This window comes from Roseateles sp., assembly GCF_965262435.1.
Lineage (GTDB): Bacteria > Pseudomonadota > Gammaproteobacteria > Burkholderiales > Burkholderiaceae_C > Paucibacter_A.
Genome location: NZ_OZ253537.1, coordinates 3,305,562 through 3,536,247 on the forward strand (window position 1 = coordinate 3,305,562; position 230,686 = coordinate 3,536,247).

The following is a 230,686-nucleotide window of genomic DNA, read 5'->3' on the forward strand; positions in this document are numbered from 1 at the left end:
GCGTGGCGACCGTCCGAGCTTCGGCGACAAGCCTTCCTTCGGCGGCAAGCCGAGCTTTGGTGCTGACCGTCGCCCGGGTGGCTTCGACTCCCGCGGCCCTGGCGGCCCGGCTGCCAAGCGTGGCGGCCCGGCCGGCCCGCGCCGAAGTGGCTTTGGCCGCTGAGCCAAATAACGGTGGCTTCGGCCGCTGAGCCCAGAGCAGCCACAGCGCTGCTCTAAGATGGAAAGGCCCGCTCAGCGGGCCTTTTTTGTTTTCAGCCTTCCTATTTTCAAGTTCGCCATGGCCGCGCCGCGTGAAACCGCCACCTTGATCCAATGGGATGACGCCAAGGGCTGCGGTTTTCTGCGCGGCGATTCGGAGCCGAACCGGCTCTTTGTGAGGCTGCGTGATTTCGAACTCTTGACCGAGCGCCCGCGGCAGGGCGAACGCTTCAGCTTCGAGCCCGGTGTCGATGGCCAGGGTCGGCGCCGCGCCCTGCGCGTGCGCCGTCCGCGTGCGCCCGTGGTTGTTCGTCCTCGCGCTTCGGCGGGCACGGCCGGGCTGTTGTTGATTCCGGGCTTCGCGGCGGCTTACCTCGCCTGCCACTTGCTCTGGGGCCTGCCGCCGGCGCTCTGGGGCGGCTATATGGCCCTGAGCCTGGCCAGCTTCATCGTCTACGCCGGCGACAAGCGCGCCGCCCGCCTGGGGCAGTGGCGGGTCAAGGAAAGCACCTTGCATGGCCTGGCTTTGGCCGGCGGCTGGCCCGGTGCCTTGCTGGCGCAATCCGTCCTGCGGCACAAGAGCAGCAAGGCCCCGTTCCGGCGCCGTTTCTGGCTCACGGTCTGGGGCAACTGCTTTGCCTTCGCCCTGATCTTCACCCCGCTGCGCTCGCTGCTCTGGGTTGCATTGGGCTTCAGTCCGAACTGACGCAGCAAAATGGACAGGCATTGCGGCCCATTTTGGCGCTGCCATTGCCGTGCACTCCAGCTAGGCTACGGCCTCATGGGGAAGTACACATTCGTTTGCCGCAGAGGGCCGCCATGGAGGCCTTGAGTGCTGGCTGGAGTGCCTGGTTGGCACAGGCGCTGCCCACGAGCTGGGCTTTGGTCCGGGGCTCGGTGGCGCTGTTTCTTTTTGCCCTCGTTCCAAGCTTGTTGCTTCTGAATAGCGCGTCTGCCTTGCTGGCTGGCGCGCAGGCGCGCTTGCAGAGTTCACTGCATGTCCAGCCACGTGGAATACCTCGCAGTCGTTGGCTCGGCGCTCTTTTGTTGGCTGCGGCCTTGTGGTGGAGCTGGCTCGGCGAGCTCACCAGCACCGGGGTCGTTCTGGCCAGCTTTGCACTGGCTTTTTGCGGGGGCCATGCCATGCTGGCTGGGCTGCAGCCGCGCCGCGCCCTGACAGCCAGCTTTCGCGGCCTGGTATTGCTGGCCTCCGTGATCCTGATCGCAATGCAGGCTTGGCTCATTCAGGGCGGCTTCGCTGGCTTGCTGTTCGGTGCTGCGACAGCGTTTGCCGCAGCCGGGCTTTTGTGGGTCAACGGTGGATCGCATCTGGCGCGCGCGCTGCGATTCCTGCTGATGTTTGCGGTCGCTGGGCTGCCCCTGGCTTGGCGGCTGCTTCAGAGCGCCAGCGAGTCGGGCTTGCGGGCGGCGCTGGAGGCCTGGCCGGCCTTGGGTCTGGGGGCCCGAGAAGCAGGGCTGCTGCTGTTCCTGCTGCTGGCGACCCAGGGTTTGCCGGCTTTGCTGCGCCATGTCAGTGAGCTGCAACTCGCGGCCGACAAGGAAGGCGAGGCGCATTTCATCGACCCATTGACTGGCCTGGCCACGCGTCTGGGCCTGGAGCGACAGCTGGCTCTGGCCGTGGTGAACAGCGATGCCCATGAGCGGCCGCTGGCCTTGCTGCTGTTTGATTTGGACGGCTTCAACCCGGTTAACAGCAGCTTCGGCCATGACAAGGGAGATGCTTTGCTGCGCCTGGCCGGCGAGCGCCTGCGCGCCTGTCTGGGCGTGGGCGACGTGGCGGCGCGCATCGGCGGTGATGAGTTCGCCGTTCTGCTGGCCGATGCCAGCAGCAAGGAAGCGGTGGCCAGCTTCACCGCGCGCGTGCTGGCGGAGCTGGCGCGGCCCTATGTGCTCGATCGGCGCGAGCTGGCCATTTCCTGCTCCGCCGGCATTGCCCGCTACCCGCTGGACGGCGGCAAGGCGCGCATGCTGGCCTGTGCCGACGCGGCCAAGAGCGCGGCCAAGCGTCTCGGCGGCGCTTGCTACTGCTTCTATGCCGCCGGCATGGACGGCGACAGCCGCGAGCAGCTGGACCTGCTGCGCGATCTGCGCCATGCCGTCGAACGCGATCAGCTGGAGCTGTACTTCCAACCCAAGATCGATGCGCGCAGCGGCGAGGTGACGGCTGCTGAGGCCTTGCTGCGCTGGCACCACCCGAGCCGCGGCATGGTGTCGCCGGTGATCTTCATCCCGATCGCCGAGCGCTTCGGCTTCATGCGCGAGCTGGGCAATTGGGTCATCGATGCGGCCTGCCGCCAGGCCCAAATTTGGCGCGAGAGCGGTCTGCGCATGCGCGTGGCCATCAACCTCTCGGCCCAGCAGATGCGCCAGGCCGACATCGTCGAACGGATTCAAAGTGCCTTGCAGGCCTCGGGCATGCACCCGACCTTGCTGACCTGCGAGATCACCGAGTCGGTGGTGATGGAAAACACCCAGGCCATCCAGGACACCTTCCGCCGCCTCGGCGAGCTGGGCGTGCATCTGTCCATCGATGATTTCGGCACCGGCTATTCCTCGCTCAGCTATCTGCGCCAGCTGCCGGCCCAAGAGCTCAAGGTCGACCGCGCTTTCGTCACCGATCTCGTGACCAGCGCCGATGCGCGCGCCGTGGTCGATGCCGTCATCAAGCTCGCCCATGCTCTGGGCCTGCGGGTGGTGGCCGAAGGGGTGGAAACGCAGGGCCAGCAGCAGGTGCTGGTGAGCATGGGCTGCGATGAGCTGCAGGGCTATCTGTTTGCCCGGCCCATGTCGGCCCAGGCCATCTTGCTCTGGGCCACCGACGACAAGAATTCGGCGCCGGCCTTCCGCGCTTCTCTGTTCGGCGACACGGTGGATCTGGATCAGCTCTGAACTTCCGGCCCGGGTCTGACCAGAAAAGGGCGATCCAGCGGGGATAATCGCCCCCATGCGGGAGACCCCAAACCCAGCGAGCGAAGACGAAGCTCGCTTTGAAGATTTTTTTCGCGACGCGGCTGCCCCCGGTGAGGCGCAGCTCTTGTGGCAGATGGAGCGCCAGGACGGCCTGATGGCCGGCCTGCGCGCGCTCTTCCATGGCCCGGCCAGCCTGGTCAAGCTGCGCGTCTGGGTGTTCCTGGAAGTGATGGCCATGCCGGCCTCGCGCATCAGCCGCGAAGCACTCAACCAGCACTTCCACATGCTGCGCGACGAGCCGCTGGAGCTGGTGCTCAAGCGCCTGCGCGAGGCGGACCTGCTGGCCTGGGACGGCTCGAATCAGCATTACGGCGTCACGCCCCTGGCCCAGCAGCTGCTGGGCCTCTTACAGCCCCTGCTCAACAGCAGCGTGCAGCAGGACGCCGACCTCAGCGCCTTGCTGGCCAATGTGGCCGGTGCCCACCAATTGGGCACCTTGGACCCGGCCCAGCTGCAGCATTTGCAGGCCCAGCTCTCGCGCCTCTACGACGAGTTTGCCGACGCGATTGCCAGCGGCTCGGAGTTTCATCTGCGCCGCGCCCGCCAGCGTTTCGGCCGGGCGCTGAGCCTGGTCGAGAAGGCCAGCGAGGCACTCTCGGCCATCATGGTGCAGGCCCAGGAGCAGGGCAATGCCCGGCTGGAGCGTCTGGCGCGCGAGCTGGGCCTGGCACAAGCGCGCCTGCTGTCCATGGCCAGCCAGTTCAACCGCGCCCTGCAGCAGGCCGACCGCCAACGCGTGACGCTCGGTTCCACCGGCATCACCACCACCGATGTCCGGCGCTGGCTGCAGAACGTGCATTTCCTGGAGAACCTGTCGCTGGGCGCGCTGTCGCGCCCGGTGCATCCGGTGCTGGTGGCCCAGCATGAGCTGCTGGACACGGCCGAGGCGGAGTTCGAGCGTGACCGCCCGGCCGCGCCCGCGCCCGAGGCCCTGCCCAGCGCCCAGGCGGCCCCCGAAGGCCAACTGGCGGTGATGAGTCTGCCGCCCGAGATGGGCATCATGCAGGCCTTGCTGACGCGCTGGAGCGAGGCGGGCGAGGTCGAGCAAGACCTGGCCCCGGCCGTGCTGGGCGGCAGTTATGCCCTGGCCAGCTACCGCGCTCAGCTGCTGCCCTTGCTGGGCGACCGCGAGGCTCAGCATCTGAACGGCGCCACCGGCGATATGGCGCGCCAGCCCTGGCGCGTGCACTGGTCGGCCGAGCAGGCGGCCAGCGACGATGAGCACATCCGCTGGATGAGCCGTGGCGTGCTGCGCCGCCCGGCGGCCGAAGGCAGTGAAGAAGAACAACAAGTACAACAAGATCCGAAGGAAGACCAAGCATGAGCGCTGCTCTTGACGACGCGGCCGCCCTGGCTGCGCAGCTGCTGGCCCGCCGCTGGCTGCCACGCAGCCATCCGCTGGTGCGCCGCGCCCTGATCGACACCGAGGTCTGGACGGCCCTGGGCCAGCGCCTGGCCGCCGTCGGCCTGCGCGTCATCGACAACCTGTACGCCGACCACATCAGCCTGGCCATGCTGCGCCCGGCCGAAGCGGCGGTGTTTGGCGAGACCGGCCTGGCCGCCAACAACAACCTCGATCTGCCGCGCGACGGTGTTGCCTTGCTGGTGGTGCTGTGGTCCTTGATCGTGCTGCCCAAGCGCCAGCGCCAGGTCGCCCGTGCCGATGCCAAGGAGCTGGGCCAGAACGAGATGTTCGCCACCGACAAGCCCCTGCCCACGGCGGCCAGCGTCAGCCCGACCCTGAGCTACCGCAGCCTCTTGGCCGACTTCGGCAACCAGCTGGGCAAGAAGATGCGCCTGGACAGCAACCTCAAGCTGCTCGAGCGCAATGGCTTCATCACCCGGCGCGGCGAGGACATCGCCGAAGGCCCGCTGCTGGACCTGCTGTTGGACTACGACACCCTGGCGCCTCGCATCCTCGACGGCGCCCTGGGTGATGTGCTGGCCCGCAGCACCGACCCCGAGATTGCTGCGGCCATTGCCAAGGCGCGCCAGCCCGAAGTGCCGGAGGCCGATCCAGAACTGGAAGCGGAAGCCCTTCCCGAACAAGAACAGAAGAAGAGCGAGACCTGATGTTTCACCTGCAATCGCTGGAACTGCTGCACTGGGACTACTGCCGGCGGGTGAGCATGCCGCTGGACGGCGCCATCATCACCATCGCCGGCCCCAATGGCTCGGGCAAGACCACCTTGCTCGATGCCATGCGCACCTTGCTGGGCCTGGAATGCTCGGGTGGCCGCACGTACAAGACCTATGCCCGCCACGCCAATGCCGAGAGCGCCTGGCTGCGCGCCTTGGTGGACAACCGCCCGCGTGGCCGTCAGAACAGCTCGCGGCCTTTCGCCAGCTCGCTGCTCTATGCCGACCAGGTGACCCTGGTCTGCCGCATCGAGCGCCACGGTGGCGACTGGCAGCGCCGCTACATGATGATGGACGGCGTCCATGAGATCGAGGCCCTGGCCGAGCGCGGTGACAAGGACTGGATGGGCATCGAAGCCTGGCGCCGCCGCCTGGAAGCCGCCGGCCTGACCCGCGCCATCGGCCGCGTGCTGGCCCTGGAGCAAGGCCAGACCGACCGGCTGTGCGAGCTCAGCCCCAAGGAGTTGCTGCGCCTAGTGTTCGAAGTCTTCGGTGACCAGGAGGTGCTCGACCGCTACGACCAGGCCCGTAGCCATCAGCAGCATTTGCTGAAAGAAGTCGAGCAGGCCACGCACGAGCTTTCACACACACAGGCCCAGCTCTCCGACCTAGCCAACCGCGTCAACAGTTTCCAGCAGTACCAGCTGCGCCAGAAAGAGCGCGAGCGCCTGGCCACCGAGGTGCTGCCCGTGCTGCAGTGGAGCGAGGCCCGCGCGCGCACGGCCCAGGGCCTGCGTGAGCTGCACCGTCAGCGCCTGTTTGCTGGCGCCGATGCGCGCCAGCAGGCGGCCCGGCGGGCCGAGCTGCATGGCCTGTTTGAAGCGCAGGAGCGCGCCAAGCAGCGCCTGGTGGAGCTGGAGACCGAGCGCCGCCAGACCCGCGCCGCGTTTGACGCCGCGCGCGAGGCCGAGCGGCCGCTGGAGCTCTTGGCCAAGCGCGAGGAAGAGCTGCGCACCCTGGCCGCTGTTGAGACCGATGCGCAGGAGCTGGCCCAGCGCGTGGAGCAGCTCAGCGGTGAGCAGCACCGCCTGCGCGAGGGCTTCACCCGCGCCAATGACCAGAGCCGCAAGGCCCAGGCTGCGCTGGAGGCCTTGAGCGGCCAGCGCCTGCCGCCGCCGCCGGCCGAGGTGACGCGCTTCCGCCGCGCGCTGGACGACGCCGGCATTGCCCACCATGTGCTGGCCGATTGCATCGACATTGCCGATGAGGCCTGGCGCGCCGCCGCCGAAGGCATGTTGCGGCCCTCGCGCTGGGTGGTGGTGCTACAGCGCAGCGGCGACGAGGCCCATGCTTTTGCCCTGGCTTCGCGTGAGCGCTACCGCCATTACGTGGTGGCCGAGGCCGAGAACGTGCCGGCCAGCGTGCCGCCCGATTCGCTGCTCGCGGCCCTGCGTTTCAATGCCAAGGCCCCGGGCTGGCTGATCCGCCAGCTCGGCGGCATCCGCCGCGTCAAGGACACCGAGGCCGGCGCCAAAGTGGGCGGTGAGTGGATCACGCCCGATGCCTATTACAAGGACGGTCGTGGTGGCCGCAGCCTCTGGGTTGAACCGCGTGACTTCCAGTTCGGTGTGTCGGCCCTGGAGTCGCGCCGCAAGGCCTTGGAGAGCGAGCTCAACCGCTACGACGCGGAGCTGAGCCGCATCGCCAAGGAACAGGCCGAGGTTGAACGCCAGTTCAAGGATGCGCAGCGCGCGGCCCAGGGCCACAAGGCCGCGCAAGAACTGGCCGAGAAGGCCGAGGACTTTGCGGCCGTGCGCGAGCGCCTGCCGGCCCTGCGCCAGGCTCGCGTCGAGGCCTCAGGCCGCATGACCGCGCTCGACGCCGAGCATGACCGCGCCCTGACCCAGCACAGCCGCAGCGAGCGCGATTACGAGTCGGCCCAGGCCAGCCTCAAGGCCAGCGAAGAGAACGTCGGTCGCGCGCAGCGTGAGCATGAGGGCCGCAAGCGTGAGCTGCTGGCCCAGGCGCGCGAGTCACGGGCGGTCAAGGCACGCTTCCCGGCTGCCTGGGTCACGCCCGCGACCGTGCAGGCCTTGCGCGACGAGTTCGAGAACGCCAAGCAGGCCGAGATTGCCGGCCGCCATGTGCAGGCAGAGCTGGAGAACGGCGTCTGGGAGACCGACCCGCAGGTGCAGGACCGCCATGCGCGCATGAGTGTGTCGGTGCTGGAGCAGACCGCCCAGCTCGACGACCGCCGTGCCAGCAATGAGATGGCCCGCATCGCCGCCTTCAACGCGCGCGAACGCTACATCGACGTGCTGCGCGCCACCGTGCGTCGCTACAAGAAGAATGTGCAGGAGCTCGGTGAGCTGGCCGGCGTGATGGCGCAGGCCGAACTGCCGCATCTGGACAACGACGATATGGTGCTCGCCCAGGCCGGGCTGCAGGTCAAGTTCAACTTCGACGGCAAGGGCGAGGTGGGCCTGAACGACGGCGAAGCCTCGGGTGGCCAACAGGTGCTCAAGAGCCTGATCCTGCTGGTGGGCCTGATGAAGGACGACGATTCGCCGGGCGGTTTTGTCTTCATCGACGAGCCCTTTGCTCACCTGGACGTGCGCAACATCCAGCTGGTCGGCCACTTCCTGCGCTCGACCCGCGCCCAGTATTTGCTGACCACGCCGATCACGCACAACGTCGAGGTCTTCGAGCCCAGCGAGATTACCCTGGTCACCAGCAAGAAGCCGCGTGGCGAACGCTGGGCGCCGCCGATTGCGGTGTTGGCGCGGCGGCCCGAGAAGTCGATCTACGATTGATTTGGGCCACAGGCCGGCCGCCTACGTGCGGCCGGGGCCTGAATGCCTAGGAGGGCGCTGCAAGCCTGGCTTGCGGCGTTTCCTCAGATCTCGATGCTGCGCAGGTAGTCGCGGAAGCCTGCGCCCAGCTGCGGGTGCGCCAGGGCCAGTTCCACATTGGCCTGCAGAAAGCCTTCCTTGCTGCCGCAGTCGTAGCGCTTGCCTTCGTAGCGGTAGGCAAACACCTTTTCGCGGCGCAGCAGACCGGCAATGCCATCGGTCAGCTGGATTTCGCCGCCGACACCGCGCGGTTGGTTGGCGATCTCGTGAAAGACACCGGGCGTCAGAATGTAGCGGCCGGCCACGGCCAGGCGCGAGGGTGCATCTTCCGGCGCCGGCTTCTCGACGATGCGGGTGACGTCGACCAGATGGTCGTTGACCGCGGTGCCTGCGACGATGCCGTAACGGCGAGTGTGCTCGGCAGGCACTTCCTGCACCGCCAGAATGCTGGCCCGCCATTCGGAGAACTGCTCCACCATCTGTTTGAGCACCGGGGAGCCGCCGCTGGGGCCGACCATCAAGTCATCGGCCAGCAGCACCGCAAAGGGCTCGTTGCCGACCAGGCGCTGGCCACAGAGCACCGCATGGCCCAACCCCAAGGCCTGGGCCTGGCGCACGTAGACGCATTCCATATCGTCGGGCTTGACGCTGCGCACCACCTCCAGCAGCTCTTGCTTACCCGCTTGTTCGAGGGCTATCTCGAGCTCGAAAGTCATGTCAAAGTGGTCTTCGATCGGGCGCTTGTGGCGGCCGGTCACAAAGATCATCTCCCGCACGCCGGCGGCATAGGCTTCTTCGACGGCGTACTGGATCAGCGGCTTGTCCACCACCGGCAGCATTTCCTTGGGCTGCGCCTTGGTGGCCGGCAGAAAACGGGTGCCCAGACCGGCGACAGGAAAGATGGCCTTGGTGATGACAGAGTTCGGCTTGCTGGCCATAAAAGTACACTCCTCGATTTGCTTGAGCGCATTGTTGCATGGGCAAATGACGACTCTTCGTTGTGCACACGACCGACTTGAAACATGACTTTGCTGATCGTTGAACCGCTGGAAATGGAAGTCATGCAGTGGCTCAGCGAGCGCCATTCGGTGCAGTTCGCGCCCGAGCTGGCAGGCGAGCCCGCGCGTTTGCTGGAGGCCTTGCACCAGATTCAAGGCCTGATCCTGCCGCCCAATGTGTCCGTCGATGCGGCCCTGCTGCGTGCCGCGCCGCGCTTGCGTGTGGTCGGGCGCATGAGTTCTGGCGGGGAGAACATCGACCTGGCTGCCTGTCGCAACGCCCATGTGGAGGTGATCCGCAGCCTGACCGCCACGGCCAGTGCCGAGGCTGAGTTCATGGTGGGCGCCTTGCTGGCCTTGCTGCGCCGCGTGCCGGTGCAGGGTTCGGACGGCATGTGGGTGGGCCGCGAGCTGGGCTGTGTGACGGTGGGCCTGATCGGCCTGACGCCGGCGGCGCGCATGCTGGCGCAGCTGCTGCCCGCTTTTGGCACCCGTGTGGTCGGCTATGACCCCAGCTTGCATCAGAGTGACCCCATCTGGGCGCAGTGGGGCATCGAGCCGGTTCCCTTGCGCGAGCTGATGGAGCACAGCGAAGGGGTTTGCGTACAGCTGAACTATTTCCCGCGCTACCGCGGCTTGGTTGGCGAGCGCGTGCTGGGCTTTTCCAAGCCGGGGCAGGTGCTGGTCAGCATTGCCCATTCCGCCATCTTTGATGACGTGGCTCTGGCTGAGGCCTTGCGCAGCGGCCGCCTGCTGGCCGCCTGGTTCGACAGCCTGGAGCCCGGCTTGCAGGAGCCGGGCCAGCCCTTGCACGGCGTGGACAGCCTGCAGGTGACGCCGCGTCTGGCCAGCACCACGCGCGAATCGCGCACGCGCGCCGCCTGGGGCGTGGCGCGGCGCATGGATGAGCTGCTTGCCACGCCACCCGAGGTGGCGGAGTTCCGCTCTACTTCACCAGCCGAGCTGCCTGATCCCGCAAGCGAGAGACGGTGGCGCTGAAGTCGTTCAGGCGCTGACGCTCCTGTTCGACCACGGCCGCCGGCGCGCGAGCCACAAAGCCTTCGTTGCCGAGCTTGGCTTCAATCTTGGCGATTTCGCCGTCCAGGCGGGCGATTTCCTTGGCCAGGCGAGCCGTCTCGGCGGCCACATCGATCTCCACATGCAGGGCCAGGCGGGCCTCACCGTGGACCAGCACCGGTGAGGTGGCACTGGCGGCCTGGAAGGCGGCTTCATCGCTGAAGATCTGCACGCCGCTGAGCTTGGCCAGCGCTTGAAGCAGGGCGGCGGCTTCGGCGATGAAACCGGTGTCGCCACCGACCAACAGGGGCACGCGGGTGCTGGGCGAGAGGCTCATCTCGCTGCGCAGGCTGCGGCAGGTACCGACCACGGCCTTGAGGTTGTTGACCCAGGCGCAGGCGGCTTCATCGATGCGCTCCGGCTGGGCAATCGGGTACGCCGCGCTGACGAGGTAGTCGCTGTTCTTCCTTCCTGCAATCGGCGCCACGGTTTGCCACAGCTCTTCGGTGATGAAGGGGGCGATCGGGTGCAGCAGGCGCAGCGTGGTCTCCAGCACGCGAATCAGGGTGCGGCGGGTCGCGCGTTGCTGGGCCTCGTCGCCGTTCTGGATCTGCACCTTGGCGATTTCCAGGTACCAGTCGCAGTACTCATCCCAGACGAAGGAGTAGACGGCGTTGGCGACGTTGTCCAGGCGGTATTCGGCAAAGCCCTGAGCGACGGCCAGCTCAACCTTTTGCAGCTCGCTGGTGATCCAGCGGTCGGCGCGGCTGAAGTCCAAGTAGCCGTGCGCGGAACCGCCCGGGGCGCATTGCTCCTTGCTGTGCTCCAGCAGACCGCAGTCCTGGCCTTCCGTGTTCATCAGCACGAAGCGGGTGGCGTTCCAGAGCTTGTTGCAGAAATTGCGGTAACCCTCGCAGCGCTTGGTGTCGAAGTTGATGTTGCGACCCAGGCTGGCGTAGGAGGCCATGGTGAAGCGCAGGGCATCGGCGCCGTAGGTCGGCATGCCCTCAGGGAACTCCTTCTTCACTCGAGCCGCCACCTTGGGAGCGGTCTCGGGGCGGCGCAGGCCGACGGTGGACTTGGCCACCAAGGTGTCCAGATCCACGCCCTGGATCAGGTCCACCGGGTCCAGCACATTGCCTTCGCTCTTGCTCATCTTCTGGCCTTGCGAATCACGCACCAGGCCGTGGATGTAGACATGCTTGAAGGGCACCTTGCCGGTGAAATGCTGGGTCATCATGATCATCCGGGCGACCCAGAAGAAGATGATGTCGTAACCCGTCACCAGCACGGTGGAGGGCAGGAAGAGGTCTTGCTCCAGCGTCTTCTCGGGCCAGCCTAGGGTGGAGAAGGGCACCAGGGCGGAGGAGTACCAGGTGTCCAGCACGTCCTCGTCACGCGTCAGCGTGCCGCTGTAGCCGGCGGCCGTGGCCTTGGCCCAGGCTTCGTCCTCGTCGCGGGCGACGAAGAGCTCACCGTTCTCGCCGTACCAGGCCGGGATTTGGTGGCCCCACCAGAGTTGGCGCGAAATGCACCAGTCCTGGATATTGCCCATCCAGTGGTTGTAGGTGTTGATCCACTGCTCGGGGAAGAACTTGACCGCGCCGCTCTCGACCGCATCGACCGCACCCTGGGCAATGCTGCGGCCGGTGCTGGCACTGACCTTGTTGACGGCCACAAACCATTGGTCCGTCAGCATGGGCTCGATCACCTGGCCGGTGCGCTCGCAGCGCGGCACCATCAGCTTGTGCTTCTTGACTTCAACCAGGAAGCCCTGAGCCTCCAGATCGGTAACGACCTTCTTGCGGGCGACGAAACGGTCCAGTCCGCGGTAGGCCTCGGGCGCTTCGTCATTGATCTTGGCGTCCAGGGTCAGCACGCAGATCATGGCCAGACCGTGGCGCTGGCCGACGGCATAGTCATTGGTGTCGTGCGCGGGCGTGACCTTGACCACGCCGGTGCCAAACTCGCGGTCCACGTAGTCGTCGGCAATCACGGGGATGGTGCGGCCGCACAGCGGCAGGGTCACCTGCTTGCCGATCAGGGCGGCATAACGCTCATCTTCCGGGTGCACCATCACGGCCACGTCACCGAGCATGGTTTCGGGGCGGGTGGTGGCCACGGTCAGATCGCCGGAACCATCGGCCAAGGGGTAGCGAATATGCCAGAGGAAGCCGTCTTCCTCTTCGCTGCTGACTTCCAGGTCCGACACAGCGGACTTGAGCACCGGGTCCCAGTTGACCAGGCGCTTGCCGCGGTAGATCAGGCCTTCGTCGAAGAGCTTGACGAAGGTGTCGCGCACCACGTGCGAGAGCTTCTCGTCCATGGTGAAGTACTCATGGTCCCAGGACACCGAGTCGCCCATGCGGCGCATCTGGCCGGTGATGGTGTTGCCGGACTCCTGCTTCCATTCCCAGACGCGGGCGACGAAGTTCTTGCGGCCCAGGTCGTGGCGGGTCTTGGCGCCCTCCGCGCCCTTGTCAGCCAGCTGGCGCTCCACCACGATCTGGGTGGCGATGCCGGCATGGTCGGTGCCCGGCACCCACAAGGTGTTGTGGCCCAGCATGCGGTGGTAGCGCGTCAACGAGTCCATGATGGTCTGGTTGAAGGCGTGGCCCATGTGCAGGGTGCCGGTCACATTGGGCGGCGGCAGCTGGATGCTGAAGGACTCGCGGCTCGCATCCAGGGTGGGCTTGTACAAGCCTTGTTGCTCCCACAAAGGGCCCCAATGGGCTTCGAGGGCGGCGGGCTCAAACGATTTGGCAAGTTCGGTCATGGCACAAGGGTCGCTGCTGAAACGGCAAAGGGGCCAGTGCGCCAGCGTTCGGCCAGCACCCGAGCCCCTGTTCGGCCGAAATTTGAAAGGAAAAGCACAAAAAGGGATGGTGCGATTGTCCACCATGCGCGCGGCCGCGCCGCCTCCGGCAAGCCGCCCTTCAAACAGACGCTTGCCGACGTTTCAACGGCACTCCGCCGAAACGCCAGGCAGCCGCCAGCCCTTCACATGAACAGATGTTCCCCCGCGTTTTGGCTACGCCGAAACGCCGGAGCAACGCGGCTCTGCTACATGAAGAGGTGTTCGCCGGCGTTTTCACCCCCCAGCACCACATAGTTGACCTTGCGCAGGTCCGTCAGGTTGCGGCCGCCAGCGTAGGAGATGGAGCTTTGCAGGTCCTCGCGCATCTCGCGCAAGGTGTCGGCCAGCTTGCCCTTCACAGGCTCCAGGATGCGCTTGCCTTCTACGTGCTTGTACTCGCCCTTGTTGAAGTCGCTGGCCGAGCCGTAGTACTCCTTGTAGAGCTTGCCGTCGACTTCCACCGTGTTGCCGGGGGACTCCTCATGGCCAGCGAACAGCGAGCCGATCATGACCATGGAGGCGCCGAAGCGCATGCTCTTGGCGATGTCGCCATGGTGGCGGATGCCGCCGTCGGCGACGATGGGCTTGGTCGCCACGCGGGCACACCATTTCAGGGCCGAGAGCTGCCAGCCGCCGGTTCCGAAGCCGGTCTTGAGCCGGGTGATGCAGACCTTGCCCGGGCCGATGCCGACCTTGGTCGCGTCGGCACCCCAGTTTTCCAGGTCGATCACGCCTTCGGGTGTGCCCACATTGCCGGCAATGACGAAGGTCTCGGGCAGGCGCTGCTTGATGTGGGCAATCATGCGCTGCACGCTTTCGGCATGGCCGTGGGCGATGTCGATGGTGATGTAGTCGGCGCCCACGCCTTCGGCCGCCAGGCGGTCAATGACGGCATAGTCGGCGGCCTGCACGCCTGAGCTGACGGAGACCAGCAGGCCCTTGTTGCGCATGGACTTGGCGTAGGCCACCGTGTCGAGGTCGAAGCGGTGCATGACGTAGAAGTAGCCATTGGCGGCCAGATGCTCGGTGATGTTCTCGTCCACCACCGTCTTCATATTGGCCGGGACGGCCGGCAGCTTGAAGCGATGGGGTCCGAACTGGACCGAGGTGTCACATTCGCTGCGGCTTTCCACACGGCATTTGCGGGGCAGGAGCAGGATGTTGTCGTAGTCAAAGATTTCCATGAGTCGAATCGTTCGCAAGTTTCGGGCTGCGTTCATGCAGTGCAGACCCTGGGCTGCGAGCACTTGACTTGGAGATCCGGCCGGCGTGGCGTCTCGGGAAAGAGTCACGCCTGCTTTGCATCCGCGAGGCCACCAGCGAGGGTGGTACGGACGAAAAAAACCGGACGCCAAAATTTGGGCCCGGTGCGCGATTCTACGCTGATCTTGACCGACTCCGCTCCACAAACTCGGCGAAAAGCTGGAGCTGGCCCTCAGTTCTCACACCATGTAGTCTGGCTACACTGCCTGCCACACCCGGGCCATCCAGGCTCCGCGACACCAAAGGTTCCATCCCATGCATTCCGTCGTCATCAGCGGCACCGGTCTCTACCAGCCGCCCCACATCATCAGCAACGCCGAACTGGTCGCTGCATTCAACGCCTACGCGGACCTGCAGAACGCCCAGCATGCCGACGAAATCGCGGCCGGCACGCGCGCAGCGCTGACGCATTCCAGCGTCGAGTTCATCGAAAAAGCATCCGGCATCAAACAGCGTTATGTGATCGAGAAGGACGGCGTGCTCGACCCCACGCGCATGTACCCGCGCTTCCAGGAGCGCAGCGACGAGCAGCTCTCGCTGATGGCCGAGATCGCTGTGGACGCAGCCCGCAAAGCCATTGCTGCTGCGGGCAAGCAGCCGGCCGATGTGGACGCCATTTTCTGCGCCAGCGCCAATATGCAGCGGCCCTATCCGGCCATGGCGGTCGAAATCCAGCAGGCCCTGGGCGCCAGTGGCTATGGCTTTGACATGAACGTCGCTTGCTCCTCGGCCACCTTCGCCATCGAGCAGGCCTACAACGCCGTGCGCTCGGGCGCCTCGAAATGCGTGCTGGTGGTCAACCCCGAAATCACGTCCGCCCACTTGGAGTGGAAAGACCGCGACTGCCATTTCATCTTCGGCGATGTCTGCACCGCCCTGATCATCGAGCGCGCCGACACGGCCACTTCGGCCGACCAATGGGAGATCCTGGGCACCAAGCTGGTGACCCAGTTCTCCAATGCCATCCGCAACAATTTCGGTTTCATGAACCGCGCCGAAGACAGCGACCCGAATGCGCGCGACAAGACCTTCAAGCAAGAAGGCCGCAAGGTTTTCAAGGAAGTCGTGCCCATGGCTGCCGCCCACATCGAGGCCCATCTGGGCACGCTGGACACCGTGCCGGCCACGGTGCGCCGCTTCTGGCTGCATCAAGCCAATCTGGGCATGAACCAGCTCATCATCAAGAAGCTGATCGGCGAGAGCATGGGCGCCTCCGGTTCGGACGTGGCGCCGTTGATTCTCGACACCTACGCCAACACCGCCTCGGCCGGCTCCATCATTGCTTTCCACGAGCACCGCGTCGACCTGAAGGCCGGCGATCTGGGCGTGATCTGCTCCTTTGGCGCTGGCTATTCCATCGGCAGCGTGATCGTCAAGAAGCGCTGAGCCCGCGGCGAGCTCCTGCGCCGCTTGCCGTTCAGGGCAAGGGCGCGGAGGCGGCCTCGCTGGCCGCTGACGGCGGGCTCAGGCTCGCCGTGCCATCGAGGCCGATGGCTCGAATGCCCGCCTCGCCGGCGAATTCTTCAAAGCTCCAGTCGCCGTTGGCGGCACGCAGCAGGCCTTCGGCCGGCGGCGTGATTTCCTGCACCGGCTTGTTGCGCAGGGCCACGCTCATGAAGTCGATCCAGACGGGCAGGGCCAAGCCGCCGCCCGACTCGCGGTCGCCCAGCGAGCGCGGCTGGTCGTAACCGATCCAAACCACGGCAGCCAGCCCAGGCTGGAAGCCGGCGAACCAGGCATCGACCGCATCGTTGGTGGTGCCGGTCTTGCCGTAAATGTCAGGGCGGCGCAGTGTGCCCTGGGCGCGCGCGGCCGTGCCGCTGCGTGTCACTTCCTGCAGCAGACTGCTGGTCAGGAAGGCATTCCGCTCGGAGATGGCACGCTGCTCCTCGCCCAGCTTGGCCTGAGGGGCTTCGAACAAGACCTGACCCTTGCTGTCGGTGATGCGCTGGATGATGACGGGCGGCAGGCGGTAGCCGCCGTTGGCAAAGACCGCGTAGGCGCTGGCCATCTGCAAGGGCGTGACTTCGCTGGTGCCCAGGGCCAGGGTGAGGTTTTCGCGGCCGGCGTCGATCTCGATGCCAAAGCGTGAGGCCCATTCCCGGACCCGCGCCGGCCCGATCAGCTGGGTGATGCGGATGGTCACCATGTTCTTGGAGCGGGCCAGGGCCTGGCGCACGCTCATCAGGCCGTCGAATTTGCCGTCCGAGTTCTTGGGCTCCCAGTCGCCGAAGACCAAGGGCTCGTCAGGCACGACGGTGCTGGGGCTGACGCCTTGTTCCAGCGCGGCCGAGTAGACGATGGGCTTGAAGCTGGAGCCCGGCTGGCGCTTGGCCTGGGTGACGTGGTTGTACTGCTTGCGATTGAAGTCAAAGCCGCCGACCAGGGCATGGACGCGGCCGGTGCCCGGCTCCAGCGCCACCAGCGCGCCCTCGGCCTCGGGCGGTTGGACGATGGACCAGGCGCCTTGCGGCTCGGCCTTGTTGGGCGCGCCGCGCATCACGCGCACGATGGCGCCGGGGCGCAAGCGGCTGGCTTCGCGCGCCTTGTCGGACAGGGCCGATTGCACGCCCGCGCAAGGCCTCGCCGCTGAGCGTCAGCTCCTCGCCGCTCTGCATCACCGCACGCACTTTTTGCGTCGAGGTTTGCAGCAGCACGGCCGCGCGCAGATCGTCCTGGTCTGGGTGTTCGGCCAAGGCTTGGGCGATGGCGCTGTCGCGTTCGGCCTCGTCGTCCGGCAGGGCGACAAAGCCTTCCGGGCCGCGGTAGGGCTTGCGCTTTTCCAGCTCCAGCAAGCTGCGACGCAGGGCGCGGTAGGCGGCGGCCTGCTCTTGCGAAACCAGGGTGGTGTAGACGCGCAAGCCCTTGGTGTAGGCCTCCTCGCCGTACTGCTCGAAGACCACGTCGCGCGCCATTTCGGCGGCAAACTCGGCATGGACGCGCGCGTCCTGGGGCGAGCGGATGTGCAGCTTTTCGGCCTTGGCGCTCTCGGCTTGCTCGGCCGTGATGACGCCGGTGTCCACCATGCGGTTGATCACCAGATGTTGGCGGCGGCGTGCGCGCTCCGGGTTCACCGCCGGGTTGGCATAGGCCGGGTTTTGCGGCAGGCCGGCCAGCATGGCGGTTTCGGCGATGGAGAGGTCCTTCAGCGTCTTGCCGTAGTAGGCGCCGGCCGCGGCCTCGAAGCCATACGCCCGCTGACCCAGATAGATCTGGTTCATATAGACCTCGAGGATCTTTTGCTTGCTCAGCTCGCTTTCCAGCTTCATGGCCAGCAAGGCCTCGACGAATTTGCGCGAGTAGACCTTTTTCTTGGTCAGGTAGAGCGTGCGCGCCAGCTGCTGCGTGATGGTGGAGGCGCCCTGGCTGCGGCCTTGCGTGGTGTTGGCCACGATGGCGCGCAGAATGCCCGGCAGATAAATGCCGCTGTGCTCGTAGAAATTGCTGTCCTCGATGGCCAGCAAGGCGTCTTGCATCTGTTTGGGGATCTGATCGAGCGGCAGGTACTTGCGCCGCTCGGTGCCGAATTCGCCGATGAGCACTTCGTCGCTGGTGAAGACCCGCAGCGATTGCTTGGGCTGGTAGTCGTTGAGCTCGGCCAGATCCGGCAGGGTCGGATAGATCAGCGCCGCCGCAACGCCGAGCAGCAGGGTGATCAGAGCCAGCAGGGCGGCGCCGAAGATCAGCAGTTTTTTGGTCAAGGTGCAGGACGTGAGCGCAGCGGTGTGCAATGGCCGCGATTATCACCAGCTAGGCATGTCGGCTCGCTCGTCACATCAGCCGGCGACAAAGTGCCACCATTCAAGCCCGGCGGGCGCTTGATGTATCGTGCCGCCCATGAGTGAATTCAGCTTCTTGTGGCACGACTACGAAACCTTTGGCCGCGTGCCGCGCCGGGATCGACCGGCTCAGTTTGCAGGCATACGCACCGACGCCGATCTGAACGAAGTCGGCGAGCCGTTGATGCTGTACTGCCAGCCCAGCCCGGACAGCCTGCCGGACCCTGAGTCTTGCTTGCTGACCGGCATCCTGCCGCAGACCTGCTTGGAACGTGGTGTGCCCGAGCATGAGTTTGCGGCGGCCATTGAGGCGGCGCTGTCCGAGCCCGGCACGGTGGGCGTGGGCTACAACACCATCCGTTTCGACGACGAGGTGACGCGCCATCTGTTTTGGCGCAATCTGATCGACCCGTACGCACGCGAGTGGCAGAACGAGTGCGGGCGCTGGGACATCCTCGACGTCGTGCGCTGCGCTTATGCCCTGCGGCCCGAGGGTATCGAGTGGCCGCGCCATGAGGATGGCCGGCCGTCCTTCAAGCTCGAACATCTGACCGTGGCCAATGGCCTGGTGCATGAGGCGGCGCACGACGCGCTCAGCGATGTGCGCGCCACCATCGCCCTGGCGCGCCTGCTGAAAACCACACAGCCCAAGCTCTTCGACTTCTGCCTGCGTCTGCGCAAGAAGGACGCCGTCTGGGCCGAGATCGGCGTGGGCCGGCCCTTCCTGCACATCTCGGGCATGTACGGCCCGGAGCGCGGTTGCATCGCCCTGGTCTGGCCGCTAGCGCCGCACCCGACCAACAAGAACGAGCTGATCGTCTGGGACCTGGCCACTGACCCCGCCGAGCTCTTGACCCTCAGTGCTGCTGAGATTCGCGGCCGCATGTTCGTCAAGCAGGAGGATCTGCCCGAGGGCCAGACCCGGCTGCCGATCAAGACCATTCACATCAACAAGTCGCCCGTCGTCATCGGCAATCTCAAGACCCTGAGCCCGGCCATGGCCGAACGCTGGGGTCTGGACATTGCGCAAGGCCAGGCCCACGCCCAAATCTTGATGGAGAAGGGACGCTTGCTGGACGGGCTTTGGGGTGATGTCTTCAAGCGCGAAGCGGCGCCGGGTCCGGTTGATGTGGACGAAGACCTCTACGGCGGCTTCATCGGCCCCGATGACCGCCGCACCTTGCAGCGACTGCGCAGCCAGACGCCGGAGCAGATCGCCCAGCGGGCCGCCGAGGGCAAGCTGGTGTTCGCCGACGAGCGCCTGGCCGAGTTGGTGTTCCGCTACCGCGCGCGCAACTTCCCGGCCAGCCTCAGCGGGGCCGAGGCGCTGCGCTGGCAGGCCCATTGCGCCGCCCGCCTGCACCAAGGTGCCGGCGGCGCGCAGACCCTGGCGGCGTTTTTCGAGCGTGTGGATGAGCTCAGCGAAGCGGCCGACGAGCGCGGCCAGGACATCCTCGGCGCACTCTACGAATACGCGGAGCAGATCGCGCCAGAGGCTTGAGCCAGGCCGTGCCCGCGGGGCAGGGGGGTGCTTACATCAACTCGGCATTGCGCATCAGCAAGCGGGCCAGCTGCCCGCTGTTCTGCATGTCCGCCATGCCTTTGTTGAAGGCTGCCACGCGCTGCCCGTGGGCGACTTGAGCGCGGTTGAAGGCCATGTAGAGCGGCATGTCCGCCACCGAGGGCTCCAGCCAGGTCAGAGACGCCGCCGCCTCGGACAGCTGGCGGCGCAGCAGATAGGCTGCCACGCCCTTGTCCACCAGGGCCAGGTCGATGCGGCCGGCATGCAGCTTGCGTAGATTGCCCAGGTCATCGAGCGCTTCGTCGCATTGCAAGTTGGCTTGCTCGAACGCAGGTGGGTTGGCGTAGCCCCGCACGATACCGATGCGCAGGCCTTTCAGGCGGCTCAGGTCACGCACATCGATGCGGCGATCGCCGCGCGCCATGAATCCGATCCGGTTGGCAATGCCCAGGGCTTGCGGAAAGCTGAGGTAGCTTTCGCGCTCCGGATTGCGCCAAACGCCGATGACGCCGTCCCAGAGCCCGCGTTGCAGCTCGGCGATCAGGCGCGACCAGGGGCGAAAGTCCATCTCCATCGTCTGCCCGGTTCGCGCCAAGGCGGCGCGGGCGATGGCGATGGCGGGCCCGCCGTCGCTGCTTTCCTGTGTGGTGTAGGGCGGGAATTCGGTGGCCACGACGCGCAGCACGCCTTCGGTGTCCGTATTGGCCGGTGCCATGGTGGGGATGGCCTGCGCGACCGCTGGCGCGGCCAGGAGTGCCAGGGCATGGCGGCGATTGGGCATGAGGGGCAACTCCTCGATCCTCGATTCGAAGGATGAAACTCGGCGCAAGCTGGCGATCCAAGCGTTGCCATGAGCATACGCGGCTTGAGGGCGGCGGTGGGCGGGCGTAGTCTCACACAAGCTCGCTTGGGCAGCCAGCGCTGTGAAATCGGTCCCAGGCGAATTGGTTCAAGGAGATGCTCATGGACGCACTCGCTAGGGGGCACGATCAGTCAGCCGATATGAGCGACACGGGTGGCTCAGGGCATGGCCAGACCTGCCTGCAACGACGCCAACTCTTGCAGCTCAGCTCGGCCCTGCTGTCGGTAGGGGCACTCGGTGCCGCCGCAACGGCAGTTGCAGCGGTGGCCAAGCCCCCTTTGCTGCTGGCGCAAACGCCGCGCGGGGGTCTGGAAGGCCTGGACCTGAGCCGCTATCTGGTCAGCGAGAAATTCGATGGCGTGCGGGCCTACTGGACGGGGGACCGGTTGCTCAGCCGCCAGGGCTTGGTCTTGCCTGCCCCCGAGCGCGTGCTCGAGCGGCTGCCGTCGCAGCAGCCCCTGGACGGCGAGCTGTGGATGGGGCGCGGGCGTTTCGAGGCCTGCTCGGCCGCCTTGCGGCGCAGCCAGCCGCGCGAAGAGGAGTGGCTGCAGATCCAGTACCTGCTGTTTGAGCTGCCAGGTGGGTCGGGCCCATTTTCAGCGCGCGTAGCGCAGCTGCGGGAGATCGCCACCGCGGTCGACACGCCGATGCTGCGCGTCGTGCCGCAAGAACAGGTCGGCAGCCTGGCCGAGCTGCGTCAGCGATTGGAGGCCGTGCTGCGCGCTGGTGGAGAAGGCCTGATGCTGCATGAAGCCGATGCGCCCTACATCAGCGGTCGGCACGAGGCCCTGCTCAAACTCAAAGCGCATGACGATGAAGACGCGGTGGTCATCGCCCATCTGCCGGGCCAGGGGCGCTTGAGTGGCTTGCTGGGCGCGCTGCGGGTGCGCAATGCCGCCGGCCAGGAATTCAATCTCGGGAGCGGTTTCAGCGAGGCCCAGCGCCGCGCGCCGCCGCCCCTGGGCAGCTCGGTCAGCTACCGCTACCGCGGGCTGACCGGCTCGGGCCTGCCGCGCTTCGCCACGTTTGTGCGCGTGCAGGAGCTGTAGCGCTCAGGCAGGCTCAGGGTGCCGGGCGCACTGGGGGCAGGGCGCTGCACAGCTCCACGCGGTCGGGGCTGTGAACGAACCAGCCGCTGCGGTAGCGGCGCGAATCGAGCCAGCGCTTCCAGGTGGTGGTGTCGGTGCGCAGCACCTGCAGCTTGGGGCGCTCGGCCTCGGGCACATCGGCCAGCACGCGCACGCGCTGGATGGGCGTGCGCTCTTCGGCCTTCTCGTAAAAGCCCAGGGCGCCGGTGCCGCGGGGCAGGGCGCTCAGGCGCTCCATGCCTTGCAGCACGCGGCCGACGCTGGTGATGTTGAGGTCCAGCGCGCGCGGGGCATGGCCGATCACGGTGTAGAGGCCGCTGCCGTCGCTGGAGTCGGGGTCATTGCCGCGCGCGGCGCCGACCATGCTGTTGCAATGGGTCAACCAGGCGCGGCCCTTCTTGGGGTCGGCCGCCACCGGCCAGCCATTGACGAAGCCGACCTGGGGTGCCCATCCATCGCGTTCCGGTAGGGCGCGGAAATCCAGGCCTTTCAGCGCGCGGGAAAACTCGACCGGCGCCTTGGCCAAGTCAGCCGGCTTGGCGCGGGCCATCGGCGCTTCGTCATCGGCGTCGCCCCATTGGGTGACGTAGTTGTCCTGCACGCGGATGATGGCCAGGCCGTCGAAATAGCCGCCGCGGGCCAGGCGCACGATATTGCTGGCATGCACGGGCGCGAACTCGCGCGCTAGCTCAATCACCACCGGGCCGCTGGCCAGCTCCATCAGCAGCGCATCCTCGGGCTTGACCTCGCGCCAGTCGCCGGGCTGGGCGGCGGCCAGCACATCGGCGCTGCTCGGGCGTTTGCCCGGGTCGGGCTGGCCGGCGGCCTGGGCGCCAGCGCTCATCAGCAGGGTGACCACAAGGTTGGTGACAAGGCTGGTGGCCAGGGCGGGCAAGGTCTTGCGCATGGGGGGCTCCTCCGTGGGGGTGCGATTGCAATCTGGCCGGCAGCATAGCCGCCGGCAGCGCGCCGGCGGCTGGGGAGAACCATGCCCCTGCCTACAATGCCGCCATGGCTTTTGTTCATCTGCGCACCCACACCGAATTTTCCGTCGTCGACGGCACCCTCAGAACCGATGACGCGGCCGCTGCGGCCGCCAAAGATGGGCAGATTGCCCTGGCCATCACCGACCTGGCCAATATGTTTGGCGGCATCAAGTTCTATAACGCATGCCGCAAGAAAGGCGTCAAGCCGGTGCTGGGCGCCGATTGCTGGCTGGAGCCGGAGGGCTCGGACAAGAACCCCACCCGTCTGCTGCTGCTGGTGCAAAACACCCAGGGCTATCTGAACATCTGCGAGCTGCTGTCGCGCGCCTGGATTCAGAACGTGCAGCGCAACCAGGCCTGCCTCAAATGGGAGTGGTTGCAGGAACTGAACGAAGGCTTGATCTGCCTCTCTGGCGCGCAGTTTGGTGGATTGGGCCAGGCCCTGCTCAGCGGCGACAAGGTGCGCGCGCGAGATTGGGCGCAGCGCTTCGCCGCGATCTTTCCGAATCGCTTTTATATCGAGCTGCAGCGCGCCGGTCTGGCCGGCCAGGAAGCCCTGGTCCAGGCCAGCGTGCCTTTTGCGGCCGAGCTGGGCCTGCCGGTGGTGGCCACGCATCCGATCCAGTTCCTGGGCGAAGACGATTTCGATGCCCACGAGGCGCGGGTCTGCGTGGCCGAGGGCGAGACCCTGACCAACCCCAAGCGCATCAAGCGCTTCCTGCCGGGCCAGTATTTCCGCCCGCAAGCCGATATGGAGGCGCTGTTCGCCGACATCCCGTCCGCGATCGCCAACACGGTGGAAATTGCCCGCCGCTGCTCCATCAGCCTGGTGCTGGGCAAGCCGCAGCTGCCCAACTTCCCGACGCCGCTGCTGGAAGATGGCACGCCCATGCCGATGGAACAGTACTTCCGCCAGCTGTCCTTCGAGGGCCTGGAGGACCGGCTCAAGCTGCTTTACCCAGACGCGGCCAAACGTGACGCCGAGCGGCCGCGTTATGTGGAGCGCCTGGAGTTCGAGCTGAACACCATCATCAAGATGGGCTTCCCGGGCTACTTCCTGATCGTGGGTGACTTCATCAAGTGGGCCAAAACCCATGGCTGCCCGGTGGGCCCGGGCCGGGGCTCGGGTGCCGGCTCCCTGGTGGCCTATGTGCTCTTGATCACCGACCTGGACCCGCTGCAGTACAACCTGCTGTTCGAGCGCTTCCTGAACCCGGAGCGGGTGTCCATGCCCGACTTCGACATCGACTTTTGCCAGGGCAACCGCGACCGGGTCATCGACTACGTCAAGGACAAATACGGCCGCCCGGCCGTGAGCCAGATCGCCACCTTCGGCACCATGGCCGCCAAGGCGGCTTTGCGCGACATCGGCCGGGTGCTGGGCATGGGCTATGGCCAGGTGGACTCCATCGCCAAGCTGATCCCGGCGCCGCCGGGCAAGACTGTGACCCTGGCCAAGCTGCCGGAGAACTTCGATCCTGAAAAGGAGAAGATGATCTACGCCCGGCACGAGGCGCCGGAGCTGAACGAGCGCGAGGCCCAGGAAGAGGAAGTGGCCGAGCTGCTCAAGCTGGCCGCGCGCGTGGAAGGCATGGTGCGCAATATCGGCATGCATGCCGGGGGTGTGCTGATCGCGCCAGGCAAGATCACTGACTTTTGCCCGCAGTACCAGCAGCCGGGCTCCAACTCGGCCGTCAGCCAGTACGACAAGGATGACGTCGAAGCCATCGGCCTGGTGAAGTTCGACTTTTTGGGCCTGGCCACGTTGACGATTCTGGAACTGGCCAAGGACTTCATCCTGGCGCGCTATCCGGACCATCAGAACTTTGCCTTCGAGACCATCCCGCTCGACGACCGGCGCACCTACAAACTCTTCTCCGACGGCTTGACGGAGAGCGTGTTCCAGTTTGAATCGACCGGCATGCAACGCATGTTGAAGGACGCGAAACCCTCGCGCCTGGAAGACCTGATCGCCCTGAACGCGCTCTACCGACCCGGTCCCATGGACCTGATCCCGACCTTTGTGGCGCGCAAGCACGGCAAGGAAGTGGTCGAGTATCCGCACCCGCTGACCGAGCCGGTGCTGGCCGAGACCTACGGCATCATGGTCTACCAGGAGCAGGTGATGCAGACCGCCCAGGTGCTGGGCGGCTACAGCCTTGGCGGCGCCGACATGCTGCGCCGGGCCATGGGCAAGAAGAAGGCCGAGGAGATGGCCGAGCACCGCGCCATCTTCCGCAAGGGCGCGGCCGTCAACGGCCTGGACGAAAAACAGGCCGACGAAGTGTTCGACCTGATGGAGAAGTTCGCGGGCTACGGCTTCAACAAGTCGCACGCCGCCGCCTACTCCCTGCTGGCTTATCACACGGGCTGGCTCAAGGTGCATTTCACGGCCGAGTTCTTCGCCGCGAACATGACGATTGAAATGGACGACACCGACAAGCTCAAGGTCTTGTTGAATGACGCCAAGCTCTTCGGCATTGATTTCGAGCCGCCTAACGTCAACCTCGGTGTGCACCGCTTCGAACCCATCATGCCGGGTGACGGCGTGTTCCCCAAGTGGGCGGCACCGGGCACGCCGGGCGGCCGGCCCAAGCGCATCAACTACGGCCTGGGCGCCATCAAGGGCACGGGCAAGGGCGCGATCGACTCCATCGTCGCGGTGCGTCAGAAGGACGGCCCCTTCAAGAGCTTCTACGACTTCTGCTGCCGCATCGACCGCAAGGCCTGCAACAAGCGGGTGGTGGAAGCGCTGATCAAAGCCGGCGCCTTCGACAGCCTGGAGCCTGACCGCGCCCGCCTGCTGGCCAGCGTGGCCCGCGGCTACACCCATGCCGAAACCCAGGAGGCCAATGCCGACCAGGGCGGCCTGTTCGACTTTGGCGACACCCATGGTTCGTCCACCGCCGAACCCGATCTGGTCGACGTGCCGGCCTGGAGCATCAAGGAGCGGCTGACGCTGGAGAAGACGGCCATCGGCTACTACCTCAGCGGCCATCTCTTCGACCAGAGCGGCGACGAGGTGCGGCGCATGGTCAAGCGCCGCATCGCCAATGTCGAGGACGCGGCGATGAACCGCGAGGTGGTCATGCTGGCCGGCATCGTCAGCGATCTGCGCGTGATCAATGGCAACCGCGGCCGTGTCGCCATCTTCAAGCTTGATGACAAGAGCGATGTCATCGAGGCCGTGGCCAACGAGGAGCTGCTCAATCTGCACAAGGAGCTGCTGGTCGATGACGAGCTGCTGATCCTGCAGGGCAAGGTCCAGCTGGACCGCTTTGCCGGTGGCTACCGTTTCAATGTGCAGGCGGTCTGGGACTTGGCCGGTGCTCGCTCGCGCTTCGGCCGATATTTCTACCTGCCTGTGGGCGGCGCCTTGCCGGCGCTGCAGGAGGTGGTCAAACTCTGGCCGGCGCGGCAGCTGCAGACCGATCAGGGCATGGTGCCCCAGGGCTTGCGCATGCAGACCCACCATTTCCTGCAGGGCGAGCACGAAGGTGCCGAGTTCCGCCTGGAACTGGGCGAGGACAGCCGTTTCTGGCCCTGCGACGAAGCGCTGGCGCGGCTGAGCCAGATCGGTAGCGGCAAGGTCGGCGCCAAGCCCTTGCCACAGGCCCAGATCATCTACGACGCGGGCTGAGCTTTGTCTATGGCAGCCGCGCCTCAAGCGGCTGTTTTTGCCGCGCTCTTCCTGCTTTGCATGGCCGGGAATTCGGCGATGATGTGACGCAAATCACACCATGAGCGAGCCCATCCTGCCCTCCTCACGCATCGGCCTGATCCTCACTGGCGGTGGCGCCCGCGCCGCTTATCAGGTCGGGGTGCTGGCTGCCATCGCGCAGCTGCGGCGCGATGCCGGCCTGGGCGGCCACCAGGTGCCCACGCCGTTTCCCATCGTCGCTGGCACCTCGGCCGGTGCCATCAATGCGGCCACGCTGGCCTGCAATGCCGACGATTTCGATGCGGCGGTCGATGGCCTGGTGCACCTGTGGCAAAACCTCCATGTCGACCAGGTCTATGCGGCCGACGCCTTTGGCGTGATCCGCACCGGCGCCCGCTGGATGACCATGATGAGCCTGGGCTGGGCGGTGGCGCGCTGGCGCCGCACCCGGCCCAACAGCTTGCTCGACAACTCGCCGCTGGGCCGCTTGCTGCAGCGCTGGGTGCGCATGGAGCGGCTGGACTCCATGCTGGCCGCGGGTCATATGCAGGCCCTGGCCATCAGCGGCTCCAGCTACACCTCGGGCCAGCACGTCACCTTCTACCAGACCCATCTGCCTTTCGAGCCCTGGTTGCGCTCACAGCGCATTGCCGTCAAGGCGCAGCTGAGCATCGAACATTTGATGGCGTCCTCGGCCATTCCCTTCATCTTCCCCGCCCAACAGCTGGACCTGGACGGCCAACTGGAATGGTTCGGTGATGGTTCCATGCGCCAAAGTGCCCCCATTTCACCGGCCGTGCACCTGGGCGCCGAGCGGGTGCTGGTGATTGGCGCTGGCCGCATGCATGAGCCGCCCGGACGCCGTCAGACTCTGGTCAGCGGCCATCCGAGCATGGCGCAGATCGCCGGCCATGCGCTTTCGAACATCTTTTTGGATGCGCTGGCGGTCGATGTCGAGCGCCTGCAGCGCATCAACAACACCTTGTCCTTGCTGCCGCCCGACGCGCGGCAGGCCACGCCGCTGCGACCGATCGACGTGCTGGTGATCGCGCCCAGCCGGCGCCTGGACGAGCTCGCTGCCGAGCACCAGGGCAGCCTGCCGCCAGCCATCAAGGGCTTGCTGCGCAGCGTCGGTGTGGCCGGCGAAGGCAAGGGCGCCAGCGGCTCGGCGCTGACGAGCTATCTGCTGTTCGAGCCGTCCTTCACCGGCGAGCTGATCAATCTGGGCATGAGTGACACGCTGGCGCGGCGCCTCGAGGTGCAGAATTTCTTCGGCTGGCCGACACAGGCGCCCACTTTTGATCCGGCCGCCATGCGCCGGCGCCAAGCGGGCTTTGCGCAGCAGGCCGATCAGCAGGCTGAGCTGACGAGCGTGGTCTGAGCGCGGCCAGGGCAGAAGCCCGGGCTGGCTACTGCGGTGTTTTTAGCTCATGACGGCGCATGCGCTAACTCCGCGGCCGCTGGAGAGTTCCAGGCTTGACCGGCCACGCGCAGCCCTTGTGTCGAGAGCTTGAGCGCCAGAGCCGGGCCTACGCCGCGGACGCGCTGCCGCAGGTCCTGCCAGCCCTCAAAGGGCTTCTCTCTGCGCGCTTGCAGCATGCGCTCGACCAGTCCCGGGCCTAGACCCGCCAAAGATTCGAGCTGAGCGCGGCTGGCTGTATTCAGCTCCAGCAAGGTGGCTTGTGCGCGCGCACCCGCGGCCAGCAGCAGCACCCAGATCAGCGCTTTCCGCCGGGACAGGGCCACCACGGTTCAGTCCCCGTTCTGCGCCCGCACCATGGCGGCGTAGCTGCCGTCGCGCTCCAGCAGTTTGGCATGGCTGCCCGATTCGCTGACCCGGCCGCCGCTCATGACGTGGATCTGGTCGGCGCTTCGGATGGTGGACAGGCGGTGGGCAATGACGATCAGGGTCTTGCGACCCTGCCACATCTCCAGCGCCTGCTGCACGGCACGTTCGCTCTCGGTGTCCAAAGCCGAGGTGGCCTCGTCAAAAACCCAGATCGGCGCGTCGCGGTAGAGCGCGCGGGCAATCGCCAGGCGCTGCCGCTGGCCGCCCGAGAGCTTGCTGCCATTGGCACCGACCGGCGTCTCCAGCCCTTGCGGCAGTTGCTGGACAAAGTCCCAGAGGTGGGCGGCGCGCAAGGCCTGTTCCAGACGGGCCTCGTCCCGGGGCTGGGCGTAGGCGATGTTCTCGGCCACCGAGGCATCAAAGAGCACGATGTCCTGAGAGACCACCGCAAACTGGCGGCGCAGATTGGCGCGCTTGAGTTCGCTGATGTCCACACCGTCCAGCAAGACCTGACCCTGGTCGGGCGTGCCGAAACCCAGCAGCAAGTGGATGATGGAGCTTTTGCCCGCGCCGGACGAGCCAACCAAGGCCGTGGTCTGGCCAGGTGCGAAATCGAGGTTCAAGCCATCCAGCGCCGGGCGCTCGCTGCCGGGGTACTGCAGACGCACATCGCGCAGCTGCAGCTCGCCGCGGCATTGCTGCAGCTCGCGCTGGCCGCGGTCGGGTTCGGCTGGCATGTCCAGCAGCTCCAGGCAGCCGCGCGCGATCACCAGGGCATTGGTGATGGGCTGGGCCAGATCGCTGAGGTGGCGCAGGCGCGAGGTCAGCAGCAGCAAGGCGGTGACGAAGGCGGCGAACTCACCCACGCCGGTGTTGGCCTGGCGCGCCTGCAACAGGGCCACGCAGATGATCAGGGACAGGCCGACGCTGGCGATCAGCTGCGACAGCGGCTGGCTCAAAGCGCCGGCGGCCACCGCCTTGAGGCTGCTGCGCTGCAGTTCGCGCGCGCGATCGGCAAAGCTCTTGCGCTCATGCTCGACCGCATCGAAGCTGCGCACCACGCGCCAGGCGCGGGTGATGTCGTCGACCTTGTTGACCAGCTGCAGCTGGGCCTCGTAGCTGCGGCTGGACATGGCGCGCACACGCTGGTTGACCTTTTTCACCACCACGGCCATCAGCGGCGTCACCACCATGGCCAGCAGGGTCAGCTGCCAGTTCATATAGAGCAGGGTGCCCAGCATGGCCAGGGCCGGCAGGCCGTCGCGCAGCACGGTGATCAAGGTGTTGCCCAGCAGCGAGAGGATCTGCTGCGGATCGTTGACCACCTTGGTCACCGCCGTGCCCGGCTGCAGGCTGGTGAAGACGCGCGCATCGGCCTTGAGCAAGGCCTCCAGCAGGGCGGCGCGGAAATCCATGACGCTGCGGCTCAGCGTCCAGTGAAACAGGTACTGGCCGAGGAAGCCAAACAGGCCGCGCACCGCGAACAGGCCGATCAGCGTCACCGGCACCCACCAGACGCTGAAGGCATCCCGGGCAAAACCATCGCCGAACACGTACTTGATCAGCTGCGGGATCAGCGGCTCGGTGGCCGCGGCGCCGATATAGGCCAGGATGGTCAGCGCCAAGCCGCCGCGGTAGGGCCGCACGAACTGGCGCAGTCGCTGTGCGATCTCGCGGTCAGCTTGTGGGGCGCGGTCGGTGGCTTCAGCGGGCGGCGTGCTGGGGGAGGGCTCGGGAACAGGCGCGGTCATAGCGTCGGATTGTCGCCGCTGTTCCTATACTGCCGGGCATGACGCAAGCCTCCCGTTCCGCATCCGCCACAAGCCCGAGCTCCCCTTTGGATGCGGGACCCTCGGAGGCGGCAGGCCCTACAACTGCGGGCCTGCGCGTGATGCATTTCGTCACCGGCGGTTTTTCTGGGGCCACCCAGGTTGCGGTGGACTTGGCCCTGGCCGGTCTGGAGCGCTCGGGCATGCCGACATTGCTGGTGCTGCGTCGCAAGCGCAACACCGATGAGGCGCGGGTGCAGGCCCTGCGTGCACGCGGCTTGCAGGTGGAGGTGGTCGCGGGCTGGTCACATCTGGCCACCTTGTGGGCGCTGTGGCGCTTGTGCCGGCAGTGGCAGCCCGATGTGATGCTGGCCCATGGTTTCCCGGAGCATCTGCTGGGGCGCTGGGCCGGATGCTGGGCCGGCGTGCCGAGGCTGGTGCAGGTGGAGCACAACACGCGCGAGCGCTACAGCACCTGGAAGCTCTGGCAGTCACGGTGGCTGGGCGCGCGCACGGCGCGCATCATTGGCGTCTCCGAGGGGGTGAGGCAGCGGCTGCTGGCCCTGGGCGCGCCGGCTGATCGCACGGTGGCGATTCCCAATGGGATCGAGCTCCAGCGTTTTGCCCGGGCCGAAGCGCAGCCCTTCGAGTCGCGCGAGCCCAGCGTGCTGATGTCGGCGCGCTTCTCGCGGCAGAAGGATCACCTGAGCCTGGTGCGGGCTCTGGCCCTGCTGGCCCAGCGTGGTTTGAAGCCGCGCCTGCGCCTGGCCGGTGCGGGCAAAAGCAGCTACCGCGATGCGGTCGAGCGTGAGGTGCGTGCCCTGGGACTTTCAGACCAAGTGGAGTTGCTGGGGCACCATGCCGACATGCCTGGCCTGCTGATGAGTCAACAAATCTTTGTGCTCTCCACGCATTGGGAGGGCATGCCCCTGGCCCTGCTCGAGGGCATGGCGGCCGGCTGCGCCTGTGTGGCGGCCGAGGTGCCGGGGGTGGAAGGCGTGTTGCAGCATGAGCAGACCGGTCTGCTCGTGCCGCATGAATCGCCGCAGGCGCTGGCCGATGCGCTGGAGCGCCTGCTGCGCGATCCGGCGCTGGCGGCGCGGCTGGGCCGCCAGGCCCGGGCCCAGGCGCTGCAAGCCCATGGCTCGGGCCTCATGTTGCAGCGCTATCTGGACTTGATCCGGTCGCTCTGACTGCTTGCGCTTCAGCCGACGGTCTTGCGCGCTTGGCGGCGTTGACGCCGCCGGCTGTTGACCAGGCCTAGCCACATCTTCAGGCGCAAGCGCCAGTGAGCCTGGGTCTTGGCGATCACGCTGTTCAGCTGGTATTTGCTGGTGAAGCGCTGGTCGCCGAGCTGGTAGCGCTCGAGCAAGGCCTGGCCGTCGCGGCGCGGGTCGAGCTCGGGGTTGTTGCGGTACAGGTCGCCGCCCAGCGGTCGCGTGTGCTTGACCGGCGTGGCGTCGAGGATGGCGATGGCGTCATCGCGCCCCTTGCCGGCCAGCGTGGGCCAAACCCAGTCCAGGCCCCAGCCGCTGCGGCTTTCGCCAAAAGTGCTCACGCAGGCGCGCAAGGCCTGGCGCTCAAACAGGGGGGCCATCACCTCCACAAAGCCGACATGGCGCATCACGTGCTCGGGCTTTTGCAGCAGGGTGCTCCAGCTGTAGTACGAGTCGGCCGTCAGGGCCGGTTGGGCCAGGGCCAGGTTGAAGCCGTGGAAGAGGGCGAACATGCGGTTCAGCGTTTCGGTGCTGGCCGAGAGGTCGTCATCAGGGAACCAGAAGGCTTCGTACTGCTGGATCAGCTCGGGGTTCTCGCGCAGCAGGTCGGCAATGCAGGACCATTTCGGGCCACGGCGCATTTCGTAGTGATCGGCGTCTTCCTTGTGGAGATCGGGCTGCTGGCCGTAGTAGCTGATCAAGAGGTCGAAGTCGCGTGCGCCGTCGGCGATCCAGCCGCGGTGCAGGGACGCATCGCCGGCGCGCAGGATGATCAGGTTCTTGCGGCGCAGCGGGGCCGGCTGCAAGGCAGTTTGCAGCGTGCTCATGCGCGGGCCTCCAGCAGGTCTTCGGCCGCCTTCAATGCCGTGGCGACGATCTGGTCCATGTTGTAGTAGCGGTACTGGGCCAGGCGGCCGACAAAGGTGACGCCGGTCTGGGCCTGCGCCAGGGCCTCGTAGCGTTTGAACAAGGCTTCGTTCTCGGGCCGCGGGATGGGGTAGTAGGGGTCGCCCTCGTCGGTCGGGTACTCGCGCACGATGGAGGTGCCGGCATGCTGCTCGCCGCTCAGGTGCTTGAACTCGGTGATGCGGGTGAAATCGTGGTCGTTGGGGTAGTTGACCGTGCCCACCGGCTGGAACTGCGCGGTCTCCGGCAGGTGCTGGTGCTCGAAGCGCAGGCTGCGGTAGGGCAGCGGGCCGTAGCAGTGCTCGAAATAGGCATCGATGGGGCCGGTGTAGACCACATGGGCTTGCGGGTGCAAGAGGCGCTCGTCCTTGAAGTCGCAGCCCAGCTGTACGCGGATGCCAGGGTGGTCCAGCATGCGCTCGAACATGCGGGTGTAGCCCTCGTTGGGCATGAACTGGAAGCTGTCGCTGAAGTAGCGGTCGTCGTCATTGCTGCGCGTGGGGATGCGCGCGGCCACGCCGGCCGAGAGTTCGCTCAGGTCCAGGCCCCATTGCTTGCGCGTGTAGCCGCGGAAGAATTTGTCGCACAGATCGGGGCCCACCGAGTTCAGCACCACATCCTCGCTGGTCTTGATCGGATCGCGCGGTTGGCGCACCTGTTCAAGGTAACCCGCCACTTCGTCCTCGCTCAGCGAGAGGCCGTAGAGCTGGTTGATGGTGCTGCGGTTGATCGGGATGGGCAGCAGCTGTGCGCCCACCTGGGCCAGCACGCGGTGCTCGTAGAAGCGCCAGTCGGTGAAGCGCGAGAGGTACTCGAACACCCGCTTGCTGTTGGTGTGGAAGATGTGGGGGCCGTAGGGGTGGATCAGCACGCCTTGGGCGTCGCGCTGGTCGTAGGCGTTGCCACCGATGTGGGGGCGGCGGTCGATCAGCAGCACGTGGTGGCCGGCTTCGGCCAGCTGGCGGGCGCAGACGGAGCCGGCAAAGCCGGCGCCAACGATCAGGTAGTCGATTTCAGTGCTCATGGTTCTGTGCTTCCGGGTAAGGCCGTGGGGGCAGGGCCGGGGCGTCAATTCAGGGGCGGGTGGGGCAGCGGGGCGAGTGCAAGTGCCGCAGCGGCGCTCAGTGCTGGCGCCAGCTGTGCCAGCTGTAGGCGGCCTTGAGGCAGAACTTGTGCCACTTGATGGCCAGGCTGCCTTCGCCGGCTTTCTGGCCGATGCTGCTTTGCTCGCTGCTCTCGTCCAGGCGGATGGCCGCCGGCATGATGCCGCGCACCTGCAGGCGGTTTTCCCACCAGTAGCGCAGATCCACATCGACCGGTCGGCCGAAGGGCAGGCGCTGCGCCAGCAGCTTGGCCGCGCCGCTGCGGCTGACCACATAGCCGGCCGTCAGGCTGGGAATGCGGCGGTAGTCGACCAGGCTGAAGCCCGGGCACAGCGGAGCTTGAGCGCGCAGCTTCTCGCGCTTGCCGAGGTCGGACCTGCCGATCAGCTTGATCATGTCCCAGCCGGCCGGCAGGGCTTCGATCGCGGTGATGACCTGGGCAAACTCGTCTTTCAAGCGGATATCGTCTTCCAGCACCACCAGGGCTGGCGCGTCGGAGTCCAGCAGCATTTGCCAGCAACGCAGGTGGCTGGCGTAGCAGCCTTTCTCGCCGTTCACCAGAGGCTTGTGAAATTGGCGGGCGTTGAGCTCGGGCGAGTAGAAACGGGCCTGCTCGTCCGCGGGCAGGGCGGTCCAGCGCGTGGCCTCGAAGCGCCGGCCGTCCAGGCCCAGGCGGGCGAACTCGCCCTCCATGCGCTGGCGGCGCTCCTGGTCGCTGTCGAGGTTGATGAAAATGATGGGCAGCATGGTCGAAGGCAGACGAGTCACTCGCGCCAATGCTGGGCGATCCAGGGCGCTGGCCGGGCATGCCGCCAGTTGCCATTGGTGCGGCCTTCCAGTGCATCGGGCGGGTTCATCACGCCATGGAAGATCAGGATGCGGGCATGCTTGGGAATGAAGGGCTCGCGCCAGTAGCTGCTCGGCCAAGCCGGAATGCAGTGGTACTTGTAGCTGGCGCACCAACTGGCGTCCCAGTAGCTGACCTTGCCCTGCTTGTGCAGCACCGCGGTCAGATACGCCTGCTCATTGCGGAAATCGGCCTTGGCTTGCGCCTGGTTCTCGCGGAACTGTTGCAGCACATCGGCGTGCGCGCCCAGCTCGAAACGGTAGACCGAGGAATTGCCGGTGATGCGCCAGGGGCGCTTCCAGTCGTGAATGATCAGGAACTCGCCAGGCACTTCGAAGAAAGGCGTGATGTCGTCGACGATCACCACATCGAGGTCCAGGAACAGGGCCGTGCCCTTGAGCCCGTGCAGATCGGCTTCAAAGGTGGTCAGCTTCTTCCAGCCGCGCTCGGGCTCGCCGTTAGGCAGGGTCAGCTCGGGGATGGGCAGGCACTGCACTTCGGCGCGAATGCCTTCGCTGCGGTCCGTCAGGCAGACGAAGTTGAACTCGCCCTTGAGGTGGCGACGCACCATGGCATAGAGCCGGTTGACGTATTCGGGGCCGTACTTGGTGCCCCATTTCATGCACAGGATGTGGCGCATTCGGGTCTGGTTTCCTTGTGCGTGAGGAAAAATTTGGTTCGCGGCCGTCAGAGTTCTTCGACGTGGCGCGGCGGGTAGGTGTCCCAGTTGAGACAGCCCGGGCATTGCCAGAAGTAGTGCTGGGCTTCAAAGCCGCAGGCGGCGCAGCGGTAGCGCTGCAGGGGCCGACCGGCGCGTTCCAGCGCGGTGTTGACGAGCTGGGCTTCGTCCTCGCTGAGCTGGCTGTGTGCCTGCTGCAGCAGGCCGCGCGCGGCTGAGAGATTGCCTTGTTCGCGCAGGTGTTCCTGCAGGCGCTGGCGCTGGGCCGGGCCGTCGGGGTCCAGCTTGGCGATGGCCGCCAGCAGGTGCATGCCGGGCGCCCGCTGGTACTGGGCGCTCAGCGCCGCCAGCGCGCGTGTGCGCGTGTCCGCCTGGCCCTGGGCCAGGGCCGCGTCGGCGTAGTCCCGCGCCACCAGATTGAAGGCCTCGGGGTTGAGCGTCAGCAGCTCGGCGTAGGCGGCCATGGCGGCTTCGTGCTGGCCGGCGCGGGCCAGCATCTGTCCGCGCAAGACATGGGCACGCGCCGATTGTGGCGACTGCTGGCGTGCCTCGGCGAGCAGACCTGTGGCCTCGTCAAGCTCCTGTCGGGCTTGTGCGGCCAGGGCCAACTCGCAAAGGTAGTGAGCGATGCGGGCCGAGAAGGACGCGGTGCCGCTGCGTTCCAATTCGCGGGCCACCTCGACGGCGCGGCGCCAGTCGCGCGAACGCTCGAACAGCGACAGCAAGGCCAGCTGTGCCTCGTTCTCGTAAGGCGTGCCGCGCAGCTCAAGGTAGGCGGCCTCGGCGCGGTCGAACAGGCCGGCTTTGAAGAAATCCTGTGCCAGGGCCGATTGGGCGCGCTCGCGTTCGGAGCGGGGCAGGTCGCCGCGCTGCAGCAGATGCTGGTGCACGCGCACCGCGCGCTCGTATTCGCCGCGGCGGCGAAACAGATTGCCCAGCGCGAAATGCAGCTCGGTGGTGTCGGGGTCGTTCTGGACCGCCTCGATGAAGGCGTCGATGGCCTTGTCCTGCTGCTCGTTCAGCAAGAGGTTCAGGCCTTTGAAGTAGGCCTTGGGGGCATCGCGCTGCTCGCGCTTCCACTGGCGGGTGTCCAGCTTGGAAGCCAGCCACCCCAAGGCGAAGGCGATCGGCAGGACCAGAAGCAGCCAGCGAAATTCAAATTCCATCGTGCAGGGCAGGGCCGTTCAAGGGGTCGTTGGGGGCGGTGCCGGGTGCTGGGTTGCCGTCGGCCGTGGGGGCGATGCGTTTGGCCACGCGGCGGTGCTTCCACCAGGCCGGCACCATGGCCAGAACGCCCACCGCGCAGCCGAGTCCGAAGGCCAGCAGCACGATGATGACCAGGGGGGCACGCCATTCGTGGCCGAAGAACCAGCGCACCACACCTTCCTGGCTGTTGTTCAGCGCGAAGGCGAAAAGCGTGAAGAAGAGGAAGGCCCGCAGGAGCCAGACAAGGATTCGCATGGAGCCGCGATTCTACGGTGTGGCCGAGGGGCAAACGCCGCAGAAACGCAGGCTGTGTGGCGCCGCGCTCAGTTCAGCGGCCAGCCGCCGCGTAGTCGGCTTCAGCCGTGCTGTTGGCATCGACGGCCTCGCGCAAGGCCTTGCCTGGCTTGAAGTGCGGCACCAGCTTCTCAGGGATCAGCACCTGTTCACCGCTGCGTGGGTTGCGACCCATGCGCGGCGGGCGGCGGTTGACCTGGAAACTGCCGAAGCCGCGGATCTCGATGCGGTGGCCGCGCGCCAGGGCATCGGACATGGCGTCCAGGATGGTCTTGACGGCGAACTCGGTGTCGCGCTGTGTCAGCTGGCCGAAGCGGTCGGCCAGCAGTGCAACGAGGTCGGATCGGGTCATGGGATGCTTGGTCCAGTGGGCTCAGGGGTTCTCATAAAAAAGGCCCGCGCTCCTTGCGGAGGCGGGCCTTTTGGGCATTGAGGCTTTGCGGTCTCAGCCAAGTCGCAGGTATCGCGACTTGGCCTTCGCTAGCCACAAACTCCTTCCGGAGCTTGTGTGCGAGCTCAGCCTTGGTTGTCCAGCTTGGCGCGCAGCAGGGCGCCCAGGCTGGTCGTGCCGGCGTTTTCACGCTCGGACGTGGCCGACAGGCGCTGCATGGCTTCCTGGTTGTCGGCGTTGTCCTTGGCCTTGACCGACAGCTGGATGTTGCGGGTCTTGCGATCCACATTGACGATCAGAGCGGAAACTTCGTCGCCTTCCTTCAGCACATTGCGTGCGTCTTCGACGCGGTCGCGGCTGATTTCGGAAGCGCGCAGATAGCCCAGCACTTCGTCGGCCAGTTCGATCTCGGCGCCACGGGCGTCCACAGTCTTGACCTTGCCGGTCACGATCATGCCGCGGTCATTGACCGTGGTGTAGGTCGTGAACGGGTCGCTGTCCAGCTGCTTGATGCCCAGGGAGATGCGCTCGCGCTCGACGTCCACGGCCAGCACCAGGGCTTCGACTTCCTGGCCCTTCTTGAAGTTGCGCACAGCAGCTTCGCCGGTTTCGTTCCACGACAGGTCGGACAGGTGCACCAGACCGTCGATGCCTTGGGCCAGGCCCACGAACACGCCGAAGTCGGTGATGGACTTGACCGGACCCTTGACGCGGTCGCCGCGCTTGACGGTTTCAGCGAAATCTTCCCAAGGATTGGCCTTGCACTGCTTCATGCCCAGGGAGATGCGACGCTTGTCTTCGTCGATTTCCAGGACCATGACTTCGACTTCGTCACCCAGGGTGACCAGCTTCGAAGGAGCAATGTTCTTGTTGGTCCAGTCCATTTCGGACACGTGCACCAGACCTTCGATGCCCGGCTCGATTTCAACGAACGCGCCGTAGTCAGCGATGTTGGTGATCTTGCCGAACAGGCGGGTGCTGGTCGGGTAGCGGCGAGCAACGCCGAACCACGGATCGTCGCCCAGCTGCTTCAGACCCAGCGAAACGCGGTTCTTCTCAGCATCGAACTTCAGGATCTTGGCGGTCAGTTCCTGACCGACGGTGACCACTTCGCTCGGGTGACGGACACGGCGCCATGCCATGTCGGTGATGTGCAGCAGGCCGTCGATACCGCCCAGGTCCACGAAGGCACCGTATTCGGTGATGTTCTTGACCACGCCTTGAACGATGGCGCCTTCGGCCAAAGTTTCCAGCAGCTTGGCGCGCTCTTCGCCCATCGAAGCTTCGACCACAGCGCGGCGCGACAACACAACGTTGTTGCGCTTGCGGTCCAGCTTGATGACCTTGAACTCCATGGTCTTGCCTTCGTACGGGCTCATGTCCTTGACCGGACGTGTGTCCAGCAGGGAACCCGGCAGGAAGGCGCGGATGCCGTTGACCAGAACGGTCAGGCCGCCCTTGACCTTGCCCGACACGGTACCGGTCACGAAGTCGCCCGACTCCAGTGCGGTTTCCAGCGACAGCCACGAGGCCAGACGCTTGGCCTTGTCGCGCGACAGGATGGTGTCGCCGTAGCCGTTTTCGATGGCGTCGATCGCCACGGAAACGAAGTCGCCGATTTGAACTTCCAGCTCGCCCTGGTCGTTCTTGAATTCTTCGATTGGCACGTAGGCTTCGGACTTCAGGCCTGCGTTCACAACCACAAAGCTGTGCTCAACGCGCACGACTTCGGCCGAGATGACTTCACCGGCGCGCAGGTCGGAGCGCTGCAGCGACTCCTCGAACATGGCGGCAAAAGAGTCGGGAGCGAAGGCTGCGGTTTGGGTTTGGGACATGGTGTTTCCTGTGCCGGCGGGTCAAGGCGTTTGACCGGCGGACGATGGGTGCTGGGCCTTGCGGCTTCGCGGGTTAGGTTGTGGACAAGACCGGTCTCGATGAACTGACGTTCGGAAGGGAAGACCGGCCCGGCTTGGAATTGAGTCGCTTGCAGATCAACGCTGGTCTGAAAACGGCCCCGCTTGGGCCCACCAAGCCAGCACCAGATCCTTTGATTCCTCAATGGACAGGGCTGAGTTGTCGAGCTCGCGCGCATCTGCGGCAGCACTCAGAGGCGATGCCTTGCGGGATTTGTCCTGCAAGTCACGCGCCTCCAAATCTTGACGCAAGCCCGCGATACTAGCCGAAATTCCCTTGGAAATCAATTGCTTGTAGCGCCGCTCGGCCCGAGTCGCGGCGCTGGCGGTCAGGAAAACCTTGAGCGGTGCGTCGGGGAAGATGGCCGTACCCATATCGCGGCCATCGGCCACCAGGCCGGGCAGGCGGCGGTAGTCCAGCTGCAGCTGATGCAGGGCGTGGCGCACCTCGGAATGCGCCGCCACCTTGGAGGCGAGCAGACCGGTGGTTTCCAGGCGCAGGGCTTCGGTGATGTCGTCGTCGCCCAGCAGCACGCGGCCGCGGCTGAAGTGCAGGTCCAGGCGCGCGGCGATGGCGGCCACGGCCTGGCCATCGTCCAGATCGGCGCCGGCGCGCTGGGCGGCCAGGCCGCTGGCGCGGTAGAGCATGCCCGAGTCCAGCACCACATAGCCCAGGGCATGCGCCACCTCATCGGCCAGCGTGCCCTTGCCCGAGGCGGTGGGGCCGTCGATGCAGATGACCGGGATGTCCTTGCTGCGCGCCTTGGCGACGCTGAACAGGGTTTCGAAATAGTCCGGAAACGTCTTGGCCACGCAGTGCGGCTCAAGAATGCGAACCGGCACCGAGGGCGTGGTTTTGCCCGCCACCAGGCCGTTGAAGGCCGCCAGCGAGAAGCACATGGCGACGCGGTGGTCGTCGTAGGTGTGGATGGCGGCGGCCTGCCAGCTCTGCAGTGGGTGCACGCGCAGCCAATCCGGGCCTTCCTCGACTGTGGCGCCTAGCTTGCGCAGCTCGGTCGCCATGGCGGCGATGCGGTCGGTTTCCTTGACCCGCCAGCTGGCGATATTGCGCAGCGTGGTCGGCGAGTCGGCGTAGAGCGCCATCACGGCCAGGGTCATGGCCGCGTCGGGGATGTGGTTGCAATCGAGCTCGATGCCGCGCAGCGGCCAGCTGCCTCGGCGCACCTCCAGCCAGTTGGGGCCAGCTTCCACGCGTGCACCCATGGCTTGTGCTGCTTCGACAAAGCGCACATCGCCTTGCAGCGAGGCACTGCCCACGCCTTCGATGCGCAGCGGCGCTTCGGTGGCCGCCAGCGCTCCCAGGGCCACGAAGTAGGAGGCCGAGGACGCATCGCCCTCGACATGAACTGCGCCGGGCGAGCGGTAGCGGCTGCCAGCGGGAATCGTGAAGCGCTGCCAGCCTTCGCGCTCGACCGCGATGCCAAAGCGCTTGAGCAACTCCAGGGTGATGTGGATGTAGGGCTTGGAGATCAGTTCGCCCAGCACCTCGATGACGATGGGCTGCTGCTGCGCCACCAGGGGCAGGGCCAGCAGCAGGGCGGTCAGGAACTGGCTGGACACATCACCGCGCACCTGCACCGGGGCGCTGAAGTCGAGCAGCGACGGGCCGCTCAGGCGCAGCGGCGGGTAGCCTTCCTGGCCCAGGCATTCAATCTGGCAGCCGCGCGCGCGCAGGGCGTCGACCAGGTCGCCAATCGGGCGCTCGTGCATGCGCGCCACGCCGCTCAATTCGAAGCTGCCGCCTTGCGTGGCGGCCAGCAGTGCCAGGGCGGCTGTCAGCGGCCGCATGGCCGTGCCAGCATTGCCGAGGAAGAGCTGGGCGGCGTCGACCTTCAACTGGCCGCCGATGCCGGTGACTTGCAGCACGCCGTGGTCCGAGGTCTCCAGGCGGCAGCCCAGGGCCTTGAGCGAATCGAGCATGACGGCGGTGTCGTCGCTGTCCAGCAGGTCGTGGACTTCGGTTGTGCCCTCGGACAGACCGGCCAGCAGCAGCACGCGGTTGGAAATGCTTTTGGAGCCCGGCAGGCGCACGGTGCCGGCGGCGCTGCGCAGCGGCGGCAGGTCGAGGAAAGGGATCTTGTACATGGCGGACGGACGAGAAAAGCGGTGGGGCCGCCCGCGACGCGGGCCAGCCGATTACTTGGGCGCTACTTGGGTGAACGCGGCGCAGCCAATTGCCACTGGCTGCGGGCATCCGAGATCAGGCGGATGCGGGCCTCCAGCGCGGCGGCGTCGTCATTCTTGAGCAGTGCCTCCAGCGCGTCGAGCGCCTGACGGAAGCGCTGCGACTGCACCAGCACCTCGGCCTTGTTGGCCATGAGGATGTCGCGCCAGACCGTGGGTTCGCTGGCGGCGATGCGGGTGAAATCGCGGAAGCCTGGGCCAGCCAGGCTGAGGTAGTCGCGGCCGGCCGGTTGGGCCGCCACCGACTGGAAAAAGGCGAATGCCAGCAGATGCGGCAGATGGCTGACGGCGGCAAAGGCTGCGTCGTGGTTCTGCGGCGTCATCTTGAGCACCTGCGCGCCCAGGGCCGACCAGACATCGGTGGCTTTTTGCACCAGGGCCGGTCGGGTTTGCGGCAGCGGCGTCAGGATGACCTGGCAGTCCTGGTACAGGTTGGCGTCGGCGTTCTGCACCCCGCCCGATTCCTTGCCGGTGATCGGGTGGGCCGGCACAAAGGAGTCAATGTGCTTGCCCAAGGCCTGCTGCGCGGCGCTGACCACATCGCATTTGGTCGAGCCCACGTCCATCAACAGGACTTTGGGGTTGATCAGGTGGCGGATGGCCTTGAGCGAGGTCTCGGTGGCCGAGACCGGCACCGCCAGCAACACGATATCAGCGCCAGAGACGGCCAGCAGGGCCGACTCGGCCACCTGGTCGATCACACCCAGGCGCTTGGCCATTTCGGTGGTGGAGGGCGATTTGCTATAGCCCACCACATGCTTGACCAGGCCGGCCTTCTTCATTGCCAGGGCAAACGAGCCGCCCATCAGGCCGCAACCGATCACGCCGAGTTGGTTGAACATGGGTGCTGGCTCCCTCAGGCTTTCAAGGGGTAGGCGCCGATGACCTTGAAGAAGGCGCAGGATTCACGAAGCTCGGCCAGTGCGGCCTCCACATGGGGTTCGGACGGGTGGCCGTCCAGGTCGATGTAGAAGTAGTAATCCCACTGACCGGTGCGGGCCGGGCGTGATTCCAGGCGCGTCATTGACACGCCGTGGGTCTTCAGCGGCACCAGCAGGTCGTGCATGGCGCCCGGGCGGTTGGGCACAGACACGATCAGGCTGGTGCAGTCGCGGCCGGTGGCCGGTGGCATGGCCATGGTCTGCGGCAGGGTGATGACGGCAAAACGAGTGCGGTTGTAAGCCTCGTCCTGCACCGCGTGCGCCACGATGTGCAGGCCAAACAGGGTGGAGGCGCGCTCGCTGGCGATGGCGGCATAGGCCGGGTTAGCAGCCGCGAGGCGAGCACCCTCGGCGTTACTCGAGACGGCGCGGCGCTCGGCGTTCGGCAGGTGCTTGTTCAGCCAGTTCTGGCATTGGGCCAGGGCTTGCGGGTGGGCCAGCACAGCTTCGATGTCCTGCAGGCTGTTGTCCTTACGCAGCAGGTTGTGGCGGATCAGCAAGCTGACTTCGCCGACCACATGGGTAGGGGTGTGCAGGAATAAGTCCAGCGAGCGGGTGACCACGCCCTCGGTCATGTTCTCCACGCCGACCACGCCATATTGGGCGCTGCCCGAGGCGGTGGCATGGAAGACTTCGTCGAAGCTGTTGCAGTAGATCAGATCGGCCGCTCCGCCGAAATACTCGATGGCCGCTTGCTCACAGAAGGTGCCAAACGGGCCCAGTACGGCCACGCGTTGCGGCGACTCCAAGGCCAGGCAGGCCGACATGATTTCACGCCAGATGGCACTGACATGCTCGTCTTTCAGCGGGCCACGGTTGGCTTGGCGGATCTTCTCGATCACCTGCGCCACGCGGTCGGGGCGGAAGAAGGGCGAACCCTCGCGTCGTTTGACCTCGCCGACCTGCTCGGCCACATGGGCGCGGCGGTTCAGCAGGTCCAGCAGTTGCTGGTCCAGTGCGTCGATCTGTTGACGCAGTGTTCCCAGTTCGGGCAGCGGGCTGCTGCCGTCCGTATCAGCCATATTGAGCCTCGAAATCCTTCAGGTAGGCCACCAGGGCTTGCACGCCCTCCAGGGGCATGGCGTTGTAGATCGATGCCCGCATGCCGCCCACAGACTTGTGGCCCTTGAGTTGCAGCAGGTTTCGCGCCTTCGCACCGTTCAGGAAGGATTCGTTCAGCTGCGGCGTGTCGTACGCGCCGCGCAGGTAAAACGGGACATTCATGCGCGAGCGGCAGTCGGCCGCCACGCGGTTTTCAAACATCGAGGAGCCATCCAGCGCTGCGTAGAGCAGGGCCGCCTTCTCGATATTGCGCTGCTCGATGGCGGCCACGCCGTTGAGATCGCCGTGCCGGAAATCCTTGAGCCACTGGAACACCAGGCCGGCCACATAAATGCCAAAAGTGGGCGGCGTGTTGTACATGGATTTGGCCTCGGCCACGGTCTTGTAGTCGAAGGCCGAGGGACAGATCGCCATGGCGTGACCCAGCAGATCCTCGCGCACGAACACCAGGGTCAGGCCGGCCGGGCCGATATTCTTCTGCGCACCGGCAAAGGCCAAGCCGACGCGTGACCAGTCGATGGCGCGGGACAGCACATGGGAGGAGCAATCCACCACCAGGGGCGCTTCGCTGCCGAGCGCGCGCAGATCGGGTAGCTTGTGAAACTCAAGGCCGTCAATCGTTTCGTTGGAGCAGATGTGTACATAGGCCGCATCGCGGCGCAGCTGCCAACTGCCGGGTGAAGGCAGGCTGCGGTAGCCGCCCGGGCCGCTGTCGCTGGCAATTTGCACATCGGCATAGCGCCCTGCTTCCTGGGCGCTTTTCTTGGACCAGGAGCCGCTGACCACCACGTCCACCTTGCCTATGCCCTGGCGGCCCGCCAGATTCATGGGCACGATGGCGTTCTCGGCCAGGCCGCCGCCCTGCATGAAAAGAATCCGGAAATGGCTGGGTACTTGCAGCAGATCGCGCAGATCCCGCTCAGCGGTCTCGGCGATCTCGGTGAACTCGCGGCCGCGATGGCTCATCTCCATCACGCTCATGCCGGAGCCGTGCCAGTCCAGCATCTCGCTGGCCACTTGCTGCAGCACGGCTTCGGGCAATGCGGCTGGGCCGGCGGAAAAATTGAACGGGCGGGAGCTCATTGGATCGGGCCTGGTCGGGTCAACAGCGAATTCATGGTGCCGATGTGCTCGAAAGAGTCGCCACATCGACCGTCAATCAAGGCTGGGCGCAGGGCACGGTGAGCCGTGCTGCGCGCCCGCCGTTCTTTGATTGAATGCTTACTTCTTAGGCGCCGGGGTGGGCGTCGCCGAGGCGGGCTTGGCCGGAATGCCCAGCTGCTTGGCCACGCTTTGCTGCAGAACCTTGAAGCGGGTGTCCAGCGTGTTGCCGGTATCGGCCATCAACTTTTCGGTCAGCGCTTTTTGCATTTCGCCGCCCATCTGGCTGAACTTCTTGTTCACTGGCGATTCCAGCCAGGCGAGCAATTGCTTGAGCTCTTCTTCATTGAAACGCTCGTCCAGCATGGCGCCCACAGTGCTGGGGGCCAGCTTGATGGCGCGATCGCGCAGCATCGGGGCATTCTCTTCGGCGAACTTCTTGACTTCGGCCTCGATGGACTTGGCCGCTGCTTCGCGCTTTTCGGGCGGTAGTTGCTGCAGGGCGGCACTGGCGCCTTGCATCAGATTGCCCAGCGGGCCTTGGAGCACGGCGCGCGACAGGTTCTCGATGCCGGGCTGCTGCACCTGCAGCAGCTTGGCGATCAGTTCTTTCTTGGCGGGCGACGAAGCAGCCGCGGGTGTGGCTTGCGCATGGCTCACGCTGGCGGCGACGAGCAGAGTGGCTGCAGCAGCCACGGCCTGGATGGCCTTCAGGGCCTTGATGGACTTGGAGTTCAAGCTTATTCCTTGGTGGTGTCGTCGCTGGCGGCGGCGTCGTCGGCGCCGGTGGATTCGCCGTCTTCGGGGTTGGAGCTGGCGTCGGCGTTGCTGTTGTCAACTGCATCGTTTTCCACGATGCGCTGCAAACCGGAGAGCTTGCTGCCGTCGTCCAGGGCAATCAGGGTCACGCCTTGGGTGGCGCGGCCCAGTTCACGGATCTCCGAGACGCGGGTGCGTACGAGCACTCCGCGGTCGGTGATCAGCATGATTTCGTCGTCCGGGCGGACCAGGGTGGCGGCAACGACACGACCGTTGCGCTCGCTCTGTTGGATCGCGATCATGCCCTTGGTGCCGCGGCCGTGGCGGGTGTATTCAAGGATGTTGGTGCGCTTGCCGTAGCCGTTCTCGGTGGCGGTGAGCACGCTTTGCGATTCGTCCTCGGCCACCAGCATGGCGATCAGGCGCTGCTCGGGTTCCAGCATCATGCCGCGCACACCGCGTGCGGTGCGGCCCAGCGAGCGCACATCGTCTTCGTCGAAACGCACGGCCTTGCCGCCGTCGCTGAACAGCATCACGTCGTGCTTGCCGTCGGTCAGCGCGGCGCCGATCAGGTGGTCGCCCTCGTCGAGTGCGATGGCGATGATGCCGGCCTTGCGCGGATTGGAGAAGTCTTCCAGCGAGGTCTTTTTGACCGTGCCCAGGGCGGTGGCCATGAAGATGAAGTGGCCTTCCGGGAAGGTTCGGAAATCACCGGTCAGCGGCAGCACGACGGTGACTTTCTCGTCTTGCTGCAAGGGGAACATATTGACGATGGGCTTGCCACGCGAATTGCGCGAGCCCTGCGGCACTTCCCAGACCTTCAGCCAGTAGACACGGCCTCGGTTACTGAAGCACAGGATCCAGTCATGGGTGTTGGCGATGAAAAGCTGATCGACCCAATCGTCTTCCTTGGTCTGAGTCGCCTGCTTGCCGCGACCGCCGCGCTTTTGCGCCCGGTACTCGCTCAAGGCCTGGCTCTTGATATAGCCCGTGTGGGACAAGGTCACGACCATATCGGTGGGCGTGATCAGGTCTTCCGTGCCCAGTTCCTGTGCGTTGTGCTCGATGGCGCTGCGACGGGCGCCGAGCTTGGTCTGGCCGAACTCCTGACGAACCTGCACCAGCTCTTCGCTGATGATGGCGGTGACGCGAGCCGGCTTGGCCAGGATGTCCAGCAGATCAGCGATCTGGGCCATCACTTCCTTGTACTCGCCGACGATCTTGTCTTGCTCCAGCCCGGTCAGGCGCTGCAGACGCATTTGCAAAATTTCGCCGGCCTGGTCTTCCGACAGCCGGTAGAGACCGTCCTCTTGCATGCCGAACATGGCGGGCAGACCGTCCGGACGGAAGGCATTGCGGCCACCGGGCGTATCACCTTCAGCGCGCGACAACATCTCGCGCACCAGGGACGAGTCCCAGCTCTTGGCCATCAGCGCGGCCTTGGCCACGGGCGGGGTGGGTGAGGTCTTGATGGTCTCGATGAATTCATCGATATTGGCCAAGGCTACGGCCAGACCTTCGAGCACATGACCGCGTTCGCGTGCCTTGCGCAGTCCATAGACGGTGCGGCGTGTCACCACCTCGCGGCGGTGCTCCAGGAAGACGACGATCAGGTCTTTCAGGTTGCACAGCTTGGGCTGACCATCGATCAGCGCCACCATATTCATGCCGAAGGTGTCTTGCAGCTGGGTCTGCTTGTACAGATTGTTCAGCACCACCTCGGGCACTTCGCCGCGCTTGAGCTCGATCACCACCCGCATGCCGGACTTGTCGCTCTCGTCCTGGATGTGGCTGATGCCTTCGATCTTCTTCTCGTGCACCAGCTCGGCAATGCGCTCCAGCAGCGTCTTCTTGTTAACTTGATACGGAATCTCGTCAACGATGATGGACTGGCGGTTGCCGCGGTCGATGTCCTCGAAATGGACCTTGGCGCGCATCACCACCTTGCCGCGGCCGGTGCGGTAGCCATCGCGTGCGCCGGACAGGCCGTAGATGATGCCGGCGGTCGGAAAATCCGGTGCCGGGATGATTTCCATCAGCTCATCGATGCTGGTGTCCGGGTTCTTCAGCGTGTGCAGGCAGGCATCCACCACCTCGTTGAGGTTGTGCGGCGGAATATTGGTAGCCATGCCCACGGCAATGCCGGTGGAGCCGTTGACCAGCAGATTCGGAATGCGGTTGGGCAGAACCAGAGGTTCTTTTTCCGAGCCGTCGTAGTTGGGCCCGAAATCGACAGTTTCCTTGTCAATATCGGCCAGCATTTCGTGGGCGATTTTGTCCAGGCGAATTTCGGTGTATCGCATGGCCGCGGCGTTGTCGCCGTCCACCGAGCCGAAATTGCCCTGGCCATCAACCAGCATATGGCGCATGGAAAAATCTTGCGCCAAGCGAACGATGGTGTCGTACACCGCGGTATCGCCGTGCGGGTGGTATTTACCAATCACGTCGCCAACGATACGGGCCGATTTCTTGTACGGCCGGTTCCAGTCGTTGTTGAGTTCGTGCATCGCGAACAAGACGCGTCGATGCACGGGCTTCAAACCGTCACGAGCGTCGGGCAGAGCGCGGCCGACGATCACGCTCATGGCGTAGTCGAGGTATGAGCGCCGCATCTCCTCTTCGAGGCTGATCGGCAGTGTTTCCTTGGCGAACTGGGTCATGCGCTTGTGCTTGGCTCACCCATCAGATGGGCCTGCATCGTTGAGGACAGAAGCGATGGATTCTAAAGGCATGGGCGATGTCGCAGCTTTGCAACATTCGTCACTGACACAGCATAGGAGCCCGCCACAATACGAAGCTATCGGTGCCCTATGGCACAATCGATGAGTCCCTAGGAGAAACCCGTATCAGGGTATCTTTGAGGTTTTTGTTCAAGTACTGGGCACTCGCAGTGCAACTGCGGCATTCCTTGAGAGGAGAATTCATGAAGAAATTGAACCGCGTGGCATCGCTCTTCGCCGTCGCCGCTTTGGCTGCGTCTGGCGCAATGGCGCAGACCGTCGACAACTGGCGCGCCACCGATGGCACCGTTTGGAAGAACGGTAGCAATGAACACTGCTGGCGCGATGCCAACTGGACCCCGGCAACTGCCGCCAAGGATTGCGATGGTGCATTGAAGCCTGCTCCAAAGGCTGAACCGGCTCCCACACCTGCGCCGGCTGCTCCGGTGGTTGCTCCCCCGGCACCGAAGCCTGTCGTCGTGCCGCCGAAGCCGGTCAGCGAAAAGGTCACTTACGCAGCTGACGCATTCTTCGACTTCGACAAGGCTGTCCTGAAGCCCGAAGCCAAGGCCAAGTTGGATGATCTGTACGGCAAGACCAGCGGAGTGAACCTGGAAGTCATCATCGCTGTCGGTCACACCGACTCGGTGGGTTCGGATGCTTACAACCAGAAGCTGTCGGTGGCTCGTGCAGAAGCCGTCAAGGCTTATCTGGTGGGCAAGGGCGCTGAAAAGAACCGCGTCTACACCGAAGGCAAGGGCGAGAAGTCGCCTGTGGCTGACAACAAGACTGCTGAAGGCCGTTCCAAGAACCGCCGTGTGGAAATCGAAGTCGTCGGTACCCGCAACAAGTAAGTTCTGAGATGGGCGCTCTTTGCGCCCCTCAAATCAACCCCGCAGCGCTACGGCTCATGCGGGGTTTTTTTATGCCGGCTTGGTTTGTGCCCGTCAAGCTGCCGGTGGTTCTTTGTTGCTACCATCTGCGTCATGATCAATGCCGACCCTCAAGAGCTTGCCAAGTTTGGTGACCTAGCCCATCACTGGTGGGATACCGAAAGTGAATTCAAGCCGCTTCACCAGATCAACCCGCTGCGATTGGATTGGATTTCGTCCTATAGCCCCTTGGCTGGCAAACAGGTGCTGGATGTCGGTTGCGGCGGCGGTATCTTGACCGATTCCATGGCTCGCCGGGGTGCCAAGGCGCTCGGTATCGATCTGGCCACCAAAGCCCTCAAAGTGGCACAGTTGCACGCGATGGAGGCTGGAACCGAAGGCGTTGACTATCGCGAGATTGCGGTCGAGGCGCTGGCCCTGGAGCGACCGGCCAGTTTCGATGTGGTGACGTGCATGGAAATGCTGGAGCATGTGCCCGATCCAGCCTCCGTGGTTCAGGCTTGTGCGGATCTGGTCAAGCCAGGCGGCTGGGTGTTCTTGTCCACACTGAATCGCAATGCCAAGTCTTTTGTCCAGGCCATTGTTGGGGCGGAGTACGTCCTCAAGATGCTTCCTGCCGGCACGCACGAGTACGCACGCTTTTTGCGGCCCTCGGAGTTGGCGCAGTTTTGTCGTGATGCGGGATTGGACCTTCAGGCAAGCCGTGGCCTGGGTTACAACCCGCTCAATCAGCGATACAGCCTGAGCGCGGACACCAGCGTCAATTACATGTTGGCTTGCCGCAAGTCTTCATGAGTGCCTGCATGGTCAATCGTCGTTCGGACCTTCCTTGGCTGGGGGCGAAGGCGGTCTTGTTTGATCTCGATGGCACTTTGGTCGACAGTGCGCCAGATCTTGCTGGGGCGCTCAATGAAATGCGTCTGGCTCGGCACATGGCACCCCTGCCATTGACGGCTTTGCGGCCCATGGTGGGGGCTGGCGCTCGAGGCATGTTGGCGGTGGGCTTGAGTGTTTCGCCGCAAGATGCTGATTTTGAAGCGCTGAAGGTTGAGTTTCTGGATCGATATCAGGCACGGCTGACGCAGGAAACTGCCTTGTTTGATCAGGTGAATGAGCTGCTGCAAAGCCTGTCGGCGGCCGGTTTCGCCTGGGGTGTGGTGACCAACAAGGCCGAGCGATTCGCGCTGCCTTTGACCGAAGCTCTGGGCTTGAAGCATCGCGCACTGGCGGTGGTGGGTGGAGACAGTACGCCTCATGCCAAGCCTCACCCTGCGCCCTTGCTCGAAGCGGCGCGGCGCGGTGGCATTGCCGCCCATGCTTGTATCTATGTGGGCGACGACGAGCGAGACATCGTGGCGGGTCGCGCTGCAGGCATGCGTACGGTGGCTGCAGCCTGGGGCTATCTCGGTCAGGGCGAGCCGGTCGAGGCCTGGAATGCAGATATTGTTCTAAATTCGCCGATCGAGCTCTTGCAAGTGCTTGGCCTGGCCTAAAATACAAGGCTCTGGGGCCGACCAGGTTTCGACGTGGGTGCGGATCCGGAGTAGGGCATGCCGAGCACCAGTCCGCTCGTAAAACCACTGGAAACAAAGTAACTGCAAACGACTCTACGTTCGCACTCGCCGCTTAATTGCGCGTGAGCTTCTCAACGGTTGGCCAATGGGCCGGGCTCAAGCCGCAAGGTTGAAAGCTGAGAAGTCATTCACATTGGCTGGTTGTCCGCCGGGTCACTCGGCAGGCAACAAGATTTAGTGACTGGCGGGAAAGTTAGCGTGCCGCTGCGCGAACTGACCGTGAGATTCAAATCAGACGGCTACGCATGTAGAACTGCCCGGTGATGGCTTGCGGACGGGGGTTCAATTCCCCCCGGCTCCACCATTTAATGATTTCAGGACGTCCAAGACGGGCCCGAAAAATCCAAAAGGCCTAAGTGAATCAAGCACTTAGGCCTTTTTCTTTTGCCCAAGGCATCTCGTGATGTCCCTCAACTTCCGATTGGTAATACAGTAACTTTTACAGTAACCTGAAAAAAGCACGCGATGTGCGTCAGGAGTTACTGTATGGCTCGCAACCTGATCCCCTCTGATCTGTCGATCCGGACCATCAAGCCGGGTGATCCCCGCAAGCGTCTGGGCGATGGTGACAGCCTGTATCTGCTTCTTTTTGTTCGCGGCGGCTCGCATGGCTGGCGCCTGGACTACAGCTTCCAGGGACGTCGCAAGACGCTGAGCCTGGGCACGTATCCGGATACCGGCTTGGCGCTGGCTCGGCAGAAGGCTGACGAAGCGCGGCGCCTGGTGGCGCAGGGCGTGGACCCCAGTGAGGCGCGGACGGAGGCCAAGGTCGAGGCCTCGCGTCAGCGCGATGCGGAGTTGCGTGGCGAAGCCGGTTTGCCTGCAATCGGATCGTTCGAGGCCGTCGCCCGCGAATGGCTGGATACGGTTCACCAGGCTAAGGTCAGTGAGGGGCATGCCAAGCGCACTCAGATTCGGCTTGAGCAGGATGCCTTTCCGTGGATCGGCAGGCGCCCAATAGGGGAGATTGAGCCACCGGAACTCCTTCAGTGCCTGCGGCGGGTTGAGGCGCGCGGTGCGATCGAGACAGCGCACCGGATCAAGCATGCTTGCGGCCAAGTCTTTCGGTATGGAATCGCGACGGGGGTGTGCCGACGAAACCCGGCGGCCGACCTTCAGGATGCGCTGAAACCGGTTCAGGTCAGCCACCATGCAGCGATCACGGAGCCGAAGTTGGTCGGAAAGCTGATGCGCGACATCGACGCTTACACCGGGCAGCCCGTCACCCGAGCTGCCTTGCTTTTATCGCCTTTGCTCTTGTTGCGCCCTGGTGAGATGCGACACATGGAGTGGGCGTGGATCGACTTTGAAGGTGCAACTTTGACGGTGCCAGCGGTGACGATGAAGCGCAGCAAGGCAGACAAGGCGGCCGGGCCGCCTCACATCGTTCCCTTGGCGTCGCAGTCGCTGCGAATCCTACGGGAACTGCATCAGATCACGGGTACAGGCCGGTTTGTGTTTCCGGCGCTGACGACGCGGCAGCGATGCATGAGTGACAACACGGTGCGCAGTGCTCTGCGCAGGCTGGGCTACGGCAACGATGAGATGACGGCGCATGGCTTCAGGGCCACGGCGCGGACGATGATCGCCGAGCGACTCAATGTCGCCGCTGAGATCATCGAGGCTCAACTCGCGCACGCGGTATCTGATTCTCTAGGGCGGGCATACAACCGCACTCAATTCCTTGATCAACGTAGGAAGATGATGCAGTCATGGGCGAACTATCTCGACAAGATCCGCAAAGGTGCGGATGTGTTGCCGCTGCGGAGTAATGGCGCGGCCTGAGCGCGGGTGGCTCAACTCGATCTGTTGATGGGGTGCAAGGGGTCGTGAGTTCGAATCCCACCGTTCCGACCATTTTATTGAAGTAAATCAACGGGTTAGCAGCGAAAGCGGCTAACCCGTTTTTCTTTTCCGGCAGCGGTTCCGCTCAATGGGTAAACCAATGGGTAAACCGGCGGTTGGCTGTTGGGGGCTTTTGCTGGAAGTTTTTAGCCTCGCGGCATCAGCATTTTTTCTGGCGATGGCATTTGGCTGCGTTCTGCGCGGAGCCGTGTAACTGGGCATCAGCTACCGCTACGCAGTGGTTGCGGTCGGTCGGTGCCGAGTGGCTTGCGTCCGGAGATGAGCCCACTGCAGACATCGGACGCAGGCTGGCCGGAGTCTTGAAGGACCGGTTTTGGCTGGGACGAGCCGTCCGTGCATTTAAGTCACAACCGGCCTTGCGAACTTTAGCAATCGCCGAAGAGTCTCGTGAGGTTGCCCTGCGTCCAGGCCAAGACCCGGCCGCCACCCTTCACTCGGGTGTAGCCACTCGCTCGGCTTCCGATGAGCTGCACGATGGGCTTGCCTTCCGCCCGAGCCATCGCCACCTCGGCCAGCACGCCAGGCGCCCTATGCGTATAACGCCCAAGCAAGACGACGACCACGTCGCATTGATGGATCTCCTTCAGCGCCGCTTCCTTCCAACGCGGCTCTGGAGCAGCCTCTTTCAAGGAACCGTCGACCACCGAGAACGGCAGGTTCTTTCGCTTGGTCTGGCCGATCAGCAGATGCTTGAGCTGCTGATCGTTGTCGAAGTCGAAACTGACAAAAACGCGGGGTGGTCGCGTTCCATCTGATTCGGCGAGCCAAGAGAAGAACTTGCTGGCAGCGGCGCCGGCAATGGCGCCACCGACGCCGGGCGCCACCATGTGGCCCAGGGCAGCGCCTATGCCGTAGGTCCAGGCGTCCTTGCTTACGCCTTGAGAAGCATGTGATGCGCAGTAGCTGCTATTGGCCGAAGCTGGCCGCAAGCAGCGCTGATCTCTCTGGTTCTTGCCCTTGCAGCGCCCCATCACCGATCAGATCAACGCCCCGCGGCCTTCGCAGCGGCTTCAATCCATGCCCCGATGTTGTTCCGGCCATCGTCATTGACCCAGTCGTAGGTCTCATAGCCAGCGGGAAGCGGATTGGAGCCCTTTGTGTCGGTCTTGCTTTCCGCGTCTTTCATGTTGTGGATATAGACCCCCAGCAAGCCGTTGCCCCGCGCGACGCTCTGCTCGATCTCGTACTTCACATACGGCCGAGTGGAGGTCTCGTTGCCGATGAGGACCACGGTGACCGAAGATCCGACGAGCTGTTCGTCGATCCACTTCCGGATTTTGTCCGGAGTCTGCAGCTTCACCTTTTCCCATTCCGCGGCGTCCCAGAAGCCCGCGGCCTCGCGATCCTTGCCAACGACCCAGCTGTTGCGCACCTGGCCAACCCGCCAGTTGTCGCGGCCGTGGTGAAAACTGAAAAACGTACGTCGTGCCATCTGACTCTCCTCTGGACGAAAAATTCTTCTAGGAATGGGTGCAGCTTTTCCAACTGAGGGTCCCCTCTCGAACCGACTTGAGGGTCGCCCAGCGACCAAGGCCCTCGATAAAGATCCGTCACCTAGCGCAAGAAGAACGACAGCAGGATCATCAGGAGGGCCAAAGTAACGTAGTACGGGAACAAGGTTCGGGAAAACAATGCCGAGATCCATTGATTTCGTGGGTCGTTCTTGTACGGCTCGGTATTCATCGAGAAGTCGATCTCATCCTCCTTGAGTTGCCGCACGTGCTCGTACAGCGACCGGAAGCGCCTCTCCATCGAGAGGAAGTAGCCGTCCAAGAACCAGAAGATGAACAGCGGGAAATAGGCCACCACGATGTAGGCCTTGTTGGTGTCCTTGGCGGCCAGCGCGAACAGCGCAGCGATCAGGGTGATGCTCCAGCCTTTGAGCAAAAACAGGTTGCCCGACATCCGGCCGATTGACGCCTGGATGAACTCGAGATGCTTGTGCTTGTTGGAGATGTCGGACATAGCGTGCCGGGCTTGATGGGCCTACCTGCGGCGAGCTACGGCGTCATCGACCCAGGCCGCCAAGTGGTCCTTGATATGGTTGTAGGTGCCGTAGGCGGGCGGGTCGTAGACCGGCGGCCGCACGATGTTGTTATTGCCGTCACGAAAAGTGAACTGGTCGAACGGGTTCGTGCCCTTGGAGCAGGTGCCCTGCCGAGGACAGTTCAGGTTGTGGATGTGGATTCCCAGCAGGCCGCGGTTGTCCGTCCAGGCCTTGCGGATCTCATGCTGAATCCAAGGCCGCGTGTGAGTCTCGGTGCCTATCAGCACGACCACGCAGCGCTTGTATTTCATGTTGTCATCGATCCAGCGCTCGACCGCCGCAGAGCCGCGACGCTTGACCGTCTCCCAGTCGTTCGGAGATACGGGCTCGTCGCCGTCGATCATGCCCATTTGCCGGATCTGTTGGACCCGCATGACGTCGTTGTCGAAGTGAAAGCTATAGAACACCGGAACTCGTGCCATCGTCTCCTCCTTGGTTTACGTGCGCTTCTCGCTTTTGGCTAGGACGAATGCCCAGCCCGCCGTACAGCAGCGCGACGAAGTCCAGTGGCGCCAGATCATCAGGGACCTGATAGTTGAGATCTGCGGCCAGCTGCACGGTCGCGCCACCGGTCTGAGCGATAGGGATGCAGGTGGCGTTGGGCCAGTACTGCCTGAACAGCTTGTGCTCATCCAGGATGCCGTGCATGCCGCCGATGAAAACCGCCGCCTCAAAGTCGGTGGACATGAACATGGCCTTGCGCATCTCCAGCAAGCTCGCTTCCACGTCCTCGCCGACAGCGTCAACCAGCGTCACATTGGCAAAGTGCCTGTTCTCGGCGGGCAGCACCTTCTGGAACAGCCGCGACTGAAAGAGTTCGACCGCCACTGTGTACTCGACGCCAACGGCCTGGGCAGCACACCACAACAACGGCGTGATCGCCGGGTGGCCGCCCCAAACCAACTTCTTGCGACCCAGCACTACCTGCGCCAGCGCGTTGACGGCTGCCTGGATCTCCTGTGGCCGACAGTCCGAGCTGTACGGCTCGCGCGTCGGCACGCTAGCTGATAAAAAGATCGCGCCCACGGCTACTGCTCGATGTCGGCCAACTGCCAATCCACCTCTCGGCTTCGCAGCCATTTGACCGCACCAACACGGGAAGCGAGCCAGTCCAGGTGGCGCCGCCATTCCTCGCTGATACCGAGATGGTCGTAGACCACAGCCGCAGCGCGCGAGTCGCTCAGGTCAATGCAGTCGTGGACATCGACCGACGTCGGCACGCCAACGACCGGGTAGGCCACAAGTGAGTTGCCAGAGGGCAGCTTCAGGATGACGGAGCGCTTCTGGCCTACGCCTTCGACGCTGCCGCCCAAGTCCTGGATGGCGGTTCGCAGCGTACCGACCATGTTGGAGTGCCGCAGCGCCACGCTGACGCTTCGCACACGCTCGAGCTCGAGTGCGACATCCGCTACCACCCCTGACGCGAGACGTGCGCCATTGAAGTCGGCTTCGGTCAACTTTTTGCACGTGGCCAGGTGTGACTCGCGCACAGGCGTATGGCCAGGCCAAACCAACTGAAGCATGGAGATGTGCTTGGCGATAGCCCGCCCCCACTCGGCTGTGGTCCACCGGCTGGTGAAGTAGCCCGGGGTGTCGAGCATGACCAGCACATCAGAATCGCACAACCGATGCCAGAGTGCAGCTTGGAAGTCGGCGGCCACGGAGACTGAGTGCGTGTCCAGGAATACATCGAAATGACGCGCAGATAGCGCCTCGTAGAGCTGCAGGGCGACGTCGGCCGACTCCTCACGGCGATAGCTGACGAAGACACGCCGCTGGGCTGGCAGCAATCCTAGACACTGCAATGCAGCCGTGACGACCCGACTTAGGCCTGCATCAGCGGGGTCATGGAACATCGCATTGATTTTGCACAACTCCGCTGGCAACTCGGCGCTGACGCGGGCGGCCGCGCTGACGATGGGCACCACGGGCACACCCAACTTGGTCAGCCGGGCCGCTTCAGGGTACTCAGCGCCGTCGGCACCGAAGAAGACGGCCACTGTGGCTGTCGTATCGCTGAAGTCGGCGTTGATGCCGCGGTCGATCGTGTAGTCGCGGCCGCGCAGCAAGCCAAACAAGCCGAGGCATTCGTCAAACGTCGCCGAGAAGGCAGATGTCTGTGGGTCGGTCGGTGAACCCAGTAGCAGGCATTGATAGAGCGCCATGGACCGCACCCTCACAGGAACGGCACGGTGCGCACGAACTGCCCGTGGTGGCTGCCCGCCGGCACCCAGAGCAGTTCACCGGCGCTGGACGTGTCGACACGGCGGTATAGCTGCATGTACTCGTTGCCATGTGTTGTCGTTGAATCGGATGTCTGGACGATGGCGATACGGTCCTGCTGCTTTTGGCCATCGGCATAGCCCAACTCCCAGGGGCACCAGCGCGAGGCCATGGAGTTGGCGGTGGCCAGAAACAGGAACCAGTCGCATGTCTTGATGCGGTGCTGGATGCGTGACGCCGTTTCTCGATTGGGCTCGGACGGCATCGACGCGTCCTTCCAGTCGATGTAGAGCTCGACACCCTGTTCTGCGAGCAATGCTTGCAACCCCTCAGCGAGCTTGTCGTCACGGTGGCTGTGGCACAGAAAGGCCGTCTTTTGCAAGGCGGCACGAACTTGCGATTTGAGAAGCGGCCGCCGTTGACCGGCCCGCATCAGTTCTGATTGAGCGATTGCCATTGTTTTTTATCCTATCCCTGTAGACACAGTAACGAAATGTTTGCGTGCAGTCAATGCGGAGACACGCTGGCCAGAGATACAAGCTTGGGCCGGGCAGAATCGCTGTCAACAACACAAACCGGGAGGCTGGAATGGGTGAGTGGGTTCTAGTCTTGGCGATAAACATCACCAGCGGTACGCCTGGTGAAGTCCGCGACGTGTCGCTGTCTACTCTGGGTGGTTTCAGCTCCAAGGCAATTTGCGAAGCTGCCGCTCAAACCATCGCGAGCCGCGCGATCTCGGTAGTCGGTCAAGCTCGTATGCAGGCCGGCATCCAGGGTAACGGCGGGAAGTCGACCCCGGTGGTGAACTACGAGTGCGTGTTCATCAAGAAGTGACCTCGCCGCCATGACCGTCATCGCGACCTTTGGCTTCCCTGATCATCCGATGGCCTTCGGCGACATGCTGGTGTCCGGCCCGGAGCGGACGGATCGAAAGATTGGTATCCCGTCGATTGGAGACGTAACCAATTTCTTCCCCGAAGGCTCCGGTTGGTCAATCACCGGCCTCGCGCAGAAGCTGGTCATCGTGTCCGACGAGTGCGTCGTCGGCTGGGCGGGCAGCCAGCTCGGCGCCCGGATGGCGATCCACGACCTGCGCAGTCTGGCGTCGTCGGAGCGGCTGACGCCAGCTAGCATCCGGCACTTCCTCGACAACATGAATGTCGACACGCGCAACCTGGGCACCAGCCTACTCGGCCTGCTTCGCACGGACGCGGGCTTCGAGCGCTTTGCGTTTGACCCCAGCTGCGAGGCCACCATGCTCGACGGAACACCCGTGACGCTAGCCGGCTCCGGCGCGAATACCATCGCGAAATTCCTCAGTACCAGCCGCAGAACGAGACTGCGCCAGGACGATTCTGCAGTGCACCCGGCCGAGAAGGCCTATGAGCTGGGCCTGCAAATCGCTGGGGTTCACCTCCGCATGGAAGAGGCGCATGACGCTCAGCTGCTCCAGTACTTCGGCGGTCTGTATGAGGTTGCAGTGTTCAACGGCGAGCGGTTCACCAAGGACCTCGGCGTCACCTACGTGCTGTGGGAGGGCAAGGACCCTGACGCGAACGGCTTTTCCAGGCCGAGTCACATCATTACGACGAACTACTTCGATGACGTCCTGGTCTTTAGAAGCCAGAAGCTTGTCTGGAAAGAGGGAACGACGTTTGTCGCGGGAGACCTACAAGTCCACTCAATCAGTCCGATATACGGACGCACCGACCCATCGTTCCGGCCGACGCCGGCAATGGTGGTGCAGCAGACGCCCTGGACCTGCCATTGCTTTCTTACCAGGAGAAGCAACGGGAGCATCCGACAGCTGGCCATCGTGCAGCGGCCAAACTATGACGGTTCGGACAACTTCTCGATCGAGGCCCGGGAAGGCATTGTCGTCAAGGTCAATTGGAAGAAGCAGTTCTGGGAGGACCTACAGTTTGCGATTGAGGTGGACTAGGCAGACGAGTCGGTCGCATCCCTGGTGCCGCAGCAACAGGCGGTCGCCAGTGGCGCCATGCATGGGGTCGCGCACGCCGTTGCTGGGCACCTCACTTCGCAGCCGCTCCCCAAGCGCCAGCTTTGCGGAGACAGAACTAGGTTCGCGCCGGCAGAACCCTTGCGCTGAAGGGCGATTGACCGATTCCGAGGGCGAGCCGCCGGGTGGGGCCAGAAGCGCGCAGTGACCGGTTTTTGTGGATGCTGCCGCTCCGACATCGCCATGCCAATGTCTCAGATCAGCCTATTGCTGAAGTTCAGTGGGCCTCCGCATTGGGCGAATTGCAGCCACCGAAGATTGACGACCGATCGTCGCATATGGGGTGGTGGTTGCAAGCGGGCGGGACTATGGCGAAGGGTTGGATGCAGTCCTGTGTCGAGCATCGACGAGAGACCACTGACGCCATGGGCCGAGCGACTTCTTTTAGTCGAGAGTCGTTTGCTGCGCGGCTGAAAGCGAACGACAGCATTGAGGAGAAGACAACAACCCTCACGTGAAACGTGCAGGATGGGCGGCGGAGCAAAGCAGACAACGTTGGTTCAAGCCGCTTTTTCTTTAGGCGCTTCAAACCGATGGAGAACTTCCTTGCTGGAGTTCAAACCGCAGATGCCGACATGCCCGTAGCTGATCGTCATGGCAATCAAGCGGACCGTCTCTTAGGCATTCGGGGTAGTAGGCGAATCGGCTTTCGATTTCGCCGCCTCTGCCTCGACCAGCACAACGATCTGGGAGGCCCTGCGGCGCAGGGGCTTGGCTAGCTTCATCAAAGTCGTCAAGGTCGGCTGCCTCTCGCCTCTCTCGAGCATGCTTATGTAGTTCCGTTCTAGTTCCGCTTCAAAGCCGAGTTGCTCCTGGGTCAGTCCGGCTTGTTTGCGGAGGTCTCGCAAGACTCGCCCAAAAATGATCGCCAATTCCAAGGAAATCTCCAACTATCGTTGGAGAGATTGGGCTGATTTGCTATTATTTTGTCCTCCAACTATGGTTGGAATATCAGGCGGGTCATGAGTACTTGTGGGGCCAAATGCTGCGTAGCTAGCGGTGGCCTGTGATGTTCAAACCGCACGGACTGTGGCGATTGATCGCGAGCAGGCGCCTACCGAGAGACGTAGTCACTCAACCGCAAGGTGGTGACGCGCATGTTGCGTTCGGGTGCATGAATCGCTCAGTGGTTTTCAGGTCCAGCTCTATGGACTCCATAGCAATACAGAAGAGACGGGGCACACCGCTGTGAATTCAAGTTTTCATACTGCCTTCAAACGCGTCCGCGCTGCACTGATTCGCCGTGGGCGATCGGGCGACGACGCGGATGACCTCGTGCAAGAGGCCTGGGTGCGCCTGGCTTGCTACGAGCGCGAGCGGGTGGTGGATGCACCGGAAGCCTTCTTGATGCGGACTGCGTTGAACCTGTCCATTGATGCCCACCGAGCCAGCGTTAGTCATGGCGAACAACTGATGGTGGATGAGGTGGTCCTGCTTGACACCGCTCCTGGCACTGAGGCGATCGTGCTGGCTCGGGAGCGCATGGCGCGTTTAAGCCTTGGGTTAGGGCGCTTGACTGATAAGACCCGGGACATTTTTCTGTCACACCGGATCGATGGTTTGACTTACCAAAAGATTGCCCAGAATCAAGGCCTGAGCATCAGCACCGTGGAGAAGCATGTCGCCAAGGCTACCCTGCAGCTGGCAAGCTGGATGGAAGGTTGGTAGTGGTCACTGAGTTTGAGGCGGAGCCGGGCGGGGCGGCGCGTTTGTACAGTGGGCGAGATGAGCGGGCTGCAGAAGCCGAGCATCAGGCTCCGCCGTTGGTGTCGCCTGACATCGCTGCCGAAGCTGCTGTGTGGATCGCCCGTTTGCATGGCCCCTGCCGCACGCCAGCTATGGTGCGCGAGTGCTTGGCTTGGCAGGCCCGGTCACCCTCGCATCGGCTTGCATTCGAGCGGTGCACAGAGACATGGCAGGAGGTTGCGAATCTCAGTCTCAGTGCGTATGCCAACACCTTGAGCAGTGCAAAAGGGGTTCCACCACAAAGTGTGAGGGTCACCAGGCCTATGCAGCGGGCCTTGGTAGGGGTTTTCCTGGTGCTGGCCTCCCTGCTGGTTTTGGCGCTGCAGTCATGGCGCACTGGAGAGGTGTACGCCACGGGAGTGGGGGAGCACCGGGTGGTGATGCTGCAGGACGGCAGTCGCATGTCTCTGAACACCGCCACCAAAGTTCGGGCACGTCTGAGTTCCTCTCAGCGGCTCGTTGAAGTCGAGGCTGGGGAGGCGCTGTTCGAAGTGGTCAAGGACACCAGCCGACCCTTTCTGGTGACGGCGGGTGGGACTGAGGTCAAAGCGACGGGAACTGCGTTTCTCGTGCGCTTGCAGCCGAGCAGTCAGGAGGTCAGCACCTCGCTCGAAGTGACCTTGATCGAGGGGCAGGTTGTCTTGCGGCCGCAGTCAGGCCAGGTGGCCGCAGCGGCGGGGGCTGGTCCGGTCGTGATGACTGCTGGGGAGCGTGTGCGCGTTGATGGCGCAATGGCCGCTTCAGGGGTCTCCAAGGTGCGAGTTGAAGGGGCAGGCCTGGACCGAGCTGTGGCCTGGACACGTGGAGAGGCCTCGTTTGACGATGTCACTCTCAATGAGGCCGTGGCCGAGATGAACCGCTATAGCTCGAAGCCCATCGTGATGGTCGATGCCGACAGGCTCAAGGCGCTGCGAGTCAGTGGCCTGTTCAGGACCGGCGACAGTGCGAGCTTTGCGCGTGCGGTGGGGGCGCTGTATGGCTTGGACGTCAGAGAGCAATCTGATCGTTTGGAGTTGGCTCCCCGCTGAAACGATGCTGCTGGTGCAGCAGCAGGGCAGGGGAGAGGCGGCCCGTTCCCGTGCCAGCGGGCGGGGGCTTCACTGCCTTCATGCGGTGCATGAACGCGCCCCCGTGCCGGACAGGCCTTTGGCCAGACCGGCACCGCTGACACCCGCCACGCCCGATGCCGGGCCGCCGGAGCCCGTTCCTGCCGACTTGATGTCGCGCCCGGGGCGTCACTCGTGCACTGGGCTCAAAAGGGTTCGGATGCGGTCCGGATATGGTCCGCTTTTGGTCCGGATACGGTCCGGATACGGTTCGCTTACGGTCCGGTTTTGGTCCGGATACGGTCCGGATATGGCCCGGTTTCGGTCCACATCCGCCAGGTTGCTGTCGGTTGGCTAGCGATCAGGCTCACCGCGTGCTCGGAAAGTTAGGAATCGTCGGTGATTTGGGCCTGAATTTCAGCGCCTAGCCACACCTTTGAAGACCAAGAACAGTAGAAAAACTGAGTGCAGGATAGGCGGGGCGCCAGCATTTGGATGCCACTCTTGCCTTCACGCATGCCGTGATGGGATGAGGTTTTGGCAGACGAGTATCGAATGGCGCCAGTTGGGGCATGCGTTCACAGTGCTCTTCCGCCGTGTAGCCATCACGCCAACCTGCTGGGCAGGAGTACTGAGTTTGTTCCGTTCAGCTACTTTGTTGCGGTTTGATGTCAGACGCCATTTCAGCACCTTGACTCACTGCTTCCGCCTCCGGCATTTGGCTCGACGTGCGCCGTCGCCTCGGTACTTGCATGCTCACCCCACCTATTTACGGGGTTAGTGCAGTTTTTTGGGGTCGACTTGCTTAGAATCCGCAGCGCTGTAAAAGCCGGTGTCTTGATTTGACACACGAAGAGTAGAACGAGCTGAGGGAGTGACATGCAGGAGCGAGGTGGACCTGCGGCAGTGCCGCAGGCGGATTTGCTGTGGGTGATTGGTTCGCTGTGCGCTTTGCACGGGCGGCCTTTTTCCGCCGAGCTGCTCGCGCGTGAGTTCCCGGTCCCGTGTGACGAATCTGCGCTTGTCTTGGCAGCCCAGGCCTTGGGCTTGAGGCTGAAAGCCATCAAGCTGCAACCCGCCAAGCTTCATCGACTGGTGTTTCCGCTGGTCGTGGGCTTGCGGCGAGCGGAGCTGGCCGCCGAGCCGGTCGACGGTGTGTCTGGCGCGGAGGCGTCGGCCGAAGGGCCGCAGTTCGGCATCGTGACCGAAGCCGCAGACGGCCATGTCCTGCTTTACCCGGCCGGCAGCCGCGAAGCCCAGCGTCTGTCGTTCGCTGAGTTTTGCGAGCGAAGCGATGGGCGCGCCTGGCTGTGCGCGCCCGTGGCAGAAGCCGCGACGGACCCCGATGCCGTAGGGTCGGTGAACAAGCGCTTCGGTTTCAAGTGGTTCGTGCCTGAACTGCTCAAACACCGGCGCGTGTGGCGAGATGTGCTCTTCGCCTCTGCCGCACTGCAGATCATTGCGCTCGCGACACCGCTGTTCACACAGGCCATCATCGACAAGGTCGTTGTGCACCACACCCAGAGCACGCTGATCGCCATTGGCATTGCGATGGCCTTGTTCACCGTGTTCGGCAGCATCCTGACCTGGGTGCGCCAGTACCTGGTGCTGCACACCGGCAACCGCGTGGACGCCGTGCTGGGCGCCGCCGTGTGGGAGCACCTGCTGTGTCTGCCGCTGCGCTATTTTGAGCACCGCCCCACGGGCGTGGTTGCTGCACGCATGCACGGGGTCGAAAACATCCGGCAGTTTGTCGCCGGCGCAGCCGTGTCCTTGGTGCTGGACCTGCCATTTCTTTTGATTTGCCTGGGTGTGATGTTCTGGTACAGCGTGACGCTGACCGCCATCGTGCTGGGCATTCTTGCGGTCATTGCGCTGGCCAGCGTCCTGGTGGCGCCGGTGTTCCAGGCCCGGCTGAACGAGCAGTTCTTGCTCAGCGCCCGCAACCAGGCCTTCATCACCGAGCACATCGCCGGCTTTGAGACCGTCAAGAGCTTGCAAATGGAGCCGCAATTGCGCAAGCGCTATGCGGGCTTCCTGGCAACTTACTTGCAGAGCGGCTTCCAGACCCAGCAGATCGGCAACACCTACAACGTGATCGCCAATACGCTGGAGCAGGCCATGACCCTGCTGGTGCTGATGGTGGGCGCCTACACGGTCATGAAGGACGATGCCTTCACCATCGGCATGCTGGTCGCGTTCCAGATGTTCTCAGGCAAGCTCAGCCAGCCGGTGCTGCGCATCGTGGGGCTGTGGTCGCAGTTCCAGCAGGCCAAGCTCAGTGTGGACCGTTTGGGCGACCTGATGAATGCGCCGATTGAGCCCTATTCGACAGTGCCCAAACGCCAGGTCGATGGTGCCGGGCGCATCGAAGCCAAGGGCCTGGCTTTCCGCTACGCGGACGATCGCCCCATGCTGTTCGAGAACCTCAATCTGGTCGTGGAGCCCGGTCGGGCCATGGCCATCATGGGGCCCTCGGGCACGGGCAAGAGCACGCTGGCCAAGCTGATGCTTGGCTTCTACCAGCCCACGGCGGGCAGCCTGTGCGTGGACGGCGTTGATGCCCGGCATTTGAGTGCCAACGAGTTGCGCAACTACTTTGGCGTGGTGCCGCAGGAGACCACGCTGTTCAGTGGCCCCATCTTCGCCAACCTGACCGCAGGCAACCCCGGCGCCAGCTTCGAGCAGGTGGTCAGCGCCTGCCGCATGGCCGGCATCCACGAGGTCATCGAGGCCTTGCCCCAGGGCTACCACACCGAGGTGGGCGAGCGTGGCGTCGGTTTGTCGGGCGGGCAGAAACAGCGCCTGGCAATCGCCCGCGCCTTGCTCAAAGGCCCCAAGGTGCTGATTTTTGATGAGGCCACCTCGGCCCTGGATGCCGAGACGGCCGAGAGCTTCGCCCGCACCATCAATGGACTGAAGGGTCAGGTCACCATGCTCTTCATCACCCATGCCCTGCCCCGCAACCTCAAGATCGACGAGGTCTTGCACCTCAGCAAGGACGGCGCCCACCAGTTGCGCGCCGTGGCCGCCGCTGCCGCCCCGGGAGGCGCGCACCCTTCAGGACCCGGGGCGCCAGCCAGCGCTGCGGTTTCCGGCCGCCCCGCACTGATGCCAGCCACCCCAGGCGCGCCGAGTTCGGGCACCCAGGGCTGAGGCGGTCGCCAAGCAGCCCGGCCGCCTATTCATCACCATGCCAAGCCACAAGCCCCCATTTGCCCGGCAGAGCCCGCCCCAGCGCATGCCAAAAGGCTGGCGGCAGGGTGGGCTCTTGATCGTGGCCAGTCTGTTGAGCGCATGTGCCACCGGCCCCAGGTTCTCGGCTGTGGAGCCACCTCCGGACAGCCATGCGCTCGTCTACATCTACCGCGAGCACGGCGTCTTTGGGCTTGCCATGCGACCCGACATCTGGGTCGATGGCCAGCAGGTCGGCGATTTGCCGGCGGGCGGCTATCTACGGGTGGAAGTGCCGCTGGCAAGCGGCCCGCGCCGGGTCTTTGTAGGCGGCCGCCGCTGCAGCCCGCTGCGCTCAAGGGCCGAGGCTCCGGGCGCGATCCACCTGACGCCAGGCAGCACCTTTTATGTGCAGCTCGACATCGAGACCGGCAGCCAGGCCCAGGGTGAGCGCTATGTCTGGAACAACAGCTGCCGCTTGCAAGTGGCCGAGCCCGGCAAAGCCCTTGCCGCCTTGGCCAAGCTCAAGCTGGCCTCCTGAAAAAGAAAACAAGGTTCGAACTCTTTCTTTCCTTCTCATCATGCCCATCCGCATGGCCACCTTGGCCGACATTCCCCAGCTCGTTGAAGGCGGCCGGCGCATGCATGCGCTGACTCGCTTCAAGCACTTTGACTACAACGCCGAGCGTGTGGCCAAAGCCTTTGAGTCCCTGATCACCCAAGGCCAGCACAAATACGTGTTCATGGTCGCCGAAGGCGCCGAGCAGCGCGTTGTTGGGGCGCTGATTGGAGTGCTGGAGCAACACATCTTCAGCGAGCAACTCACGGCCAGCATCATGCATTTCGATGTATTGCCGGAGGCGAGGATGGGGGGGTATGGGGTGAGGTTGCTCAAGGCCTTTGAGCGCTGGGCGGAAAACCGGCATGTGGTTGAAATCTGCTTTGGAGTGAACAGCGAAACTGCCAGTATTGATGTTGGTTGTTTTGCTGGGCGCCTTGGTTACTCGAGGGTTGGCGTGAATTACATAAGACGTTCAAAGCAAAACAGCGAAAAGATGGGGGTATAGATGAGCAATCATCCTGTTGGTAAATTATTTTGCCTCTTGGTTTTTTGTTTTGCCTTGCTTGCGGGTTGCTCAACAGCGCCCAGGATGGTCGACCATTCATTTAAATTCGATACAGTGGATGATAGCCCCGGATTTCATGTACTGGACTATCGATATGGAACGTCTGGAACAACTGGAACTTCGATGCCAGACTGGGTCAAGCGGACAAAGGGTTACTCCCAATCCACAAGCACACACGGCGGGATGCCTTTGGGTGAAACACTCTATGTAAAGTGGATTTCACTAGAAACGGGGCGCGTATGGGAAGAAACGGTTAGTTTGAAAGGGCGTCTGCCTCAAGAGATGACGGGTCGGATACTCTATTTTGTGGTTGGTGAAGCCACCTTGCATGTATATGTGGTCGAAAGACAATTGAGGTCGGCTGATGAGCCATCAATTGGGCCGCAGAAATATAATAGTTATAAAGTCACTGCGATTTACTCGGTAAAAAAATAGGAGGGATTTATGGCCGAAATTGGAAAACTGACCGCGGCAGATGTTAATCGAAATCAGTCTGAGGTCTTGCGGCTTGCAGCTGTTAATCCGACCATCAGGCCCGGGTAATTTGTGTATTTTGCCGCGTTTGATGGAACAAATAATAACAAGAGTGATGTTGGCCTGTCGGGCAATAAATTGTCTACAAATGTTGCCCAGCTGTTCGAGCAAGCGAATGAAGCAAGTGGTCGTGACTTCAAGTCTGGGTATTTCAAGGGGCCAGGTACTGGCGGAGATGATGGAGACTTTGCTGCTAGGTCATTTAACCCTACGCCATATGTTGTTAAATCTGCTGAGCGTGCGTTCAGAGAATTTTCCGATGAAGCGAGCAAATGGCATAAGGAAAATCCTGGAGGAGAGATATCTGTTGCAATCACTGGTTTTAGCCGAGGCGCTGGAACCAGCATCGTTTTCGCCCAATTGCTGAACGAGCGCGGCTTGGTGGCGGCCGATGGGACCGTGCTGATAAAGCCCGGCCAAGTGCCTGTTTCAGCCATGTTGCTGATGGACCCAGTCTTCAGTGGCATTGAGCGGGATTTGTCGATTCCGGGCAACGTGGTCGGAAATATCGCTGTGGCAGGAGCTTTGGATGAGTTCCGCTATGCGTTTAAAGCAGCTGATTTTGGCGCCGATTCACGAGCGCAAATTTATAAATTCATTGGAAATCACTGCGATATTGGTGGTGGGTATGATTTAGGGATTGGTGCCCAGCTACTTGAAGGCTACACCAAGTTTTTTGAGAATTCTGGTGTCCCAATTTCTGCCGTGCCTGCCGAAAGAAAGTTTGATACCTCGGTTTTGCCTTCCCTCCATAGTGAAGGCGTCGACGAAAAGGGTCGGGTGCTGTGGAGTGAATATGGCCAGCGTGGGGGGCGTCTAACGACGGAAATCCCGGCTCCCGCTTTAGGTGAAGCAGGAAGAGTGGTTAAATCCGAGCGCACTGACAATAGTATTTCGAATCCGAATGATCCTACCATTCTGGTTACGACTACTTTTGGGGATGGTCATACCGAACAGCAATTGCTGAATGCGCGTGGCGAGGTGGTGTTGACCACTGGAGCGCTGAGAACACTGACTCGCGATGAGGCGACGGGCGTGTATACGGTGACCAATAGCGCCGATCAGGGAAGTCTGAGCTATAACCCTGGCACTGGCGAGTGGACTCGCAAAGCGCCGGGTAAAGCGTCAGTTGTTTTCGACTCTAATGGCACACTGAAAAGCATCGATGAAGCAGGTAGTGCCGGCGATGCAATTCTCGTTGATGGCAAGGCTTACTGGGAGGATGCTTCCGGCTCTTTGTATCGCAAGGTCAACGCATCATGGATTGAGTCCAGAGATGCGAATGGCAATTCTGCTGGCTTGTTTAATACGGGGCTAGATGGAAGTCTAGATTTGAAGGCGACGTATCAGGCTGGCGAATACCTAAACGGGCGGATGGTCACACAGCTCAGGGATCAGGAGGGGCGGCCTGCTGGCACCTATACCCGACAAGTCTTTGATGATGGGTCTTCGATTGATGAAGCCTTAATGAATGCCGGTCAGGCGCTGCGAATTACACAGGACTCCAGTGGCCGACTTTTTGAAGTGGCTCGCACCAACGTCAATGCTAATGGTACGCAGACAACAACTGTTACCGATTCGCATAACCGTGTGAAGTCAGTTTCTGACAGAACCAAGTTCGATGACGGGAGTTCTCTAACAACGACCGTTCGATCTGATGGTGTGCGGACGACTATCACAAGAGATACTGACGATAAAGTATTTCGGACAACCGTTACTCAGCCGGAGCAGAATGGTATAACGGTTAGTGAAACCTTTGATGGCGGAAGCCAACTCCTCGAAAGAAAGTACGTTGAGAAGTCCTCATACAAGATAGTTACAAAAGTCGTGAAGGCTGACGGCACGGAGTCAATACTCACAACGGATCTGGATGGCAAACCCATTGGGCCTGTTGTAGAAACGCTCAGCTACTTAGACACTTTCGCTGGCGCCATCAACGACACCACCGCCTTGATCAATGCCATCAAGTCCGGCAAACCTCTGCCGACGCTGGTGTCAGGCCTGAAGCTTGCCAATGACATCACACGTCTGAATGGCCAAAACATACCGAACCTGAGTAATGCTGCAACCATTGGTTCTGCAGCGCTCAGTATCTACAGCCTCAGCCAGGCGCTGAAGAGCGGTGACGGCCTGGCCGTGATCAGCAGCGCGGCTCAGACACTCGCGGCGGTGGGCGAAGCCGCGAAAGCACTCAATGGCTCCAGCGCCCTTGCGGATTTCTTCGCCAAAGGCGGCAGCGGCGCCAATGTTTTGCCAGCGTTGAGCCTTATCGTGTCCATCAAGAATGGTGACCCCGTGGGCGTCGTGGGCAGCATTGCATCCATGGCCGGCGTGCCCGGCGTGGGCTGGGCCATTGCGGTCTACCAGCTGGCCAAATCCCTCAAATCCCCGCCCGAGGCTTGGGGCCATGCAGAGTTCAAGTTCGACAGCCAAGGCAGGCTAGCCTTGACGGTTGAAGGTGAAAGCCTGGGGACCAGTCGTGTGCAGGGCTTGATGGAGGGCAATGGCAAACCGCCGACCGACCCGGACTACAACGGTGGCCTCAAAGGCTATCTGGAAGGTTTGATCGCGCAAGCGCAGGCGGCCCACCCGCAAGAGCCGCTGGGCATCATTGCCCAGCGCATGCCGGGCTTGTACTGGCGCGAGGCGCGCCAAGGCGACCCTGGCTATGCAGTGGTGGATGTCGACCCCTTGACGGGCCAGCCCAAGCTGCCCAATTTGCGTTACGACGACGACCTCAAGCCCTTCAATGCCACGGGCAGCTCGCAAGAGGAGCGCTACACCTTGCTGGAGCGCTTGGTGACCTCGGCGATTGCACGCGACGCCATTGCGCCCATGTGGGAGGTGCGCACCGCCCAGATGCAGCAGCAGGCCGGTGACCCGCTTGCGGGCCTGACCGAGGTGATGCGCGCGGGCCGCCGCAACTACCTGGCGCCACTGGACGCTGCGGGCAAGCCGATCAGCGGCGGCAAGTTCCGCCCGGTCGCGCTGGATCTGAATGGCGACGGGCAGGTGACCGTGACCGCGCGTGCGGGCAGCAGCCGGCTGTTCAACTGGGATGACAGCGGTTTTGACAAATCGGTGGGCTGGGTGGGTTCCACCGAGGGCTTGCTGTTCCTGGACCGTAACCCGAACGGGCAGGTGGACGGCGGCGCCGAACTGTTCAGCAATTCGCGCGTGATCGACGCGGCCAAGGGCTTGCGTGCGCTCGATGCCGTGGATGCCAATGGCGACAACCTGATCAACTCCAGCGACCCGGTGTTCGAAGAGTTGCGCATCTGGCAGGACTTGAACGGTGACGGCCGCAGCAGCTCCAACGAGTTGAAGAAGCTGGCCGAACTGGGCATCACCGAGCTGGACTACAAGAGCAGCCGCTTCACTCGCAATGGCCAGATCTACTCCATGGAGAGCCCGGATCTTGAAGCCAGCGATGAGGGCTACCGAAGCAGCGTGACGCCGGAAGGCATCAAGGTGCAGCTGTCCGACGGCACGGTCAAGATCTATGCCTCGCGTGTGGATGACAAGAGCCTGTATGCGGGCGTGGCCAGCATTGACGCGGCCGAGGCGGTGGAGGGCAGTCCTCTGGACTTTGCCGTGCGGCTGAGCACGCCGAGCGCTGGCATCACCACGGTGCAAGTCGGCCTGAGTGCCGGCAGCGCGACGGCGGGCGAGGATTTCGCAACGCAGATGCAGGTGTCTTTCGATGGCGGGCGGAGCTTTGAGCCGGTGGTGAACGGCATCGTGCGCGTGCCTGCCCATGTGCCGCTGTTCACGCTGCGTGTGCCGACGGTTCAGGACACCTACTCAGAGGGGCAAGAAACCCTGACTTTGCAGGCCACCACCACGGCCAATCTGGTGCCGGCGGTGGCTGTGGGCACGATTCGCAATGTGGATGTCGCTCGACCTGCGGTCTCTGTGAACGCACCGGTGAGTGTGAGTGAGACAGATGGATTTGCCACGATCGAGTTCACGCTCAGCAGCGCGGCGCCGAACTCGGTGACCATGAACTGGCAGACTGCCGACGCTGGCGCGACGGCTGGCTCGGATTACGCGGGTGTGAGCGGGGGGCAGATCATCTTCGCCGCCGGTGAGACCCGCAAGACGGTTCGCATTCCCATCTTCAACGACAACGAGGTGGAGTCTCCCGAGGCGTTCAAGGTTTTGATCACCTCAGCGATTGGCGCGGACCTGGGCGTGAGCCAGAGGTCGATTTCCATCATCAGCGAAGACACGCCGCCGGTGGTGCTCAAGGTTGGCAGTATTTATGCCAGCGCCGATGCCAACGAAGGCGACCCGGTGACCTTCAATGTGGGGCTGAACATCCCCGTCGGCGCAGCCGCGGGTGCGGCCGTGCCATTGCGCTTGCGCACCGGCGCAGAAGGGGGCAACCAGGGCTTGTGGGCTTCTGCACCGGTCAAGGTGTCTTTCAATGGTGGCAGCACTTGGACGGCGATGAGCACCGATGGCTATGGTGACCTGAACCTGGTCGTGCCTCAAGGCGTACAGAATTTTCAAGTGGTGGTGCAAACGGAGTACGACACCGTTCGCAACCAGAATCGCACAGCCAGCTTGTCTGCTGCGGACCAGTCCATCTCGGGGACCGCAGTGATTCGAGATCGCGGTACCTCTGATGTGTACTTCGCCAGCGATGTGGCATCCGCAGCCGAGGCAGCCGGTGGCCGAGTCTTCTACACACTGAAGCTTGATTACGCGCGCAGCACGCCGGTGACTGTGGGCGTTGCTGCCGATCCGAGCAGCACGGCTCTGGCGGGCCAGGACTTCATCATCCGCACCCCGTCGGTGACGTTTGCGCCTGGGCAGACGACGCAGCAGGTCGAGGTGGAAATCCTGAAGGATGCACTCGTCGAAGGTGACGAGAGCTTCAAGCTGCTGCTGCAAAGCCCAACAGGCGCAACGCTTCCCGCCGGGGGAAGCAGCACGGCAGGCACCCTGATCAGTGATTCCCCGGTGCCGGACGCAGCGCTCAGCATCGCAAGCGTCAGCGCGCGATCGGCCCCGGAGGGCAGCTATGTCGGGTTCACGGTCAACCTGAGCACTGCGGTTGCTGCTGACGCTGGGGCGACTGTTGATTTGGAGTTGTTGAACGGCAGCGCCGTCGCGGGCCAGGATTTCGTGAATGACATCTTGGTCTCCATCAACGGTGGAGCCTTCACTTCTGTCGGGTCCAGCGTATGGGTGCCAAAGGGCGCCAGCAGCTTTGAGGTTCGCGTGGTGGCCCAGTCGGACTTGGCCAATGAGCCTGATGAGAACTTCAGTCTCCGGGCCAAGGTGGGATCGTCGTCATGGCGCAGCGGCCTTGCCACGATTTACAACGTGGCTCCGCCTCAGCTGAACATTCAGGCGGATGCGGCCTCTGTCAGCGAGGGCCAGCGCACGATTGGCTACACAGTGACCCTGTCTGCTGCGTCGGCGGGGCCGGTGTCAGTGAGCTACTCGGCCCAGGGGCTGACTGCTACGGCGGGTAGTGATTTCTCTCTGCTGCCGCAAACCGATGGAAGCTTCAACCTCGCATTTGCGCCGGGCGAAACCAGCAAGCGCTTTGAGGTGCAAGTGCTGGATGACAGCACCTATGAAGGCAACGAGACCTTCAATGTGCAGCTGGGTGCGGTGGCGGGTCTGGCTGTGCTGGGGAATGCGGCCAGCGTCACGACGCGTATTGATGAGAACGATGCAGCACCACCGCCCGCATTCAGCGTGGTCAACGACGCCCTGAGCTCGGCGCGAGAGGATGATCCGATCTCCTTCAGTCTTGCCGACCTGCTGCGCAACGACAGCTTTGGCGGTGTCGCCGGCAATGATGCGGCGTCAGGCCTGAACATTACTGCCTTCTCAGCGGGCACTGGGGTGCAGTCCATTCAGCGCAACGGCGACAACTTCGAGCTGCGCTTTGTGCCCAACTTCAATGGCACCGCGGAATTCAGCTACACGGTGCAAGCTCGTGATGGCCGCACGGCGGCTGGGCGGGCGACCTTGGAGGTCTCTCCGGTGGCCGATGCGCCGGTGGTGAGGTTTGTTGCGGATCAAAAGCCGATCTATGGTTACGGCCCAAGCGTTGTTCGCACGAGTTACAGGGGTGATGAAACCGTAACCATCACAATGGGTGCGGGTTTGGCGCAATACGAACCATATCAGACCGTTGCGAGTCCCTTGAGGCTGTCATATCGGGACAGTGAATATTGGGGCACAGAATTTGTCGAGTACGACATTCCGTATAGCTACTTCCTACAAGAGCTCGCGTCTCAGCGCTACTCTGATGGTGAGTACCCTGAGTACATCGTGGTAAATACCAGCGACGGACGAACTGTCAAGTTGGCGTCGTTTTCTCAGCCAGTAAGCAAGAACGCAATTATTGGTTGGGAAACCAGTAATGACGGGCATATTGAAGTTGCTGACATCGACGATCCAAGCGGGCAGTCGACCTACGTGATCACGAGTATGTCGTCCGACGAGACTTACGGTGGGCGGGTAGACTCATTTTCAGGCAATGGTTTCCAGTTTACGGGGCGTCGTTATGTAGATCGTGGCCCTGATGGACGCTATAAAGGTAACAACTATTTCACAGACGAGCACGGTCGCTATGAATCCTCGCGGACGACCTTGGTGCATGGTACGCTGAGGAACTCGTCGGGCAAGGAAATCCCTTTCAGCTTTGATGTGCCAGTTTTTGGCCCTGCGCCTGAGCCCAATATTCACAACGGCTCGAAAAAGCCGATTGCGATTGATTTGAACGGCGATGGTTTTCACTTCACCGATATCGATGACAGCAATGTCTTCTTTGATGTGAATGGCGACGGCTGGCGCCGCAAGATCGCTTGGAACAACCCGCAAGACGGCTTCATCGTGCTCGACAAGAACAGTGATGGAAAGATCACTGACTTTGACGAGCTTTCCTTTGTTCCGCACAAACCCGACGGCCAGTCTGACCTTGAAGGCCTGAAGGCCTTCGATACCAACAAAGACGGTGTGTTCTCGGCGGCTGACAAAGACTGGGGCAAGTTCGGCGTTTGGCGTGATGCCAACAGCAACGGGGTGACCGATGCGGGTGAACTGCTGACCTTGGACAGCCTGGGCATCCAACGCATCGAGTTGAGCACGGATGGCAAGCTGCAAGTGATCAATGGCCAGTCGGTCACGGGCCAAGGGCGAGCTGTCAAGGGCGATGGCGGGGCCTATGCCCTGGCCGACGTAACGCTGAAGTACCGTGACGTGACCGTGGTGACGCCGCCAAATGGTGGGCCCAGCTATGTGACGGCGATTCCGAAGTACCAGCCCGGCCAGAAATTCGAAGGCACCAGCGGCAAAGACTTGATTCTGGGCGCAGCAGGCTCGGATGAGTTCATCGCCGGAGACGGCAATGATGTGATCCACGACGACGGCGGCAACGATCATGTTCGGGCTGGGGCTGGCGACGATGTCATTTTTACGGGCATGGACAACGACGTGATCGAGGCGGGCCTTGGCAACGACCAGGTGTTTGCGGGCGTCGGCGATGACTTGGTGTTCGGCGAGGAGGGCGATGACCTTTTGATGCTCGAAGGGGGCAACGACATTGCTTTCGGCGGCGCGGGTCAGGACTCCATGTCCGGCGGCAATGGCAACGACGCTTTGTCTGGCGATGACGGTGACGACAAGCTGTTCGGCGAGGCTGGTTGGGACGCCTTGCTGGGCCAAGATGGCGATGACGAGCTCCGCGGCATGGAGGGCAACGACTACCTGGATGGTGGGGCCGGCAACGACCTGCTGCTGGGCGGCGCAGGCGACGACAAGATGGATGGCGGCGCCGGAGATGACACTTATGAAGTCGACAGCGCTGGGGATCAGGTGGTCGAGGCTGCCAATGCCGGTATTGACACGGTTCTGGCCTCAATCAGTTACGACCTCGCGCGGGCCGAGAACGTCGAGAACATCACGCTGACTGGGACCGCAGACCTCGGCGCAACCGGCAACGCTGGCAGCAACAAGCTTGTCGGCAACACCGGCAAGAACCTGCTCCAAGGCGGAGCTGGAAATGATGTGCTCGATGGCGGCGCTGGAGCCGACACCATGGTGGGCGGCCAGGGCGATGACACCTACTACGTGGACAACGCACAGGATGTGGCGACCGAGTTGGCGGGTGAGGGCCTGGACCTCGTCATCAGCCGGATTGACTATGTTGCGGCCGACCACCTTGAAAACGTGACCTTGGCAGGCATTGCTGCCACCGCAGCCACTGGCAATGCGCTGGCAAATGTCTTGACCGGGAACGATCAGGACAATGTGCTTGACGGCAAGGCGGGTGCCGACTCGATGATCGGTAGCAGGGGCAATGACCGTTATGTGGTTGACAATGCTGGCGATCAGGTGATTGAAGCCGCTGGCGAGGGCTATGACACGATCGTTTCCAGCTTGCAGGCGACCGTCCTGTCGGCAAACGTTGAAGCGCTGGAGCTGACAGGCTCAGCCACCCAAGGTGTTGGTAACGCGCTCGACAACTACATCGTAGGCACGGCGGGTGACAACCTGTTGCAAGGCCTGGAAGGCAACGACACGCTGTCTGGCGGGCAAGGGAGCGACCGCTTGGAGGGTGGCACGGGTGACGACCGACTCGACGGCGGCGAAGGCAATGATCACCTTGATGGAGGTGATGGCAACGACCTGCTGGTCGGGGGCGCCGGTGGCGACATCATGCGTGGCGGCTCCGGGGACGACCAGTACTTTGTAGAGTCAAGCGGTGACCAGGTCCAGGAAACGGCCGGCGGTGGGGTGGACTCCGTCAACGTGACGGGATTGGACAGCTACACCCTCACTGACGAGGTGGAAAACTTGACCCTGGGTGCTGGAGCCCGCAAGGGCCGGGGCAATGCCTTGGCCAATGTGATCCGCGCCTCGACCGGGACGAATGTGATCGAGGGCCTGGCTGGCGACGACACCATCACGGATGCCGGTGGCAGTGATGTGATCGATGGCGGAGACGGCGACGATGTCATCACGGATATCGGAGCGGGCACCAATGAGCTGCGCGGCGGTGCAGGAAAGGACTCCATCACGGTAGATGCCACGGCGACCAACTCCATCTTTGGCGATGCAGGAGACGACTCGATTCTGGTGAGTGTTGCAGCGGGTTCGAATGCAAGTCTGGGCATCAATGTCATCGATGGTGGAGCTGGCAATGACTCCATTCGCACAGCGGCTGGCGCAGATACCGTGCGCTTCGGATTTGGCGATGGCAGTGACGTCTGGACCGATGACGCAACTGCCGGCGCCGTCAATGGCATTGCTGGTGCCGATACGCTTGCCTTCAAAAATGGCGTGACATTGGAGAACCTCCTGGTCGAAAGGGTCGGCTCCGATTTGAAGATTCGTCTTGTGACGGGTGCAGCCAACGGGACTGACCACTTGCTCATCAAAGACTGGTTCACGTCGAACGCTCATCGTATGGAGCGCGTGATGTTCTCGGACGGATCCTCGATCACGCCAGAGTTCCTGGAACGCCTCCGCCATGCATTGCGCGGCACAGACGGTAACGATGTGCTCACCGGTACCTCGCAGGACGATGTCATCTTCGGGCTTGGCGGCAACGACACGATTTCCGGCTTGGAAGGAAACGATTTGCTGTTCGGCGGCGGCGGCGACGATACCTTTTTGCTTCAGTACGGCACCACAAACAGCGACCTGGATCAGTTCGACGGCGGCAGTGGTGTCAACACGGTCCAAGGCGTTGACGGTGCGGTGGTGCTGAACGTGCTGAGTGGCCTGAGCAACTTGAAGAACATTCAAGTGCTGGACGGCGGCACGGGCAATGTGCTGGGCAAGGTGATCCAGGGCACGACCGGGAACGATGTGCTCGACTTCTCGACGCTGACGGTGAAGAACTTCACCGTCAATGCGGGAGCGGGCAACGACGTGGTGACGGGCACGAGCAGCAACGACATCCTTGCCGGCGGCGAAGGCAGTGACTCCCTGATCGGCGGCGACGGTGACGACACCTTCTTGCTGCAGTACGGACCTGTGAACAGCGATCTGGATCAGTTCGACGGCGGCAGTGGTGTCAATACGGTCCAGGGCGTTGATGGCGCGGTGGTGCTGAACGTGCTGAGTGGCCTGAGCAACTTGAAGAACATTCAAGTGCTGGACGGCGGCACGGGCAATGTGCTGGGCAAGGTGATCCAGGGCACGACCGGGAACGATGTGCTCGACTTCTCGACGCTGACGGTGAAGAACTTCACCGTCAATGCGGGAGCGGGCAACGACGTGGTGACGGGCACGAGCAGCAACGACATCCTTGCCGGAGGCGAAGGCAGCGACACCCTGATCGGGGGCGACGGTGACGACACCTTCTTGCTGCAGTACGGACCTGTGAACAGCGATCTGGATCAGTTCGACGGCGGCAGTGGTGTCAACACGGTTCAGGGCGTTGATGGAGCGGTGGTGCTGAACGTGCTGAGTGGCCTGAGCAACTTGAAGAACATTCAAGTGCTGGACGGCGGCACGGGCAATGTGCTGGGCAAGGTGATCCAAGGCACGGCCGGCAACGACGTGCTCGACTTCTCGAAGTTGACGGTGAAGAACTTCACCGTCAATGCCGGAGCGGGCAACGACGTGGTGACGGGCACGAGCAGCAACGACATCCTTGCTGGAGGCGAAGGCAGCGACACCCTGATCGGGGGCGACGGTGACGACACCTTCTTGCTGCAGTACGGACCCGTGAACAGCGATCTGGATCAGTTCGACGGCGGCAGTGGTGTCAACACGGTTCAGGGCGTTGATGGAGCGGTGGTGCTGAACGTGCTGAGTGGCCTGAGCAACTTGAAGAACATTCAAGTGCTGGACGGCGGCACGGGCAATGTGCTGGGCAAGGTGATCCAAGGCACGGCCGGCAACGACGTGCTCGACTTCTCGAAGTTGACGGTGAGGAACTTCACCATCAACGCCGGAACTGGCAATGACTCGGTCTGGGGTACCAGCGGCAACGACATCATCATGGGTGGTGAAGGCAACGACACCATCGTTGGAGGTGAGGGCGACGACGTGCTCAACGGAGGGGCAGGGGATGACACCTTTGTCTTGCCCTACGGTCAGTTGAACAGTGGCTTGGACCAGTACGACGGTGGAAGCGGTGTCAACACAATTCAGGGGGGCGATGGCTACACGACCTTGAATGTGGTGAGCGGCTTGAGCAACCTGAAGAACATTCAAGTGCTGGACGGAGGTACAGGCAGCATCCACGGCAAGCAGATCCTGGCCACAGCGGGCAACGATGTGCTGGACTTCTCAGGCTTGACGGTGAAGAACTTCACCATCAATGCGGGAGCCGGGAACGATACGGTCACGGGTACAAGTGGCAACGACACCATCGTTGGCGGTGAAGGCGACGACGTGCTCAACGGTGGGGCAGGGGATGACACCTTTGTCTTGCCATACGGTCAGTTGAACAGCGGCCTGGACCAGTACGACGGTGGAAGCGGCGTCAACACGATTCAGGGGGTCGATGGCTACACGACCTTGAATGTGGTGAGCGGCTTGAGCAACCTGAAGAACATTCAAGTGCTGGACGGAGGTACAGGCAGCATCCACGGCAAGCAGATCCTGGCCACAGCGGGCAACGATGTGCTGGACTTCTCGGGCTTGACGGTGAAGAACTTCACCATCAATGCCGGCACCGGGAATGACACGGTCGTGGGTACAAGTGGCAACGACACCATCGTTGGCGGTGAAGGCGACGACGTGCTCAACGGTGGGGCAGGGGATGACACCTTTGTCTTGCCATACGGTGAGTTGAACAGCGGCCTGGACCAGTACGACGGTGGAAGCGGTGTCAACACGATCCAGGGGGGAGGTGGCTACACGACCTTGAATGTGGTGAGCGGCTTGAGCAACCTGAAGAACATTCAAGTGCTGGACGGAGGTACAGGCAGCATCCACGGCAAGCAGATCCTGGCCACAGCGGGCAACGATGTGCTGGACTTCTCGGGCTTGACGGTGAAGAACTTCACCATCAATGCGGGAGCCGGGAATGACACGGTCGCGGGTACAAGTGGCAACGACACCATCGTTGGCGGTGAAGGCGACGACGTGCTCAACGGTGGGGCAGGGGATGACACCTTTGTCTTGCCATACGGTGAGTTGAACAGCGGCCTGGACCAGTACGACGGTGGAAGCGGTGTCAACACGATCCAGGGGGGAGGTGGCTACACGACCTTGAACGTGGTGAGCGGCTTGAACAACCTGAAGAACATTCAAGTGCTGGACGGCGGCACGGGCAATGTGCTGGGCAAGGTGATCCAGGGCACGACCGGGAACGATGTGCTCGACTTCTCGACGCTGACGGTGAAGAACTTCACCGTCAATGCGGGAGCGGGCAACGACGTGGTGACGGGCACGAGCAGCAACGACATCCTTGCCGGAGGCGAAGGCAGCGACACCCTGAGCGGAGGCGACGGTGACGACACCTTTTTGCTGCAGTACGGTCCTGTGAACAGCGACCTGGATCAGTTCGACGGCGGCAGTGGTGTCAACACGGTCCAGGGTGTTGACGGTGCGGTGGTGCTGAACGTTCTGAGTGGCCTGAGCAACTTAAAGAACATTCAAGTGCTGGACGGCGGCACGGGCAATGTGATGGGCAAGGTGATCCAGGGCACGGCCGGCAATGACGTCCTCGACTTCTCGAAGCTGACGGTGAAGAACTTCACCGTCAATGCGGGAGCGGGTAACGACGTGGTGACGGGCACGAGTGGCAACGACATCATTTTTGGCGGCCAAGGCAACGACCAACTGATGGGGGGCGTTGGAAACGACACCTACCTGTATGAGCGTGGAGATGGGGTCGACACCATCACCGATTTCACTGGTGTGAACCAGATCGAGTTCGGATACGGCATACGTCTCGATGATGTGAAACTCGCGTTGACCTCCACAAGTTTGTCGATCAGCCTCCTTAGCAACGGCGTGACCAACGAAGTCATCAAAGTCATGCGAGCGCAAGATGGGCAGTTAGGGGTGACTTCAGTGCGTGTAGACGGAAACGTCTATGACGTTTCTCTGTCGAATGGCGCAACCTTGACATTGCGGCAGTCATCGTCACCTCAGTCTGCCCAAAATTTCCTGGCACCGCCGAGTCAGGTTAAAGCGGCTTTTGTTCGAGGCGCCGAAGCCGACGGTGGCTCGGCCGTTCTTGACCGTTGGTCCGTAATGCAAGCGAGTCTTGTTGCAATGCCTAGCGGCTATGGAAGCTCTGTTCCAGAGCTGATTCGGACCGATTCAAACGAAGCAGTGAATGTAGTACTGGCTACCGCCTCGACGGGTATGCGTCGTGAGAATGGCCGCATTGGAATTGCATGATGCAGGAGGGAAACAAGATGGAAGAACATGAACTGCTTCAGGCCAAGGAAGAACTGGCCAAGTTGCCACTACTCGGCCCCGTGATGTGGCTGCTGAGTCGCGATGCTTCAACTCGCGACGCTCGGGTCGCTGAACTGGACTGGCGTTTTATGCCTCCGCTGATTCTGGATCAGCTGCAGATCGTGACTCGCTTCGATGTGCCTTGGGGCTTTTCGACCTGGGCCTATGTGTCTGAAGAGGTTCATCAGCGCCTTTGCGGGCCTGACGGACAGCTTTCGCCGCACGAATGGCACAGCGGCAGCATCCCTTGGTTGATTGAAGCTTGTGCGCCATTTGGCGGCTGGGAAGAGGTGGCGCAGTCAGCCGTCAACGCCATGAATGTGCTAGGGCCTGCGCACGTCTGGGTGAAGACTCCGGAGGGCTTGGAACTCAGAACTATCAGTCCCAATGTTCAACGGTAAGTTAAGCCAAGAACGGCAAACGCGTTTCTCTGCAGAAGCGATCGATTTCGCACCGGATCTTCTAGCCATTCAAGAACGCCCACCTGAGAGGCTCCCCAGAGCCATCTTGCTATCAGTACTGCTACTTTTGGCTTGCCTGATTCTGTGGGCGATCCTTGCGCAACGCGACTTGGTTGTCGCGGCTGAAGGCAGGCTGATTCCTCAAACTTTCTCTAAAGCTGTTCAGACGCCGGAAGGTGGGGTCGTGGCAGAGATTTTGGTGAAAGAAGGTGAACATGTCGCTGCGGGTCAGGTGGTCGCACGCATAGATGCGCGGTTGGCGGAGGCTGACCAGCGCTCATTGCGGAATGAGGTCGATACATGGCGACTGACTCTGCAATTCATCGAAGCTGAACTTGTAGGCAAGCAACCGATATTGGCCGCAAACGAGCGGTCAGAGATTGTGGCCGCTGTGCGCTCGCGTATGGAAGCCCGCCGCCGCGCCATGTTGGATGCGGTCGCTCAAGAGAATGCCTCAGTGCAAAGGGCAAATGCGGACGAAGCAACAGCAAAACAAGCGCTTCAGAAGACCCAGCAATTGCTGCCTTCCTTTCAGCAATCGGCCGAAGCTTATGAAAAGCTGCGCAAGGAGGGCTTCGTGGGAGATCTCGCTGCAGCTGAGAAGCGACGAGAAGCGTCCGAGCGTGAGCAGGAGCTGAAAGTTCAGGCTGCTGCAGTGGAGAGCCAAAAGGTTGCCGTGCAGCAGGCGCGAGCAAAGCTTGCGTCTATTCAGTCCGACTATCGGAGTCAAATCGAGAATGAAAGGGCCGAAGTCCTTCAGCAGCTTCGTCGCGGGCAAGAGGAATTGGCAAAGCTGGGCGTAAAGACCACGCTCATGGAACTAAAAGCCCCTCAAGCAGGTGTCATCAAGGATGTAGAGGTCATTGCCAAGGGCGCTGTTTTGGCCGCGGGCGCCACGGTGTTGACCGTCGTTCCTATCCATGAGTCGTTGCGCGGGGAAGTTTTGCTCAAGAACGAAGACGTTGGCTTTGTCGTTCCTGGTCAGAAGGTTCAAGTGAAGGTTGCGGCCTATCCGTTTCAGCGCTACGGTCTTTTGACCGGCTCCGTGGAGTTGGTCGGCGCCGATTCAACGGATCCACGCCAGACACCGCCTGGCCAGCCTCCAAATTTGAGCTACCGAGCAACGGTCTTGCTAGATGCCCCTATGAATCGCCCCGGGTTTTCTAGACACCTCTGAGCCTCAGACCTGAGGCCCAATTGGAGGTGCCATGAGTAAACAGAGATACCCCGAACAATTCAAGACCGAAGCGGTCAAGCAGATCACGGAGCGTGGGCACAAGGTGGCCGACGTATCAGCCAGGCTTGGCGTGAGCCAGCACAGCCTGTACGAGTGGATCAAGGCGCGCCGAACGCCCCCTGGGGAGCGCCAGGCCCAGCTGTCGCAGACCGACGAACTGCGTCGCTTGAAGTCCGAGCTCAAGCGCGTGACCGAGGAGCGCGACATCCTAAAAAAGGCCGCAGCGTACTTTGCCAAGCAGTCCGGGTGAAGTACGCGTTCATCGAGCGCCACGAGCATGAGCACAGCGTGCGGCGCATGTGCAAGGTCATGAAGGTACATCCCAGCGGCTACTACGCCTGGAAGGCCGAGCCCGCGAGCCCTCGCGCCAAGGACGATCAGCGGTTGCTGGGCCTGCTCAAGCACGCCTGGCTGGAGAGCGGCGGCGTGTACGGCTACCGCAAGCTCACGCTGGACATGCGCGACCTGGGCGAGAGCTGCGGCAAGCATCGTGTGGCCCGATTGCTCAAGCGCGAAGGGCTGCGCTCGCAGACTGGCTACCGTCGCCGCCCCGGCATGCGCGGCGGCACGCCTGCTGTCGTGGCGCCCAACCACCTGCAACGCCAGTTCACCGTGGCCGAGCCCAACCAATCCTGGGTGACCGACATCACGTACATCCGCACCCATGAGGGTTGGCTGTACTTGGCTGTGGTGGTCGATCTGTTCTCGCGTCAGGTGGTCGGATGGTCAATGGGCAGCCGCATCGATACCAGCCTGGTGCTTGACGCGCTGATGATGGCCTTGTGGCGCCGTCAGCCTAAGAAGCCGGTCACGGTGCATTCGGACCAGGGCAGCCAATTCACCGGTCACGAATGGCAAGACTTCCTGCGCGACCACAACCTGGTCAGCAGCATGAGCCGTCGAGGCAACTGCCATGACAATGCCGTGGCCGAGAGCTTCTTCCAACTGCTCAAGCGCGAGCGCATCCGCCGCCAGACCTACCCTACCCGCGATGACGCGAGAGCCGATGTCTTTAATTACATCGAGATGTTTTACAACCCAAAGCGCCGTCACGGCACTGCCGGTGATACTTCGCCGGCGGAGTTCGAGAGACGCCATTCCCAACGGCTCAAAAGTGTCTAGGGAATCCGGGGCGATTCACTAAGCTCAAGAATCAGGAGGGGAAGGACCTGCTGCTTACCCCGGGTATGGGTATCGTTGCCGAGATCAACCTGGGTAAGCAGTCAGTGCTGTCATATTTGATCTCTCCCGTTCGCAAGGTCGCGGCTGAGGCGGCCAGAGAGCGATAGCAGCAAAGGCAGTTTGGCGTACTGCCAATTGACTCGAGCAGCAGGCCACATTTCAATCCCTGGGGCTATTTAGATTTGTTGCCGCAAAGCGATACAGTGATTTTTGAAGTAACTCACTTCCCTTCGAGAGCGTAAGCTAGCCATTGGTGCGTGCTGCAGCGAAATGTTCAATTCCCCCCGGCCCACCATTTAACGATTTCAGGACGTCCAAGACGGGCCCGAAAAATCCAAAAGGCCTAAGTGAATCAAGCACTTAGGCCTTTTTATTTGTCCATCGTAGTGCATGAACTTCCGGGGCTGACTGGGCAGAATTTGCAGTAGCTGGTGCAGTAGCCCCGCAATCCGGCCCATTGAGGCCTGAAAGCTACTGCGTGGCAAGCCACCTGGTGCCCTGCGACACCACCACCACCAAAGCCATCAGCGGCGGTGATGCGTGAGCGCCTCAACGATGGTGGCGGCTGGTATTTGTTGCTGGTCGTCAAAGGTGGGGTGTCCTTGTCCACCAGTCAAAGCAAGAGGATGGCAACACCGATGTACACGCCGCCGTAGGCAGCTTAGACGCGGCCGGCCGACGTCGGATGCAGAGAGAGCAACCACGCAAACAGCGCCAGGCTGAGGGCGGCTGGCACAGGCGGCTAGGCGGACTTGCCCTGCTTGGTCCAGAGGCACGGCAAGTAGCAGCCGACGATTTCCGCCATTGCCGTCGCTGCGATCAATCCAAATGTCTTGATGAACTCCATGGGAGCACTGTCTCCTGCCGCCCCCGACGTAAACGTCCGGCATTGCATCTTGACCGAAAGCCACTGGCAAAGGCCTCATGCCTAAACGCTGACCACTGGCAGTCGACTGCGAGGCATTCGCACAGGGAGCCCGAGCGGGGCAGCAGCCTGATTCATCACTCCGACAGAGGCTCTCAATACGTCAGCATTCGATGCACCGAACGCTTGGCGGAAGCTGGCGTCGAACCGGCCGTTGGCAGCAAGGGTGACGGCTACGAAAACGCTCTGGCTGAAACGATCAACGGGCTCTACAGGGCCGAGTTGATCCCCCGTTGCGCCCCTGGAAGACGAAGGAAGCTGTGGAGCTGGCCGCGCTGGAATGGGTAGCCTGGTTCAACAACCATCGGCTGCTCGAACCCATCGGCTGCATACCGCCTGCAGAGGCTGAGGCAAATTGCTACCGGCAACTCTCACCAGTCAAACCGTCGCGGTGGCGGCCCGTCTTAAACCAAATGGCCTCCACGAATCTGAACTGACCCCCAGGGCGATTCAACCTGGGTTTCATGAGCGTTGGCGGGAAGAGTTCAAGCGACCCCGTCCCAATGTTTGGCTCGCTGGTTTTCGCGAGCATCCAAAAAAGCCCAAGTTACGTGACGCCTTGGGCTTTCTATTTTTCGCATTGATGGCAGCAACCTTCTTCTGCTGACTTGCTCGTGCTCGCTAAAGCAGCATCTCTTGTTCTGGCAGGTGGCGTCGCTCTGTTATGGCACTTTTCACTCTTTGGTCTTCAAGGGCGCTGGAGTCGGCTTTTGGTGGGGTGCAAGGGAATCGTTCGATCAGATGCTGCCGGTGGCTGAACTCGTCTCAGCCTTTCCGTCTCAAGCCTGTGGTAGCGTGTTGCGCTTTGATGGGCCTGTAGCCCAGGGGTTCGGCTGTGGAACTGAGGTTGCTGAGCCTTCGCGATTGCTGCTTGTAGTGCTTCCTGGATAGAAAAAGAGATTGCTTGTGAAAAACAACTTTGCAAAGTCTGTGATTGGGTCCGTGGTGCTGGCTGCTTTGATGGCGGGATGTACCAGTGAAACACCTGAAAAGCTGGTGGGGTCAGCCAAAAGCTATCTTGAAAAGAATGATCGCAAGGCGGCTTTGATTCAATTGAAGACGGCAATTCAAAAAAATGGCAATTTGTCAGAGGCCCGTTTTTTGCTGGCCAAGACTTTGTCTGAAATGGGTGACCAAGACGGCGCTTTGATTGAATTGGGCAAGGCCGGAGAACTGGGCTACCCAGACGAAGAGGTTCAGCCGCTGGAAGCAAGGGTTTTGATTCTGCAAGGTGACATGGAACGTGTGTTGAGTCGCTTTGCAGCGGTGACTTTTAAGTCGCCGGACGCTCAAGCCGACTTGCAGACATCTGTGGCGGTGGCTTACTCCGCGCAGGGGAAGCTGCCCGAGGCGAGAAAGACCGTGGAGCAAGCGCTGGGCGCAGCTCCCAAGTACGTCAGGGCTCGTTTGGTGGAGTCTCGGCTGAAAGCAGCCGAAGGCCTTTTCGACAAAGCTTTCGCACAGGTCGAAGCATTGGCCAACGAGGAGCCCAAGCGCAGTGATGTTGCTTTGCTCTTGGGGGAGTTTCTCGAGTTCAAAGGCGAGTCGGCAGCTGCGGTCAGCGCCTACAAAAAGGCAGTGGAACTGGACTCGATGAACTATGTGGCCCAGAGTCGCGCCATCGCAGCTCTGATTCACCAGCAAGACTACAAGTCCGCACAAACGATCTGGGACTCCATGCAGTCCAAGATTCCTAACAACCTGAATACTGCCTATTTTGGGGTTCTGCTTGCCTTTGAACGTGGTGATATGAAGTTGGCGGAAGATCGGCTGCAGCCTTTGCTTAAGCGAGCTGCGGACAGTGGGAAGGTTCTCTATTTGGCGGGTGCCATCAGCTTTCAAAAGGGAGCAATGACCCAGGCGGAGACCTATCTGGGCAAGGCCATGGCGACAGACTTGGGCGAATCTTCGCCTGGCGTGCGAGCACTGCTTGCGCGTGTGTTGATTCGAATCGGCAATCCAAACAAGGCCTGGACCCTGGTGAAACCCTTTCTGGAGCGGCCGCCTGTCGACCCGGAGATCGTGACTGTCGGTGCTGAAGCCAGCCTCAAGTTGGGCGAGTTTGGCCGGGCTGAAGCGCTGTTCAAGCAGGTCATGCAATTGAATCCTAAAGATTCCCGCGCTCGCACCTATCTTGCCGTCGACAAGCTCAACAAAGGCGAGGTGGAGTTGGGTATTCAAGAACTGCGGGCTATTTCGGAAAAAGAGAATTCCGTCACCTCCGATTTGGCGCTGATCAGCTCTTTGATGGGCAAGAAGGACTACCAGCGGGCGCTTGAAGCGGTTGCAGTGCTGGAAAAGAAGGAGCCGCAACGTCCCGATGCTGCGAACTTGCGCGGTCAAATCGAGGTCCAAAAGGGCAGCGCGGACAAGGCTCGTATGGCGTTTGAGTCCGCGCTCAAGATTGACTCACAGTCTTTCCCTGCGGCGCGTGGCTTGGCTGATCTCGACCTGAAAGAACGAAAATTTGATGCGGCCACTGCTCGCTTTGATCGTATGGCTGTGGAGAACCCCAAGAACCTTCAGGCTCGCATGGCGGCCATTGGCTTGCGGGCGCAACGTGGGGCGCCGCTCGCCGAGTTGGCTGGCCTCCTAGAAGAAACGGTGAAGGCTCTTCCAGGAGAGATTTCGCCACGTGAGCATTTGTCAGGCGTCTATCTGGATCAAAACAATGTCAAGAAGGCACTGACATTGGCTCAGGACACCGTCACGCAGTTTCCGGGTCGCCCAGAGGCCTTGCGAATTCTGGGTACGGTTCAGATGGCGGGGCGTGATTTCAACCAAGCAGAAGCCAGTTTCGGCAAATGGTCGGCTTTGCAGGCGAATTCGCCTGTACCCCTGATGGCGTTGGGGCGCTTGTATGTGGCAAAGGGCGAGCCTGCTCAGGCGATCTCAGTTCTGAAGAAGGCTTTGCTGGTGCAGCCTCAAATGCAGGACGCTCAGGCGGCCATGGCCTCAGTCTTGGTGGGTTCGGGGCGTGCGGAAGAGGCTGAGAAATTCTGTTTGCAAGTCCAACGCGAACAGCCCAAAGACTATTTTGGTTACGCTTTGGCCGGGGATGTCGCATCTTTCCAAAAGGCATGGCCTTCGGCGGCGCGCTGGTACAGGCAGGCCTTGAATGTCGACTTCCGACGCAGCGAAGTCGCGATGAAGCTCCACAAAGCCTTGCTCAACGGCAAGGATTTGGATGCGGCTGACAAATTCGCTCAGGAGCGTAGCAAGGCTTATGGCACAGATGCCTTGTTCTTGTTTTATCTTGGGGACGTAGAACTTGCTCGTTCCCGGCCCGAGCAGGCAGAGCGTTGGTATACCCAAGTGCTCAAAGTACAGCCCGAAAATGTGGCCGCCTTGAATAACCTTGCCACGCTAGCGCTCAAGCGCAAGGATGCCAAAGCACGAGAGTATGCGGAAAAGGCGCTGGCATTGCAGCCTTACAGTCCTGGCGTCATGGACACCGTTGCTGAGGTCTATGCAGCCGCTGGAGAGTATTCCAAAGCTGTAGAACTTCAGCAGAAGGCTGTAGCAATGGTGCCCGGTAGTTCGGAGTTTCGCTTGAACTTAGCGCGGCACCTGCTTGCCGCAGGGCAGAAGGACCAGTCACAAACGCAACTGAAGAAGTTGGCCGCAGATGACCCGGCGTTTGCGAGTGGTGCTGAGTTCAAAGCTGTCCAGTCAAAACTGTGAATATGCCTTGTCGAAATTCTTTACAGGCTCGAGCGTGGTGGCGACCATTTGATTGGCTTTGGTGTCTAAGCTGTTGTTTTTGAATGAATTTTTCCTTCTGGCACGATGTGTGCATTTCGTTAGCCAGGGAGCGATTCCCACCAATCTCAGGAGAAATACCATGAAAGCAACGAAGAAGTTTCTGTCCGGTTTGAGCCTGCTGGCTTTGCTGGGTTCGGCCAACGCTGCAACATTCAACACCCCCGACGGTGTTCTCAACAACTTTGGCGGCTTCGACTGGACTTCGTCCGCGTCGGTTCTGGTCAAGAGCTATGACACCCGTGCAGGTGTTCCCGGCAACTTTGTTGGCAAGCAAGACGTCATCGACGTGTACTACAACTCGTTTGCATCGACCATCATTGACGCCAACGGCGGCATTTTCACGACGCCCAATTTGGTCAAGGGCACAGGCGGTGCGGGCTATGAAGTCACGGTCACTGCTCACTTCCAGGAACTGGTCACTTGCGTGGTTGCCGATTGCAGCTTCGTGACCATCACCCCGCTGACCGGCAGCTGGAATATCTTCCTGGATACATCCGCTGATGCTGATCTGTTGAGCCAGAGCGGTTTTGGTGATGGTGTGAGCATTCTGAGCGGTGTGTTCACCGGCGGTCAGACCGTGTTCACCCAGCAGGCTGCTGTCAATCCCGGTACCGGTACGACCTTGGCCAGCGTCCAGGGCAACACGACCACCACCAACAATGCCTACATCAACCCGAATCTGAATGGCACCACGGTGTCGTCCACTCTGTCCTTCGGCCCCAAGGGTGCAGCCAATGGCCCGAATGGCACTTGGGTTCAGCCGACCAGCTGGCAAGGTAGCGGCATCGGCGGCGGCGGCAATGGTGTGCCTGCCACTGGTGGTAACCAGCCCAACTTCGTGGGTCAGGCTGACGCCAGCCAGTCCTTCTTCTTCAGCGTGCCTGAGCCGACTTCCTTGGCTCTGACTGGCTTCGCTCTGCTGGGCTTGGGCCTGTCGGCTCGTCGCCGTAAGCAAGCCTAATGAATGGCGGGTGTTCAATCGGGGCCTTGGTGCTGCGATTGAACTGAGGGTTGAAAAGGGTGCTTCGGCACCCTTTTTCTTTGGTGATTCAGTTCGCGGATCTGCAAGTCCATCCCTCGATTGCGGGTGTCGGGTGGGTTTCCAAAGCTATCCCTAGTTCTTGGGGGTTCTGGATTTTTTGTCTGTAAGGTTTTGATACTCAAGGAATTTTTCTTTTTGGCATGAGTCATGCTTATTGATGTGCAAGGGTGAGGCGTCTCTCTCTTTGTATTTTCGGAGCATCTGATGAAAGCAAGCAAAAAACTCCTGGCGGCAGCCGCCCTCCTGGCTGCCGTGGTGTCGGCTCAAGCGGCGACCTTTGTGACGCCGTACGGCGTTTTGAACAACTTTGGCGGCTTTGACTGGACCTCGTCCTCGTCGGTGCTGGTCAAGGGGTATGACATTCAGGCCGTTGCTTCCGGCAACATTGCCGGCAAACAGGATGTCATCGATGTGTACTACAACTCGTTCGCAACGGCGATTCTTGATGCCAACGGCAGTACGTTCTCGACGCCCAATCTGGTCAAAGGTACAGGCGCTGCCGGTTATGAACTCACGGTCAAGGCTCACTTCCAAGAGGTGGTGACTTGCGTTGATCCCCTTTGCAATTTCGTGACCATCACCCCGCTGAATGGTACTTGGAACATCTACCTGGATACTGCTCCCAACGCCAACCTGGTGAATCAGGCGGGTTTTGGGGATGGGGTGAGTATCTTGAGCGGCGTGTTTACCGGCGGCCAAACCGTGCTGACCCAGCAGGCTGCGGTCAATCCAGGTACGGGCACCACCTTGGCGAGCATTCAGGGCAGCACGACTGTGACGAACAATGCTTTCATTACCCCGAATCTTGCGGGTACCTCGGTGTCGTCGACACTGTCCTTCGGCCCCAAGGGTGTGGCCAACGGCCCGAACGGTACATGGGTTCAGCCGACCAGCTGGCAAGGTAGCGGCTTCGGCGGCGGTAACGGCGTCCCTGCCACGGGCGGCAACCAGAGGAACTTCATTGGCCAAGCGGATGCCAGCCAGTCCTTTTTCTTCAGTGTTCCTGAGCCGACTTCCCTGGCTCTGACCGGCTTCGCTCTGCTGGGTCTGGGTCTGACGGCTCGCCGTCGTAAGCAGGGTTGATTTGCCGATGCTGTGAACTTCGCCTATCGGCTGAATGTTCGCGGTGTCAGAATGCAAAAGAGGGCGTTTCGGCGCCTTCTTTTGCATGGCCGACCTGGTTCTTGAGGCCGTGTCTGCTTCAGCGGGGGTGGGGGTGTGTCAGCAATTCGACCAGTGGTCTGCGCAGTGAGCGGGACCTGGCTTGCCTGCTTGAGCCAAGGCGCCCCATGAATACCGATCGTTGTGCAGCTTCCTCACCCAGAAGTTGCTCCAAATCGAGCCTGACTTTCTCAGCCAGTGCATCCAGTCCGGGAGTGCGCGAGAACGGTCGCGCTTCTCTGGCGTAGCGGGAAAAAATCAGGGGCGTGATTTCAGGTTGCATCTGTAGGCCCACTTGAGTGGCTGTGAGCCAAAAGCGTTGCATGGCACGGCCTCCGGCTACATAGTCGCTCAGGGTCTTGGGTGGGCTTGGTGCGAGCAGGGCGAAATGCGCGCCGCAGAACAGGCTGGGCAGGAAATCCAGTTGAATGCGTGGCGTCCATGTGCCGGCCATATAGCGATTGAAAAACTCAACCCGCTCCCAGCGGGCCATTACAAACTGCATGAGTCGGGTGGTCAGCGGGTCGGTGCCAAGTGCCTGATCTGGAACCTTGGTGGCGCTGAATTGTTGCTTCCACTCGATGATGTCGCGGTGGACTTCGTAAGCTTCGGGAGAGGTCAGGCGAATTTTGGCCGACTGGAACATCAGCAACGCAGTTTGAAGTCTCGTCGGAAAGCTCTCCAGCCACTGGATCTGGTGCCCGCCCTGGGCGCTCTGCGCCAAGCTGGTCTTCTGTGCTGCAGTGAGGGGCCGCGTTCGCATAGGGCGCCTTTGAACACTTCGCAGTTCGATGACATCAATCAGGGTGTCCCGGGTCAGGTCTGGTGCCGATTCAAACTTCAGGTCAAAGACGGGTCTCGTCTCCGGGGACTCTGCACGATGAGTTGCTAGCGCGCGCCATCCGTGTTCGCTGGCGGCGATGGAAGCGGTTTCGATCAATGCGCCCATCGCGATCTGGCTGGGGTGGCCGTCCAGGTCGTAGACACAGTGATCACGGGTATCAAAGCCGTGAATGATGACGTGCCTTGGGTTGACGACTTCGAAGCGCCAAGGTTGGGTGTTGTCGCCACTCGGCGCCCAGCGAGCCAGGTCAAGAATGCGTCGAATTTGTGATTCGGGGGTCATGATGTTTCCTCGGAACTCGTGTGTTTGGGTTGGTTTTCTTGTCGCGGCTGGATTGTCTTGTTGTCCTCGGGCATCATGCCGCGATATGAAGAATGGAAGCGACTCAAACACAAGGTGCCGCCATGGATGTTCGACCTGAATTTAACTATGCGCGCGCGTTTTCTCGAAATATTGGCTGGGTAACGCAAGAGGAGCAGGTGCGACTGCGCGCGTCGAAAGTGGCGGTGGCCGGCTTGGGTGGTGTTGGTGGCGCGCACTTGTTGACACTAGCCCGTTTAGGCGTGGGTGCTTTCCATATTTCGGACTTTGACCGCTTTGAGGTCCACAACATGAATCGCCAGGTTGGGGCGCAAATGTCGACCCTGGGCCGGACCAAGGTCGAGGTCTTGGCCGAAATGGCGCTGGACATCAATCCCGAGGCGCAGATCGAGACCTTTGGCGAAGGCGTGACGGCGGAAAACCTGGATGCTTTTCTATCTGGAGTTGACGTGTATGTCGACGGAATAGATTTCTTTGCCATCGAGGCCCGGCGGATGTTGTTCCGGGCTTGTTATGAGCGTGGAATCCCTGCTTTGACTGCTGCGCCTTTGGGGATGGGGGTTGCGTTTCTCTACTTCAAACCCGGCGGCATGAGTTTTGAGGACTATTTCAAGGTTGAAGGTCGCAGCCAGCAGGAGCAGTACGCACGTTTTATCGCTGGCTTGTCGCCGGCTATGTTGCAGCGTGGCTATTTGGTGGCGCCCGAGGCTGTGAATTTTCACGAGAAACGTGGTCCCTCCACCATGATGTCTTGTGATCTTTGCGCTGGCGTGATGGGTGTCTCGGTGCTCAAAGTCTTGCTTAATCGCGGTGCTTTGAAGGCGGCGCCATGGGTGATGCACTTTGATGCGTACAAGCAGAAGCTGAGCTTCAGTTGGCGCCCTTTTGGTAATGCCAACCCCTTGCAGCGCTTGCTTTTGTTGTTGATTCGTCCCTTGCTGAAGGGGTCGGGTCGTCCTGGCTCTTGATGTTTCTTGACTCCGGGTATGTCCGGGGTGTGTCGAATATCCGTTCAAATTCGTGCACCACTGCCGTTTTCGGGCATGGGAGACGCCTGTTTGCAGGGGCTGAGCGATGGTCGCCCTGTGGCATGATGCCGGAGGTTTTTCAGGTTGCTTTTTTGCGTGGCGTCCGTCGCAGCACTGGCAGTGTTTGCCGCAGCCGATGAATTTGAGAGGACAAACCTTGAACAAGTTTCTTGCTTCGACCCTGCGCCGTGTTGGCCTTGTTTTCGGTGTTGCAGCGTCAATGCTGTTTTCCGGCTGTGCCAGCGTGGACGGCAAGTTCCCTCCGGCGCCCGCGAGCGCCACGTCGGGTGACTACAGTTACATCATTGGTGCCGGTGATTCGTTGAACATCATGGTCTGGCGAAATCCAGAGCTGTCCATGGTCGTGCCTGTCCGTCCGGACGGCAAGGTGGCTGCGCCCTTGATTGACGAGATGGTGGTTCAGGGTAAGAACTCGGTCGCGGTAGCGCGTGAGATTGAGGCTCAGCTCGGCAAGTATGTGCGTGATCCCGTGGTTACCGTGATCGTGACCAGTTTTGTGGGACCTTACAGTGAGCAGATTCGCGTGATTGGGGAAGCCGCGCGGCCGCAGGCGCTTCCCTTCAAGCAGAAGATGACGGTGCTGGACGTGATGATCGCTGTGGGCGGCCTGACGGACTTCGCTGCCGGTAACGAGGCCACCATCCTTCGCTCTTCGGAGGGAGCGGGTAAGCAGTACTCGGTTCGATTGAAGGATCTGATCAAGCGTGGCGATGTCTCCGCCAATGTGGAAATGCGGCCAGGTGATGTGCTGATCATCCCGCAAAGCTTGTTCTGATCTCGATATTGCGAGTCCTCGTGCGAAAGGCCAGAGCCGACTCGGCGAGGCTTCCGGCATGGGTTTGGCCCGGGTTGGGCTCGCCGCTTGTGTCCTAATTCTGGAACCCTATCTCGATGGACTTACTCATTGCGCAGCTGCAGGCGATTGCCCGGCGGGTGTGGAAATATCGTTGGACCGGTGTCGCAACAGCCTGGATCGTTGGCTTGATTTGCGCCGTGATTGTTTGGATTCTTCCGGATCGATACGAGGCGAATGCCCGAATCTTTGTGGACACGCAGTCCATATTGAAGCCATTGATGTCCGGTCTGGCGGTCCAGCCGAATATCGAGCAGCAAGTGACCATGTTGAGTCGGACTCTGATCAGCCGGCCCAATGTGGAAAAGCTGGTTCGGATGGCCGACTTGGACTTGAAGAATCAGTCCAAAGCGCAGCAAGAAGCCACGATTGAAACCGTGACCAAGAATTTGTCGATCCAGAGTACGGCTCGAGATAACTTGTACACGTTGGCCTACCGTGACCACGATCCTGAGACGGCCAAGCGTGTGGTGCAGTCTCTGGTGTCTATCTTTGTAGAGTCTAGTCTGGGGGCGAGTCGCAAGGATGCGGCCACGGCCACTTCCTTCATCAACGAGCAGATCAAGTCCTACGAGGCGAAGCTGGAAGAGGCGGAGAGTCGCCTGAAAGAGTTTCGGCTGCGCAACATCCAAAATATGTCGGGTGATGGCAAAGATGCCGCCAGCCGCTTGGGTGAGTTGAGCGCACAGCTGGAACGTGCCCGCCTGGAGTACCGTGAGGCCGTCAATGCTCGTGACGCAGCCAAAACCCAGCTGACACAGGAGCGAGCTGGAACCACGAACTCCCCGGTCAAAGCCTTGCTGCAAGAGGGTGATGCGGTGGTGGCTACTCCCGAGATCGATTCGCGCATCGATGCCCAACGCCGAAACCTTGACTCTTTGTTGCAGCGATACACCGATCAACATCCCGATGTGATCGGCGCTCGCAAGTTGATCAAAGATTTGGAGTCGCAAAAGGCCAAGGAAGTGTCCGAGCTGCGCAAGGTCGCAGCAGCGGCGGCGGCTGCGCCGTCGCCGTTGGGGGGTAACAGCGGCAGTTTGGCCTACCAGGAAATGAATCGCCTGTTGGCAACCAGCGAAGTCCAGGTGGCTGCGCTCAAGGCCCGGGTGGACGAGTACTCCTCGCGTTATGCGCAGGCGCTATCGGCAGTGAAGACTGCGCCGCAGTTGGAGTCTGAGGCTGCGCAGCTCAACCGTGACTACGCGATCCATAAGAAAAATTATGAAGACTTGGTCTCACGCCGCGAATCGGCTTCCATCACCGGTGAGCTGGATGTGGCCTCAGGCGTGGCGGACTTCCGCCTGATTGATCCGCCGCGGGCCAATCCGAAACCGGTGGCGCCAAATCGCCTGCTCTTGCTGCTAGGCGCGCTCTTGGTGTCTTTGGCTGCTGGCGTGCTGGCCAGTTTTGCAGTCAGCCAGTTGCGTCCGGTGTTCCATGACACGCTGGAGATGCGTGCTCGACTGGATGTGCCGATTCTTGGCGTGGTGACGCGCTTGGTCTCCGAGGCTGACAAGCGCAACCAGCGGTCGGACTTGATCCGTTTTGGTGCTGCGACCGGCGGCTTGGTGGGACTCTATGTACTGGGCTTAACGGCGCTGGCAATCATGTTGAGCAGGCAGGTGGTCTGAGATGAGCAGTCTGATTGAACAAGCAGCCCAGCGGCTGGAGCAACTGCGACAGGCTGGTGTGGTCCTGCCCAATGATGTGCAGTCCATGCCGCAGTCAAACCCCGTTGGTTTTCCTGGTGAAAACTCGGAGGCATTTGGCAGCTTCGCGGCCCCCGGGGTCGGCCAGTCGGAGGAGCTGCATCCCGCATCCAAGCGTGTGGACCTGGACCTCGAAGCACTGGCAGCCCAAGGCTTCTTGACGCCCAACGCAGCGCGCTCCCACATGGCGGATCAATATCGGGTCATCAAGCGCCCCTTGATCAAGAACGCCATGGGTAAGGGCGTAGCCAGCCTCAACCACTCCAACCTGATCATGGTGACCAGTGCTTTGGCGGGCGAGGGCAAAAGTTTCACCTCCCTGAACCTGGCCCTGAGCATCGCCGCTGAGTTGGACAACACGGTGATGTTGGTCGATGCCGATGTGGCGCGGCCTTCAGTGCTGCGCATGTTGGGTTTGCCTCAAGGGCCGGGTTTGTTGGATGTGCTGGAGGAGTCTGTGGACATGTCCAGCGTCTTGTTGCGTACCAATGTTGACAAGCTCACCTTGTTGCCGAGCGGTACCCCACATGCTCGCGCCACCGAGTTGCTGGCCAGTGATGCCATGAGTCACTTGCTGGACGATATGGCACGTCGCTACCCCGATCGGATCATTATTTTTGATTCACCGCCTTTGCTCTTGACCACCGAGTCGCGAGTTCTTGCGTCGCACATGGGGCAAATCGTGGTGGTGGTCCATGCGGAGAAAACGGCGCAAAGCGCGGTTCAGCAAGCTTTGGCGACCATCGAAACTTGCCCCTTGAAAATGCTGTTGTTGAACCAGGCCAACGCGAACACCTCGGGCGGCTATGGCAGTGGCGGTTATGGCTATGGCTACGGTTATGGCACTGAAGACACGGCCAGCTGAACTCATGCCCAGCCGATATTTTCATGAGCGAAACTTGTCGCCGCGGCCTCGCGCACTGGCCTTGGCGGCGGCCTGCTTGTTGTGTGCGGGTTCAGCCTGGGCTCAGGACGGGTCGTCTCAAGTCGGCGCTGCCGGGCCTACGGCCACGGGTCGGCCGTCTGTGCTGGTGGAGCCGCGATTCGGTGTCATGCAGACCTGGACCGACAACAACCGCTTGACTCGCACGGGCAAAGATGCCGCCCTCCTGACGACCCTGACGCCTGGCGTGTCCATCAGCACGACGCGTGGTGCAGTCCGGGGCTCCCTCGACTACTCACTGAACGGCATCGTTTATACAAAGAGCGACGAAAAGGCTCGTATCCAGCACAGCCTGTCGGCCAAAGGCGTGGCCGAGCTCATTGACAGGCTGTTTTTTGTGGACGCCAACGCTTCGATTTCTCAGCAGGCGGCGTCAGCGTTTGGCGTGCAGTCGGTGGACCCATCCCTGGCCAATTCCAATCGCCGTGAGACGGCCACTGTCAGCTTGGCGCCGCGTCTGCAGGGACACATCGGCAGCGTGGCTAATTTTGAGTTGCGCGCCAACACCTCAGCGACCAATGTGTCGGATGCAGTGATTGGCGACAGCCATGCCAATGGAGCGAGCCTTCGGGTCAGCCGAGCGGGGCGGGCGGCGCTGACTTGGTCGGTCGATGCTTCGACCCAGAAGTCCAGTTTCAAGACCGGTGCGCAGAACCGCGTCAGCAGCCTGACCGGCAGCCTCAGCTACAAGCCCGATATCGATTGGCAGTTGGGCGTGTTGGCGGGGCGAGAGCGCAGCGATTTGAAGGACTTTGTGCTGCGCAACAGTTCGACCTATGGTGCCAATCTCAGCTGGACGCCGTCGCTGCGCACCAAGCTCTCCGCCGACTTCCAATCCCATGAGTACGGGGACTCTTTCAGCTACAACTTGGAGCACCGGTGGTCGCGTTCGGCGCTGCGCTTCTCCGACTCCCAGTCGGTCAATGCGGCCAACTTTCAAAACGCTGGCGCACCGCGTAGCAATTACGACCTGTATTTCTTTCAGTTCGCCTCCCTGGTGCCGGATCCAGCGCAGCGCGACGTGTTCGTTCGCAATTTCCTTCGCACCCAGGGCCTGAGTGCAGACGCCTTGGCGAGCAGTGCGGTGGTGGACACAGGTCCGACGGTGCTTCGTACCCAGTTGTTGTCCTACTCTCTGCAGGGGGTGCGGACCACGGTGACGACGACCGCCAGTCGCAGCAACAACCGGCGCTTGGCCTCGGCCAGTTCGAGTTCAGGTGATTTCGCAGCCAATGGTCGCGTGTTGCAACGCAGCCTCAGTTTGAACGTCTCACACAACCTGACGCCGACCTCAAGCGCCGTCCTGAGCGTGATACAGCAGGACAGCGAGGGTGATTCGGCCGCTCAGTCCACGACGCTGCGTTCTATTTCAGCGAGCTGGAACTGTCGCCTCGGCGCACGGGTCAATTTCACTTTAGGCGCGCGTGCCGCGCACTCGGGTGGGTTGATTTCTTACCGCGAAAACGCCATGTTCGCCAACCTCGTCCAGCAGTTCTGAGCCATGTATGAATCCTTCTACGGGTTGAGCAGCAAGCCGTTCCAGCTCAGTCCTGATCCTAATTTCTACTTCGGCAGCAAACAGCACAGGCGCGCCAAGGCCTATTTGGACTATGGAGTCCTGCGCAACGATGGTTTCATCGTCATCACCGGTGAAATCGGTGCAGGCAAGACGACGCTGCTGCGGGGCTTGCTGGACAGCCTGAATCGCAGCAATGTGGTGATCGGCAATCTGGTTACCACGCAGCTTGATGCGGAGGACACGCTGCGAATGGTCGGCTCGGCCTTTGGCGTGCGCTTGAAGGACTTGCCAAAGTCTGAGGTCTTGATGACTCTGGAGGCCTTCTTCGTCAGCCAGACCACGCAGGGCAAGCGCTGCCTGCTGATCGTGGACGAAGCGCAGAATTTGTCAGCGCGTGCGGTGGAAGAGCTGCGCATGCTGTCGAATTTCCAGTTCGGCAACCAGTCTTTGCTCCAGACCTTTTTGGTCGGCCAGCCGGAATTCCGAGGCATCCTGCAGCGGCCTGAGATGGAGCAATTCCGTCAGCGTGTGGCGGCCACCTGCCATATCGGACCCTTGGATGAAGACGAAACCAAGGCGTATATCGAGCACCGCCTGAAATGCGCAGGCAGCACTGGCAAGCCGACCTTTGATGCGGATGTATTTCCGCTGATTTACAAAACCAGCCAGGGCATTCCTCGCCGTATCAATTCCTTGTGCGATCGTCTGCTGCTGCTGGGTTTCATGGGTAACAAGGTCAATTTGACCCTCCATGAACTCCATGACGTGCTCAAAGATATTGCGCAAGAAGCACAAACACCCACTCAGGTGGTGGGTGGCGGATCGGACACAGGTGTGGGTAAATTCCTGGACACCGATCAGCCCATTGATTTCTCGCGAGTGAAGCTGAATTCCGAGCAAGTCAATGGCTTGAGTGAGGAGCTCTCGAACCTCAGCCAGGGGCATCTCGCAGAACGGTTGCAGCGACTCGAGAATGGCTTGCAGCGTCTGGAACGCATCAATCTGCAGACTCTGAGCTTGCTGCAGAAGCTGGTGGAAGCGGTCCGGACCAACTGAAGCCCGCGGTCCAGCGCTCGCAGGCTCCACCTGGAGGTCGGGCCGAGAAGGGCAGTGGGGTGTCGGCCACGATCAGTCGATCGTGCTTGAGAAAATTTTTGGAAACCAACAAGAGTGGGTGCGCAGAGTCTCATGTCTGAACAAAAAGCCATACGGAATGCGATGACCGTGGATGTGGAAGATTACTTCCAGGTCTCGGCCTTCGCGCCCTATATTGCGCGTGGCGATTGGGAAGGCTGCGAATGCCGGGTGGAGCGCAATATCGAGCGCATCCTGGCCCTGTTCGCCCAACATCAAACCAAGGCCACGTTCTTCACCCTGGGTTGGATCGCGGAGCGTTACCCGCAGGTGGTGCGGGACATCGTGGCGGCGGGCCACGAACTCGCCAGCCATGGCTACGGCCATGAGCGCGCCAGCGATTTGAGCCCGCAGGCTTTCATGCAGGACATCGTCCGCGCCAAGAAGCTGCTGGAAGATCTCGGCGGCCACGAGGTGATTGGCTACCGCGCGCCAAGTTTCTCGATCGGCAAGAGCAATCTCTGGGCCTTCGACACTTTGCGTGAGGCCGGCTACCAATACAGCTCCAGCGTCTACCCGATCCAGCACGACCATTACGGCATGCCCGATTCGCCGCGCTTCGCCTACCCGGTGCGTGAGGGCCTGCTGGAAGTGCCGGTCACGACCTTGCGGGTGATGAACAAGAACCTGCCGTCCAGCGGCGGTGGCTATTTCCGCCTGCTGCCCTATCCGGTGTCGCGCTGGTTGATTCGCCAGGTCAATGCCCAGGATCAACAGTCGGCCGTGTTCTATTTCCACCCCTGGGAAATCGACGTCGACCAGCCGCGTGTCGCAGGTATCGACAGCAAGTCGCGCTTCCGTCATTACGTCAATATTGCGCGTACTCACGACCGCATCGGCCGCCTGCTGCAGGATTTCGCCTGGGGTCGCATGGACGAGATCTTCCTGGGTCGGCGCACTGTGGCGCTGGCCTCCAGCGCGGTTGCAGCCTGAGCCATGGCTGCACTCCAGATCAAGCGCCTGACGGCGCAAGACGCCGCGCTTGCCCGCCGCTGGGACGAGTTCGTCCTGGCCTGCCCGCAAGCCACCTTTTTCCATCGCGCCGGCTGGCTGCGCATGGTCGAGCAGGTGTTCAAGCACCAGGGCTTTTTCCTCTACGCTGAGCGCGATGGCCAGATCGAGGGCGTGCTGCCGCTGGCCCAGGTCAAGAGCATGCTGTTCGGCCATTCGCTGGTGGCCTTGCCCTTTGCGGTGTACGGCGGTGTTGCAGCCCTGAACGACGAGGCAGCCGCCGCTCTGGAGCAAGAAGCGCAGGCCATCGCGCAGCGCCTCGGTGCTGAGCATCTCGAGTTCCGCAATATCGCGCCCCGTCACGCCGACTGGCCCAAGCAGGATCTGTACGTCACCTTCCGCAAGGAAATCTTGCCCGAGGAAGAGGCCAATATGTTGGCCATCCCGCGCAAGGCCCGGGCCAGCGTGCGCAAAGGCATCAAGAACAATCTGGTCTCGCACATCGATCCAACGGTGGATCGCTTTTTCGCGCTCTACGCCGACAACACCCACCGCCATGGCACGCCGGCCATGCCCAAGCGCTACTTCGCGGCCTTGCTGGACGAGTTTGGTGCCGATGCCGAAGTGCTGACGGTGACCGATGCTCAGGGCAAGCCGGTCAGCTCGGTGCTGAGTTTCTATTTTCGCGACGAGGTCTTGCCCTATTACGCCGGCGACGACGAAGCCGCGCGCGATCTGGCGGGCAACGACTTCAAGTACTGGGAACTGATGCGTCGCGCCTGTGCACGCGGGCTCAAGGTCTTTGACTACGGCCGCAGCAAGCAGGGCACCGGCTCCTACGCATTCAAGAAAAACTGGGGCTTCGAGCCGACGCCCTTGAACTACGAGTACTGCCTCTACAAACGTGATGCCGTGCCGCAGAACAATCCGAGCAATGCGAAGTACCAGCTTCTGATCAAGACTTGGCGGCGTTTGCCCCTGGGCTTTGTCAACTGGCTAGGCCCCTTCATCGTGCGCAACCTGGGTTAAGCCATGCCCGTCTCGATCCCGCGCTTGGTCTTGTCACGAAGCCGCCTAACCAATCTGTTTTTTCGCGCACGTCTGCGCGTCCAGCCGCTATGAGCTTGCGCGTTCTCCACATCCTCGACCATTCCCTGCCCCTGCACAGCGGCTACAGCTTTCGCACCGCCTCCATCCTGCGCGAGCAGCGCGCGCGCGGTTGGATCACGTCCCACCTGACCAGCCCCAAGCAGGGCCCGGGTGAGGGCCTGATTGAGGAGGCGTCGGGCTGGGCTTTCCATCGCACGCCCAGCACCGCGGCCGATGGTCTGATCCGCCAGATGCAGCTGACGGCCGCGCGCATCCGCGAAGTCGTCGCCATCGAGCGCCCTGACATCATCCACGCCCATTCGCCGGTGCTCAATGCCTTGCCCAGCCTCTGGGTCGGGCGTCAGCTGCGTCTGCCGGTGGTGTACGAGATGCGTGCCTCTTGGGAGGACGCTGCCGTGGACCATGGCACCACCAGTGAAGGCAGCCTGCGATATCGTGTGTCGCGTGCGCTGGAGAGCTTTGCGCTCAAACGCGCCGATCAGATCACCACCATTTGCGAGGGCCTGCGTGGCGACATCATGTCGCGCGGTGTGCCGGCTGATCGCATCACCGTGATCCCGAACGCGGTCGATGCCCAGGCCTTCCAGTTCGGCGTCAGCCCGGACCCGGTGCTGCGCACCAAGCTGGGCCTGGACGGCGCCGTCGTGCTGGGCTTTGCCGGCTCCTTTTACGGCTATGAAGGCCTGCATCTGCTGCTGGATGCCGCGGCCCGCCTCTGGCCCACGTTGCCGCAGCTGCGCGTGCTGCTGGTCGGCGGCGGCCCGCAGGAAGCGGCGCTCAAAAGCCAGGTGGAACGGCTGGGCTTGCAGCAACATGTGGTGTTCACCGGCCGCGTGCCGCATGCTGAAGTTCAGCGTTACTACGAGCTGATTGATGTATTGGCTTATCCGCGCTTGCCGATTCGCCTGACCGAGCTGGTGACGCCGCTCAAGCCTTTGGAAGCCATGGCCCAAGGGCGCATGTTTGTGGCCTCCGATGTCGGCGGCCACCACGAACTGGTGCGCCACGGCGAGACCGGCCATCTGTTCAAAGCCGGTGACGTCGGCGCTCTGGCCGCAGCCATCGAGCAGCTGCTGGCCCAGCGCGAGCAATGGCCGCGCATCGCCGCGCAGGCCCGCCATTTCGTGGAAACCGAGCGCACCTGGGCCCGCAGCGTGGCCCGCTACGAAGAGGTCTACCGGCGCGCCCTGAGCCGCTACGGCCGTACTTTCCCTGTTGTTTCTTCCTGAGGCCCGACCCAGCTATGTGCGGCATCCACGGCATCCTGCGTCTTGACGGCGCCCCGGTCGAATCGGCCCATCTGAGCCTGATGGGCAACATCACCCAGCATCGCGGTCCCGACGATGAAGGCCAGCACATCGACGGTGCCTGCGGCATCGCCATGCGCCGCCTGTCCATCATCGACCTGGCTGGCGGCCACCAGCCCCTGTCCAACCAGGACGGCAGCCTCTGGCTGGTCTGCAATGGCGAGATCTACAACTACCGCGAGCTGCGTGCTGAGCTGCAAGCCAAGGGTTTTCAGTTCAAGACCGGCTCCGACAGCGAAGTGCTGCTGCATCTGTACGATGCCGAGGGCGACGACTTCGTCCACCGCCTCAACGGCATGTTCGATTTCGCGCTTTGGGACGCGCGCCGCCGCCGCCTGCTGATCGGCCGCGACCGCATCGGCGTCAAGCCGCTCTATGTGATGCAGGACGGCCAGCGCCTGGCTTTTGCCACCGAAGCCAAGGCCTTGCTGGCCCTGCCTGGCGCCCGGGCCGAGCTGGACACCCGCGTGCTGTCCAGCTATTTGCAGCTGGGTTATGTGGCAGCGCCGGGCAGCATGTTCAAGGGCATTCGCAAGCTGCCACCGGCGACGCTGCTGGCGGTGGAGGGCGGTCAGGTCAAAGAATGGCGCTACTGGCGTATCTCGCCGCAGATCCGCCGCGATTGGAGCGAGGCCGAGTGGATCGAGCGCTCGCGCGAAAGCCTGCAGCGCGCCGTGCGCATGCAGATGGTCAGCGATGTGCCGATCGGTGCTTTCCTCTCGGGCGGCGTCGACTCCAGCGCGGTCGTGGCCTATATGGCCCGTGAGTCGAACGAGCCGATCCGAACCTATGCCATCGGTTTCGAAGGTGGCGAGGCGGAAGCCCTCTACAACGAGCTGCCGTATGCGCGGCAAGTCTCCGAGCTGTTCAAGACTCAGCACAAGGAAATCGTCGTCAAGCCCGATGTGGTGGGCCTCTTGCCGCAGCTGCTCTGGCATATGGACGAGCCGCTGGCCGACACGGCCTTTATCACCACTTATCTGGTGTCGCAGTTCGCCCGCCAGGATGTGAAGGTGATTCTCTCGGGCGTGGGCGGTGACGAGCTGTTTGGCGGTTATCGCCGTTATCTGGGCGGCCATTACGCACGCCGTTTCCAGGCGCTGCCCGCTTGGCTGCAATCGGCCATCGGCTTTGCGGCGGGCCGCCTGCCGGCCGATAGGCACTCGGGTCTGCTCAATACTTTGCGCTTGGCCAAGGGCTTTGTGGCCAGCGCCGGCATGGGCGCCGATGCGCGCTACCAGAGCTATTTGCAGGTGCTGGGGCAGGATCTGGTCGGTCGATTGTTGGTGGACGGCGTGGGCGGGCAAGACCCGCTGGCAGCGGCCTTTGCCGGCGCCGGCCATGAGGACGAGCTCAACCGCATGCTGGCCGTGGACGCCGAAACCCAGCTGCCTGACGACCTGCTGATGTTGACCGACAAGATGAGCATGGCCGTGTCGCTGGAGTGCCGCGTGCCCCTGCTCGACCATGAGCTCTTGGAGCTGGCGGCGTCAATGCCTTCCGACATCAAGATCCGCGGTGGCCGCCTCAAGCATGTGCTGAAGTCGGCGCTGGCCGATGTGCTGCCCGACGACATCTTGAACCGCAAGAAGCGCGGCTTCGGCACGCCCATGGGCGCCTGGCTCAAGAAGGAACTGGCGCCGCTGTTGCGCCGCCTGCTGGCGCCTGAGGTGGTGAAGGCCCGGGGCCTGTTCGTGCCGGCCGTGGTGTCGGGCCTGATCGCCGACCATGAAGCCAACCGCATGGACGGCACCGATGCGCTGCTGTCCTTGATGAACCTCGAAATCTGGAGCCGGGTCTATCTGGACGGCCGCAGCCCCGCCGATGTGGCGCTGGAGCTGAAGTCCTACCTGCCCCGCGCTTGACGCCCCAGCTCCTCCATCTGCCCGCATGAACATCCTCTACGTCTGCCATCGCTTTCCCTTCCCGCCCAAGCGTGGAGGCAAGATTCGGCCCTTCAATATGATCCGCCACCTGACGGCGGCGGGGCATGAGGTCACCGTCTGCTCGCTGGTACGGGCCGAGGACGAAGGCGTGGAAGGGCAGGGCATTGCACCGCACTGCAAGGCCTTCCATATGGCGCGCGTGCACAACCCGGTGCAGGCCTTGCGCATGGTGGCGCGTCTGCCTCTGACCACGCCCTCGTCCATGGGCTTTTTCTACTCGGCCGAGCTGGCAGCCAAGATCAAGCATCTGCTGGCCACGCAGAAGTTCGATTTGATCTTTGTCCACTGCTCCTCGGTCGCGCAGTACGTGGAGCATGTGCAGGACATTCCCAAGATCCTGGACTTCGGCGATATGGACTCGCAGAAGTGGCTGGAGTACGCGGACGCCAAGCCTTTTCCTTTGTCGCTGGGTTATCGGCTTGAGGGCTACAAGATGCTGGCGGCCGAAAAGCGCCTGGCCCGTCGCTTTGACATCTGCACCGCCACCACACGCGCTGAGTGGCAAACGCTCAACGACTACGGCACGGGTGCAGCGACCGACTGGTTCCCCAACGGTGTTGATGCCGATTACTTCAGCCCCGATGGCACGGACTACGACCCCGACACCATCAGCTTCATCGGGCGCATGGATTACTACCCCAACCAGGAATGCATGTCGCGTTTCTGCGCGGAAACCTGGCCCTTGATCAAGGCGCGTCGCCCGCAGATGAAGCTGACCATCGTCGGCGCCGATCCCTCTCCCGCCATGCGCAAGCTCGGTGAGATCGACGGCGTTACCGTGACTGGCTCGGTGCCGCATGTGCAGCCCTATGTGCGCAAATCGGCCCTGATGGTGGCCCCGCTGGCGATTGCCCGCGGCACGCAGAACAAGATTCTCGAAGCCATGGCCATGGGCGTGCCGGTGGTGACCAGCAGCATCGCTGCGGGTGGTGTCGACGCGGAGGCCGAGACCCATTTGTTGGTCGCCGACACGCCGCAGCAATGCGCCGATGCGGTGCTTCGCATCGTCGAGAACCCCGCCGAGCGGGAGCGCCTGTCAATTGCCGGTCGCGCGCGCATGCTCAGCCACCATGCCTGGCCGCGCTCCATGGAGCGCCTGGACAAGATCATTGCCCAGGTTCTGGCCTCGGCATCCACATCATCAAAAAAGCAGGCGGTGAAGTCATGAAGATCAGCATATTCGGATTGGGCTATGTGGGCGCGGTGTCGCTGGCCTGCTTGTCGCGAGACGGCCATGATGTGGTGGGCGTGGACATCGAGCCGGCCAAGCTGGACCTGATCAAGAACGGCAAGACGCCGGTGGTCGAGGAGGGCATGGTGGAGCTGATGGCGCAAGTCGCGGCTAGCGGCCATGTCAGCGTGACGACGGACGCGGTGCAGGCGGTGCTGAGCACCGAGATCTCGCTGGTCTGCGTGGGCACGCCCTCGGCGGCCAACGGCAGCCAGGACCAGGGCGCGGTGCTGCGCCTGGCCGAGCAGATCGGTGAAGCGCTCAAGCAAAAGAGCGAGCCGCATGTGGTGGTGTTCCGCTCGACCCTGGTGCCGGGCACGGTGGAAGACGTGCTGCGCCCCATCATCGAGCGCGCCTCGGGCAAGCGCGACGGCGTGGACTTCCACCTGTGCTTCCAGCCCGAGTTCTTGCGCGAAGGCAGCTCCATCCGCGACTACGACAAGCCGCCCTTCACCATCGTCGGTGCCAACCATGACTACGCGGCCGAGCGGCTGCAAGCCTTGTTCGGCCATCTGCCCTGCAAGTTTCTGAAGACCTCGGTGCGCGCGGCCGAGATGATGAAGTACTGCTGCAACAACTTCCACGCGCTCAAGATCACCTTCGCCAACGAGACCGCGCGCCTGTGCGGCGCGCTGGGTGTGGATGCCTTTGAAGTGATGGACCTGGTCTGCCAGGACACGCAGCTCAACATCTCCAAGGCCTATCTGAAGCCGGGCTTTGCCTTCGGCGGCTCCTGCCTGCCCAAGGATTTGCGCGCGACGACCTATCTGGCGAAGACGCACGATTTGGAGCTGCCCATGCTCTCGGGCATCCTGGCCTCCAACCGCCAGCACTTGGACCAAGCGCTGGACAAGCTGCTGGCCCTGGGCAAGCGCAAGATCGGCTTCATCGGTCTGTCCTTCAAGACCGGCACGGACGACCTGCGCGAAAGCCCGCTGGTGACCCTGGCCGAGCAGCTGATCGGCAAGGGCATGCAGCTGTCGATTTATGACCCTGAGGTGCATCTGGCCAGCCTGCTGGGCGCGAACCGCAGCTTTGTGCAGAAGCATCTGCCGCACATCGGCGAGATGCTCAAGGGCGAGTTGGCCGAGGTGGTGCAGGACAGCGAGGTGCTGGTGATGGGTCTGTCGGGCGCAGAGATCGCCGCGCAGGTGGCGGGCCTGGCGCGTGCGGACCAGGACCTGCTGGACCTGGTGAACCTGCCCAACAAGGCGGACTTCAAGGCTCGGGTGCAGGGGCTGTGCTGGTGATGAATCCGGCCAACCACCCTCCCGCGCAAGGGGGCGCTTCATTCGGTCTCGCTTGGCCGCGTGCTCTGCTCGGGCTCGCGGTGGTCTCGCTCTTGGTGCTGGGCCTGTACCATCAGACAGCCTGGGCCATGGTGCAGATTTGGGACCGCTCGGAAACCTTTGCCCATGCCTTCACGGTGCCGCCGATCGCGCTGTGGCTGATCTGGCGTCAGCGCGCGGCCTTGGCTCTGGTCGAGCCGCGCCCTTCGCCGTGGTTTCTGCTGCCGTTTGCGGCCTTTGGCTGCTTGTGGTTGCTGGGTGATCTGGCGGCCGTCAATGCCGCCACACAACTGGCCTTGGTGGGCATGCTGGTCTTTGCCGTGCCTTTGTGCCTCGGCTCGGCTGCGGCCCGTGTCATCACCTTCCCGCTCGCCTTCTTTTTCTTTGCCGTGCCCATCGGCGAATTCCTGATGCCGCTGTTCATGGACTGGACGGCCGACTTCACGGTCAGCGCCCTGCGTTTGAGCGGCATCCCGGTCTACCGCGAAGGCTTGCAGTTCGTGATCCCGAGCGGCAATTGGTCGGTGGTCGAGGCATGCAGCGGCATTCGCTATTTGATGGCCTCGGTGATGGTGGGCGCCTTGTTCGCCTATCTCAACTACCGTTCACTCAAGCGGCGTGTGATCTTTGTGATCTTCGCCATCCTGCTGCCCGTGGTGGCCAACTGGGTGCGAGCCTATCTGACCGTGTTGCTCGGCCATGTGTCCGGCAACAAGCTGGCCACAGGTGCCGACCATCTGCTGTACGGTTGGGTGTTCTTCGGCATCATCATGGTCGCCATGTTCATGGTCGGAGCGCGCTGGGCAGAGCCCGATGCACCCGCGCCCGAGGGCAATCCGGGGCCGGGCATGCTCGGTTTGCCTCGCCGCCTGAGTGCTTCTGCCGTGGTCACGCTGGTGTCGGCTCTGGTACTGGTGTTGCTGCCGTTTGTCTGGTCGCAGCGCCTGTCCCTGCAGTCCCCGAAGCCGGATCTGGTGCTGAGTCTGCCAGCCGGCAAGGTCGGCAGCTGGCAAGTGGCACCAGGCAGTCCAGTCATGTTGAAACCTGTGTTCCAGGCGCCAGCTGGGCAGACCGATGCGGTCTACCGCAAGGGCGACCGGCAATTGGGTTTGCATCTCGCCTATTACCGCCAGCAAAGCTACAGCAGCAAGCTGATCAGCTCGGTCAACACCTTGGTCACCAGCGAAGATCGCCGGTGGTCTTCGGTGTCGCAGGGGAGCGTGGACTTGCAAGAACCCGCCATGCGCATGCGCCGTGTCGAACTGCGCAATGTGCAGGGCACGGGCAGCCCCTGGCCGCAGCGCCTGGACGTCTGGCAGGTCTACTGGGTCAATGGCCAGACCACCAGCAGTGACTCACGGGCCAAGCTGTTCGGCCTCTGGCATCGCTTGATGGGGCAGGGCGACGATGCGGCTGCATTGACTCTCTACACAGACCGCGGTGACGACGGTGCGGGTGAGGCCGCACTGCGTGAGTTCGTGCAAGAAAACTGGGCTGCATTGGACGCCGCCCTGCGCAAGACCCGGGACGGCCAGGGCAGCGTGCCTGCCGCGTCTCCGTGATCAGCTGTTTTGAAATTTGAACTGACAAGGGAAACAAGATGACGACCTTAGCGGTGATCGGCCTGGGCTATGTGGGCCTGCCATTGGTGGTGGAGTTCGGCAAGCAGATCCGGACCATCGGTTTTGATATTTCGACCGCCAAGGTCGAATCCTGCCAGCGCGGCGTCGACCCCTCGCGCGAGTTGAGCGACGAGCAAGTGCAAGCCGCCACCCATGCGGTCTACACCGACAAGCCCGAGATGCTGGCGGAGGCCGACATCATCATCGTCGCTGTGCCCACGCCGGTGGACGAGGCCCACATCCCCGACTTCAAGCCCCTGATCGGCTCCAGCACCAGCGTCGGCCGCCACATGAAGAAGGGCGCCATCGTCGTGTACGAGAGCACCGTCTACCCCGGCGCCACCGAAGAGGTGTGCATCCCGGTGTTGGAGCGTGAGTCGGGCCTGAAGTGGAAGCAGGACTTCTTCATCGGCTACAGCCCCGAGCGCATCAACCCGGGCGACAAGGAACACACGCTGACCAAGATCCTGAAGATCGTCTCCGGCGACACGCCCGAGACGCTCAACAAGGTGGCTGAGCTCTACGAAAAGATCATCGTTCCTGGCGTGCACCGCGCCTCCAGCATCAAGGCCGCCGAAGCCGCCAAGGTGATCGAGAACACCCAGCGCGACCTGAACATCGCGCTGATGAACGAGCTGGCCATCATCTTCGACAAGATCGGCATCGACACCTCCGAAGTGCTGGCCGCGGCCGGAACCAAGTGGAACTTCCTGAAGTTCAAGCCGGGTCTGGTCGGCGGCCACTGCATCGGCGTGGACCCCTACTACCTGACCCACAAGGCCGACATGCTGGGCTACCACCCGCAAGTTATCCTGGCCGGCCGTCGCATCAATGACAGTATGGGCAAGTTCATTGCCGAGCAGACCATCAAGCAGATGATCGCCTCGGGTTCCCACATCAAGGGCGCCCGCGTCAATGTGCTGGGCTTGACCTTCAAGGAAGACTGCGGCGATCTGCGCAACTCCAAGGTCATCGACATCATCAACGAACTGCGCACCTACGGCGTGGAGGTGTTCGTGACCGATGCTCAGGCCGAGGCCGAGGAAGCCATGCACGAGTACGGCGTGAGCCTGCTGCCCTTCGATGATTTGCCGCGTGCCGACGCGGTGGTTGCTGCTGTGGCCCACAAGGAATACGCGAAGCTGAGCGTGGAAGACCTGGGCAAGAAGCTGGTCAAGGGCGGGGCCTTCATCGATGTGAAGGCAGCGTTTGATCAAGGCGGGCTGGAGGCTGCAGGCTTCCGCGTCTGGCGTCTCTGATCGAGCGCATCGCTTGTCCCCAGATCGCATGAACGAACGCCGACCTCTGGTCGTCCATCTGCTGTTCCGCTTCGACACCGGAGGGCTGGAGAACGGCGTGGTCAATTTGATCAACCACATGGATGCCAGCCGCTGGCGCCATGCGGTGGTGGCCATGACCGAGGTGACCGAGTTCCGACGTCGCATTCAGCGTGACGATGTGCAGTTCCTGGCGTTGAACAAGCCGCCGGGGCCGGGCGTTTTGCAGTGGGGCGCGCTCTACCGCATGTGCCGCCAATTGCGCCCGGACATCGTGCACAGCCGCAATCTGGCCGCGCTCGAAGGCCAGCTACCGGCCTGGCTGGCCCGTGTGCCGGCGCGCATCCACGGCGAGCATGGTCGGGACATGGACGATGTGGACGGCCTCAATCGCGGCAACCGCCTAACCCGGCGCTTCTACAGCCCTTATGTGCAGCGCTATGTGGCGCTGTCGCGCGATCTGGGTGGCTATCTGGAGCATGCCGTCGGCATCGCGCCGCGCCGCATCAGCCAGATCTACAACGGGGTGGACACGGACAAGTTCCGTCCGCGCGGCGATGCTAAGGCGTCGATTGAAGGCTGCCCCTTCCAATCTGGACCTCATGTGCTGGTCGGCACAGTGGGGCGCATGCAGTCGGTCAAGGACCAACTGACTCTGGCCCGCGCCTTCGTCTTGGCCCTGCAGCAGCAACCGATCTTGCGTGAGCGCCTGCGCTTAGTCATGGCGGGGGATGGCCCGCTGCGCGCCCAGGTGGCCCAGGTCCTGGCGGAGGCGGGCATGAGTGAGTTGGCTTTCTTGCCCGGTGAGCGCCGCGATGTGGCGGAGTTCATGCGCGGGCTCGATGTGTTCGCCCTGCCTTCGCTGGCGGAAGGCGTGTCGAACACCATTCTGGAGGCCATGGCCAGCGGCCTGCCGGTGCTGGCGACCCGGGTCGGTGGCAATGCGGAGTTGGTGGAGGCGGAGCGCACCGGGCTGCTGGTGCCTTCTGCCGATGTGTCGGCTATGGCTGGGGCCTTGCTCCGTCTGGCACAGGACCCGGAATTGCGCGCCGCCTTCGGCCAAGCCGGTCGCCAGCGGGTGGAGCAATGCTTCAGCTTGCGCGCCATGGTGGCAGCATATGATGCCCTGTATAGCCAAGCCCTGGGGCGGCCCACGCTCGATCTCGAACACGGTCTGCGGACCACAAAGTAGAACAAGATATGTGCGGAATCACTGGAATCTTCGACACGCGCGCGGACCGCGAAGTCGATGCGGCGCGCCTGCATCGGATGAACGAATCGCAGTACCACCGGGGCCCCGATGAAGGCAGCCTGCACACCGAGCCTGGTCTGGGCATGGGGCACCGCCGCCTGTCCATCATCGACATCTCCACCGGCCAGCAGCCGCTGTTCAACGAGGATGGTTCGGTGGTCGTGGTCTTCAATGGCGAGATCTACAACTACCAGTCGCTGATCCCCGAGCTGCAGGCGCTGGGTCATGTGTTCCACACCAAGAGCGACACCGAGTGCATCGTCCATGCCTGGGAAGCTTGGGGTGAAGACTGCGTGCAACGCTTCCGCGGCATGTTTGCCTTTGCGCTCTGGGACCGCAACAAGCAGACCTTTTTCATGGCCCGCGACCGCATGGGCGTGAAGCCGCTGTTTTACAGCGTCCTGGACGATGGCCAGCTGCTGTTCGGTTCGGAGCTGAAGTCCTTGCTGGCCCATGGCCAGATGCGCCGCGACATCGACCCGCTGGCGGTCGAAGAGTATTTCGCGCTCGGCTATGTGGCCGAGCCGCGCTGCATTTTCAAGCAGGCGCGCAAGCTAGAGCCTGGCTACAGCCTGTGCATCCGTCGCGGTCAGCCGATTCCTGAGCCCAAGCAGTTTTGGGATGTGCGCTTCACGCTCGACCGCCAGATTGGCGTCGAGGAAGCCTGCCTCGAACTGCAGGAACGTCTCAAGGAATCCGTGCGCCTGCGCATGATTGCCGAAGTGCCGTTGGGCGCCTTCCTGTCTGGCGGCGTGGACTCCAGCGCCGTGGTGGCGACCATGGCTGGCATCAGCTCGGACGCGGTCAACACCTGCTCGATCGCTTTCGACGACCCGGCCTTCAACGAGTCCGAGTTCGCCAAGCTGGTGGCCGACCGCTACCGCACCGAGCACAAGGTCGAGACCGTCAAGTCCGACGATTTCGACCTGCTCGACACCCTGGCCCGGCTCTACGACGAGCCCTATGCTGACAGCTCGGCCATCCCGACCTACCGCGTCTGCCAACTGGCGCGCAAGCATGTGACCGTGGCCCTGTCGGGCGATGGCGGCGACGAGACCTTCGGCGGCTACCGCCGCTACCGCATGCATCTGATGGAAGAGCGCATGCGCTCCATGATGCCGGCCGGCTTGCGCAAGCCGCTGTTTGGCACGCTGGGGCGCCTCTACCCCAAGGCCGACTGGGCGCCTCGCGTGTTCCGCGCCAAGACCACGTTTGAAGGCCTGTCGCGCAATGCCGTCGAGGCCTACTTCCACTCGGTGTCCATCCTGCGCGGCCCCATGCGCGAGCAACTCTTCAGCCCGCAATTCAAGGCCCAGCTCAGCGGTTACGAGGCCCAGGAGGTGTTCGACCGCCATGCCGCCAAGGCCCAGACCGACGATCCGCTGGCCCTGATCCAGTACCTGGACACCAAGACCTATCTGGTCGGCGACATCAACACCAAGGTGGACCGCGCCAGCATGGCGCATTCGCTGGAAGTGCGTGAGCCGCTGATGGACCATGAGCTGGTCGAATGGGTGGCCAGCTTGCCGTCGGATCTCAAGATCCGCGGCCAGGAAGGCAAGTACCTGCTGAAGAAGTCCATGGAGCCACTGCTGCCCGACGAGGTGTTGTACCGGCCCAAGATGGGTTTCGCCGTGCCGCTGGCGCGCTGGTTCCGCGGCCCTCTCAAGCAACGGGTGCAGGACGCCGTGCTCGGCCCGCGCCTGGCCGCCACCGGCTGGTTCAACCGCGAGTACCTGCAGCACCTGGTCGAGGCCCATCTCAGCGGCGCGCGTGACTACAGCGCGCCTCTGTGGACGCTGCTGATGTTCGAGGCCTTCCTGCGCCAGGTGGTGGATGAAGAATTGCCCTTGGCCGTGCACAGCCGGGACGGCGTTCCCGCCTGAGTGTGACCAGCCTGCCCGGCTTTGGCTGATGGCGGGCCTACGTGGATTCCGGGGCGCTCGCGCCCCGGAGCTGCATCAAGATTTCGGAGACTTAGAGCAATGAAGATCAGCATATTCGGATTGGGCTATGTGGGCGCGGTGTCGCTGGCCTGTTTGTCGCGAGACGGCCATGATGTGGTGGGTGTGGACATCGAGCCGGCCAAGCTGGACCTGATCAAGAACGGCAAGACGCCGGTGGTCGAGGAGGGCATGGTGGAGCTGATGGCGCAAGTCGCGGCCAGCGGCCATGTCAGCGTGACGACCGATGCGGTGCAGGCGGTGCTGAGCACCGAGATCTCACTGGTCTGCGTGGGCACGCCCTCGGCGGCCAACGGCAGCCAGGACCAGGGCGCGGTGCTGCGCCTGGCCGAGCAGATCGGTGAAGCGCTCAAGCAAAAGAGCGAGCCGCATGTGGTGGTGTTCCGCTCGACCCTGGTGCCGGGCACGGTGGAAGACGTGCTGCGCCCCATCATCGAGCGCGCCTCGGGCAAGCGCGACGGCGTGGACTTCCACCTGTGCTTCCAGCCCGAGTTCCTGCGCGAAGGCAGCTCCATCCGCGACTACGACAAGCCGCCCTTCACCATCGTCGGTGCCAACCATGACTACGCGGCCGAGCGGCTGCAAGCCTTGTTCGGCCATCTGCCCTGCAAGTTTCTGAAGACCTCGGTGCGCGCGGCCGAGATGATGAAGTACTGCTGCAACAACTTCCACGCGCTCAAGATCACCTTCGCCAACGAGACCGCGCGCCTGTGCGGCGCGCTGGGTGTGGATGCCTTTGAAGTGATGGACCTGGTCTGCCAGGACACGCAGCTCAACATCTCCAAGGCCTATCTGAAGCCGGGCTTTGCCTTCGGCGGCTCCTGCCTGCCCAAGGATTTGCGCGCGACGACCTATCTGGCGAAGACGCACGATTTGGAGCTGCCCATGCTCTCGGGCATCCTGGCCTCCAACCGCCAGCACTTGGACCAAGCGCTGGACAAGCTGCTGGCCCTGGGCAAGCGCAAGATCGGCTTCATCGGTCTGTCCTTCAAGACCGGCACGGACGACCTGCGCGAAAGCCCGCTGGTGACCCTGGCCGAGCAGCTGATCGGCAAGGGCATGCAGCTGTCGATTTATGACCCTGAGGTGCATCTGGCCAGCCTGCTGGGCGCGAACCGCAGCTTTGTGCAGAAGCATCTGCCGCACATCGGCGAGATGCTCAAGGGCGAGTTGGCCGAGGTGGTGCAGGACAGCGAGGTGCTGGTGATGGGTCTGTCGGGCGCAGAGATCGCCGCGCAGGTGGCGGGCCTGGCGCGTGCGGACCAGGACCTGCTGGACCTGGTGAACCTGCCCAACAAGGCGGACTTCAAGGCTCGGGTGCAGGGGCTTTGCTGGTGAAATCGGGCGCTTCGCCCTGGCTGAGCGAAGGCCGGTGGCGCTGGGGCCAGCGCCTTGGCTGCTTGCTGGTTGTGCTGCCGCTGCTGATCCTGCTGCCGCAGGTGCTGGGCAGCACCGACCGGGTACGTCTGCGCAATGCTCTGGTGCTGGACGAGTCCGTCAATCCGGCCGTCGATTGGCCGGCCGGGGCTCCGCCGCGCAGCTTCAAGCGTGAACAGACGCCCGCCTCTCCTGTGTTTGTCGAACAGGTGCGCAAGCTCGGCCTGGCCGAGCTTCCCGGGCCTTGGGAACGCTCGCTGGCGATTGCCTCCCATTTACTGAGTTCGGCGCCGGTGCTCACCGGTGGGCCGATTCAGAGCGATCTGCAGCGCACCTACCAACGCATCGTCCAGGACGGCGAAGGCTATTGCGGCGATTTCGTGCGCAGCTTCATGGCCTTGGCGCATGCAGCCCAGATTCCTACGCGCAGCTGGGGCTTTGCGTTCGATGGCTTCGGCGGTCATGGCCACATCTGGGTCGAAATTTGGAACGAGCCGCTGGCCCGCTGGCAGCTGCTGGATGTGTTCAATAACGTCTATTTCAGCCGGGGTCACGGGCCGCTGTCGGCGCACGAGGTGCGTGCCGCCTTGCTCGCCCGTGATGCCGAGCTGCGCATGGTGCCGATCGAGCCCAAGGCTCGCCCGGGCTATGTCGAGGAGGCCAAGGCTTGGGAGTACTACCACCGCGGCGAGACCCAGTGGTTCCAGTGGCTGGGCGATAACCTCGAGAGCTACGACCACGAGCCGGCAGTGCGCTTGACAGGGGCGATCTCGCGCAGCATGGAGCAGTTTGCCGCCATCGCCACGGGCGTCTACCCTGGCATGGCCATCTGGCCGATGGCCGAGAGCCGCGCGGCCCATGAGCGCCTGCGTCGGCTGAAGACCTTGCTGCCAATGTTGGGCCTGAGCTTGGTTTTGGGTCTGGGCGTTTTGATCATCAGCAGTTGGCGCCTGCGTGCTCTGCGCCCGGCTCTGCAGCAGTGGGCGCAGGAGCGTGGCCATGTCCTCGTGGTCGGGCCGCTGCCGCCGCCCGCCGGCGGCATGGCCAACCAATGCGAGCAGCTCTTGCGCCTGCTCAAGGCCGAAGGTGTGTCGGTGCGCTTGCTGCGCAACAACTCGCCCTACCGCCCCGCCTGGACGGGCCGTATTCCGGTCTTGCGTGCGGTCGTTCGTCTGCTGTCTTATGTGCTGGCGGCCCGACGCGAGATCCGCGGTGCGCGTGTGGTGCACATCATGGCCAACTCGGGTTGGGCATGGCATCTGTTTGTCCTGCCGGTGGCGCGCCTGGCCCTGGCACGTCGTGTACCACTGATCATCAACTACCGAGGTGGCTTGGCCGACGAGTTCCTGAGCCAGGGGCCGAATCATGTGAGGCGTTTGCTGGCTCGGGCCGATTTGCGTGTCACGCCCTCGGCTTTTTTGCAGCGGGTGTTTGCCAAGCATGGCCTGAGCGCCGAGATCATTCCCAACATCATCGATCTCTCCCGCTTCAAGGCCAAATCGCCAGCCTCCGCAACGAGCGCCCCGGTGCTGCTGGTGGCGCGCAATCTCGAGCCCATTTATGACAATGCCACCGCGATCCGTGCCTTTGCGCGCGTTCGCGAGCGTTTCCCGGCAGCCCGCCTGATCGTGGCCGGGGAGGGCCCCGAGCGGGAGGCCTTGCTCCAGCTGTGCGAGCAGCTCCAGATCATGGCGGCAGTTGAGTTCGCCGGGCGTGTCAACAATGCCGACATGCCCGCGCTCTACCAGCGCGCCGACCTGGCCCTCAATGCCAGCACTGTGGACAATATGCCCATTTCCATTTTGGAAGCTTTTGCCAGTGGCGTGCCGGTGGTGAGCACCGATGCTGGTGGCATTCCCGATCTGCTCGAGCATGGCCGCACCGGCCTGCTGGTACCGATTGGCGATTCCGAGGCCATGGCCGCGGCGGCGCTGTCGCTGTTGTCCGATCTGCCACTGGCCCAGAGCTTCAGCGCGGCAGCGCATCTCGAGGCTCAGCGTTATGCCTGGTCCGCGGTCAAGCCCCTGTGGCTGGCTGCCTATGCCAAGGCTGGCCGGCCATCCGCGGCGCCCATTGTGCTTGCCTCCGTCCGGGGTGATTGAACTGTGAACGTCTATACCGATCTTTGCGCGCAGTTGCTGTTTCCGCTGCATGAGGCCTTGAAGGGCCATGACAGCGTGGCCCGCCTGCGCGAGTTGGAACGCAGCCAATGGCTTTCACCGGCTGAACTGCGGGCCGTGCAGCTCACCAAGCTGAGGGCTTTTCTGGAGGATGTCGGACGCCATGTACCTTACTACCGTCAGCTCTTTGCCGAACAGGACTTCAAGCCGGCTGAGCTGCATAGTTTGGCCGATCTGGGGCGTCTGCCGCGCCTGGACAAGCCGCTGATTCGTGCTCATCAGGAAGGCCTCAAGGCCGAGAATCATGGTGTGCTGAGCCGCTACAACACGGGCGGCTCCTCGGGCGAGCCTTTGATTTTCTTCATGGGCAAGGCCCGCAAGAGCCATGATGTGGCGGCCAAGTGGCGCGCAACGCGCTGGTGGAATGTCGACATTGGCGACCCCGAAATCGTGGTCTGGGGCAGCCCCATTGAACTCGGTGCCCAGGACCGTGTGCGCCGCCTGCGTGACGGGCTGATGCGCAGCCACCTGCTGCCCGCCTTCGAGATGAGCGAGGCCAAGCTGGACGCTTTTGTGGCCGACATCCGCCGCATCCGTCCGGCCATGTTGTTTGGCTACCCGTCCAGCCTGTCCCTGATCGCGGCCCATGCCATGAAGCGCGGCGTGAGCATGCGCGACCTCGGCATCCGTGTGGCCTTCGTGACCTCGGAGCGGCTGTACGAAGAGCAACGCCGCCTGATCTCGGAGGCCTTCGCCTGCCCAGTGGCGAATGGTTATGGCGCACGCGACGCAGGCTTCATCGCCCACCAATGCCCAGCCGGCAGCCTGCACATCAGCGCCGAGGACATGATCGTCGAAACTCTGGATCCTCAGGGTCAGCCGGTGGCCGAGGGCGAGATTGGCGAGATCGTCGTCACCCACATGGCCACGCGCGATTTCCCCTTCATCCGCTACCGCACCGGCGATATGGGCGTGCTGGGCAGCCAGGCTTGCAACTGCGGCCGCAGCCTGCCGGTGTTGAAAGAGGTGCATGGCCGCAGCACCGATTTCGTGGTGGCGCAGAACGGCACCATCATGCACGGCCTGGCCTTGATCTACACGGTGCGCGATCTGCCCGGCGTCGAGAAATTCCGCATCGAACAGCTGAGCCTGGATCACACCCAGGTGCAGGTGGTGCGTAACGCTGAATTTGATCCGGCTGGCGTGCAGCGCATCGAGGACGACTTCCGGCGCCGGCTGGGTGCGTCGGTGCGCGTCGAGGTGCTGCTGGTGGACGACATCCCGGCCGAAGCTTCCGGAAAATTCCGCTACGTGATCAGCCGCGTCAAGGCTTATGCATCTTGAGTTTGGGCTGTGAAGGCCTGAGGCACTTGGAACACTGACATGCTCACGAAACTGGCCTATGGCCTGCTCTCACCGGCGGGCGCCCGCGGGCGACTGACCATTCTGACCCTGCACCGCGTGCTGCCGCAGGCCGATGACATTTTCCCTGGCGAAGTGGACGCACAGCGCTTCCGCGAAATCCTGGGCTGGCTCAAGGACTGGGCCCATGTCATGCCGCTGGATGAGGCGGCCGAACGCCTGGCCCGTGGCAGCCTGCCGGCGCGAGCCTGCGTGCTGACCTTTGACGATGGCTACGAGGACAATGTCTCGGTGGCCCTGCCCATCTTGCAAGAGTTCCGCATGCCGGCCACCTTCTTCATCGCCACCGGCTTTCTGGGCCAGGGCCGGATGTGGAACGACCGCATCATCGAGGCGATCCGGCATGCGCCGGTGGGCGCCTTGGACCTGAGTACGGTTACCGGCGACGAGCGCTCACGCTTTCAGATCGGCGAAGCCGGCAGCCGCCGGCAGGCCATCGACGCGCTGCTTGGCGCCATCAAGTACCGGGCGCCGGATGAGCGCCTGCACTGCGTGGCCGCCATCGAGACCTTGTGTGGCGGCGCCCACGATCAGCCTTTGATGATGGGTGATGCGGGCATCCGCCAGCTGCGTGCCGCAGGCATGCAAATCGGCGCACACACCGTCAACCATCCCATCCTGGCCACCCTGGACGCGGCTGGCATGCGGCGCGAGATTGGCGACAGCAAGGACTACCTTGAGGGCGTACTCGGCGAGCCGGTGCGTCTGTTCGCCTACCCCAATGGCAAGCCGGGCCAGGACTACAACGCCGACAGCGTGGCTCAGGTCAAGGATCTGGGCTTCCTGGCCGCGGTCAGCACGGTTTGGGGCGCGGCGCGCCAGGGCGACTCGATGTTCGAGCTGCCCCGTTTCACGCCCTGGGACACGAACCGATTCCGCTACCGTAGCCGCATCGTCGAAAACCTGATCCGCCACTGAGGTGAGGCCCACATGACTGCCTTGCGCCGCAGCCAGCTTTCCAACGCGGCGCTTTGCGCTCTTTCGCCTTTTGAAGGCGCATCGTTTTGGCGCCTCTGGGCGCGCCCGGGCTTGTGTGCTGCCGTGCTGCTGCAGACATTGGTTTGGCCGAATCAGGCCGTGGCGCAGGTGCCCGCCAACGCCGGGCCTGGCTTGGTGATCGGTGATGGCGAGGCGGGCCCGAGTTGCGCTTTTCTCACCGGCATGGGCGAGATCCGCTGGCAACATCCGGGCGGAGACTGGCTCGATGCTCAGGGCAAACCGCAAGGCGATCGCCCCTTCTCCCTGCTCAAGCTGCAGCGCGGCATGGGCCGGCCCTTTGTAGAGATGGACCTGAGCAGCTTGGTGCAGCGTTGGCAGGCTACGCCAAGTCTTCCTCGTGTGGTCTTGCTGCGTGCTGTGGGTGCGGCCGGCGCGGGCGACATCTTGGACTTCCACAGCAAGGAATCGCCTGATCGAGCCGCGCGACCGATGCTCAAGCTGGAACTGGAAGACGGCAGCCGCCTGCGCCTGATCCCTGCGGCTGACACCTTCACTGACTGCAGCAGCCTCAGCAGCTTGGGCCAGAGGCCGGAGCTCAAGCTGGGCGGTGGCCGCCATGTGCTGCTGCGCTTCGAGATTCCGGAATCGACCAAGGTCAAGAAGGCGGTGCTGATGCTGACGTCGGACCAGCAGTACGGCAGCGCCTTCATTGATGTCGGCAGCTTTGCCCTTTACCCCTCATTCAGCCGGCCGCCGCAGGCGCAGGACGGCCTGGCGGTCAAGTACCCGGGGGATCGCGGTATTTCGGCCCATGCAGATGTTTTGTTCAACGCGGACTTTGAAGCCTCGAACTGGCTGCGCCAGTTCGGTGAATGGGTGCTGCGCGGCGACGGTGGCGTGATCGCTGCGAACGATGCGGCGCCCGGCTTCCAGCCTTGGTCTGGGCGCGCGCTCAAAGTGCGCATTCCGAAAGGCCAGAACCTGGGGCTGGATCTGCGCTACAAGTTTGCGGCTCACGGTCAGCCCGAACCCGAGGAGCTCTACTTCCGCTACTACCTGCGCCTGGGCACGGACTGGCAGCCCGTGCTGGACGGCGGCAAGCTGCCCGGCATTGCCGGTACCTATGGCAAGGCCGGGTGGGGCCGGCGCAAGGCCGATGGCAGCAATGGCTGGTCGGTGCGTGGCGGCTTCGCGCGCCGTCCAGCGGGGGACCGCTCCGTCGCCGAGCTCAGTGCTTTGAACTTCTATGCATACCACGCGGACATGAAGGACGAGACTGGCGATCCCTGGGATTGGTCGCAAGGCCCCACCGGCCTGGTGCGCAATGAGCGCTGGTACTGCATCGAGCAGCACGTCAAACTGAACCAGCCGGGCAAGGCTGACGGTGTGGTTGAGGCCTGGATCGATGGCCAGCAGGTCATGAAGCGCAGCGGTGTGCGCCTGCGCGACACCAAGCGGCTGGCCATTGAGGAAGTCTGGTTCGATGTCTACCACGGCGGCGTGTCGCCAGCGCCGCAAGACATGCACCTCTACATCGACAACGTGGTGATCGCCCGCAGTTACATCGGCCCGATGCGGGCCGCCGCTCCTGCTCGCCCTTGAGGGCGGGAACTCAGTGCGCCGGTAAGGCCCCGGCAGCCGTTGTTCCGGGCTGAGGCGGTGTTTGCGTTTGAGCCTTTTTTACGATGTGATCGGCGATCATCACGATGGCACACAGGTAGTAGGGCAAGTCGAAGTGCACCAGAGTCAGGAAGGCGCCGCCGACGGCGAAACCGAGCAAGCTGGTCTGGGACATGCGCATCAAGAGCGGCAGCCAGGACTGTAGTTCCGGAATTTTGGATGCGGCGTTGGACACGGCGCTGGCTCGCACCCAGGTCACGATGCCGAGAAGCAAGAAGAGGATGAGCCCTGGGAAGCCATGTTCGCCCAAGGCCTGGAAGTAGATGCTGTGCGCCACCAGCACCTGACCCCCTGCGAAGTCATAGCCGCCCACTTCCACGGCCGGGCCGTAGAGCCGGAACACGATGGGGTTGTCAGTGCGGAATCCGGCGCCGACAAAAGGGCGGTCCACGGCGCAATTCCACAAGGTGGTCCAGGTGTAAAGACGCGACATGGCTGAACCATCGGCCTTGAAATCCTGGATGGTGTTCATGCGACTGCTCCAGCTGTCGGGCATGAACACAATCGCAATGCTCAGCACCACGGCAATGCCAAGCAGTGTCAGGAATGGCCGCCGGCTCTTCAAACCGAGCATGCATGCCATGGTCACGATGGCCAAGAGGGCTCCGCGTGACTGGGTGCCCAGCACGCACAATATGCTGATCAGACCCGAGAACAGCAGACCACGGCGAAGCCAGCGGCGTTCCGTGATCTGGTAGAGGTAGTAGAGCAGGGGCAAGATGATGACCAGGGCCACGCCGATCTCGTTATTGCCTTCGATGATGCCGCCTGAGGGGCCCCAGACCCGGCCGCTGCCGCCGCTGGTGATGGTGAAGATGCCACCCTTGACCCCGTAAAAAGCCAAGGAACCCACCAAGGTCCAGACCAGCGCTTCAAGCTGCTTGCGCTCGTGGATGAGCGCGATCGCCAGCATCACCATGAAATGGATCTTGAGCACCGTGACCAACTGCTCGGTCACCAAGGCTGAGCTGTTCAGGGCAAAGATCGAGGTGACGAACATCCAGCCGATGAACATCAGGTAGACGGTTTTCACGCTGCTCTTTGGCCAGGCCATCTTGGGCCGCATGGCAATGATGCCGATCACGGTGCAGATCGCCACGATCATGGCGAAGGGCAGACCCCGTGCGAAGCCATAGGCCAAGCGGTAGGGAATCATCATGGCCAGCCAGACCCAAACCACGGTGCCTGTCCAAGGGCGTTTGATCACCATGGGCAGCAGGCCCAGGATGATCATGGTGATGAGGATGTCTCTCATGGCGTTGGCCAGGCGCGTGGCGCGTATGCAGGGTTCAAGATGGGAAGTAGGCCAGCGAGATCAGTGCGCCTGAATACGGTAGTCTGGCTTGTGTCGCTCCAGCCATTGTTCGAGCATCATCAGGATCCAGACCATTTCACCGAAATAGCCTGGATAGGCCGGCAACTGTTCGTTGAGCAGGGTGTGGACGTAGTCGGCGCGCACCAGTCCGCGCTCGACCAGGGAGTCCAGTGAGCGTCGCGCCAGCTTTTGCAGGCCAGGATTCTTGACCGTCCAGACACCGAAGGGCAGACCAAAGCCCTGCTTGCGCTTGGTGATGATCTCGTCCGGCAGGAAACCCCGCAGCGACTCCTTGAAGAACCAGCGCAGCTTCTGGCCACGCAACTTGAAGTTGCTGGGCAATTGCAAGGAGAAATCCAGCAGCCCTTGGTCCAGCATCGGGAAGCCCACCGAGACGCCAGCCAGACTGGTGGCGGCCCGCACTTTGGGCAGATCGCTCTCGCCCAGGGTGTAGCGCCAGTCATAGGCCAGTTCCCGGTTGAGTTCGCTGCAAGGCTGTGGGGTCGAGCGCCAGACTTGGCGCTGATGCTCCAGAGGACCATTCAGCTTGACCTGCTGCAGCAGCGCGGGGCTCAGCACCTGCTCCGGACCGACGCGCGTGATCAGGTTGTAGTTCTGCAGCCGGTCCGGCATGGGCTGCTTGGCTTGGCGCACATAGCTGCCGGCCTTGCGGACCAGCGGAATGCGACTCAGGGCGGCATTGCCGACGATGGGCTCGATCAAACCGGTGCGCAGAATGCCCGGCACCTGGTCGTAGAAGCCGAACAAGCGCTGGGTCGCATAACGCGAATTGCCGCCGTACAGTTCGTCGCCACCGTCACCTGCCAGCAGCCGGCTGACGCCGTCTTCCTTGGCCATCTTGGCGCAGTAGAAAGCTGGCAGCACCGACGAGTTGCCAAAGGGCTGATCCAGATGCGCCGCCATGGTGGGGATGCTGCGCACCAGATCATCCGGGGTCACGTAATACTCATGATGCTCGGTGCCGAAATGGCGTGCCGCCAGGCGGGCGTACTCCATCTCGTCGTAGCCCTCGGCATCGAAGCCGATGGAGTAGCTGGCAGCGCCTGAGGGGCTGGCACGCATCAACATGCCGGCCACGGTGGAACTGTCAGTGCCGCCGCTCAAGAAACACGCGGCCTTGCTGCCGTCAAACTGACGCTGCACCGACTGCTGCATCAATCGCAAAAACTCCTGCTTGCCCGCTTCGAAACTCAGCGATTTGTTCTCGCGGAACTCGGGGTGCCAGAAAGGTTTGACTTCCAATTTGCCTTGGTCGAACCAGGCGTAATGCCCAGGCGGCAAGCGGAAAATGCCTTTGTAAATGGTTCGGGGTGAGGGAATGCAGTGGAAATACAGATAGTCGAACAGGGCCTGTGGGTCGAGTTCGGTGGCATCGTCTGCCAGGGCGTCGGCTCGCTCGGCAAATTGGAGTTGTCCCCCGACCAAGCGGTAGCACAAGCTGTAGGTCGCAAAGCGGTCCTGCGCCATGAACACCTGCCCCTGTTCGGTGCTCACAGCGACGGCGAAGTCACCTTCTGCGCCTTGTGCCGCCGCCGCTGGTCCGTGCTTCAGGGCTTCCAGCCATGCTTGAACCATGCCCGCCGATGCCTGGATCGATTGAGTTCCTGGATTCTTGAAACGAGGCTGGCCGAGCACAATGGCTTGAAGCAAAGGGGCAGTTGTTTCCATTGGTGACAAAAAAGAGGGTGGGCGCGGCCGAATTCCAGCCGAAAGGCGTGACTATAGTGGTCGATATTGGATCCTCAACCCTTCAATCAGGGCGTCCCGGGAAAAATGTGTGTGTGCACGGTCAATCGAAAGCAATGTTTTGAAGCGAGACAGTGATTTGATCAAGGAAGAAGGCCCAGCCAGTTTTGGCGCGGAGCGTGAGGGCGCTTGGGATGCGCGCCGCGTGTTTCTGCGCTCATCGTTGGCTGCGCTGGGAGGCGTGTCCCTGTCCGCTTGCGGCGGCGGTGGCGGTGGCGGTGAAAGCGATGTTGCACCCAAACCTGCACCTGCTCCGACGCCGATCCCCGCCCCGAACCCGAGTCCGTCGCCAAACCCGCCGCCAAGCCCTGCGCCCTCACCAGCCGTGACGCCAGCCCCGGCACCTGCGCCTGCACCCGTGACCGGCGAATTGCCTCAGTTCCTAACCTACGACGGCGGCAGTGGTCCCAACAACACGTATTGGAGTGAGCGACTCAAGCTGGGCTGGCAGAACGTCCTCGTCGGCGACTGGTTGGACGCCAAGCAAGTGGCGCAAGGAACCGTGCCCTATGCCACCGCCAGCGTGGCCTTGGGCTGGGTCAATCTAGAGGTCGGGGATCTGGTCAAGCGCTGGCTTGCGCAGGGCGTGAACCGTGGCTTTTACCTGCGCACGAACCAAGATTGGTCCTTCCATTTTGCGGGTCGCCACCATTCAGACGTCAGCTTGAAGCCGGTGTTGGAAGTCGTCACCGATAAGGGTACCTTCCTCTTACCGTGCATCTGCAATGCGGCCTGGAGCCCAACATCGTCAGCGAGCAAGAACACCCGCAGCAAATTCGAGGTTTCCAAGGGCAACTGGTTGGCTGCGATCCAGTTCGATTTGAGCAAGGTGAGCGGGCAGATCAGCAAAGCCACGCTCAAGTTGCATTGCCTCGAGCTGAAGTACCCCGGCAGCATTTATGCCTTCGAATTGAACCCTCCGACCTTCAGGATTGGCGCCGGCAGTCGCACGGCTCAGTCTGGATTTGCCAGCAAATACCTGGGCGACCAAGGTATCAGTAAACACGCTTCAGTACTTTTCGCCACTGATTTCTCCGTCATTGATCGCGCGCGCTGGCAGGCTGGCGATATGTCTCCTGGTTTCAGCCAGGTTCAGGAGTCGCCGACGACGGGCACCTATGTTCGCGGTGTGATCGCCAAAGGCATGTTGAAAGGTGGAGATCTCCAGCGCAATGTAGTGACCGGTGGTGTCAAGGGTGTCCCAAGTGCGGTGGAGACGCGCCTGTTCGCTCGCTATATGGTGTACCTGGAGAAAGATTGGGGCTCCACGCTGCAGGCCAACAAGATGCCCGGTTGGGATGGGCGCTTCGGCTGGTGGAATACGACCGGTTCAGGATACTGGCAGTCCACCACCGGCAATGGTGGCTCCCCCGGTACGGGCCGCAAGGTGGCGAACGCGAGCACCGGGGGCTGGACTTATGAGGGCTGCTCGATGCGCGGCTTGGGGGGCATGGCCAGCAAGGATGGCAACCCTTATGACGGCCTGTTCACCATGGCCAACTACATGTACCACCTCGATCAGGCCTCCGCGTTTGGCGAGGATTGCTACTGGACAGGCGTGGTGCTGAGCAAGGAGCGCTGGTTCTCGATCGAGCACGAGATCGTCATGAACACCATCAGTGGCCCGTACGACGAGTTTGGCAACGGCGTGGCCAATCGAGATGGCCAATACCGTGTCTGGGTCGATGGGGTCCTGGCTTGGGAGCGCAAGGATCTGCGTTGGCGCCGCCACCCCGAGATGGGCATCCAGGGTTTTTGGTTGGACTGGTACCACGGTGGCACAGAGGCCGCGGCCGCAGATATGCATTTCCGCATGAACTCGGTGGTGATCGCGCGCGAGTACATCGGTCCGCGCAGCGCCGGCTGAGCTAGGGCGCCTGACTAAGCCCTGCGCCGGATCAACTCAGGCGCAGGACCTGAGGCGGCTCAGTGGAACTGCTCACTCGCAAGGCTACATTGACGCCTCCCATGCGCGCGACCCGGAATCGGCCCCAAGTGCCGTGTCCAGCGTCGCTCAAAGCCGCGGGACCTGCCTGCCGGCTGACGCGCCAGTTCGTGCTGTCCAGACCGTCGATCCGGTAGAGCGCACCATCCTTGGCATTGCTTTGTACCCACAGGCAGGCGAGCGTGTGGTCGTAGTGCATGCCGGCGTTTGCCAAAGCGCCATCGTCGGCCAGGTTTGCGCTGTTGAAGTCACGGTGGGAGCCGTCTGAAGAACTCAGATTCAAGCGCTCGTGATAGTTCGTCCAGTTGCTGGCCTTGGCATCCAGTGCTCGGCCGTGGTGCACTCTCACGCCTGAAGCATCGCCAAACAGAGATACCTGTTCGCGACGTTCGCGCATCAGGGTCCAGGCCCGGTTGGCATAGGGCAGCGCCGTGCTGGAACTGAAAGCGTTGAACTTCAGCTGCCCCAGGCTTTGCGGGCTCCAGTCTGTGGCTTCGCTGCCGTTCAGGTCAAACTTGAAATAGGCAAAGCTGTCGTGCGGCCCGTAGAGTGCGCTGCCGTCCAGAAAAGCCGCGCAGTAGGACCAATTGCCGCTGGCATTCAAGGGGTTGAACCAGTGAGCGTTCGAATATTGAGCCAGGTCCAAGTTCACGATGGCGCGGGCATTGCCCGGGTAGAAGAGCCCGCCCGCTGAAGGCCCGGCGCCAGGCAGGCCTGGAGGTATCCAGACCAGGCCGTCGTAGGTGTGAATGGAGGCCGGCACACCGTGTCGCAGGGGCATGTTGGTCGCGTTGCCTGAAGATTGAGGCATGACCTTGCCCTGGCTGAAGTCCCAGCTTTGTACCGTGTCCAGAGGCGAGCGATTGACCACTCGCTTGAACTGCAGTTGGGCGGCGTTCAATGCGTAGATGCCGGTCTCGCACTCATGCGCATCGCCATGTCCGCCACCGCTGATGTACATCACCTGATTCAGATAGTCCCAGGCCGCGCCGCCCCAAGCCGCAATGATGTTGGGGCTACCGTCACCGCTGTTGGCCTTGGGTTTGGGATAGCGCGGCGTTTCGATCACGGTATCCAGGATCGCATCGCCGACGAAAAACCAGCGCATCGTCGGCAGCTGGATCCAGTCGCTGGCCAAGACTTGTCCGGCAGCATCGCGATTGGGTGTCCAACTGCTGCCTTCAAGCTTCAGGGGCGGCGCTGGGGCTGGCGGTGGTGGAGCCGGTGGTGGGGACGGCGAAGGTGTGGCGCCAGCAGCTCCGCCACCACCGCAGGCCACCAAGCTGGCGGCCCCTCCGAGGCCGATCACCGACTGGAGAAAGTCCCGTCGTTGCACCCGAGGTTTCATCTTTGGGTCTTTCATGCCGGGGCGGGGAGGGAGGTTGCGGCTCGGTTCACTGGGCTTGCTTTGGATGGAGTTTGGCGACGATCGCCTCGCTCCAGAGCTGTGCGGCTGCGTCCAATCCCTTGGTCGAAAAATGGCAGCCGTCACGGCGCAGTGTGAGGTCGGCCAAGGCGTCGGTGTCCGGCCCGAGCTGCAACTGGTCATGCTGCTGTGCCAAGGTTTGCAGTGCGCCACGAATTGTGGCCGCGTTCACCGCCAATGCCTGAGACTTGCTTTCGGTACCTATCGCCTGCGCGAGTTGGCAGTGGGTCGATCGCGCCAGTAGAACGGGGGCGTGTACGCCTGCCTCCTTCAGCTGACGCAACAAATGTTCCCAGCTTCGGATGTAGGCGGCGCTCGATGTGCCAGACAGGACGTCTGCCTCGCCTTGCTGCCAAAGCACCATATCCGGCACCCAGGCCGCGGCGCTCAGCGCCTTAAGCTCTTGCCGCAAGGCCTGATTCAAGGGGCTACTTGGGCGGGCCCAGTCTTCGATGGTGGTGGACTGTATTGCCAGCAACGCAATCCGTGGCGTGCGCTTCAGCCCGTCTTGGCGAAGCTTCTCCGGCAACTGGCTCCAGATGCTGGCGCCATTGCCGCTGGCGCCCGGCAAGGGGTCTTGAACGGCCACACAGGCCCCACCGAGCTGCATCTGCACTTGCGATTGTTCGGACCTGCCGCCAACGCTGGGGCCATGATTGCCTGCGTTGGATTGCCCCAGAACGAGAAGCTTCAGTGGTGCCGAATCGTCGCTCGTACAGCCGGCGCTGGCCAGTGGTGGCTGGGCTCGCTGAGCGAGTTCGTCGTTGAGCCAGGCATCTCGCCTGGCTTGCTGCCTCAGTTGCAAGGCCTGCCATGCTGCAAGAGCAGCGAGCACTGAGGCGAGCAGCAGCCACATGGCCCACTGCCTACCGCGGCGCCCGCGCGCGGTTGTTGGGGTGGAGCCGGGCGCCGAGTTCACGCGGGTTTTCAAGCGGAGTGGACGGGACCGCGCTTCGCGCCTTGCCGCTGCACCCAGCGGCGGCGGATGGCCGCCATGGCCGGGCGCTCGACCGCTTGCGTCACCAAGTGAGCCAGGGCGAGGCTGAAGACCAGCGTTAAGGCGATGGTCACGTCAGTGGGCAAACCACGAGCCAGCAACTGGTTCATCAATACCCAACCGATGTTCTCATGCAGCAGATAGAGCGGGTAGGAGATCGCTCCCAGCCAGCCCAGTAGTTTCATGCGCAGCATCGGCAAGCGCCCCAGTGCCGCTGCATAGACGAGGGCGGTCAAGCCCGCTGCCAGCAAAGCCATCGGCCAGCCTTCACCCCATGCAATGGTCAGCAAGGCCAGCAGTACAGAGCCAGCCAGGCTGCGCTTCAGGCCCGGTGCCGGTGCTTGGGTGACACCAGCAAGTTGTGTCATCTGACGCACACAGATGCCCAGGGCAAACCAAGGTGCGGTGCTCAGGAACAGCGCGCGATGCAGGATCCAGGGGAGATCGACGGCCAGGAACTGCCCGCAGGCCAGGTAGACCAGCTTGATCGAGAGCAGGACCGCGATGGCACGATGAATGGATGACAAACGCCCTGTGCGGTACAGCGTGAACATGGCGATGTAGAACAACATCTCCACTTCCAGGGTCCAGTACACCCCGTCGACATGCGGCACGTGGGCAAAGCCATGCAGCATGAACACATTGGCCAGCGCCTGCCACAGGCTCACCTCCTTGCCCGGCAAGCCGAAAGTGCTGACCACCGCAAAGGTCAGGCCGATGGCCAGCCAGTAGGACGGGAACAGGCGGCTGAAGCGTGACACCACGAAGTCCATGGGCTGCCGGCAACGGTCCAGGGTCATGAAAATGACGAAGCCGCTGATGATGAAAAACAGGTTCACGCCGAGGTGGCCCCAGGGCACCGAGAAGCTCGCGCTGGTCACCGGAGCGAACAGCTTCTGGTGCTGGGTGGTGTAGTGAAACAGGACAACGGCAAGGGCCGCCAAGCCCCGCAAGGCATCAACCTGATCCAGCCTTACTGAAGCGGCTGAGGAAGGGGGCATTGAGCTCATGCCGTACGCTTTCGCAACTTGATTTTCTGGGCTACTGCAGTGCCCAGGGTGCTGAACTCCAGCCACAGAGGATGCTTGAGGGCCTTGATGGCCAGCAACCAGACCGGGATGGAAAGTCCGGCCGCTGCAAGCAGCATGCGGACGAAATTGTCAGCGTTGAGCGGTACTGCTTGGATCAGCAGCCATGCCGGGATGAAGCTCAGCACGGCCACCAGCGCACTGCTGCGGCAGGCCGCAAATAGGTGCTGCAGCCGGAAATCCACGACCTTGTGCAGCAGGGCGTGAGACACGGCGGCGGTGCAGAGCGCCGCGAACAGCAGGCCCCAGCAGGCGCCGACCAGGCCGAAAGGAAGCACCAAGGCCAGGGCCAGCAGGCGGAAGCACTGCGTGGCGAACTGGAGTTTGGTCGCCAGGTCGATGCGGCCCTGTGCAATCAGCATTTCACCGGCCAGGTAGTAGGGCAGTTCCGCCGCAGCCACCAGGCAAAGGATCTGTGCCAGCGGCACGCTGTCCAGCCACTGCGAGCCGTAAAGAATGCGGATGGCGGAATAGGCCAGCAGACCGATGAAGAGGAAGAAGGGCCAGCCGATGCCGGTCAACAAGGCCAGGGCCTTGATATAGCCAGTCTTGGCGTCTTCGCCGGCACGCGCAGCGCGTGCGAAGTAGGGTAGGCAGATGGGCATGACGGCGCGCAAGACCGTCCGGTTGAAAATCTCCATCAGGCCGTTGGCACGGCTGTAGAAGGCCACGGCCGCCATATCGAGCACCCGGCCGATGACGGCCTCAGGGGCGCTTCGACCTGCTTGGGAGAACAGGTAGATGCCCGTCGCCTGCTTGCCGAAACGGATGACCTCGCCAATGCCCTTGAGTCCGGGCCAACGCGGCATGCTGGCCGGCCGCATGAAGTTGGCCAGGGCCACGGTCCAGACGATCGAGGCCAGCGAAGACCAGGCCATGCTCATATAGCCCAGACCAGCCAGGGCGCATGCCATCACGACGACGAAACCGACGAGATTGGCGCTGATATTGACCAGGAAAATGGGCCGGTAGTTCATGTCCCGCCGGAAGCAGGCCATGGTGACGGCGCCAAATGGCACAAGCAGAAAGTTCAGCGACAGCACGCGCAGCACATCGGTCACGCCATCCTGACGGTAGAACTCACCGACCCAGCTGCTGCCAAAAAAGAGCAGGGCTGCCATCAGCCAGGACACACCGATATTGGCCGCCAGCGAGGCACGGATCTTGTCGTCGCTCAGTTCCTTCTCCTGGATCAGGTATTCGGCGACGCCAAAATCCCGGAAGGTCGAAGCCAGACTGGAGAGCACCGCCGCCACGGCGAAGATGCCGATCTCGGTGGGGTTCAGCAGGCGGGAAATGACCAGGGTGCTCAGCAATTGCAGCACCACGCCCAGATAGTTGTCGGCCAGGGAATAGGCCAGGGAGCGGCGGACAGTGGTCATGAGGCAGCGGCGATCTCGAGGGCAAACAAAGCCATGGGCAGGCGGGGCTGGAGTCAGCGGCTGCCGGCGGCGGCGCTGGCGGGGGCACTAGGGGCCACGGCGGACGCCGCCACAGCTGGCGCGTGCGGTACAACCTTGGACGGGTCACCCCCGTAGCGCCGGAACGTGCTGCGCAGTTCCGGGGATTCAGGCGCGTGGCGCAAGCCTTCTTCGATCAATTCACGGGCCGCATCTTTTTGTCCGGCCTTGAACAGCACATCAGCCCAGCCGGTGTAAGCAGGGGGATAACCTGGCTTGAGTTGGCGGGCGTTGTCGTAGGCGTCGAAGGCCTTGCTGAAGTTTTCCAGCTGTAAGGCCGCGTCGCCGATGCGCGCATAGACCTCTGGCTTCAAGCGGAAGTCGGCCGTGGCATTGCTGATCACGTACTCCAGGTCGTTGATGGCCGTAGTAACCAGATGAGCCCGCTTTTCCTTGTTGGGGGTCATGCTGGCACGTCGCAGGCTGACCAAGGCCCAGCAATAGTGGTGCACGTGCTTGAAGGTCTCGCCCATCCGACTGCCCCAGTACGCCCATTTGGGATGGGAAAAGGAATAGACGGGATAGTTCAGGCGGTCTTGGCAGAAGTCCGGCAGCAGCGAAATTTCACCTGCCGTGAAATTGCCCTGTTCGGCACTTCGGGCTGGCGCATGGAGTGTCAAGCACAGGACCGCAACCACCAGCATGGTGCCGTGGAGCAGACGAGGGCGGCGGATGGCGATACGGGTTGAGGACATGGCTTGCATTCAAGCATTGTCAGGGAGGTTCGGCGCTTGCGATGCTGCACCGTCTGGTGATTTGCGCAGTCTTTGCACGAGCTGCTGCAGCCGTGCGGCCCAGGGTCTGAGCAGTTCGGCCAACCGGTCTCGGATGTGGAAACGCAGACCCGGCCAAGTTCGCGGGTTGTACGCCACCCAGCCCCAGCGTTCGCGGCGTTGGCTGAGCCAGCGCTTCTTGTAGGCGTCGTCACCGATCAGATAGTCCACTTCCTTCACCTGATCGATGTCGATCACATGCTTCATCACTTCGGCCGTCAGCACGCTGCCGGGAGCGAAACGCTTGTACTCTTCGTCGTATGCCACCTTGTAGATGTCGGCCCGCCCATGGGCTGAAAGCCACAGCTGGGCGGCGATGGGCGTGTCGCCATGCCAAGCCAGGCCCAGGCGCAGCCAGCCACGTTGCGCGCATTTGCGCATCAGGTTGGGGATGAAGTCGGGGTAGGGCTCGGGCTTTTTCCAGCTGCGCGCGTAGACCGAGGCAAAGGCCTCCAGGCCACGCTCTAGATCGGCCGGGTCGCAGATCACCTCCAGCCGACCTTGTTCTTGCAGCAACTTCTTGCGCATGCGGCGGACCGTGCCGCGCAAGCTGCTGCTCAGCTGGTCGACAAAGGCCTCGCCACCAATGGTGATGGTCTGGAACCAGTTGCCGAAGCAGAAGTAGGGGTGGGTTTTCAAGCCAGCCTGGCGCATGCCTTCGCCCAGCATGCGGTAGGCGTCGGAATCATGGTCCAGGGGCGCAAAGTAGAGGGCATAGGTCTCGGGTCGCTGGGCCAGGATCAGCCGGAACATCTGCGCGATATCGGCAACTTGAGTCTCTGGGGCCAGCACCGGTGCGTACAGTGCGGTGTAGTAGTTGCCCAGCGCCACCAGGCGACCGTGGTGGGGCGCACGGTCCATCTCCATGCGAACGGGCAGCACGATCAAGGGCTTGCCATGGCGCCGCAGCACGTAAAAGCCCGGGTGGTCATCGGCCGTCATGACCGTGTCGAGCAGCACTTGGTACCAGTCCGAGCTGAACTGTGCCGATCGCCGCTCGGCTTGGGCCATCAAGGCTTTGACGTCTTCGGGAAACTCGCCCGGCTGTTTGTAGAGCTCCAAGGCGTCATCTGCTTGAGGCATGGTCGGGTCGAGCAAGGCTGGCGTGAAGAAACGCCGGGCTCGGCGTGCGGCGCTGAAGGTTCGTGCCATCAAGGCGTGGCGATACAGGCTGAAATGCAGGATCAGGCGAGTCTCGCTGCCCCAAGACAACAAGTCCTGGTCGGCATTGGTGTAGAACTCAATGCGTCGGCCCGGGTAGCGTTGGTGCAGGTTCCTAATGACAAACATCAGCAGTATCCTTCCCGGAGCCAGTTTGGCATAAGCCTCTGCATAGGTGGTCTTGAGAAAAACCACCGATTCGTTGCGCAGAATCACCAGGCGGGAGGCGACCATCTCGGCCCCCAGCCACATTTCAAACACCAGCGCTTTGCCCAGCTGGGCGAACTCGCGCATGATGTCCCGGTAGAAGTGTCCCTGCTCGTTGTCGGCAGTCAAGGCCGTTCCGGTGCTGCCTTTCCAGCCGCGCGATTCCAATGCGGCATAGCGAAGCACGGCGGCATCAATCTCGAGTGCCTGATCCACGATCCGGAACTCGGGCTGCAGCGCCTCTTCCTGCATGCGGCGTTCATAACGCCGCATATTGCTGGTCAGCTTTTTGTGTCGGCTGGCCCAGTAGCTCTCAAAGCTGCCAGTCATGGGGATGGCAATGGTGCGAGCATGCTCCAGCGTGCGGCTGGCCGCTCGCGGTGTTGCTTCGAGCCCGCCCGTTTGCGTGAAGCCCGTGTCGATGCACATCAGATCCAGCGCCCAGGCCGGCGAGGGCAGATGGCGCAACAGGTCTTGAGCGGCGGCCAGATCCGGCAGCAGGGCCGGGGCGATTTGAGCTTGGCTCGGCAAGAAGGTGGCCCAGGTGCCGAAGTCACGTCGCCGCAGCACCAGCATGGCGTCGGCCTTGCCTTCAAGGCGGCGCACGCAGAACAGCTCGCTGCCGTTGCCGAAATGGCGCAGCAGCTGATTGACGAATCCGCTCCAGAGCATGGGATGCGCGCGGAAGCTGCGGCTGTTCAGCTCATCCCATTCCGCACTGAACTCGCCGAGGCCACGTTGCAGTGCATGGCAGCTCCAAACGCCGCTCACGCGACGGCTCCCGCGTGGCTCAGTCCTGCGCCGTTCAAGCAGGCGTGCAGTGTCCGCTCCATCCATTGCCATTGACCCTCGCTCAAGCCTTGATGGCAGGGCAGGTGCAGCAGCCCTAGACGGTAGCGGCTGGCGGTGTCGCATGGCGAGGCCAGCTCATCGTCCCAGCGCCAGATCGGCAGACCGGCATGCTTCAGTACCGCAAAGTGTATTCCGGGGGCGTCCAGCAGCACAGGGAACATATAGGGCACACATACATCTGGCAGCGTTGCGTGCAGGGGCTGCAGTTGAGGCAGACCCTTGCACAGTGACAGCCAGCGCTGGAAGTTCTCGCGTCGGCGCTCGGTGACGAGCTTCAGCGGCGTGCGTTCGAGGATGAAACTGGAGATGGGCAGATGATGGCGACCCTCTTCGCTGGGCAAGTAGTGCGAGGAAATTCCCACGCAGTCCTCCTCCCACTCGCGCGCGGGGGCGGCGCTGGCTGCGGACTTGGGGTTTGGCGCCTTCCAGGCTGGCGCTCGGCCCGGTTGAGTCGCCCATCCGCGCAGCAGGGTTGCAGCCTGGCGCCAGCCTTGGCGCCCTGTGGCGGGCGGGGTGTCGGAAGCGTCCAGCGTCCCACCTTGCTTGGACCAGAGCAAACCCATCTCAGGCACGGGAATGAATTTGTAAGGGCTGGACACGGCAAAGTCGCCATGCGAGCCGATGCTTTCGGGCAAGCTGCTTGGCCCGAGCGCCAGGCAGTGCGAGCAGTCTTCGATCAGACGGAGCTGGTGCGTTGCGCACAGGGCCTGGAGGTCCTTGATGATCGCCACAGGCTGCGCAATGCCGAAGAAGTGGGTCAGCAGCAGGCAATCGCCGCTCTGCGGCTCGGCCTGGAGCAGCCGCTGCAGTGCCTGCACATCGACGGTCAAATCGGCCTTCAGCGGATAGAGAACGATGTCGGCACCGAGCCGCAAGCCGGGGTCTGCCATGGTGGGGCAGTGATAGCTCGGGACCAACAGCCGTTTGCCGGGTCCGAGCCCTGCGCGGCGAAGCGCTTCATGCAGCCCGTAGCGGCCGCGCAGAAAGACCTGTGTGCGCGTGGTATCCAGCGTCACACCATCTCGGCGCAGGAGGCTGAGTTGGCGGCGATCAACCGGCGCCAGCATCGGCACGGCCGCACGCGGGAAATTGCAAGGGCTGGCGTCGAAGCGCAAACGACGCAAGCCAGGCTCGGGGGCGCGACTCATGACCGAGCCGGATCTCGCGCCGCTGGCGAGCTGAGGTGCTGACGCAGCCAAGCGGCGGTCGCTTGGGCCACCTGATCGCGCGCCTGCGCATTCGAAAACGTGTGGTCGGCCTCGGGGAAATCGGCTCGCGTCACATGGGGAGCCTGCAGCAAGCCCTGCCAAGCCGCGTCGGCCTGCGCATGCTCCAGAAATTCCTTGGCGGTCAGGTCCCGTCCGCTCAGGATCAGCAGCAGTGGGGACTTCAGCTCCGTCCAGGCGAGCGCCATTTCTTGCTGGAAGTTCATGGAGGCTGCGGCGCGCGTGCCGGCTCCAGCCCCGCGCGCACGGCGCAAATTGCCGACCAAATCGCGGATGGCGGCGCCGGCAACCCGGCCACTGAGCAGCTTCTTCCAGAAGTCAGGTTGCTTGAGACGGTCCAGGTAGTAATGCTTGACGGTGGCCTTGGCGAGGCTGGCTTCGGAACGAACCCAGGGGTTGAGCAGGCACAGGCCCGCGATGCGTGGGTCGCGACTGCGCTGCCAGTACATCAGCGCCGCTGAAGCCGCATCGCACAAGCCCCAGATGACCACCCGGCGCAGGTCGGGGTGAGCACGTTGGAAGGCCTCAATGGCGGCGCCGATGTCGGGTGTGATCTGCTTGAAATCATGCAAGAGGCCGCTGCTGTCGCCCAAGCCCCGGTGGTCAAAACGCAGCACTGGGAAGCCCTGGCGCGCCAACTCACGAGCCAGCAATGTGAACTGGCGGTGGCTGCCGGCGCGGTACTGCGGGCCGCCCACCACCACCAGCACACCCAGATCATCCATGGTCGTGGCGGCAGGCGGCAGCGTCAGCACGGCCTGCAGGGTCTGTCCCTCGCAGTCGAAGCTCAGGCACTGCTGGCGGTAAGCGCTTGGCGTCACCGCACTCATGCCATCAGCTCCAGGGTGGTGGGCAGCAGATCCGGCGCGTCTTCGATTTCTGTCGTCTGCCAGAACGCGGGGCCAGCCACCACAGCGCTTTGCTGGCGGTAGCCGGCGTTCGCCCATTGCTGGCTCATGGTTTGTGAGGCGGGGCTCAGCTCTGGCGCCGTGCGTGAGATTTCGATCCAGGCCAGACGCGCTTCGCCATCGCCTTTGCGCTGCGGCGGTTTGAGGCTGGCGGCCTCCAGGCCCTGGGCCAGGGCGGGGGGCAGGCGATAACCGGCGATTTCCACGCATTCGCCCTGGGCCAAGGCTTGGCGCACTTGCTCGGCCATGCCTTTTTGCTGGCCGTCCATCATGGCGGCGGCGGTTTTCAAGCGAATGAATTGCTGGAGCACCAGCTTGCCTTGGGTGCTGGGTTGCCAGAACAGGAAATGGCAAGGTTCACTCAGCGCTTCGGCCAGCGCGGGGGCGAGCAGGCAGCCGGCACGCAGGCCCCAGAGAGTCAGGGGCGTTTCAGCGCCGACCTGGGCATTTAGATACTCGAGGCCCAGCAGGCAATCCTGAATCCAGCCCTGCCAGGAGGCATCGGCAAAGTCGCCATCGCTGTCGCCGCAGCCTTGCAGATCCAGCTGCAACACGGCGTAGCCGGCTTCGGCCAGCGCCCGCGCTTGCAGGGCGGCCATGCGCCGGCTTTTGTTCATCTCCTCCGCGAAAGGAGGGAGGTAGAGCACGCGCCCGCGAAGCGGACCCACAGGCCGGTGAAGCAGGGCATAGCGCTGGTCAGCGCTATGAGGGGCATCCAGGAATACGGCGTGCGGCGCGCTCATGCAGGCGTGGTTCAGCCGGCCAGCTTGGCGTCGACGAAGTCCACCAGCGAGCCAACGGTGGCGAAGGTCGCGCCGTCAATTTCATCGTCGTCGGTGACGATGCCCAGCTGTTCTTCCAGTCCGGTGATGAGGCTGACCACGGCCATCGAATCCAGCTCCGGCACGGCGCCCAGCAGAGGCGTTTCGCGGGTGAAGGTGGCGCTGCGGCCATCCAGACTCAGGACCTCGTCCAGAATCCTCAGGACATGCTTTTCTGTGCTCATTCGGCTGCTTCGGTTGTAGGGCGCGGGGATTGCGCCAGCGGGCATCGCCAGTGGCGTTGCGGCGCGCGATCTTATCAGGCCGAAATGGCGCGATTTCCCGGTGTCAGCCCCCCTGCTCCTGGGGGGAAGAGGTAGTTTTCACGCGCTGGGCGAAAGCGCAGCGGCCAATCGCGTGCACACTCCCGCCTGCTCGCGTGTGGTGCTGGGCATGATGGGCTCAGCCTGGAGGCCATGCGCTACATTTTGAGCTCTTGTTTTCTGGCCTGCCTATTTGCTTGGTGAAGCATGACTGAATCTAGTTCCGCGTCTGTTCGGGAAGCCCATTTGCTGCATGAGTTGATTCTGGTGAGCGCCGCGCGCACGCCCGATGCCCTGGCCTTGACGGCGGGCTCGACCCATTTGAGTTACGCGGAACTGGCTGAAAGTGTGCGTGTCTTCAGCGCCGGCCTGATGGCCACGGGCTTGGCTCGCGCCAGCCGCGTGGGTATCTATTTGGACAAGCGGGTCGAGACCGTGGTGGCCAGCTTTGCTGCGCCTGCCGCGGGCATGGTGTTCGTGCCCATGAATCCTTTGCTCAAGCCCGAGCAGGTCGGTTTCATCATGGCCGACTGTGCTGTTAGCGTGTTGCTCACCTCGCCCGAGCGTTACGCTTTGCTGCAACCCACACTCGCGCAAGGCAGCAGCCTGAAGCACATCGTGCTCACGGAAGGCGCTGCGGCCTCGCTGCCACCGCCGCCCGAGGGCGTTCGCCTGCACACCTGGGCCGAGTTCATGGCCGCCCCGTCCTGCGCCGGCCATCGCGTCATCGACACCGATGTGGTCGCCATCCTGTACACCTCGGGCTCCACCGGCCGCCCCAAGGGTGTGGTGCTCTCGCACCGCAATATGGTGGCCGGCGCCAAGAGCGTGGCCAGCTATCTGGAAAATCATGCGCAGGACACCTTGCTGGCCGCCTTGCCCCTGTCTTTCGATGCCGGCTTCAGCCAGCTGACCACGGCTTTCCATTCGGGTGCGCGCGTGGTGCTGCTCAATTATTTGATGCCCCGCGATGTGCTCAAGGCCATGGAGCGCGAGAAGGTCACCGGCCTCACTGCCGTGCCGCCGCTCTACATCCAGCTCTCGCAGCTGGAGTGGCCGGCCGCCATCAATGAGAACTTGCGCTACTTCGCCAACACCGGCGGTCGCATGCCGCGTGAAACCCTGGACCTGCTGCGCCAGCGCGTGCCGGGCGCCAAGCCTTTCCTGATGTACGGCCTGACTGAGGCCTTCCGCTCCACCTATCTGCCGCCGGAAGAGGTCGACCGCCGGCCCGATTCGATCGGCAAAGCCATTCCGAATGCCGAAATCTTGGTGCTGCGCGAGGACGGCAGTGAATGCGCGCCTGAGGAGCCGGGCGAGTTGGTGCATCGTGGTGCTCTGGTGGGCTTGGGCTATTGGAACGACGCCGAGAAGACGGCCGAGCGTTACAAGCTTCTGCCTGTAGGAGTGGCTGGGCGTGAAGGCGGCCTGCAACTGCCCGAGTACGCCGTGTTCTCGGGCGACAACGTGCGCCGTGATGCCGAAGGTTTCCTCTACTTCATTGGCCGCCGCGACGAGATGATGAAGACCTCGGGCTACCGCGTCAGCCCGACCGAGGTCGAGGAAATCCTTTACGCCACCAAGCTGGTCGGTGAATGCGTAGCCTTCGGCGTGGACCATCCGACCTTGGGGCAGGCCATCCAGGTCATCGCCACGCCGCCGGCCGGAGCGGAAACGCTGGACTTGGCCGCGCTGCAAGCGCAGTGCCGCCTGCACATGCCAGCCTATATGGTGCCGGCTGGCATCGAAGCCCAGCCCGGCCCGCTGCCGCGCAACCCCAATGGCAAGATCGACCGCAAGCTGCTGTCCACCGCCTGGGTTGAGCGTCAGCAGACGTCGGCCTGATCGACCGCAGAGCCGTCACCCATTCAAAGAAGACGTTCCCGAACCCATCATGTCTGACGCCACGCCCACCCCCAAGCGCGCCCCGGTGCACGCCCCCATGACCCAGTTCCCGCAAGCGGCCGATGGTTCGCTGCAGATCGGCGGTCAGAGCCTCAGCCTGCTGGCCGAGCGCGTGGGCCAGACACCGTTCTATGCCTATGACCGCGGCCTGTTGCGCGAGCGCGTGGCCCAGCTGCGCGCCGCCTTGCCCAAGCAGGTCAAGTTGCACTACGCCATGAAGGCGAATCCTCTGCCTGCCGTGGTGGGCTGGATGGCCGGTCTGGTCGATGGCATCGATGTGGCTTCGGCCGGGGAGCTGCAGGTGGCACTCAATGCCGGCGCCGATCCGGTCGAGATCAGCTTTGCCGGTCCCGGCAAGCGAGACATCGAGCTCCATCAGGCCGTGGCGGCTGGTGTGCTGGTCAATGTGGAGTCAGCACGAGAGCTGCCAGTGCTGGCCGCTGCGTCCAAGCGGTATGGCCTGCCGGCCCGCGTGGCCGTGCGCGTCAACCCCGACTTCGAGCTCAAGGGCTCGGGCATGAAGATGGGCGGCGGCCCCAAGCAGTTCGGCATCGACACCGAGCAGATGCCGGAGCTGCTGGCCGAAATCGGCCGTCTGGGGCTGGCGTTTGAAGGCTTCCACCTGTTCGCCGGTTCGCAGAATCTGAAGCCCGAGTCCATTTGCGAAGCACAGCAAAAATCCTATGAACTGGCCCTGCGCCTGGCAGCTTTGGCGCCTTCGCCGGTCAAATTCCTGAATCTGGGTGGTGGCTTCGGCATCACCTACTTCCCGGGTGAACAAGTGCTGGACCTGGCCCCGATTGGCGCCAATCTGCAGCAGCTGGTCGAGCGTGCGGCCGTCGAGATGCCGCAAGCGCATCTGGTCATCGAGCTGGGCCGTTATCTGGTCGGCGAGGCTGGTGTCTATGTGACCCGCATCGTCGACCGCAAGGTCTCGCGCGGCCAGACCTATCTGGTCACCGATGGCGGTTTGAACCACCATTTGTCGGCCTCGGGCAATTTCGGCCAGGTTATCCGCAAGAACTACCCGGTCACCATCGTGCGCCAACTTGGCGGCGCGCCGTTCAGCGAGCGCGAGACCGCCTCGGTGGTCGGGCCGCTGTGCACGCCGCTGGACTTGCTGGCCGACCGCATGGACCTGCCGGTGGCCGAGATCGGCGATCTGGCTGTGGTGTTCCAGTCGGGGGCTTACGGCGCGAGCGCCAGTCCGGAGCACTTCCTGGGCCACCCGCGCTGCGTGGAAGTGCTGGTCTGATCTCGGTGTTCAGGCATTGATGCGCAGCCAGGTGGTCTTCAACTCTGTGTACTTGTCGAAGGCATGGAGTGACTTGTCCCGCCCATTGCCGCTTTGCTTGTAGCCGCCGAAGGGCACGGTCAGGTCGTCCTCGTCGTACTGGTTGACGTGCACCGTGCCGGCGCGCAGGGCGCGGGCGACGCGGTGGGCGCGGTCGATATGGCTGCTCCAGACGCTTGCCTGCAGGCCGTAAGGGCTGTCATTGGCCAGGCGAACGGCCTCGGCTTCGTCCTTGAAACGCAACACGCTCATCACCGGGCCGAAGATCTCCTCGCGGGCAATCTTCATGGCCGGCGTCACGCCGTCAAAGATGGTGGGTGCGACGAAGTAACCGCCAGTTTCAACGCGCTGCTGCTCGCCGCCGACGACAGCGCGCGCGCCCTCGCTGCGGCCCGATTCGATATAGCCCATCACCGTGCCGAGCTGCCCGGCGTCCACCAGGGCGCCCATCACGGTCTTCGGGTCCAGCGGGTCGCCGGCTTGGTACTTGGGTGCTTCGGCGGCCAACAATGCCAGGAACTCGTCGGCGATGCTGTCATGCACCAGCACGCGTGAGGGCGCATTGCAGCTCTCACCCTGGTTGAAGAACATGCTGCCGGCCACGGTCTTGGCCGCGCGTGGCAGGTCGTCGAAATCGGGAAAGACCAGGAAGGCTGATTTGCCACCCAACTCGTTGTAAACCCGCTTGAGGTTGCTGCGGCCCGCGTACTCCAACATCTTGCGGCCGACCCGGGTCGAGCCAGTGAAACCGATGGCGTCCACGTCCATGTGCAGAGCCAGGGCCTCGCCGGCCTCGTGGCCGTAGCCGGGCACGACATTGAAGACGCCCGGGGGCAGGCCGGCTTCCAGTGCCAGTTCGGCCAGGCGCAGCGCCGTCAGCGGGGACTTTTCGCTGGGTTTGAGCACCACCGAGTTGCCCGCGGCCAGGGCCGGCCCTAGCTTCCAGGCGGCCATGATCATGGGGTAGTTCCAGGGCACGATGGCGCCGATCACACCCATGGGCTCGCGCTGGATCAGGGCCAGCGCATTGGGGCCGGTGGGCGCGATCTCGTCGTAGATCTTGTCCACGGCCTCGGCATACCAGGCGATGCAGCGTGCCGTCGAGGGCACGTCCACCGCCAGCGCGTACTGGATGGGCTTGCCCATGTCCAGGGTTTCCAGCAGGGCCAGTTCTTCCTTGGCCGCCAGAATTTTCTCGGCAAAGGCCAGCAGCACGCGCTTGCGCGCGGCCGGGGCGCGGCGGGACCAGCGGCCGTCGTCAAAGGCCGCCCTGGCCGAAGCCACGGCGGCGTCGATGTCGGCCGCCTGTCCGCGCGAAACCAGCCCCAAGCTTTTGCCGTCGAGCGGAGAGATGCAGTCGAACTGCAAGCCGGCCAGCGTGTCCCGGCGTTGCCCTTCGATCACCGGGCGGCCGTCGATCTTGAGGGCGGCGGCGCGTTCATGCCAGTTGATGGCGGCAGGGCTGGGGCGGTTCATGGTCGAGAGGCTTTCGGTGCGGGGTTCAGAGGATTCAGGGAATTCAGAATTTGACCACCATGGCCGCGCCCAGCAAGCTGTTGCTCTTGCGGAAGCTGCCGTCCTTGACCTGTTCGAACACGCTGACATTGGCGCGGTCCAGGCGGTATTCGAGCTTGAAGCTGGTGTTCAGGTCGTAGAGGTAATTCAGGCCCAGAGAAAGCGCCGTGCGGGTGGCACCTTTTTCGGCGTCGCCGAAGATCAGCTCGCCACTGTCCACGTCACGGCCGACAATGGCCGGGCCGATGCCATTGCGCGGGTCGGCGCCATAACCGAGCAGGCCGCCGCCATGCTTGTCGTTCTTCAGCCAGTCCAGCCGGGCAATGCCCTCGACGCGCGGCGAGAACTTGTAAGCCGCCAGGCCCGAGAGGCCCAGCCATTGGGCGGTGCGCAAGGCGCCGGTTTCTGGGTCGGGCGTGATGGCGGCGCGCTTTTGCTGGCCCAGGCTGAGCTGGCCTTGCACGGTCCAATCGCCGCGGATGAAATAGCCGTCCAACTCGAACAGGTGCAGCTCGGTGTTGCCGGTGCCGCCGACACCATTGGCCGCCTTGCCGTGCACGCCGGCGAAGCCGAAGCCTTGGAATTCGCCGCGGGCGTAGTCGACCCGGTAAGCCAGCACCGGTGCTTTTTCGCCGGACGGCAGCTTGGAGGCATTCATATTGGCGAGCACGGCCTTGCTGATCCACTTGCCGCGAGTCAGCTCGATGCCGGCGCCGGTGTAGGCGGTGGGCAGGGTGAAGTCGAACAGCAGGTTGTGGGTGATCAGCTTGTTCTGAGTCGGCGGCAGGTACTCGTAGCCAGACCAATCCGGGATGTGGCCAGCGATCATGCGGGTCTGCAGGTCACCGAGCGGCACCGAGACCGAGGCCTCCTGGACGATGCCGCCATTGCCGATGACGGCATCGGTGCCGCGGTTGGGTGAGAGGGTCAGGCGCCAGCGCGTGCCGTTCTCGGTCTCCTTCTGCAGGTCCAGGGCCAAGGTGCCCATGTACGAGTTGTCGTAGTTGAATCCGTCATCGGCGACATTGTTCAGAAACTGGAAGCTGGCCCGGTTCTGTGCGCGGTTGTAGATGTAGGTCGGCTCCATATAGCCGCTGAACTTCAGGCCCTTGGTGCCCATGGCCTCGGCGTTGTCTTCCAGGGCCTCGGTCTTGACGGCGATGCGGTTGAACTCCTGGACCTGCTGCGGTGTCATGCCCCACTGTGCTGTCGTGGGCGCCGGCGCTGCGGTTTTCTGCTCCGCGGCCTTCAGCTTGTCTTCCAACTGGCCCACACGCTCCTTGAGCGCGCGCAGCTCTTTCAGCAGTTCTTCATTGCTCTGGGCCCGCGCGGCGCCAGGGTAGGCTGCCAGGAGAGCCAGGCTCAGTGCGGCCAGCAGGGGGGCGACGGTCTTTGCATGCGAGTGGGGTTTCATGGCATCGGCTCCTTGGTTTTGTGGGTCGGTTTCAGCCGCCGCGCTGGGCGGCTGCCATATCGAGGCTGCGCCGGCGTTCGGCGCGTGCAATCAGGTAACTGGCCAGCACCACGCCCAGGGCCACCAGCACGATGATGACGGTGGCCACGGCATTGATGCTGGGGCTGACACCCAGGCGGGCGCGCGAGAAGATCACCAGGGGCAGGGTGGTGGAACCCGGCCCGCTCAGGAAGGCCGACAGCACCACATCGTCCAACGACAGGGTGAAGGTCAGCAGCCAGGCCGAGAGCATGGACTGCGTGATCATGGGCAGGGTCACCAGCGCAAACACCTGCAGTGGCCGAGCGCCCAAGTCCATGGCGGCTTCTTCCAGCTGAGGGTTCAGCTCGGACAGGCGAGCCTGGATCACCACCGTGGCATAGGCCATGCCAAGCAGCAGATGACCCAGCCAGATGGTCAGGGCGCCCCGCTCCGGGAAGCCCAGTGCGCGCTGCAGCGACACCAGCATCAGCAGCAAGGACAGGCCAACGATGACTTCGGGCATCACCAAGGGCGCATTGACCATGCCGGCGAACAAGGTGCGCCCCTTGAAGCGCTTGTATTTGACCAGGGCAAAGGCCGCAAAGGTGCCCAGCAGCACCGAGGCGCAGGCGGTGGCAAAGGCGATCTCCAGCGAGAGCTTGAGGCCGCTGAGCAACTCGCTGTCCTGCGCCAGCTCGACATACCACTTGAAGGTGAAGCCGCCCCAGACCGAGGGCAGCTTGGAGTCGTTGAAGGAGTAAAGGATCAGGGTGAAGATGGGCAGGTAGAGAAAGGCGAACACCAGGCCCAGCCAGCTGCGCGCGAACCACCGAGTGGCCTTGGGGCCGAGCAGGGCGCGGTTCATGGCTGGCCTCCTTTGCCGCGGCCAGCGGCCGGCCCGGCCTGGCTTTCCGCCTGGTAGCGGTTGAACAAAGCCAAGGGCACGATGATCAGCAGAATCATCACCACAGCCACGCTGGAGGCCATGGGCCAGTCGTTGTTAGAGAAAAACTCGTCCCAGAGCACGCGACCTATCATCAGGGTCTGCGGCCCGCCCAGCAGCTCGGGAATGACGAACTCACCCACACAAGGGATGAAGACCAACATGGCGCCGGCAATGATGCCCGCCTTGGACAAGGGCACGGTGATGCGCCAGAAGGCCTGCCAGGGCGTGGCGCCGAGGTCGCTGGCCGCCTCCAGCAGGCGCAGGTCCATCTTGGCCAGGTTGGCGTAGAGCGGCAACACCATGAAGGGCAGGTAGGTGTAGACCATGCCCACCACCAGGGAGAAGGGCGTGTTCAGCAGCTTGCCCAGCGCTGGAATCATGCCGGCCGAGTACAGCAGCTGATCCAGCCCCAGGCCGGTGATCGCTTCGGCCACCCAGCCATGTTCGCCCAGCAGGCCTTTCCAGGCATACACGCGCAGCAGGAAGCTGGTCCAGAAGGGCAGCATCACCAGCATCAGCAGGGCCGGCTGCAGACTGGCCCGGGCGCGCGCCATGAAGTAGGCAAAGGGGTAGCCGATCAGCAAGCAGCCCGCCGTGGTGATGGCCGCGTACTTGAGGCTGGCCAGATAAGCCTTGAAGTAGAGCTCGTCCTGGGTGATGAAAATGTAGTTGCTGGTCTTGATGGCGATGCGCAGCATGCCGTCGGCATAACTGAGCAGGTCTTTGAAGTGCACTGTCTCCATCTCGGAGACACTGATCTTCAGGACGATCAGGAAGGGCAGCGCAAAGAAAGCCAGCAGCCAGGCGTAGGGCAGGGCGATGACGGCGCTGCGGCCAGAGAGCAGCTTGGCCCTCATTGGGTCAGTACCACCTGGGCCGTGGGCGACCAGTGGGCCCAGACTTGCTGGTCCCAGCTCAGCGGGTCGGCGCGGTGGCGCTCCAGATTGCTTTCGCTGACCTTGATCACCTGGCCGCTGGGCAGTTGCAGGTGATAGACAGTGAAGGCGCCGAAGTAGGACAGGTCGCGTACCGTGGCCCGCACCTGATTGAACTCGCCTTCGGGTTTCTCGCTGCTGAGGCGGATCTTCTCGGGCCGCAGCGCGACGCTGACCGCCATGCCGGCCGTGCCGGTGATGCCATGGCCGACGTAGTGCTGGCAGTCCGCGCAATCGATGACCACATGGTCGGGCTCGTCGACGCTGAGCTGGCCCTCCATCAAGTTGACGTTGCCGATGAAGTCGGCCACGAAGCGGGTGGCAGGGGTCTCGTAGATGTCGGCCGGTGCACCCACTTGCAGGATGCGGCCCTCGCTCATCACGGCGATGCGGGTGGCCATGGTCATGGCCTCTTCCTGGTCGTGCGTCACCATCACGCAGGTCACGCCCACGCTCTCGATGATGTTGACCAGCTCGATCTGGGTTTGCTCGCGCAGCTTCTTGTCGAGCGCGCCCAGCGGCTCGTCGAGCAGCAGCAGCTGTGGCTTCTTGGCCAGGCTGCGCGCCAGAGCCACGCGCTGCTGCTGGCCGCCTGAGAGCTGGTGGGGCTTGCGCTTGGCGTACTTGCCCAGCTGCACCAGCTTGAGCATGGCCTCGACGCGGCTGGCGATTTCGTCCTTGGGCAGGCCGTCTCGGCGCAAGCCGAAGGCGATGTTGTCCCAGACGCTCAGGTGGGGGAACAGCGCATAGCTCTGGAACATCATATTGATGGGCCGGGCATAGGGCGGCAGACCCGCCAGGTCCTGGCCGTTCAGGATGATGCGACCACTGCTCGGCGTCTCGAAACCGGCCAGCATGCGCAGCAAGGTGGTCTTGCCGCAGCCCGAGGAGCCGAGCAGGGCGAAGATCTCACCCTTGGCGATGTCGATGGACACCCGGTCTACGGCGACAGCCCCGCCGCCGAAGTCCTTGACCACGTTGTCGATTTGCAGGTAGTTGGTGGACATGGGGGGAAGAGGTGAATGGGTGAACAGGTGAACGGGTGAGTCGTGAGTCGTGAGTCGTGAGTCGTGAGTCGTGAATCGTGAATCGTGAATCGTGAATCGTGAATCGTGAATGGCGAGTTCCGGGGCGGCTGCGCGAGGTTGTGGTTCACCTGTTCACCCATTCACTTGTTCACTCCTCCCGACTCACAGCCCCGTCTTGAAGCTCGTAAAGATCCGCGTCATCTGACGCCGCACATCGTTGTTGATGGCATCGGGCGCGGCCATCTTCTTCATGTCGCTGTCGCTGAGGAAGACGCTGGGGTTGTTGGCCACATCGGGCTTGACGAACTTCTTGGCCTCTTTGTTCGGGTTGGCGTAGAAGACCTTGTTGGTCAGGCCGGCGTGGACCTCGGGGCGCAGGATGTAGTTGATGAATTTGTGGGCATTGCCAGGGCGCGGTGCGTCGGCCGGGATCACCATCACGTCCATGAAGATGATGCCGCCGGTCTTGGGGATCAGGGCCTCGATCTTTTGGCCGGTCTTGCCGTCGATGGCGCGCTGGCGGGCGATGTTGATGTCGCCGGAGTAGCCCATGGCCACGCACAAGGAACCATTGGCCAAGTCGTTGATATAGCCCGAGGAGCTGAACAAGCTGACATGGGGGCGCACGGCCTTGAGCAAAGCGGGCACGGCGGCAAAGTCGCCGACATTCTTGGTGTAGGGCGGCTTGCCCAGGTAGTGCAGGGCGGCAGGCACCACCTCGGTGGCGGAGTCCAGGAAGCTGACGCCGCAGCTCTTCACCTTGGCCATGTACTCGGGCTTGAAGATCAGGTCCCAGGCGTTTTCGGGCATGGGCATGCCGCCGAGTGCAGCCTTGACCTTGTCGACATTGATGCCCACGGTCGAGAAACCCCAGAGCCAGTTGACGAAGAACTCATTGCCTGGGTCCAGCTTGGACAGCTGAGCCTGCACCTCGGGGTCCAGGTTTTTGTAGTTGGGGATCAGGCTCTTGTCGATCTTGCGCAGCAAGCCACCGTCGGCCTGCATCTTGGCCCAGTAGCTGGAGGGCACGACGATGTCGTAGCCGGTCTTGCCCGCCACCAGCTTGGCATGGACGATTTCGTTGTTGTCGAAATTGTCATAACGCACCTTGATGCCGGTTTCCTTCTCGAAGTTCCGGATCGTGTCCTCCGCGATGTAGTCGGACCAGTTGTAGACGTTCAGGACCTTCTCTTCCTCCTGCGCCCGGGCCGGGCCGGCCGCAGCCAGCAAGGCAAGAGCCGGGGTGAGTGCACAGACGAGGCGACGCAGGGCGGGCGACAGTTTCATGGTGTGGAGTTCCCGAAAAGTTCAGTCAATGACAGGACGAAAGGAAGGATGAAGAGAGGTATGAAAACCGGATCGACTGCGCCACAGTCTAGGCATTGGCCAGGCCTCGCCCATTGGCCAAAACCCGGGGCTGTGGCTGGAGCGGTGCATGTTCACAGCCAGCCGCGCTTGCCCAGGTCCTCAAAGGTCAGGTCCAGGCAGCGGCGGATCAAGACCATCATTTCGTCGACCTGGGCGCGTGTCATCACCAGCGGTGGCGCCACGATCATGCGGTCGCCGACGGCGCGCATGATCAGGCCGTTGCCGAAGCAATGGCCGCGGCAGACCATGCCCACTTCGAGCGCGCCGTCGAAGGGCGTTGCCGTGGCTTTGTCCTTGACCAACTGGACCGCGGCCATCATTCCGCAGCTTTGCGTTTCGCCGACCAGCGGGTGCCCGTCCAATTCGGCGATGCGCTGGGCCAGATAAGGGCCGATGTCCTCGCGCACATGGCGCACCACATCTTGTTCGCGCAGCAGGCGGATATTGGCCAGTGCCACGGCACAGGCGGTCGGGTGGCCCGAGTAGGTGAAGCCGTGGTTGAACTCGCCGCCTTGTTCGATCAGCACGCGCGCCACGCGCTCGCCCACCATCACCCCGCCGAGCGGGATGTAGCCCGAGGTGACGCCTTTGGCGAAGGTCATCAGGTCCGGTTTGCTGCCCATGGTTTCGCAGCCGAACCAATGACCGGTGCGGCCGAAACCGCAGATCACTTCGTCGCTGACCAGCAGAATCCCGTACTTGTCGCAGATGCGCTGGATCTCGGGCCAGTAGCTGGCCGGCGGCACGATTACGCCGCCCGCACCCTGCACCGGCTCGCCGATGAAGGCCGCCACCTTGTCGGCACCAAGCTCGAGGATCTTGGACTCAAGCCAGCCCGCGGCCTTGAGCCCGAACGATTCACGGCTGAGCCCGGCCGTTTCACCGCGCAGGCCGGCGCCATGCTCGAACCAATGGGGCTGATCGATGTGGCTGATGTTGGGAATCGGCAGGCCGCCCTGGGCATGCATGCCGCTCATGCCGCCCAGCGAAGCCCCGGCCATGGTCGAGCCGTGGTAGCCGTTCTTGCGGCCGATGATGACCTGGCGCTCGGGCTGACCCAGCACATCCCAGTAGCGTCGCACCATGCGCACAATCGTGTCGTTACCTTCCGAGCCCGAGCTGGTGAAGAATACATGCTGGAACTGCGGCGGGCTGATCTCGGCCAGCACTTCGGCCAACTCGATCGCCGGTGTGGTGGCGGTCTGGAAGAAGGCGTTGTAGAAGGGGAGCTCCTTCATTTGCGCGGCGGCCGCGTCGATCAGGCTTTGCTGGCCGTAGCCGACGTTGACACACCACAGGCCGCTCATGGCGTCGAGGATTTTGTGGCCTTCGCTGTCCCAGAGGTAGATGTTCTCGGCGCGGCTGATGATGCGCGCGCCTTTGCCGGCCAGGCCCTTGAAATCGGTGAAGGGATGGAGGAAGTGGCGGCTGTCGGCCGCCTGCCAGTCTTTCGTCGAGCGGCCTGCCGTGTCCGCAAGCGGCTGGTTGTGCAAGGTGTTCATGAGTTTTCCTTGGATCGTGGCGTTGAGGGCGTTCAGACGTGCAAGAGCAAATGCTCGCGCTCCCAAGGCGAAATCACCTTCATGAACTCCGCATATTCGATCTCCTTGACCTCGGCATAGACGGTGACAAAGGATTCGCCCAGCACCGCCGCCAGTTCCTTCTCGGCGCGGAGCAGATTGAGCGCTTCACCCAGGCTGCGCGGCAGCTGGAAGTCGCCCAGATAGGCATCGCCCTTGCATTCGGGGCTGGGCTCGATGCGGTTCTTGATGCCCAGATAGCCGCAGGCCAAGGTGGCGGCCAGGGCCACGTAAGGGTTGGCGTCGGCGCCGATCACACGGTTCTCGATGCGCCGCGCCGCTGGCTCGGCCAGGGGCGAACGGATGCCCACGGTGCGGTTGTCCGTGCCCCACTGGATGTTGATCGGCGCGGCCGTGTGGCGGGCCAGGCGGCGGTAGCTGTTCACGTAGGGCGCGAACAAGGCCATGGCGGCCGGGATGTAGCGCTGCAGGCCGCCGATGTACCAGAAGAACTCGGCGCTGGGCGAGCCATCTTCATTGCTGAAGAGGTTGCGACCGGTGGCTTTGTTGATGACGCTCTGGTGGATGTGCATGGCGCTACCCGGCTCGCCGGCAATCGGCTTGGCCATGAAGGTGGCGAACATATCGTGGCGCAGCGCCGCCTCCCGCACCGTGCGTTTGAAGAAGAAGACCTCGTCGGCCAGACCCATGGGGTGGGCATGGAAGAAGTTGATCTCCATCTGCCCGGCGCCGACTTCGTGGATCAAGGTGTCCACGTTCAACTCCATCTTTTCGCAATAGTCGTAGACGTCTTCGAACAGCGGGTCGAACTCGTTGACCGCGTCGATGGAGTAGGCCTGGCGCGAGGTTTCAGCGCGGCCCGAACGGCCGATCGGCGGCTTCAGCGGCATGTCCGGGTCGCTGTTGCGAGCCACCAGGTAGAACTCCAACTCGGGCGCCACCACCGGGTCCCAGCCCTCGGCCTCAAACAGGCCGCAGACCCGGCGCAGCACCGAGCGTGGCGCGAAGGGCACGAGCTCACCATTGCGGTCGAAGCAGTCGTGGATGATTTGTGCGGTCGGGTCGATGGCCCAGGGCACCAGGCGCGCGGTCGTCGGGTCGGCGCGCAAGTGCATGTCGCGGTCGTTGGGGCTGATGACGTCGTAGTAGGGGCCTTCTTCTGGAAACTCGCCCGTCACACCCATGGCCACCACCGCCTCGGGCAGGCGCATGCCGCGGTCTTCGGTGAACTTCTCGCGCGGCAAGATCTTGCCGCGCGCCACGCCTGTCAGATCCGGCACCAGGCATTCGATCTCGGTGACGCGCTGGTCCTTGAGCCAGGCTTCCAGTTCGCTGAAAGTGAAATTGTTTCTGTCGACCATCTTGAATCTCCGTGGGTTCTTGAACCCCGCGCCGCCGAAAGCAAGTTGGGCATTGGGCGCGGGTCTTGAGGGGACGGACGTTCGACAGGAACTCTAGGTCTCGGGGTCGCGCAAGGAGTCGTGACGGGGTTGGTGAATTTGCTCGCGGTAGTCGCGGCAGGCCTGGCCAAAGGCTTGCAGCAAGGCCATGGAATGCGGGTTGCGTTCGGCCTGCCATTCCGGGTGCCATTGCACGCAGAGCGAGAAGCCGGGTGCTTCGGCCATGCTGAAGGCTTCGATCAGACCATCGGGTGCGAGCGCCTCGACGCGCAGGCCCGGCGCCAGGCGTTTGACGCCCTGGCCGTGCAGCGAATTCACACGGATGCGGTCCTGGCCCAGCAAGGCCTGCAAACGGCCGCCCGCCTGGATGTGAATCTCGTGTTGATCGGCATAGGCGATCTCCGGCGGCTGGCCTTCAGGCGCGCGGTGATCCTGCAGCCCGGTCTGCTCTTGCACCGCCTGGTGCAGGCTGCCGCCCAGGGCCACATTGGCTTCCTGGAAACCGCGGCAGATGGCGAACAAGGGCAGGCCGCGCGCCAGGGCCTTGGGGATCAGCGGCAGGGTCCAGGCATCGCGCTCGGGGTCCAGGGGCAGGGCCGGGTTGTGCACCCCCTCGTCGAAATGGCTGGGGTGCACATTGGACGGTGAGCCGGTCAGCAGCACGCCATCGGCCAGGTCCAGCAAGGCATCGAGGTCCTGCGCTTCGACATTGGGCACGATCAGGGGCAGGCAGCCGGCCAGGCGGACCGCATCGACGTATTTCTTGCCGGCGATGTGATTGGGGTAGTCGCCCACCATGCATTGGCAGGCGGGCACCAGCACCACCGGTTTTCGTGGTGCTGCTTGCGTTTGGGGCTTCTTGACCTGTGTCACAGCAGATCCTTCAGTCGGTAGTACGCCATGCCCAGCACCAAGGCTGGCATGCGCATCAGTGTGCCACCGGGGAAGGGCCGGTGGCGCAATGTGGCAAAACAATCAAAGCGGCTGGCGTCGCCCGCCATGGCCTCGGCCACCAGCTTGCCCGCCAGCCCCGTCAGGGCCAGGCCGTGGCCGGAGAAGCCCTGCAAGTAATAGATATTCTGAGCGGTGCCCAAGCGGCCGAAATCGGGGGCGCGGTTCATGCTGATGTCCACAAAACCACCCCACGCATATTCCATGCCGACGTCGGCCAGCTGTGGGAAGGTCGCATGCATGCGCGCCGCCATGCTGGCCTTGAGGTCCGGCGGCGTGCGCGTGCTGTAGCTGACGCGGCCGCCGTAGAGCAGGCGTCGGTCCGCCGTGGGGCGGAAGTAGTCGAGCACGAAGTTGGTGTCGCACACGGCGCTGCGCGAGGGGATCAGGGCGTTCAGGCGTTCGGCCTCGATGGGCGCGCTGCAGCCGATGTAGGTGCCGACCGGCATGATGCGATGGGCCAGCTGGGGGGCGATCTGTGGCGCCAGTTCGGGCAGGTAGACATTGCCGGCCAGCAGCAGGTACTTGGCGCGCAACTGGCCCTGGCTGCTGCGCAAGGTGATCCCTGTTTGGGCGGCCGTGCCCTGTTCCAGTGCCAGGGCCGGGCTGTGTTCGAACAGCTGCACCGGCGCGGTGCCCGGGCGGCGCGCGGCATCGCCGAGTAAGTGAGCGAGCGCGCGGCAGTACTTGAGCGGATGCAAGTGGCCCGAGGCCGGGTCGTGTACACCGGCCTGGTAGCGCGGGCTGGCGATCCAGCCGGGCAACTCGTTCTTGGGAATCCAGCGCTGTTCATAGCCGTAGACCTCGGCCATGCGCTGTTGCGAGGTCTGCAGGTCGGCCGCCTTGTGCGCGCTGGTGGCCACGCTGAGAAAGCCGTCCTGCCAATCACAGTCGATGGCGTGGTCTTGGCAACGCTGACGGATCAGCTCGACGGCTTCCAGGCTCATGGCCCAGATGCGGCGGGCTGTCTCCAGCCCAAGCTGATGTTCGATCTCGCCGTGCTCGCAGGCCAAGCCGGCCAGGGCCTGGCCGCCATTGCGCCCGGACGCGCCGCCGCCGATCTCGCCAGCCTCCAGCAAAGCCACGCTGAAGCCACGCGCGCTCAGCTCCAGCGCGGCGGAGAGCCCGGCCAAGCCGCCGCCGACGATGGCCACATCGGCCTCCACCGTGCCTTGCAGCGGCGCAAAAGCCGGGCCTTGCGGCGCGGTGGCCGCGTAGTAGCTGTCACGCGCGAGCTGGCGATCGATTTGCAGCAAAGGCATGCAAGCGTCGGGTGGATGGAAGCTCAGGCGGCGCGATGCAAAGCGGCGCGCACGGTGTCGATCAAGCGGTCGATGTGCTGCTTCTCGATGATCAGCGGCGGGCTGAAGGCAATGGTGTCGCCGGTGGTGCGGATCAAGACGCCTTGCTCCCAGCAATCGAGGAAGACCGAGAAGGCGCGTTTGGCCGGCTCGCCCGGCAGCGGCGCCAACTCGACGCCGCCTACCAGACCCATATTGCGGATGTCGATCAAATGGGGCGCGCCTTTGAGCGAATGCAGGGCCTCGGCAAAGTAGGTCTGCATCTCGCCGGCGCGGGTCAGCAAGCCGTCTTCGGCGTAGGTGTCCAGCGTGCCCAGGGCCGCCGCGCAGGCCAGAGGGTGGGCCGAGTAGGTGTAGCCGTGGAAGAATTCGATCAGGTGCTCGGGTCCCTGCATGAAGGTGTCGTAGATGGACTGCTTGGCGAACACCGCGCCCATGGGCACGGCGCCATTGGTCAGGCCCTTGGCCACTGTCATCAGGTCGGGCGTGACGCCGAAGGTCTGGGCGCCGAAAGGCTGGCCGGTGCGGCCGAAGCCGGTGATGACCTCGTCGAAGATCAGCAAGATGCCATGCTTGTCGCAGATCTCGCGCAGGCGTTGCAGATAGCCCTGAGGCGGGATCAGCACGCCGGTGGAGCCGGCAATCGGCTCAACGATGACGGCGGCGATGGTGCTGGCGTCATGCAGGGCGACCATGCGCTCGAGGTCGTCGGCCAGCTCGGCGCCGTGCAGGGGCTGGCCCATGGAATAGGCATTGCGAGCCGGGTCGTGGGTGTGGCGCAGGTGGTCCACGCCACTGAGCAAGGTGCCGAACATTTTGCGGTTGGCCACCATGCCGCCGACCGAGATGCCGCCGAAGTTCACGCCGTGGTAGCCGCGCTCCCGGCCGATCAAGCGGGTGCGTGAGCCTTCGCCGCGTACGCGGTGGTAGGCCAGGGCCATCTTCAGCGCGGTCTCCACCGCCTCGGAGCCCGAGTTGGTGAAAAAAGCCTTGCTGAGCCCGGCGGGCGTCAGCTCGACCAGGCGCTCGGCTAGTTCAAAGGCCTTGGGGTGGGCCATCTGGAAGGGCGGCGCGAAATCGAGCTCGGCGGCTTGTTTCTGTATCGCCTCGACGATGCGTGGGCGGTTGTGGCCGGCATTGACACACCAGAGTCCGGCAATGCCGTCCAGCACCTGTCGGCCCTTGTCATCGGTGAAGTACATGCCGTCGGCGCGCGTCAGCAGGCGCGGCGACTTCTTGAACTGCCGGTTGGCCGTGAACGGCATCCAGTAGGCGTCCAGTTTTGGATCGGAAATCTGGCTCATATGGGGCTCTCCTCAAGACCTGTGATTGAGATCCAGTCTAGAGAGCCTCACGCGCAATGTGCGAGCGCAATCGCCCCGGTGCTTACCCGAGGTTCTGCACTTTCGTGCCATCATTCATTGAATGATTCGCACAAAATTCGAAATATGAGTTCAGAAGTGACTTTGGATGCGATCGATCGCAGCATCTTGGCCGAGCTGCAGCGCGACGGCCGCATCAGCAATGTGGAGTTGGCCAAGTTGGTCCATCTCTCGCCCTCGGCCTGCCTGCGCCGTGTCAAACAGCTGGAAGATGCGGGTGTGATTGCCGGCTATGTGGCGCTGCTGAGCCCCAAGGCCATCGGCCAACCGGGCACCAGCTTCACCATCATCAATCTGGAGCGGATGACGCCGCAGGCGCTGGGCGCCTTCGAGCAGGCGGTGCGAGACATCCCGGAGATCCTCGATTGCTTCTATGTGGCGGGCACCAATGACTACCTGATGCGCTTCGCCTACAAGGACGCTGAGGACCTGGAGCGCCTGCATAGCAATGTGCTGATGCATCTGCCGGGGGTGGCGCGCAGCAACTCGATGCTGGTGCTGCGCACGGTCAAGAAGACCACGGCGTTTGAGCTTTGAGCCCGGTGCGGGCCGTCTGATCGCAAGGCGCGATCAGGGCGGGTTTACATCGCCAGGCCCATCATCAGGGCAGTCAGACCGAAGCAGCTCAGCGTGGCAGCCAAACCCAGGGTCTCGGCCACGAGATGGGTCTGCTTGCCGAGGCCGAAGGTGCCGGCCAGAGAAGGCTGGGCGTCGGCGCTCAGCAGGTATTGTTGCGATTGGGCGAGGAAGAAAGGTGTTGCAGTCATGGCTTTGTTTTGTCTCGTAGGGGCCGCCCTTTTGGGTGGCTTCGAGTGCAATTATCAATGCCATTCGTGAAAACCCTATGACAAAACCAAGGGTTTTTACTTAATTGGTGAAACTTCACTTGAACTTCGTGCCGTCTGGAGCAGGGGCAGAAGCTGCACCAGCAACAAGCTGCCCAAGATCAGGGCGCAGCCGGCCAGACCGGCCGGTGCCAGGCGGTCGCCCATCAACCAGTAGCCGAACAGGGCGGCAAACAGAGTTTCCGAAGACAGCACGATGGCGGCATCGGCCGCGTGGGCATAGCGCTGTGCCACCACCTGGGCCGTGAAGGCAACGCCGACCGACAGGATGCCGGTGTAGAGAATCGGCGTGGCCGCTGACTGGATGCCGGCGGCGCTGAAGGGCTCGAACAGCAGGCCCCAGGCCAGGGCCAGCAGACCGCAGACGAAGAATTGGCCACAAGCGACCAGGAAGGGTGCGGCCATGCGGTCGGCCACGCGGCCGATCAAGAGCACATGCAGACCCCAGGGCAGGGCCGAGGCAATCACCCAGAGGTCGCCGAGGCCGATCTCCAAGTGCTGCGCACCCGAGAGCAGGAAGGCGCCCACCAAGCAGGCCAGGGCGCCCGGCCAGACCGACCAATGCGGCAGTTGGCGCAGCAGCAACCAGCCCAGCACCGGCACCAGAGGTACATAGAGCGCGGTCAGAAATCCTGCATTGGTGACGGTTGTGTACTTGATGCCAATCTGCTGCATCGCCGCACCCAAGGTGAGCAGAATGCCCAGGCCGAGAATCTTCAGGCCGTCATCGCGGTTCAGGGCCAACTGGCGCCCGGCCAGATGCTGCCACTCGCGCCAGGCCAGGGGCAGCACCACCAGGGCGCCGACCAGAAAGCGCAGGCCGGTGAACATCATCGGCCCCAGCTCCTGCATGCCATGGCTTTGCGCCACAAAGGCAGAACCCCAGATCAGGGCGATGAGGGTCAGCAGGAGATTGGCTTGGATGCGGCTCAAGGGACTGGGCTTTCTTGGGAGCAAGGGGCGGCAAAAAAAGAGGCGGCGCCGATTATCGCGGCGCCGCCTCTTGCTTCTCGCGTGAGCCCGGACAGGCGCTCCGCGAAATTGGGGTCAGAGTGATTTTTGGCAGTCTGCCCGAATCATTCCTCGCGGCCGCCGAAGATGCCCAGCAGGGCCAGCAGCGACTGGAACACGTTGTACAGGCTCAGGTAGACGCCCAGTGTGGCGGTGATGTAGTTGGTTTCCTCGCCGTCCTGCACCCGCTTGAGGTCATAGAGGATGAAGGCCGAAAAGATGCCGATGGCCAGCACCGACAGCGTGATCATCAGCGCGCTCGATTGCAGGAAGATGTTGGCAATGCCCGCCACCAGCATCAAGATCATGCCGATGAACAGGAACTTGCCCATGGAGCTGAGGTCACGCTTGATCACGGTCGACAGCGAGGCCATGCCCAGGAAGATGGCGCCCGTGCCGGCAAAGGCCGTCATGATCAGCTCAGCACCATTGGCCAGGCCCAGCACCGTGCCCACCAGGCGAGAGAGCATCACGCCCATGAAGAAGGTGAAGGCCAGCAGCATGGGAACGCCAGCGGCCGAGTTCTTGGTCTTCTCGACGGCATACATGAAGCCGAAGGCGCCGGCCATGAAGACGATCAGGCCGACCATGGGCGACATGGCCTTGGAAATACCGGTGGCCACGCCCAGCCAAGCGCCCAGCACGGTCGGCACCATGGACAAGGCGAGCAGCCAGTAGGTGTTGCGCAGCACACGGTTGCGTTCCTGGCGCAGAGCGCCGTCGCCCAGGCCGGTTGAGACATTGTTAAAGCTTGCGTTCATGACAGCTCCTGAGAGTTGAGTGAAGGGAAAACAGAGTTCTTGGAAAAGTTCAGGCTTGGCTGCTGGCCTCGGCCGCCGCGGCGCGGCGCTTGCCCCGGGCACGGATGTTCAGCGCCTCCACGGCCAGGGAGAAGCACATGGCGGCGTAGATGTAACCCTTGGGCACATGCTGGTCGAAGGCTTCGGCGGTCAGCGCCATGCCCACCATGACCAGGAAGGCCAGGGCCAGCACCTTGACCGAGGGATGACGGTCCACAAACTCGCCGATCGGTTTGGCTGCCACCAGCATCACGCCCACCGAGGTGACCACGGCCGCCACCATCACGCCGATCTGGTCCACCATGCCCACCGCCGTGATCACGGAATCGAGCGAGAACACGATGTCAATGATGGCGATTTGGCCGATGATCATCCAGAACAGCTTCTGCCCCGCGGCCTTGATGGCTGCGGCATCAGCCGCCGGTGGGCCGTCTTGTTCACGTGCCTCGACTTCGACAAAGATCTCATGTGAGGCCTTGTACAGCAGGAACAAGCCACCCAGCAGCAGCACCAGATCCCGCCCGCTGATGCCCTGGCCAAGTACATGGAACAGGTCGGCCGTCAGGCCCATGACCCAGCTCAGGGAGAACAGCAACAAGAGCCGCGACACCATGGCAAAGCCCAGCCCCAAGCGACGGGCCTGGTCGCGTTGGGCGGCGGGCAGGCGGCCCACCAGGATCGAGATGAAGATGATGTTGTCGATGCCCAGGACGATTTCCAGGGAGGTCAGCATCGCGAAGGCGATCCAGAGATTGGGGTCGAGCAAGAAGTCCATGGCGTGTCAGCGAGAGGGAAAGGCCAAAAAAGGCGGAAGGCCACAGAGTGCCAAAAGATCAGGGTGGGGATGCGCTCGCCCGGAATTTCCGGACGGTAAGGCCTTGAGGCCTGCGGGTGCGTTGCTGGATTCAGCCCGGCAGGCGCGAATCCAGTCCTTGCGGCGGCCGTTGCGGCACCGCCAGCGCCGGCGCCACCGGCAAGCGGCAGGGCTGGGCCTGCCAGTGTTCCAAAGGCTCCGCCGGCGCTTGCAGCACTGCGGAGTTCAGCGCCAGTTCAGGCCATTCCAGGCTGCCCGCCTCTTGGCCGCTGCCTGCGTGTTCATGCTCACCCGCGGGTGCCTGCAGATCATGAGCCGCGGGCGCAAAGTTGGCGTCGACGGCGGACGGCCCGGCCACGGACTGGGCCTGACTCAGAGCCGTGGCAGCCACCGTCGCGCCCACCATGACCTGCGCCACCGCCATGTTCTGAGCGAACAGGCTCAGCAGCACGAACAGCTGGGCAGTGAGGAAGGCGATCAGGCGGGGTGTCACGGGCTCAGTTTAACGCCCTCGCGCCTTCAGGGCTCGCGGCCGGCCGTGTCGGGGCGAATATCGGACTGCAGATAGGCCAATTCCTCGGCACTGAAGCCGGCTGCGCCACGCGCCGTCAGGTTGAAGGGCGGGCGCAGACGCGGAGCCTGGTACTGCAGCACCAAACCCGGGTAGATGGCGACCGGATCCAAGCCGCGCAGACGGCAGCAGTACCGATACCAGCGATTGCCGATCTCGACATGCCCGATCTCCTCACGCAGGATGATGTCCAGGATGGCCACCGCCCGGTGGTCGCCTGCGCGGGCCAGCTTGGCTTGCAGCGGCGGTGTGGCGTCCAGCCCGCGCGCTTCCAGGGTGCGCGGCACCAGGGCCATGCGCGCCAGCACATCCTCGGCCGTGCGCTCGGCCATGGTCCAGAGGCCGTCGTGGGCGTCGAAGTCACCGTACTGGTGGCCTAGGCTATTCAGGTGCTCGTGCAGCAAGCCGAAGTGCTGGGCCTCCTCGGCCGCCACACGCAGCCAGTCGAGGTAGAACTCGCGCGGCATGCCGGCAAAGCGCCAGACCGCGTCGAGTGCCAAATTGATGGCGTTGAACTCGATATGGGCGATGGCGTGGATCAGCGCGGCCCGTCCCTCCAGGGTGAAGGGCGAGCGGTTGGGTACTTGCAGGGCCGACAGCAAACGTGGCCGCTCGGGTCGGCCGGGCACGCCTTCCGGACGCTGCAGCTGCGCATCGGGGTCCAGGGCCAGGCCGTTCTGAGCCTCGACGTAAAGAGCCTGCGCGGCGGCGGCCTTGTCGGCAGGCGAGTTCAGGCATAGGGCGTGCAAGGCACGGGCGCGGCAGTCCGGAGGCATCATGGCCAAATTATCCCCGGCCCCGCGGTTAAAACCCCGGGGCGGGTGGCCCGCTGTGCTCGGCCGCTTAAAATGTCTGGTTTTGCTGCGGCCGGGGGCCGTCCGGGAGTGCGAGATGGCGATTTTCCAGTTGGACGAACACCGGCCCGAAGTCGCCGCCAGCGCCTGGGTGGCCGACAGTGCCCAGGTCATCGGTCGGGTGCATCTCGACGAAGACGTCAGCATCTGGTTCAACGCCGTGCTGCGCGGTGACAGCGAACACCTGCACATCGGCCCGGGCTGCAATATCCAGGACGGCTCGGTGCTGCATGCCGACCACGGTTTCCCGCTGCGCCTGGAGGCGGGCGTGACGGTCGGTCACCAGGTGATGCTGCATGGCTGCACCGTGGGCGAGAACTCACTGATCGGCATCGGCGCTGTGGTGCTCAACGGCGCCCGCATCGGCCGCAACAGCATCGTTGGCGCCGGTGCCTTGGTCACCGAGGGCAAGGAGTTTCCAGACGGCAGCCTGATCGTCGGCAGCCCGGCCAAGGTGGTTCGAGAGCTGACGCCCGCCCAGGTCGAAGGTCTGCGCGCCAGCGCCCGTCACTACATCGCCAACGGCCAGCGCTACGCCAGCGGCCTCCAGAACATCAGCAGCGACTACCCCCAGAATTCCAAAGCCAAACCATGAGTGAACTGCACAAATTCTTGTTCGAAGGCCTGCCAGTGCGCGGCATGCTGGTACGCCTGACCGACAGCTGGCAAGAGGTGCTCAAGCGCCGCGAGACCGTCGGCGCCCACCCACCCGAGCTGCGCGCTTTGCTCGGCGAGATGGCCGCGGCTGCGGTGTTGATGCAGTCCAATATCAAGTTCAACGGCGCCCTGGTGCTGCAGGTCTTTGGCGACGGCCCGGTCAAGCTGGCTGTGGCCGAGGTGCAGCCGGACTTGAGCTTCCGTGCCACCGCCAAGCTGGTCGGCGAGGTGCCGGCCGGTGCGCAACTCGAGGCCATGCTCAATGTCCATGGTCAGGGCCGCTGCGCTATCACCCTGGACCCCAAGGATAAATTCCCCGGCCAGCAGCCCTACCAAGGCGTGGTGCCTCTGCATGGCGACCAGCGTGAGCCGCTGCAGAAGCTGTCCGAGGTGCTGGAGCATTACATGCTGCAGTCCGAACAGCTCGACACGAAGCTGGTGCTGTTTGCCAATGACGAAATCGCCGCCGGCCTGTTGATTCAGCGCCTGCCGGTGCAGGGCGAGGGCAATCTGGGTGGGGCCAAGAACGAGGATGACATTGGCCTGTCCGATGCCTTCAACCGCATCAGCATGCTGGCCGCTACCCTGACGCGCGACGAACTGCTGGGCCTGGATGCCGAGACCATTCTGCGCCGCCTGTTCTGGGAGGAAACGGTGCGCCGCTTTGAGCCCCTGACGCCGCGCTTCGCTTGCAATTGCTCGCGCGAGCGCGTCAGCCAGATGCTCAAGGGCCTGGGGCGTGAAGAGGTCGACGAGGTCTTGGCCGAACGCGGCAATGTCGAGATCGGCTGTGAGTTTTGCGGCCTGCAGTACCACTTCGATGCGGTCGACGTTGGCCAGCTGTTCGCGCAAGACCTGGCACAAGCAGGCGGCAGCGGCACGGTGCAGTAGTAAGGCCCTGGAGCCGCCTCACTTTCTGGCAATAAGCACTGTGGGATTGACGTCCCCGCCCTGATCCCCGACCTTGCCTGCCGACCCCTCATGCGATGGGCCGTGCACAGGCCCGCGGGCCGGGAAGGGCGACGATGGACAACAAGGGCGGCGGATTTCCCTGGACCAGCTTGGCGGTGCTGGTCGCCTTTGTCACCAGCACCCAGCTGGTGCCCCATGCTTTTGATCAGCTGCGGCCGGCCGAGAAGGAGCGGGCGCAGGCGGTCACCGCGGCCGACCTGGAGGTCGAGGCACGGCTCTGGGAAGACCCGTTTGTTGCCGTGCGCCGTCACGAGTCCGAGCGCCTGGAGCGCTGCGACAAGCTCTACAAAGACGCGGCCAAGGCCACCGATTGCAAGCTCAAGTCGGTGGCGTCGCTGCGCACGCCCAAGGAGTTGTCGCGCCGCCTGATGGGCGACGACGATCTGGACGCCGATGAAACCCTGGTGCTGGTGGCCCTGGTTCCTGGCAATGCCTTTGTCGGCGCCGAAGAAGGGCGGCGGCGCACGCGCTATGCCGTGTTGGCGGGCCTGCAGGCCAAGGGTTATGTGCCAGACAATGCCGAGCGTCTGGGCCTGTTGCAGCTCGATGAGTCCAAGCTCAGTGCCCAGCCGGCTGCCAGCGACGGCGCGCGGCCCGGCTTGCTGGTGCCCTATGAGTTGCTGTCCGCCAGCGCCCTGAGTGCGGCGGTGGCCACATCTTCGCCTGCGCGTCCCGCGCAAGCGGCATCCGGCGTGTCCGACATTGCCGATGCTTCGCGCTACAGCCAGGTGGTCTTGCTCTGGGTTGATGAGACGGCCCTGCCGTCGCGCAAGCTGGACTCACTGGCTTTGATGCTGCACACCTTGTTCGAGCCCTGGGTGGCGGCTCGGCAGGCGCCGCCTCCGCTGGCGGTGATCGGCCCGTCCACCACCGATGCGCTGCGCGTGGCTCTGGCTGATTTGCGCAACAGAGCATGGCGCCATGGCCCGGGCCGCAACTCGCGCGCGAGTTGTGCCGACCCGGCCGGCCAGCGCCCATTGGCCCAAGCGCCATCCAGCCAGGACCCTTGGCTGGATGGCTATTGGCATCTCTCGCGTGCCTTGCTCTTGAGCCCCTTTTCGACCGCCAGCGACGACATGCTCAGCGAGCTGGGCGGCAGCAGCCTGGAAGACTATGTGGCCTGGCGTTTTTGTCGTTTGCAAGGCGGCCGCCAGGACCCGCCGGTGCGCCTGATTCGCAAGATCGGCAGCGACAAGGAATTGCTGGCTCAGCTGACGGGCGAGCTGAGCTTGCGCTTGGCGGCCAGCAAGGACTCGCCCCAGCGCGTGGTGCTGATCGGCGAGCGCGACTCGCTTTATGCCCAGGCCTTGGTCGGTCAGCTGCGCGCCAAGCTCTCTCAGAACCCGGCTTTGCAGCTGGAGGAGCTGTATTTCTTCCGGGGCTTGGATGGTGTCACCACACGCGACGCTGGCCGCGACGACGGGCGGGCAGGCGCAGGCAAGATCGACGCCCAGGCCCGCATTGAGTGGCCCGAGGCCCGCGACCAGCTGGACTATCTGCGCCGCCTGGCCCAGCAGCTGCAGCGCAGCGAAGCCAAGGTCGGCGCTGTGCCCATCGGCGCCATCGGCCTGATGGCCAGCGATGTGCATGACAAGTTGCTCCTCTTGCAGGCCTTGCACGAGAGCTTTGCTGACAAGGTGTTCTTCACCACCGATATGGACGCGCGCTTTCTGCATCCGCGCACCCAGACCTTCACCCGCAATCTGCTGGTCGCTTCCAGCCTGCCCTTGGAGTTCCCTCGCCTGCCTTCAGCGCACTGTCAGGCGGTGGCGAATCGGGTCGGCTTGCCTGCGCCCGACCTGGCCGCCGGCAACCCGCCCTGGCGTGATGTCTACCAATCCTCGGCCTACCTGGCGGCGCGGCATGCCGGCTGCCGCAGCAAGGCTTGCCGGGCGGTCGAAGACTGCGCGGCCGAGGAAGCGCTGGATCGCCCTTCGCTCTATGAGGTGGGCCGAAGTGCTGCCGTTGCCCTGAGCGGTTACGCCTTCGAGCGCCGGCCGGCGAGCAAGCCCTATGCCGTGCGCTTGGTGGCGGTGGCACTGCCGGTGCTGATGCTGCTGGGCTTGCTGGTCTGGCCCGGCACGCCGGTGCTGCGCTGCATCAAGCGACGTTGGGCGGAGGCTGCGCAGGATCCGACTGGGGGCGTGCTTGCGCCCAGCATTTCCCTGCCCGAGCTGGGCTTTGTGGCGCTCTACGCCTGGCTGTTCTTCTTCACTTTGGTCAGCTTCAGCGAGATGCTCTGGCCCGGCCGCCTGAGCTTTGCGCCCGGCATGCTGGGCTTGAGCCTGGGAAGTACCTTGCTGTTGCTGCTGTCACTGGCGCCCGAGCATCGTTTCGGGTTCCGCACCGGGCTGGCGATGGCACCTGGCGCACGCCGGGTTCTTCGGGGTCTGTGCTGGTTGAGCCTGCTACTGCTGTGGGGGCTGACGCTGCGCCAAGCGGCGCCCACGCCTTGCCAGAACTGCGAGCCCCTGGCCTGGCTGGAGGGCATCAGCGCCTGGCCCTCGCACCTGATCCATTTGCTGGCCTTGCTGGCCATTGTCGACACCTTGGATGCCACCTGGTCGCGCAGCGTGCATGGCATGGCCGAGGAAAGTGCCTGGCTGCGCCTGCCCGAGCAAGCGCCCAAGCGCGCCGGTGTGGCGGCACGTGAAGGCGGGCTGCGCTTCCTGCGCCGGATCTGGTCGCGGCATCTGAGCGTGGCCGGATGGCATGCGCCGGCCGGCGGCAGCGTGGACTTCCGCATCCTCTGGCATCAGTACGGCCGGCGCGGCAGCCGGGTGCCTCGGGCCTTGCGCATCCTGCTGGGCTATGTGCTGACCCTGGCGGTGGTGCTGGGCCTGTTTTTTGGTTTCAGTGATGGGGCCGGGCCGGCGGTGCCGGTGCGCGGCAACGACCACCGGGCGTTGATCCGCTTCACGCTCGATGCCATCCTGGTGCTGCTGCCTCTGTTGGTGGTGGCGGTCGGCGATGCGACCATGCTGGCGTGCCGCTTCATCCGCCTGCTCACGGCGGCTCGCGCGGTCTACCCCGGCTCCACGCTGGCGTATTTCGCGGCCAGCCTGGGCAGCGCGCATGAGCAGCTGTGGCTGCGCCCCATTGCCGCCGACCCCGCGCTGCGTGCCGACGCGCCGCTCTCGCTGCGCCGCCACAGCCTGCTCGATGACTGGATCGATGTGCAGATCGTGGTGCGCCGCAGTGCCCGCATTGGCCCTTTGGTGATGGGGCCCTTTGTAGTGCTGACCTTGTTGATCGTCGGGCGCAGTCGCTTGTTCGACAACTGGTCGCTGACCCTGCCCGTGGCCATGGCCGCCAGCGCCTATCTGCTGGGGCTGCTGGCTCTAGCCGTCTTGCTCAAGCAGGCGGCCGAACAGGCGCGCAGCAGGGCGCTGCGCCGTATGGAGGCCGATCTGCGCTGGCTGATGGGCGGCGATGAGGATCAACGCAAGCTGATCGAGCCCTTCAAACGCTTGATGAGTTCGGTGCAAGAGGAGCGTGGCGGTGCCCTGGCGCCGATCTTTGAGCAACCCCTGGTCAAGGCCTTGCTCGTGCCTCTGGGAGGCGCAGGCGGCGCGCAGCTGTTTGAGTATTTCCTGCTGGCACGCTGACCCATAATCGCCGCTGCCACTCCAGCAACGACGACAACAACGGGCCCAGCATGCACATAGCCATCCTCACCGGCGGCGGCGATTGCCCCGGCCTCAATGCCGTGATCCGGGCCGTCAGCCTGGCCCTGATCCAGCAGTGCGGCGCGCGCGTCAGCGGCGTCGAGCGCGGCTTTCTGGGCCTGATCGAGCAGCGTCTGCGGCCCCTGGCTCTGGCCGATGTGCAAGACATCCTGGCCCAGGGGGGCACCATTCTCGGTACGCACAACCGCTGCGACCCTTTCCATTACTTCGCTGAGGGCGGCGCCGATGTGTCGGCGCGCGTGCTGGACTACGTTCGGACTCAGGGCATTGATGCCCTGGTCGCCATCGGCGGTGACGGCACCATGGCGATTGCCGAGCAATTCAGCCGTTTGGGCCTGCCGGTGGTGGGCGTGCCCAAGACCATCGACAACGATCTGTTCCTGACCGAGCGCAGTTTCGGTTTCGACAGCGCCGTGGCGGTGGTGTCAGAAGCACTGGACCGGCTGGAGACGACAGCGCGCAGCCACGGCCGGGTCATGATTGCCGAGACCATGGGGCGCAATGCCGGCTGGATTGCGCTGGAAGGCGGTCTGGCGGGCGGGGCCGACGCCATTCTGCTGCCCGAGCTGCCGTACCGGCTGGAGGCGGTGATTGATCATTGCAAGCGCCGGACCGCCGGTGGCGGCCATGCCTTGATCTGCGTGGCCGAAGGGGCGCATGCCCAGGCGCAAAGCCAGGTGGTGCGCGCACTGTTGAGCGATAGCCCTGACCCGGTGCGTCTGGGCGGCATTGGCGCGGTGCTGGCGCAGCAACTGCAGCAGGCATTGGGGGCGCGGGGCGAAGTTGAAGTGCGCTCCACCTTGCTGGGCCATGTGCAGCGCGGCGGCACGCCCACGGCCTTTGATCGCGTGCTGGCCACGCAGTTCGGCTGGGCTGCGGCTCAGCTGGTGCGCGAGCGGCGCTTTGGTCGCATGGTGGCCTTGCAGGGGGCCGAGTTCACCAGCGTGCCCTTGGCCAAGGTGGCGGGGCGCAACCGCCTGGTGCCGCTCGACCATCCGCTCCTACAGGCGGCCCAGGGATTGGGGCTCTGCCTCGGTCAGTGAGGCGGCCGCTGCGCCTTCAGCGGCGCAGGCTCAGGTGCTCGCATTCGGGTACATCGCAGTTGTCACAAGCCCAGCGCCATTCGGGTAAGGCGTCCTGGCGCGCCTGCAGGCGGCTGAACAAGCCTGTGGCCGGTAGGGGCGCAGTCCGCCGGGCCAGCAGCAAGGGCGTGATGGCATTGAGCGCTGCGTCCACGCGCCGCTCGCCGCTGCCGGCCACCACCGACCAGCCCAGGCCGGCGCTCATCAAGGCACGACGCACGGCGGCATCCACCGGCGCGCGCACATGGGCACCGTCGCGCTGTAGGCCATCGGCCACCCAAGGCAGGTCCAGTGCGGTCAGCAGGGTCAGGGCGCAGCGGCGATGAAAGGCCAGGCCAGAGCCGAGCAGGGAGCGGTCGGCAAACAGCAGCTCGCTGTAGACGGCCGTCATCAAGGACGTGGTGTCGCAGAGCACCAGATCGGCCGTCAGGGCCAGGGCCTCGCAGCGTGCGGCCTGGGCCTCGGCAATGCCGGCCTGTTCCTCGGGCCGCGGCGTGCGGCCGGCGGCTTCGCACCATTCACGCAAGACTTCGGGTGCCAGCGCACAGCGCAGGCCGGTGGCCATGCTCAGCGCAACTTGGAGAGCCTGAGCGAGGCTCGATTTGCCGGTGCTTTCCGCACCGACGATGGCGATCAGCAGGCCGGGCACGGGCAGCTGAGTTTCAGGCCAGCGCCTGGCGCGAAGCCGGCGGTGTGCCTTGTTGCAGCTGCTGCGCCCAGGCGCGCCAGCCGGCCACCGACATGGGGATGAAGACGGCGTAAAGCAGCACCGTCAACCAGTAGCCCTTGTAGGCAAACAAGGCCACGCTGACGCCATTGACCAGCACCCACACGCCCCAGTTCTCCTGGTACTTGCGCGCCAGCAGCCATTGGCCCAGCAAGCTGGCAACGGTGGGGAAGGCGTCCCAGTAGGGTACCTGGGAGTCGGTCTGGTGCTGGAGAAACAGGCCCAGCAGCGGCCAGGCCAGCAAGGTGGCCAGCACCGACAGGGCCAAGCCTGGCCGGCTCAGTCGCTGTACACGCAAGGCCTGGCCGTCCCCACCCTTGCCGCGCAGCCACTGCCACCAGCCCCAGAGCGACACGCTGATGAAGACCAACTGCAGGCTGGCCTCGCCGTAGAGCTTGCCGCTCCAGAACAGCAGGAAATACAGCAGGGAGCTGATGATGGCCAAGGGCCAGGCCAGGGCGTGGACGCGCATATTGCAGACCACCATCCACAGGGCCAACACAAAGGCGATGAGCTCAGTCCAGCTGATGGGGCTGCCCAGCAGCTCGAAAGCAGGGGCGAACAGGGGTTGCAGCAAGTGCAGCAAGGCGTCCATGCGGAACGGCGTCTCCTCGAATGGGGTGTGTGGCGGCGCCGCAGCGTGTGTGCGCGTCGGCTCAGCGGCGCACTTGCACGTAGATCTCGTCGGGCTTGATCATGCCCAGCTCGAAGCGCGCCTTTTCCTCGACCATCTCCAGGCCCTCGCGCAGATCGCGCAGCTCGGCTTCGAGCTGAGCATTGCGGGCGCGGGCCTGTTCATTGGCGGCCTCGACGCTCGCCAGCTCGGCGCGCAGTTGCACGCCGCGAGGCAGGCTGCCCTTGCCCATCCAAAGCTGGTACTGGATCAGCATGAGAAAGGCCGCGAGGATGACGCCGAGTGTTTTCACGCGCGCAGTTTAGCCGAGGCGCGAGAGGATGAAAAAACGCCGCGAGACCGGGCGGTCTGGCGGCGTTTGCGGCACACAGCCACTCGCTGCGGAGTGGCGGGCAGGGTCACTTCAGGTTGTAGAAGGCAGCGCGTCCGGGGTACACGGCCACATCGCCCAGGTCTTCTTCGATGCGCAGCAGCTGGTTGTACTTGGCCATGCGGTCCGAGCGCGACAGCGAGCCGGTCTTGATCTGGCCGGCGTTCAGGCCGACGGCGATGTCGGAGATGGTCGAGTCTTCGGTTTCGCCCGAGCGGTGCGAGATCACGGCAGTGTAGCCGGCGCGCTTGGCCATCTCGATGGCGGCGAAGGTCTCGGTCAGGGTGCCGATCTGGTTGATCTTGATCAGGATCGAGTTGGCAATGCCCTTCTCGATGCCTTCTTTCAGGATCTTGGTGTTGGTGACGAAGAGGTCGTCGCCGACGATCTGCACATTCTTGCCCAGGCGATCGGTCAGTAGCTTCCAGCCGTCCCAGTCGCCTTCGGCCATGCCGTCTTCGATCGAGATGATGGGGTACTTGTCGACCCAGGTCGCCAGCATGTCGGTCCATTCCTGGGCCGTCAGCTGGATGCCACCTTCGCCTTCGAGCACGTACTTGCCGTCCTTGTAGAACTCGCTGGCGGCGCAGTCCAGGCCGATGGCGATCTGCTCACCGGCGGTGTAGCCAGCCTTGTCGATCGCGTCCAGGATCAGCTGGATGGCGGCTTCATGGCTTTCCACGCTGGGCGCGAAACCACCTTCGTCACCCACGGCGGTGGAGATGCCCTTGTCGTGCAGGATCTTCTTCAGCGCGTGGAAGACCTCGGCGCCCCAGCGCAGGGCTTCACGGAAGCTCGGTGCGCCCACGGGGATGATCATCAGCTCTTGCAGATCGAGGCTGTTGTTGGCGTGCGCGCCGCCGTTGATGACGTTCATCATCGGCACGGGCAGCTGGTTGCCGTTCATGCCGCCGAAGTAACGGTACAGGGGCAGACCCGACTCTTCGGCCGCAGCGCGGGCCACGGCCATGGATACGGCCAGCATGGCGTTGGCGCCCAGGCGGCTCTTGTTCTCGGTGCCGTCCAGGTCGATCAGGGTGCGGTCCAGGAAGGCTTGCTCGGAGGCATCCAGGCCCAGCACGGCCTCGGAGATCTCGGTGTTGATGTGCTCAACCGCCTTCAGTACACCCTTGCCCAAATAACGGCTCTTGTCACCGTCACGCAGTTCGATGGCTTCGCGCGAGCCGGTCGAAGCGCCCGAGGGCACGGCGGCACGGCCCATCACGCCGGATTCCAGCAAGACATCGCATTCGACGGTCGGGTTGCCGCGGCTGTCCAGAATTTCGCGGCCGACGATATCAACAATGGCACTCATTCAAGCTCTCCAAAAGGTCAAAAATTCGGGTTCGGCGCGCATCTTGCCAGCTGGCAGTTACCGGCGCTGAACAATCGTGCGCAGGGGCCGCCCGCCAAGGCGGGCGATCCAATTCAGGCCGAGAAATCGTTCTCGAGCAGGGGCTGGCTCTTGACCACGCGGTCCAGGGCCACCAGCTGTTCCAGCAGGGCGCGCATGCGCTTGAGCGGCACGGCATTGGGGCCGTCGGACCAGGCCTCGGCCGGGCAGGGATGGGTTTCCATGAAGAGGCCGGCCACACCGGCTGCCACACCCGCGCGGGCCAGCACCGGCACCATCTCGCGGGCGCCGCCGCTGCTGGTGCCTTGGCCGCCGGGCTTCTGCACCGAGTGGGTCACATCGAACACCACCGGCGCGCCGGTCTTGCGCATCTCGGCCAGGCTGCTCATGTCGGCGACGAGGTTGTTGTAGCCGAAGCTCACGCCGCGCTCACAGGCCAGGAAGCGGTCTTCCGACAAGCCGGCTTCGCGCGCGGCGTCGCGGGCCTTGTCGATGACATTCTTCATGTCCCAAGGGGCCAGGAATTGGCCCTTCTTGATATTGACCGGCTTGCCCGACTTGGCCACGGCACGGATGAAATCCGTTTGGCGGCAGAGGAAAGCCGGAGTCTGCAGCACGTCCACGACGCTGGCGACTTCCGCCACCTGAGCCTCATCGTGCACGTCCGTGATGATGGGCAGCTGCAGTTGGCGGCGCACTTCGTCGAGGATCTTCAGGCCGGCATCGATGCCGACGCCACGCTTGGTCGAGCCCGAGGAGCGGTTGGCCTTGTCGAAGGAACCCTTGTAAATCAGCGGAATGCCCAGAGCCGAGCAGGCTTCCTTGAGCTGGCCGGCCACGTCCAGTGACATTTCCAGGCCCTCGATCGAGCAGGTGCCGGCGATCAGGAAGAAAGGTCGGTCGATACCGACCTCAAAACCGCAAAGCTTCATGGGCAGGATTCCTTCAGGCCTGTTTGTGGTTCAGCGCCGCCTTGATGAAGGCGGTGAACAGCGGGTGGCCGTCCCAGGGGGTGGACTTGAACTCGGGGTGGAACTGCACGCCGACATACCAGGGGTGCACCTCGCGCGGCAGCTCCACCATCTCGGTCAACTTTTCACGCTGGGTGATGGCCGAGATCACCAGGCCAGCCTTTTGCAGCTTGTCCAGGTAATGGGTGTTGGCTTCGAAGCGATGGCGGTGGCGTTCGCTGACGACCGGGCCGTAGATGTCGAAGGCCAAGGTGCCGGGCGCCACGTCCGAGCTCTGAGCGCCCAGGCGCATGGTGCCGCCGAGGTCGCTCTTTTCATCGCGCTTCTGGATTGAGCCGTCGGCGTCCTGCCATTCGTCGATCAGGGCGATCACCGGGTGCGGGGTCTCAGGTTCGAACTCGGTCGAGTTGGCACCGGTCAGGCCCGCCATATTGCGGGCGTACTCGATGGTGGCAACCTGCATGCCCAGGCAGATGCCCAGATAGGGCACCTTGTGTTCACGGGCGTACTGAGCGGCAAGGATCTTGCCTTCCACGCCGCGCTTGCCGAAGCCGCCGGGCACCAGGATGGCGTCGAATTGCTTCAGCTGCGAGATGTTCTCGGCGTTCAGCATTTCGGAGTCCACATACTCGATGTTGACGCGCGAGTGGTTGTGGATGCCGGCGTGGCGCAGGGCCTCGTTCAGCGACTTGTAGGAATCGCTCAAGTCGGTGTACTTGCCGCACATGGCAATGGTCACGTCCTTGGCGGGGTTCTCGACCTCGCTGACCAGGGTGTCCCAGCGCTTCAGGTCGGCCGACTTGGTGTTCAGCTGCAGCTTGGTGCAGATCAGCTGGTCCAGGCCCTGCTCGTGCAGCATGCGCGGCACTTTGTAGATGGTGTTGACGTCCCACATGGAGATCACACCGTACTCGGGCACATTGGTGAAGAGCGAGATCTTCTCGCGCTCGTCATCAGGGATGCGGCGGTCGGCGCGGCACAGCAGGGCGTCCGGCTGGATGCCGATTTCGCGCAGCTTTTGCACCGTGTGTTGGGTCGGTTTGGTCTTCAGCTCGCCGGCCGCAGCAATCCAGGGCACATAGGTCAGGTGCACAAAGGCGACGTTGTTCGGGCCGGCCTTCAGGCTCATCTGGCGCGCGGCTTCGAGGAAGGGCAGGGACTCAATGTCACCGACCGTGCCGCCGATTTCCACAATGGCCACGTCGACCGCATCGGGCGTTCCGGCACCGGCGCCGCGGCGAACGAAGTCCTGGATTTCGTTGGTGATGTGCGGAATCACCTGCACCGTCTTGCCGAGGTAGTCACCGCGGCGTTCCTTCTCCAACACGGACATGTAGATCTGGCCGGTGGTGAAGTTATTGGCGCGCTTCATGCGCGTGGTGATGAAGCGCTCGTAGTGACCCAGATCCAAGTCCGTCTCGGCACCGTCTTCAGTCACGAAGACTTCGCCATGCTGGAACGGGGACATCGTGCCCGGATCAACGTTGATGTACGGATCCAGTTTGATGAGGGTGACCTTGAGGCCGCGCGATTCGAGGATGGCAGCCAGTGAGGCTGATGCGATGCCCTTGCCGAGTGAGGACACCACACCGCCTGTGACGTAGACGTACTTGGTCATGTCGTGCAGCGTTCTCGTGAAAAACGCTGTGGTGGTAAAGCGCGATTATAGCGAGGCCCGGCGTGTCGCTCGAGCGCGGGCCTGCGATTCAGGCCGGCGCTTGCGTGGAAAGCTGCATGGCATCCAGCAACTGCAGCACCAGCGCTGCAGTGTCGTCGGGGCGCTCAAAGGGAAAGAGGTGGCTGCCCTCCAGCCACACAAAATGTTGCCGGGCCAGGGCCTGGCTGGCCGCGGCGCCGCCCTGACGCAGCTCGTCCGACTGGGTGCCGGCAATGAAGCCGACCGGGCAGTGCGGCGGATGCTGGCGCAGCAAGGTGCCCAGGTGATGGGGCAAGGTGTTGTAGATGCGTGTCTCGATGTCGCGCCGGAAACGCAGCCGTGTGTGGCCTCCGCTCTCCTCGAAGCCGCCGGCGATGTAGTCCTGCAGCACACGTGGGTCCCAGCGTGCAAACTTCCGCTTGGACGCGAAGTGATCCAGCACGTCCTCGCGCGTGGGCCACTCGTGGCGCCGTTGGCTGGAGATCTTGCCGGGCGAGACCCGCTGGATCAGACGCGTCGCCTTGGCCATGCGCACGCTGTGGGCGCGCCAGCCGCTGATCACAGGCGAGTCCAGCATCACCAGGCTCTGCACCAGGTCCGGCCGTTTGCAGGCCACCATCAAGCTCATCAGGCCGCCCAGGGAATGGCCGACCAGGCTGATCGGCCCGCTGGGTTTGACTTCGTCGGTGATGAAGGCGATCAACTCGTCGCGCAGATGCGGCCAGTTGCTGCTGACCGGATAGGCCGGGTTGTGGCCGATCTGGGGCAGGGCGTGCACGGTCCAGCCGGCGCGGCGCCAGGCCTCGAAGTGCAGGCGGTAGCAGGCGGCACCGAAGCCGTTGGCGTGGGAGAAGACGAGGGTGCGGTTCATTCCTGTGGGCGTTTGGCTTGCGTGGCTACTCGGTCTGGCTCAGCTTCTTGAGGCGGTAGACCAGGTCCAGCGCTTCGCGCGGTGTCAGCGTGTCGGGGTCCACATCATTGATGGCCAGGCTCAAAGCGCTTGTCGCTTGCGAGACAGGCAGTGGCTCGGGCGCGGCCGGCGGCGGCGCGAACAGATCGATCTGGGCCTGGCCTTCTCCGGCCTTGGCTTCCAGCGCTTCCAGCGTGGCGCGCGCCTGGCGTACCAGGGAGGCCGGCATGCCGGCCAGACGCGCCACCTGCACGCCATAGCTGCGGCTGGCAGGGCCGGGCTGGATCTCATGCAAGAAGACGATGCTGTCACCGCTTTCGACCGCGCCGACATGGCAGTTGATCGCTTGAGGGTGCTTGCTCGGGAACTCGGTCAGCTCGAAATAGTGGGTGGCGAACAGCGTGAAGGCGCGGCTCTTGTCGTGCAAATGGCTGGCGATGGCGCCGGCCAGGGCCAGGCCATCGAAGGTGGAGGTGCCGCGGCCGATCTCGTCCATCAGCACCAGGGACTGTTCGGTGGCGCTGTGCAGAATCGCCGCACCCTCGGTCATCTCCAGCATGAAGGTGGACTGGGCATTGGCCAGGTCGTCGGCCGCGCCGATGCGGGTGTGGATGGCATCCATGGGCCCCAGACGGCAGGCGCTGGCCGGCACATAACTGCCGATCGCAGCGAGCAGGCTGATCAGGGCCACCTGGCGCATGAAGGTGCTCTTACCGCCCATATTCGGGCCGGTGATGATGGCCATGCGGGTGCGCGCATCGAGCCGGCATTCATTGGCCATGAATTCGCCTGCGCCGGTCTCGCGCAGCCGCGACTCCACCACCGGATGACGGCCCTGGATGATGTCGATGCAGGGTTGGTTGACGAACTCGGGGCGGCACCAGTTCAGGGTCGATGCTCGCTCGGCCAGGGCGGCCAGGGCATCGAGGCTGGCCAGGGCCCGGCCCAGGGCGGACAGCGGTTGCAACTCCTCGACCAACTGGTCCAGCACCAGCTCGTAGAGCAGCTTCTCGCGCGTCAACGAGCGCTCTTGCGCCGACAGCGCCTTGTCCTCGAAGGTCTTGAGCTCGGGCGTGATGTAGCGCTCGGCGTTCTTCAAGGTTTGGCGGCGCTGGTAGTCCAACGGCACCTTGTCGACCTGGCCTTGCGTCACCTCGATGTAGAAGCCGTGCACCTTGTTGTACTGCACACGCAGATTCGGAATGCCGGTGCGGGCGCGCTCACGGGTTTCCAGGTCGAGCAGGAAGGCATCGCAGTTGTTCTGGATGGCGCGCAACTCGTCGAGCTCGGCATCGAAGCCGCCGGCGATCACGCCGCCATCGCGCACCAGCACGGCGGGCTCTTCGGCGATGGCGCGGCTCAGCAGCTCCTCGATATGGGGCGAGGCCAAGAGGCCTTGCGCCAATTGGTCCAGCAAGGCGCTGCCGCCGGCCGGCACGGTTTGCTGCAGCTCGGGCAGGATGCGCAAGGTGGCGCGCAAGCCGGTCAGCTCTCGCGGCCGCACCTGGCGCAAGGCCACGCGGGCGGCGATGCGCTCGACATCGGAGACATGGCGCAGGGCATCCCGCAGCTTGCCGAATGCAGGCTCAGGACTGGCTTGGAGCAGGGCGGTGATGGCCTCGTGCCGACCGAGAGCTTCGGCGCGCTCGCGTTTGGGATGCAGCAACCAGTGGCGCAGGGCGCGGCTGCCCATGCCGCTGCGGCAGCTGTCCAGCAGCGAGAGCAGGGTGGGGCTGGTCTCGCCGCGCAGGGTCAGGGTCAGTTCCAGATTGCGCTGGGTGGCCGGTGGCAGGTCCAGCAATTCGCCGCTGCGCTGCACGCTGAGCGCACGCACATGGGCCAGGGCCCGGCCCTGGGTGTGCTCGGCATAGCTGAGCAGGGCGGCCGCGGCCGCTTGCGCCGCTGTCATCTGCTGGGCGTTGTAGCCGGCCAGGCTGGCCACGCCGAGTTGCTCGCAGAGCTTGCGCGCACCCAAGGCGGTGTCGAACTGCCAGCTCGGGCGGTTGGTGATGGGTGCCCGGGCGGCCAGCACCGCGGCGGGCTGGCGTTCCCGGTCCACCAGTACTTCGGCAGGGCTCAGGCGGGCCAGCCAGGACGGCAGCTCACGCTCCGTGCACTCGGCCAGGCCCAGTTGCCCCTGGGTGATGGACAACCAGGCCAGGCCGTGGGTCTTGCCCTGCTGCACCACGGAGAGCAGCACTGAATCCTGCTTGTCGGCCAGCAGCTCGCTGTCGGTGACCGTGCCCGGCGTGACCACGCGCACCACCTTGCGCTCGACCGGGCCTTTGGAGGTGGCCACATCACCGACCTGCTCGGCAATCGCCACCGCCTCGCCCAGCTTGATCAGCTTGGCCAGGTAGCTCTCCAGCGCATTGACCGGCACGCCGGCCATCACCACCGGTTCACCCGCGCTCTGGCCGCGGGTGGTCAGGGTGATGTCGAGCAGCTGATTGCATTTGCGCGCGTCATCGAAGAAGACCTCGTAAAAGTCGCCCATGCGGAAGAACACCAGCTCCTCGGGGTGCTCGTGCTTGATGCGCAGGTACTGCGCCATCACCGGCGTGTGGGCAGAAAAATCCGGGGCGTGGCTCATGGTCGTGATGCGGGCGGCAGTGATGCAGGCGTCAGAAATGAACAAAGCCCTCGGGCGGAGGGCTTTGTCGGTCAGGGGTGCTGAGACAGCTCAGCGCGCAGTTTAAGCGCCTTCGCCGCCCAACTCGTCCTTGCGGATGCGCACGGCGGCGCGCTTCTTTGGCGCGGCCGCAGCCAGGGCGGCGGCAGGCGAGAGCTCTTCGCCGGCGTCTGCTGCTGGCTTGACTTCGCTGCCAGCCTCTTCGGCTGTGATCACACGGGTGTAGGGCGCCAGGATCTGCACCAGCTGGCCGTAGATCTTGGGGCTGCCGGCCACCACTTCGCGCTGGTGCAGGAAGTCGGACTCGCCGGTGAAGTTGCCGATCAGGCCACCGGCTTCGGTGATGATCAGCGAGCCAGCGGCCACATCCCAGGGCTGCAGGCCGGTTTCAAAGAAGGCGTCGTAGTAGCCGGCGGCGACATAGCAGAGGTCCAGGGCGGCAGCGCCCGGACGGCGCAGGCCCGCGCATTCAACCATCACCGCTTCGAACATCTTCATATAGCGCTTGAAGTTGTCGCCACGGCGGAAGGGGAAGCCGGTGCCGATCAGGGCGTCGCTCAGGCGGGTGCGCTTGGAGACGCGAAGGCGGCGGTCATTCAGGAAAGCGCCTCGGCCCTTGGTGGCGTAGAACAGGTCGTTGCGGGTCGGGTCGTAGACGACGGCCTGCTGCACCACGCCGCGGTGTGCCAGCGCGATCGACACGCAGTACATGGGCAGGCCGTGGATGAAGTTTGTGGTGCCGTCCAGGGGATCGATGATCCAGACGAATTCGGAATGCTTGGCACCGTGCTCACGGCCGGACTCTTCGGCGAGGATGCCGTGGTCGGGGTAGGCCTGGAGCAGGGTTTCGATGATGATCTTTTCCGCCGCTTGGTCCACCTCGGTCACGAAGTCATTGGGCGACTTGGTGTTGATCTTCAGGATATCGAGGTCCATCGAAGCGCGGTTGATGATGGCGCCTGCTGCACGTGCAGCCTTGATGGCGACATTGAGCATGGGATGGAGTGAAGCTTGCTGCGTCATGCGTGAAACCTTGCCTGAAGAAGGAGTGAGGTGGACTGGCGAAGAAAAAGAGCGGTTCCTGATAGCGCAGCGGCACCGTTGAAGGGTTGCTGGCCTAGGATAATCCCGCATTTTAACCGAGGCGGGCTGTTTGCCTAGTGTTTCCTCGGTTTCCTCTTGATTGATCGAAGCGGCCCGCGTTGATATGACACGTTTTGTCCTGATCCAGACCAGCCACCCCGGCAATGTCGGTGCCACGGCGCGAGCCATGAAGGTGATGGGTTTTTCCGAGCTGGTCTTGGTGCGGCCTCGCTTTGCCGATGTGCTGAGCCAGGAGGACACCGTGGCCATGGCCAGCGGCGCGGCCGACATCCTGGCGCGGGCCCGCATCGTCGACAGCCTGGACGAGGCTCTGGACGGCGTGACCTTCGCCTGCGCCACGGCCATGACGCCGCGCGACTTCGGCCCGCCGGTGCGCGAGCCCCGTTCCTTGTTTGCCGAGCTGGCGGCCTCCGAACACAAGTTGGGCCTGGTCTTCGGTTCCGAGCGCTATGGCATGAGCAACGAGGACGTCTACCGCTGCCATGCGGTGCTGTCGATTCCGACCCACCCCGACTACGGCTCGCTGAACTTGGCACAGGCGGTGCAATTGCTGGCCTACGACTGGCGCCAGGCCTTGGGTGGCTTTGCGGTGGCCGCTCGCACGCCGGACCCGAATCTGGCCGATGCCCGGGCCGTACAAGGCTTGCTGACGCATCTGCAGGCTTCGCTGGAAGAGATCGGCTTTCTCGACCCGGCAGCACCGCGCAAGCTGATGCCGCGCCTGAACCAGTTGTTCAACCGCGCGCAGCTGACGGCGGAGGAGGTGCACATCTTGCGCGGCATTGCCCGCGCCATGGTGGAGCCGCCGCGCGCCAAGGGCTGAATACGCCCAAACTCAGTCGCCGCTAAACTGGTCGACCCTGGTTTCTTTCGAGTCACAGCCCTTCATGTTTCAGCGCCTACGCGAAGACATCGCCTGCATTCTTGAGCGCGATCCCGCCGCCCGTTCGACCTGGGAGGTGCTGACCTGTTACCCGGGCCTGCATGCCTTGTGGATGCACCGACGTGCCAACTGGTGCTGGCGCCACGGCCTGCGCTGGACCGGGCGCTTCATCTCGCACCTGGGTCGATTCTTGACCGGCATTGAAATTCACCCGGGCGCCACCATCGCCCGGCGTGTCTTCATCGACCACGGCATGGGCATCGTCATCGGCGAGATGGCCGAGATTGGCGAGGGATGCACCATCTATCAAGGTGTGACTTTGGGTGGGACTTCTCTGGTCAAGGGCGCCAAGCGCCATCCGACCTTGGAAGCCGGCGTCATCGTTGGTGCCCATGCCTGCGTGCTGGGTGGCTTCACCGTCGGGGCTGGCGCGCGCATTGGCTCGGGCGCGGTGGTCACACGCCCGGTGCCGGCCAATGCCACGGCAGTCGGCAACCCGGCTCGCATCATCGAAGCCCAGGCCGATGCCAAGCGCGAGGAGCAGGCCGCCAAGATGGGGTTCTCTGCCTATGGCATCAGTCAGGGCGATGACCCAGTGACCCAGGCCATGCGCGGCCTGATCGACAACGCGGCCAGTCATGAGCATCAGATCGCGCTGCTCTGGCAGGCGGTCTGCAAACTCTCAGCCGCGTCCAAAACCCAGGTGGGCGACTGCGTGCCGGCCGATGCCCAGCAGTGTGAGGCTTTCGATGCGGCCTCGCTCAATCAGCTGGTGAAGTGAGGCCTCAGGCTCGCGTTCGTACGGCGGTCTTGGGCCGGAAGCCCTTGCAGATCTCGTCGCGAGTTTCCAGGTAGGGGCCGTCGATCAAGTCCAGGCAATAGGGCACGGCGGCAAAAATGCCTGGCACCAGGGCACGGCCTTCGGCATCCTTCAAGCCTTCCAGTGTCTCGGCAATCGCCTTGGGCTGGCCCGGCAAATTGATGATCAGGGCGCGGCCGCGGATCACCGCGACCTGGCGCGAGAGGATGGCCGTGGGCACAAAGCGCAGCGAGATCTGGCGCATCTGTTCGCCGAAGCCGGGCATTTCCTTGTCGGCCACGTCCAGCGTCGCTTCCGGGGTGACATCGCGCAGCGCCGGGCCGGTGCCGCCGGTCGTCAGCACCAGCTCGCAGTGCGCCTCGTCCACCAGCTCGCGCAGGGTCTGGGCGATCAGCGGGCGCTCATCGGGGATCAGGCGTGCGACGAACTCGATCGGGTTGTGCAGCGCCGCGCTCAGCCAGCTTTGCAGGGCCGGCAAGCCCTTGTCTTCATACACACCGCTGGAGGCGCGGTCGCTGATCGAGACGATGCCGATGCGAACCGGCTCGGGCGTGGGTGCTAGCGGCAGGGGAAGGGGCAAGCCTGCGCTCATTCTTCTTCGTCCTCCGCAGCCCCGCCTTCAGCGGCCGGGTTGACGCGCAGGCGCTCGGTCTTGATGAACTGGAACAGATCGCGGAAGGCGCGACCGCTGCGCTGCTCGGGCGCAGCTGCGGCGTCCTTGCGGGCGGCACGCACGAGGCTGCGCAACTGCTGCACGTCAATGCCGGCGTGCTCGGCGATGAAACTCTGCAGTGCCGCGTCGTCGGCCAGCAGGCGCTCGCGCCAGGCTTCGCTCTCGTGCAGGGCCAAGCTGTCCTTGGCATGGCCGAGCTTGTAAGCTGCCACCGCCTCGCGCAGCGGCGCCGGGTCGACCCGGCGCATCAGCTTGCCGATGTATTGCATCTGCCGACGCCGCCCTTCGTGGGCAGTGATCTTCTTGGCCATGCGCAAGGCGTCCAGCAGGATCTCGGGCAGGTTCAGCGGTTCCAGGCGGCTGGCGGGCAAGGTCATCAAGTCTTCACCCAGACCTTGCAGATCATGGCTCTCACGCTTCAGCTGGCTTTTGCTGGGGCGGTCGAAGTCGTCGTCGTCTTCGGGCAGATCTTCTTGTGTTCTCATGGTCGTTCTTGGGCGGAAAGAGTTGGGGCAAGGCCTGTCAGGCGACGCCGGGCAGCAAGGCGCTGCGACTCGTATGATTGTCCCCCAGTTCTGAACCCCCGGTTTGAGCGCTCCCTTGTCAGCTGCACGGGCTCGCGAGGGCCGGGCTCCATCTCTTGTTTTGATGCCATCCATGACCCAATCTGCACCGTCCTCTTCCTCCCCTGCCCAAGCCGTCCTGAGCTCCAGCAGCGGCTTCGCGTACCGGGTCGACCAGTTCGAGCAGCTGATCGAAGACGTGCTTGCCGAAGCCAAACGCCTGGGCGCCAGCGATGCCGGTGCCGAGGTTTCGGAGGGCTGCGGCCTTTCCGTCTCCACCCGCATGGGGCAGTTGGAGAACGTGGAACGCAATCGCGACAAGTCGCTCGGCATCTCGGTGTATCTGGGACAGCGCCGCGGCAATGCCAGCACCTCGGATTTCTCGCCCAAGGCCCTGCAGGACACGGTGCGTGCCGCCTTCGACATTGCCCGCTTCACGGCCGAGGACCCGGTGGCCGGTCTGCCTGACGCGCAAGACCTGTCGCTCGATGCCGGTCAGCGGCCGGATCTGGATCTGTTCCACCCCTGGGCCATTGATGCGCAGGCGGCAGCGGCCATCGCCCTGCGTTGCGAGGACGCGGCGTTTGCCACCGACAAGCGCATCGCCAACAGCGAGGGCGCGGCCGTGTCCGCCCAGCAGTCGCATTTCTTCATGGGCAACAGCCGTGGTTTCCGCGGTGGCTATGCCAGCTCGCGCCATTCGATCTCGGTGGCACCAATTGCCGGCCGTGGCGCGCAGATGCAGCGTGATGCGTGGTACAGCTCCATGCGCGATGCGCAGGACCTGGCTTCGCCCGAGGCGATTGGTCGTTATGCGGCGGAGCGTGCTTTGTCGCGCTTGAAGGCCCGCAAGGTCGGTACCGCCGAGGTCCCGGTGCTGTTTGAAAGCACGGTGGCGGCCGGTCTGCTTGGCGCCTTGGTTCAGGCCGTCAGCGGCGGCGCGCTCTACCGCCGCGCCAGCTTTTTGCTCGACAGCCTCGGCCAGAGCGTGCTGGCTTCGCACATCGACATCAGCGAGGACCCGCATCAGGTCAAGGGCAAGGGCAGCTCGCCCTTTGACGACGAAGGCGTGGCGACACGCGCGCGCTCGGTGGTGGAGGCTGGTGTGCTGCAAGGCTACTTCTTGTCCACCTATTCGGCCCGCAAGCTCGGCATGCGAACCACAGGCCATGCGGGCGGTTCGCACAATCTGCTGATGAGCAGCCGCCTGACAGCGCCTGGCGATGATCTGCGCACCATGTTGCGCCGGCTCGGTACGGGCCTGTTCGTGACCGAGTTGATGGGGCAGGGCGTGAACTCGGTCACCGGCGACTATTCGCGCGGCGCCAGTGGCTATTGGGTCGAGAACGGTGAGCTGGCCTTCCCAGTCCATGAAGTGACGATTGCGGGCAACCTCAAGACCATGTTCCAGGACATCATCGGCATTGGCACCGACCGCTACACCATGGGTGGCAAGACCCTCGGTTCGGTGCTGATTTCGCGCATGAAATTGGCCGGCAGCTGAAGCCGGGGCGAAGCAAACGGCTGGGCGCAAATGCCCTTGGTGTCAGTTTCTCGAAAGCCACGTTGTGGGGCGCTCTGCTAGGCTTGTTTGCCACTTGAACTGCGCAGACCGCGAGCCTGTTTCGCAGGGGTTTATCCCCCCGATATGGGCGGATCGTGACTCCTAGAATCAAGCGGGCTTCGACCCTTCAATCACTGAGGAGACATTTCATGGAACGTCGTTCCTTTGTTCGTTCGGCAGGCCTGGCTGGCGTGCTGGCTGCTGGCGTAGCGCCGGCGGTGCATGCTCAAGCCGCCATCCGCTGGCGCTTGACTTCCGCCTTCCCCAAGGCGCTGGACACCATTTACGGTGCGGCCGACACTTTCGCCAAGTCCATCAACGACATGAGTGGCGGCAAGTTCCAGATTTCGGTCCATCCTTCCGGCGAACTGGTACCCGGCTTTAATCAGGTTGATGCGCTGCAGAATGGCACGGTCGAGATGGCTCACACCGCGCCGTACTACTACTTCGGCAAGGATCCGACGTTCGCGCTGGGCTGCGCCATTCCCTTCGGTTTGAACAGCCGTCAGATGAGCGCCTGGATGGTCGAAGGCAACGGGCTGAAGCTGATGCGCGAGTTCTATGCGAACTACAACATCATCAACTTCGCGGGTGGCAATACCGGAGCCCAGATGGGCGGCTGGTGGCGCAAGGAGATCAAGTCCCTCGCCGACATCAAGGGCCTGAAATTCCGTACCGGCGGCTTCAGCGGCGTGATCTTCAATCGCCTGGGCGGTGTGGCCCAGAGCATCCCTGGTGGCGAAATCTATCAAGCCCTTGAGAAGGGCACGATCGATGCGGCCGAGTGGGTGGGCCCGTATGACGACGAGAAGCTGGGCTTCAACAAGGTCGCGCCGTTCTACGGCTATCCCGGCTTTTGGGAAGGCGGCCCTCAGCTGGATTTCTACATCAACACCAAGGCCTACAACGCTCTGTCACCCGAGTACAAGGCCATGATCGAAGCTGCTTCCATGGAAGCAGCCGTGACCATGCAGGCCCGCTATGACGCCCGCAACCCGGCGGCTTTGAAGAAGCTGGTCGCTGGTGGCACCAAGCTGTTCCGCTTCCCCAAGGACATGCTGGACGCCGCCTTCAAGGAGTCCATGGCGACCTATGCTGAGCTGAGCGGCAAGAACCCGGCCTGGAAGAAGATCTACGACGACTACGCCGTCTTCCGCCGCGACTCCAACCTTTGGTTCCGCTTCGCTGAAGCCGGCTTTGACGACTTTATGCAGCAGCAAAAGCTCTGAATCTGGCTGTTCAATCCACCTTCAACGGTGGATTGGCACGCACAACAAGGCCCCGCATTGCGGGGCCTTTTTCGTGCTGGCAAAGCCTCGCTGAAGTTTTGGCTGGGGCTGGGTGTGGCGGCTTGAGCGCCACACCTGTGTAGCGCTTGCTACTTCTTCTCGGCGCTGGCGTCCTTCTTGACGGCTTCCAACAGGCCCGCCATGGGATCGAACGCTTCACTGGCGGCCGGTGCCGGGGCCAGCGGATCGCTGGCAGCCTCGCTCGCGGGCTGTGCGTCGTCTGGGCGCTCCTCTCGGCCTCCCATGCCTTGCAACTGCTCCAGCACGGCTGCATCGTTGAGCTTCTCGGTCTTGGCGATGCCACCGATCACCAGCTCGGGCTTGGCGATGATGACGGCCACCATGATGAGTTGCAAGATGATGAAGGCGATGGAGCCCTTGTAGATCTGAGCGGTGGTGACGGCCGGAATGGTCTTGGCCGTGATGCGGTCCTTGTAGTCCTTCTTGGGTGCCACGCTGCGCAGATAGAAGAGCGCAAAACCAAAGGGCGGGGTCAGGAAAGAGGTCTGGAGATTCATCGCGATGATCACGCCGAACCAGATCATCACTGCATCGGCGGGTACGCCGGGCAGCAGGGCAGGCAATAGCTTCTCAGCCACGGGTGCAATCATCGGAATCACGATGAAGGCGATCTCGAAGAAGTCGATGAACATGCCCAGCACAAAGACCAGGATGTTGACCACGATCAGGAAGCCGAGCGCGCCACCGGGCAGTGACTTGAACAGGTGTTCCACCCAGAAGTGACCGTCGGCCGCATTGAAGGTGAAGCTGAAGACCGTGGAGCCGATCAGGATGAAGAGCACGAAGCAGGACAGACGTGCCGTGCTGTCCAAGGCCTGGTTCAAGGTCTTGAGGGACATGCGTCGACGCGCCAGGGCCATCAGCAGAGCGCCCATGGCACCCATGGCCCCGCCCTCGGTGGGCGTGGCCACACCCAGGAAGATGGTGCCCAGCACCAGGAAGATCAGCACCAGGGGCGGGATCAGCACAAAGGTCACGCGCTCGGCCAGCTTGGACAACAGGCCCAAGCGCAACACCTTGTTGATCAAGGCCAGACCCAGCGCAAGGAAAGAAGCTACGGTCATCGATGAGATGAAAATCTCATCATTCGGCGCCGGGTTGGGGCGCTCGATCAGCTTCTTGAGCATGTCGTCGTGCATGCCGGACCACAGCCAGCCAGCAGCGCCAGCGATCAGCAGCAGCAGCAGCAGGGACTTGTGCCCGCTGGCACCGTTGCTTTCGCGGTAGATGCGGGCTTCCGGCGGCAGGGCGGGCACCCAGGTGGGCTTGATGAAGGCGACGGCCACGATGAAGAGCAGGTAAAGCCCCACCAGCAGCAGGCCCGGCAGCAGGGCACCGGCATACATATCGCCCACCGAACGACCCAGTTGGTCGGCCAGCACAATCAGCACCAGCGATGGCGGAATGGCCTGCGCGAGCGTGCCGGACGCCGTGATGGCGCCGGTGGCGATGGTACGGTTGTAGCCGTAGCGCAGCATGATGGGCAAGGAGATCAGCCCCATGGAAATCACGGCCGCAGCCACCACGCCGGTGGTCGCGGCCAGCAGGGCTCCTACCAGAATCACCGCGATGGCCAGGCCGCCACGCAAGGGGCCGAACACCTGGCCCACGGTCTCCAGCAGGTCTTCGGCCATCCCCGATCTCTCAAGGGTGATGCCCATCAGGGTGAAGAAGGGAATGGCCAACAGCGTGTCGTTCGACATGATGCCGAACACCCGCAGGGGCAGGGCGCCGAACATATTGGCCGGGAAAAGCCCGACCTCAATACCGATGAATCCGAAGAGTAGGCCCGTGGCGGCAAGGCCGAAGGCCACGGGAATGCCCAGCAGCAAGAAGACGAAGAGGCCGACAAACAAGAGCGGCACAAAGTTTTCAGCGATCAATGCAGTCATCTTGTGGCCTCAGCGAGCTTGGGACTGTTTCGAAGCTTCCTCGATGGCGGCCTGCGCCTGCAGTTCCTCCAGAAGCAATTCTTCGGCAGTTTTCTCCTGCTCGACAGGGAAGGGTTCGCTGCGGTGGCCGGTCAGGTAGGCGATACGTTTGATCAGCTCCGAGCCGCTTTGCAGTACCAGCAGTGCGAATCCGACGGGCATCAGCAGGAGCACGGGCCAGCGGATCAGACCGCCAGCATTGGAGCTGGTTTCGCCCGAGATCCATGCGCCATGGAACAGCGGCCAGCTCAGCTCGATCAACATCCAGCACAAGGGGAAGATGACCAGCACGATGCCCAGGATGTCGATGATGGTGTTGGTGCGCAAGGACAGGCGCGAGGAGATGAAGTCAATGCGCACGTGCGCGTTCTTGAGGAATACATAGCCCGCACCCAGCATGAAGACGCCAGCAAAGAGATACCACTGAACCTCCAGATAGGCGTTCGAACTGATGTCGAAAGCCTTGCGCATGATCGCGTTACCCGCGCTGATCAAGACGGCAGCCAACACCAGCCATCGAACGAACTGGCCAACCCATTCACTGAGCCGATCGATGGCTCGTGACAGACCCAGAAGGAATTGCACGGTAACTCCTAAACGCTTGAAAACATTTGCAGCGTGCCGCCCAGCAAGGCTGCTGGCTGATACGTAGCCCGCGCGGATTCTAGGAGTTAGGCCCGTGGCCGTCGCCGGGGTCTTACCCGGTAAGTAGTTTCAACATACTTGGGCAACTGGGCGCGCAGTGTCAGGCTCGGGACAGCTGTTGCTTGACCTCGAACGGTTGGGTGCTGCGCGCGCCGCAGCGGCGAAAGGACCGGGATGGGCTTGGGTAGGGGTGGACCGGCTGCTCGGCGAAGGCTGCGACTTCCTCGTACGAGGTGCCAGTGATGGTGATTCTGCAGGCTAGGGCGGCTCTGGGTCGCGCTATCAGATGGGGCGGTCCTCGATCACGCAAAGGAAAGAGAGTGCGCCTGCCTCGGTCATGGCGCCGAGCTTCGGCTGCGAGGCCGCGCAGAGCTCAGCGGTCGGGGCATGGAGGCGCAAATCAACAAGAACAAACGCTTGGCCTGCGGCTGCCGAAACGACAACTACTTACTCCGGAGTTTGGCAATGAGCCAAAAAAAGAGCCTGTGTTGACACAGGCTTGGTGGTGCGGAGTGTGCAGCGCTTCAGAGCACTGAGGCGGCAGTATAGAGTCGGGTCGAGCGCGCACCCGAGCGGCAAAAAGCCAGGATGGGTTTGGGCAGGCTGTTCAATAGTTGATGGAACTGCGCAATCTCTTCGGGTGACTGGTAGCTGCCGCTGACTGGCAGGTGGCGGTACTCCAGGCCCGCAGCACGCGCTGCCGCTTCAATTTGCGAATGGGTCGGTTGATCTGGGCCGCCTTCGAAATCGGGGCGGTTGTTGATCACGCTTCGAAAACCGGCTTGCGCCGCCAGGGCCATGGCCTCGGGCTGCAACTGCGGCGAGACGCAGAAATCGGGCGCGATGGTTTGCGTGGGCAGGCTCATGGTAGGTGCTCGCTCCGGCATCACTGGCTCAAGGCCTGCTTGACCGCGGCTGACACCAGGCCCATATCGGCCTTGCCCGCCAACTGCGTCTTGACGGCGCCCATGACCTTGCCCATATCGCCCGGACCCTTGGCGCCCAGCTCCGCGACGATGGCTTGAACGGCGGCCCCTACCTCTTCCGCGGACATGCGCTGCGGCAGATAGGGTTCCAGCACCAACAGTTCAGCCTGCTCCTTTTCTGCCAGATCGGGGCGGCCGCCGGCGTTGAACTGGCTGATGGAGTCTTTGCGTTGCTTGATGAGCTTGTCGACGATGGCGATCACGCCAGCTTCGTCCAGTTCCACGCGCTCATCGACCTCTTTTTGCTTGATGGCGGCGAGCAAACCACGAACGGTGATCAGGCGCTCGCTGTCTTTGGCGCGCATGGCGGCCTTCATGTCGTCGGTGATGCGGGCTTTCAAGCTCATGGCAAATCCTGGGTGTCTTGGAGTAGGTTGGAACCGGTGCACGGGGGGCGAATATGCCCGGCGCGCAGTGTGCCTGCGTTTGCGCAGGTTCGAGATCAAAAAAAACCCGCTACAGCGTCCTGTGCGGGTTTTTTCGGCCGAGCGGCTGTTCTGGAAGAACTGCCGTGGCGATCAGGCGATCAGTACAGCTTCTTCGGCAGCTGCATGCTGCGAACGCGCTTGTAGTGACGCTTGACGGCAGCTGCCTTCTTGCGCTTACGTTCAGCCGTGGGCTTCTCGTAGAACTCGCGGGCGCGCAGATCAGTCAGCAAGCCCAATTTTTCGATAGTGCGCTTGAAACGGCGCAGGGCCACATCAAACGGCTCGTTCTCTTTGACGCGAATCGTGGTCATGAAAAGGTAGTTCCTTCAATATGCGCTCGGTGTTCGCCAAGTACTTCGTCCAAGACATTTGGAACTCAGTGTCTGAAACGGCTTATCCGGATTCCGCTTCAGAAAGCGTTGCGAATCGACGCGCAGGGTTTGCCAGCAAAGACGAAGATTATAGCCTGATTTTCAAGCTGTGGAATCATCCTTGTTCAAAGAACGTGCGCAAGCGACGGCACTGGACCAGGCCCATTGGAAGTTGTAGCCGCCCAGCCATCCGGTGACATCCACAACCTCGCCAATAAAGTGCAGGCCGGGCACGCGTTTGCTCTCCATATTCTGTGAATTGAGCTCACGGGTATCGACGCCGCCCCGCATCACCTCGGCCTTGCGCCAGCCTTCGCTGCCATTCGGGCTGAGCTGCCAGCCTTGCAACTGCTGCGCCAGGGTCTGCAGGTCCCGGTCCTTGCATTCGGGCATGGGTCGTTGCGCCGGCAATGCGAGTCGTTCCAGCCAGGCCAGGGCCAAGCGCTGAGGAAACAGGCTGGACAGTTCATTGCCCAGTTGACGCTTGGATTCGTTCTTGGCGGCCTGCAGCAGCGCCAGCAGCTTGTGTTCGGGAGCCAGATCGATCTGCAGGGGCTGACCTTCGACCCAGAAGCTGGAGATCTGAAGAATGGCGGGCCCGCTCAAGCCGCGATGGGTGAATAGCAGGTCCTCGAGGAAGCGCCCTTTGTTTTTGCCCTGCCCGGTGCTGACTGCGACCGGCAGGGAGAGGCCGGCCAGTGCTGAAAATGGCGCCCAGACTTGCTCATCAAAGGTCAATGGAACCAGCGCGGCACGCGGCTCGACGATGGCGTGGCCCAGGCGTTTGGCCAAGCGCAGACCCCAGTCGGTGGCGCCGATCTTCGGGATGGGCAGGCCGCCGGTGGCGACCACCACCGAGCGCGCGGTGACGGTGCCTCTCGAAGTGTGCAGCTCAAACCGCGCATTGGATTCAGGGTTGTTCTTGAGCTGCAGGTCCTGCACGCTGCAAGGCTGCCAGTGGGTGACGCCGCCGGCGGTGCATTCCTTCAGCAGCATCTGGATGATCTGATCGCTGGATTCATCGCAGAACAGCTGCCCCTTGTGCTTCTCGTGAAAGGCGATGCCGTGCTTTTGCACCAGCGCGATGAAGTCCTGACTGCTGTAACGGGCCAGTGCTGAGCGACAAAAAGCCGGGTTGTCCGACAGGAAATTGCCAGGCCCGACATCACGGTTGGTGAAGTTGCAGCGCCCGCCGCCGGATATTCGAATCTTCTCGGCCACCTTCTCGGCGTGATCGATGAGCAGCACGCGCTGGCCGGCTTGGCCGGCCTGGCCGGCGCAGAACAGCCCGGCTGCGCCGGCACCGATGATGATCAGATCGAAATGCATGAAATGGAAGGGAGAGGGTGGCCCGCACGGTGCTGTGCGCGCTGGCATTGTCCCGCAGTCAATCGTCGCCGCCCTTGAGAACCTGCCGGCGCGCGTCGATATGGAGCTGAAGTGCGCCAAACGGAAGAATTTCCTGTCTCCGGCCTCGGTCGGCTCCCCGCGACTTCGCTACCATGCAGCTTGTTGCCAAGTTAGGGGGAACGCCCCTGTCGGCCCGCGATGCGCTTGATTCGCTGACTCGAAGCCATCTACAGTGCCTGAACGTTTGCGCAAAGGCCCGAGGACGGAGCCAGGCTTTGCGTGGGGATCCCGAATGATTGAGAACGCATGAACAATTCAGCCGCTCAGAACGACGCGCCGCCGGCAGCACCGGGAAGCTTGGGCCATTGGCTGGCGGGGCATGCCGACTTGGCGAGCGAGATGGGCGGCACCTTGCTTGGCTTGGTGGAGCCGCTGAGTTTGCTGGCGGCGATCAAGTCGCTGGCCACCGGTCGCTATGTGTTTGCCAGTGCCGGGCTTGATCGTCTGTTCGAGCGCAGCGAAAGCTCGGTGGTCGGCAGCGTCGACAACGACTTGATGCGTGCCGAAGAAGTGGTGGCCATGCGCCGTGTCGAGCAGGCCGTGATGGCCCAACGCACCATCACCGTCAGCGAGCATCGTCTGGAACTGAGTGGGCGACGTCGCGAGTTCACCGTCACCCGTGCAGCGTTGGGCAGCGAGTTTGTCTTGTCCGTGTGGCAGGAGCGAACCGAGGAGCGGCATCGCGAGAGTCACTTGCAGCGCGCCTTGCAGCAGCTGGAGCAGCAGCAAAAAGCGCTGGAACAGATCCGACGTGAGCTGCAGCAGGGCAGTGGCCGCGATGAAGTTTCCGGCCTGTATCTGCAGGCGCAGTTCGATGATCAGCTTCTGCGCGAGATCGATCTGTCCACACGCGAGCACCGTGAGTTCGCTTTGGTCATCATCGCGCTCGATCCGGCGCCGGCCGCCGTGCAGGCCCTGGGCGAAGAGGCCAATCAGCGCTTGCTCGAAGGCATGGGTCGCATGCTGCGCGCCAACACGCGCGCCATGGATGCCGCCTGCCGTGTTGGACACAGCCGCTTTGCCGTGCTGCTTTCAGGCGTGGGCCTGGCGACGGCCCATGCCCGTATGGAGCAGCTGCGCCGCCAATGCATGGCCCAGATCATCGTGCTCAATGGGCAGGACATGGGACTCTCCTTGTCCATGGGGGTGAGCAGCTTCCCGCACACGGCATCCAAGCATGAAGAACTCTGGTCGGCCAGCGAGGCGGCCGTCCATGAGGCTCAGCGTCGTGGCGGCAATCAGGTGGTGCTGGCTTCGATCCCGTTCGGGGCCTGAGTTAGCCTGAACCTGCCGCTGCAGCGCTCAGCTCAGCAGCTCGTTGATCAGCGCCCATTCCTCGGCGCTGACTGGCGTGATGGAGAGGCGGCTCCCCGCCTGCAGCAAACGCATACCGGCCAGGCCCGGCTGCTTACGCAAATCGGCCAAGCTCAAGAGCCGGGTCTTGCGCTCGAAGCGCACGTCGACGTTCAGCCAGCGCGCGGCCTCCGGTTTGGATTTGGCGTCAAAGTAGGGGCTGCTCGGATCAAACTGCGTGGCGTCCGGGTAGGCCAGACTGGCCACCCGGGCCAAGCCGGCGATGCCGATCTGTTTGGGCTTGGGGCAGGATGAGTGGTAGAACAGCACGCCGTCCCCGGGCGCCATGTCGTCACGCATGAAGTTGCGCGCCTGGTAGTTGCGCACGCCGACCCAGGGCAGGGTTTGATCTTGCGCACGCGCCAAGTCATCGATCGAGCATTCCGAGGGCTCGGACTTCATCAACCAATGCTTCATGGTCTGTAGTGCCTCGACAGGGTTGGTTCGGCAATGAAAATCGGCCCGCAAGGGGCCGATTGGAAGAATGAGGTGTCCACCGCGAACCGTGAGCCGCATTCCTGAACCCAGGGGATTCAGGTGGGCAAGGTCAGCCAAACTTCGGGTTCATCTGACGCGAGACGATCACACCAGTCGGGCGATGTTCCAAGCCCAAGCTCTAAGAGCATCGGTTCAAGGAAATATAGAGCTCACGCGAATGCGATGGACGTTGCCATTCTACGGCGACCGGGAAGAGCCGAGGATGAAATCAGAGCAATTGCCCGTCGTGACCCAGGGCTTCATCGAGGCGGCGGATCAGGCCATCGAGGTCGGGTAGTTCGGCGTCACCGGCACCGGCAGCCTTGCCGCGAACCCCGGGCACCGGCTTGTCTTCTGCCAGTTGGTAAGCCAGGTTCAGCGCTGCCAGCACGGCGATGCGTTCGCGCGCCTTGACGCGGCCGGCGTCGCGAATGGCGCTCATTTCTTTGTCGACCTGGCTGACGGCCTTGCTCAGCGCCGCTTCGCCACCCTCGGGGCAGCCCAGCAGATAACTCTGCCCCATGATGGTCACTTCCATCTGCTTCATGGATGATTCTTTCCGGATTCACTTTCGACGGGCAGGCGTTCCAGCAAGGCATCAATGCGCGCGCGCGCGGCATTCAGGCGCGAACGCTGGCTGTCACGCTCCTGGCTCAGCGCTTGAACCTGCTCCTGAAGCAGCGCATTGGTGCGCTTCAACTCTTCATGGCGCAAGAGCAATCGCTCGACGCGGTCGATCAAGTCGTTGAGGCTTGGCATGGTTTCCCGTGGCTCCCTAGGGCTTTTTCGGAACAGTTCCTACTTTGGCAAGCCGGGATTGTAGGCGGCGGCCCTCGTCGCAGAACGAAGCCACGCTGCAGCTTTCACACAGCGGCGCCCGCGCCTTGCAGACATAGCGGCCATGCAGGATCAGCCAATGGTGTGCGTCGACCAGAAACTCGGCAGGAATTCGCTTGAGCAGGCCGAGTTCAACAGCCAGTGGCGTCTTGCCCGGTGCGAGTCCGGTGCGATTGCCGAGGCGGAATAAATGGGTGTCCACCGCCATGGTCGGCTCCCCAAAAGCAACGTTGAGCACCACATTGGCGGTCTTGCGGCCGACACCCGGCAGGGCCTCGAGCGCATCGCGGGTGCGTGGAACCTGGCCACCATGTTGCTCGACCAAAATCTTGCAGGTGGCGATCAGGTGCCGCGCCTTGCTGCGGTAGAGGCCGATGGTGCGGATGTATTCGCTCAGCCCTTCTTCGCCCAGCGACAAGATTTTTTGCGGCGTGTTGGCGACCGGGAACAAGCGCCGGGTGGCCTTGTTGACGCCGACATCGGTGGCCTGGGCTGAAAGCAGCACGGCCGCCAGCAGCTCGAACACGCTGCTGTACTCCAGCTCGGTCTGCGGGCTGGGGTTGGCAGCGCGCAGGGTGGTGAAAAAGCCGTGGATCTGTTGCGCGTTCATGGGCGCGATTGTGCACGGGCCGCCGAGGCGTGACTCAGGCCTGGCGCTGCGCTCGTGCCCGCGCTAAAGCGGCTTGGATCACAGCCCGCTTGCGCTCCAGATCGTCGGGTGCCGTCAGCTTGGACGCGGCAGCCAGGTCAGCCAGCTTGGCTTCTGCCTTGGCCTGCAAGCGGGCGGCGTTGTCGCGCTGCTCACGCTCGGCCTTGAACTGGTGAAAGCCATATCGCTCACGCGCCGCTTCGGCCTGCAATGGGCTCCAAGCCTGCCAGCCGGTTTGCTCGCCACTGACCGGGCTCATGGAGATGCAGTCCACCGGGCAGGCCGGCACGCAGAGCTCGCAGCCCGTGCATTGCTCGGTCACGATCAAGTGCATTTGCTTGGGTGTGCCGACGATGCAGTCGACCGGGCAGGCCTTGATGCACAGGGTGCAGCCGATGCACCAGGCTTCGTCGATGACGGCCAGCGCCCGCGGCCCTTCCTGGCCATGGTCTGCGCTCAGAGGCAGGGTGGCCCGGCCCGTCAGCGCAGCAAGACGCGCCACGCCTTCGCTGCCACCGGGCGGGCATTGATTGATGTCGGCCTCGCCGCAGGCCACGGCCTGCGCGTAGGCGCGGCAGTCCACATAGCCGCAGCGAGTGCACTGCGTCTGCGGCAAGGCCGCATCGATTCGATCTGCCAGCGTCAGGGCGACGGCCGGCATGGCTTCAGTCGAGCGCTTCAAGTCTTGGCGCGGCCTTTGCGTGCCTTGCTGACGGTTGCCTGAGCTTCGGCCTCGGCAGCGGCTTCGCCGTGGTCGTACTTGGCGATGAAGTCGCGCACTTCCGGGTAGACCTTCTCGCGCCAGCGGCGGCCGGAGAAGATGCCGTAATGCCCGGCGCCGACGGCATCGTAGTGGTACTGATGCTCTGGCGCGATGCCGGAGCACAGCGCATGGGCGGCACGGGTCTGTCCGGCGCCAGAGATGTCGTCCAACTCGCCTTCCACGGTCAATAGGGCTGTGCCTTGGATGTCCTGTGGGCGAACCAGCTGACCCTTGACGTTCCAGGTTCCGTTGACCAGCGCAAAGTCCTGGAACACGGTCTTGATGGTGTCCAGGTAGTACTCGGCCGGCATGTCCAGGACGGCGTTGTACTCGTCGTAGAACTGGCGGTGCGAATCAGCGCCGTCGTCGTCGCCGCGCACCAGGTCGAGGAAGTAGTCGTAATGCGAGCTCAGGTGGCGGTCCGGGTTCATGGCCACAAAACCGGTGTGCTGCAAGAAGCCAGGGTAGACCGCGCGGCCAGCACCCGGGAAATTGGTCGGCACGCGGTAGATCACGTTCGACTCGAACCAATTGAAACTGCGGTTCATGGCCAGGTTGTTGACCGCGGTCGGGCTCTTGCGGGCGTCGATGGGGCCGCCCATCATGGTCATGCTGCGCGGCGTGGTCTCGCCAAGGCTTGCCATCAAGGAGATGGCAGCCAGCACCGGCACGGTGGGCTGGCAAACCGAGATCACATGGCAGTCCGGGCCCAGGTGGCGGATGAATTCCTGCACATAGGCGATGTAGTCGTCGAGGTGGAAGGGACCAACTTCAAGCGGCACCATGCGGGCGTCCGTCCAGTCCGTGATATAGACCTTGTGGTCCTTGAGCAGCTGCTTGACGGTGTCGCGAAGCAGGGTGCTGTGGTGGCCAGACAAGGGCGCGACGACCAGCACCGTCGGCTGGTCTTTCATCTTGCTCAGCACCGCCAGATCATCGGTGTAGCGCTTGAAGCGCAAGAGGCGGCAAAAGGGCTTGTTGATGGGCACCAGTTCCTGCACGGCCACTTCCACGCCGTCCACTTCGACTCCGCGGATGCCGAATTCCGGCTTTTCGTAGTCCTTGGCCAAACGGTGCATCAGGTCCAGTCCGGCCGAGACGCGCTGGGCCATGGGGGCATGGGAAAACGGCGACAGCGGATGGCTGTAGAGCTTGGCAGAGGCTGCCGCGAACTCCGAGAACGGGCTCATCAGGGCGCGTTGGGTTTCAAAAAGCTGGTACAGCATGGGTGTGCCTCGGGTCGTGGTGCGCAAGGCTCTGGGGCGCCGCGCGGGGTTGCTGAAGCTCGATCTTGCCTGAAATCAATGGTGCGGTGCAGCATTTTACTGCGGGCTGCACAGTGGCATGGTCGGCTATTAGCGGTGAAAAGCGTGGCAGCTCGCAGCGAACAAACCCGAAAATGTGCGCAGAACGCCCCAAAACGGGGCGTTCTGCGAGCGTCTCAGGCAGCTGCGGGCATCAGCCGCGCAGCACCGCCGCCATGGCTGCCGCCACGGCCGGCAGGTTCTTCTCGTTCAGCGCAGCCACGCAGATGCGGCCCGAATCCACGCCGTAGATACCGAACTCGCTGCGCAGGCGCTGCATCTGCGCAGCAGTCAGGCCCGAATAGCTGAACATGCCCTTCTGGCGGATCACGAAACTCAGATCCTTCTCGACACCGGCGGCGCGCAGGGCGCCGACCAGGGCTGTGCGCATGGCGCGGATGCGCAGGCGCATGCCAGCCAATTCTTCTTCCCACAGCGCGCGCAGGGCCGGGCTGGACAGCACGGTGGCCACAACCTGGGCGCCGTGGGTCGGTGGGTTGGAGTAATTCGTGCGGATGACGATCTTGAGTTGGCTCAGCACGCGGCCGGCTTCTTCGCCAGAAGCGCAGACCACGCTCAGCGCACCGACACGCTCGCCGTAGAGCGAGAAGCTCTTGGAGAAGCTGGTCGAGACGAAGAAGTCGAGTCCGGCGGCCAGAAACTGCTGGATGACGGCGCCGTCTTCGGCAATGCCTTCGCCAAAGCCCTGGTAGGCCATGTCGAGGAAGGCGACCAGGCCGCGGGCCTTCACGGCTTCGACCACCTGGCTCCACTGGGCCGGTGTCAGGTCGTAGCCGGTTGGGTTGTGGCAGCAGGCGTGCAGGACGATGACCGTGCCGGCAGTTGCCGCCTGCAGTGCGGCGAGCATGCCTTCGAAGTTGACGCCGAGATTGGCGGCGTCGAAGTAGGGGTAGGTTTCAACTTGGAATCCGGCGTTGGTGAACAGGGCGCGGTGGTTTTCCCAGGATGGGTCGGAGATCAGCACGCGGGCGCCGGGGTTCAGGCGCTTGAGGAAATCGGCGCCGATCTTCAGGCCGCCGGTGCCGCCAATCGCTTGCACGGTGGCCACGCGCTTGTCGGCCAGCACGGCGCTGTCGGCGCCGAAGACCAGGCCTTGCACCGCCTTGTCGTAGGCGGCGATGCCGTCGATGGGCAGGTAGCCGCGGGCCTTGGGATCAGCCAGCATGGCGCGCTCGGCTTCGGCCACGCATTTCAGCAGGGGCAGCTTCCCGTTCTCGTCAAAGTAGACACCCACGCCCAGATTCACCTTTGCCGGGTTCGGATCGGCATTGAATTGTTCGTTGAGGCCCAGGATGGGGTCACGGGGGGCCATTTCGACGGCGGCAAACAAGGACATGGAAAGCTTCCTGACAGGACGGTGGCATGAACAACAAAGTGCAATCGCTGGGGCTTGCGGCGCTGCGGCTCGGCCTGCGCTACCCTTGCGGGTTGCCCAGCCTTGCGATTTTAGGTGGGCCCTTCGCTTCTCTCCTTGTTACTGACCCGGCTCCAGCACATGCAAGATTCAGATCGCCTCATTGACAAAATCGCCGAAGGTGCTGAGGCGCCCAAGGGTGAGTTCGTGTCTTTCGAAGGCTCGCCGTTCCAGTTGTTCCAGCCATTTCCACCGGCAGGAGACCAGCCGACGGCGATTGCGCAGCTGATCGAGGGCATCAACGACGGCTTGAGCTACCAGACCCTGCTGGGCGTGACCGGCTCGGGCAAGACCTTCACCATGGCCAATGTGATCGCCCGCCTGGGGCGCCCGGCCATCATCTTTGCGCCCAATAAGACGCTGGCGGCCCAGCTTTACAGCGAATTCCGCGATTTCTTTCCCAACAACGCGGTCGAGTATTTCGTCAGCTACTACGACTACTACCAGCCCGAAGCCTATGTGCCGCAGCGCGATCTGTTCATCGAGAAGGACAGCGCCATCAATGAGCACATCGAGCAACTGCGCCTCTCCGCCACCAAGAGCCTGATGGAGCGGCGTGATGTGATCATCGTGGCGTCTGTTTCGGCCATCTACGGCATCGGCAATCCGAGCGATTACCACCAGATGGTGATGACGCTGCGCAATGGCGACAAGATGGGGCAGCGCGATGTCATCGCCCAGCTGATTCGCATGCAGTACACCCGCAATGAGGTGGAATTCAGCCGCGGCGCCTTCCGCGTGCGTGGCGACACCATCGATGTCTTTCCTGCCGAGCATTCGGAGCTGGCCCTGCGCATCGAGCTTTTCGATGACGAGGTTGAGACCTTGCAGCTCTTCGACCCGCTGACCGGCAAGATCCGTCAGAAGATCGCGCGCTTCACCGTCTATCCGAGCAGCCATTACGTCACGCCGCGCGAAAAGGTGCTGGGCGCTATGGAGACCATCAAGGAGGAGCTGCGCGAGCGCCTGGGTTTCTTTGTCAAGGAAGGCAAGCTTGTCGAGGCCCAGCGCTTGGAGCAGCGCACCCGCTTCGACCTGGAGATGTTGCAGGAGGTGGGGCACTGCAAGGGCATCGAGAACTACACCCGGCACCTGTCCGGCGCCGCGCCTGGCGAGCCGCCGCCGACCTTGGTGGACTATCTGCCCAGCGATGCGCTGATGTTTCTGGACGAAAGCCATGTGCTGATCGGCCAGTTCGGCGGCATGTACAACGGCGACCGGGCGCGCAAGACCACGCTGGTGGAGTATGGCTTCCGTCTGCCCTCGGCCCTGGACAACCGCCCGCTCAAGTTCGACGAGTTCGAGCGCAAGATGCGCCAAGCCGTGTTCGTGTCCGCCACACCAGCGGCCTATGAACAGCAGAATGCCGGGCAGGTGGTGGAGCAGGTGGTCCGACCGACCGGCTTGGTCGACCCCCTGGTCGAGGTGCGCCCGGCTACCCATCAGGTGGACGATGTGCTGCAGGAAATTCGCCTGCGAGTGGAGGTCAATGACCGCGTCTTGATCACCACCCTGACCAAGCGCATGGCCGAACAGCTGACCGATTATTTGAGCGACAACGGCGTCAAGGTGCGCTACCTGCACTCCGACGTGGACACGGTCGAGCGGGTCGAGATCTTGCGTGACCTGCGCCTGGGAGCATTCGATGTGCTGGTTGGCATCAACTTGCTGCGTGAAGGGCTGGACATTCCCGAGGTCTCGCTGGTGGCGATTCTGGATGCCGACAAGGAGGGCTTTTTGCGCTCGGAGCGCAGCCTCATCCAGACCATCGGCCGTGCTGCGCGCAACCTCAACGGCAAGGCCATTCTGTATGCCGACCGGGTGACGGAATCGATGCGCAAGGCCATGGGCGAGACCGAGCGCCGCCGCAGCAAGCAGCTGGCGTTCAATGAGGCCAATGGCATCACGCCGCGCAGCATCAACAAGCGCATCAAGGACTTGATCGACGGCGTTTACTCCGACAAGAGTGGCCGGGACGATCAGAAGCTGCTGCAGGTGGCCGAGGTGGAGCAGATGTCCGAGAAGGACCTCAGCAAGCGCATGGCCTTGCTCGAGAAGCAGATGCTGGAGCATGCCCGCAATCTGGAGTTCGAGAAGGCGGCGCGCGTGCGGGATCAGCTGGCCCAGCTGCGCGAGCAAGCCTTTGGCGCGGTCGTGCACGACAATATCGCTTAGCCGCGGCGCTCAGAGCAGCTCTGCCCCTGGGGCTCAAGGCCCTGCCGAATCTCTGGTTTTGGGGTCGCCCGGCAAGACTCTCAGTAATTGAGTAAAATAGTCGGAATTGGTCAAGGGTAAACCCGTCAAGCGGGCCGGCCCTGACCCCAGTGCCTCACAGGGCTTCGCTCTTGGCACCTGGTTCTGCGGACTCAAAGGAGAGTGATATGCGTCTCACCACCAAAGGTCGGTTTGCCGTCACAGCGATGATTGACTTGGCCCTGCGTGAAAACGGTGGCCCGGTTGCGCTGGCGGCCATCAGCCAGCGTCAGCAGATTTCGCTGTCCTATTTGGAGCAGTTGTTCGGCAAGCTGCGTCGCCATGAGCTGGTGGAAAGCACCCGCGGCCCGGGCGGCGGCTATTCGCTGGGCCGCAAGTCCAGTGAGATCACGGTGGCCGACATCATCGTGGCCGTCGACGAGCCCATCGACGCCACAGGCTGCGGCGGCAAGGAAAACTGCATGGGCGAGGACACCGGCCGCTGCATCACCCACGAGCTCTGGACCAGTCTCAACGCCAAGATGATCGAGTACCTCGATTCGGTGTCCCTGCGCAAGCTGGTGGAAGACCAGCTCTCCAAAGGCGTCACCATTGAAGAGTCGCCGATGAAACGCGCCATTTCATCGACCCCGGTGGTCAAACCTATTCGCATCACCGCCCCGAATTCGGTCTTCGCCCTCGGCAACGCCTTTACCAAGTAAGACTGCCAGCCCAGTCGCCAGCACAGAATAAAAAGCCAATCTCGAACATGGACATGACCCCGCATTTCCCCATCTATCTCGACTACGGCGCCACCACGCCGGTGGACCCGCGCGTGGTCAGCGCCATGGTGCCTTGGCTCAGCGAGCATTTCGGCAACCCGGCATCGCGCAGCCATGCCTGGGGCTGGGAGGCGGAAGCGATTGTCGAGAAGTCGCGTGAACAGGTCGCGGCTCTGATCGGCGCCGACCCGCGCGAGATCGTCTGGACCTCGGGTGCCACCGAGTCCATCAACCTCGCCATCAAGGGCGCAGCCCAGTTCTACAAGACCCGCGGCAAGCACATCATCACACTCAAGACCGAGCACAAGGCGGTGCTGGACACCTGTCGTGAGTTGGAGCGTCAGGGTTTTGAGGTGACTTACCTCGAGGTGCAGGCGGATGGCCTGCTGGATCTGGATGCGTTCAAGGCGGCTATTCGCCCGGACACCATCCTGGCTTCGGTGCTCTACGTCAGCAACGAGATTGGCGTGATCCAGGATGTTCCGGCCATTGGCGCGATCTGCCGCGAACGCGGCATCATCTTCCACGTCGACGCGGCCCAGGCCACCGGCAAGATCGCCATCAATCTGGCCGAGCTGCCGGTGGATCTGATGAGTCTGGCTTCGCACAAGACCTACGGCCCCAAGGGCATCGGTGCCTTGTATGTGCGGCGCAAGCCGCGTGTGCGCCTGGAAGCTCAAATGCACGGCGGCGGCCAGGAGCGCGGTATGCGCTCGGGAACTTTGGCCACGCACCAGATCGTCGGTATGGGTGAGGCATTTCGCATCGCCAAGGAAGAAATGGCGTCCGAGGGCGAGCGCATCCGCATGTTGCATCAGCGTCTGCTGAATGGCCTCAAGGACATCGAACAGGTCTTCGTCAATGGCGACCTCGAGCGCCGCGTGCCGCACAACTTGAACATGTCCTTCAACTATGTGGAGGGCGAGTCCTTGATCATGGGTGTCAAGGGCTTGGCGCTGTCCTCCGGGTCGGCCTGCACTTCGGCCAGCTTGGAGCCGAGCTATGTCTTGCGCGCCCTGGGTCGCAGCGACGAGCTGGCGCATTCTTCTCTGCGCATGACCATCGGCCGCTTCACCACCGTGGAAGAGATCGATTACGCCATCGCTACTCTGAAGGACCGCGTGGCCAAGCTGCGCGAACTTTCGCCGCTGTGGGATATGTACAAGGACGGTATCGACCTCAGCACCATCCAGTGGGCTGCCCACTGAAAGACCACAGCCCGCCGCGGACCTGAATCTGTGGTGAGCCGGCTCTGCGACCACTTTGTCGCAGGGCAGCCAATAGCTAGGAGAAAAAATCATGGCATACAGCGAAAAAGTCGTTGATCACTACGAAAACCCGCGCAACGTCGGCGCCTTTGAAAAGGGCGACGACTCGATCGGCACCGGCATGGTCGGTGCGCCGGCCTGCGGCGATGTGATGAAGCTGCAGATCAAGGTCAACCCGGCCACCGGTTTGATCGAAGACGCGAAATTCAAGACCTACGGCTGCGGCTCGGCCATTGCATCGAGCTCGCTCGTGACCGAATGGGTCAAGGGCAAGAGCCTGGATCAGGCCCTTGCCATCAAGAACACCCAGATCGCCGAAGAGCTGGCCCTGCCGCCGGTGAAGATCCACTGCTCCATCCTGGCCGAGGACGCCATCAAGGCGGCCGTGGACGACTACCGCGCCAAGCACACGCAGTAAGGACGGCGCCATGTCAGTGACCGTGACCGAAGCCGCCGCACGCCATGTGACGCGCTACATCAGCAAGCGTGGCCGAGGTGTTGGCGTGCGCCTGGGCGTCAAGACCACCGGCTGCTCCGGCCTGGCCTACAAGCTGGAGTACGCCGATGAGGTGGCCCCCGAGGATGTGATCTTCGAAGGCCATGGCATCAAGATCCTGATCGATCCCAAGAGCCTGCCCTATCTGGATGGCACAGAGCTGGACTTCGTCCGCGAAGGCCTGAACGAAGGCTTCAAGTTCCGCAACCCGCGCGAGAAAGACCGCTGCGGCTGCGGCGAGTCCTTCCGCGTGTAATACAGTGCTGCGCCGCGTAAGCGGTGCAGGCCAGGAGGGCGCGGCGTCGGTCCGCGCTTTTTTCATGGCTGAAGCCGAGTGGCGGCAGCCCTGTGCCCGCCCAAAGATTTGAAAAGCCCGAGACCTGTTTGCCCATGAAACTCGATGACGACGACTTCAGCCTGTTCGGCCTGCCGCAGCGGCAGACCCAGGATCGCGCCGCCATCGATGCCAGTTGGAAGGCCTTGCAGGCCCAGGTGCACCCCGACCGTTTTGCGGCCCAAGGTGCCGCGGCGCAGCGCCTGAGCGCGCAGTGGGCGATGCGGGTCAACGAGGCGCACCAGCGCTTGCGCGATCCGCTCAAGCGCGCGGCCTATCTGTGCGAGCTGCGCGGTGTGCCGCTGCAGATCCACGAGAACACCCGCATGCCCACGGCGTTCCTGATGGAGCAGATGGCCTGGCGCGAGGCCCTGGACGAGGCGCAAGGCCTGGCCGAAGTGGAGGCGTTGGATGCCGAGGTGGCCACGCGCGAGCGTGAGCTGCTGGCCGAGGTGCAGCGCCTGCTCGATGCCGACACCGATATGGCCGCCGCCACCGCCGCGGCCGCCCAGCAGGTGAGGGCGCTGATGTTCATTCACCGATTCCGTTCCGATCTCGATCGACGCCTGGAAGCCCTAGGACAATAAAACATGGCTTTGCTGCAAATTTCCGAACCGGGTCAGTCGCCCAATCCGCATGAGCGTCGCATCGCGGTGGGGATTGACCTGGGCACCACCCATTCCCTGGTGGCCGCTGTGCGCCACGGTGTGGCCGAATGCCTGCCCGATGAGCAGGGGCAGGTGATCCTGCCCTCGGCTGTGCGCTACCTGGAAGAAGGTCGCCGTCAGATCGGGGCCGCTGCACTGGCCGCGCAGGCCGAGGACCCGGTCAACACCATTGTTTCGGTCAAGCGTTTCATGGGCCGCGGCCTGGCCGATGTGGCCGAGCGCAGCCAACTGCCCTATGACTTCGAAGACACGCCGGGCATGCTGTCCCTGCGCACCCGCGATGGCCTGAAGTCGCCAGTGGAGATCTCGGCCGAGATCCTGGCCACCTTGCGCTTCCGTGCCGAGGACAGCTTTGCCGATGATGTGTTCGGTGCCGTGATCACCGTGCCCGCCTATTTCGACGACGCGCAGCGCCAGGCCACCAAGGACGCGGCCCAACTGGCCGGCCTGAATGTGCTGCGCCTGATCAACGAGCCCACGGCCGCGGCCATTGCCTACGGACTCGATAACGCCAGCGAAGGCCTTTACGCCGTCTACGACCTCGGCGGCGGCACCTTTGACATCTCCTTGCTGCGCCTGAGTCGTGGCGTGTTTGAGGTGGTCGCGACGGGCGGCGATGCTGCGCTGGGCGGCGATGATTTCGACCGTGTCCTGGCCGATTGGGCGTTAGCGCAAAGTGGCCTGCAGCTGAGCTCTGCCCATGACAAGCGTGCGGTTCTGGTGGCAGCGCGTGCGGCCAAGGAGCAACTCTCAAGTGCTGATAGCGCAGTGCTGCAGGTTCGGCTGGATGCAGGCGCGCTCGAGCTGCGCGTGTCTCGCAGCCAGTTCGAAACCCTGGCCCAGCCGCTGCTGGCTCGCACGCTGAGCGCCGTCAAGCGCGTGCTGCGCGACGCCAAAGTGCGGGCCGACGAGGTGCAGGGCACGGTCATGGTGGGCGGCTCCACCCGCATGCCTTGCGTGCGCGAGGCGGTGAGTGCCTTGTTCGGCCGCGAAGTGCTGACCAATCTGAACCCCGATGAGGTGGTCGCCCAGGGCGCCGCCGTCCAGGCCAACCAACTGGCCGGCAATGCCGCCGATGGCGACATCCTCTTGCTGGACGTGATCCCGCTCTCGCTGGGTCTGGAAACCATGGGCGGCCTGGTCGAGCGCATCATCGAGCGCAACGCCACCATCCCTGTCGCCCAGGCGCAGGACTTCACCACCTTCAAAGATGGCCAGACCGCCATGGCCCTGCATGTGTTGCAGGGTGAGCGCGAGCTGGTCAGCGAGTGCCGTTCGCTGGCGCGCTTCGAGCTTCGCGGCATCCCGCCCATGGTGGCCGGTGCTGCGCGCATCCGCGTGACCTTCCAGGTCGATGCCGATGGCCTGCTCAGCGTGGCAGCCAAGGAATTGGGTTCGGGCGTTGAAGCCACCATCCAGGTCAAGCCCAGCTACGGCCTCAGCGATGACCAGATCGCCGGCATGCTTAAGGACGGCTTTGCCAGCGCCGAATCCGACATGACGGCACGCAAGCTGCGCGAGGCGCGTGTCGAGGCCGAGCGCATGCGTCTGGCCACGCTGTCCGCCCAGGCCGCCGACGGCGACCTGCTGTCCGAAGGCGAGCGGGCCGACATTGCCAGCCTGCTGCAGGCGATGGCGCAGGCGGCCGATGGCGAGGATGCCGATGCCATCACCGCTGCCGTTGAAGCCCTGGCCAAGGGCACCGAAGCCTTTGCCGCCGCGCGCATGAACCGCGGCATTCACAAGGCCTTGACCGGCCGCAGCGTCGACCAGATCTGAGCCGGCGCGCCGCGCCAGGAGAGCCCCATGCCTGTCATCAAGATTCTTCCCCACGCCGAGTATTGCCCCGAGGGCAAGACGGTCAACGCGCCGGCTGGCACCTCGATCTGCGAGGCGCTGCTGGACAACCAGATCGCCATCGAGCACGCCTGTGACATGGTTTGTGCCTGCACCACCTGCCACGTGATCGTGCGCGAAGGCATGGCCTCGCTGTCCGAGATGGAGGAGGGCGAGGAGGACATGCTGGACCGCGCCTGGGGTCTGGAGCCTGATTCACGCCTGAGCTGCCAAGCCATCCTGGGCCAGAAGGACGTCACCATCGAGATCCCCAAGTACTCGATCAACCACGCCAAAGAAGGCCACTGAGCAACGCCATGCTGGTTCTGGGATTCGAATCGTCCTGCGACGAAACCGGCGTGGCGCTGGTCGAGGTGCCGGCTGCTGGCGCGCCACAGCTGCGCGCCCAGGCCCTGCACAGCCAGATCAGCATGCACCAGGCCTACGGCGGCGTGGTGCCAGAGCTGGCTTCGCGTGATCACATCCGCCGCGTATTGCCGCTGACGCGTGAGGTGCTGTCGCAAGCCCAAGTGGCTTTGAGCGACATTGATGTCATCGCCTACACCCAGGGCCCGGGCCTAGCAGGCGCCTTGTTGGTGGGCGCCGGTGTGGCGGTGGCCATGGCGGCGGCGCTGGACAAGCCCACGGTGGGTGTTCATCACCTCGAGGGGCATTTGCTCTCCCCGTTTCTGTCGGTCGATCCGCCGGAGTTTCCCTTCGTTGCTTTGCTCGTGTCGGGTGGGCACACCCAGCTGATGCGGGTGGACGATGTCGGCCAGTACCAGATGCTGGGCGAGACCATCGACGACGCCGCAGGCGAAGCCTTTGACAAGAGTGCCAAGCTGCTGGGTCTGCCCTATCCGGGCGGCCCGCACCTGGCCAAGTTGGCCGAGCAGGGCGACCCGACGGCATTTGATCTGCCCCGGCCCATGCTCAAGAGCGGCAAGCCCGATTTCAGCTTTGCCGGCTTGAAAACAGCCGTGCTGACTCAGGTAAAGCGCCTGGGCGAGGCGCCGACTGAGCAGCAAAAAGCCGATCTGGCTGCCAGCACGCAGGCGGCCATCGTCGAACTGCTGTTGCGCAAGTCCTTGCTGGCCTTGAAAGAGACCGGGCTCAAGCGCTTGGTGGTCGCCGGTGGCGTCGGCGCCAACCAGCATCTGCGTGAGCAGCTCAATGCGGCCTGCGCCAAGCGTCAGATCCGGGTGCATTACCCAGAGCTGAGTTTGTGCACCGACAACGGCGCCATGATCGCCATGGCCGCTGCGATGCGCCTGCAGCGCGGCATGGCCACGCTGCGGCCGGGTGCCGGTTTTGAGGTCAGACCGCGCTGGATCCTGGGCGCGGCCTGAGGCGAGCGTTGCTCAGCTGACCTTGAGCTGGCTCGCGCCACTCGCTTGGCGCTTGACCAGGGTCAGGGTCAGCACGCCGTGCTCGAGTGTGGCGCTAGAGTCGCCCTGGGTCACTTCCTGGGGCAAGGTCAGATTGCGCGAAAAGCGTGTGGCGGCTCGCTCGCGGTGCAGCACGCGGCTGCCTTCGCTTGTGTCTGGGGCTGCGGCCTGTTCGGCATCGATCGTGATGCGTCGACCGTCGATGGTGATCTTGACCGCTTCCTTGCTGACACCGGGCAGGTCCAGTTGCAGGCGGTACTCCCGGTCGGTTTCGCTGACATCAAGCGCCGGGCTGCGCAGCGAAATGGCTTTGCTGTCGGCTTGGAGCAGGCTTTCCAGGCGGCGTTCAATCTGGCGCTCCAGCTGGCGCGAGAACTCGTGGCTGTGGCGGGTCATGGGAAGCACGAACATGGCAATCTCCTGTTGATGTAAGCCGATGGTGGCCTTGGGAAGCTAGCGACTGCTGGCCCCGTGCTGTGTGAAATTGGCCTGCTTGCCGCGCCTTCAAGAGCCGTCAAAAATGTGCTTGTCCGCCACTTGGCAGAAGCGCAAACGCCTCCATTTGCGGCCGCCGCCCATGTGGGGCGGTGGTGGGCGGATCGCCAGCCGCCATGTTTGCGCTATACTCAGCAGGTTTTTCGCCTTCGACTGTGGTCGGGTGGTGGAGAACAAAGGCACGGCTCGGGTCGGTTTCACCCGTGACCGCAAGTTAAAACCATGGAAACCGTCTGTGTATCTGCAAAGCAATTTTTGCGGGCCGGCGGCTTCCGACAATCAGGAACGCAACATGTCCGTCGCAGATATCAACAAAGCAGAAATCGTTCAATCGAACGCCCGCAGCGCCAACGACACCGGCTCGCCGGAAGTCCAGGTCGCTCTGCTGACAGCCCGTATCAACGCGCTGACCCCTCACTTCAAGGCCAATATGAAGGACCACCACGGTCGTCGCGGCCTGCTGAAGATGGTCAACACTCGCAAGAGCCTGCTGGCCTATCTGAAGGCCAAGGACGCAACGCGTTACACCGCGCTGATCCAGAAGCTGGGCCTGCGCAAGTAATTTGCCGCTGAGATCAAGGAGCCTGTCTGGGTTGTTCGTCCAGTACAGGCTCTTTGTCTTTTGGCTTCGCATGGAGTTGAGCTGAAGTGGCGCTGCTGTGTCATTCCAAGGCCTCTGTGGGCGGTGTCGCTCGATCAGATTCCCTGGAATGGCATCCCGCCAAACCCAGTCTCACTCTCGGTCTTGAGGCGGCACCGCAAGCCGCTTCGACACAGCCTGCAGGCCTGGGTGCCGGCGGGCAAAGAGGAGAGACACAATGAGCTTGTTCAATAAAGTCACCAAGACCTTCCAGTGGGGCAACCACTCCGTCGTGATGGAAACCGGCGAAATCGCTCGCCAGTCCAGCGGCGCTGTCGTCGTGAACATCGAAGGCACCGTGGTGCTGGCCACTGTGGTGGCCAAGACCGAAGCCAAGGCCGGCCAGGACTTCTTCCCGCTGACCGTCGACTACCTGGAAAAGACCTATGCCGCCGGCAAGATCCCGGGCAGCTTTTTCAAGCGTGAAGGCCGCCCGAGCGAGCTGGAAACACTGACCAGCCGCTTGATCGACCGCCCGATCCGCCCGCTGTTCCCTGAAGGCTTCTACAACGAAGTCCAGGTCGTCGTGCATGTGTTGTCGCTGAATCCTGAAGTCCAGGCCGACATCGCTGCCCTGATCGCTTCCAGCGCTGCGCTGGCTGTGTCCGGCATCCCGTTCAACGGCCCCATCGGCGCTGCGCGCGTGGGTTATGTCAACGGTGAGTACATCCTCAACCCCGGCAAGACCGAGCTGATCAACAGCAAGATGGACCTGGTCGTTGCCGGTACGCAAGCTGCTGTGCTGATGGTTGAGTCCGAGGCCGATGGCCTGAGCGAAGAGATCATGCTGGGCGCCGTGGTGTTCGGTCATGAGCAGGGCAATATCGCCATCGCCGCCATCGACGAGTTGGTGCGCGACGCTGGCAAGCCGAGCTGGAACTGGGTTGCCCCGGCCAAGAACGAGCCCCTGATCGCCAAGGTCGGCGCTCTGGCCGACGAGGCCCTGGCTGCTGCTTACCAGATCCGCAACAAGCAAGCCCGTACGCAAGCCTGCCGCACCGTCACCGCCAACGTGATGGCTGGCCTGAAGGCCGATGGCGTCGAGTTCGACAAGGTCGAAGTCGAAAGCCTGCTGTTCGAGATCGAAGCCCGCATCGTGCGCGGTCAGATCCTGGCCGGTGAGCCGCGTATCGATGGTCGCGACACCCGCACCGTGCGCCCGATCGAGATCAGCAACAGCATCCTGCCGCGTACCCACGGTTCGGCCCTGTTCACCCGCGGTGAAACGCAGGCTCTGGTCGTCGCTACGCTCGGTACTGACCGTGACGCTCAGCGCATCGACGCCCTGGCCGGCGAGTTCGAAGACCGCTTCATGCTGCACTACAACATGCCTCCGTTCGCCACTGGCGAAACTGGCCGCGTGGGCAGCCCGAAGCGCCGCGAAATCGGCCACGGTCGTCTGGCCAAGCGCGCTCTGATCGCCGCTTTGCCGAGCAAGGAAGACTTCCCTTACACCATGCGTGTGGTGTCGGAAATCACCGAGTCCAATGGTTCCTCGTCGATGGCTTCGGTCTGCGGCGGCTGCCTGGCACTGATGGACGCTGGTGTGCCGATGAAGGCCCACGTGGCCGGCATCGCCATGGGCCTGATCAAGGACGGCAACCGTTTCGCCGTGCTGACCGACATCCTGGGTGACGAAGATCATCTGGGTGATATGGACTTCAAGGTGGCCGGTACCACCGGTGGCATCACTGCCCTGCAGATGGACATCAAGATCCAGGGCATCACCAAGGAAATCATGCAGGTCGCTCTGGCTCAAGCCAAAGAGGCTCGCCTGCACATCCTGGGCAAGATGGTTGAAGCCATGGGTACGGCCAACACCGAGGTGTCCCAGTTCGCGCCGCGTCTGTACACCATGAAGATCAACCCGGAGAAGATCCGTGACGTGATCGGCAAGGGCGGCGCCACCATCCGCGCGCTGACCGAAGAAACCGGCACCACCATCGACATCGGCGAAGACGGCACCATCACCATCGCCTCGACCGACGCTGAAAAGGCCGAATACGCCAAGAAGCGCATCGCCGAGATTACCGCCGAAGTCGAAATCGGCAAGGTCTACGAAGGCCCGATCACCAAGATCCTGGACTTCGGTGCACTGGTGAATCTGCTGCCTGGCAAGGACGGCCTGCTGCACATCAGCCAGATCGCCCATCAGCGCGTCGAGAAGGTGACCGACTTCCTCAAGGAGGGCCAGATCGTCAAGGTCAAGGTCATGGAAACCGACGAGAAGGGTCGTATCAAGCTGTCCATGAAGGCGCTGATCGACCGCGACGCAGCTCCGGTGCAGGCGCCGGCTGACGCTGAGTAAATCCAGCCCATGAAGGCGATCGCCATCACCCGCCCCGGCGGACCTGAGGTGTTGCAGATGGTCGAGCGACCCGATCCCGTTGCCGGGATTGGGGAGTGCTTGATTGCGGTGGAGGCCTATGGCATCAACCGCCCCGATGTCTTGCAGCGCAAGGGCGCTTATCCGGCTCCGGCGGGTGCCAGCGATTTGCCCGGGTTGGAAGTGGCGGGGCGCATCGTTGCTGGTGATGCTGACGCTTTGGCGGCGGCGGGGCTGGGCGTGGGCGATGCAGTTTGCGCCCTGGTGGCCGGTGGTGGCTATGCCGAGCTTTGTGTGGCGCCCATTGGTCAATGCTTGCCGGTGCCGACTGGCTGGACCATGGCCGAGGCGGCCAGCTTGCCGGAGACTTGCTTCACGGTCTGGTCGAATGTGTTCGGCCGTGCCGCGCTTCAGCCCGGTGAAAGCCTGCTGATCCATGGCGGCAGCAGTGGCATCGGCGTGACGGCGATCCAGATGGCCAAGGCCTTGGGTTCGCGCGTGCTGGTGACGGTGGGTTCGGCCGCTAAGGCGGAAGCTTGCTTGAAGTTGGGGGCTGATGTTGCCATCAACTACCGCGAGCAGGACTTCGTCGCGGAAGTGAAGCGAAGCACGGACGGGCGTGGCGTCGATGTGATCTTGGACATGGTCGCTGGCTCCTATGTGGAGCGCGGTGTTCAATGTTTGGCTGACGATGGGCGCATGGTCATCATCGCGGTGCAAGGTGGTGTCGACGCGCGTTTTGATGCGGGTGCGGTCTTGCGGCGGCGGCTGACGGTCAGTGGCTCGACCTTGCGGCCGCGTTCGCTGGCCTTCAAGGCGGGCGTGGCGCGGGCGCTGCGCGAGCGAGTCTGGCCTTTGCTGGCCTCGCGTGTGATCGCACCGGTGATTTATCGTGAGCTGCCGGCCAGTGAGGCCGCGCAGGCTCATGCGCTGATGGAGTCGGGCGAGCACATCGGCAAGATTGTCTTGAGCTGGTGATTGGCCCTGCAGCCCTTCGGGTGGAGAGTTTGGAGAACAAGATGCGCAAGAAACTGGTCGTTGGCAATTGGAAGATGCATGGCAGCCGCGCTGCCAATGCGGCCCTGTTGTCGGGCCTGAAAGAGCAGGGCCCTTGGTCCGCCGAGGTGGCTGTCTGTGTGCCTTTCCCCTATCTGGCGGAAACGGCGCTGGCTTTGACTGGCCAGGCTGTGGTTCTGGGTGCGCAGGATTGCTCGGCTTTTGAGCAGGGTGCGTACACCGGTGAGGTTTCCTCGGCCATGTTGGCCGATCTGGGTTGCCGTTATGTCATCGTCGGTCACTCGGAGCGGCGTGCCTATCACCATGAGAGCGATCAGCTGGTGGCGGACAAAGCCAAGGCAGCACTTGCGCATGGTGTGACACCGATTGTTTGTGTCGGCGAGACTCTGGCGGAGCGCGAGGCGGGGCAAACCGAAACCGTGGTCAAGCGTCAGTTGGCGGCGGTGATCCATACCTTGACGCATTGCATTGGCGAGATCGTGCTGGCTTATGAGCCGGTCTGGGCCATCGGTACTGGTCTCACGGCCAGCCCCGAGCAGGCGCAGGCTGTTCACGCGGTGCTACGCATGCAGCTTCATGCGGCCACGCAGAAGTCCGATGCCATGCGCATTCTCTATGGTGGCAGTGTCAAGCCGGACAATGCGGCCCAGTTGTTTGCTCAGGCGGACATTGACGGCGGCTTGATCGGCGGGGCTGCCTTGAAGGCGGCGGATTTCGCGGTCATCTGCCGCGCTGCGAATTGAATCGAATGTGAGTGGACTCCGCTGTGGATAGCGGAAGCCTTGAAAAAGAACGATTGATTGGAGAGTTAGAAATGCAGGTCATGATGAATTTGGTTTTGGTGGTCCAACTGCTGAGCGCGCTGGCCATGATTGGTTTGGTCTTGGTGCAGCAGGGCAAGGGCGCCGATATGGGTGCTTCCTTTGGCAGCGGCGCCTCGGGCAGTCTGTTTGGCGCCACAGGTAGCGCCAATTTCCTGTCGCGTAGCACGGCCGTTTGCGCCACCTTGTTCTTTGCCTGCACCTTGGCCTTGGCTTACCTTTCCAACCACCGTGCGGGTGCGGCTGGTGCGGAAACCGTTCTGGATCGTGCTGCTCCGGCTGCTGTTGCGGCTTCGGGCGCTGCGGCCATTCCCGGTGCTGCACCTGTGATCGCGCCGGCGGCACCTGCGGCCTCGAACTGAAGCCCTTGGACCGTCCTGGGTCGACTCAGCGTTGACCTTGGGCGGGCAAGCGCCAGAAATTCAGAAAATCCTTGCGAGCTTGTCAAAAAGCTCAAAATTTTCGGTATAGAATTCAAGGCTGCCTGGGAAGCAATCCCTCTCACTGACAAGATCAGTGCCAGGCAGAATGAGTAAGTGAGTATCAGCCGTCGTGGTGAAATTGGTAGACACGCTATCTTGAGGGGGTAGTGGCGAAAGCTGTGCGAGTTCGAGTCTCGCCGACGGCACCAAATGTTCGGTTAATATCCAAAGGTTGGAGCCTGCGGAATATTGGTCGTAGCGCCTCTGTTGCAAGGGTGTGGGCAAACAAAGTTTGTCGCATTTTTGCGGGGGACATGGCGGGCGCAGTCCGTGAGCGATACATTCGCTGGCGGCGCGCCCGTTGCTTTTGTCAAATCACTGCATAAAACTCGGCCGGGGCCTGGAGGCGTACGGCGGTTTTTCAAAGAGCGTCACCTATGAACTTGGATCAGTACCTCCCCGTCATCCTCTTCATCCTGGTCGGCGCAGGCGTCGGTGTGGCGCCCCAAGTGCTCGGCTTCCTGCTCGGGCCGAATCGGCCGGATCAGGCCAAAAACTCCCCCTACGAATGTGGCTTCGAGGCCTTTGAAGACGCGCGCATGAAATTCGATGTGCGCTATTACCTCGTGGCCATTCTGTTTATCTTGTTCGATCTGGAAATTGCCTTCCTGTTTCCCTGGGCGGTATCGCTCCGCGAGATTGGTGCGGCCGGATTCTGGTCGATGATGATTTTCCTGGGCATTCTGGTCGTGGGTTTTGTCTACGAATGGAAAAAGGGCGCCCTGGACTGGGAGTGATTGTTAGCCCCTCGCCCGGCGCTGTGCGCTGGTCGGTCCCCCGAGGGGACGCCAATCCTTGATTGGCATGGCGGGCCCGCTTGGCAGAAATGCTGGGTCAGGGCTTGGCGCTCGGCCCGCAAGGGCCTGAACGAATGAAAGCTTGCAATGGGTATTGAAGGCGTATTGAAAGAAGGCTTTGTCACCACTTCGGTCGACACGCTGATCAACTGGTCCAAGACCGGTTCCCTCTGGCCGATGACATTCGGTCTGGCCTGTTGCGCGGTTGAAATGATGCACGCGGGCGCGGCCCGTTATGACATCGACCGCTTCGGCATGTTGTTCCGCCCCAGCCCACGCCAGAGCGATCTGATGATCGTGGCCGGCACGCTGTGCAACAAGATGGCTCCGGCCCTGCGCAAGGTGTACGACCAGATGGCCGAACCGCGCTGGGTGCTCTCCATGGGCTCCTGCGCCAATGGCGGCGGTTACTACCACTACAGTTATTCCGTCGTACGCGGCTGCGATCGCATCGTGCCGGTCGATGTGTATGTGCCGGGCTGTCCGCCGACGGCCGAGGCCTTGCTGTACGGCATCCTGCAGTTGCAGGCCAAGATTCGCCGTGAAAACACGATCGCGCGCTGAAGGATCAAGCACCGATGAGCAAACTTGACACCCTGAAGGCCGCGCTGCAAGCAGCGCTGGGCGAGCGAATTCAGAGCCTGAAGACGGAGTTTGGTGAGGTCACCTTGCAGGTGCGTGCCGCCGACTACCTCGCTGTAGCCAAAACCTTCGCGACCATTCCGAGCTGCGTTTCGAGCAGCTGATCGATCTTTGTGGCCTGGATTACAGCAGCTACAAGGATGGCGCATATGAGGGGTCGCGTTATGCCGTGGCTTCGCACCTGCTGTCGATCAACAAGAATTGGCGTTTGCGTCTCAAGGTGTTCTGCCCTGATGACAATCTCCCTTGTGTTGCCGCCGTCACGCCGATTTGGAATTCGGCCAACTGGTTCGAGCGCGAAGCCTTCGATCTTTACGGCATCATTTTTGATGGCCATGAAGACCTGCGCCGCATCCTGACTGACTATGGCTTCATCGGACATCCGATGCGCAAGGACTTCCCGACCTCGGGTCATGTGGAAATGCGCTACGACGCCGAGCAAAAGCGCGTGGTCTACCAGCCGGTGACCATCGAGCCGCGTGAAATCACGCCGCGCATCATCCGCGAAGACAATTACGGTGGACTTTGATTCATGGCTGAAATCAAGAACTACACCCTGAATTTCGGTCCCCAGCATCCCGCCGCCCACGGCGTGTTGCGTCTGGTGCTGGAGTTGGATGGCGAAGTCATCCAGCGCGCCGATCCTCATATTGGCTTGCTGCACCGTGCCACCGAAAAGCTGGCCGAGAGCAAGACCTACATCCAGTCGCTGCCGTACATGGATCGTCTGGACTATGTGTCCATGATGGCCAATGAGCAGGCCTACTGTCTGGCGATCGAGAAGATGCTCGGCATTGAAGTGCCGGAGCGCGCGCAGTACATCCGGGTGATGTTTGCCGAAATCACCCGTCTGCTGAACCACCTGATGTGGCTGGGCGCGCACGGTCTGGATTGCGGCGCGATGAACGTGCTGATTTACGCCTTCCGTGAGCGTGAAGACCTGTTTGACATGTACGAAGCGGTGTCGGGCGCACGCATGCATGCGGCCTACTTCCGCCCGGGCGGTGTTTACCGTGATCTGCCGGACACCATGCCGCAGTACCGCGTCTCCAAGATCAAGAACGCCAAGACCCTGGCCAAGATGAATGAGAACCGCAGCGGCTCGCTGCTGGACTTCATCGAGGACTTCTGCAATCGCTTCCCCAAGAACGTCGACGACTACGAAACTCTGTTGACCGACAACCGGATCTGGAAGCAGCGGACGGTTGGCATCGGCGTGGTCACGCCTGAGCGCGCGCTGAATATGGGCTTCACCGGCCCGATGCTGCGTGGTTGCGGCATCCCCTGGGATCTGCGCAAGACCCAGCCTTACGACGCCTACGCCAAGCTGGACTTCGACATCCCGGTCGGCACCAACGGCGATACCTACGACCGTTACGTCGTTCGCGTCGAGGAAATGCGGCAGTCCAATCGCATCATTCAGCAATGCGTGAAATGGTTGCGCGCCAATCCGGGCCCGGTCATCACCGACAACCACAAGGTGGCGCCGCCTTCTCGCGTGGACATGAAGTCGAATATGGAGGAGTTGATCCACCATTTCAAACTGTTCACCGAAGGCTTCCATGTGCCTGAAGGCGAGGCCTACGCGGCCGTCGAGCACCCCAAGGGCGAGTTCGGCATCTACATCGTCAGCGATGGTGCCAACAAGCCATACCGTTTGAAGATCCGCGCCCCGGGCTTCGCCCACTTGGCTGCGCTGGACGAGATGGCCCGCGGCCACATGCTGGCCGACGCCGTGGCCATCATCGGCACGATGGACATCGTGTTCGGTGAAATCGATCGTTGAGTGATGAGCATAGCGATGACAACGAACAACGAATCCTATGTGCTGAGCGAGGCCACTGCGGCCCGCTTTGCGCGTGAAGTGGCCAAGTACCCGGCGGACCAGAAGCAGTCGGCCGTGATGGCCTGTCTGTCCATCGTGCAAGACGAGATCGGCTACGTCTCGCGCGCCAGCGAAGACGCGATTGCCGCCTATTTGGGCATGCCGGCGATCGCCGTCTACGAAGTGACGACCTTCTACAACATGTACAACCAGCGCAAGCTGGGTCAGTTCAAGTTGAACGTCTGCACCAATCTGCCTTGCCAGCTGCGCGACGGCCAGAAGGCGCTCAACCACCTGTGCGAGAAGCTCGGTGTGGAAGAGGGCGGTACGACGGCCGATGGCCTGTTCACCGTGCAGAAGAGCGAGTGCCTGGGCGCATGCGCCGATTCGCCGGTCATGTTGGTCAACGACCGTCAGATGTGCAGCTTCATGAGCCACCAGCGCCTTGATGAGCTGGTCGACGTGCTCAAGGCCCACGCCGCGGCCGAAGCCGCTGCGGCCAAGAACTGAGGAACGGGAAGAAGCATGCTGGATCTATCCAAGTTTCAGAGTCAGGGCGTCGAGACCTGTTTCCACGATCGCCACATCGGCGCTCAGATCTATGACGGTCTGGACGGCAAGAACTGGAGCCTGAGGGACTACGTCGCACGTGGTGGTTATGCCGCGCTGCGCAAGATCCTGAAAGGCGAGGGCGCTCCTGAAGGCACGCCGCTGACCCAGGATCAAGTCATTGCCGAGGTCAAGGCTTCGGGCCTGCGCGGCCGTGGCGGCGCTGGTTTCCCTACTGGCCTGAAGTGGAGCTTCATGCCGCGCCAGTTCCCGGGCGCCAAGTACCTGGTCTGCAATTCGGACGAGGGTGAGCCGGGTACCTGCAAGGACCGTGACATCCTGATGTTCAACCCGCACATCGTGATCGAAGGCATGGCCATCGCCGCCTTCGCCATGGGCATCAAGACCGGCTACAACTACATCCACGGCGAGATCTTCGAGGTCTACGAGCGCTTTGAGGCGGCCCTGGAAGAAGCCCGCGCGGCCGGCTTCCTGGGTGACAACATCCTGGGCTCTGACTTCAGCTTCCAGCTGCATGCGTTCCACGGTTTCGGCGCCTATATCTGCGGCGAAGAAACTGCGCTGCTCGAGTCGCTGGAAGGCAAGAAGGGCCAGCCGCGCTTCAAGCCGCCGTTCCCGGCCAGCTTCGGCCTGTACGGCCGCCCGACCACCATCAACAACACCGAAACCTTTGCGGCCGTCCCCTGGATCATCCGCAACGGCGGCCAGCCCTATCTGGAAATCGGCAAGCCCAACAACGGCGGCACCAAGATCTTCTCGGTCTCCGGTGATGTCGAGCGCCCGGGCAACTACGAGATCCCGCTGGGAACGCCTTTCTCCAAATTGCTCGAACTGGCCGGTGGTGTGCGCAAGGGTCGCACGCTCAAGGCCGTGATTCCTGGCGGTTCGTCCTCGCCGGTGCTGACCGCCGAGGTCATGATGAACTGCACCATGGACTATGACTCCATCGCCAAGGCAGGCTCCATGCTGGGCTCGGGCGCCGTCATCGTCATGGACGACAGCCGTTGCATGGTCAAGAGCCTGCTGCGCCTGTCCTACTTCTATGCCCACGAGTCTTGCGGCCAGTGCACGCCTTGCCGCGAAGGCACGGGCTGGATGCACCGTGTGGTCGAGCGCATTGCCAACGGCCAGGGCAAGCCCGAGGACATCGATCTGCTGAACTCGGTGGCCGACAACATCCAGGGCCGCACCATCTGCGCGCTCGGCGATGCAGCAGCCATGCCAGTGCGCGCCATGATCAAGAATTTCAAAAACGAGTTCGTTCATCTGATCGAACACAAAACGGCTCTGGTGCCGGCCTCGGTCTGAGGCAGGACAGGACACGACATGATTGAAATCGAACTCGACGGCCAGAAGGTAGAGGTCTTGGAAGGCAGCATGGTCATGCATGCTGCTGAAAAGGCCGGCACCTACATCCCGCATTTCTGCTATCACAAGAAGCTCTCCATCGCCGCCAATTGCCGCATGTGCCTGGTGGATGTGGAGAAGGCGCCGAAGCCCATGCCCGCCTGCGCTACGCCGGTGACCCAGGGCATGATCGTCCGCACCAAGAGCGACAAGGCCCTGAAGGCCCAACAGGGCGTGATGGAGTTCCTGCTGATCAACCACCCGCTCGATTGCCCGATCTGCGATCAAGGCGGCGAGTGCCAGTTGCAAGACCTGGCCGTCGGCTACGGTTCCGGCAAGTCGCGCTACACGGAAGAAAAGCGCGTCGTCTTCCAGAAAAACGTGGGCCCGCTGATTTCCATGCAGGAAATGAGCCGTTGCATCCATTGCACCCGCTGCGTGCGTTTCGGCCAGGAAATCGCCGGCGTGATGGAGCTGGGCATGGCGCACCGCGGTGAGCATGCCGAGATCCAAACCTTTGTCGGCCGCTCGGTGGACTCGGAACTGTCGGGCAATATGATCGACATCTGCCCGGTTGGCGCCCTGACAAGCAAGCCCTTCCGCTACAGCGCTCGCACCTGGGAGCTGTCGCGTCGCAAGAGTGTCAGCCCGCATGATTCGACCGGTGCCAACCTGATCATCCAGGTCAAGAACAATCAGGTGATGCGCGTCGTTCCCTTGGAGAACGAAGCCGTCAACGAATGCTGGATTGCCGACCGTGACCGCTTCTCCTACGAGGCCCTGAACAGCGACCAGCGCATCAGCCAGCCCATGATCAAGCAGGGCGGTGCCTGGAAGACCGTCGACTGGACCACGGCACTCGAGTACGTGGCCAACGGCCTCAAGCTGGTCAAGGCCGAACATGGCCCGGCGGCCATCGGTGCCCTGGGTTCGGTCCACAGCACGGTGGAAGAACTGCACTTGCTGGCCAAGCTGGTCCGCGGTCTGGGCAGCGAGAACATCGACCACCGCCTGCGCCACGCTGATTTCAGTAACACCGCCGAGGCCGGTAAGGCGCATTGGCTCGGTGGCTCGATTGCCGCCTTGAGCGAGCTGGACCGTGCCCTGGTCGTGGGCAGCTTCCTGCGCAAGGATCACCCGTTGTTTGCGCAGCGCCTGCGTCAGGCCGCCCGTCATGGCGCCCAGATCCATGTGATCCACGGCAGCGAAGATGACTGGCTGCTGCCGGTCGCTGGCCGCATCACGGTGGCGCCGAGCGCTTGGTTGCAGTCGCTGGCCGCGGTTGCTCAAGCCGTCGCGCAAGCCAAGGGCGTCAGCGCCCCGGTCAACGCAGAAGCCGATGCCGCAGCGACAGCCATCGCCGAGTCCTTGCTGAGCGGCGAGCGCAAGGCTGTTCTGCTGGGCAATGCCGCTGCGCAGCATCCGCAAGCCGCGGCCCTGCTGAGCCTGGCTAACTGGATCGGTGCTCAAGTGGGTGCTCAAGTCGGCTACCTGACCGAAGCTGCCAACACCGTGGGTGCTCAATTGGTCGGCGCTGTGCCGCAAGGCAATGGCCTGAACGCCGCTCAGATGCTGGGTGCACAGCCTGCTGCGCCCTTGAAGGCGGTCCTGCTGCTGAACAATGATCCGGTGCTAGACAGCGCCAATTCCGCTGCCGCGGCGAAGAGCCTGGCAGCTGCCGACATGGTGGTGGTGCTGAGCCCCTTCAAGACCGGCATCGAATACGCGGACGTGATCTTGCCGACCTCGCCCTTCACCGAGACCTCGGGCTCCTTCGTCAATGCGGAAGGCCGCCTGCAGAGCTTCGTCGGCGTGGCCAAGGCTTTGGGCGAAACCCGCCCGGGCTGGAAGATCCTGCGCGTCTTGGGCAATCTGCTGGCACTCGATGGCTTCGGTCAGGAGAGTTCCGAGCAGGTGCGCAACGAAGCGCTGGGTGTGGACGCTGACCTGAGCAGCCGCCTGAGCAATGCCGGCAATGCGACGGTGCAGCTGCAAGCCACCGCCGGTGGCCTGGAGCGCTTGGCCGAAGTGCCGATTTATGCCACCGACGCCCTGGTTCGCAATTCGACTTCGCTGCAGCTGACCACCGACGCGCGTCAGGCGGCCGTGGCCCGTTTGCCGCAGGCGTTGTGGGATCAGCTGGGCTTGGGTGAGGGCGCTTCGGTGCGCATCAGCCAGGACGGGGCCGGGACCGTGCAACTGCCGGCCCAGCTCGACGCCAAGCTTCCTGCGAATCTGGTGCGTGTGCCCTTCGGGCTCCCGGAAACTGCGGCCCTGGGCGCGGCCTTCGGTTCGCTGAACGTGTCCAAGGTGTGAGGCGAGAACAGCAATGATTGACACCCTCTACCAAACTGGCGCTAGCCTGCTGGGCGGTGCCTGGCCCGTGGTCTGGAATCTGATCAAGATCATCGTGCTGGTCGCTCCGCTGATGATTTGTGTGGCCTACCTGACCTTGTGGGAACGCAAGGCCATCGGCTGGACGCAGATCCGTCCGGGCCCGAACCGTGTTGGCCCCTACGGTCTGCTGACCCCCATAGCCGATGCGGTCAAGCTGATCTTCAAGGAAATCATCGTCCCGACGGCGGCCAACAAAGGCCTGTTCTTCCTGGGCCCGATCATGACCATCATGCCGGCCTTGGCGGCCTGGGTGGTGATCCCCTTCGGCCCCGATGTGGCGCTGGCCAATATCAATGCCGGCCTGTTGTTCCTGATGGCGATCACCTCGCTCGAGGTCTACGGCGTGATCATTGCCGGCTGGGCTTCGAACTCCAAGTACGCCTTCCTGGGTGCACTGCGTGCTTCGGCTCAGATGGTCAGTTATGAGATCCCCATGGGCTTCGCCCTGGTGATCGTGCTGATGGTGACCGGTAGCCTGAACATGAGCGAGATCGTGCTCAGCCAGGGCCGAGGTCAGTTCGCCGACATGGGCCTGGGCCTGCTGTCCTGGAACTGGCTGCCTCTGCTGCCGATCTTTGGCGTGTACTTCATCTCCGGCCTTGCCGAAACCAATCGCCACCCCTTTGACGTAGTGGAAGGCGAGTCGGAGATCGTGGCCGGCCATATGGTCGAGTACTCGGGCATGTCCTTCGCCATGTTCTTCCTGGCTGAGTACGCCAATATGTGGCTGGTCTCGATCCTGACGGTGATCTTGTTCCTCGGTGGCTGGCTTGCGCCGGTGGCTGCGCTGGACTTCATCCCGGGCTGGATCTGGCTGGGTCTGAAGACCTTCTGCGTCGTCACCATGTTCCTTTGGGTTCGTGCCAGCTTCCCGCGCTTCCGTTATGACCAGATCATGCGTCTGGGCTGGAAGATCTTCATTCCTGTGACCCTGGTCTGGTTGGTCGTCGTCGGCCTCTGGATCCAGTCGCCGTACAACATCTGGAAGTGAGCTGAGGTCCTCCCATGTCTGCAGTGAACTTCGTCAAGAGCTTCATGCTCATCGAGCTGTTCAAGGGCTTGGCCCTGACCGGCCGCCATTTCCTCTCTCGCACGATCACCGTGCAGTTTCCGGAAGAGAAAACTCCGCTGTCGCCGCGTTTCCGCGGTTTGCATGCCCTGCGCCGTTATGAGAACGGCGAGGAGCGCTGCATTGCTTGCAAGCTGTGCGAAGCCGTTTGCCCGGCGATGGCCATCACCATCGAGTCTGATGTGCGCGATGACGGCTCCCGCCGAACCACGCGCTATGACATCGACCTGACCAAGTGCATCTTCTGCGGCTTTTGCGAAGAGAGCTGCCCGGTCGACTCGATCGTGGAGACCAGCATTTTCGAGTACCACGGTGAAAAGCGCGGCGACCTCTACTTCACCAAGGACATGCTCCTGGCTGTGGGTGATCGCTATGAACCCGAGATCGCAGCCCAGAAGGAGGCCGACGCAAAGTACCGTTGACCCCTCGTCCGAGAGTACTCGGCCGGTCCCCCGAGGGGACGCAGAGGTCCGCCGGCCAACGCCGCCGTACACCTCTGCTCGAGTCGCCCTGAACTTGTTTCAAGGCGGCCCGGCGAGCGACTCGATTGGACAAGAGTTAAGTACTGCTGGAACGCTATGGAAATCACCACTGCTCTCTTCTACATCTTCTCGGCCGTGCTGCTGGGTGCGTCGTTCCGTGTGATCACGGCGCGCAGCACCGTGCATTCGGCCCTGTTCTTGATCCTGGCTTTCTTCAATGCTTCGTGCATCTGGATGCTGCTGAAGGCGGAATTCCTGGCCATCACCTTGGTGCTGGTCTATATCGGCGCTGTGATGGTGCTATTCCTGTTCGTGGTGATGATGTTGGACATCAACTCCGACCACGTGCGCGAGGGTTTCTGGAAGCACATGCCCATGGCCGGCCTGGTCGGCGCGCTGATCGCGCTGGAGATGGCAGCTATCTTGATGGGCGGCTTCCGCCTGACCGATGCGCCTGAGTTGTCGCCGGCCGCCATGCAGCTGGGCAATACCAAGCTGCTGGGCATTGCGATCTACACCCAGTACCTTTATCCCTTGCAGATTGCGGCCGTCTTGCTGCTGGTGGCCATCATTGCCGCCATCGCGCTGACCCTGCGTCGCCGCAAGGATTCCCGCAGCCAGGACGCTTCCGAGCAGGTCAAGGTCAAGAAGGCCGACCGTCTGCGCATCGTCAAGATGGCGCCCACGGTGGAACTGCCCGCCGCTGCGCCTGCAGACGCCGCCGCTGCCGACACAGGAGCCAAAGCATGATGAGCTTGACCTTGGGCCATTTCCTGACCTTGGGGGCGGTCTTGTTCGCCATCTCGGTGGTGGGCATCTTCCTGAATCGCAAGAACCTGATCGTGCTGCTGATGGCGATCGAGCTGATGTTGCTGGCGGTGAATCTGAACTTCGTGGCCTTCTCGCACTATCTGGGCGATATGGCAGGCCAGGTGTTCGTGTTCTTCATCCTGACCGTGGCGGCCGCTGAGTCGGCCATTGGCTTGGCCATTCTGGTCGTGCTGTTCCGCAACCGGGCGTCCATCAATGTCGAAGAGCTCGACGCGCTGAAGGGCTGAAGAACAATGTCTGCACAACTCTCTCAGAACCTCTTGCTGGCGGTGCCGCTGGCACCGCTGGTCGGCGCTGTCGTGGCCGGCCTGTTCGGCAAGCAAGTGGGCCGCAAGGGCGCCCACACGGTCACCATCCTCGGGGTGCTGATCGCCTTCATCCTGTCGGCGATGACGCTGGAGTCCGTCATCAATGATGGCGCGCGTTTCAACCAGACCATTTATGAATGGATGGTGGTCGGCGGCCTGAAGATGGAAGTCGGCTTCCTGGTCGATGGCCTGACCGCCATGATGATGTGCGTGGTGACCTTTGTGTCGCTGATGGTGCACATCTACACCATTGGCTACATGGAAGAAGACCCAGGCTACCAGCGCTTCTTCAGCTACATCTCGCTGTTCACCTTCTCGATGTTGATGCTCGTCATGAGCAACAACATGCTGCAGCTGTTCTTCGGTTGGGAAGCGGTGGGCCTGGTGTCCTACTTGCTGATCGGATTCTGGTATACGAAGCCGACGGCGATCTTCGCGAACATGAAGGCCTTCCTGGTCAACCGCGTCGGTGACTTCGGCTTCATCTTGGGCATCGGTCTGCTGGTGGCTTACGGTGGTTCGCTGAACTACACCGAGACCTTCGCCAAGGCTGGCGAGCTGGCTCAGGTCAAGTTCAATGCGCCGCTCTGGGGCTCGGACTGGATGATGCTCAGCGTGGCTTGCATCTGCTTGTTCATCGGTGCCATGGGCAAGTCGGCCCAGTTCCCGCTGCATGTGTGGCTGCCGGACTCGATGGAAGGCCCGACCCCGATCTCCGCTCTGATCCACGCCGCCACCATGGTGACGGCCGGCATCTTCATGGTCGCTCGCATGAGCCCGCTGTTCGAGCTCTCGGACACCGCGCTGAACTTCATCCTGGTGATCGGTGCCATCACGGCGCTGTTCATGGGTTTCCTGGGCATCATTCAGAACGACATCAAGCGCGTGGTCGCCTACTCGACCCTGTCGCAGCTCGGTTACATGACCGTGGCCCTCGGTGCCTCGGCCTACTCGGTGGCGGTGTTCCATCTGATGACCCACGCCTTCTTCAAGGCCTTGCTGTTCCTCGGCGCCGGTTCGGTCATCATCGGCATGCACCATGATCAGGACATCCGCAATATGGGCGGCCTGCGCAAGTACATGAAGATCACCTGGATCACGTCGCTGCTGGGCTCCTTGGCCTTGATCGGCACGCCGTTCTTCTCGGGCTTCTATTCCAAGGATTCCATCATCGAAGCGGTGCACGCCAGCCATTTGCCGGCGGCGCAATGGGCCTATTACGCCGTCATCATCGGCGTATTCGTCACGGCCTTCTATTCCTTCCGCATGTACTTCCTGGTCTTCCATGGCAAGGAGAACTTCCGTCACAAGCCTTTCCCGGGCGAGCATGACCATCATGACGACCACGGTCACCATGAGCCTCATGTGCCGCACGAGTCGCCTTGGGTCGTGACCCTGCCTCTGGTGCTGTTGGCCGTACCGTCGGTGTTGATCGGCTATTTCACGATTGCGCCCATGCTGCATGGTGAGTTCTTCAAGGACGCCATCTTCATCAACCACCAGGTCCACCATGCCATGACCAAACTGGGGCATGAGTTCCACGGTGCCGCCGCCATGGCTGTGCATGGCCTGCAGACGCTGCCTTTCTGGCTGGCTCTGGGCGGTGTGGTGACGGCTTACCTGTTCTACATGGTTTGGCCAGCCGTGCCGGCGACCTTGGCTCGTGTGCTGCGTCCGCTGATCGTGGTCATGGAGAACAAGTACTTCATGGACTGGATCAACGAGAACATCCTGGCCAAGGCTGCGCGCGGCCTGGGTCTGGTGTTCTGGAAGGCTGGTGACGGCGCCTTGATCGACGGCGTGCTGATCAACGGCTCGGCGCATGCGGTTGGCGGTATCGCTGGTCTGGTGCGTCGCGTCCAAACCGGTCACCTGTACTGGTATGCGCTGGTGATGATCCTGGGCGTGATCGGCCTGATGACCTGGCAGCTGTGGCCCTATATGTGGCCCCAACTCAAGACCTTGACCGGTCTGTGATTGAGGGCGGAGAACAACAATGTTGCTAAGTCTTGCCATTTTCCTGCCCATCGCCTGCGGCGCCGTGCTGCTGGCCCTGGGCCGTGACGACCAGGCGAAAACCGTGCGTTGGTTGGCCCTGCTGGCCGCGCTGGCCTGCTTTGCCGTGACGCTGCCGCTGATCAGCGGTTTCGACAACAGCACGGCTGCGATGCAGTTCGTCGAGAACCAGCCTTGGATCGAGCGTTTCAACATCCGCTACCACCTGGGCCTGGACGGCATCTCCATGTGGTTCGTGCCGCTGACGGCCTTCATCACCGTCATCGTGGTGCTGGCCGCCTGGGAAGTGATCGAATCGCGCGTCAACCAGTACATGGGCGCATTCCTGATCCTGTCGGGCCTGATGATCGGCGTGTTCTCGGCCCTCGACGGCATGCTGTTCTACGTGTTCTTCGAGGCCACGCTGATCCCGATGTACATCATCATCGGTGTCTGGGGCGGTCCGCGTCGCGTGTACGCGGCCTTCAAGTTCTTCCTCTACACCCTGGCCGGTTCGCTCTTGATGCTGATCGCGCTGCTCTACCTGTACTTCCAGTCCGGTGGCAGCTTCGACATCCTGACCTGGCACAAGCTGCCCCTGGCCGGTGGCACGCAGACCTTGCTGTTCTTCGCCTTCCTGGCCGCCTTCTCGGTCAAGGTGCCGATGTGGCCGGTGCACACCTGGCTGCCGGACGCCCACGTGGAAGCGCCCACCGGCGGTTCGGTGGTGCTGGCCGCCATCATGCTGAAGCTGGGTTGCTACGGCTTCCTGCGCTTCTCCTTGCCTATCGTGCCGGATGCGGCCCATCAGTGGTCCTGGCTGATCATCGCCATGTCCCTGATCGGCGTGGTCTACATCGGCCTGGTGGCCCTGGTGCAGCAGGACATGAAGAAGCTGGTGGCCTACTCGTCCATCGCCCACATGGGTTTCGTGACCCTGGGCTTCTTCATCTTCAACGACCTGGGCGTGCAGGGCGGTCTGGTGCAGATGATCTCGCACGGCTTTGTGTCGGGTGCGATGTTCCTGTCCATCGGCGTGCTCTACGACCGTGTCCACTCGCGTGAGATCGCCAGCTACGGCGGCGTGGTCAACACCATGCCCAAGTTTGCGGCCTTCGCCCTGTTCTTCGCCATGGCCAATTGCGGCCTGCCTGCCACCGCCGGTTTCGTCGGTGAATGGATGGTGATCCTGGGCACCGTGCGCTACGACTTCTGGCTCGGCGCGATTGCCGCCACGGCCCTGATCTTCGGTGCGGCCTACACCTTGTGGATGTACAAGCGCGTCTACTTTGGTGCCGTGACCAACGACGATGTGCGCAATCTCAAGGACATCAACGCCCGTGAATTCCTGATGCTGGCGGTGCTGGCCATCGCCGTGCTGTGGATGGGCGTGTACCCCAAGCCCTTCACCGATGTGATGCAGGTGTCGGTGGCTGAGTTGCTCAAGCATGTGGCAACGTCCAAGCTGATCCCCGGTTGATTCTTAGGGCCAACAAGACATGAACAATATGAACTGGCTCGCGGTTTATCCCGAAATCATTTTGCTGGCCATGGCCTGCGTGGTGGCTCTGGCGGACCTGTACGTCAAGGACCCGGCGCGTCGCCCGACCTACTGGCTGACACAACTGACCCTGGTCGCTGTGGCCTGCGCGCACTTCAGCGCCTTCAGTGAAGGCCAGACCCTGTACGCCATGCAGGGCATGGTGGTGTCCGACCCCATGGGTCATTTGCTGGGTTTCTTTGCCAGCATCGCCACCATCGTCGTGCTGGTCTATGCACGCCCCTACGCGGCTTCGCGCGAAATGCTCAAGGGCGAGCTCTTCACCCTGAGCCTGTTCTCCTTGCTGGGTGTGTTCGTCATGCTCTCGGCCAACAACTTCCTGGTCATTTACCTGGGCCTGGAGCTGATGAGCTTGTCGCTCTACGCCCTGGTTGCCCTGCGCCGTGACCACGCGGTGTCGACCGAAGCGGCAATGAAGTACTTTGTACTCGGCGCCTTGGCCAGCGGCTTCCTGCTCTATGGCCTGTCCATGATGTATGGCGCCACTGGTTCGCTGAGCATTCCCCGTGTCTTCGAAGTGATCTCGACCGGTGTGCCCAACAAGTCGGTTCTGGTCTTCGGCGTGGTGTTTGTGACCGCTGGCCTGGCATTCAAGCTCGGCGCCGCACCTTTCCATATGTGGGTGCCCGATGTCTACCAAGGCTCGCCGACTGCCGTCACTTTGCTGATCGGTGCCGCGCCCAAGCTGGCCGCTTTTGCCATCACTGTGCGCTTGCTGGTGGAAGGCATGATTGGCCTGGCCGTGGACTGGCAGCAAATGCTGATCGTGCTGTCCGTGATGTCCCTGCTGGTGGGCAATCTGGCGGCCATCGCGCAGAGCAATCTGAAGCGCATGCTGGCCTACTCGACCATCGCACAGATGGGCTTCATGCTGCTGGGCCTGGCCTCGGGTGTGGTGAACAACAACACCTTGTCGGCCGCCAATGCCTACAGCTCGGCCATGTTCTATGCCGTGACCTATGTGCTGACCACCTTGGGCAGCTTCGGCATGATCTTGCTGCTGTCGCGTGCCGGTCATGAGGCGGAAGAGATCAAGGATCTGGCTGGTTTGGCCAAACGCAGCCCTTGGTTTGCGGCCGTGATGGCGATCTTCATGTTCTCTCTGGCCGGTGTGCCGCCCACGGCAGGTTTCTACGCCAAGCTGTCGGTCTTGCAGGCCCTGGTGTCGACCAATGTTCCGTTCTACTTGGGCTTGGCCATTGCTGCTGTCGTGGTGTCCCTCATCGGTGCGTTCTACTACCTGCGCGTCGTCAAGGTTATGTTCTTCGATGAGCCCACCGATCGCGCGCCGCTGGCTGCGCCGGCCGATGTGCGCCTGGTTCTGTCCTTGAACGGCGCGGCCGTGCTGGTCTTCGGTCTGTTGCCCGGCGGCCTGATGGCCTGGTGCGCGACGGCCATCGTCAAGACCTTGGCCACCTGACCCTCCGAGCGGTTCGATTCCATGGATCAGAGCGCAGCCGTCTGGCTGGTCTTGCTGGCGGCCGTGCTGGCCGCCAATCTGCCCTACATCAGCAAGCGTGTCTTGCTGGTCGGCCCTCGCCGCAATCCCAAGCCGGTGGCTTGGCGCCTGTTGGAGCTGGTGCTGATGGCGCTGCTGACGCTCGGGCTCGGTTTCCTGCTCGAGTCCCGGCTGGGTCAGCGGCAGCCTCAGGGCTGGGAGTTTTATGCGGCCGGTTTCTGCCTCTTTGTGACTCTGGGCTTCCCCGGCTTTGTCTGGTGCTATCTGCGCCGCCATCGCCATGAGTCCTGAGGCTGGCGTCGCGGGCGACGACGCCCATTTGCGCGAAGACTGTCTGTCCTCTGAGCGCGTTTTCTCTGGCAATTTTCTGCAGATCCAGCGCGACATCGTGCGCCTGCCCGATGGTGGGCAGGCCAGTCGGGAGTACATCCGCCATCCCGGCGCGGTGATGATCGTGCCCTTGCTGGACGATGGGCGCCTGTTGCTTGAGCGCCAGTTCCGTTTCCCGATGGGTCGGGTCATGCTCGAGTTCCCAGCCGGCAAGCTCGACGCCGGCGAGGCGCCGCTGCGCTGCGCGCAGCGTGAGTTGCTCGAAGAGACGGGCTATCACGCCAGTGAGTGGGCCCATGCCGGAGTCCTGCACAACGCCATCGGCTACTCGGACGAAGGCATCGAGATCTTCTTTGCCCGTGGGCTACGTGCCGGCACCCGCCAGCTCGATGAAGGGGAATTCATCGAGTTGCTGTCCCTGCCGCCGGACGAGCTCGACGCCATGTGCCGCGACGGCCGCATCACCGATGCCAAGACCTTGATCGGCCTGCTCTGGTTGCAGCGCTGGCGCGCCGGCGATTGGGCCTTGCCTTGGGTGGCCAGCGCGGCCTGAAACCAGACATCGGGGCAGGGCGTTGCCCAGCGCGTACCATCGGCCATGCTTGTTCTGAATCTCTCTTGTGCCTGTGACCATGGTTTCGAAGCCTGGTTTGGTTCCGCGTCCGACTTCGAAAGCCAGCAGGCCGGTGGCTTGATCACTTGCCCGGTATGCGGGAATGCCGAGGTGCGGCGCTTGCCCAGTGCGCCACGTCTCAATGTGTCCCATTTGCGCCGTGATCGTGGTGCCGGTACTGGCGTACCCACGCGGCCGAATGAGCTTGCGCTGCGCGACCGCACCTTGGTGGAACAAGCAGACCAGGATCGGAGTCACAGCGATGCCGAGGCAAGACCTGACCCCACATCCGCCCAGATGGCAATGCAGGCTCAGATGTTCCAAGCCCTGCGCCAGATGGCGGCCAAGAGCGAGAACGTTGGACCTCGGTTTGCCGAGGAAGCGCGTCGCATCCACTACGGCGAAACCGAGGCGCGCAGCATTCGCGGTCAGACCAGCCGCGCCGAGAGCGAAGCCTTGCTGGAGGAAGGCATCGCGGTTTTGCCGCTGCCCGACATCCCTGGATTGAACGACCCGCTGCACTGAGGCTCTGCGCCCATGCGCCGCCGGACTTAAGGGTAAGTCCGAAGCACCAATCGGCTCCATGACCTCTGGCCCCGAAGACGCCGCTCACTTAAGCTGCGTGGCCTTTGCCCGCCGGCTCGCCATGCTGTGCATGGCTGAATTTCCGCCCCTTCCAACCGGAGTTGATCCGATGACGCGTTCGTCCCGCCTTGCCCCTTCCGTTTCTCTGAGTTTGCTGCTGAGTGCCGCCCTGGCCCTCACCGCCTGCGGCAAGCGCGAGGGCGCCGCAGGTGCCGCTGCGCCGGGCAAGGCCGCCAGTGCGGCGGTCAGCTCCCTGCTGGTCGCGCCAGAAGATTTGCGCACCATGAGCTTGGCGTCCTTTGCTTTCGGCCCCGTCATCACCGGCTCCATCCAGCCCGAGAAGCGCGCCGATCTGCGTGCCGAAGTCTCGGCCGTGGTCTTGCAAGTGCTCAAGGAAAACGGCGAGAGCGTGCGCCGTGGCGACCTGTTGGTGCGTCTGGATGACACCTCGATCCGCGACTCCCTGGCTTCGGCCGAAGAAGCGGCGCGCGTGTCGGCGCAGTCCTTTGAGCAGGCTGAACGCCAGATGCAACGGCTCAAGACCCTGCAGGCCCAGGGCATGAGCTCGCTGCAGGCGCTGGAGGACTCGGAACTGCGCCGCAACAATGCCCAGAACGACCTGGTCGCGGCCAAGGCCCGCCTGGTACAGGCCCGCCAGCAGTTGCAACGCACCGAGGTGCGCGCGCCCTTCGACGGCGTCGTCAGCGAGCGCAAGGTCTCGGCCGGTGACACCGCGCAAGTCGGCAAGGAGCTGGTCAAGGTGATGGACCCGCGCAGCATGCGTTTCGAGGGCCTGGTGTCGGCCGACCGGATGCAAGAGCTCAAGCCTGGCCAAACGGTCAACTTCCGCGTCAATGGATTCGCCAATGGCGAGTTCACCGGCAAGGTGCGCCGCGTCGATGCGGCCGCCAATGCCACCACCCGCCAGCTTGAAGTGCTGGTCGACTTTGCGCCCGGCAAAGCACCGCAGGTGGCAGGGCTCTATGCCGAGGGCCGGGTTGAGTCCGGCAGTGTCAGCACGCTGATGTTGCCCGAGGCCTCGCTGCAGCGCTCGGGTGACCTGGTCCATGCCTGGCGGGTCAAGGGCGGCGTGCTCAAGAAGGTCGCCATCGAGTTGGGCGATCGCGACGCGCGACGCGGCGAGTTCGTGGTCCGCAGCGGCCTCGCCGTCGGCGAGCAAGTCTTGCGCAGCCCCGGCTCCAATCTGGTGGACGGACAGAAGGTGGAGATCGCCGTGGCCGCAGCGCCAGCGGCCTCGGGCGTTGCCCAAGCCAGCGCAGGGAAGTAAGCCATGTTTCTTTCCGATTTCAGTATCAAGAAGCCGATCGCCACGATCGTCATCATCATCGCGCTGATGTGCATGGGCCTGCTGGCCCTGAAAAAGCTGCGCGTCAACCAGATCCCGGATGTGCAGGAGCCGGTGCTGGTGGTCTCCATCGCCTACCCCGGCGCCTCGCCCGAGACGGTGGAGCGCGAGGTGGTGAACCGCATCGAGAAGTCGCTGCAAAGCATCTCGGGCGTGCAGCGTGTGCGCGCCACGGCCGCCGAGGGCTTTGCCCAGATCGTGCTGATCTTCAACTTCAACAAGAACATGATCGAGGCCTCGGATGAGGTCCGCAACGCTATCGGCACGGTGCGCTACAAGCTGCCGACCGAGATCCGCGAACCGGTGCTGGAGCGGGAAGACCCCGCCGCCGAGCCCATCATGCAGCTGGCCTTGTCCAGCAGCAAACACAGCCACGCCGAGATCTCGCGCATCGCCGAGGACCAGCTGGCCGACAAGTTCCGTGCCGTACCCGGCGTGGCCGTGGTCTTCGTCAACGGTGCGCTCAAGCGCGAGCTCAGCGTGCTGCTCCATGCCGAGAAGCTGCGCGAGAACAATGTCTCCGTCACCGAGGTGGTGGCCGCGCTGCGTAACCAGAATGGCACTGCCCCTGTGGGCAAGGTGCGCGGTACGCTGGAAGACCAGAGCATCCGTTTGCTCGGCCGGCTGGAGTCGCCCGCCGAGTTTCAGCAAATCGTGGTCAAGCGCCGCGGCACCGAGCTTGTGCGCCTGTCCCAGGTCGCGAGTATCGAAGACGGTTATGGCGAGCTGACCCGCCAGAGCCTGCGCAATGGCAACCCCAATGTGGGCCTGGCCATCACCCGTTCGCGCGACGCCTCCACCGTCACCACGGCCAACAAGATTCGCAGCCTGGTCGATGAGATCAACAAGACCCTGCCCGAAGGCGCCAAACTGGAAGTGACCCAGGACGGCGGCAAAGACGCGCAGAACAGCCTGAACAACGTCATCGAGTCTTTGGTGCTGGGTGCTGGCCTGACCATCTTCGTGGTCTATGTCTTCCTGAACTCTTGGCGCTCCACCCTGATCACGGCGCTGTCGCTGCCGACCTCGGTGATCGCGGCCTTCATCGCCGTCTGGCTCTGCGGCTTCACGCTCAATTTCATGAGCTTGCTGGGCCTGTCTCTGGCCATCGGGGTGCTGATCGACGACGCCATCGTGGTGCGAGAGAACATCGTGCGCCACTTGGAGCGCGGCTCCGACCGTCGCACCGCCGCCCTGGAGGGTACGGCCGAGATCGGTCTGGCCGTGGCTGCCACCACCTTCGCCATCGTGGCGGTCTTCGTGCCCGTGGCCTTCATGCCTGGCGTGTCCGGTGAGTGGTTCCGCCCGTTCGCGCTGACCGTGGTGGCCTCGGTGATGGTGAGTTTGTTCATCTCCTTCACCCTCGACCCCATGCTGTCGGCCTATTGGGGCGACCCACCGAATCATCAGGACCTGCCGAGGAATGCGCTCGGTCGCGCCCTGGTGCGTTTCAATGAATGGTTTGACCATCAGACCGAACGTTATGGCCAGGTGATCGCCTGGGCCTTGCACCACCGCAAATGGATGGCGGCATTTGCCGTGGCCAGCTTGGTGGGCGCCATGGCCCTGCATTGGAAGTTCGGCGGTTCCAGTTTCCTGCCGGTGACCGACAACGGCATGGTGGCTGTGGAAGTGCGCACACCTGCGAGCAGCAGCCTGGAGTATTCGAAACTCAAATTGGAAGCTGCAGCCAAGCTGGCACGCGAGATGCCCGAGACGGTCGCCACCAATAGCAATGTCAACGTCAACGGTGGCCGCATTTATGTGGACATCGGCAAGGCCAAGAACCGCAAGCGCTCTGCCAACGAAGTGGCCAATGAGCTGCGCGAGAAGCTCAAGCGCCTGGTGGGCGCCGAGTATGCGGTGTCTGACAACCTCAACGGTGGTGGCCGCAAGCCGGTGCAGATCCGCTTCACCGGCGTCGATTCCCGCAAGCTGCTGGACATCACCAACGAGTTCATGGCCAAGCTGCGCAATGTCAAGGGCGCGGTCGATGTGGGCCTGTCCGAGCAGGATCCGCAGGACGAGCTGCAGATCGAGCTGAACCGCGGCCTTGCCAACTCCCTGGGCATCTCGGTCAACGATGCGGCGCAGGCCCTGCGCGTGGCCTTTGCTGGTGTGGAAGTCGGTGACTGGGTCGACCCTTCCGGCGAGACGCGTGATGTGGCCGTGCGTCTGCACCCCAATGACCGGGTGGACGCCGGCAATATCGAGCGCCTGCCGATTGCTGTGAGCGGCAGCAACGCCATGGTGCCGCTGGAGCAGATCGCCACCGTGACCATGGGCAAGGGGCCGTCCAAAATCAACCATGCCGACGGCAAGCGCACCATCGCCGTGGCCGCCAATGTGCAGGGGCGCTCGCCCGGTGAGGTCACAGCTGACGCGCTCAAGCTGGCCAAGTCCATCAACTTCCCGCCCGGCTACAGCCTGGAGTTGGAAGGCGACTCGCGCGAGCAGGATGTGGTCTTCACCGAAATGGGCATCGCCCTGATCTCCGGCATCGGCCTGATGTATCTGGTGCTGGTCATGCAGTTCGGCTCCTTCACCGCGCCGCTGCCGGTGATGATGTCGCTGCCGCTGTCCCTGATCGGTGTGGTGCTGGCCCTCTTGATGAGCAAGAGCACGCTGAACCTGATGAGCTTCATCGGCGTCATCATGCTGATGGGCCTGGTGGCCAAGAACGCCATCCTTTTGCTCGATGCGGCGCGCCAGCTGGAGCGTGAAGGCATGGAGCGGGAAGAGGCCTTGATGATGGCCGGCCGCAAGCGCCTGCGCCCCATCCTGATGACCACCCTGGCCCTGATCGCCGGCATGTTGCCGGTGGCCATCGGTCTGGGCGAGGGCAGCGAGTTCTACCGCCCCATGGCTGTGGCCATCATCGGCGGCACCATCACCTCGACCTTGCTGACGCTGCTGGTGATCCCGACCTTCTACGACAGCATCGAGATCGCCCGCGACCGCATGATCGCCAAGTTCCGTCGCCGCATGGATCGCTGGAACGGCCTGTTTGCTTTCGTGATGACCTTTGTCGAGGCCTTGCTGACGTTGACCCTGCTGCGCTTTGTGTTCCGCATGGTTCTTAAGCTGGTCCAACTGGCGACGGGGCGTCGCGGCACGGCCCTCCCGCAAGGTGCCGATTGAGCTTGCCCAACTGACCCCGGTTCAAACCATGAAAAAGGCCTCCCTGGTGGAGGCCTTTTCTTTGGGGGGTGGGAAAGCAAAGCAGTGAAGATGGGCTCAGAGCAAGCGCCCCGGATTCAAAACCCCCTGCGGGTCCAGCGCCTGCTTGATCGCGCGCATCAGGCCGATGGCGACAGGGCTCTTGCGGGCGACCAGTTCCTCGCGCTTGAGCTGCCCAATGCCGTGCTCGGCCGAGATGGAGCCGCCGTGGGCGACGACCGCGTCGTAGACGATGGCATTGATGGCCTTCTCGTGCTCGCGCAGAAACTCGGCGGCCGGCTGGCCTTCGGGCGCTTGCACGTTGTAGTGCAGATTGCCGTCACCCAGGTGGCCGAAATCCACCATGCGGATGCCGGGGTAGGCCTGGGCCAGGGCGGCATCGGTGCCGCTGACAAAGGCCGGGATGGCCGAGACGGACAGGGCGATGTCGTGCTTGATGTTCAGGCCTTCCTCGGCTTGGGCCAAGGGGATGGATTCACGCAAGTGCCAGAGCGCCCGTGATTGCGGCAGGCTCTCGGCCACGGCCGCGTCGCTGATCAACTCGCCTTCCAGGGCGGCCTCCAGCAAGCCTTCGAACAGCCCGCGCGCATGGGCCTCGCTCTCACTGTCCGAAATTTCCAGCAGCACCGTCCAGGGGCAGGGCGCCAGGGGCTGCTGCAGCTGGGGGAAATGCTGGCGCACCAGGTCCAGCGAGAACTGGTTCATCACTTCAAAGCCGGTCAGGCCCGAGCCCGCGCGGGCCCGCGCCAGGCTCAGCAGCTGCACGGCCTGATCCAGGCTCTCGCAGGCAGCCAGGGCGGTCATCTGCGCCACCGGCTTGGGGAAGAGCTTGAGCGTGGCCGCCGTGATGATGCCCAGCGTGCCCTCGCTGCCAATGAAGAGATCGCGCAAGTCGTAGCCGGTGTTGTCCTTGCGCAGGCCCGAGAGGCCGTCCCAGATCTCGCCCTGGGCCGTCACCACTTCCAGGCCCAGGCAGAGTTCGCGGGCGTTGCCATAACGCAGGACCTGCGTGCCCCCGGCATTGCTGGCGAGGTTGCCGCCGATGCTGCAGCTGCCTTCGGCTGCCAGGCTCAAGGGGAAGAGCAGCTCCTGCGCTGCCGCGGCCGCTTGCACGGATTGCAGGACGGCGCCGGCCTCCACGGTCAGGGTGAGGTTGGCAGCGTCGAGGCTGCGCACGCGGTTCATTCGGCTCAGGCTCAGAACGATTTGTGTGCCGCTGGCGTCGGGCGTGGAGCCGCCGACCAGGCCGGTGTTGCCGCCTTGCGGAACCAGGCTCACGCCATGTGCCGCGCACAGCTTGACCACGCCAGCGACCTGCTCGGTGCTGCTCGGCCGCGCCACGGCCAGGGCGCGGCCGGCATAGCGGCGGCGCCAGTCTTGCTCGTAGGCGGACAGATCACCGTCGCGCAAGAGGCCGACATCGCCCAGCAACTGCTGCAAGGCGTTCAGCAACTCGTCGTGAGGCAAGGGCGAGCTCATGGCTGTACCGCAGCTTGTTCAGCCGCCCTTAACCGCGTTCCGCCTTGGCGGCCGCCAGGCGCTGGCGCACTTGCAGCGCGCAGGCCACAAAGATCAGCACGCTGAGCAGCACCTCGGCCGTGGCCAGCCACATGGCCGGGCCGCTTTCGCTGGTGGCGCGCACGGCGCCTTCGGCGAAATACAGCCAGACCATCAGGCTGAGCCAGCGGAAGGTGTAGAGGCGGTAGCGCCACAAGCCCACCATGGGCAGCAGCAAGGGCAGGGCCTTGATGGCCAAGGTGCCGCGGCCGGTCGGGGCCAGCCACAACTCCCAGCTCAGACACAGCAGGAAGAGGGCGATCAGGCCGCCCAGGGCGAGATTGCGCGACAGCGCTTCATCCCGGCTCGCTTGGGTGCGGGCGGTAGGCGGCGGTGGCGGGGCTTCGCGAGCCGCAGCGCGGGCGGCTGCCTTGGCGGCGCGTGCGGCCGCTTTCGCTGCTCTTTCGGCCCGGCGCTGTTCGGCCGGGCTCAGGGGGGCGGGGTGCGAGGCAAGGGGCGTTGGCGCAGGGTTCGCGCTTGCCTGAGAGGAGGGGGGCAGGGACATGCTGGCATCATAGCCAGCATGCGAAATCCCAGCTCCGACCCCCTGGTCCAGAGGCCGACCCTCGACCAGTTCCTGATCTCCCTGCAAAACTGGCCCTGGCGACTGACCGTGCGCAGCCTGCGCGAGCGTTTTCGCGAGGGCCGCCTCGGCCTGACCGCCGGCAGTTTGACCTTCACCACCCTGATTTCCCTGGTGCCGCTGCTGACGGTGATGCTGGCCTTGTTCACCGCCTTTCCCATGTTCGCTTCCTTCCAGGTGGCGCTGGAGAAGTACTTTCTGAAGAGCTTGATTCCGGACAGCATCGCCCGCCCGGTGCTTGCTGCTCTGACCCAGTTTGCCTCCAAGGCCAGCCGGCTCGGCGCCGTCGGCCTGATCGCCCTGGGACTCTCGGCCCTGGCCCTGATGCTGACCATCGATCGCACCTTGAACCAGATCTGGCGCGTCCAGCGACCGCGGCCGATTGCCCAGCGCGTGCTGGTCTACTGGGCCGCGGTCACGCTCGGCCCGCTCTTGCTCGGCGGCAGCCTGGCCCTGACCAGCTATGCCATCACCACCGGCCATGAGCTGGTCAGCACCATGCCGGTGTCCCTGTCCCTGCTCTTCAGCATGGTGCAGTTCCTGTTCCTGTCCTTCGGTATGGCTGCGCTGTTTCATTACGTGCCCAACACCGATGTGCGCTGGCGCCATGCCTTGCTCGGCGGCGTCTTCGTCACCGTCGGCTTCATTCTGGCCAAGGCCGGTCTGGCCTGGTATCTCAAACAGGTGCCGACGTTTTCCACGCTCTATGGCGCATTCGCCACGGTGCCGATCTTTCTGGTCTGGCTGTATCTGGGCTGGGTGATCGTGCTGCTGGGGGCCTTGCTGGCGGCCAATGCGCCGAGCCTGGGCAGCGGCATGCTGCGCCGGCCGGAAGCGCC

The 230,686-nt window shown here is 63.1% G+C and carries 187 protein-coding genes, 1 tRNA gene, 2 other RNA genes and 5 pseudogenes (2 of these 195 only partly in view); 105 read left to right on the forward strand and 90 right to left on the reverse strand.

Going from position 1 to position 230,686, the window contains the following annotated elements:
• From ACQY39_RS14310 to ACQY39_RS14335, 6 genes are all read left to right on the forward strand, one after another.
• Positions 1-163 carry the 3' portion of a DEAD/DEAH box helicase gene (locus ACQY39_RS14310; RefSeq protein WP_263517447.1) on the forward strand. The gene continues 1,541 nt to the left of window position 1, outside the view, so 163 of the gene's 1,704 nt are visible here — the last part of the coding sequence; its start codon lies beyond the left edge, outside the window; its stop codon occupies positions 161-163.
• A 117-nt stretch (positions 164-280) separates the two neighbouring features.
• Positions 281-907 (forward strand): DUF1294 domain-containing protein, encoded by a 627-nt coding sequence (locus tag ACQY39_RS14315; protein WP_428507301.1) that lies wholly within the window; start codon positions 281-283, stop codon positions 905-907.
• A 353-nt stretch (positions 908-1,260) separates the two neighbouring features.
• Positions 1,261-3,111, forward strand: a complete 1,851-nt coding sequence (locus tag ACQY39_RS14320) for a putative bifunctional diguanylate cyclase/phosphodiesterase (RefSeq protein WP_428507303.1) — start codon at positions 1,261-1,263, stop codon at positions 3,109-3,111.
• Between the two features lie 55 nt (positions 3,112-3,166).
• Positions 3,167-4,516 carry a hypothetical protein gene (locus tag ACQY39_RS14325; protein WP_428507305.1) on the forward strand — a complete coding sequence of 450 codons (1,350 nt, stop codon included), beginning with the start codon at positions 3,167-3,169 and terminating at the stop codon, positions 4,514-4,516.
• Positions 4,513-5,265 carry a hypothetical protein gene (locus tag ACQY39_RS14330; protein ID WP_428507307.1) on the forward strand — a complete coding sequence of 251 codons (753 nt, stop codon included), beginning with the start codon at positions 4,513-4,515 and terminating at the stop codon, positions 5,263-5,265. The genes ACQY39_RS14325 and ACQY39_RS14330 overlap by 4 nt, the downstream gene beginning before the upstream one ends.
• Positions 5,265-8,084: an ATP-binding protein gene (locus ACQY39_RS14335; protein ID WP_428507309.1), complete on the forward strand. Its 2,820-nt coding sequence runs from the start codon at positions 5,265-5,267 to the stop codon at positions 8,082-8,084. Before ACQY39_RS14330 ends, ACQY39_RS14335 begins: the two co-directional genes overlap by 1 nt.
• Before the next feature lie 83 nt (positions 8,085-8,167).
• Here ACQY39_RS14335 and galU read toward each other — a convergent pair whose 3' ends face one another.
• On the reverse strand, positions 8,168-9,061 hold the full coding sequence (gene galU / locus ACQY39_RS14340) for a UTP--glucose-1-phosphate uridylyltransferase GalU (RefSeq protein ID WP_263517438.1): 894 nt from the start codon (positions 9,059-9,061) through the stop codon (positions 8,168-8,170).
• Between the two features lie 84 nt (positions 9,062-9,145).
• Here galU and ACQY39_RS14345 point away from each other — a divergent pair, with 84 nt between their 5' ends.
• Complete coding sequence (locus tag ACQY39_RS14345; RefSeq protein ID WP_263517437.1) at positions 9,146-10,120, forward strand: NAD(P)-dependent oxidoreductase; 975 nt, start codon at positions 9,146-9,148, stop codon at positions 10,118-10,120.
• Here ACQY39_RS14345 and ACQY39_RS14350 read toward each other — a convergent pair.
• Together ACQY39_RS14350 and ACQY39_RS14355 are read right to left on the reverse strand one after the other, a co-directional pair.
• Positions 10,068-12,914 (reverse strand): valine--tRNA ligase, encoded by a 2,847-nt coding sequence (locus tag ACQY39_RS14350; RefSeq protein WP_428507312.1) that lies wholly within the window; start codon positions 12,912-12,914, stop codon positions 10,068-10,070. The two genes, ACQY39_RS14345 and ACQY39_RS14350, sit on opposite strands and share 53 nt — an antisense overlap.
• A gap of 287 nt (positions 12,915-13,201) precedes the next feature.
• Positions 13,202-14,179: a GMP reductase gene (locus tag ACQY39_RS14355; protein ID WP_428507314.1), complete on the reverse strand. Its 978-nt coding sequence runs from the start codon at positions 14,177-14,179 to the stop codon at positions 13,202-13,204.
• Positions 14,180-14,513: 334 nt separating this feature from the next.
• Between ACQY39_RS14355 and ACQY39_RS14360 the strand changes: the two genes are divergently transcribed.
• The gene (locus ACQY39_RS14360; protein ID WP_428507316.1) at positions 14,514-15,644 is read left to right on the forward strand and encodes a beta-ketoacyl-ACP synthase III; all 1,131 of its coding nucleotides are present in this window, start codon (positions 14,514-14,516) and stop codon (positions 15,642-15,644) included.
• Between the two features lie 31 nt (positions 15,645-15,675).
• On the opposite strand, the gene ACQY39_RS14365 is transcribed toward ACQY39_RS14360, so the two are convergent.
• A complete protein-coding gene (locus ACQY39_RS14365; protein WP_428510819.1) occupies positions 15,676-16,680 on the reverse strand; it encodes a penicillin-binding transpeptidase domain-containing protein in 1,005 nt (334 codons plus the stop codon).
• Positions 16,628-17,959, reverse strand: coding sequence for a transglycosylase domain-containing protein (locus ACQY39_RS14370; RefSeq protein WP_428507318.1), 1,332 nt, complete (start codon positions 17,957-17,959; stop codon positions 16,628-16,630). The genes ACQY39_RS14365 and ACQY39_RS14370 overlap by 53 nt, the downstream gene beginning before the upstream one ends.
• Before the next feature lie 136 nt (positions 17,960-18,095).
• On the opposite strand from ACQY39_RS14370, the gene sbcB reads away from it, so the two are divergent.
• The gene (sbcB, locus tag ACQY39_RS14375) at positions 18,096-19,538 is read left to right on the forward strand and encodes an exodeoxyribonuclease I (RefSeq protein ID WP_428507320.1); all 1,443 of its coding nucleotides are present in this window, start codon (positions 18,096-18,098) and stop codon (positions 19,536-19,538) included.
• A 31-nt stretch (positions 19,539-19,569) separates the two neighbouring features.
• On the opposite strand, the gene ACQY39_RS14380 is transcribed toward sbcB, so the two are convergent.
• Positions 19,570-20,340, reverse strand: a complete 771-nt coding sequence (locus ACQY39_RS14380) for a substrate-binding periplasmic protein (protein ID WP_428507322.1) — start codon at positions 20,338-20,340, stop codon at positions 19,570-19,572.
• 182 nt (positions 20,341-20,522) lie between these two features.
• Here ACQY39_RS14380 and ACQY39_RS14385 point away from each other — a divergent pair, with 182 nt between their 5' ends.
• Entirely contained in the window at positions 20,523-21,470 is a 948-nt protein-coding gene (locus ACQY39_RS14385; RefSeq protein WP_428507324.1) for a DNA ligase, read from the forward strand.
• A gap of 13 nt (positions 21,471-21,483) precedes the next feature.
• Here the strand turns inward: ACQY39_RS14385 and ACQY39_RS14390 are convergent, their stop codons facing one another.
• On the reverse strand, positions 21,484-22,416 hold the full coding sequence (locus tag ACQY39_RS14390) for a peptidylprolyl isomerase (RefSeq protein WP_428507326.1): 933 nt from the start codon (positions 22,414-22,416) through the stop codon (positions 21,484-21,486).
• Positions 22,417-22,520: 104 nt separating this feature from the next.
• Here ACQY39_RS14390 and dnaE point away from each other — a divergent pair, with 104 nt between their 5' ends.
• Both dnaE and ACQY39_RS14400 read left to right on the forward strand, forming a co-directional pair.
• On the forward strand, positions 22,521-26,135 hold the full coding sequence (gene dnaE, locus ACQY39_RS14395) for a DNA polymerase III subunit alpha (protein WP_428507328.1): 3,615 nt from the start codon (positions 22,521-22,523) through the stop codon (positions 26,133-26,135).
• Between the two features lie 100 nt (positions 26,136-26,235).
• Positions 26,236-27,537 (forward strand): patatin-like phospholipase family protein, encoded by a 1,302-nt coding sequence (locus ACQY39_RS14400; protein ID WP_428507330.1) that lies wholly within the window; start codon positions 26,236-26,238, stop codon positions 27,535-27,537.
• 47 nt (positions 27,538-27,584) lie between these two features.
• Here ACQY39_RS14400 and ACQY39_RS14405 read toward each other — a convergent pair whose 3' ends face one another.
• Entirely contained in the window at positions 27,585-27,905 is a 321-nt protein-coding gene (locus tag ACQY39_RS14405; RefSeq protein ID WP_428507332.1) for a ComEA family DNA-binding protein, read from the reverse strand.
• Between the two features lie 3 nt (positions 27,906-27,908).
• A complete protein-coding gene (gene msbA, locus ACQY39_RS14410; protein ID WP_428507334.1) occupies positions 27,909-29,696 on the reverse strand; it encodes a lipid A export permease/ATP-binding protein MsbA in 1,788 nt (595 codons plus the stop codon).
• 140 nt (positions 29,697-29,836) lie between these two features.
• On the opposite strand from msbA, the gene ACQY39_RS14415 reads away from it, so the two are divergent.
• Complete coding sequence (locus tag ACQY39_RS14415; protein ID WP_428507336.1) at positions 29,837-30,907, forward strand: glycosyltransferase; 1,071 nt, start codon at positions 29,837-29,839, stop codon at positions 30,905-30,907.
• 11 nt (positions 30,908-30,918) lie between these two features.
• Here the strand turns inward: ACQY39_RS14415 and ACQY39_RS14420 are convergent, their stop codons facing one another.
• The 14 genes from ACQY39_RS14420 to gyrA form a co-directional block, all read right to left on the reverse strand.
• A complete protein-coding gene (locus ACQY39_RS14420; RefSeq protein WP_428507338.1) occupies positions 30,919-31,758 on the reverse strand; it encodes a DUF707 domain-containing protein in 840 nt (279 codons plus the stop codon).
• Entirely contained in the window at positions 31,755-32,861 is a 1,107-nt protein-coding gene (gene glf / locus ACQY39_RS14425) for a UDP-galactopyranose mutase (RefSeq protein ID WP_428507340.1), read from the reverse strand. Before glf ends, ACQY39_RS14420 begins: the two co-directional genes overlap by 4 nt.
• Positions 32,862-32,958: 97 nt before the next feature.
• Positions 32,959-33,687, reverse strand: coding sequence for a glycosyltransferase family 25 protein (locus ACQY39_RS14430; RefSeq protein WP_428507342.1), 729 nt, complete (start codon positions 33,685-33,687; stop codon positions 32,959-32,961).
• 17 nt (positions 33,688-33,704) lie between these two features.
• Positions 33,705-34,427, reverse strand: coding sequence for a glycosyltransferase (locus ACQY39_RS14435; RefSeq protein ID WP_428507344.1), 723 nt, complete (start codon positions 34,425-34,427; stop codon positions 33,705-33,707).
• Between the two features lie 47 nt (positions 34,428-34,474).
• Positions 34,475-35,632, reverse strand: coding sequence for a lipopolysaccharide assembly protein LapB (gene lapB / locus ACQY39_RS14440; protein ID WP_428507346.1), 1,158 nt, complete (start codon positions 35,630-35,632; stop codon positions 34,475-34,477).
• Entirely contained in the window at positions 35,622-35,927 is a 306-nt protein-coding gene (locus ACQY39_RS14445) for a LapA family protein (protein ID WP_263517420.1), read from the reverse strand. The genes lapB and ACQY39_RS14445 overlap by 11 nt, the downstream gene beginning before the upstream one ends.
• 73 nt (positions 35,928-36,000) lie before the next feature.
• Entirely contained in the window at positions 36,001-36,318 is a 318-nt protein-coding gene (locus tag ACQY39_RS14450; RefSeq protein WP_263564466.1) for an integration host factor subunit beta, read from the reverse strand.
• A 164-nt stretch (positions 36,319-36,482) separates the two neighbouring features.
• Complete coding sequence (gene rpsA / locus ACQY39_RS14455) at positions 36,483-38,192, reverse strand: 30S ribosomal protein S1 (protein WP_263517418.1); 1,710 nt, start codon at positions 38,190-38,192, stop codon at positions 36,483-36,485.
• A gap of 156 nt (positions 38,193-38,348) precedes the next feature.
• On the reverse strand, positions 38,349-40,376 hold the full coding sequence (locus ACQY39_RS14460) for a bifunctional 3-phosphoshikimate 1-carboxyvinyltransferase/cytidylate kinase (protein ID WP_428507349.1): 2,028 nt from the start codon (positions 40,374-40,376) through the stop codon (positions 38,349-38,351).
• A 62-nt stretch (positions 40,377-40,438) separates the two neighbouring features.
• Positions 40,439-41,317: a prephenate dehydrogenase gene (locus ACQY39_RS14465; RefSeq protein WP_428507351.1), complete on the reverse strand. Its 879-nt coding sequence runs from the start codon at positions 41,315-41,317 to the stop codon at positions 40,439-40,441.
• Positions 41,318-41,331: 14 nt separating this feature from the next.
• A complete protein-coding gene (pheA, locus tag ACQY39_RS14470; protein ID WP_428507353.1) occupies positions 41,332-42,438 on the reverse strand; it encodes a prephenate dehydratase in 1,107 nt (368 codons plus the stop codon).
• The gene (gene serC, locus ACQY39_RS14475) at positions 42,431-43,561 is read right to left on the reverse strand and encodes a 3-phosphoserine/phosphohydroxythreonine transaminase (protein WP_428507355.1); all 1,131 of its coding nucleotides are present in this window, start codon (positions 43,559-43,561) and stop codon (positions 42,431-42,433) included. Before serC ends, pheA begins: the two co-directional genes overlap by 8 nt.
• A 138-nt stretch (positions 43,562-43,699) precedes the next feature.
• Complete coding sequence (locus tag ACQY39_RS14480) at positions 43,700-44,317, reverse strand: DUF2059 domain-containing protein (protein WP_428507357.1); 618 nt, start codon at positions 44,315-44,317, stop codon at positions 43,700-43,702.
• Between the two features lie 2 nt (positions 44,318-44,319).
• The gene (gyrA, locus tag ACQY39_RS14485; RefSeq protein WP_428507359.1) at positions 44,320-46,998 is read right to left on the reverse strand and encodes a DNA gyrase subunit A; all 2,679 of its coding nucleotides are present in this window, start codon (positions 46,996-46,998) and stop codon (positions 44,320-44,322) included.
• Positions 46,999-47,261: 263 nt separating this feature from the next.
• On the opposite strand from gyrA, the gene ompA reads away from it, so the two are divergent.
• The 5 genes from ompA (at position 47,262) to ACQY39_RS14510 (ending at position 51,310) form a co-directional block, all read left to right on the forward strand.
• On the forward strand, positions 47,262-47,912 hold the full coding sequence (ompA, locus tag ACQY39_RS14490; protein WP_428507361.1) for an outer membrane protein OmpA: 651 nt from the start codon (positions 47,262-47,264) through the stop codon (positions 47,910-47,912).
• A gap of 132 nt (positions 47,913-48,044) precedes the next feature.
• Positions 48,045-48,746 carry a bifunctional 2-polyprenyl-6-hydroxyphenol methylase/3-demethylubiquinol 3-O-methyltransferase UbiG gene (gene ubiG, locus ACQY39_RS14495; protein ID WP_428507363.1) on the forward strand — a complete coding sequence of 234 codons (702 nt, stop codon included), beginning with the start codon at positions 48,045-48,047 and terminating at the stop codon, positions 48,744-48,746.
• 8 nt (positions 48,747-48,754) lie between these two features.
• Positions 48,755-49,444, forward strand: a complete 690-nt coding sequence (gene gph, locus ACQY39_RS14500) for a phosphoglycolate phosphatase (RefSeq protein ID WP_428507365.1) — start codon at positions 48,755-48,757, stop codon at positions 49,442-49,444.
• A 13-nt stretch (positions 49,445-49,457) separates the two neighbouring features.
• Positions 49,458-49,829, forward strand: a transfer-messenger RNA (tmRNA) gene (gene ssrA, locus ACQY39_RS14505).
• Between the two features lie 182 nt (positions 49,830-50,011).
• Positions 50,012-51,310: a tyrosine-type recombinase/integrase gene (locus ACQY39_RS14510; RefSeq protein WP_428507367.1), complete on the forward strand. Its 1,299-nt coding sequence runs from the start codon at positions 50,012-50,014 to the stop codon at positions 51,308-51,310.
• A gap of 446 nt (positions 51,311-51,756) precedes the next feature.
• On the opposite strand, the gene ACQY39_RS14515 is transcribed toward ACQY39_RS14510, so the two are convergent.
• The 7 genes from ACQY39_RS14515 to ACQY39_RS14545 form a co-directional block, all read right to left on the reverse strand.
• Positions 51,757-52,362: a TIR domain-containing protein gene (locus ACQY39_RS14515; RefSeq protein ID WP_428507369.1), complete on the reverse strand. Its 606-nt coding sequence runs from the start codon at positions 52,360-52,362 to the stop codon at positions 51,757-51,759.
• A gap of 11 nt (positions 52,363-52,373) precedes the next feature.
• Entirely contained in the window at positions 52,374-52,823 is a 450-nt protein-coding gene (locus tag ACQY39_RS14520) for a TIR domain-containing protein (RefSeq protein WP_428507371.1), read from the reverse strand.
• Positions 52,824-52,945: 122 nt separating this feature from the next.
• Positions 52,946-53,356, reverse strand: a complete 411-nt coding sequence (locus tag ACQY39_RS14525; protein WP_428507373.1) for a hypothetical protein — start codon at positions 53,354-53,356, stop codon at positions 52,946-52,948.
• Between the two features lie 21 nt (positions 53,357-53,377).
• Entirely contained in the window at positions 53,378-53,860 is a 483-nt protein-coding gene (locus ACQY39_RS14530) for a TIR domain-containing protein (RefSeq protein ID WP_428507375.1), read from the reverse strand.
• Positions 53,835-54,464, reverse strand: a complete 630-nt coding sequence (locus ACQY39_RS14535) for a hypothetical protein (protein ID WP_428507377.1) — start codon at positions 54,462-54,464, stop codon at positions 53,835-53,837. Before ACQY39_RS14535 ends, ACQY39_RS14530 begins: the two co-directional genes overlap by 26 nt.
• A 2-nt stretch (positions 54,465-54,466) precedes the next feature.
• Complete coding sequence (locus tag ACQY39_RS14540) at positions 54,467-55,603, reverse strand: toll/interleukin-1 receptor domain-containing protein (RefSeq protein ID WP_428507379.1); 1,137 nt, start codon at positions 55,601-55,603, stop codon at positions 54,467-54,469.
• Positions 55,604-55,614: 11 nt separating this feature from the next.
• Positions 55,615-56,118: a toll/interleukin-1 receptor domain-containing protein gene (locus tag ACQY39_RS14545; RefSeq protein WP_428507381.1), complete on the reverse strand. Its 504-nt coding sequence runs from the start codon at positions 56,116-56,118 to the stop codon at positions 55,615-55,617.
• A 131-nt stretch (positions 56,119-56,249) separates the two neighbouring features.
• On the opposite strand from ACQY39_RS14545, the gene ACQY39_RS14550 reads away from it, so the two are divergent.
• Both ACQY39_RS14550 and ACQY39_RS14555 read left to right on the forward strand, forming a co-directional pair.
• Complete coding sequence (locus ACQY39_RS14550) at positions 56,250-56,495, forward strand: hypothetical protein (RefSeq protein WP_428507383.1); 246 nt, start codon at positions 56,250-56,252, stop codon at positions 56,493-56,495.
• A gap of 10 nt (positions 56,496-56,505) precedes the next feature.
• A complete protein-coding gene (locus tag ACQY39_RS14555) occupies positions 56,506-57,603 on the forward strand; it encodes a hypothetical protein (RefSeq protein ID WP_428507385.1) in 1,098 nt (365 codons plus the stop codon).
• A gap of 695 nt (positions 57,604-58,298) precedes the next feature.
• Here ACQY39_RS14555 and ACQY39_RS14560 read toward each other — a convergent pair.
• Positions 58,299-58,559 carry a helix-turn-helix domain-containing protein gene (locus ACQY39_RS14560; protein ID WP_428507387.1) on the reverse strand — a complete coding sequence of 87 codons (261 nt, stop codon included), beginning with the start codon at positions 58,557-58,559 and terminating at the stop codon, positions 58,299-58,301.
• A 232-nt stretch (positions 58,560-58,791) separates the two neighbouring features.
• Here ACQY39_RS14560 and ACQY39_RS14565 point away from each other — a divergent pair, with 232 nt between their 5' ends.
• From ACQY39_RS14565 to ACQY39_RS14620, 12 genes and pseudogenes are all read left to right on the forward strand, one after another.
• A complete protein-coding gene (locus ACQY39_RS14565; RefSeq protein ID WP_428507389.1) occupies positions 58,792-59,349 on the forward strand; it encodes an RNA polymerase sigma factor in 558 nt (185 codons plus the stop codon).
• A gap of 128 nt (positions 59,350-59,477) precedes the next feature.
• Positions 59,478-59,573, forward strand: a pseudogene (locus ACQY39_RS14570) (FecR/PupR family sigma factor regulator); the annotation flags it as partial.
• A gap of 117 nt (positions 59,574-59,690) precedes the next feature.
• The gene (locus ACQY39_RS14575; protein ID WP_428510821.1) at positions 59,691-60,455 is read left to right on the forward strand and encodes a FecR family protein; all 765 of its coding nucleotides are present in this window, start codon (positions 59,691-59,693) and stop codon (positions 60,453-60,455) included.
• Between the two features lie 1,065 nt (positions 60,456-61,520).
• Complete coding sequence (locus ACQY39_RS14580) at positions 61,521-63,629, forward strand: peptidase domain-containing ABC transporter (RefSeq protein ID WP_428507391.1); 2,109 nt, start codon at positions 61,521-61,523, stop codon at positions 63,627-63,629.
• A gap of 85 nt (positions 63,630-63,714) precedes the next feature.
• Positions 63,715-64,188, forward strand: coding sequence for a DUF2846 domain-containing protein (locus ACQY39_RS14585; protein WP_428507393.1), 474 nt, complete (start codon positions 63,715-63,717; stop codon positions 64,186-64,188).
• 40 nt (positions 64,189-64,228) lie between these two features.
• On the forward strand, positions 64,229-64,714 hold the full coding sequence (locus ACQY39_RS14590) for a GNAT family N-acetyltransferase (RefSeq protein WP_428507395.1): 486 nt from the start codon (positions 64,229-64,231) through the stop codon (positions 64,712-64,714).
• Entirely contained in the window at positions 64,715-65,209 is a 495-nt protein-coding gene (locus tag ACQY39_RS14595) for a hypothetical protein (protein WP_428507397.1), read from the forward strand.
• 111 nt (positions 65,210-65,320) lie between these two features.
• Positions 65,321-78,646, forward strand: a complete 13,326-nt coding sequence (locus ACQY39_RS14600; protein WP_428507399.1) for a Calx-beta domain-containing protein — start codon at positions 65,321-65,323, stop codon at positions 78,644-78,646.
• A 17-nt stretch (positions 78,647-78,663) separates the two neighbouring features.
• Positions 78,664-79,107: a toxin-activating lysine-acyltransferase gene (locus ACQY39_RS14605; protein ID WP_428507401.1), complete on the forward strand. Its 444-nt coding sequence runs from the start codon at positions 78,664-78,666 to the stop codon at positions 79,105-79,107.
• Entirely contained in the window at positions 79,094-80,344 is a 1,251-nt protein-coding gene (locus tag ACQY39_RS14610; RefSeq protein ID WP_428507403.1) for an HlyD family type I secretion periplasmic adaptor subunit, read from the forward strand. Before ACQY39_RS14605 ends, ACQY39_RS14610 begins: the two co-directional genes overlap by 14 nt.
• 31 nt (positions 80,345-80,375) lie before the next feature.
• Positions 80,376-80,525, forward strand: a pseudogene (locus ACQY39_RS14615) (transposase); the annotation flags it as partial.
• Entirely contained in the window at positions 80,498-81,526 is a 1,029-nt protein-coding gene (locus ACQY39_RS14620; protein ID WP_428507405.1) for an IS3 family transposase, read from the forward strand. The pseudogene ACQY39_RS14615 and the gene ACQY39_RS14620, both read left to right, overlap by 28 nt.
• A 724-nt stretch (positions 81,527-82,250) precedes the next feature.
• Here ACQY39_RS14620 and ACQY39_RS14625 read toward each other — a convergent pair.
• Positions 82,251-82,433: pseudogene (locus ACQY39_RS14625) on the reverse strand (YnfA family protein); the annotation flags it as partial.
• A gap of 123 nt (positions 82,434-82,556) precedes the next feature.
• On the opposite strand from ACQY39_RS14625, the pseudogene ACQY39_RS14630 reads away from it, so the two are divergent.
• From ACQY39_RS14630 to pepA (ACQY39_RS14645), 4 genes and pseudogenes are all read left to right on the forward strand, one after another.
• Positions 82,557-82,882: pseudogene (locus ACQY39_RS14630) on the forward strand (integrase core domain-containing protein); the annotation flags it as partial.
• 535 nt (positions 82,883-83,417) lie between these two features.
• The gene (gene prsT, locus ACQY39_RS14635) at positions 83,418-86,195 is read left to right on the forward strand and encodes an XrtA/PEP-CTERM system TPR-repeat protein PrsT (protein ID WP_428507407.1); all 2,778 of its coding nucleotides are present in this window, start codon (positions 83,418-83,420) and stop codon (positions 86,193-86,195) included.
• Positions 86,196-86,256: 61 nt separating this feature from the next.
• Entirely contained in the window at positions 86,257-87,237 is a 981-nt protein-coding gene (pepA, locus tag ACQY39_RS14640; RefSeq protein ID WP_428507409.1) for a flocculation-associated PEP-CTERM protein PepA, read from the forward strand.
• 285 nt (positions 87,238-87,522) lie between these two features.
• On the forward strand, positions 87,523-88,401 hold the full coding sequence (pepA, locus tag ACQY39_RS14645) for a flocculation-associated PEP-CTERM protein PepA (RefSeq protein ID WP_428507411.1): 879 nt from the start codon (positions 87,523-87,525) through the stop codon (positions 88,399-88,401).
• Between the two features lie 118 nt (positions 88,402-88,519).
• On the opposite strand, the gene ACQY39_RS14650 is transcribed toward pepA (ACQY39_RS14645), so the two are convergent.
• Positions 88,520-89,608 carry a nitroreductase family protein gene (locus tag ACQY39_RS14650; RefSeq protein ID WP_428510824.1) on the reverse strand — a complete coding sequence of 363 codons (1,089 nt, stop codon included), beginning with the start codon at positions 89,606-89,608 and terminating at the stop codon, positions 88,520-88,522.
• A gap of 119 nt (positions 89,609-89,727) precedes the next feature.
• On the opposite strand from ACQY39_RS14650, the gene ACQY39_RS14655 reads away from it, so the two are divergent.
• The 21 genes from ACQY39_RS14655 to ACQY39_RS14755 all read left to right on the forward strand — a co-directional run bounded on the left by ACQY39_RS14655 (position 89,728) and on the right by ACQY39_RS14755 (position 118,260).
• Positions 89,728-90,612: a ThiF family adenylyltransferase gene (locus ACQY39_RS14655; protein ID WP_428507413.1), complete on the forward strand. Its 885-nt coding sequence runs from the start codon at positions 89,728-89,730 to the stop codon at positions 90,610-90,612.
• Between the two features lie 280 nt (positions 90,613-90,892).
• A complete protein-coding gene (locus tag ACQY39_RS14660) occupies positions 90,893-91,468 on the forward strand; it encodes an XrtA/PEP-CTERM system exopolysaccharide export protein (protein ID WP_428510826.1) in 576 nt (191 codons plus the stop codon).
• A 116-nt stretch (positions 91,469-91,584) separates the two neighbouring features.
• Positions 91,585-93,177: an XrtA system polysaccharide chain length determinant gene (locus ACQY39_RS14665; RefSeq protein WP_428507415.1), complete on the forward strand. Its 1,593-nt coding sequence runs from the start codon at positions 91,585-91,587 to the stop codon at positions 93,175-93,177.
• A 1-nt stretch (position 93,178) separates the two neighbouring features.
• Positions 93,179-94,120 (forward strand): XrtA-associated tyrosine autokinase, encoded by a 942-nt coding sequence (locus ACQY39_RS14670; RefSeq protein WP_428507417.1) that lies wholly within the window; start codon positions 93,179-93,181, stop codon positions 94,118-94,120.
• On the forward strand, positions 94,062-95,696 hold the full coding sequence (locus ACQY39_RS14675) for a TIGR03016 family PEP-CTERM system-associated outer membrane protein (RefSeq protein ID WP_428507419.1): 1,635 nt from the start codon (positions 94,062-94,064) through the stop codon (positions 95,694-95,696). Before ACQY39_RS14670 ends, ACQY39_RS14675 begins: the two co-directional genes overlap by 59 nt.
• Positions 95,697-95,699: 3 nt before the next feature.
• Entirely contained in the window at positions 95,700-96,773 is a 1,074-nt protein-coding gene (locus tag ACQY39_RS14680; protein WP_428507421.1) for an XrtA/PEP-CTERM system-associated ATPase, read from the forward strand.
• A gap of 132 nt (positions 96,774-96,905) precedes the next feature.
• A complete protein-coding gene (locus ACQY39_RS14685; RefSeq protein WP_428507423.1) occupies positions 96,906-97,784 on the forward strand; it encodes an XrtA system polysaccharide deacetylase in 879 nt (292 codons plus the stop codon).
• 3 nt (positions 97,785-97,787) lie between these two features.
• The gene (locus ACQY39_RS14690; RefSeq protein ID WP_428507425.1) at positions 97,788-98,831 is read left to right on the forward strand and encodes a FemAB family XrtA/PEP-CTERM system-associated protein; all 1,044 of its coding nucleotides are present in this window, start codon (positions 97,788-97,790) and stop codon (positions 98,829-98,831) included.
• 89 nt (positions 98,832-98,920) lie between these two features.
• On the forward strand, positions 98,921-100,141 hold the full coding sequence (locus ACQY39_RS14695; protein WP_428507427.1) for a TIGR04063 family PEP-CTERM/XrtA system glycosyltransferase: 1,221 nt from the start codon (positions 98,921-98,923) through the stop codon (positions 100,139-100,141).
• A 14-nt stretch (positions 100,142-100,155) separates the two neighbouring features.
• On the forward strand, positions 100,156-102,084 hold the full coding sequence (asnB, locus tag ACQY39_RS14700) for an asparagine synthase (glutamine-hydrolyzing) (RefSeq protein WP_428507429.1): 1,929 nt from the start codon (positions 100,156-100,158) through the stop codon (positions 102,082-102,084).
• A gap of 25 nt (positions 102,085-102,109) precedes the next feature.
• Positions 102,110-103,333 carry a TIGR03087 family PEP-CTERM/XrtA system glycosyltransferase gene (locus ACQY39_RS14705; RefSeq protein WP_428507431.1) on the forward strand — a complete coding sequence of 408 codons (1,224 nt, stop codon included), beginning with the start codon at positions 102,110-102,112 and terminating at the stop codon, positions 103,331-103,333.
• Complete coding sequence (locus tag ACQY39_RS14710; RefSeq protein ID WP_428507433.1) at positions 103,330-104,646, forward strand: nucleotide sugar dehydrogenase; 1,317 nt, start codon at positions 103,330-103,332, stop codon at positions 104,644-104,646. The genes ACQY39_RS14705 and ACQY39_RS14710 overlap by 4 nt, the downstream gene beginning before the upstream one ends.
• Positions 104,646-106,247 carry an exosortase A gene (xrtA, locus tag ACQY39_RS14715; protein WP_428507435.1) on the forward strand — a complete coding sequence of 534 codons (1,602 nt, stop codon included), beginning with the start codon at positions 104,646-104,648 and terminating at the stop codon, positions 106,245-106,247. The genes ACQY39_RS14710 and xrtA overlap by 1 nt, the downstream gene beginning before the upstream one ends.
• 38 nt (positions 106,248-106,285) lie before the next feature.
• Positions 106,286-107,566: a nucleotide sugar dehydrogenase gene (locus ACQY39_RS14720; RefSeq protein ID WP_428507437.1), complete on the forward strand. Its 1,281-nt coding sequence runs from the start codon at positions 106,286-106,288 to the stop codon at positions 107,564-107,566.
• 28 nt (positions 107,567-107,594) lie between these two features.
• Positions 107,595-108,776, forward strand: a complete 1,182-nt coding sequence (locus ACQY39_RS14725; protein WP_428507439.1) for a TIGR03088 family PEP-CTERM/XrtA system glycosyltransferase — start codon at positions 107,595-107,597, stop codon at positions 108,774-108,776.
• A gap of 8 nt (positions 108,777-108,784) precedes the next feature.
• Positions 108,785-110,722, forward strand: a complete 1,938-nt coding sequence (locus ACQY39_RS14730) for an XrtA/PEP-CTERM system amidotransferase (protein ID WP_428507441.1) — start codon at positions 108,785-108,787, stop codon at positions 110,720-110,722.
• 99 nt (positions 110,723-110,821) lie between these two features.
• The gene (locus ACQY39_RS14735; protein ID WP_428507433.1) at positions 110,822-112,138 is read left to right on the forward strand and encodes a nucleotide sugar dehydrogenase; all 1,317 of its coding nucleotides are present in this window, start codon (positions 110,822-110,824) and stop codon (positions 112,136-112,138) included.
• On the forward strand, positions 112,135-114,279 hold the full coding sequence (locus tag ACQY39_RS14740) for a glycosyltransferase (protein WP_428510828.1): 2,145 nt from the start codon (positions 112,135-112,137) through the stop codon (positions 114,277-114,279). The genes ACQY39_RS14735 and ACQY39_RS14740 overlap by 4 nt, the downstream gene beginning before the upstream one ends.
• 3 nt (positions 114,280-114,282) lie before the next feature.
• Positions 114,283-115,641 (forward strand): phenylacetate--CoA ligase family protein, encoded by a 1,359-nt coding sequence (locus ACQY39_RS14745; RefSeq protein WP_428507443.1) that lies wholly within the window; start codon positions 114,283-114,285, stop codon positions 115,639-115,641.
• Between the two features lie 39 nt (positions 115,642-115,680).
• Positions 115,681-116,637, forward strand: coding sequence for a polysaccharide deacetylase family protein (locus tag ACQY39_RS14750; protein WP_428507445.1), 957 nt, complete (start codon positions 115,681-115,683; stop codon positions 116,635-116,637).
• 12 nt (positions 116,638-116,649) lie between these two features.
• Positions 116,650-118,260, forward strand: a complete 1,611-nt coding sequence (locus tag ACQY39_RS14755; RefSeq protein ID WP_428507447.1) for a polysaccharide lyase — start codon at positions 116,650-116,652, stop codon at positions 118,258-118,260.
• Between the two features lie 10 nt (positions 118,261-118,270).
• Here the strand turns inward: ACQY39_RS14755 and ACQY39_RS14760 are convergent, their stop codons facing one another.
• Together ACQY39_RS14760 and ACQY39_RS14765 are read right to left on the reverse strand one after the other, a co-directional pair.
• Positions 118,271-119,593 (reverse strand): putative O-glycosylation ligase, exosortase A system-associated, encoded by a 1,323-nt coding sequence (locus ACQY39_RS14760; protein WP_428507449.1) that lies wholly within the window; start codon positions 119,591-119,593, stop codon positions 118,271-118,273.
• Positions 119,594-119,653: 60 nt separating this feature from the next.
• Positions 119,654-121,249, reverse strand: a complete 1,596-nt coding sequence (locus ACQY39_RS14765) for an asparagine synthetase B family protein (protein ID WP_428507451.1) — start codon at positions 121,247-121,249, stop codon at positions 119,654-119,656.
• 529 nt (positions 121,250-121,778) lie between these two features.
• On the opposite strand from ACQY39_RS14765, the gene ACQY39_RS14770 reads away from it, so the two are divergent.
• Complete coding sequence (locus tag ACQY39_RS14770; RefSeq protein ID WP_428507453.1) at positions 121,779-123,287, forward strand: hypothetical protein; 1,509 nt, start codon at positions 121,779-121,781, stop codon at positions 123,285-123,287.
• 31 nt (positions 123,288-123,318) lie between these two features.
• On the opposite strand, the gene ACQY39_RS14775 is transcribed toward ACQY39_RS14770, so the two are convergent.
• The 10 genes from ACQY39_RS14775 to ACQY39_RS14820 form a co-directional block, all read right to left on the reverse strand.
• Complete coding sequence (locus ACQY39_RS14775) at positions 123,319-124,503, reverse strand: hypothetical protein (protein ID WP_428507455.1); 1,185 nt, start codon at positions 124,501-124,503, stop codon at positions 123,319-123,321.
• Between the two features lie 256 nt (positions 124,504-124,759).
• Complete coding sequence (locus ACQY39_RS14780) at positions 124,760-125,647, reverse strand: sialate O-acetylesterase (protein WP_428507457.1); 888 nt, start codon at positions 125,645-125,647, stop codon at positions 124,760-124,762.
• A gap of 71 nt (positions 125,648-125,718) precedes the next feature.
• The gene (locus ACQY39_RS14785; RefSeq protein WP_428507459.1) at positions 125,719-126,789 is read right to left on the reverse strand and encodes an acyltransferase family protein; all 1,071 of its coding nucleotides are present in this window, start codon (positions 126,787-126,789) and stop codon (positions 125,719-125,721) included.
• Between the two features lie 5 nt (positions 126,790-126,794).
• Positions 126,795-128,258 carry a lipopolysaccharide biosynthesis protein gene (locus tag ACQY39_RS14790; protein WP_428507461.1) on the reverse strand — a complete coding sequence of 488 codons (1,464 nt, stop codon included), beginning with the start codon at positions 128,256-128,258 and terminating at the stop codon, positions 126,795-126,797.
• Positions 128,259-128,311: 53 nt separating this feature from the next.
• Positions 128,312-129,031 carry a tetratricopeptide repeat protein gene (locus tag ACQY39_RS14795; protein ID WP_428507463.1) on the reverse strand — a complete coding sequence of 240 codons (720 nt, stop codon included), beginning with the start codon at positions 129,029-129,031 and terminating at the stop codon, positions 128,312-128,314.
• Between the two features lie 9 nt (positions 129,032-129,040).
• The gene (locus tag ACQY39_RS14800) at positions 129,041-131,248 is read right to left on the reverse strand and encodes a GNAT family N-acetyltransferase (RefSeq protein ID WP_428507465.1); all 2,208 of its coding nucleotides are present in this window, start codon (positions 131,246-131,248) and stop codon (positions 129,041-129,043) included.
• The gene (locus tag ACQY39_RS14805) at positions 131,245-132,477 is read right to left on the reverse strand and encodes a DegT/DnrJ/EryC1/StrS family aminotransferase (protein WP_428507467.1); all 1,233 of its coding nucleotides are present in this window, start codon (positions 132,475-132,477) and stop codon (positions 131,245-131,247) included. Before ACQY39_RS14805 ends, ACQY39_RS14800 begins: the two co-directional genes overlap by 4 nt.
• Positions 132,474-133,385, reverse strand: coding sequence for a hydrolase 1, exosortase A system-associated (locus tag ACQY39_RS14810; RefSeq protein ID WP_428507469.1), 912 nt, complete (start codon positions 133,383-133,385; stop codon positions 132,474-132,476). The genes ACQY39_RS14805 and ACQY39_RS14810 overlap by 4 nt, the downstream gene beginning before the upstream one ends.
• On the reverse strand, positions 133,382-134,206 hold the full coding sequence (locus ACQY39_RS14815) for a hydrolase 2, exosortase A system-associated (protein WP_428507471.1): 825 nt from the start codon (positions 134,204-134,206) through the stop codon (positions 133,382-133,384). Before ACQY39_RS14815 ends, ACQY39_RS14810 begins: the two co-directional genes overlap by 4 nt.
• Before the next feature lie 11 nt (positions 134,207-134,217).
• Complete coding sequence (locus tag ACQY39_RS14820; protein WP_428507473.1) at positions 134,218-134,469, reverse strand: acyl carrier protein; 252 nt, start codon at positions 134,467-134,469, stop codon at positions 134,218-134,220.
• Between the two features lie 285 nt (positions 134,470-134,754).
• Here ACQY39_RS14820 and ACQY39_RS14825 point away from each other — a divergent pair, with 285 nt between their 5' ends.
• Positions 134,755-136,392, forward strand: coding sequence for an acyl-CoA ligase (AMP-forming), exosortase A system-associated (locus ACQY39_RS14825; protein ID WP_428507475.1), 1,638 nt, complete (start codon positions 134,755-134,757; stop codon positions 136,390-136,392).
• A gap of 49 nt (positions 136,393-136,441) precedes the next feature.
• The gene (locus ACQY39_RS14830) at positions 136,442-137,707 is read left to right on the forward strand and encodes a pyridoxal-dependent decarboxylase, exosortase A system-associated (RefSeq protein ID WP_428507477.1); all 1,266 of its coding nucleotides are present in this window, start codon (positions 136,442-136,444) and stop codon (positions 137,705-137,707) included.
• 9 nt (positions 137,708-137,716) lie between these two features.
• Here ACQY39_RS14830 and ACQY39_RS14835 read toward each other — a convergent pair whose 3' ends face one another.
• The 11 genes from ACQY39_RS14835 to ACQY39_RS14885 form a co-directional block, all read right to left on the reverse strand.
• Positions 137,717-139,222, reverse strand: a complete 1,506-nt coding sequence (locus ACQY39_RS14835; protein ID WP_428507479.1) for an aldehyde dehydrogenase — start codon at positions 139,220-139,222, stop codon at positions 137,717-137,719.
• 43 nt (positions 139,223-139,265) lie between these two features.
• Positions 139,266-140,675: a DUF3138 family protein gene (locus ACQY39_RS14840; RefSeq protein WP_428507481.1), complete on the reverse strand. Its 1,410-nt coding sequence runs from the start codon at positions 140,673-140,675 to the stop codon at positions 139,266-139,268.
• A gap of 31 nt (positions 140,676-140,706) precedes the next feature.
• Positions 140,707-141,561 (reverse strand): ABC transporter permease, encoded by an 855-nt coding sequence (locus tag ACQY39_RS14845; protein ID WP_428507483.1) that lies wholly within the window; start codon positions 141,559-141,561, stop codon positions 140,707-140,709.
• Positions 141,558-142,499, reverse strand: coding sequence for an ABC transporter permease subunit (locus ACQY39_RS14850; protein ID WP_428507485.1), 942 nt, complete (start codon positions 142,497-142,499; stop codon positions 141,558-141,560). The genes ACQY39_RS14845 and ACQY39_RS14850 overlap by 4 nt, the downstream gene beginning before the upstream one ends.
• Positions 142,496-143,584 (reverse strand): ABC transporter ATP-binding protein, encoded by a 1,089-nt coding sequence (locus ACQY39_RS14855; RefSeq protein WP_263563518.1) that lies wholly within the window; start codon positions 143,582-143,584, stop codon positions 142,496-142,498. The genes ACQY39_RS14850 and ACQY39_RS14855 overlap by 4 nt, the downstream gene beginning before the upstream one ends.
• 183 nt (positions 143,585-143,767) lie before the next feature.
• Positions 143,768-144,892 carry a polyamine ABC transporter substrate-binding protein gene (locus tag ACQY39_RS14860; RefSeq protein ID WP_428507488.1) on the reverse strand — a complete coding sequence of 375 codons (1,125 nt, stop codon included), beginning with the start codon at positions 144,890-144,892 and terminating at the stop codon, positions 143,768-143,770.
• A 152-nt stretch (positions 144,893-145,044) separates the two neighbouring features.
• A complete protein-coding gene (locus ACQY39_RS14865; RefSeq protein ID WP_428507490.1) occupies positions 145,045-146,475 on the reverse strand; it encodes an aspartate aminotransferase family protein in 1,431 nt (476 codons plus the stop codon).
• Between the two features lie 32 nt (positions 146,476-146,507).
• On the reverse strand, positions 146,508-147,875 hold the full coding sequence (locus tag ACQY39_RS14870; RefSeq protein WP_263517366.1) for a glutamine synthetase family protein: 1,368 nt from the start codon (positions 147,873-147,875) through the stop codon (positions 146,508-146,510).
• A gap of 93 nt (positions 147,876-147,968) precedes the next feature.
• On the reverse strand, positions 147,969-148,712 hold the full coding sequence (locus ACQY39_RS14875) for a gamma-glutamyl-gamma-aminobutyrate hydrolase family protein (protein ID WP_428510830.1): 744 nt from the start codon (positions 148,710-148,712) through the stop codon (positions 147,969-147,971).
• Positions 148,713-148,783: 71 nt separating this feature from the next.
• Positions 148,784-150,127, reverse strand: a complete 1,344-nt coding sequence (locus ACQY39_RS14880; RefSeq protein ID WP_428507492.1) for an NAD(P)/FAD-dependent oxidoreductase — start codon at positions 150,125-150,127, stop codon at positions 148,784-148,786.
• A gap of 23 nt (positions 150,128-150,150) precedes the next feature.
• On the reverse strand, positions 150,151-151,470 hold the full coding sequence (locus ACQY39_RS14885) for an aspartate aminotransferase family protein (RefSeq protein ID WP_428507494.1): 1,320 nt from the start codon (positions 151,468-151,470) through the stop codon (positions 150,151-150,153).
• A gap of 144 nt (positions 151,471-151,614) precedes the next feature.
• Here ACQY39_RS14885 and ACQY39_RS14890 point away from each other — a divergent pair, with 144 nt between their 5' ends.
• On the forward strand, positions 151,615-152,085 hold the full coding sequence (locus tag ACQY39_RS14890) for an Lrp/AsnC family transcriptional regulator (protein ID WP_263563511.1): 471 nt from the start codon (positions 151,615-151,617) through the stop codon (positions 152,083-152,085).
• Between the two features lie 44 nt (positions 152,086-152,129).
• Here the strand turns inward: ACQY39_RS14890 and ACQY39_RS14895 are convergent, their stop codons facing one another.
• The 6 genes from ACQY39_RS14895 to ACQY39_RS14920 form a co-directional block, all read right to left on the reverse strand.
• Entirely contained in the window at positions 152,130-152,315 is a 186-nt protein-coding gene (locus ACQY39_RS14895; RefSeq protein WP_428507496.1) for a hypothetical protein, read from the reverse strand.
• 96 nt (positions 152,316-152,411) lie between these two features.
• Positions 152,412-153,326 carry a DMT family transporter gene (locus tag ACQY39_RS14900; protein WP_428507498.1) on the reverse strand — a complete coding sequence of 305 codons (915 nt, stop codon included), beginning with the start codon at positions 153,324-153,326 and terminating at the stop codon, positions 152,412-152,414.
• Between the two features lie 143 nt (positions 153,327-153,469).
• Entirely contained in the window at positions 153,470-154,165 is a 696-nt protein-coding gene (locus tag ACQY39_RS14905; RefSeq protein ID WP_428507500.1) for a Bax inhibitor-1/YccA family protein, read from the reverse strand.
• Between the two features lie 49 nt (positions 154,166-154,214).
• Positions 154,215-154,979 (reverse strand): TerC family protein, encoded by a 765-nt coding sequence (locus ACQY39_RS14910; protein ID WP_428507502.1) that lies wholly within the window; start codon positions 154,977-154,979, stop codon positions 154,215-154,217.
• Between the two features lie 130 nt (positions 154,980-155,109).
• A complete protein-coding gene (locus ACQY39_RS14915; RefSeq protein WP_428507504.1) occupies positions 155,110-155,511 on the reverse strand; it encodes a hypothetical protein in 402 nt (133 codons plus the stop codon).
• A gap of 26 nt (positions 155,512-155,537) precedes the next feature.
• Entirely contained in the window at positions 155,538-156,365 is an 828-nt protein-coding gene (locus ACQY39_RS14920; protein WP_428510832.1) for a ferritin-like domain-containing protein, read from the reverse strand.
• Between the two features lie 115 nt (positions 156,366-156,480).
• Between ACQY39_RS14920 and ACQY39_RS14925 the strand changes: the two genes are divergently transcribed.
• From ACQY39_RS14925 to ACQY39_RS14940, 4 genes are all read left to right on the forward strand, one after another.
• Positions 156,481-157,038 (forward strand): gamma carbonic anhydrase family protein, encoded by a 558-nt coding sequence (locus ACQY39_RS14925; RefSeq protein WP_428507506.1) that lies wholly within the window; start codon positions 156,481-156,483, stop codon positions 157,036-157,038.
• The gene (locus tag ACQY39_RS14930) at positions 157,035-157,991 is read left to right on the forward strand and encodes an Hsp33 family molecular chaperone HslO (protein WP_263517355.1); all 957 of its coding nucleotides are present in this window, start codon (positions 157,035-157,037) and stop codon (positions 157,989-157,991) included. The genes ACQY39_RS14925 and ACQY39_RS14930 overlap by 4 nt, the downstream gene beginning before the upstream one ends.
• Positions 157,992-158,125: 134 nt before the next feature.
• Positions 158,126-161,680, forward strand: a complete 3,555-nt coding sequence (locus tag ACQY39_RS14935) for a hypothetical protein (protein WP_428507508.1) — start codon at positions 158,126-158,128, stop codon at positions 161,678-161,680.
• Between the two features lie 50 nt (positions 161,681-161,730).
• Positions 161,731-162,804: a 6-phosphofructokinase gene (locus ACQY39_RS14940; RefSeq protein ID WP_428507510.1), complete on the forward strand. Its 1,074-nt coding sequence runs from the start codon at positions 161,731-161,733 to the stop codon at positions 162,802-162,804.
• 16 nt (positions 162,805-162,820) lie between these two features.
• Here ACQY39_RS14940 and ACQY39_RS14945 read toward each other — a convergent pair whose 3' ends face one another.
• From ACQY39_RS14945 to ACQY39_RS14985, 9 genes are all read right to left on the reverse strand, one after another.
• Positions 162,821-163,492 (reverse strand): AAA family ATPase, encoded by a 672-nt coding sequence (locus ACQY39_RS14945; RefSeq protein WP_428507512.1) that lies wholly within the window; start codon positions 163,490-163,492, stop codon positions 162,821-162,823.
• Between the two features lie 13 nt (positions 163,493-163,505).
• Complete coding sequence (pnuC, locus tag ACQY39_RS14950; RefSeq protein WP_428507514.1) at positions 163,506-164,165, reverse strand: nicotinamide riboside transporter PnuC; 660 nt, start codon at positions 164,163-164,165, stop codon at positions 163,506-163,508.
• A 61-nt stretch (positions 164,166-164,226) separates the two neighbouring features.
• Positions 164,227-164,496, reverse strand: coding sequence for a septum formation initiator family protein (locus ACQY39_RS14955; protein ID WP_428507516.1), 270 nt, complete (start codon positions 164,494-164,496; stop codon positions 164,227-164,229).
• Positions 164,497-164,602: 106 nt separating this feature from the next.
• Positions 164,603-165,889: a phosphopyruvate hydratase gene (eno, locus tag ACQY39_RS14960; RefSeq protein WP_263517349.1), complete on the reverse strand. Its 1,287-nt coding sequence runs from the start codon at positions 165,887-165,889 to the stop codon at positions 164,603-164,605.
• Between the two features lie 113 nt (positions 165,890-166,002).
• Positions 166,003-166,860 carry a 3-deoxy-8-phosphooctulonate synthase gene (kdsA, locus tag ACQY39_RS14965; protein ID WP_428507518.1) on the reverse strand — a complete coding sequence of 286 codons (858 nt, stop codon included), beginning with the start codon at positions 166,858-166,860 and terminating at the stop codon, positions 166,003-166,005.
• A 13-nt stretch (positions 166,861-166,873) separates the two neighbouring features.
• Entirely contained in the window at positions 166,874-168,517 is a 1,644-nt protein-coding gene (locus tag ACQY39_RS14970) for a CTP synthase (RefSeq protein WP_428507520.1), read from the reverse strand.
• An 88-nt stretch (positions 168,518-168,605) separates the two neighbouring features.
• The gene (locus ACQY39_RS14975; RefSeq protein WP_428507522.1) at positions 168,606-169,427 is read right to left on the reverse strand and encodes an alpha/beta fold hydrolase; all 822 of its coding nucleotides are present in this window, start codon (positions 169,425-169,427) and stop codon (positions 168,606-168,608) included.
• A gap of 25 nt (positions 169,428-169,452) precedes the next feature.
• Complete coding sequence (mutS, locus tag ACQY39_RS14980; RefSeq protein WP_428507524.1) at positions 169,453-172,059, reverse strand: DNA mismatch repair protein MutS; 2,607 nt, start codon at positions 172,057-172,059, stop codon at positions 169,453-169,455.
• A gap of 102 nt (positions 172,060-172,161) precedes the next feature.
• Complete coding sequence (locus ACQY39_RS14985; protein WP_428507526.1) at positions 172,162-173,121, reverse strand: inositol monophosphatase family protein; 960 nt, start codon at positions 173,119-173,121, stop codon at positions 172,162-172,164.
• 184 nt (positions 173,122-173,305) lie between these two features.
• Between ACQY39_RS14985 and ACQY39_RS14990 the strand changes: the two genes are divergently transcribed.
• A complete protein-coding gene (locus ACQY39_RS14990; protein WP_428507528.1) occupies positions 173,306-174,025 on the forward strand; it encodes an RNA methyltransferase in 720 nt (239 codons plus the stop codon).
• Positions 174,026-174,089: 64 nt separating this feature from the next.
• A complete protein-coding gene (gene cysE, locus ACQY39_RS14995) occupies positions 174,090-174,866 on the forward strand; it encodes a serine O-acetyltransferase (RefSeq protein ID WP_428507530.1) in 777 nt (258 codons plus the stop codon).
• 4 nt (positions 174,867-174,870) lie between these two features.
• On the opposite strand, the gene mog is transcribed toward cysE, so the two are convergent.
• Together mog and yjgA are read right to left on the reverse strand one after the other, a co-directional pair.
• On the reverse strand, positions 174,871-175,485 hold the full coding sequence (mog, locus tag ACQY39_RS15000) for a molybdopterin adenylyltransferase (protein ID WP_428507532.1): 615 nt from the start codon (positions 175,483-175,485) through the stop codon (positions 174,871-174,873).
• An 8-nt stretch (positions 175,486-175,493) separates the two neighbouring features.
• Positions 175,494-176,063: a ribosome biogenesis factor YjgA gene (gene yjgA / locus ACQY39_RS15005; protein WP_428507534.1), complete on the reverse strand. Its 570-nt coding sequence runs from the start codon at positions 176,061-176,063 to the stop codon at positions 175,494-175,496.
• A gap of 172 nt (positions 176,064-176,235) precedes the next feature.
• Between yjgA and pmbA the strand changes: the two genes are divergently transcribed.
• Both pmbA and ACQY39_RS15015 read left to right on the forward strand, forming a co-directional pair.
• Positions 176,236-177,645 carry a metalloprotease PmbA gene (pmbA, locus tag ACQY39_RS15010; protein WP_428507536.1) on the forward strand — a complete coding sequence of 470 codons (1,410 nt, stop codon included), beginning with the start codon at positions 176,236-176,238 and terminating at the stop codon, positions 177,643-177,645.
• 209 nt (positions 177,646-177,854) lie between these two features.
• Complete coding sequence (locus tag ACQY39_RS15015; RefSeq protein WP_428507538.1) at positions 177,855-178,934, forward strand: TRAP transporter substrate-binding protein; 1,080 nt, start codon at positions 177,855-177,857, stop codon at positions 178,932-178,934.
• Positions 178,935-179,083: 149 nt separating this feature from the next.
• Here ACQY39_RS15015 and ACQY39_RS15020 read toward each other — a convergent pair whose 3' ends face one another.
• From ACQY39_RS15020 to ACQY39_RS15045, 6 genes are all read right to left on the reverse strand, one after another.
• Entirely contained in the window at positions 179,084-180,907 is a 1,824-nt protein-coding gene (locus ACQY39_RS15020) for a TRAP transporter large permease (RefSeq protein ID WP_428507540.1), read from the reverse strand.
• A 9-nt stretch (positions 180,908-180,916) separates the two neighbouring features.
• The gene (locus tag ACQY39_RS15025) at positions 180,917-181,531 is read right to left on the reverse strand and encodes a TRAP transporter small permease subunit (protein WP_428507542.1); all 615 of its coding nucleotides are present in this window, start codon (positions 181,529-181,531) and stop codon (positions 180,917-180,919) included.
• 584 nt (positions 181,532-182,115) lie between these two features.
• Positions 182,116-182,457, reverse strand: coding sequence for a TIGR01244 family sulfur transferase (locus tag ACQY39_RS15030; protein ID WP_428507544.1), 342 nt, complete (start codon positions 182,455-182,457; stop codon positions 182,116-182,118).
• 20 nt (positions 182,458-182,477) lie between these two features.
• Positions 182,478-182,924 carry a GatB/YqeY domain-containing protein gene (locus ACQY39_RS15035; RefSeq protein ID WP_428507546.1) on the reverse strand — a complete coding sequence of 149 codons (447 nt, stop codon included), beginning with the start codon at positions 182,922-182,924 and terminating at the stop codon, positions 182,478-182,480.
• Between the two features lie 179 nt (positions 182,925-183,103).
• On the reverse strand, positions 183,104-183,316 hold the full coding sequence (gene rpsU, locus ACQY39_RS15040; protein ID WP_007833691.1) for a 30S ribosomal protein S21: 213 nt from the start codon (positions 183,314-183,316) through the stop codon (positions 183,104-183,106).
• Positions 183,317-183,478: 162 nt separating this feature from the next.
• Complete coding sequence (locus ACQY39_RS15045) at positions 183,479-184,705, reverse strand: NAD(P)/FAD-dependent oxidoreductase (RefSeq protein WP_428507549.1); 1,227 nt, start codon at positions 184,703-184,705, stop codon at positions 183,479-183,481.
• 327 nt (positions 184,706-185,032) lie between these two features.
• On the opposite strand from ACQY39_RS15045, the gene ACQY39_RS15050 reads away from it, so the two are divergent.
• On the forward strand, positions 185,033-186,061 hold the full coding sequence (locus tag ACQY39_RS15050; RefSeq protein WP_428507551.1) for a GGDEF domain-containing protein: 1,029 nt from the start codon (positions 185,033-185,035) through the stop codon (positions 186,059-186,061).
• Between the two features lie 27 nt (positions 186,062-186,088).
• On the opposite strand, the gene ACQY39_RS15055 is transcribed toward ACQY39_RS15050, so the two are convergent.
• From ACQY39_RS15055 to ACQY39_RS15090, 8 genes are all read right to left on the reverse strand, one after another.
• Complete coding sequence (locus tag ACQY39_RS15055) at positions 186,089-186,556, reverse strand: EVE domain-containing protein (RefSeq protein WP_428507553.1); 468 nt, start codon at positions 186,554-186,556, stop codon at positions 186,089-186,091.
• A gap of 71 nt (positions 186,557-186,627) precedes the next feature.
• Positions 186,628-186,807, reverse strand: a non-coding RNA gene (gene ssrS, locus ACQY39_RS15060) — 6S RNA.
• Positions 186,808-186,845: 38 nt separating this feature from the next.
• Complete coding sequence (locus ACQY39_RS15065) at positions 186,846-187,163, reverse strand: cell division protein ZapA (RefSeq protein ID WP_428507555.1); 318 nt, start codon at positions 187,161-187,163, stop codon at positions 186,846-186,848.
• Positions 187,160-187,375, reverse strand: coding sequence for a cell division protein ZapB (gene zapB, locus ACQY39_RS15070; RefSeq protein WP_263517331.1), 216 nt, complete (start codon positions 187,373-187,375; stop codon positions 187,160-187,162). Before zapB ends, ACQY39_RS15065 begins: the two co-directional genes overlap by 4 nt.
• Positions 187,376-187,391: 16 nt before the next feature.
• Positions 187,392-188,063 (reverse strand): endonuclease III, encoded by a 672-nt coding sequence (nth, locus tag ACQY39_RS15075; protein ID WP_428507557.1) that lies wholly within the window; start codon positions 188,061-188,063, stop codon positions 187,392-187,394.
• A 34-nt stretch (positions 188,064-188,097) separates the two neighbouring features.
• Positions 188,098-188,763 (reverse strand): electron transport complex subunit RsxB, encoded by a 666-nt coding sequence (gene rsxB, locus ACQY39_RS15080; protein ID WP_428510834.1) that lies wholly within the window; start codon positions 188,761-188,763, stop codon positions 188,098-188,100.
• 17 nt (positions 188,764-188,780) lie between these two features.
• Entirely contained in the window at positions 188,781-190,091 is a 1,311-nt protein-coding gene (locus ACQY39_RS15085) for a polyhydroxyalkanoate depolymerase (RefSeq protein WP_428507559.1), read from the reverse strand.
• Between the two features lie 232 nt (positions 190,092-190,323).
• Positions 190,324-191,526, reverse strand: a complete 1,203-nt coding sequence (locus tag ACQY39_RS15090) for an amino acid aminotransferase (RefSeq protein WP_428507561.1) — start codon at positions 191,524-191,526, stop codon at positions 190,324-190,326.
• 159 nt (positions 191,527-191,685) lie between these two features.
• Here ACQY39_RS15090 and uvrB point away from each other — a divergent pair, with 159 nt between their 5' ends.
• The 9 genes from uvrB (at position 191,686) to tsaD (ending at position 200,530) form a co-directional block, all read left to right on the forward strand.
• Positions 191,686-193,779: an excinuclease ABC subunit UvrB gene (gene uvrB, locus ACQY39_RS15095; protein ID WP_428507563.1), complete on the forward strand. Its 2,094-nt coding sequence runs from the start codon at positions 191,686-191,688 to the stop codon at positions 193,777-193,779.
• 206 nt (positions 193,780-193,985) lie between these two features.
• On the forward strand, positions 193,986-194,519 hold the full coding sequence (locus ACQY39_RS15100) for a Fe-S cluster assembly transcription factor (RefSeq protein WP_263517326.1): 534 nt from the start codon (positions 193,986-193,988) through the stop codon (positions 194,517-194,519).
• A gap of 47 nt (positions 194,520-194,566) precedes the next feature.
• Positions 194,567-195,787, forward strand: a complete 1,221-nt coding sequence (locus tag ACQY39_RS15105; protein ID WP_428507565.1) for an IscS subfamily cysteine desulfurase — start codon at positions 194,567-194,569, stop codon at positions 195,785-195,787.
• Positions 195,788-195,878: 91 nt separating this feature from the next.
• Positions 195,879-196,265, forward strand: coding sequence for a Fe-S cluster assembly scaffold IscU (iscU, locus tag ACQY39_RS15110; protein ID WP_428507567.1), 387 nt, complete (start codon positions 195,879-195,881; stop codon positions 196,263-196,265).
• A 10-nt stretch (positions 196,266-196,275) separates the two neighbouring features.
• Positions 196,276-196,599 (forward strand): iron-sulfur cluster assembly protein IscA, encoded by a 324-nt coding sequence (gene iscA / locus ACQY39_RS15115; protein WP_102770309.1) that lies wholly within the window; start codon positions 196,276-196,278, stop codon positions 196,597-196,599.
• 134 nt (positions 196,600-196,733) lie between these two features.
• Entirely contained in the window at positions 196,734-197,264 is a 531-nt protein-coding gene (gene hscB / locus ACQY39_RS15120) for a Fe-S protein assembly co-chaperone HscB (RefSeq protein WP_428507569.1), read from the forward strand.
• A gap of 3 nt (positions 197,265-197,267) precedes the next feature.
• The gene (hscA, locus tag ACQY39_RS15125; RefSeq protein ID WP_428507571.1) at positions 197,268-199,124 is read left to right on the forward strand and encodes a Fe-S protein assembly chaperone HscA; all 1,857 of its coding nucleotides are present in this window, start codon (positions 197,268-197,270) and stop codon (positions 199,122-199,124) included.
• Between the two features lie 27 nt (positions 199,125-199,151).
• Positions 199,152-199,490 carry an ISC system 2Fe-2S type ferredoxin gene (gene fdx / locus ACQY39_RS15130; RefSeq protein WP_102770312.1) on the forward strand — a complete coding sequence of 113 codons (339 nt, stop codon included), beginning with the start codon at positions 199,152-199,154 and terminating at the stop codon, positions 199,488-199,490.
• A gap of 8 nt (positions 199,491-199,498) precedes the next feature.
• On the forward strand, positions 199,499-200,530 hold the full coding sequence (gene tsaD / locus ACQY39_RS15135; RefSeq protein ID WP_428507574.1) for a tRNA (adenosine(37)-N6)-threonylcarbamoyltransferase complex transferase subunit TsaD: 1,032 nt from the start codon (positions 199,499-199,501) through the stop codon (positions 200,528-200,530).
• A gap of 12 nt (positions 200,531-200,542) precedes the next feature.
• Here the strand turns inward: tsaD and ACQY39_RS15140 are convergent, their stop codons facing one another.
• Complete coding sequence (locus ACQY39_RS15140) at positions 200,543-200,980, reverse strand: Hsp20/alpha crystallin family protein (RefSeq protein WP_428507576.1); 438 nt, start codon at positions 200,978-200,980, stop codon at positions 200,543-200,545.
• A 376-nt stretch (positions 200,981-201,356) separates the two neighbouring features.
• On the opposite strand from ACQY39_RS15140, the gene rpsO reads away from it, so the two are divergent.
• From rpsO to ACQY39_RS15265, 25 genes and pseudogenes are all read left to right on the forward strand, one after another.
• Positions 201,357-201,626, forward strand: coding sequence for a 30S ribosomal protein S15 (gene rpsO, locus ACQY39_RS15145; protein WP_102770315.1), 270 nt, complete (start codon positions 201,357-201,359; stop codon positions 201,624-201,626).
• A 256-nt stretch (positions 201,627-201,882) separates the two neighbouring features.
• The gene (gene pnp, locus ACQY39_RS15150; RefSeq protein ID WP_428507578.1) at positions 201,883-204,012 is read left to right on the forward strand and encodes a polyribonucleotide nucleotidyltransferase; all 2,130 of its coding nucleotides are present in this window, start codon (positions 201,883-201,885) and stop codon (positions 204,010-204,012) included.
• Between the two features lie 9 nt (positions 204,013-204,021).
• A complete protein-coding gene (locus tag ACQY39_RS15155; RefSeq protein ID WP_428507580.1) occupies positions 204,022-205,008 on the forward strand; it encodes an NAD(P)H-quinone oxidoreductase in 987 nt (328 codons plus the stop codon).
• Between the two features lie 41 nt (positions 205,009-205,049).
• Positions 205,050-205,790, forward strand: coding sequence for a triose-phosphate isomerase (gene tpiA / locus ACQY39_RS15160; RefSeq protein ID WP_428507582.1), 741 nt, complete (start codon positions 205,050-205,052; stop codon positions 205,788-205,790).
• A gap of 71 nt (positions 205,791-205,861) precedes the next feature.
• Positions 205,862-206,230, forward strand: coding sequence for a preprotein translocase subunit SecG (secG, locus tag ACQY39_RS15165; RefSeq protein WP_428507584.1), 369 nt, complete (start codon positions 205,862-205,864; stop codon positions 206,228-206,230).
• Positions 206,231-206,414: 184 nt separating this feature from the next.
• Positions 206,415-206,499: transfer RNA gene (locus tag ACQY39_RS15170), tRNA-Leu, on the forward strand.
• A gap of 228 nt (positions 206,500-206,727) precedes the next feature.
• Positions 206,728-207,087: an NADH-quinone oxidoreductase subunit A gene (locus ACQY39_RS15175; RefSeq protein WP_263517316.1), complete on the forward strand. Its 360-nt coding sequence runs from the start codon at positions 206,728-206,730 to the stop codon at positions 207,085-207,087.
• A 147-nt stretch (positions 207,088-207,234) separates the two neighbouring features.
• Entirely contained in the window at positions 207,235-207,711 is a 477-nt protein-coding gene (locus ACQY39_RS15180) for a NuoB/complex I 20 kDa subunit family protein (RefSeq protein WP_047484384.1), read from the forward strand.
• A 14-nt stretch (positions 207,712-207,725) separates the two neighbouring features.
• Positions 207,726-208,318 (forward strand): annotated as a pseudogene (locus ACQY39_RS15185) (NADH-quinone oxidoreductase subunit C).
• Positions 208,319-208,321: 3 nt separating this feature from the next.
• Positions 208,322-209,575, forward strand: a complete 1,254-nt coding sequence (locus ACQY39_RS15190; RefSeq protein ID WP_263563474.1) for an NADH-quinone oxidoreductase subunit D — start codon at positions 208,322-208,324, stop codon at positions 209,573-209,575.
• 15 nt (positions 209,576-209,590) lie between these two features.
• The gene (gene nuoE / locus ACQY39_RS15195) at positions 209,591-210,124 is read left to right on the forward strand and encodes an NADH-quinone oxidoreductase subunit NuoE (protein ID WP_428507588.1); all 534 of its coding nucleotides are present in this window, start codon (positions 209,591-209,593) and stop codon (positions 210,122-210,124) included.
• A gap of 15 nt (positions 210,125-210,139) precedes the next feature.
• Positions 210,140-211,492, forward strand: a complete 1,353-nt coding sequence (gene nuoF / locus ACQY39_RS15200) for an NADH-quinone oxidoreductase subunit NuoF (protein ID WP_428507590.1) — start codon at positions 210,140-210,142, stop codon at positions 211,490-211,492.
• A gap of 18 nt (positions 211,493-211,510) precedes the next feature.
• Positions 211,511-213,847: an NADH-quinone oxidoreductase subunit NuoG gene (nuoG, locus tag ACQY39_RS15205; protein ID WP_428507592.1), complete on the forward strand. Its 2,337-nt coding sequence runs from the start codon at positions 211,511-211,513 to the stop codon at positions 213,845-213,847.
• A gap of 13 nt (positions 213,848-213,860) precedes the next feature.
• Positions 213,861-214,919 (forward strand): NADH-quinone oxidoreductase subunit NuoH, encoded by a 1,059-nt coding sequence (nuoH, locus tag ACQY39_RS15210; protein WP_428507594.1) that lies wholly within the window; start codon positions 213,861-213,863, stop codon positions 214,917-214,919.
• Positions 214,920-214,933: 14 nt separating this feature from the next.
• Positions 214,934-215,419 carry an NADH-quinone oxidoreductase subunit NuoI gene (gene nuoI, locus ACQY39_RS15215; protein WP_263517309.1) on the forward strand — a complete coding sequence of 162 codons (486 nt, stop codon included), beginning with the start codon at positions 214,934-214,936 and terminating at the stop codon, positions 215,417-215,419.
• Between the two features lie 156 nt (positions 215,420-215,575).
• Positions 215,576-216,229 carry an NADH-quinone oxidoreductase subunit J gene (locus ACQY39_RS15220; protein WP_263517308.1) on the forward strand — a complete coding sequence of 218 codons (654 nt, stop codon included), beginning with the start codon at positions 215,576-215,578 and terminating at the stop codon, positions 216,227-216,229.
• The gene (gene nuoK, locus ACQY39_RS15225; protein WP_428510836.1) at positions 216,229-216,537 is read left to right on the forward strand and encodes an NADH-quinone oxidoreductase subunit NuoK; all 309 of its coding nucleotides are present in this window, start codon (positions 216,229-216,231) and stop codon (positions 216,535-216,537) included. The genes ACQY39_RS15220 and nuoK overlap by 1 nt, the downstream gene beginning before the upstream one ends.
• Before the next feature lie 6 nt (positions 216,538-216,543).
• A complete protein-coding gene (gene nuoL, locus ACQY39_RS15230; protein WP_428507597.1) occupies positions 216,544-218,595 on the forward strand; it encodes an NADH-quinone oxidoreductase subunit L in 2,052 nt (683 codons plus the stop codon).
• A 19-nt stretch (positions 218,596-218,614) separates the two neighbouring features.
• Positions 218,615-220,093 carry an NADH-quinone oxidoreductase subunit M gene (locus ACQY39_RS15235; RefSeq protein WP_428507599.1) on the forward strand — a complete coding sequence of 493 codons (1,479 nt, stop codon included), beginning with the start codon at positions 218,615-218,617 and terminating at the stop codon, positions 220,091-220,093.
• A 19-nt stretch (positions 220,094-220,112) separates the two neighbouring features.
• Positions 220,113-221,594: an NADH-quinone oxidoreductase subunit NuoN gene (nuoN, locus tag ACQY39_RS15240; RefSeq protein WP_428507601.1), complete on the forward strand. Its 1,482-nt coding sequence runs from the start codon at positions 220,113-220,115 to the stop codon at positions 221,592-221,594.
• A 21-nt stretch (positions 221,595-221,615) separates the two neighbouring features.
• The gene (locus ACQY39_RS15245; RefSeq protein WP_263517304.1) at positions 221,616-221,924 is read left to right on the forward strand and encodes a DUF2818 family protein; all 309 of its coding nucleotides are present in this window, start codon (positions 221,616-221,618) and stop codon (positions 221,922-221,924) included.
• Complete coding sequence (locus ACQY39_RS15250) at positions 221,884-222,516, forward strand: NUDIX domain-containing protein (protein WP_428507603.1); 633 nt, start codon at positions 221,884-221,886, stop codon at positions 222,514-222,516. Before ACQY39_RS15245 ends, ACQY39_RS15250 begins: the two co-directional genes overlap by 41 nt.
• Before the next feature lie 45 nt (positions 222,517-222,561).
• Positions 222,562-223,101 carry a DUF1178 family protein gene (locus ACQY39_RS15255; protein ID WP_428507605.1) on the forward strand — a complete coding sequence of 180 codons (540 nt, stop codon included), beginning with the start codon at positions 222,562-222,564 and terminating at the stop codon, positions 223,099-223,101.
• 169 nt (positions 223,102-223,270) lie between these two features.
• Positions 223,271-224,449 (forward strand): efflux RND transporter periplasmic adaptor subunit, encoded by a 1,179-nt coding sequence (locus tag ACQY39_RS15260; protein ID WP_428507607.1) that lies wholly within the window; start codon positions 223,271-223,273, stop codon positions 224,447-224,449.
• Between the two features lie 3 nt (positions 224,450-224,452).
• The gene (locus ACQY39_RS15265; RefSeq protein WP_428507609.1) at positions 224,453-227,668 is read left to right on the forward strand and encodes an efflux RND transporter permease subunit; all 3,216 of its coding nucleotides are present in this window, start codon (positions 224,453-224,455) and stop codon (positions 227,666-227,668) included.
• Positions 227,669-227,764: 96 nt separating this feature from the next.
• On the opposite strand, the gene ACQY39_RS15270 is transcribed toward ACQY39_RS15265, so the two are convergent.
• Entirely contained in the window at positions 227,765-229,186 is a 1,422-nt protein-coding gene (locus tag ACQY39_RS15270) for an FAD-binding oxidoreductase (protein WP_428507611.1), read from the reverse strand.
• 28 nt (positions 229,187-229,214) lie between these two features.
• Positions 229,215-229,769: a DUF2069 domain-containing protein gene (locus ACQY39_RS15275; RefSeq protein WP_428507613.1), complete on the reverse strand. Its 555-nt coding sequence runs from the start codon at positions 229,767-229,769 to the stop codon at positions 229,215-229,217.
• Between the two features lie 18 nt (positions 229,770-229,787).
• Between ACQY39_RS15275 and ACQY39_RS15280 the strand changes: the two genes are divergently transcribed.
• On the forward strand, positions 229,788-230,686 hold the 5' portion of the coding sequence (locus ACQY39_RS15280; protein WP_428507615.1) for a YihY family inner membrane protein. Its footprint extends 346 nt past the window's final position; the window shows 899 of its 1,245 coding nt (coding positions 1-899); its start codon is at positions 229,788-229,790; its stop codon lies beyond the right edge, outside the window.

Bases quoted from the DNA above. Each gene is read 5' to 3' on its own strand.
- ACQY39_RS14315 (WP_428507301.1), top strand. From the start codon at position 281: ATGGCCGCGCCGCGTGAAACCGCCACCTTGATCCAATGGGATGACGCC.
- ACQY39_RS14325 (WP_428507305.1), top strand. From the start codon at position 3,167: ATGCGGGAGACCCCAAACCCAGCGAGCGAAGACGAAGCTCGCTTTGAA.
- ACQY39_RS14330 (WP_428507307.1), top strand. From the start codon at position 4,513: ATGAGCGCTGCTCTTGACGACGCGGCCGCCCTGGCTGCGCAGCTGCTG.
- ACQY39_RS14335 (WP_428507309.1), top strand. From the start codon at position 5,265: ATGTTTCACCTGCAATCGCTGGAACTGCTGCACTGGGACTACTGCCGG.
- galU (WP_263517438.1), bottom strand. From the start codon at position 9,061: ATGGCCAGCAAGCCGAACTCTGTCATCACCAAGGCCATCTTTCCTGTC.
- ACQY39_RS14345 (WP_263517437.1), top strand. From the start codon at position 9,146: ATGACTTTGCTGATCGTTGAACCGCTGGAAATGGAAGTCATGCAGTGG.
- ACQY39_RS14350 (WP_428507312.1), bottom strand. From the start codon at position 12,914: ATGACCGAACTTGCCAAATCGTTTGAGCCCGCCGCCCTCGAAGCCCAT.
- ACQY39_RS14355 (WP_428507314.1), bottom strand. From the start codon at position 14,179: ATGGAAATCTTTGACTACGACAACATCCTGCTCCTGCCCCGCAAATGC.
- ACQY39_RS14360 (WP_428507316.1), top strand. From the start codon at position 14,514: ATGCATTCCGTCGTCATCAGCGGCACCGGTCTCTACCAGCCGCCCCAC.
- sbcB (WP_428507320.1), top strand. From the start codon at position 18,096: ATGAGTGAATTCAGCTTCTTGTGGCACGACTACGAAACCTTTGGCCGC.
- ACQY39_RS14380 (WP_428507322.1), bottom strand. From the start codon at position 20,340: ATGCCCAATCGCCGCCATGCCCTGGCACTCCTGGCCGCGCCAGCGGTC.
- ACQY39_RS14385 (WP_428507324.1), top strand. From the start codon at position 20,523: ATGGACGCACTCGCTAGGGGGCACGATCAGTCAGCCGATATGAGCGAC.
- ACQY39_RS14390 (WP_428507326.1), bottom strand. From the start codon at position 22,416: ATGCGCAAGACCTTGCCCGCCCTGGCCACCAGCCTTGTCACCAACCTT.
- dnaE (WP_428507328.1), top strand. From the start codon at position 22,521: ATGGCTTTTGTTCATCTGCGCACCCACACCGAATTTTCCGTCGTCGAC.
- ACQY39_RS14400 (WP_428507330.1), top strand. From the start codon at position 26,236: ATGAGCGAGCCCATCCTGCCCTCCTCACGCATCGGCCTGATCCTCACT.
- msbA (WP_428507334.1), bottom strand. From the start codon at position 29,696: ATGACCGCGCCTGTTCCCGAGCCCTCCCCCAGCACGCCGCCCGCTGAA.
- ACQY39_RS14415 (WP_428507336.1), top strand. From the start codon at position 29,837: ATGCATTTCGTCACCGGCGGTTTTTCTGGGGCCACCCAGGTTGCGGTG.
- ACQY39_RS14420 (WP_428507338.1), bottom strand. From the start codon at position 31,758: ATGAGCACGCTGCAAACTGCCTTGCAGCCGGCCCCGCTGCGCCGCAAG.
- glf (WP_428507340.1), bottom strand. From the start codon at position 32,861: ATGAGCACTGAAATCGACTACCTGATCGTTGGCGCCGGCTTTGCCGGC.
- ACQY39_RS14430 (WP_428507342.1), bottom strand. From the start codon at position 33,687: ATGCTGCCCATCATTTTCATCAACCTCGACAGCGACCAGGAGCGCCGC.
- ACQY39_RS14435 (WP_428507344.1), bottom strand. From the start codon at position 34,427: ATGCGCCACATCCTGTGCATGAAATGGGGCACCAAGTACGGCCCCGAA.
- lapB (WP_428507346.1), bottom strand. From the start codon at position 35,632: ATGGAATTTGAATTTCGCTGGCTGCTTCTGGTCCTGCCGATCGCCTTC.
- ACQY39_RS14445 (WP_263517420.1), bottom strand. From the start codon at position 35,927: ATGCGAATCCTTGTCTGGCTCCTGCGGGCCTTCCTCTTCTTCACGCTT.
- ACQY39_RS14450 (WP_263564466.1), bottom strand. From the start codon at position 36,318: ATGACCCGATCCGACCTCGTTGCACTGCTGGCCGACCGCTTCGGCCAG.
- rpsA (WP_263517418.1), bottom strand. From the start codon at position 38,192: ATGTCCCAAACCCAAACCGCAGCCTTCGCTCCCGACTCTTTTGCCGCC.
- ACQY39_RS14460 (WP_428507349.1), bottom strand. From the start codon at position 40,376: ATGTACAAGATCCCTTTCCTCGACCTGCCGCCGCTGCGCAGCGCCGCC.
- ACQY39_RS14465 (WP_428507351.1), bottom strand. From the start codon at position 41,317: ATGTTCAACCAACTCGGCGTGATCGGTTGCGGCCTGATGGGCGGCTCG.
- pheA (WP_428507353.1), bottom strand. From the start codon at position 42,438: ATGGCTGATACGGACGGCAGCAGCCCGCTGCCCGAACTGGGAACACTG.
- serC (WP_428507355.1), bottom strand. From the start codon at position 43,561: ATGAGCTCCCGCCCGTTCAATTTTTCCGCCGGCCCAGCCGCATTGCCC.
- gyrA (WP_428507359.1), bottom strand. From the start codon at position 46,998: ATGACCCAGTTCGCCAAGGAAACACTGCCGATCAGCCTCGAAGAGGAG.
- ompA (WP_428507361.1), top strand. From the start codon at position 47,262: ATGAAGAAATTGAACCGCGTGGCATCGCTCTTCGCCGTCGCCGCTTTG.
- ubiG (WP_428507363.1), top strand. From the start codon at position 48,045: ATGATCAATGCCGACCCTCAAGAGCTTGCCAAGTTTGGTGACCTAGCC.
- gph (WP_428507365.1), top strand. From the start codon at position 48,755: ATGGTCAATCGTCGTTCGGACCTTCCTTGGCTGGGGGCGAAGGCGGTC.
- ACQY39_RS14510 (WP_428507367.1), top strand. From the start codon at position 50,012: ATGGCTCGCAACCTGATCCCCTCTGATCTGTCGATCCGGACCATCAAG.
- ACQY39_RS14515 (WP_428507369.1), bottom strand. From the start codon at position 52,362: ATGGGGCGCTGCAAGGGCAAGAACCAGAGAGATCAGCGCTGCTTGCGG.
- ACQY39_RS14520 (WP_428507371.1), bottom strand. From the start codon at position 52,823: ATGGCACGACGTACGTTTTTCAGTTTTCACCACGGCCGCGACAACTGG.
- ACQY39_RS14525 (WP_428507373.1), bottom strand. From the start codon at position 53,356: ATGTCCGACATCTCCAACAAGCACAAGCATCTCGAGTTCATCCAGGCG.
- ACQY39_RS14530 (WP_428507375.1), bottom strand. From the start codon at position 53,860: ATGGCACGAGTTCCGGTGTTCTATAGCTTTCACTTCGACAACGACGTC.
- ACQY39_RS14540 (WP_428507379.1), bottom strand. From the start codon at position 55,603: ATGGCGCTCTATCAATGCCTGCTACTGGGTTCACCGACCGACCCACAG.
- ACQY39_RS14545 (WP_428507381.1), bottom strand. From the start codon at position 56,118: ATGGCAATCGCTCAATCAGAACTGATGCGGGCCGGTCAACGGCGGCCG.
- ACQY39_RS14550 (WP_428507383.1), top strand. From the start codon at position 56,250: ATGGGTGAGTGGGTTCTAGTCTTGGCGATAAACATCACCAGCGGTACG.
- ACQY39_RS14555 (WP_428507385.1), top strand. From the start codon at position 56,506: ATGACCGTCATCGCGACCTTTGGCTTCCCTGATCATCCGATGGCCTTC.
- ACQY39_RS14575 (WP_428510821.1), top strand. From the start codon at position 59,691: ATGCAGCGGGCCTTGGTAGGGGTTTTCCTGGTGCTGGCCTCCCTGCTG.
- ACQY39_RS14585 (WP_428507393.1), top strand. From the start codon at position 63,715: ATGCCAAAAGGCTGGCGGCAGGGTGGGCTCTTGATCGTGGCCAGTCTG.
- ACQY39_RS14590 (WP_428507395.1), top strand. From the start codon at position 64,229: ATGCCCATCCGCATGGCCACCTTGGCCGACATTCCCCAGCTCGTTGAA.
- ACQY39_RS14595 (WP_428507397.1), top strand. From the start codon at position 64,715: ATGAGCAATCATCCTGTTGGTAAATTATTTTGCCTCTTGGTTTTTTGT.
- ACQY39_RS14605 (WP_428507401.1), top strand. From the start codon at position 78,664: ATGGAAGAACATGAACTGCTTCAGGCCAAGGAAGAACTGGCCAAGTTG.
- ACQY39_RS14610 (WP_428507403.1), top strand. From the start codon at position 79,094: ATGTTCAACGGTAAGTTAAGCCAAGAACGGCAAACGCGTTTCTCTGCA.
- pepA (WP_428507411.1), top strand. From the start codon at position 87,523: ATGAAAGCAAGCAAAAAACTCCTGGCGGCAGCCGCCCTCCTGGCTGCC.
- ACQY39_RS14655 (WP_428507413.1), top strand. From the start codon at position 89,728: ATGGATGTTCGACCTGAATTTAACTATGCGCGCGCGTTTTCTCGAAAT.
- ACQY39_RS14660 (WP_428510826.1), top strand. From the start codon at position 90,893: ATGCTGTTTTCCGGCTGTGCCAGCGTGGACGGCAAGTTCCCTCCGGCG.
- ACQY39_RS14665 (WP_428507415.1), top strand. From the start codon at position 91,585: ATGGACTTACTCATTGCGCAGCTGCAGGCGATTGCCCGGCGGGTGTGG.
- ACQY39_RS14670 (WP_428507417.1), top strand. From the start codon at position 93,179: ATGAGCAGTCTGATTGAACAAGCAGCCCAGCGGCTGGAGCAACTGCGA.
- ACQY39_RS14675 (WP_428507419.1), top strand. From the start codon at position 94,062: ATGGCAGTGGCGGTTATGGCTATGGCTACGGTTATGGCACTGAAGACA.
- ACQY39_RS14680 (WP_428507421.1), top strand. From the start codon at position 95,700: ATGTATGAATCCTTCTACGGGTTGAGCAGCAAGCCGTTCCAGCTCAGT.
- ACQY39_RS14685 (WP_428507423.1), top strand. From the start codon at position 96,906: ATGTCTGAACAAAAAGCCATACGGAATGCGATGACCGTGGATGTGGAA.
- ACQY39_RS14690 (WP_428507425.1), top strand. From the start codon at position 97,788: ATGGCTGCACTCCAGATCAAGCGCCTGACGGCGCAAGACGCCGCGCTT.
- ACQY39_RS14695 (WP_428507427.1), top strand. From the start codon at position 98,921: ATGAGCTTGCGCGTTCTCCACATCCTCGACCATTCCCTGCCCCTGCAC.
- asnB (WP_428507429.1), top strand. From the start codon at position 100,156: ATGTGCGGCATCCACGGCATCCTGCGTCTTGACGGCGCCCCGGTCGAA.
- ACQY39_RS14705 (WP_428507431.1), top strand. From the start codon at position 102,110: ATGAACATCCTCTACGTCTGCCATCGCTTTCCCTTCCCGCCCAAGCGT.
- ACQY39_RS14710 (WP_428507433.1), top strand. From the start codon at position 103,330: ATGAAGATCAGCATATTCGGATTGGGCTATGTGGGCGCGGTGTCGCTG.
- xrtA (WP_428507435.1), top strand. From the start codon at position 104,646: ATGAATCCGGCCAACCACCCTCCCGCGCAAGGGGGCGCTTCATTCGGT.
- ACQY39_RS14720 (WP_428507437.1), top strand. From the start codon at position 106,286: ATGACGACCTTAGCGGTGATCGGCCTGGGCTATGTGGGCCTGCCATTG.
- ACQY39_RS14725 (WP_428507439.1), top strand. From the start codon at position 107,595: ATGAACGAACGCCGACCTCTGGTCGTCCATCTGCTGTTCCGCTTCGAC.
- ACQY39_RS14730 (WP_428507441.1), top strand. From the start codon at position 108,785: ATGTGCGGAATCACTGGAATCTTCGACACGCGCGCGGACCGCGAAGTC.
- ACQY39_RS14735 (WP_428507433.1), top strand. From the start codon at position 110,822: ATGAAGATCAGCATATTCGGATTGGGCTATGTGGGCGCGGTGTCGCTG.
- ACQY39_RS14750 (WP_428507445.1), top strand. From the start codon at position 115,681: ATGCTCACGAAACTGGCCTATGGCCTGCTCTCACCGGCGGGCGCCCGC.
- ACQY39_RS14755 (WP_428507447.1), top strand. From the start codon at position 116,650: ATGACTGCCTTGCGCCGCAGCCAGCTTTCCAACGCGGCGCTTTGCGCT.
- ACQY39_RS14760 (WP_428507449.1), bottom strand. From the start codon at position 119,593: ATGAGAGACATCCTCATCACCATGATCATCCTGGGCCTGCTGCCCATG.
- ACQY39_RS14765 (WP_428507451.1), bottom strand. From the start codon at position 121,249: ATGGTTCAAGCATGGCTGGAAGCCCTGAAGCACGGACCAGCGGCGGCG.
- ACQY39_RS14780 (WP_428507457.1), bottom strand. From the start codon at position 125,647: ATGTGGCTGCTGCTCGCCTCAGTGCTCGCTGCTCTTGCAGCATGGCAG.
- ACQY39_RS14785 (WP_428507459.1), bottom strand. From the start codon at position 126,789: ATGCCCCCTTCCTCAGCCGCTTCAGTAAGGCTGGATCAGGTTGATGCC.
- ACQY39_RS14790 (WP_428507461.1), bottom strand. From the start codon at position 128,258: ATGACCACTGTCCGCCGCTCCCTGGCCTATTCCCTGGCCGACAACTAT.
- ACQY39_RS14795 (WP_428507463.1), bottom strand. From the start codon at position 129,031: ATGTCCTCAACCCGTATCGCCATCCGCCGCCCTCGTCTGCTCCACGGC.
- ACQY39_RS14805 (WP_428507467.1), bottom strand. From the start codon at position 132,477: ATGAGTCGCGCCCCCGAGCCTGGCTTGCGTCGTTTGCGCTTCGACGCC.
- ACQY39_RS14810 (WP_428507469.1), bottom strand. From the start codon at position 133,385: ATGAGTGCGGTGACGCCAAGCGCTTACCGCCAGCAGTGCCTGAGCTTC.
- ACQY39_RS14815 (WP_428507471.1), bottom strand. From the start codon at position 134,206: ATGAGCGCGCCGCACGCCGTATTCCTGGATGCCCCTCATAGCGCTGAC.
- ACQY39_RS14820 (WP_428507473.1), bottom strand. From the start codon at position 134,469: ATGAGCACAGAAAAGCATGTCCTGAGGATTCTGGACGAGGTCCTGAGT.
- ACQY39_RS14825 (WP_428507475.1), top strand. From the start codon at position 134,755: ATGACTGAATCTAGTTCCGCGTCTGTTCGGGAAGCCCATTTGCTGCAT.
- ACQY39_RS14830 (WP_428507477.1), top strand. From the start codon at position 136,442: ATGTCTGACGCCACGCCCACCCCCAAGCGCGCCCCGGTGCACGCCCCC.
- ACQY39_RS14835 (WP_428507479.1), bottom strand. From the start codon at position 139,222: ATGAACCGCCCCAGCCCTGCCGCCATCAACTGGCATGAACGCGCCGCC.
- ACQY39_RS14840 (WP_428507481.1), bottom strand. From the start codon at position 140,675: ATGAAACCCCACTCGCATGCAAAGACCGTCGCCCCCCTGCTGGCCGCA.
- ACQY39_RS14845 (WP_428507483.1), bottom strand. From the start codon at position 141,561: ATGAACCGCGCCCTGCTCGGCCCCAAGGCCACTCGGTGGTTCGCGCGC.
- ACQY39_RS14850 (WP_428507485.1), bottom strand. From the start codon at position 142,499: ATGAGGGCCAAGCTGCTCTCTGGCCGCAGCGCCGTCATCGCCCTGCCC.
- ACQY39_RS14855 (WP_263563518.1), bottom strand. From the start codon at position 143,584: ATGTCCACCAACTACCTGCAAATCGACAACGTGGTCAAGGACTTCGGC.
- ACQY39_RS14860 (WP_428507488.1), bottom strand. From the start codon at position 144,892: ATGAAACTGTCGCCCGCCCTGCGTCGCCTCGTCTGTGCACTCACCCCG.
- ACQY39_RS14865 (WP_428507490.1), bottom strand. From the start codon at position 146,475: ATGAACACCTTGCACAACCAGCCGCTTGCGGACACGGCAGGCCGCTCG.
- ACQY39_RS14870 (WP_263517366.1), bottom strand. From the start codon at position 147,875: ATGGTCGACAGAAACAATTTCACTTTCAGCGAACTGGAAGCCTGGCTC.
- ACQY39_RS14875 (WP_428510830.1), bottom strand. From the start codon at position 148,712: ATGGTGGGCGACTACCCCAATCACATCGCCGGCAAGAAATACGTCGAT.
- ACQY39_RS14880 (WP_428507492.1), bottom strand. From the start codon at position 150,127: ATGCCTTTGCTGCAAATCGATCGCCAGCTCGCGCGTGACAGCTACTAC.
- ACQY39_RS14885 (WP_428507494.1), bottom strand. From the start codon at position 151,470: ATGAGCCAGATTTCCGATCCAAAACTGGACGCCTACTGGATGCCGTTC.
- ACQY39_RS14890 (WP_263563511.1), top strand. From the start codon at position 151,615: ATGAGTTCAGAAGTGACTTTGGATGCGATCGATCGCAGCATCTTGGCC.
- ACQY39_RS14895 (WP_428507496.1), bottom strand. From the start codon at position 152,315: ATGACTGCAACACCTTTCTTCCTCGCCCAATCGCAACAATACCTGCTG.
- ACQY39_RS14905 (WP_428507500.1), bottom strand. From the start codon at position 154,165: ATGAACGCAAGCTTTAACAATGTCTCAACCGGCCTGGGCGACGGCGCT.
- ACQY39_RS14910 (WP_428507502.1), bottom strand. From the start codon at position 154,979: ATGGACTTCTTGCTCGACCCCAATCTCTGGATCGCCTTCGCGATGCTG.
- ACQY39_RS14920 (WP_428510832.1), bottom strand. From the start codon at position 156,365: ATGCCTCCGGACTGCCGCGCCCGTGCCTTGCACGCCCTATGCCTGAAC.
- ACQY39_RS14925 (WP_428507506.1), top strand. From the start codon at position 156,481: ATGGCGATTTTCCAGTTGGACGAACACCGGCCCGAAGTCGCCGCCAGC.
- ACQY39_RS14930 (WP_263517355.1), top strand. From the start codon at position 157,035: ATGAGTGAACTGCACAAATTCTTGTTCGAAGGCCTGCCAGTGCGCGGC.
- ACQY39_RS14935 (WP_428507508.1), top strand. From the start codon at position 158,126: ATGGACAACAAGGGCGGCGGATTTCCCTGGACCAGCTTGGCGGTGCTG.
- ACQY39_RS14940 (WP_428507510.1), top strand. From the start codon at position 161,731: ATGCACATAGCCATCCTCACCGGCGGCGGCGATTGCCCCGGCCTCAAT.
- pnuC (WP_428507514.1), bottom strand. From the start codon at position 164,165: ATGGACGCCTTGCTGCACTTGCTGCAACCCCTGTTCGCCCCTGCTTTC.
- eno (WP_263517349.1), bottom strand. From the start codon at position 165,889: ATGAGTGCCATTGTTGATATCGTCGGCCGCGAAATTCTGGACAGCCGC.
- kdsA (WP_428507518.1), bottom strand. From the start codon at position 166,860: ATGAAGCTTTGCGGTTTTGAGGTCGGTATCGACCGACCTTTCTTCCTG.
- ACQY39_RS14970 (WP_428507520.1), bottom strand. From the start codon at position 168,517: ATGACCAAGTACGTCTACGTCACAGGCGGTGTGGTGTCCTCACTCGGC.
- ACQY39_RS14975 (WP_428507522.1), bottom strand. From the start codon at position 169,427: ATGAACCGCACCCTCGTCTTCTCCCACGCCAACGGCTTCGGTGCCGCC.
- mutS (WP_428507524.1), bottom strand. From the start codon at position 172,059: ATGAGCCACGCCCCGGATTTTTCTGCCCACACGCCGGTGATGGCGCAG.
- ACQY39_RS14985 (WP_428507526.1), bottom strand. From the start codon at position 173,121: ATGACGCAGCAAGCTTCACTCCATCCCATGCTCAATGTCGCCATCAAG.
- ACQY39_RS14990 (WP_428507528.1), top strand. From the start codon at position 173,306: ATGACACGTTTTGTCCTGATCCAGACCAGCCACCCCGGCAATGTCGGT.
- cysE (WP_428507530.1), top strand. From the start codon at position 174,090: ATGTTTCAGCGCCTACGCGAAGACATCGCCTGCATTCTTGAGCGCGAT.
- yjgA (WP_428507534.1), bottom strand. From the start codon at position 176,063: ATGAGAACACAAGAAGATCTGCCCGAAGACGACGACGACTTCGACCGC.
- pmbA (WP_428507536.1), top strand. From the start codon at position 176,236: ATGACCCAATCTGCACCGTCCTCTTCCTCCCCTGCCCAAGCCGTCCTG.
- ACQY39_RS15015 (WP_428507538.1), top strand. From the start codon at position 177,855: ATGGAACGTCGTTCCTTTGTTCGTTCGGCAGGCCTGGCTGGCGTGCTG.
- ACQY39_RS15020 (WP_428507540.1), bottom strand. From the start codon at position 180,907: ATGACTGCATTGATCGCTGAAAACTTTGTGCCGCTCTTGTTTGTCGGC.
- ACQY39_RS15030 (WP_428507544.1), bottom strand. From the start codon at position 182,457: ATGAGCCTGCCCACGCAAACCATCGCGCCCGATTTCTGCGTCTCGCCG.
- ACQY39_RS15035 (WP_428507546.1), bottom strand. From the start codon at position 182,924: ATGAGCTTGAAAGCCCGCATCACCGACGACATGAAGGCCGCCATGCGC.
- rpsU (WP_007833691.1), bottom strand. From the start codon at position 183,316: ATGACCACGATTCGCGTCAAAGAGAACGAGCCGTTTGATGTGGCCCTG.
- ACQY39_RS15045 (WP_428507549.1), bottom strand. From the start codon at position 184,705: ATGCATTTCGATCTGATCATCATCGGTGCCGGCGCAGCCGGGCTGTTC.
- ACQY39_RS15050 (WP_428507551.1), top strand. From the start codon at position 185,033: ATGAACAATTCAGCCGCTCAGAACGACGCGCCGCCGGCAGCACCGGGA.
- ACQY39_RS15055 (WP_428507553.1), bottom strand. From the start codon at position 186,556: ATGAAGCATTGGTTGATGAAGTCCGAGCCCTCGGAATGCTCGATCGAT.
- ACQY39_RS15065 (WP_428507555.1), bottom strand. From the start codon at position 187,163: ATGAAGCAGATGGAAGTGACCATCATGGGGCAGAGTTATCTGCTGGGC.
- zapB (WP_263517331.1), bottom strand. From the start codon at position 187,375: ATGCCAAGCCTCAACGACTTGATCGACCGCGTCGAGCGATTGCTCTTG.
- nth (WP_428507557.1), bottom strand. From the start codon at position 188,063: ATGAACGCGCAACAGATCCACGGCTTTTTCACCACCCTGCGCGCTGCC.
- rsxB (WP_428510834.1), bottom strand. From the start codon at position 188,763: ATGCCGGCCGTCGCCCTGACGCTGGCAGATCGAATCGATGCGGCCTTG.
- ACQY39_RS15085 (WP_428507559.1), bottom strand. From the start codon at position 190,091: ATGCTGTACCAGCTTTTTGAAACCCAACGCGCCCTGATGAGCCCGTTC.
- ACQY39_RS15090 (WP_428507561.1), bottom strand. From the start codon at position 191,526: ATGTCCTTGTTTGCCGCCGTCGAAATGGCCCCCCGTGACCCCATCCTG.
- uvrB (WP_428507563.1), top strand. From the start codon at position 191,686: ATGCAAGATTCAGATCGCCTCATTGACAAAATCGCCGAAGGTGCTGAG.
- ACQY39_RS15100 (WP_263517326.1), top strand. From the start codon at position 193,986: ATGCGTCTCACCACCAAAGGTCGGTTTGCCGTCACAGCGATGATTGAC.
- ACQY39_RS15105 (WP_428507565.1), top strand. From the start codon at position 194,567: ATGGACATGACCCCGCATTTCCCCATCTATCTCGACTACGGCGCCACC.
- iscU (WP_428507567.1), top strand. From the start codon at position 195,879: ATGGCATACAGCGAAAAAGTCGTTGATCACTACGAAAACCCGCGCAAC.
- iscA (WP_102770309.1), top strand. From the start codon at position 196,276: ATGTCAGTGACCGTGACCGAAGCCGCCGCACGCCATGTGACGCGCTAC.
- hscB (WP_428507569.1), top strand. From the start codon at position 196,734: ATGAAACTCGATGACGACGACTTCAGCCTGTTCGGCCTGCCGCAGCGG.
- hscA (WP_428507571.1), top strand. From the start codon at position 197,268: ATGGCTTTGCTGCAAATTTCCGAACCGGGTCAGTCGCCCAATCCGCAT.
- fdx (WP_102770312.1), top strand. From the start codon at position 199,152: ATGCCTGTCATCAAGATTCTTCCCCACGCCGAGTATTGCCCCGAGGGC.
- tsaD (WP_428507574.1), top strand. From the start codon at position 199,499: ATGCTGGTTCTGGGATTCGAATCGTCCTGCGACGAAACCGGCGTGGCG.
- ACQY39_RS15140 (WP_428507576.1), bottom strand. From the start codon at position 200,980: ATGTTCGTGCTTCCCATGACCCGCCACAGCCACGAGTTCTCGCGCCAG.
- rpsO (WP_102770315.1), top strand. From the start codon at position 201,357: ATGTCCGTCGCAGATATCAACAAAGCAGAAATCGTTCAATCGAACGCC.
- pnp (WP_428507578.1), top strand. From the start codon at position 201,883: ATGAGCTTGTTCAATAAAGTCACCAAGACCTTCCAGTGGGGCAACCAC.
- ACQY39_RS15155 (WP_428507580.1), top strand. From the start codon at position 204,022: ATGAAGGCGATCGCCATCACCCGCCCCGGCGGACCTGAGGTGTTGCAG.
- tpiA (WP_428507582.1), top strand. From the start codon at position 205,050: ATGCGCAAGAAACTGGTCGTTGGCAATTGGAAGATGCATGGCAGCCGC.
- secG (WP_428507584.1), top strand. From the start codon at position 205,862: ATGCAGGTCATGATGAATTTGGTTTTGGTGGTCCAACTGCTGAGCGCG.
- ACQY39_RS15175 (WP_263517316.1), top strand. From the start codon at position 206,728: ATGAACTTGGATCAGTACCTCCCCGTCATCCTCTTCATCCTGGTCGGC.
- ACQY39_RS15180 (WP_047484384.1), top strand. From the start codon at position 207,235: ATGGGTATTGAAGGCGTATTGAAAGAAGGCTTTGTCACCACTTCGGTC.
- ACQY39_RS15190 (WP_263563474.1), top strand. From the start codon at position 208,322: ATGGCTGAAATCAAGAACTACACCCTGAATTTCGGTCCCCAGCATCCC.
- nuoE (WP_428507588.1), top strand. From the start codon at position 209,591: ATGACAACGAACAACGAATCCTATGTGCTGAGCGAGGCCACTGCGGCC.
- nuoF (WP_428507590.1), top strand. From the start codon at position 210,140: ATGCTGGATCTATCCAAGTTTCAGAGTCAGGGCGTCGAGACCTGTTTC.
- nuoG (WP_428507592.1), top strand. From the start codon at position 211,511: ATGATTGAAATCGAACTCGACGGCCAGAAGGTAGAGGTCTTGGAAGGC.
- nuoH (WP_428507594.1), top strand. From the start codon at position 213,861: ATGATTGACACCCTCTACCAAACTGGCGCTAGCCTGCTGGGCGGTGCC.
- nuoI (WP_263517309.1), top strand. From the start codon at position 214,934: ATGTCTGCAGTGAACTTCGTCAAGAGCTTCATGCTCATCGAGCTGTTC.
- ACQY39_RS15220 (WP_263517308.1), top strand. From the start codon at position 215,576: ATGGAAATCACCACTGCTCTCTTCTACATCTTCTCGGCCGTGCTGCTG.
- nuoK (WP_428510836.1), top strand. From the start codon at position 216,229: ATGAGCTTGACCTTGGGCCATTTCCTGACCTTGGGGGCGGTCTTGTTC.
- nuoL (WP_428507597.1), top strand. From the start codon at position 216,544: ATGTCTGCACAACTCTCTCAGAACCTCTTGCTGGCGGTGCCGCTGGCA.
- ACQY39_RS15235 (WP_428507599.1), top strand. From the start codon at position 218,615: ATGTTGCTAAGTCTTGCCATTTTCCTGCCCATCGCCTGCGGCGCCGTG.
- nuoN (WP_428507601.1), top strand. From the start codon at position 220,113: ATGAACAATATGAACTGGCTCGCGGTTTATCCCGAAATCATTTTGCTG.
- ACQY39_RS15245 (WP_263517304.1), top strand. From the start codon at position 221,616: ATGGATCAGAGCGCAGCCGTCTGGCTGGTCTTGCTGGCGGCCGTGCTG.
- ACQY39_RS15255 (WP_428507605.1), top strand. From the start codon at position 222,562: ATGCTTGTTCTGAATCTCTCTTGTGCCTGTGACCATGGTTTCGAAGCC.
- ACQY39_RS15260 (WP_428507607.1), top strand. From the start codon at position 223,271: ATGACGCGTTCGTCCCGCCTTGCCCCTTCCGTTTCTCTGAGTTTGCTG.
- ACQY39_RS15265 (WP_428507609.1), top strand. From the start codon at position 224,453: ATGTTTCTTTCCGATTTCAGTATCAAGAAGCCGATCGCCACGATCGTC.
- ACQY39_RS15270 (WP_428507611.1), bottom strand. From the start codon at position 229,186: ATGAGCTCGCCCTTGCCTCACGACGAGTTGCTGAACGCCTTGCAGCAG.
- ACQY39_RS15275 (WP_428507613.1), bottom strand. From the start codon at position 229,769: ATGTCCCTGCCCCCCTCCTCTCAGGCAAGCGCGAACCCTGCGCCAACG.